This is a genomic window from Actinomadura sp. 3N508 (assembly GCF_044326375.1).
Taxonomy (GTDB): Bacteria; Actinomycetota; Actinomycetes; order Streptosporangiales; family Streptosporangiaceae; genus Spirillospora.
The window spans coordinates 171,586-400,875 of sequence record NZ_JBIRAX010000001.1 but is presented as its reverse complement, the minus strand read 5'-3'; the positions used below and the strand labels follow the sequence as shown (position 1 = coordinate 400,875).

The following is a 229,290-nucleotide window of genomic DNA, read 5'->3' as shown; positions in this document are numbered from 1 at the left end:
GGTGAAGGGCATCCGGGTCGAGCGCGGCAAGGCCGTGGTCGACCTGGCCGTGGACGACGACGTCCGCGTCCCGTCCGACTCCACCGCCTCGATCCGCTGGCGCAACGTCATGGGCCAGCGGACCGTCTACCTGGAGCCGGGCCGGGGGCGCGAGATGCTCGGCGACGGCGACCGCGTCCCGCACACCAGGTCGGTCGTGGACCTCGGCGCCATCGTCAACGACCTCGGCCCGCTGACCCGCAGCCTGGACCCGGACCAGCTCAACAAGATCCTCTTCTCGTTCTCCCAGGCGCTGGAGGGCAACGAGCAGAACGTCACGCTGCTGACCGACAACCTGGACGTGCTGCTCCAGACGTTCGCCGCCCGCCGCAAGACGATCCAGAAGATGATCGACGACTACGAGACGGTGAGCGCCGCGGTCGCCACCCGCGACAAGCAGATCGCGGCGAGCATCGACAACCTGGAGTCGCTCACCAAGGTCTTCGCGAACAACCGCCGGCTGCTGGAGAACGCGGTCGTCGAGGTCTCCGGCGTCACCACCAGCCTCAACCAGGTGCTCGGCGGCAACGACGCGCAGCTCGGCCGCATCATCGACAACCTCGGCAGGTTCAGCGAGACGTTCCGGCTGAACGTCGCCCAGCTGGAGAAGATGGTGCAGCAGCTTCCGCTGACGCTGCGGCAGCTGTTCGCGTCCGCCAACGGCGGCCACTACCTGCGGACGAACGCGCTCTGCATCAACATCATGCAGGGCCCCTGCCCGTTCCCGATGCAGCTGCCGAGAGCGCCCGGCACCGACCAGCCGTCCGCGGCCGATCTCGCCAAGCTGCGGAAGATGCTGCTGGCGGGGGGTGGCCGCTGATGGCGCTGAAGTCGCTGCGGGACGTCGACCACAAGATCGTCGCGATCGTCACCCTGTCCGCGCTTGCCGCCGGATGCGTGTTCGCGTTCGCCATCGGCCAGCTCCACCTGCTCGACCGCGGCTACACGATGAGCGGCGAGTTCAGCGACGCCGCCGGGCTCAAGAAGGGGCAGGACGTCCGGGTCGCGGGCGTGAAGTCGGGCCGGATCACCTCCGTCGAGCCGGACTTCGAGCACGGCAAGATCATCGTCACCTGGCATGTCGACGCCGGGATCGACCTCGGCCCGAAGACCCGCGCCGAGATCCAGACGACGACGCTGCTCGGCGGCCGGTACCTGCGGCTGTCCGGCCCGGTGGCCACGCCGTACATGGCGGACGTGCCCGAGTCGCGGCGCCGGATCCCGCTGTCGCGCACGAGCGTCCCGTTCACCGTCCCGGACGCGCTGGAGGGCGCGCAGAACATCGTCGGCCGGCTCGACCAGAAGAGCATCGACCGGCTGCTCACCCAGGTGAACAAGATCGAGTCGCCGGGCGCGGCGAAGCTGAACCGCGTCCTGGTCAACATCCAGGACATGTCCCGGATGCTCAACGACTCCTATCCGGAGATCCAGAAGCTGATCGAGAACAGCAAGACGATCACCGGCACGCTGGCCGGCAAGGACGAGCAGCTCCGCGAGATCATCAACGCCAGCCAGGTCCTGCTGCGGACGCTCGTCAACCGGCGCAACGAGCTGGCCGCGACGATCGGCCAGGGCAACCGCACCGTCCAGACGCTCTCGAACGTGATCTCCAGGAACCAGAAGGAGCTCAACACGCTCCTGGACAACCTGCATCTCCTGACCACGAGGCTCGCCCCCAACATGGACGCGCTGAACACGAACTTCTCGCTGCTCGGGCCGACGTTCAACCAGCTCGCCATCCTCAAGGGCAACGGCCCGTGGGTGGAGGGCGTCCTCACCGGCCTCGGCCCGCTGCAGCCGCCCGGCCCGATCTCCAGCCGCCGCTCGCAGGGAGGCAACTGATGAGCTGGGGCAAAGGCATCGCGATCGCGGCGGGCCTGGCGATGACCGCGTCGCTCGGCGGCTGCTCGATCACCCCGTCCGGCGGCGGTGAGCGGACGATGGTCGTCTACGTCCCGAAGGCCCGCTCCTTCTACAAGGAGTCAAAGGTCAAGGTGATGGGCGCGGACGTCGGCCTCGTCGAGAAGGTGGAGAACCAGGGCGACAAGGTCAAGGTGACGTTCCATCTGCGCGACGACGTCCCGCTGCCGAAGGGCGTGCAGGCGTCGATCGTCCCGCTGAACCTGATCGGCGAGCGCAACCTCGTCCTGCATCCGGCGTGGAAGCCGGGGCAGCCGAAGGAGACCTCCAACGTCATCCCCATCGAGCGCACCCACGTGCCCGTCGAGGTGGACGACGCGCTCAGCTCGTTCACCAACCTCGCGAACGCGCTCGACCCGACGAAGATGCAGAGCGCGCTCGGCAACGCCGCCGACACCGTGAACGGCAACGGCAAGGAGTTCAACGCCACCCTGGAGCAGAGCGCCCGCCTGGTCGAGAACGTCGCCGGGCAGGACAAGGAGCTCATCGAGGTCGCGCGGAACCTCAGCCGCCTCGCCGGGGTGGTGCGCGGCCGCGAGCAGGTCCTCGGCGCCGTGATCCGGGACTTCGGCGAGGCCAGCCGGGTGCTCGCCGCCGAACGCGGGGAGCTCCAGCAGCTGATCGGCGGCGTCCTGGAGCTGGCGGACAACGGCGACAAGCTGATCCAGAAGTACAAGGGCCGCCTGCCCTACGACCTGGCCGTCCTCACCCGGGCCGCGCTCACCCTCAAGGGCAACGCGAAGGAGCTGGCGCAGCTGATCCACGCGCTGCCCGGCATCAACGAGCTGCTCCTCAACGGCTACAACCCGAAGAACAAGTCGCTGCAGATCCGCTTCGCCACCGACGCGTTCCTGCGGACCTGGCTGAAGGGCCTGCTGAACGACGACGACGTCGGCTGCCCGCTGCCCGCCCCGAACTCCAACTGTCCCTGGCAGAACGGAGGCAACTGAAATGGGGAGGAAGGTTCTCGTTCTGGTGGCCGTCCTGGCCATGGCCGTCTCCGGCTGCTCGTACACGACGGCGGGCGCGCCGAAGGGCGGGCTGACGCTGACGGCCACGTTCGACGACGTCCAGCAGCTCGTCGCCGGGCACAGCGTGAAGATGTCCGACATCACGATCGGCAGCGTCACCAAGATCCGGCTCGCCGGTTACCGGGCGAAGGTGACGATGTCCATCGAGGACGACATCAAGATCCCGAAGGGCACCCGGGCCGAGATCAGGGTGACCTCGCTGCTCGGCGAGAACTATGTGGACCTGCGGATGCCGCCCGGCGCGAGCATGGGCCGCGGCCCGTTCCTCGCCTCCGGCGACACGATCGAGCGGACCAGCGTCCAGCCGGCGTTCGAGCAGGTCGTCGGGCAGGCGGGCCCGCTGATCCAGGCGCTCGCCGGCGACGACGTCGCGACGGTCGTCAACGCCGGGGCCACCGCGCTGGACGGCAACGGCGAGAAGCTCAACATGACCATCGCGCAGGCGAGCGGTCTCGTGAAGATGTTCGCCGACCAGCGGCAGGAGCTGGGCGAGTCGGTCGACCGGTTCGCGAGGCTCGGCCATTCGCTCGCCAAGGGCGACGACGCGCTGAACGAGATGCCCGGCCAGCTCGAACGCACCACCCGGATGCTGAACGACGACAAGGAGAAGATCCTCAAGACCGTCGAGAAGCTCACCCGGATGGCCCGCGAGCTGAACAGCAAGGTCCTGGAGGGCCGCATCCTCCGGTTCCGGAAACTGCTGGCGGACCTCGACCCCGTCCTGCAGCAGCTCGGGTCCAACCGCAAGCGGCTGACGGCGCTGGTGGACGGCCTGGTCTCCTTCTCCCGCAAGATCCCGCTGGCCAGCTATGACGGCCAGCTGCTGCTGTATCCGATCGTCCGCATCGTCTGGCCGGACGGGACGCCGATCTTCCCCGGCCTGAGCGAGAAGCCCAAGAACAAGAAGCAGCAGGGGAACGGCCAGAACCCCGCCTCACCCCCGGTGCTTCCGGACGGCCTCGAAGGCGCCCTCCCCGACCTCGACGCCCTCCTGGGAGGACGCGGATGACCAGGCGGCTGACGATCAACCTGGCGGTCTTCGCCGCGCTCGCCGTGGTGATGGCCGTCTGGGCGTTCAACAACGTCATCCGGTTCGACTTCATCGACCGGCCCTACCGCCTCACGGCGGAGTTCGAGTCCTCGCCCGGCCTGCACCCGAACTTCGAGGTCGACTATCTCGGCCTGCGGATCGGCAAGATCGACTCGGTGAAGCTGGAGAAGGACAAGGTCGTCGTGCGGATGGACATCGAGCGCGGCGTCGAGATCCCGCAGGGCGTCACCGCCGCCGCGGCCCGCAAGTCCGCGGTCGGCGAGCCGGTGGTCGAGCTGACTCCCGGCCCCGGCAAGGCGGGCGCCCCGCCGATGAAGCCCGGCAGCGTCATCCCGGTGTCGCAGACGAAGGTCCCGCCCAAGTACGGCGACCTGTTCGGCGCGGTCATCGACACGCTCAAGGCGATCAACCCCGACGACGCCAAGGTCCTCACGCACGAGCTGGCCGAGGGCTGGGCCGGGCGCGAGGACTCCCTCCGCCAGATCATCAACGGCGGCGACGACCTGACACAGACGTTCGCGCAGAACACCGAGCTGCTCGACGGGCTCACCAGGGACCTCGGGCGCATCACCAAGGTGCTGAACGAGAACCGCGGGTCGCTCGGCAGCGGGATCGACGACCTGGCCGCGCTCACCGCCGCGCTCAGCCAGGTCCGCGGCAAGATCGCCGAGCTGCGCGACCGCGGGCCGGGCCTGCTCGACACGGTCAACGACCTGCTGGACCAGACCGGCCCCGACTTCGGCTGCGCGGTCGACGCGCTCGGCACCATGGGCCTCTCGACCCACAACCCCGGCTACCTGACCGACCTGCGCAAGACGCTCCAGTACGCGCCCGCGCTGAAGGTCGTCCTGGACAACGTGATCGGGATCGACCAGGGCGAGCCCGTCCTGAACGTCGTCTTCCAGATCACGCTGAAGTCGCCCGCCGCGCTGGAGTACAGGTACCCGGCGCCGCAGCCCGCGGTGAACAGGGTGCCGACCTGCCCCGGCGGCCGGACCCCGGCCGCGACGCCGCAGAAGACCTACAGGGCGAAGAACCCGGGCGACACGATCCCCACGCACGATCCCGCGCTGAACCAGGAGAACGTGCAGGCCAAGAAGGCCGCGAACGCCAGTGAAGACTCTTCCGGCGGCCCGCCGGCGTGGCTAGTGTACGTCCCCCCGGTCATCGCGCTGCTGGTGCTGATCAGGGTCATGATGGGCTCGGTGCCCGTGGTGTCCCGCCTGACCCGACTGCGTCGGGGCAAGGACTGACCCCAATTCCCGAGGAGTGCCCGAAGTGACAGCCAAGACCACCAGGGACGAGACCGGCGCGGTCGCGGACGAGGCGGACGCGGCGCCGGAGGAGACCGACGCGTCCGAGGAGACCACGGTGCTCGATGAGGCTGTGGCGTCCGAGGAGACCGAGGTCGTGGCGAGGCCGGCGCGCCCCGCCGCCAGGCGCAAGCGCCGGGTCCGGGTCATCGAGGTCATCGACGACGAGGACCTGGACGAGGTCCTGGAGGCCCTGGACGCCGAGGACGAGGAGCCCGAGGAGGAGCCCGCCTCCCGCCCCGTGAAGACCGCCAAGCCGGCCGCCAAGCCCGCGGCCAGGCCCGCCGTCAAGCGCGTCCCCAAGCCCCGCCCGTCCCGCGAGGAGGAGCCGAAGGAGCGGGAACCGGCAGCCGCTCGGCCGACGCTCTTCGGGCTCGGCATGGTGCAGGCCGTCGTGGTGGTCGTCCTGGTCGCGCTGCTGGCCAGCCTGGCGATCTGGCAGTGGCGGAGCGCGAGCTCCCTCTCGGCCAAGGAGGACGACCGCGCGGCCGTGAGCAAGGTCGCCAGGGCCTACGGCAACGCGGCGTTCAGCTACACCGCGCAGAACTACCAGACGCAGGCGGAGAAGGCCCAGAAGATGATGGCCGGCGACCTCCTCGACGAGTTCAAGAAGAACACGCTCCCTTCGCTGGCCGACGCGTTCAAGGCCGACTCGCAGGTGGTGGTGTCGTCCACGACCGATCAGGTCTACGTGGGCAGCGTCAACGGCAGGTTCGCCACGGCGGTGGTCATGGTGGACATCTCGCTCAAGACCAAGGACGGGCAGGCCAAGCAGCCCGCGTCGCTGCTGCGGCTGTCCCTCAGCAAGGTCGGTGGCGAGTGGAAGGTGACCCAGCAGTACGCGTCGGGCGTCAACGAGCAGAACAAGAACCAGCAGCAGGGGCAGCTTCCGGGCGTCCCCGGCAGCGGTGGCGCGCCGACCGCGCCGGCGTCGCCGAAGGCGGGCAAGAGCGGCACGCCGAATAATTAGTGATCGGCCGGGCGCCCCGCGTGGAAGCCGCGCGGGGCGCCGTGCGTTGTGCCGATGGACGGGGTCGCTGGACGAAGGCGGGGCATCATGTCGACCGTGACGGAAACGGAGCCGGGCGAACACGGAACGGACCGGGTCGTGCCGGACGAGCTCGTCCACGAGTTCGGTGCGCTTCTCAGCGCCGCGTCGGTGCTGGAGCGGATCGCGGGCCGGGAGCTGGAGCGCCGCTGCGGCATCCGGCACGCGGTGTTCGAGGTCCTGCTGAAGCTGTCCGGCGCCGCCGGGGCGGGCCCGCACACGATGGGCAATCTGGCCGGCGAGCTGATCCTGACCAGCGGCGGCATGACCCGGATCATCGACCGGATGGTGGAGGCCGGCCTCGTCCGCCGTGAGCCGGCGCCGGGGGACCGCCGCCGCCAGCTGGTCGAGCTGACCGACGCCGGGCGCGCGAAGCTGGACGAGGCCCTGCGCGTCCACGCCGAGACGCTCCGGGAACACTTCGCCGGCCCGCTGACCGACGACCAGCGCCACGTCCTGGTGGACGCACTGAGAACCCTCCGCACCACGGCCCGCAAGGAACTGGGCGCCCTCCACTGAATCATGACCGCCGCCCGTCGCAGAGACGCAGATCTCGTGGGGGAGGGTTGTTCAGCACGCCCTCATGATGGTTAGGTATGCCTAACTTAGGCAAGCCTAACCTGGCGGGTGGAGGAGGCGTGGTGCGGCGAGCGGAGACCACGAAGACGGTGGACGGCCCTACTGCGGCGGAGCGGGCGCGGACCCTCGCCTACGGCATCGCGGACGGTGTCCTCGTCGCGCCCGGCGTCCCGTACGCGCCCGTTCCGGCGCACGCGACCGACCGGGACGGCAGGCCGCTGCTGCTCGTCCGGTCCGAGTCGCCGATCGTCTCCGGGCTCCGGAACCGGGCATCGGACGCGGGCACCGGCATGCCCGCCACGCTGCGGATCTCCGATGTCGCGCCGGTCGCGCTGGCGGACCGCGTCCGCGGCCGGGCCTGGCTGCACGGCCGCCTCGGCGAGATCCCGGACGGCGAGCTGCGCGCCGCCGCGCTGCGCCTCGCGCACGCCCACCCGCGTCCCGAACTGCTCGACCTCGGCACGGACCAGGGCGACGGCGGCCCCCGGGAATGGACGATCCTCGCGCTGGAGATCTCCCAGGTCGAGATCGAGGACGCGTGGGGCAGCGCCGCCCTCGACCCCGAGGAGTACGCCGCGGGCGCGCCGGACCCGTTCGTCGCCGTGGAGTCGGGCATCCTCACCCATCTGGACTCCTGCCACCGCGCCGAGCTGGTCGGGCTGCTGCCGGAGTTCGTGCCACCGGGGCCGGTCCGCCCGCTTGGACTCGACCGGTACGGCATGTGGCTGCGCCGCACCGCACCGCCACCGGAGGCGCACGCCCCGTTCGATCTGCGGCTCGCGTTCGCCGAGCCCGTCAGTGATCTCCACGGCCTGCGCTGCGTGTACCGGCGCCTGTTCGCCCGGGCGACCCCGTAGTCACCCCTTATATACGTAGAAACCCTTAACCGGACGAAAGTCGTAAATTGCCGGTGATCTCACGGATGGCGGCGGGGGTGCCTTCCGGGCGATGCTCGGTACACCGGCCGAGGGGACGCCCAGCGTCACCCGACCGGGACGACCCCGATCACCGGCTCGCCCTCGCGGGGTGGGTGAGCCGGTGACGGGGACCGTACCGGGCAGCGGGGCGCCAGGCGCGCCCCCCGGCCGGGCCGGTGGTCCGGCGCCGCGCTCGGGGGACGTGGTCCGGGCCACTGGTCGGAACCCGGCACAGGGTCGCGCAAAGCACAGCCTCGCCCAAAACTGGGCCACTGCCTGGAATTGGCCGTTTCCGCCGGGCGGGCTCCCGCGCAGGCTGGAGTCATGACCGGACACCATCCGCAGACCCGCGCCGTCCACCCGCACGTGACCGTTCCGGCGGGGAGCCGCCCGCTTTCCGTGCCGCTCTACCAGGGCCACCTGTTCTCCTTCGACGCCGCGGACGACCTCGCCGGCGCCTTCGCCGGCCCGGACGAGGCCTTCTTCTACGCCCGCATGGCCAACCCGACCGTCCGCTCCCTCGAACAGGCCGTCACCGAGCTGGAGGGCGGGGCCGGGGCGCTCGCCACCGCGTCCGGCATGGGCGCGGTCAGCACCGTGCTGCTGAGCCTGCTCCGCGGCGGCGACCACGTCATCGCGCAGACCACCCTCTACGGCGGCACGTTCGCGATGTTCCAGGACCTCGCCGAACGGTGGGGGATCGAGATCACCTACGTGTCCGGCAACGACCCGGCGGAGGTGCGGGACGCGCTCCGCCCCGCCACCCGCCTCCTCTACCTGGAGACGATCGCGAACCCCAACACCCACGTGACGGACCTGCCCGCGTTCACCGCCGCCGTCCAGGGCACGGGCGTGCTGACCGTCGTCGACAACACCTTCGCCCCGGTCCTGTGCAGGCCCCTCGACCACGGCGCCGACATCGTCATCCACTCCACGACGAAGTACCTGAGCGGGCACGGCGACGTCATCGGCGGCATCGCCGTCTTCGCCGACCCGGACGTGCACCACCGCGTCTGGCGGTACTCCACCGAGCTGGGCGCCGTCGCCGACCCGTTCAGCGCGTGGCTGACCGTCCGCGGCCTCGCCACGATGCCGCTGCGGGTGGCGCGGCAGAGCGCGTCCGCGCTGGACATCGCCCGCCGCCTCGCCGCGCACCCGGCCGTGACCCGCGTCCACTACCCGGGGCTGCCGGACCATCCGCAGCACGAGCTGGCGCGGCGGCTGCTGCCGGACGGGAGCGGCGGCGTCCTCGCGTTCGACCCGGCCGGGGGACGGGACGCGGGCCGCGTGTTCTCCGAGGCCGTCCGGCTGATCTCGCTCGGCCCGTCGCTCGGCAACGTCGCCTCGCTCGTGATGCACCCGGCGAGCACCTCGCACCGGCAGATGGACGCCGCGACCCTCGCCGCCGCCGGTATCGGCGAGGCGACGGTGCGGCTGTCCATCGGCCTGGAGCATCCCGACGACCTGTGGTCCGACATCGACCAGGCTCTGGCCAAGGCGACCTAGGCGCGGCCGGACTACAGGTAGAACCCGGTCGCCGCGGACGGGGCGTCCGGGTTCTCCGGGCGCTTCTCGCCCTTGCGGAGCGCGGCCAGCTCGGCGAGCGTCGCGCCGTCGGCACCGATCTCGGCGGCCGGCGCGTCCACGCCGTCCAGCCAGGACACGGCCTCCGACCGGCTGAGCGGCCCCACCTCGATCTGCGCGAGGCAGCGCCCGGGACGGACGACCGCCGGATGCAGCATCGCGAGGTCCTCGTTGGTGGTGATGGCGACCAGCACGTCCCGGCCCTGCCCGAGCATCCCGTCGGTGAGGTTCAGCAGCCGCGACAGGCCCTGGCCCGTCGACTGCTTCGCCTCGCCGCGGATCAGCTCGTCGCAGTCCTCCAGGATGAGCAGCCGCCAGCGGCCCTCGTCGGTGCTCTCGTCGTCGTCGCCGACCGCGACCTCCAGGAGGTAGCTGGGCGTGCCGAACAGCGCCTCCGGGTCGAGGACGCAGTCGGACTGGCACCAGCCGTCCCAGGCGCGGGCGAGCGCGCGGAGCGCCGTGGTCTTGCCGGTGCCGGGCGGGCCGTGCAGGAGCAGCAGCCGTCCGGACACCTCGTCGCGGCCGAGGCGCATGACCTCGTCGAGGGCCGCGGCGACCGGCGCGGTGTAGTTGCCCCGGATGTCCTCCCACGCGTCGGCGGTGATCGCGCGCTCGCTGCGGGCGGGGCCGTGCGTGCCCATGTGCCAGAAGCCCATCTGGACGCTGGACTCGTCGACCTCCGGCGGCTCGGTCGCGTCCTTCACCGACGCTTCGAGGACGGTCTCCGCCAGCTCCTCCGACACGGCGGACACGGCGACGTAGGCCATGCCGTTCGTCCACCGGTTGGCGAGCAGCGTCCAGCCGTCGCCCTCGGCCAGCACCGCCTGCTTCTGCTTCTCGTGCGCCACCCGCACCAGGCGGGCGTCGTCGGGGCGCAGCGGCGCGTCCGGGCGGACGTGTTCCAGCCGCGTCGACCGGGACCAGGGCTGCTCGCCGGACGCGAACGGGCGCAGCGACAGGACGTCCATCACGTCGGCGGGCGAGTTCCGGTCGCTGAGGTTGAAGACCACGGGCAGCGTCGAGTCGGACCCGGGGTCGATGACGTTCTCCCCCGACTCGACGAGATGGAGGATCTCCTGTGGCGTGGTCATGCCAAAAATGATCAGGCCACGGGACCGGCCGCGTCCACCGAATTAGCGGTGGTCAGGAGCCGCCGTCACCCTCGGCGGCCTCCTTGCGGGCCTCGGCCTCCTCCAGGTCGAGCTTCTCGGCCTCCTCCGGAGTCGGGGCCGTGCCGCCGAGGTAGGCGGGCTGCCACCACGTCTCGTCCGCCTTCGGGACGTCGGGGTACTCGCGCTGCGCCTTCTCCAGCAGCTCCGACATCCGGGCGTGCAGATCCCGGGTGAACTGGTCGTAGTCGTCGCCGCGCTTCGGGTACAGGGGCTCGCCGACGAGGATCGTCACCGGCACGCCGCGCTGCAGCAGCCGGCGCTTGCGGCCCTTCGTCCACAGCCGCTGCGGCCCCCAGATCGCGACCGGGATCAGCGGCACCTTCCCGGCGACCGCCATCCGCACCGCGCCGTTCTTGATGTCCTTCACCGTGAACGAGCGGCTGATCGTCGCCTCCGCGAACACCCCGACGATCTCGCCGCTCTTCAGCGCCTTCAGCGACGCCGCGTAGGAGGAGGCGCCCGCGTCCCGGTCGACGGGGATGTGCTTCATCCCGCGCATCAGCGGCCCGCCGATCCGGTTGTCGAAGATCTCCTTCTTCGCCATGAACCGCACCAGCCGCTTCGCCGGGTGCGCGGTGAGCCCGGCGAAGATGAAGTCCAGATAGCTGATGTGGTTGCTGACGAGCACCGCGCCGCCGGTGCTCGGGATGTGGTCGGTCCCCTCCAGACGGATCTTGATGTTGAGGGCCTTGAACACGAGCCGAGCAGTCAAGATCACCGGCGGATACACGATTTCGGGCATGGGAGCACGGTACTTGAGGGCGTCATGATCAGCGAGTGCGGGCGGGGATCGCGATGGCTCCCACAACCGACCGGAACTCTGAGAAGGTGGGGGTTGTGACGTGAGCCGCCGAAGCCCGAAGATCCCTTTGAGGGTGTGAAAGGGGATGAGCAAAGATGGAACCGTTGGACGCGGCGGCGGACGTGCATGCGCTCATCCGCGATGTGCTCCCCGCCCTGGCGCCCAGCGCCTGGTTCGACTCCGGCACCTCCGAGGTGGTGCTGCCCGTCGGCCGGTCGGAGGCACGCGCCTCCAGTTGGACGGTCCTGGAGCGCTGCGCCCGGGAACCGCGCTCGGCATGGCCGAAGGTGGTGGACGAGTGGGTCCGCGAGGTCGGCGACCGCGCGTTCCTCGCCGTCGGCGAGATGGAGCTGTTCGGCGACGTCCGGGAGCTGCTCCGGCTGCGCATCGTGCCGAAACTCGCACCCCGCGACCGGGAGGGCCTCGTCGTCGTCCCCGCCGGTGACCACTTCGACGCGATGGTGATGATCGAGCACCCCCGCTACGGCGGCCCGCTCACCAAGGCCCGCGCCGGGCTGCTCGGGCTCCACAAGCTCGGCTACGTGATGACGAACACCCATGACCGCGAGCTGGCGGACGTCGCCGTCCGCGACCAGCCGCTGCTGCCGGGCCGCAACGTCCGCGTGGTCACCAAGCCGGGCAGCCGCTACGTGTCGGCGCTGCTCAGCGAGGTCGACCAGTTCCTCCCGTGGCCGAACGAGCACGGCGCCCTGGTCGGCGTCCCCTGCCACAGCACGCTGCTGCTGTACCCGATAACGTCGGCGGCCGTCCGCGATGTGCTCCCCGTCTTCTCGGACGTCGTCCGCGAGATGCACGCCGACGCCGACGACCCCTGCGCCCCCGGCGTCTACTGGAGCCACGGCGAACGCCGCCTGACCCCCCTCCCCGCCGACCCCGACGCGTCCCCGGAGTTCGCCACCCTCCTCCACCGCCTCCCCGAAGAGGTCTAGAAGGGCTCACGCTGAGGCCGGAGGGCTAGGGGAGCTTCCAATCCACCGGCTGGGCGCCCTGCTGTTCCAGGAGCTGGTTGGCGCGGCTGAAGGGGCGGGAGCCGAAGAAGCCGCTGTCGGCGGAGTACGGGCTCGGGTGCGGCGACTCGATGCAGGGGACACCGCCGAGCAGCGGCTTGAGGTTGCGGGCGTCGCGGCCCCACAGGATGGCGACGAGCGGGCGGCCGCGGGCCGCGAGGGCGCGGATGGCCTGCTCGGTGACCTCTTCCCAGCCCTTGCCGCGGTGCGAGCCCGGCTTGCCGGGCATGACCGTCAGCGACCTGTTGAGCAGGCAGATGCCCTGCTCCGTCCACGCGGTGAGGTCGCCGCTGGACGGTTCGGGGTGCCCCAGGTCGTCGCAGTACTCGCGGAAGATGTTGATCAGGCTGGCGGGCAGCGGGCGGACCTCCGGCGCGACCGAGAAGCTGAGCCCGACCGGGTGCCCGGGGGTCGGGTAGGGGTCCTGGCCCATGATCAGGACGCGGACGTCGTCGAACGGTTGCGTGAAGGCGCGCAGGATGTGGTTTCCGGCGGGGAGGTAGCGGCGCCCGGCGGCGACCTCGGCGCGCAGCCAGTCGCCGGCGGCGGCGATCGTGCCCGCCACGGGCTCCAGGGCGGTCGCCCAACCGGCTTCGACGATCTCCGTGAGTGGTCGTGCCGTCATGGGGCACAACCCTAATGCGATGATCATGCGGCCGCCCCGCGAATGCCCGCTCGGGTGCCCATGTGAACTGCGCGAAACGTCCTGTTAAGTCCGGGTTACTTCCTGCCGGAACGCGTTGACCTGCGCTCTTCGGCGGCATCTCCTAGAGGACGAACAGGCGCATATCGAGGGGACGGACGAGAGAGCATGAGCCAGCTGACCACCGTGGACGCCGCCTTCCTGAACGCGGAGACCGGCACCACCCAGGCCCACATCGCCGGGCTGGGCATCGTCGACGCCACCGCGTGCCCCGGCGGACGGCTCACCGTGCCGGCCGTCGCCGAACTCGTCCGCGACCGGGCGCATCTCGCGGCCCGGCCGCTGCGGCAGCGGCTCGTCCAGGTGCCGTTCGGCCTCGACCACCCCTACTGGGAGGACGACCCGGACTTCGACCCCGTCCGGCACATCTTCGAGATCGGCCTCCCGGCGCCCGGCACCGACCGGCAGCTAGCCGACGTCGTCGCGATGCTGCACGAGCAGCCGCTGGATCGTTCCCGCCCGCTCTGGGAGATGTTCCTGATCCAGGGCCTCGCGGGCGGCCTGACCGCCGTCTACGTGAAGGTGCACCACGCCGCCGTCGACGGCGTGCTCGCCGCCGAGACGCTCGCCGCGCTGCTGGACCTGTCGCCCGAGCCGCGCGAGCTGCCCGCCGACGAGTCCGAACCGGCCCGCGCGCCCGGCACCGCCGAGATGGTCGGCGCCGGGCTGCTGCGGACCGCGCTGCATCCCGTCCGGACGGCCGTGTCCGTCGCCCGCACCGCCCCGTACCTGGACGAGATCCCCGGGGTCGCGGCGATCCCGGGCGTCGGGCGGATGTCGTCGTTCGTGCAGGGCGCGCTGCGCCGCCCGGAGGTGCCGCGGGGCCCGCGGATGAGCGCCCCGCCGACCCCGTTCAACCAGCCGATCGGCCGCCGCCGCGCCGTGGCCTGCGGCGAGCTCCCACTGGACGCGATCAAGGAGATCGGGCGGGGCCTGGGCGGCAGCGTCAACGACGTGGTCATGGCGCTGTGCGCGACCGCGCTGCGGCAGTGGCTCGACAAGCGCGGCGACCTGCCGGACCGCCCGCTCGTCGCCGCCGTCCCGGTGTCCCTGCGGCGCGGCGCCGCCGCCCGCACCAAGGCCGGGAACCAGATCTCGATGATGGCGACGCCGCTCGCGACCGACATCCCGGACCCGGCCGAGCGGTACCTCACCGTCCGGCGCGCGATGGACACGGCCAAGCGGCGGTTCACCGGTTCGTCCGGCAGCTGGGTGCAGGAGCTCAGCGGCCTGGTCCCCGCGCCCATCGCGGGCGCCGCCACCCGCCTGGCCCTCCAGGCCGCGCCGACGATGTCGCTGCGCCCCATCAACCTGATCATCTCGAACGTGCCGGGCCCGCAGTTCCCGCTGTACCTGTGCGGCGCGCGGGTGCTGGCCTACTACCCGATCTCCGTGATCACGGACGTGACCGGCGGCCTCAACATCACCGTCTTCTCCTACGACGGCAAGGTGAACGTCGGCATCGTCGCCTGCCGCACGCTCGTCCCGGACCCCTCCGAGATCGTCGACCACCTGGTGGACGCCCTGGACGAGCTGAGGGACCTCAGCCGGGAGTGATCCCGAGCGCGTCCCGGTGCCGCCACGCGAGCCGCAGCACCGCGGCCCCGGCCGGTTGCATCGGCTGCGGGACGGTCCCGTCGAACGGCGCCATCGAGACCGCGCCTTCGTCGTTGACGGCGACCAGCCCGCCGAAGAGGTCGGTGAACGCCGCGTCGTCGATGACGACCACCGTGAGCAGATCGAGCGCGAACGTGAGCGGATCTACGCCGAGGCCAAGGAAATGGGCCCGAATCCGCCCTTCTTCACGCGCGGACGTCAGCGCCCGATGGAAGGGCCATTCGCTCTGGACGAAGCCCTCCCCATATTCCTCGTCCATTCCGAGCAGTTCTTCCGCGTATTCACGGACCATGCACGCCCACAGATCCGGCGGCTCGTCGTCCAGCGGCTGGAAGACCCCGACCGGCATCACCTGGTGGAGCCCGCCCGCGTGCGCGACCTTCGCCGGGTCTCGCCAATGCAGGACGTACGAGCCGGACGCGGTGACGGTGGCCGTCGTGATCGCGTGAAGCGCCGTCCGCCGCTCCAGATCGCACGGATCGCCGACGCGGGCGCGCAGTGGCAGTCCGTCAACCCCGGCCGCCAACTCATGGGCGACGGCTTCGCCCACGTTCACGCCATCGAAATACCGTGCCGGGCCGAGCCGGAGCACAGGCGGCTGCGCGTCGAGTAGCCGATAGGCGGGCCGATCCTCGAAGATCTTCGGCGGCGCGAGGGCGGCCATCGCCTCGGCATACGTGCGGTAACCCTCCGGGAGTCCATCGGAGGGATCGGCGACGACCGGCGGGACACCGCACGCGTCCCACTCCAGCCGGACGTCCTCCAGCGGTATCGGGGCGTCCGGGATCCATCCCTCGCGGCACAGCAACGACGTCCCCGCGACGCGCGGAACGTCCGGATACAGCGCACCGGCCACCTCGCCGAGCGGCCCGCGCGAGGCGTTGAGCCTGGCCCGCTCCGCACGCCACCGCCGCTCACCAGGTCCCATACGGCAACACTAGAGGGCCCCGGGTTTGACAAAGCGCTTTGCCGAACCTGCAATTGACGCATGGAGACGACCGAGGACGTCCTCGCGGGTGTCGGGCCAAGGCTGCGGCGGTTGCGGCAGGACCGCAACGTCACGCTGACCGCGCTCGCCGAGCTCACCGGCATCTCGGTGAGCACGCTGTCGCGGCTGGAGTCCGGCAAGCGGCGGCCGAGCCTGGAGCTGCTGCTCCCGCTCGCGCAGGCCCACGGCGTCCCGCTGGACGAGCTGGTCGGCGCCCCGGACATCGGCGACCCGCGGATCAGGCCGCGCCCGCAGCGCATGGGGGACATGACCGTGCTGCCCCTGACCCGGCGTCCCGGCGGCGTCCAGGCGTTCAAGATGATCGTCCCGGAGCGCCGCTCGACGCCCGACCCGCAGACGCACGAGGGCTACGACTGGCTGTACGTCCTGAACGGGCGGCTCCGCCTCCTCCTCGGCGACCGGGAGCTGATCCTGGAGCCGGGCGAGGCCGCCGAGTTCGACACCCGGCTGCCGCACTGGTTCGCCGGCCACGGCGGGCCGGTCGAGGTGCTCAGCCTGTTCGGCCCCCAGGGCGAGCGCATGCACCTCCGCGCCCGGCCCAAGAAGTCCTAACGCAGCTCCAGGGTGCAGCACTTGGGCCCGCCGCCCGCTTTCCGCAGCTCAGACAGATCCACCGGAACGGGTGCATATCCGTGCCCCCGCAGTGTCTCGATCAGCTCGACGGCCTCGGCGTTGATGACGACATTGCGCCCGTCGCACACGGCATTGAGGCCGAGCACCGCCGCGTCCCGCTCGCCCGCCAGGATCGCGTCCGGGAAGAGCCTCTCCAGTACCGCGCGGCTGCCGGGCGAAAAGGCCCCAGGGAAGTAGGCGACGTTCCCCCCACCGAGCGGGAACAGCGCCGTGTCCAGGTGGTAGAAGCGCGGGTCGACGAGCCGGAGCGTCACCACGGGCCGTCCGAGGAATTCCTGCGCCTCCTGATGTGCGGCGATCTCCGTCCGGAACCCGGTGCCCGCCAGGATCACGTGATCGAGCGTGAGGAAGTCGCCCTCGCCCTCATTGGTGTGCTCCGCGTCCAGCACTTCCGAGTACCCGTTCTTACGCAGCCACCCGGAATACGCAGGCCCCTCGGCGTGCCGTTCCGGATGCGTGAAGCGCGCGCCATAGACGCGTCCGCCGACGACGAGCGCACCGTTCGCCGCGAACACCATGTCCGGCAGCCCCTCGATCGGCTCGATGAGGCTCACCTCGTGCCCGAGCGCGAGATAGGCGTCCCGCAGCGCCTCCCACTGCGCCACCGCTTTCCCGGCGTCGGCGCCCGCCGCCGGGTCCATCCACGGATTGATCGCATAGGTGACGGCGAAGTGCTCGGGACGGCACATCAGATACCGCCGCCGCCGCGCCGTCCGCTCAGCACCGACACCGGGCGCCGTCGCCGGCAGAACGCTCATGCACATCTCCAGGGGGACGAGGTTCGACGATCGAAAGCCTAGAAACCAACCGCCCGCGAACCAATGCGCCAACCTTGCTCCCACCTGGCGTTTCGTTGCGTCTTCGACCCGCTTCCGACCTATTCGTTGCGCGCACTCCTGGACAGGACGCGCCTGAGCAGCGGCACCTCGACGAACGGCACCCGCACCTCCAAGACCTGCGTCCACCACACGGTCTTGCCGCCGCCCGGCCCGGGGTGCCAGCCCCAGCGGTCCGCGCAGCTCGCGACCACGGCCATGCCCCGGTGCCCCTCGTCGGTGTCGAGCGCCGCCACGAGCTGCGGGCAGCCCGGCTCGGGGTCGGTCACGTCCACCCGGAGCCGCCCCTCCGTCACGCAGACCCGGACCCAGACCACGCCCGCCCGAAGCTCGGCCCGCACGTGCCGGATGGCGTTCGTGACGACCTCCGACGTCAGCAACACCGCGACGTCGATGTCCCCCTCCGTGACACCCCACGCCGTCAGCGTCTGCCGCACGGCCCTCCGAGCGGCACCCGCCGACTGCTCCTCCAACCGCCATTCGAACGTCCGCGCTCCCCGGGTCGCGCGAGTGATGCCGCCCAGCCGCGTGAGGGTGCCCATACGGTCCTCCATGATTTCGACCTCTTGTCTTCTCGGTCGCGGACGCGAGTTCCGCTTTAACTCAGTGAAACCGTGCGGACACGGACCGAAAAGGCGACAATGAAGTGCTGGCCCCCCACGTCCCCGCTTCCCCCGATCGAAGGGCGCCGATCCAAATGTCTGATCAGCCACGCCCCCAGTGGGCCGAACGCATCGAGGCCGAACGCCTGGCTCGCGGCTGGGGCCCGTTCAAAGCGGCTCGCCGTCTCTATGCCGCAGTTGGCATAGACGATCCCGATATGAGCCAGGTGAAGAACCTCTCACGCCAGCTCAAGCGCCACGAGAATGGCGAGGTGTTCCCCGCCGAGTGGGGCTCCGCCTACGCCACCGCGTTCGAAATGGAGGAGAAGGACCTCTTTGGGGAGGAATCGTCCGAACACCGGGCGGGTACCGTAGAGCCGAGCCCTATTCCCGACGATGGGGACGACGACGTGAAACGCCGCGCCGCACTGCAACTGCTCACGGCCCTCGGCGCCGGGGCGGCGATCCCCCCGGGAGTCCTGGAAGAGGTTCTCGCTGGCGTCGACCGCGCCACCGGCCAGAAGGTCGACGTGGACGAGTGGGAGCAAACCGTCCACGAGTACGGCCAGCAGATCGTGGTCCGGCCGACCGGAGCGCTGGTCGGGGACCTGACGGCCGACATCATCGCTGTGGGCGCGCTGCTTGATCAGCCGCGGGCCCCGCTTGAACAGGCACGATTGCTGCGAGTCAGTGCCGGGCTCTCCGGTCTGCTGGCGATCGAGTTCGGCGACGCGGGCAAAGAGCGCCCGGCCCGGATCACCTGGGGCACCGCGCGCCGCGCCGCCGACGCATCGGGTGACCGTGACCTACGCGTGTGGACACGAGGCCGGGCAGCACAGGACGCATTCTGGGCCGGACGGCCTCCAGAAGTCGTGGCCGCTCTGACCGACGAGGCCATCGCCATAGCCAACGGTGCACCGTCCGCTGGCTTGGCCAGGGCACACGCGGCGCGTGCCTACATGGCGGCAGATCAAGGAGACGGCGCCAAGGCCCTCGCCTCCGTGAGGGAGATAAAGGAAATGTTCGGGCGACTGCCGCTCCCCGCCGGATCGCAGACAGTCCTGGCATTTCGTGAGAGCCAGATGCGCTGGGCGGAGTCTTATGTACTGACCCGAACCGGGGATTCCCATGCGGCCGACGTGCTTGACCAAGCCATCGCTCTCTACCCGCCCAGTTCAGTTGTGCCGATCAAGAACCTGTCACTGATACAGGCCGAAGCTTTGGTGCGCGGCCGTCAGATCGACGCGGGACTGGAACAGGCGGTAGCAACCCTCCAAGAACGGCCTGGCTACATGGCCGTTGGCACTGGGCCCCTGGCGAGGAATGTGTTGAATGCACTCCCCGAACAGGCGCGGGCGTTGCCAGCGGCGCGGGAACTGTGCGCGCTGGCGTTCGCCTCCTGACCGAGAATGGCCGTATTGACGACGCACGAGGCAGCTCTTCTGCCTCGTGCGTCTCACATCCCCTTTTTGGGACCGGGCTGCTAGACGCGAACGACGAGCCGCCGCCAGGGCCTCGCTGTGCTTGGTCAGGAACTCGGAGCCTGAGCTGCGGGCAGCGTGAACGACAGGCCGGTGGCGGTGACGTGGTGAATCCGCTGGTGACGGCCATCGATGCTCATGCGGAAGGAACCGGGGCCGGGCCGGTCGGCTTGATCCCACAGGTCGAAGGTGTCCTCGACGGCGTCCCATAGCCGCAGCGGCCCGGCCTGCCGGACGTGCCAATCTCCTCCATTGGACGCGAGGACGGCGAGGGAGCCCGTGGTGACATCGATGAGGCATGTGGTGTCGCCGGACGTCACGAGTTGCGCATTTGGAACGGCGAGCTGGGCGAGGAACCGTCCGAAGAAGCCTTCCTCCGTGGCCGCCTCAAGGCGCTCCGGCCCATGCCGGACGGCACGCGCGTCCGCATTAGAAGCGAGAGAAGCCCAATGCGTCGGGTTGCCGGGCTCCGGCCTTTCCTGGACGCGGGCGCTCATGAACGAGATCGTGCCGGGCAGCAGCGGCCCCTCGGCCGTGCCGTCGTCCCGGACGGTCAGCAGCACGCGCGCATACCCGTACAGCCACCCGGACAAGGTGGTGAGAATCTTCCCGCCCGGTCGCGTCTGGGTGACCCATGCGTCTGGGACGGTGCGCACCGAGCATGCCGCGACGATCCGGTCGTACGGGGCGCACGGCCAGTACCCGTAAAGCCCATCGGCCACGGCGAGGTCGGGGACATAGCCGCACGCATAGAGAGCCTCGGCGGCCTGGCTGAGACGGTGGCCGTCAACCTCCACGGACGTGACGTTCCCGCTGCCGCCGAGCCTCTCGCAAGCGAGGGCCGTCGAGTACCCGGTACCGGTCCCGATCTCCAGGACGTCATGGCCGTCCTCAAGTTCGGCGTCCACCCACATCCGCACGACCAGCGAAGGCAGGGTCGAGGACGAGGTAGGAGCGCCGCCGACTCGTGGAACCGGACGATCCCAGTCAGGCTCATCGCCATCGAACTGCGTGATCAACGTGGTGTCAGAGTTGATGGCCTTCGCCCAGCGTTCCCGGTCGGTGGCCTCGGTCACCGGTTCCCAGACGATCAACCCGTCCTCGGACCGCTTCCCGGAGTCGGCGTAGAAGCCCGGAACGAACCGCCGCCGGGGCACGGCCTCCACCGCGCGCCGCCACACCGGGTCGTCCACCACGATCGTCATAACGTCATCCTGCCTGCAAGAGTGCGGCGAAGGCGTCCGCAATGGCCTCGGACTCCGGCAAGAAGCCCCACTGCCCGTTCGGATTGCATTCGATGAAGGTCAGTCGCTCGGTGACACGGTCGACGGCGAAGTCGAAGCATCCGAAGGCCAAGTCGAACCGGTCGAGGTAGGCGACGAGGCGCGTGGCGAAGTGCTCGGACAGGTCGATCGAGGTGTACTTCAACTGGTCCCAGTCGCCAGAGCGCCAGTCCAGGAGTGGGGTGGGCGCCTCGATGCGTGAGGCGAACGCCTTGCGGCCGACCATGGTGATCCGCACGTCGGCGGTCTTCTCGACCTCCGCCTGGAACAGATGCGCGGTGATCGACAGCGTCTCGTCAAGGTCGGCGGCGTTGACGCGCTGCGTCCAGATCACTCCCGTCGCACCGTCCAAGGGCGGCACGCCCCGGAACGACTTGTAGATGACGCCGCCATGCTCGTCGGCGAACCGGCGAGCAGCCGCCGCATCGTTCGTGATCAGGGTCGCCGGAACGGTGAAGCCGAGTTCGGCGGCGGCCCGGAGCTGGGACGGCTTGTACTCGGCCCGTGCGTTCGCCGCAGGCGCGTTCACATGGAGCACGGGCAGATCGTTGAGCAGGCCCGTCAGCCCGTGCCGGGCTTCGGCGGACGCGAAGTCGCGTGTGCGGCGCTCCAGGTGGTCGAACCGCCATGGTCCCGGTCGCCGGTGGTACACGGAACGCACGCGTCCCAGGTCGAGGTCACGGGTCCGGGTGCGCGACCGGCCGCACCACGTGCGCACACCGTCCCCGATGCTGGCCGCGAAGGTGAGCCCGTCCCCGATGTCGGCTGGATCGAGGCGCACCACCGGAACACCGCGCCGGTTCAGCTCCGTGATGACCAGGTCCGCCGTCACATCTTCGAGGCTGGTGACGACCAGCACCGGTTCGTCCGCCATCCGGTTCAGTCGGATTCGTAGTCGGTGGTGGAGTCGTCGACGGTCTGGACCTGGGGCCTGCTCCCGTCCCCGCCGCCGGACTTGCTGGCCGTGCTGGTCTGCCGGTTCGTCCCGTGCTTGCCCATCTCGATCAGCCGACCCTGCGGGTCCAGGTAGCGGCCGGTCTGCGTGGCCGCGTCCAGCGTCACCTGGTCGTAGAGGGGCGGAGTCTCGGGCAGGCGCGCGGACATCCGCGTCCACCCCCACGGGATCGAGTCCTGAGCGTTGTCGTTCACTGGCGCTCCCTGGTGCCGGCGAGTTCCTGTTACTCAGTGAAGCTGAGCGCGCACGCGCCTGGGAGGGGACAGCGGGGACATGGAGCGGACGGGCCTAGGCGAGGAGGGTCGTTAGTTGGAGGCGTAGGGCTAGGCGGGTTTGGGGGGACGTCAGGTCGAGAGGGGTTACCTCGGTCATTCGTTTTAGGCGGTGGCGCAGGGTGTTGGGGTGGACGTCTAGGGCGTGTGCCGTTCCCTTTGTGTCGCCGTAGTGGTCTAGCCAGGCGGCGAGGGTTGGCAGGAAAGCCGTTCCGTGGGTCTCGTCGTGGGACTGGAGGGCGGGGAGCGGGCCGCCTAGGAGGGTGGTCCCGGTTGCCTTTCGGGCTCGTTCGACCACCACCGCGTCCCAGGTGTCGTCCAGGAGGTGGAGGCCGGGGGAGAGGTGGCCGGACGATACGAGGGCGGCCAGCTCGGCGGCCTCGGCGCGGGAGCGGGGGAGGTCGGCGGGGGTGCGCGCCAGGCCGCCCGCGGTGGCGTACAGGGCCGGGTCGTGGGTGCGGACGCGGGTCAGGACGTCGTCCAGCCACGGCAGCGTCCCGGCGTCGCGGGTGGGGGCGGCCGGAGCGGAGAGGACGGCGTACAGGGTGTCGTCCAGGTCGGTCAGGAGGGGGCGGTGCCAGCCGAACCGGTGGGTGATCGCCTCCCACAGGTCGAGGCGGCGGCGCAGGTCGCCGGTCTCGCCGCCCAGGGCCACGACGCGCCATGGTGGGCGTGACGGGATGGGCGTCGTGCCGTCGCGTAGGGCGGTGCGGAGTTGGTCTGCCGAGGCGCGGCGGGCCACGCCGGTTTCGGCGCGGAGGCGTAGGAGGTGCAGGGCGACGACGGACGCCAGGTCGGTCAGGCGTTCTACGCGGTCTGGAGGGATCGGAGTCTTGGCCACGACCCAGATCGAGCCCAGCCATTCGCCTCCCGCGCGGACCGGGATGACCAGGCGGGGCAGCATTCCATCTGGTCCGGCGGGGACTAGGACGGGGTTGCTTGAGCGGGCCAGCTTGCGGAACACGCCGCAGGCGCGGAGGTGCGCGATGACCTGCGGTGGGACGCGGCGGCCCACGATCGTGGATACGCGGGCCGGGTCGGTGCTGTCCTGGAGGCCCGAATAGGCGAGGACGCGGGAGCGCGCGTCCTCCAGCGTGACGGGCGCATCCGCGATCTCGGCGGCGGCATCGGCCAGGGCGAACAGGTCGTCGCCGGACTCGCCCGGCGGGGCGTGGGCGTGGTCGATGGCGGCGCGGACCAGCCAGATCACGTGCGTCCAGGACGTCTCCGGCTGGAGCTCGATGAGCGCCGGGCCCAGCCGCCCCGCGGCGGCGACGATCTCGGGTGCCAGCGGCGCTTTCAGGACGACCCCGGACGCGTCCGCGGCGTCGGCTCGTTCGAGGAGTGCGATGGCGTCGGGGGCGGCGGTCGTCCCGGCGCCCAGGACGATCTCGCCCGGCCGTCCGGCCGCCTCGTCGGGGACGGCCAGGACCACGTCGTGCACCTGTGCGTCGCGCCCTGCCGTGACCAGCCGGAACAGGCCGGGGCCCAGGGAGTCGACGAAGTCCGTCACCGTGATCATTGTGCGTTTCACACTATGCGATCGGTTCGCGTTGGCCGAAAGGGACGGAGGCGCCGGGGCCGGGCGGGTCCACCATCGAAGTGGCATCGTTGGAAGGGGAGGGGTGGTCATGGCTACCAGCGCCGGTCCGCGCCGTGTCGCCGTCGTCGGCGCGGGCATGGTCGGGCTGTCGACGGCTTGGTTCCTGCAGGAGCGAGGCGCCGACGTCACCGTGTTCGACCGGAAGGACGTGGCGTCCGGAGCGTCCTGGGGGAACGCGGGATGGCTGACCCCCGGCCTCGCGACCCCGCTGCCGGAGCCCGCCGTCCTGTCCTATGGGGTGCGGGCGGTGCTCAGCCCCTCTTCGCCTGTGTACGTGCCGCCGACCGCCAGCCTGCGGCTGCTCCGGTTCCTCACCGGGTTTGCGCGGAACAGCACGATGGCCCGGTGGCGGCGTTCCATGGAGTCGCTGGTGCCGATCAACGGGCGGGCGCTGCCGAGCTTCGACGCGCTCGTCGAGGGCGGCGTCAAGGCCGCGACCAACGAGGCCGGATCCTTCCTCGCCGCCTACCGGACGGCCGAAGAGCGCCGCTTCCTGCTGGAGGAGGTCGAGCACATCCGCGCCGCCGGGCAGGACCTGGAGTTCGAGGTCCTCGGCGGGGACGAGGCGCGGCGGCTGGAACCCGCGCTGTCCGACGAGATCGGCGCCGCGATCCTGCTGCACGGGCAGCGCTTCATCAATCCCGGACGGTTCGTGCACGCGCTCGCCGACTCCGTCATCCATCGGGGCGGCAAGATCCAGACGGGTGCCGCCGTCACCGACATCCGGGATGAGGCGGGCGGTGTTGTGGTGCACACCGTCGGGAGCGGGCCCGAGGTCTTCGACACGGTCGTGATCGCCAGCGGTGTGTGGCTCGGCGGGCTCGCCCGCAGGTTCGGCGTTCGCGCGCTCGTGCAGGCCGGGCGCGGCTACAGCTTCAGCGTGCCGATGGACCGCGTCCCCGACGGCCCGCTCTACTTCCCCGCCCAGAAGGTCGCGTGCACGCCGCTCGGCGACCGGCTCCGCGTCGCCGGGATGATGGAGTTCCGCGACCCCGAGGCGCCGCTCGACCAGCGCCGGATCAGGGCGATCGTCGAGGCCGCCCGGCCGCTGCTGCGCGGCGCCGACCTCGACGCCCGGCAGGACGAGTGGGTCGGGTCGCGCCCGTGCACCCGGGACGGCCTGCCGCTGATCGGCGCCACCCGGTCCCCGAACGTCTATGTCGGGGGCGGGCACGGGATGTGGGGCATCACGCTCGGGCCCGCCACCGGAAGCCTTCTCGCGGAGGAGATCACGACCGGGCGCCGTCCGGCGGAACTCGCTCCGTTCAACCCGCTTCGCTGACCGCGTACCCCCATGACCTGGGGGTTCTGGGCGGTTATGGCTGATTCGTCCGGACGGGGGCGTCGGCGCGCTACGGTCCTCTGGTGATCGCGTAGACCCCTCTGTGCGGGAGGACGTCATGACCAGCGAGGTGCGGACCGTGGTGGTTCCGCTGACCCGGGCGCAGAAAGTCCTGGCCGGGGTCGGCGGGCTGTTCTTCGCCGGGCTCGCCGGCCTGGGCGGGTACGGGTCGTTCGCCTCGGTTCAGGACGTGGCCGAGCCGTGGTTCGGGGACCAGGCGTGGATCGTCCCCGCCGGGGTCGACCTCGGCATCCTCGCGCTGGTGTCGGTGGCGCTGCTGCTGGAGTGGCTTGCCATGCCGATGCCCGCGCTGCGCTGGATGGCGATGGCGTTCACCGGCGCGACAGTCTGGCTGAACGTGTCGGCGGCGCACGGCGACGCCACCGGCATGGTGATGCACGCCTCGATGCCGGTGCTGTTCGTGACGTTCATCGAGGCCGTCCGGCACGCGATCCGGCGCCGCGCCGGGATCGCCGCCGGGACCGTCCGCGAGGGCATCCCGGTCACGCGGTGGCTGCTGGCGCCGTTCTCCACGTTCCGGCTGTGGCGCCGCATGGTGCTGTGGCAGATCACGTCCTACCCGCAGGCGCTGGTGGCCGAGCAGCGCCGCCGCCACGCCCTGGCCCTGCTGGACGCCCACTACGGCCGCAAATGGAAGTCCAGGGCCCCCGCCGACATCACCTGGATGCTGCGCGACGGCGTCATGCTCGACCAGGCCCTCGACCGCGTCACCGAACTCACGACGCCCCCGCCGCCCGAGCCGCCCCCGGAGCCGGCGCCGCCTCCCAAGAAGGCGGCCCCGCGCAAGCCGCCCGCGCGGCGGCAGGTCCCGCGGCAGCGGGTTCCGCGCAGCGTCGCGACCGACAACGAGGCCCGCGCGCTCGCCATCATCGACGCCGAGCCCGACATCACCGGCGCCGAGCTTGGGCGGCGGCTGGACATCAGCGCGCGTCAGGGGCAGCGGCTGCTGAGCCGGCTGGCCCGTCCGGCGCCGTCCTCGTCCACCCCGGCGCCCTGACGGTCACGTTTTCCTCCTCTGCTTCGTCAATGCGGAGACGGAAGGAGAGGGACATGGCCACCAAGCACGATATGACCCTGATGTACGCGATGCACAACGCGTTCAGGCGGGAGCTGGAGCATCTGGCGAAGCTCGCCACCCGGGAGGACGACGACCCGCGCCGCCTCCTGGCGTACGCCCCCGGCTGGGAGCTGTTCAAGAAGGCGCTGCACGCCCACCACAGCGCCGAGGACGAGGCGCTGTGGCCCGTGATGCGCGAGGCGGTGGCCGGACGCTCGGACGATCTCGCCCTCCTCGACGCGATGGAGGCCGAGCACGCCCGCATCGACCCGGTGATCGAGGCGATCGACGGGGGGTCGGAGCCGCTCGCCGACCTGGTCGAGATCCTGGTCTCCGGTCTCACCGGCCACCTGCGGCACGAGGAGGACGAGGCGCTGCCCCTGATGGACGAGGCGGTGACCCCCGAGCAGCTCAAGGCGTTCGGGCAGGCCCACGCCGCCGGGATCGGGCCCGACGCGCCGCGCATCCTGCCGTGGCTGGTGGACGGCGCCGACGAGAGGACCGTCGCGTTGACGCTCGCTCCGCTGCCGGAGCCCGCCCGCGCCGCGTTCGAGAACGAGTGGCGGCCCGCCTACCTCGCCCTCAACCGGTGGAACACGCCGTGAGCATGATCCGCTGACGGCGCGGTGCGGCGCGGGGGCCGGGGTGCCGGTGCCGGGACGGCGGTCGCCGGCCCGGCGCCCCGCCGGCGCCGCGACCGCCGCCCCGGCGGGCGGTCAGAGGTTGATCATGTGGCCCGCGAGGCCGTGCACGGCCTCCTTCATCGCCTCGCCCAGCGACGGGTGCGCGTGCACGTTCCGGGAGACCTCGTGGACGGTCAGGTCCCACTGCTGCGCCAGCGTCAGCTCCGGCAGCAGCTCGGTGACCTCCGGGCCGATCATGTGCGCGCCGAGGATCTCGCCGTACTTGGCGTCGCTGATCACCTTGACGAACCCGTCGCCCTCGCCGAGGCCGAGCGCCTTGCCGTTCGCGCTGAACGGGAACTTCGCGGTCTTGACGTCGAAGCCCCGCTCCTTCGCCTGCGCCTCCGTCCAGCCGAACGAGGCGACCTGCGGCTGGCAGTACGTCGCGCGGGGGATCATCACGTAGTCGAGCTCCATCGTCTCGGCGTCCGCGATGGTCTCGGCGGCGACGATGCCCATCGCCTCCGCCGCGTGCGCGAGCATCAGCTTGGCGGTCACGTCGCCGATGGCGTAGATGTGCGGGACGGACGTGCGGCAGCGGCCGTCCACGTCGATCGCGCCCCGCTCGGTCAGCGCGACGCCGGTCTTCTCCAGCCCGTAGCCCTCCACGTTCGGCTGGAACCCGATCGCCTGCAGCACCTTGTCGGCCTCCAGGACCTGCTGCGCGCCGTCCTTGCCGGTGACCGTGACCTTCACCTTGTCGCCGGAGTCGTCGATGGCGTCCACGCGGGTGGAGGTCAGCACGTCCACGCCGAGCTTGCGGTACCGCTTCGCCAGCTCCTTGGACACGTCGGCGTCCTCGTTCGGGACCATCCGGTCGAGGAACTCGACGATCGTCACCTTCACGCCGTAGTTGTGCAGCACGTACGCGAACTCGACGCCGATCGCGCCCGCGCCCGCGATGACGATGCTCTCCGGCAGGTCCGCGCTGAGGATCTGCTCCTCGTAGGTGACCACGCGCTCGGACAGCGACGTCCCCGGCAGCAGCTTCGTGTGCGCCCCGGCCGCGATGATGCAGCTGCCGAACGTCACCGTCTCGGTCGAGCCGTCGGCCCTGGCGACCTGCAGCGTGTTCGGGTCGGTGAACGTCCCGCGCCCGTCATAGGAGGTGATCTTGTTCTTCTTCATCAGGAACTGGACGCCCTTGACGAGCTTGTCCGACACCTGCCGGCTGCGCTGGAACGCGACGCCGTAGTCGAAGGAGACCCGTCCCTCGACGTTGATCCCGAAGGTCTTCTGCTCCTGGGTGAAGATGTGCGCCAGCTCGGCGTTGCGCAGCAGCGCCTTCGAGGGGATGCAGCCGACGTTGAGACAGACGCCGCCCCAGTACTTCTCCTCGATGATCGCCGTCTTCAGCCCGAGCTGCGCCGACCGGATCGCGGCGACATATCCACCCGGGCCCGCGCCCAGGACCACGACGTCAAAGTGTTCGCTCATATCCATGGACGATATTCGCCGCGGGACGGTGCTCGCATCCCGGCCCGGCGTGACCCCGGTCGCGTACCCCCCGGCCGCGACACGCGGACCGCGACGCGCCGGTCGGGACACGCCGGACCTGGGACATCGGGGGTGCGCGGCGGCGGTCGCCGGGCACCGGCCGCCGGAGCGGACGGCACGTCCTGTTAGTGTTTCGATCGGCCCCCCGCCGTCCGTGAACCGCGGGAGGCGAGGCGGCGCCCGAGCGGCGCGAGCCCACAGACACCGTCCCGGCCGGCGAGCCCGGCGGTGACCCGCCAAGCAGCCCGTGCCGAGAACGAGGACCGTCTTTCGGGCGGCGCATGGAACATCACGCCGGAGGCGTGCATGGAACACAGCGCCGCGGCCCGGTCGTTGTCCCCGTTTCCGGCCGAGTGGAGGAGAAGACGAGTGCGAATCCCCAAGCGCGTCAACACCGTCCTCGACTGGATCGAGGAGCACTATCTCGCGCTTGGGGTGGTCGTCGCGCTGATCGCGGTCGCGCTGGTGGCGACGCTCGCGCCGCCGTCCGCCGGGCTCCCGGTCGCCGCGTTCATCCTGGGCCTCGCGAGCGGGGGCTTCCTCGTGCACGTCCGGGCCAGCCGCCGCGTCGCCCGCGTCCGCATGGACGTCGACAACCTGCTGCGCGAGAACGGCGCGTTGCGGCACCGCAACACCGTCCTCGCCAGCGGCGTGATCACCCGGGAGGCGCAGGAGACGCAGGCGCTGATGTCCATTCCCGAGGACGACCTGGCGCTGACCGACGACGAGGTCCACGATCCCGACGCCACGCACGCCATCGCCACCCTCGACGAACTCCTGGAGGACGACGCGGACCAGGCCCCGGATCCGCAGACCACCGACGAGCTCCCCAAGGCCGAGGAAGAGGAGGCCGAAGCCGAGCGGGCCGAGGAGGCCAGGGTGGACGATCCCCAGCGCACCACCGTCCTCCCCACGATCCCGGACGATCTCGCCGACCGGACGGACGCGCCGCGCAGGTCGTCGCGCAAATCCCGGAGGGCATGAACCTCGGTCACCCTGGGTCATCGGGGAGTCGCGCACGGCGTTAGCTTTGCGGATCTTGGGGCAGATCAAGGCCCGTGGAACCGCCGAAGAACGCAGGCCCCGGCAGCGAACCGGAACGCGGAGGCCCCGGTGCTGCAGACCAGTCAAAGGGTGCCGTAGACCTGTCCAAGAACGAGGCCGATCCCAGCGCCGTCCACAAGGCCGTCGTCGCCTCCGCGATCGGGAACTGCGTCGAGTGGTTCGACTTCGGGGTGTTCAGCGCCGGGGTGATGACGGCGATCATCGGCACGGTGTTCTTCCCGGAGGGCGCGTCGGGGAGCGCGTCGCTGCGCTCGTTCGCGCTGATCGCGGCGGCGTTCCTGGCCCGCCCCTTCGGGGGGATGTTCTTCGGCCCGATGGGCGACAAGCTCGGCCGCAAGCGGGTGCTCGCCACCACGATCCTGCTGATGTCGGGCTCCACGTTCATGATCGGGATCCTGCCCGGCTACGACACGATCGGGATCGCCGCGCCGCTGCTGCTGCTCCTCGTCCGGCTGGTCCAGGGGTTCTCGACGGGCGGCGAGTACGGCGGCGCCGCGACGATGATCGCCGAGTACGCGCCGACCCGCCGCCGCGGGTTCTTCGGCAGCTTCCTGGAGCTGGGCACCCTCACCGGCTACATCCTCGGCGCGGGCTTCGTCCTGCTGATGGACCTGGCGCTCACGACGGAGGCCATGCACAGCTGGGGCTGGCGCATCCCGTTCCTGCTGTCGCTGCCGCTCGGCCTCGTCGGCCTCTACGTCCGGACGCGCATCGAGGACACCCCGACGTTCCAGCGCATGGAGGAGGCGGGCAAGAAGGCGCAGTCGCCGCTGAAGGAGACGCTGGAGCACTACTGGCGCGTCATCCTGATGCTGATCGGGATCGTGTTCCTGCTGAACGTCGCCGACTACACGCTGCTGACGTTCATGCCGTCCTACCTCGTCGACTTCCTGGAGATGAACGAGACCACGGCACAGTTGATCACCATCGGGGTGGAGGCGGTGATGATCACGGTGATCGTGCCGCTGGGGGCGCTGTCGGACCGGATCGGCCGCAAGCCGCTGCTGATGACGGCGGCGATCGGCTACGTCCTGCTGTCGTGGCCCGCGTTCGCGCTCATGCAGACCGACAACGCGTTCGGCGTCGCGTTCGGGTACGCGATCGTCGGGGGGCTGCTGGTACTGATCCTGGCGGTGATCGCGGCGACGTTCCCGGCGATGTTCCCGACCAAGGTGCGGTACGGGGCGTTCGCGATCGGCTACAACATCTCGACGTCCATCTTCGGCGGGACGGCCGCCGTCCTCGTCGGGTCGCTGATCGACGTGACGGGCTCCAACTACATCCCGGCCTACTACCTGATGATCGCCGGGCTGGTCGCGCTCATCCCGATCATGAAGATCCGGGAGACGGCCGGGGTGCCGATCGAGGAGGCCGGAGCGGAGCCGGCCCCGGTGCCCGCAGGTTCCGGGGCCGGGTCCCGCTCCTAGTCCGCGGGGCCGTTGTCGCGGGCGAAGTGACGGCGGGCCCAGCCCGCCAATGAAGCCGCGACGACCAGTGCGGCGCCGGTCTCGATCGCGAGTGCCGTCCAAACCATGGTCATTGGGAGCCTCCCCTCCGGATTCGCCGGGCCCTTGCCTGACCAGGCCCGATGCTCAGTAGTCCCAACACCAGGATGAGGTCGATTTTTCCTGACCCGTCCCGCATCGACGGGTGATTCGGCTCACCCGCCCGCGACCCTCAATCGCCGACGTCCAGGTGCTTTTCGAGGGCGTCCAGGCGGGCGGTCCATGCGCGCCGGTACGGGGTCAGCCAGGCGTCCACCTCGGCGAGCGGTTCCAGGCGCACCTCGTACACGCGGCGCTGCGCGTCCTGCCGGGCGCGGACGAGCCCGGCGTCGCGCAGGACCCGCAGATGCTTGGACGTCCCCGGCTGCGTGAGCCCGAGCCGCTCGACGAGCTCGCCGACCGGCCGGGGCCGCTCCAGCAGCAGGTCGAGGATGCGGCGGCGGGTCGGCTCGGCGAGCACGGCGAACGCGGACGAGGCGGGCGACATGCACCCCAGAATAACCGCTCGCTCATATGAATTACTCGGCATATTCGGTGGTGATCGACGTGCTATCGCGGGCGGGTGCGACTTGTGTGGCGGCGCGGCAAAGGAGAGGTGCGGCCACTGGCTCATTGCGATCACTTGATTACCGTCTGTAGCGTCACGGTTGGCCGAACCCGGCCGCAACTTGGCAGACCGGCGACGAATCGGTGGTGTGGACGTGACCGAACAGCAGGAACAGCAGCAGCAAGAACAGCAGCAGTTGAGCCTCGGTACCGCGGCGGCACGGAACCTGGCGACCACGACCAAGTCCGTCCCCCAGATGCAGGGCATCACCTCGCGGTGGCTGCTCAAGCTGCTGCCCTGGGTCCAGGCGGCCGGCGGCACGTACCGGGTCAACCGGCGGCTCACCTACACGCTCGGCGACGGGCGGGTCACGTTCGTGACCACCGGCGCCGACATCCGCGTCATCCCGCGCGAGCTCGGCGAGCTGGCGCCGCTGCGCGGCTTCGACGACGACCTCACCCTCGACGCCATCGCGGGCCGCTTCACCCAGCAGGAGTACGAGCCAGGCGACGTCATCGTCGAGCGGGGCCGTCCGGTCGACCGCGTCATCCTCATCGCGCACGGCAAGCTCCAGCAGATCGGCGCCGGCCAGTTCGACGCCGACGCCGTCCACGGGACGCTCGCCAACGGCGACTTCTTCGGCGAGCAGGCCCTCGTCGGGACGGCCGAGGGCGAAGACCCCGCCGTGTGGGAGTACACGGTCAAGGCCGTGACGGCCTGCACGATCCTCAGCATGAGCGAGTCCGACTTCCAGGAGACGCTCGGGCAGTCCTCGTCCCTGCAGACGCACCTGGAGGAGTACCGGGTCAGCCCGAGCCGCCCCGCCAACGACCACGGCGAGGCCGCGATCGACCTCGCGTCCGGGCACGCGGGCGAGCCGTCGCTGCCCGGCACGTTCGTCGACTACGAGGGCTCGCCGCGCGAGTACGAGCTGAGCGTCGCGCAGACCGTCCTGCGCGTGCACACCCGCGTCGCCGACCTCTACAACGAGCCGATGGACCAGGTCGAGCAGCAGCTCCGGCTGACCGTCGAGGCGCTCCGCGAGCGCCAGGAGAACGAGCTCGTCAACAACCGCGAGTTCGGGCTCCTGCACAACACCGACCTGTCGCAGCGCATCCACACCCGCACCGGCCCGCCCACCCCCGACGACATGGACGACCTCCTCACCCTCGTCTGGAAGGAACCCGCGTTCTTCCTCGCCCACCCGAAGTCGATCGCCGCGTTCGGCCGCGAGTGCAGCGCCCGCGGCGTCTACCCCGACAGCGTCGACGTCGGCGGCAACAAGGTGCCCGCGTGGCGCGGCGTGCCGATCTTCCCCTGTAACAAGATCCCCATCAGCCGGACGCGGACCAGCTCGATCCTGCTGATGCGCACCGGCGAGGAGCGGCAGGGCGTCATCGGCCTGCACCAGACCGGCCTGCCCGACGAGTACCAGCCGGGCCTGTCCGTCCGGTACATGGGCATCGACGAGAAGGCGCTCCTGTCCTACCTGGTCAGCGCCTACTACTCGGCCGCCGTCCTGGTGCCCGACGCGCTCGGCATGCTGGAGTCCGTCGAGATCGCCCACGGCGGTGCCGCGTCGTGACCGAGACGCCCCCCGCGACGACAGGACCCGCGACGGAGGCGGCCGCCGGCGAGCGGCAACTGGCCCTCAGCACGAGGGCCGCACGCAATCTGGCGACGACCACCAAGTCCGTCCCGCAGATGCAGGGCATCACCCCGCGGTGGCTGCTGCGGCAGCTGCCGTGGGTGCGGGCGGACGCCGGCACCTACCGGGTGAACCGGCGGCTCACCTACCAGCTCGGCGACGGGCTGGTCACGTTCGTCAACGACGGCGCCGCGATCAGGGTGATCCCGCCGGAGCTTACGGAGCTGCCCCCGCTGCGCGGCTTCACCGACACCGCGCTGCTGGACGGGCTCGCCGGGCGGTTCGTCCAGCACGAGTACGCGCCCGGCGAGACGATCGCGGAGGCGGGCCGTCCCGCCGACACGGTCCATCTCATCGCGCACGGCAAGGTCCAGGTGACCGCGCCGGGAGAGTACGACGCCGAGACGCGGGTCGACATCCTCGACGGCGGCCGGTTCTTCGGCGACCGCGCCCTCCTCGGCGCGGGCGACGGGCCGGACGGCGCGGCCGCCGAGACCTGGCCGCACACCTACCGCGCGCTCACACCCGTGATCCTGCTGTCGCTGTCCCCGGAGACGATCGCGGAGCTGACCGAGCGGTTCGACTCGCTGCGCGCCCATCTGGAGGAGTTCCGGAGCGCGCCCGTCCCGCCGCAGACCAGGCACGGCGAGGCGGCGATCGACCTGGCGTCCGGGCACGACGGCGAGCCTTCGCTGCCCAGCACGTTCGTCGACTACGAGGCCTCGCCGCGCGAGTACGAGATGAGCGTCACGCAGACGCTGCTGCGCGTCCACACCCGCGTCGCCGACATCTACAACGGCCCCATGGACCAGGTCGAACAGCAGCTCAGGCTCACCATCGAGGAGGTCAGGGAACGGCAGGAGCACGAGCTGATCAACAACCGCGACTTCGGGTTGCTGCACAACGCCGACCTGCGGCACCGCATCCAGACCCACGGCGGGCCGCCGACGCCCGCCGACATGGACGAGCTGCTCGCCCGGCGCCGCAAGACGCGCTTCTTCCTCGCCCATCCGAAGACGATCGCCGCGTTCGGCCGCGAATGCACCCGCGTCGGCATCTATCCGGCGAGCGTCGTGGTGGACGGGTACCGCGCGCACGCCTGGCGCGGCGTGCCGATCTTCCCCTGCGACAAGATCCCGATCAGCCGGGCCGGGACGAGTTCGGTGCTCGCGCTGCGCACCGGCGAGGACGACCAGGGCGTCATCGGGCTGCAGCGCACCGGGATACCGAACGAGGTCCGTCCCGGGCTGTCGGTCCGGTTCACCGGGATCGACGACAGGGCGATCATGTCGTACCTGGTCAGCGCCTACTACTCGGCGGCCGTGCTGGTCCCCGACGCGCTGGGCGTGCTGGAGAACGTGGAGATCGCCCGCTAACGCATCGCCGTACCGCCACACCCCGCCATCAAGGCCAGGACGAGAGGGGACGATGACATGCCCGTCTGGGGAGACGACCCGGCGGTCCTCCGCTGCGACCACCGTCCACCGGTGGACGATCCCGAGGCGGGCGGCCCGAGCATGGGCGACCCCACGACAGGCGACCGAGGGCCGGGCGGTGACTCCGTGGAGGAGGGGGGCACCGCCCGGCCGGTGGCGGAGATCCTGGCCTGGAGCCGCCGGCTCCTCGACCCCGCCCTGCGGGAGGCGGTCCAGACCCTGCCGGAGGCGATGCACGGCCTCGCCGCCTACCACTTCGGCTGGCGGGACGACCGGGGGCACCGGCTCGACGCCGCCGCGGGCGCGTCCGGCAAGGCGATCCGTCCCGCGCTGGTGCTGCTGACGGCGCGGGCGGTCGGCGGGACGGCCGCCGCCGCGGTGCCCGCCGCCGTCGCCGTCGAGCTGGCGCACAACTTCTCGCTCCTGCACGACGACGTGATGGACGGCGACCTCACCCGCAGGCACCGCCCGACCGCCTGGAGCGTCTTCGGCACCGGCCCCGCCGTCCTGGCCGGGGACGCCCTGCTCGCCGCCGCGTTCGAGGCCCTGGCGAACGTGGCCGACCCGGCGATCGTCCCGCGCTCCGTCCGGACGCTCGGCCGGGCCGTCATCGAGCTGGTCGAGGGCCAGAGCGCCGACCTCGCGTTCGAGGAGCGCGGCGACGTCACGCTCGACGAATGCGTCGCGATGGCGAACCGCAAGACCGCCGCGCTGCTCGGCGCCTCGTGCGCGCTCGGCTCCGACCACGGCGGCGGCACTCCCGCGCAGACCGCCCGCCTCCGCGCCTTCGGCGAACGGCTCGGCCTGGCCTTCCAGCTGGCCGACGACCTGCTCGGCATCTGGGGCGACCCGGCCGTCACCGGAAAGCCCGTCCACTCCGACCTCCGCACCCGCAAGAAGTCGCTGCCGGTCGTGGCCGCGCTCACCTCCGCCACCCCCGCCGCCCACGAGCTGGCCGCGCTCTACCTGCGCGACGAGCCCCTCACCGGCGACGACGCGTCCCAGGCCGCCGCGCTCATCGACGCGGCGGGCGGCCGTGCCTGGACCCTCGCCCGCGCCGACGCCGTCCTCGCCGCCGCGCTCCGCGAACTGGACGCCGCCACCCCCGACCCGATCGCCGCCACCGAACTCCGCACCCTCGCTGGCCTCATCGCACACCGCGATCGATAAGGCACGCCCTACACTGCTTGGCGTGCCGCCCCTAGAACCCGACGATCCACGACAACTCGGCGCCTACCGGCTCACCGCCCGGCTCGGGCAGGGCGGACAGGGCGTCGTCTATCTCGGCCACGCCGGGGACGGCACCAAGGTCGCGGTGAAGGTGTTCCACGCGCAGCTCACCGCCGACTTCGGCACCCTCGACACGTTCGCCCGCGAGATGGACGCGGCCAAGCAGGTCGCGCGGTTCTGCACCGCGCAGGTCCTCGACTCCGGCACGTTCGGCGACCGCCGCTACATCGTCACCGAGTACGTCGACGGGCCGCCGCTCAGCCGCGTCGTCGCCGAGCAGGGCCCGCGCTCCGGCGCCGCCCTCGACCGGCTCGCGGTCGCGACCGCCACCGCCCTCGTCGCGCTGCACGACGCGGGCATCGTGCACCGCGACCTCAACCCGCACAACGTGCTGATCGGCGCGGACGGCCCGCGCGTCATCGACTTCGGCATCTCCCGCGCGCTGTCGGGCGCGCAGACGATGGTCAGCCGCGCGATCGGGACGCCCGCCTACATGGCGCCCGAGCAGCTCCAGCCCGGCGAGCTCGGCCCCGGCGTGGACGTGTTCGCGTGGGCGTCGACGATGGCGTTCGCGGCGACCGGACGCCCGCCGTTCGGCAACGAGTCCATCCCGATCGTCTTCAACCGGATCGCGCACGGCGAACCGAACCTCGACGGCATCGAGGAACCCCTCCGCGGCCTGCTCGCCGAATGCTTCGCGAAGGACCCGGCACACCGGCCGCCCGCACAGGACATCCTCGACCGCCTCGTCCGCCGGACGGGCCGCGCCCAGCCCGTTTCGCCCGCCCCGCCCGCCGTCCCGCCGATCATCCCGGCCCTGCCCGCGGACGCCCTGCCACCCGAACCGCAGGCGGCCGACGCCGTCACCTCACCGCACGGCCCAGCCCCGCAGCCCCCGCCCGCTCCGCATAACCCGGTCGGCCCGCCGCCGGGGACGGGCGGCACGCTGCCGGGGCCGGGGCCGGGGCCGGGCGCCCCGCGCGGCAGCCGCCGAACGGCCGTCATCGCCGGTGCGGGTGGCGCGGTCGCGGCGGCCGTCGCGCTCGTGTTCGCGGCGGTCTGGTTCGCGGGCGGCGATTCCCCGCGCGACGGCGTCGGCGCGGGGCAGGAGGGGCCGACCGGGCCGTCCGCCCCCGCGAGCCAGGCGCGTCGCCAAGGCAGCGTCCCCGCGACGACCAGCCCGAAGGTGTCGAACTCCGCCACGGCGAAACCATCGGCCACGCCGTCGTCGAAGCCGCGCCCGCCGTCGTCGCCGTCGGCCCCACCGGAGCTCGTCCGGGTGGAGCTGGGGCCGGGGCACTTCAGCGAGTACTGCGTGAAGCTCGGCTGGGAGTGGGTCGAGTACCGGACGACGCCCAGCCCCGGCGCGTACTGCGTCCTGCGCAAGGGCGGCACGATGAAGCTGTCGCCCGCCCAGCTCGACGGCGGATGCCGGTGGCGATTCGGCGACTCCCGCGCCCGCCACTACTTCAAGGGCCGGGCGAACTACTGCTACGCGATGAAGCCCGCTTCCTGATCGATCACACGTTCGAGTAGAGTCCCGTGTCGTGCAGGCGAAACATGCGGGCGTCCGCGATCATGTGCCGTTCCTCTGCCCGGCGGGCCACCGGCTCGAACCGGGACGGGTCATCGTCGGCTGGTCGCCGTGCATCTGCCCGCCGTGCGACGAGCGGGGCCGCGGGCTCCGCGGCCATCGCACGTACCTGTGCCTCGACTGCAAGGACGAGCACGTCACCACCAAGTGCTACCTGCCGCACCACGTCCCCGCCGAGAACGCCACCTACCGCTGGCCCTGAGCCCTGAGCCCTGAGCCATGAGCGGGGCGTCAGGCGGCGCGTTCCTGGGCGACCTGGGTGCGGACGGCCGGGGCGATCTCCTCCGCGAAGCGCTTGATCTGGGTCTCCTGGTCGCCCTCCGCCCAGAGGATGAAGGTGTCCATTCCAGAGCCCACGGCGAGGTCGGTGAGCTCGTCGATCCACTGGGACGCGGGGCCGCGCAGAAAGCCCTCGGACGCGCCGCCGGTGATCGTCCCGGTGATGTTGTAGAGCCTGCGGACGTCGGCCGGGTCGCGTCCGGCGGACGTGGCCGCCTCGTCGATCCGCGCGTGCATCTCCGGCAGCCGCTCCGGGGTGGCCCAGGGCGAGGACGGGAGCCAGCCGTCGGCGGCGCGGCCCGTCAGCGCCAGGCCCCGCGGGCCGCCGACCCCGAGCCACAACTGCATCCGGTGCGCCGGCACGGGCCCCGCCTTGGCGCCCTTCAGGCGGTAGTGCTCGCCGTCGAAGCGCAGGTTGCGCTCGCCGCTCCAGACCTTGCGGATGACCGTGACGGCCTCTTCCAGCGCGTCGGCGGCCTCCCGGGGAGTGCGGCGGGGGCCGCCGAACGCCTCGATCGCGTCCCAGAAGCCGCCCGCGCCGAGGCCCAGTTCGGCGCGGCCGCCGCTGAGCACGTCCAGGCTCGCGGCGGCCTTGGCCAGCACCGCGGGCGGGCGCAGCGGCAGGTTCGCCACGTCCGGGAAGACGCGGACGCGTTCGGTGCCGGCGGCGATCGTGCTGAGGAGCGTCCACGTGTCGACGTACCGGCGCTGGTAGGGGTGGTCCTGCACGCCGATCAGGTCGAGCCCCGCGCGGTCGGCGGCGCGCGCCGTGGCCAGGAGCGGGTCGTCGGCGTTCGGGACGAGGAAGTAGCCGAATTCCAGTGGCCTGCCGTAGTCGCTCATGTCGCCGAGAACTCCGGGCCATGTGGCCTTGTTCCCAAGACGTGCCCGCCCCAGGCCCGTCAGCCCTTGATCTGGGTCCAGGCCTCGATCCAGCGGGAGTAGTCGACGCAGGCGTCGCCGCGGTCGTCGCCGCAGTTCTTGGTCGGGGTCCGCCAGAAGGCGAGGCGGTTGTAGAAGTTCTGGTCGCCTACGCGGAACGTCGAGCAGAAGCCCTTCGCCGTGAACCGGCACGCCTTCGGGTTTGCGGGGGCCTCGCCGAACCACTGCGCCACCTGGGCCTGCACCTTCGGGGCCGTGATCCAGTTCATCCACTTGTACATGCAGGTCGGATGCTGGGCCTTCGCGGAGATCATCCAGGTGTCGGACCAGCCGGTCGCGCCCTCGACCGGGATCGTCGTCGCGACCGGCGTCTTCTTCGCCAGCGCCAGGTTCGCGGTGACCTGCCAGCCGATGCCCGCGTAGTTGTAGCCGCTGGTGAAGGAATGCAGCTCGTCCAGGTAGGACACGAAGTACTGGTTGACGTTCGGCCGCTGCCGCTTGAGCAGCTCGATCGCGGCGTCGAACTGCTTCTCGTCCAGCGCGTAGACGTCGGTGATCTTCAGGTCGGGGCGGTGGGCCTTGAGGTAGAGCGCGGCGTCGGCGATGTAGATGGGGGAGTCGTAGGCGACGACGTGGCCCGCGGCAGGGGAGTCCTCTTCCCAGATGACGCTCCAGGACGTCGGACGCTGCTGGAACTTGTCCGTCCGGTACATCAGGACGTTCGCGCCGTACCCGTGCGGGACCCCGTACATCTGGCCCTTGACGGAGTTGTACGGCTGGTTCTTCAGGTATGGGGCGATGTCGGCGTAGTTGCCGATCAGTCCGGTGTTCACGGGCGCGACCAGCCCGGCGTGGACGAGCCGCAGGCTCGCGTCGCCGGACGCCGACACCCCGTCGTACCGCCCGGTCTCCATCAGCGCGACCATCGCGTCCGACGTGTCGGCCACCTTCGCGGTGACCTTGCAGCCGGTCGCCTTCGTGAACGGGGTGACCCAGTCGACCTTCTTGTCGTTGGAGCCGTTCTCCGCGTAGCCCGTCCAGACGACCAGGTCGAGCCGGCCTTCCGGGGTGCCGAGCTGCTGCGTCATCGGGATGTCGGGCGGCGCGGCGGAGTCGCCGGAGCCGCCGCCGCACGCCCCGGCGAGCGCCAGGACCCCGGACAGGACGAGGGCGGTCGCGGCGAGCCGGGGTTTCGTCGCGGACGGGGTACGGGCCATCACGCTGGGGAATCTTAGGGGGATATCGGCCTGTTGGTGTGTACAAAACGTGATGATCTGGAAACTGTCGACACACGGCGCCGCGCGGTTCTAGGCTCTGCTTCGTCCCGCGCCCGCTCTCCGTCGCCCCGCGCATGCCGTCCGTCACCGCCCTCCGCCCGAGTGAAGGTTCAGCCGAAGTGTCGAAACGAGGCCGCCCCGCGGACCCAGCCGCGGGCCGCCGGCGCACCCTCAAGGCCGCGCGGTTCCGCTCCATCCGGTTCAAGGTCGTCCTCATGGTGACGGTGTCGGTGGTCTCGCTCGGCGGGCTGTGGGCGTTCGCGGCGAGCATCGCGCTCGGCCAGGGCTTCAACCTCCGGCACGTCGAGACCGTCCAGGACCACTACGGCTACCCGTCCGGCGCGCTCGGCGGCGCGCTGCAGGCCGAGCGGCGGCTGTCGATGGTGTTCCTCGGCAGCCGGGCGGGCGCCGACCGGGCGGCGATGGAGTCGGGCCGGCTGGTCACCGACCGGCAGGCCGGGCTGTTCCGCCGCCTCGCGGCCGACGCCGACGCCCGCGCCGCCGCGTCCGCCGGCACCCGCCGCCTCGCCGATACGATCCTCCGCGAGCTGGACGGCCTGGACACCCGCCGCCGCGCCATCGACACCGGCAAGACCGACCGGACGCGCGCCTTCGCCGGCTACACCACCCTGCTCGGCGACGTAGGCGCGCTCCAGGGCTCGCTCGCCACCCTCGACGACTCCGAGCTCGCCAGGGACGCCCGCAACGAGGCGGCGCTGGCCCGCGCCCGCGAGGTCCTCGCGCAGGAGGACGCGCTCCTCGCCGGGGTGCTCGCCGCCGGGCGGATCACGCCCGCCGAGCACGCCCAGTTCATCAAGCTCGTCGGGACGCAGCGCGCCCTCTACGGGTTCGCCGCGGCCGAGCTCCGGCCCGCCGACCAGGCGTACTACAAGCGCGTCGTGTCGATGCCCGAGTACGGGCGGCTCCGCACGCTGGAGGACCGGTTCGTCACCTCCCCCCGGCTCATCCGCGCCGCGGGCGGCACCGGCGTGCTGTGGAAGACCACCGCCGACTCGAACCTGACCCGGCTGCGCGGCCTCGAGCTGGCCGTGTCGGCGGGCGCGGAGAAGCGCGCCGAGCCGATCTCCGGCGCCATCGTCACCCGCGTCGTCATCGCGGGCGCGCTGGGGCTCGTCGCCGTCGCGGCATCGCTCGTCCTCGCGGTGTGGGTCGCCCGGTCCATCGTCCGCGAGCTGGCGGGGCTGCGCCGTGCGGCGCTCGACCTGGCCGACGTCCGGCTGCCCGGCGTGATCCGGCGGCTGCGCCGCGGCGACGAGGTCGACGTCGCCGCCGAGGCGCCGCCGCTCGGGTTCGGCACCCGTGAGATCGACCAGGTCGGCGAGGCGTTCAACGCGGCCAGGCGGACCGCGATCCAGAGCGCCGTCGAGGAGGCCACGCTCCGCCGCAACGTCAGCGACGTGTTCGTCAACCTCGCCCGCCGCAGCCAGACGCTGCTGCACCGCCAGCTCAAGCTGCTGGACGCGATGGAGCGCCGCATCGAGACCCCCGACGACCTGGAGGACCTGTTCCGCCTCGACCATCTCGCCACCCGCATGCGCCGGCACGCCGAGGGCCTGATCATCCTGTCCGGGCAGGCGCCGGGCCGCGGCTGGCGCAGCCCCGTCGCGATCGTGGACGTCGCCCGCGCCGCCGCCTCCGAGGTCGAGGACTACACCCGGGTCAACGTCGCGCCGATGACCCGGGCCGCGCTCGTCGGCCAGGCCGTCGCCGACGTCACGCACCTGCTCGCCGAGCTGATCGAGAACGCCACCGTGTTCTCGCCGCCGCACACGACCGTCCAGGTGCAGGGGCAGCCCGTCGCGCACGGCTTCACGATCGAGGTCGAGGACCGCGGGCTCAGCATGGACGCGGCCGGCCTCGCCGCCGCCAACGAGCGGCTCGCGAACGCCGCCGAGTTCGACCTGTCCGACAGCGCGCAGCTCGGCCTGTTCGTCGTCGGGCGGCTCGCGCGGCGGCACCGCATCAGGGTCACGCTGCGGACGTCCCCGTACGGGGGGATGACCGCGATCGTGCTGCTGCCCGAGCACCTCGTCGTGCGGGACACCGGCGACACCGGCGCCGAACCCGCCGCGCCCGCGCTGACCACCGGACGCGAGGACGACGCGCTCGCCTCCGCCGGGTCCGTGCTGCAACTCCCGCCGGGACGGCACTCGGCGACGCCGGGCGAAGCCGACCCGCTCGGCGCGGCCGCCACCGCTTCGGCTTCCGATTCTGAGGCCCTGACCGGCCCCCTGCCGGTGTTCGAGGCGCCGATGCAGGGACCGGCCCCTGCGCGGCGGACGTCGCCGATGCCGTCGGCCTGGGGCGAACCGCCGTCCACCGCGGCAGAGCCCGAGCCTGGGCCGTCCGTGTCGTCCGGGTCGTCCGTGTCGTCCGGGCGGGAGCGGAAGCCGGGCATTCCGCGGTCGCCGCGCGAGGTCCGGCGCCGTCCCGCCGGGGGAGGCGGCGCCGACCGGCCGGCGCTGCCGAAACGCGTCCGGCAGGAGAACATGGCCGCCCAGCTGCGCGAGGCGCCCCTCGCCGCACCCGTCCCCCTCTCGGCGCCCGTGCCGGAAACCGAGGCCGATCCGGGTTCCGCCGAGGAACCACGCCCCCGCCGGACGCCCGAGGAGCTGCGGTCGATGATGTCGTCCATCCAGCAGGGCACCCGGCGCGGCCGCGCCGAGATCCTGGACAACGAGGACACGTGACGGGCCATGACCGGTCGTGGCGCCGAATGGCTGGATGAGGAGGCCGGGCCCGTCGTCCGGTCCTATGCCCTGACGCGCGGCCGGGCCAGGCCCGCGACCGGCGAGCCCTTCGACATGATCACGATCATCTCGACGGCGGCGCGGCCTCGGTCCGGCTCGCCCGGGATCGGGCCCGAGCATCTCGACATCCTGGAGATGTGCCTGGTGCCGCAGCCGGTCGCCGAGATCGCCGCCCGGATGGGGCTGCCCCTCGTCGTGGTGCGCGTCCTGCTCGGCGACCTGCTGCACCACCGGCTCATCACGACCACCCGCCCGCCACCGGAGAGCGCGCTCTCCAAGGAACGCCTGCTGAAGGAGGTGCTCGATGGCCTCCAAGCGCTCTGACGGCGCGGAACCGGCTCGATCGGCTCCGGTCGCGGTGAAGATCCTGGTCGCCGGGGGATTCGGGGTCGGCAAGACGACGCTGGTCGGCGCCGTCAGCGAGATCCGCCCGCTGCAGACCGAGGAGCTGCTCACCGACCGGGGCCTCGGCGTCGACGACACGGGCGGCGTCGAGCGGAAGACGACGACCACGGTCGCGATGGACTTCGGCCGCATCACGATCCGGGCCGGGCTCGTCCTGTATCTGTTCGGCACGCCCGGCCAGGACCGCTTCTGGTTCATGTGGGACGAGCTGTCCTACGGCGCGCTCGGCGCCGTCGTCCTCGCCGACACGCGCCGCCTCACCGACAGCTTCCCGGCCGTCGACTACTTCGAGAACCGCGGCCTGCCGTTCGTCGTCGGCGTGAACTGCTTCGAGGACGGCTACGACTACACCACCGAGGAGATCCGGGAGGCGCTCGACCTCGGCGAGGAGGCGCCGGTCGTGCTGTGCGACGCGCGCGACCGCGCGGACGGGAAAGAGGTCCTGACCACGCTGATGAAGCACATCCTGGCGGTCCACCGGGCGCGCCGCCGGTCGTCCGCGCCCGCCCTGTAGCGGGCCCCTGTAGCGGCCCGCCGGTACGCTGCCGGGACATGCACCGGACACGCGCGCGGCTCGCGGACGGCCGCGAGATCGTCTACTACGACGCGGCCCCGGGCCGGGTGCCCGCCGCCGATCCGCGCGACCTCCCGCCGGTCGAGCCGGTGTGCGAGGTCCGCCGCGACCCGCTGACCGGCGAGCACGTCACGATCACCGCGCACCGCAACGCCCGGACGTTCCTGCCGCCCGCCGACCAGTGCCCGCTGTGCCCTGGCGGGGCCGCCTCCGAGGTTCCCGACCCGTCCTATGAGGTCGTGGTGTTCGAGAACCGGTTCCCGTCCTTCGACGTCCGGACGCCGCCGCTGTCACCCGCCGTGCCTTCGCTCGACGGAGTGGAGCGGTTCCGGGGCGCGGGGCGCTGCGAGGTCGTGTGCTTCACCGATGAGCACGCCACGTCGATGGCGTGTCTGCCGGTGTCCCGCGTCCGGACGGTCATCGACGCCTGGGCCGACCGCACCGCCGAGCTTTCCGCGATCCCGTCCGTCGAGCAGGTCTTCGTCTTCGAGAACCGCGGCGTCGAGATCGGCGTGACCCTGCACCACCCGCACGGGCAGATCTACGCCTACCCGTTCGTCACGCCCCGCACCGGACGGATGCTCGCGCGGGCCGCCGCCCGTCCCGGCCTGTTCGGCGAGGTGCTGGAGGCCGAACGCGCAGGGTCCCGCGTCGTCCTGTCCGGCGAGCACTGGACGGCGTACGTTCCCGCCGCCGCCCGATGGCCCGTCGAGGTGCATGTGATGCCGCACCGGCACGTCCCCGACCTGGCCGCGCTGAACTCCGCCGAACGCGACGAGCTGGCCGTCCTGTACCGCGACCTTCTCCGCCGCTGCGACGGCCTCTACGACACGCGGCTCCCGTACGTCGCCGGCTGGCACCAGGCGCCCACCGGCGAGGGACGCGACCTCGTCCGCCTGCACTTGGAGCTGTTCTCCGTCCGCCGCGCCCCCGGAAAGATCAAGTATCTGGCCGGTTCGGAGTCGGGCATGGCCGCCTGGATCAACGACGTCGTCCCCGAGGAGGCGGCCGTCCGGCTCCGCGCCGTCACTGGCGGCTGAGCGTGCGGGTGATCCCGGCGGCGATCGTCGTCGCGAGCACCCAGCCGGTGATGATCAGCGCGTAGCCGAGCCACTGGTACCCGCCGCTCGCCTTGAACGCCTTCTCCTGCCCGAAGTCGATGATCGGCAGCATCAGGTCGAGCGTGTAGAACAGCGCGTTGAACGGCGGATGCTCCCCGGCCTTCAGCGGCTCCGGCGGATGCGCGCCGAACACGGTGGTGCCGGCCGCCAGCAGTCCCGCCAGCCACCCCGCAGCCCAGAGCGGCCGGAACCCGTACCCGACCGTCACGTCCTGCAGCAGCCCCCACATCCGCGCCCACCAGGGACGCGTCCGCCGGTGCCTGCGCTGCTTGGCGAGCTGGACGTTCCGCGCCGCGCGATCGTCCCCGGCCTGCCGGAACGCGGCGGCGAGCTGCTCGTAGGCGTGCGGGACATAGCCCTCCGCGTCCCGCTCCAGCAGCGCGATCCGCACGCGCGCCGGAAGGCGGGGAGTGAGCGCGCCGTAGGTCAGCCCGTCGAGCCAGACCGTCCCGCCGAGCGCGTCCGGCGGGACGTGCAGCAGGCCGAACCGCCCGCGGAGCAGGTTGGCCTCGCCGTCGACCCGGCCCTCGCGGAGCCACACCTCCCCGATCTCGGCGCTGGTGGCGCGCAGCGACGACAGCCGCGCCTCCGTCAGCACGAGCAGCCCGGGGATCGTCGCGCCGCGCACGTTGACCTCCCCCTCGAACCGGGCCCGGGTGGCGATCACGTCCGACCCGACGGTGAGGTTCGCGGCGTCCAGCGCGAGCCCGCCCGCACAGCTCAGGACGGCGCCCTCCAGGTTCACCAGCCCCGACACCGACGCCCCGGTGAACCTGGCCCCGCCCTGGACGTGCAGCCCGGTGGCCCGCACGTCGTCCTCGATGACGGTGTGGCCGAGGCGCAGGACCTGGTCCGCCGCCCCGCCGGTCCCGAGCCGCGCCCCCTCCAGATACAGGGAACTCGACAGCCGCGCGCCGCCGAGGTGCACGCGCCCCGGGATGCGGCAGCCGGCGATGCTCAGGACCCCGTCCACCCGCACGGTCGCCGCGTCCAGGCCCGGCAGGTACGACTCACTCAGGGTCACCTGCCGTAACCGCGCGCTGTACAGCATCGGCGTCTCCTCGAAGTGGCACGCCTTCAGCCGGATCGGATGCTCCACCGTCGCGTAGTGCAGGTTCAGCTTCCCCGTGATCCGGGCGCCCACCACCCGCACCGCCGCGACGTCGCCCTCCACCGGCGGTCTCAGCAGCAGCTTGCGCAGCACCTCGGCCCGCACCGTGCGCGAGCGGCCCCACGCGGCGCCGTTCTCCGGGTCGTCGTCCGTGCCGTCCCGGAGGTCGACGGACGCTCCGGTGGGGAACGCCCGCCAGACGCGCCGCTCGACGGGCGTGAGATCAACCGGTTCCACGACGCACGAACCTAGTCCAACCCGGACGAATCCAGCTGTGCCCATCGGATAGGTACGCTTTTCGCCACTTCGTGGAACGATCTGAGCGCGGTGCCCTACCCTCCCTCGCATGCCGGAAAGCGTGCAGGCTGCCCCGCTGGCCGACGGGTCGTTCGACGGCGTCGCCGCCACCGCGGAGGGGCACCCGCTGGTGTTCACGTCCCGGACGGCCTACGGCGCGAACACCGGCCAGGCATGGGACCTGGCGACGGGCGCGATGCTCGGCCCGCCGATCCCCGACTTCCCCGCGGGCCGCGCCGAATGGACGTTCGGCCTCCCCACCGGATCACCGACCGTGGCCTGGACGCACCGCGACCGCGTGCACGTCCAGGACGTCCGCACGGGCCGCGAACTCGCCCTGGACGGCCAGCCCGACCTGCTCGCCCTCGCCGTCCACGGCGGGCGCGGCGCCGTCGTCGCGATCTTCGGCCCGGCGAACGACGCCGAGGTCGTCGTCTGGGACGCCGTGACCGGCGACCGGCTGGCCGAGTTCGCCCTCTGGCTCGGCCACGGCACGGCCATCGACCGCACGGCCCTGCACGCGACCCCGGTGTCGGGCCCGCTCATCGCCCTGACCGGCGGCGCGGACGCCGTCGTCCTGGACGTCGAGCGCGGCGAGGAGGTCACGGCCCGCACGGCGCACGGCTTGATCCTGGTCCGGCCGGTGGAGAACGCCCTGCACGTCCGCGGCCTGGACGGCGACCGGCTGACCGTCCTCACGGCCCCCGCCCCATGCGACCGGGTGACGACGCTCTCGGGCGCCACCGACGACCTGCTGGTCGCCGCGGGCCTGGAGGGAGACCCGTGCACGATCCTGGCCTGGGACGCGGTGCCGTCCGAGAGCGAGATGCCCCTCGGCCCGTCCCACTGCGTGAAGGTCCCCGCCCCGGTCAACGACCTCGCCCTCGCCCCCGACGGCACACTCCTGACCGCCACCGACGAGGGCCTCTACGCCACCCGCCTGCGCGGGTAGATCGCCCTGGCCCGCGCACTGCCAGGGGGTGTGACGGAATTCGCGTTGGGGAGTGGCCTTCGCGCGTACCGTGAGGAGCGTCGCACGGCGCGATGAGGAGGGCGGCGATGACGGCGCAGGGGCCCGGGGCCGGACGGGGGTATGTGACCCTGCAGGACGTGGCGCGCGAGGCCGGTGTCTCGCTCGCCACCGCGTCCCGCGTCCTCAACGGGACCTCGCAGGTCCGCGCCGACTTACGGGCGCGCGTGCTCGCCGCCGCCGCCGACCTCAGCTACACGCCCAACGCGCACGCTCAGGCGCTCGCGAGCTCGTCCAGCAAGTCCGTCGGGGTGGTCTGCCACGACGTCAGCGACCCGTACTTCGCCGCCATCGCCCACGGCGTGATGCGCACCGCCGCCGAGCACGGCATGCTCGTGATGCTCGCCAGCACCTTCCACGACCCGGTCCGCGAGGTCGAGTACGTCGCGATGCTGCGCGCGCAGCGGGCCCGCGCGATCCTGCTCATCGGATCCGGCTTCGAGGACCGGGAATGGGAACGCTCGATGGCCGCCGAACTGGACCCGTACCAGCGGACGGGCGGCCGGGTCGCCGTCCTCAGCCGGCACCGCGGCCTCCGGGCCGACGCCGTCCTGCCGCAGAACCGGGAGGGCGCCGCCGCGCTCGCCCGCGCCCTGCTCGACCTCGGCCACCGCCGCTTCGGCGTGCTGACCGGCCCGCGCGCGCTCACCACCGTCACCGACCGGCTGGGCGGCTTCACCGGCGCGCTCGCCGACGCGGGCGCCCGCGTCCCGGCCGGGCACATCGTCGAGGCGGGCTTCACCCGCGCCGGCGGCTACACCGCCGCGGCCGAGCTGCTCCGCAGCGCGGACCGTCCGACCTGCGTGTTCGCCGTCAGCGACCTGATGGCGATCGGTGCGCTCGCCGCGTTCCGCGACCATGGCGTGTCCGTGCCCGGCGACATCTCGCTCGCCGGGTTCGACGACATCCCGATCGCCGGCGACCTGACGCCCGCCCTCACCACCGTCGCGCTCCCGATGGACGCGATGGGCGAACGGGTCATGGGGCTGGCGCTGCGCGAGCCCGCGTCCCGCCGCAACCGTGTCGAGCGCGTGTCGGGCGAGGTCGTCCTGCGCGCCAGCACCGCCCCGCTCGCCTAGAAGCAGAGAACCCGCCCGGAGACTCCGGACGGGTTCTTGATCTATCGGCCGGGGGCCGTTCAACGCGTGGCGTCCTCTTTCGCCTCGGCCTCCGCGGGACGCTCGCTCTCCGCGTCCTCCGGCAGCTCGGGCCACTCGTCGACCTTCGTGCGACGAGGGTTCGCCAAGGGATTGCTCATCGTTGCCGCTGTCCTCCTGTTCGGGCCGAATCAAAGGGAAATGTTCCCGACGACCGGCCCGGTTCCGCAAAATGGTCTAGACCGCGGGCTCACCCGTCCCGCGGCACGTCTCTCAACACCGCCGCCCGATCGTCCATTCCCGCTCGAAAACCGGCTCGCCGCGCGTGGCCGTTCCTGGCACCCTCTCCTCATGGACGTCGCCGAACTGATCCGCCTCCAGAACCGGGGCACGCGCCTGAAGTTCCTGTTCTTCTGGGGGCACCGGACCCCCGGTCCCGGATACCTCAGCCAGTGGTGGCCGTCGCCGTTCACCGTGGACGGCACCCGCTATGCCACCGCCGAGCACTACATGATGGCGGAAAAGGCCCGGCTTTTCGGGGACGAGGAATCGGCGGACGCCATCGTCGCCGCGTCCCATCCCCGCCGCGCGAAAGATCTCGGCCGCCGCGTCCGCGACTTCGACGAGCGAACCTGGCGGGACAACCGCGTCGCCATTGTCACCAAAGGCAATGAGGCCAAGTTCGCCCAGAACAAGGAACTCCTCGACTATCTCCTCGGCACCCGCGACCGCATTCTCGTGGAAGCCAGCCCCTTGGACCGCGTCTGGGGCATAGGCATGGCCGCCGACGATCCGAACGCCGAAAACCCCTCAGCCTGGAAAGGAGAGAACCTCCTGGGCTTCGCTCTGATGACCGCCCGCGATTCACTGGCCCGCTGAAATGGCGAGGCCTCTGGTGGACGCTCCCGCAGTCCACCAGAGACCCCACGACCACAGGGTGGTGCGCTACCAGGTGCCCCACCAGCTCTGGTAGACGGTGGCGTTGCAGGGGTAGGTGCGCATGCCGTAGCTGCTCTGGTCCAGGCACCTCAGGGTCGCCTGGTTCTTGATCTGGGTGGTCCCGTCGCGCCAGCGGTGCAGCCACCAGCTCTGGTACGTCATCTTGTTGCAGGGGAATGCCCGCAGGCCGTAGGCGTTGCTGTCGTCCAGGCACATGTTGCTGGCGATGTGCCTCAGCTCATACGTGCCGTCCTGCCAGCGGTGAACGTTCCACCGAATGTCGGCGTTGATGTCGCAGTAGACGTTCAGCCCGATGCGTCCCTCGCCGCCTAGGCAGATGTTGGAATTCTGCCGCTGCCACTTCGTCACCGTGTCGGCATGCGCCGCGGGCGCCGCGACGCTCATCGCCGTCGCCGCCGTGACCACCGCCAGGCCCAGGCCCGCGGCGCGCCGGCGGACGCTCCGCCGGGCACCGTCCCCGCGACCGCCTCTGATGGTCCTCATTCGTCTCCTCGTGATCATCGGGCGGCATTTCTCCCTGCCGGTAACGGGCCGCCCGCAACCAGGACACCGGCCGCCCGAAAGAATCACACATCGCGCCGAGAGTCTGGTATGGGTAGTACTGCGTATTGACGACCGCAAGATCGGGGGAGTGTTGTCGTCCGTCGAACGCATGCTGGATCTGGCCGTGGCCGTTCTGCATGAGCGCGATCCCAATGAGTTGTGGCCACTGATCACGATCGAGTTGCTTCGCGGCTGCGAGGCCGACGTGCTCATCCACAAGACCGAGGCGTGGTCCGAGGACGCGGGCGCCGTGCCCACCTTCACCCGCGAGGGCACACCGGCCACCCGCCTGGACGAGCCGTCCCAGCGGATCCTCCGCCGGGGTTACCCGTTCATCGGCCACCCGCCCGCCACGGACCGGACGCCGGTGTCCGCCTTCCGGCTCGCCGGCGAACGCGGCTGGCGGGGCAGCGCGACCGCCCATGTGGCCCGCGGCGTCCTCGGCGCCGACCACGTCCTCGGCCTTCCGCTCCCGAGCCCCGCCGCCCCGATCATGGGTTGGCTGATCTACCGTTCCGGAGCCGACTTCACCGACGACCACCTGGCCTACGCCCGCCGCGTCCAGCCCCTGCTGTCCGGGATCCGGCAGCAGGCCGAGCTTCTCGCCCGCTGGCAGACCGCCACCGGCACGACCGGCCCGTGCCCCGTGGGCCTGACCCCGCGCGAGACCACCGTGCTGCTCCTGCTCGCCGAAGCGCTGACGGCGGACGCCATCGCCCGGCGGCTGGGCATCTCCACTCGCACCGTCCACAAGCACACGGAGAACCTCTACCGAAAGCTCGGCACCCGCGACCGCCTCTCCACCGTCCTCCAAGCCCAGCGCCACGGCCTCCTCCCCCGCGCCAACTAGGGGAGGAGGCCGGGGCCCGCTTCCTCGCGTTTCAGGATCGTGGTGCTCCGGGACTGGGGACCGGCCCCGGAGTGCCCGGGGCAGGGGTGCCGGACGCCCGGCCCGGGGCTGGGGCGGGGCCGACGAACAGCAGGACCTGGTCCTTCGCCCACGGGGTGGGCGTCATGGACGTACCAGGTCGGCGGTACCTGGTCGGGACGCAGGTCCTTGCTCTCGTTCCCGTCCATGGCGCGGTACTCCGGAACGGTGACGTTCCGCTTCTTCAGGGCACAGCGACAGCCTGATCCGGTGGCCTATCCGCCGGCCAGGCGCTCGGCTTCGCCGGGTCGTCCTGGGTGACCGGTGCGGCCGCCCTCTTCGTTCAACGGCGACGGGCGTGACGGCGCATGCCGTCCACCTTCTGGCGGAAGACCTCCGGCGTGACGATCGGGGTGCCTCGCCACGGCGACATGGAGATCAGGTCGGTGCCGTTACTCACGACGAGCAGCGCCCCCACCTCGGTCGCAAGGTCGAGGATCAAGTTGTCCTCGTGGTCGGGGCAGTCGTGCACCGTGCGCGGCGGATCTATCACTTCGCCCTCGCTGTGCTCGGCGACGGCGACGAGTGCCGTCAGGTACGCCTCGGCCTTCGCATCCTCCCACTTGAACAGTTCCACGAGGATCCGTTCGATGTTCCGCAGGATGTGCGGGGACAGCCACAGCGAGAACTCCGCCGCGTCGTTCGCGACTCCCAGGCAGTCGGCTGAGGCGTTCCCCGACGTCGGCGGCGGCGACGGCCATGACCGGAACGGGCTGTTCCCGGTCGCCGCGGCCGTGACGAGCACGTTGATGTCGAAGACCACAGGTGCCGGCACGGTCAGGCGCTGCTCTCGCCCTTGAGGAACTCCCGGATGCGGTCGGGGACGTCGGCGGGTTCGATACCGAGTTCCGCGGTGCGCTGCTGCCCGTAGGACTGAAGGTCGCGCAACTGCTCCGCCAGCATGATCGACTTCATGACGCGGTAGGTGGCGCGCAGATACGCCGACCGGTTCCCGTCACCGAAATAGTCGACGAGCTCATCGAGAACCGGGCGATCTTCGGCGTGGACGGAGAACCCCAGGGTGTGCGCCTGAGGCTTGCCGGGACGACGCGCTGCCCTGCCCTTGGATCTTTTGGTGTCAGCAGCCATACCGGTAAGTGTAATTCACTGCTGCGAAAGTGCGAGATCTTGCATACAGCCTGTTGTGGGGGTGGGACGGCAGAGTGCGGTGGCGGCGATGCCGCTCGGCCAACGCGCGCGGACGTAGCATGGGCGGGGGTTGTGGGCTGGGTTCGGAGGGTGTGCATGCGGCGGCGGCAGGGTCCCGTCTTTCCCGGGTACCTGATGATTCTGCTGGTGGCGTTGCTGGGGCTGGCGTTGCAGGTGTCGCCACAAACCACGCATGTAGTGCAGAAGTGGGCGCTTCCGGTCATCGTGCTGTGCATGCTGCTGATCCCGCTCGTCCTGGCGTGGGAGAAGGGCCAGGAGCGGCGGAATCTCGCGCGGCCGGTGTGGAAGGGCGACCGGTCGCCTTACCCCGGGCTGGACGCGTTCACCGAGGACGACGACGCCGTCTTCTTCGGGCGGGACGCCGAGATCCAGGAGCTGGTGGAGCGGCTGCGGGGCGAGCGGCGGGCGATCGCGGTCACCGGTCCGTCCGGGGTGGGGAAGTCGTCGCTGCTGCACGCCGGGGTCCTGCCGAGGGTGGCGCAGTTGCGGCGATGGATCATCGTGCCGTCGACGACGCCGGAGGACGACCCGTTCCGGTCGCTGTCCTACTGCCTCGCCGACGCCCTGAACACGGATGCCGCGGACATCGCGGCGAGCCTGCGGGCGGACGGCCGGGACGCGCTCGGCCGGAGCCTCGACGCGCTGCGGAAGGGCCGGCGGAACCGGGCGGTGCTGATCGTCGTCGACCAGGCCGAGGAACTGCTCACGCTGAGCGGCGACGATGATCGTGACGCGTTCCTGGGCATGCTCAAGGACGCCTTGGACGGCGACCCGAAGCTGTGGGTCGTGTTCGTGTTCCGGGCGGAGTTCCTCACGGCCTTTCTGAGCGGCGAGCACGCCGACCTGTTCCGGCACCCGTTCACGGTCACGGCGCTCGACCGCGCTGCGCTGCGGACGGTGATCCGCGAACCGGCGGAGCGGGTCGGGATCACGTTCGAGCCGCCGGAGCTGGTCGCGCAGATGGCCGACGACACCGGCGACGGGACGGCCCTGCCGCTGCTCGCCTACCTGCTGCACGAGCTCTACCTGCACGCCGGCCGCAACAGCACCATCACCCTGGAGGACTACCGCAGGACCGGCGGCGTCGACGGCGCCCTGACCCGGCGCGCGGACCGGCTCATGGCGGAGCTCGAGGCGCTGGACCCCGCGCCGCCCGTCCTGCCGACGCTGCTGAAGTTCGTCAAGTTCACCGAAGGGCGGCCGACACGGCGGCGGGTGCCGGGCGGCGAGCTGGACGGGCCGGGACGCCTGGTCGTGGACGCGTTCGTCCGCGAGCGGCTGTGCACCAGCGGCCGCGACGGCGACGACGCGGTGTTCGAGGTGTCGCACGAGGCGCTGTTCTCCGCGTGGGCGCCGCTGCGGCAGACGATCGCGCTGCACGCCGAGACGCTGCGCCGCATCGCCGACCTGGAGCACTGGGCCGCGGAATGGGACCGCTACGGCCGCCAGGAGGCCTACCTGCTGCGCGGTGACCGGCTCGCCGGGGCCCGCAAATGGATCGATGAGGCGGACGGCCTCGCGGCGATCGAACCGCTCGCCGTCGAGTTCGTCGAGATCTCGCACCGGTCGGACGGCGTCGCGATGCAGCGGCTCGCCGACTCGATCGCCCGGCAGGCGCTGACCGCCTTCCAGACCGACCCGGAGCACAGCCTCCTGCTCGCCCTTGCCGCGCACGAGGAGTGCGCCCCGACCCCGCTGGCGCGGCGCGCGCTGTCGGCGGGCTTCGCGGTGTCGCGGGCGCGCGGCGTGCTGCGCGGCCACGAGGACCGGATCTGGTCGGTGGCCTGGTCGCCCGGCGGCGAGCTGGTGGCGACGGCGTCGTCGGACCGGACGCTGCGCGTCTGGGACGCCGGGTCCGGCGCCGAGGTTGCGGTGCTGCGCGGGCACGAGGGCCCGGTCATGGCGGTCGCGTGGTCGCCGGACGGGCGGTGGCTCGCGTCCGCGTCCGACGACGGCACCACACGGGTGTGGGACGCCGCCGCGTACACCCGCATCGCCGTCCTGCGCGGCCACCGCGACAGGGTGTGGGGCGTCACCTGGTCGCCCGACGGGACGCGGCTCGCCTCCGCGTCCCGCGACGGCGACGTCAAGATCTGGAACCCGGCGGACGGGACGGAGACCGCCACGCTCGGCGGCCATGACGGCTGGGTCCGGGACGTGGCCTGGTCACCGGACGGGGCCAGGCTCGCGAGCGCGTCCGACGACCGCACGGTCAGGATCTGGGACGCGACGTCCGGGCGGCTGGCCGTCGTCCTGGAAGGGCACGAGAACTCCGTCCGGAGCGTCGCCTGGTCGCCCGACGGCATGCGGCTCGCGAGCTGCTCCTATGACCGGACGGCCCGGGTGTGGGAGGTCGAGTCCGGGACGTCCGGGCCGGTGCTGACCGGGCACGGCGACCTGGTGTGGAGCCTTGCCTGGTCGCCGGACGGCGCGCGGCTGGCCACCGCGTCCCACGACCGGACGATCCGGCTCTGGTCGGCCGCGGAGGGCACCGAGCTCGCGGTGTTCCGCGGGCACGGTGAGGCGCTGCGGGCGGTGGCGTGGTCGCCGGACGGCGCCCGGCTCGCCAGCGGTTCCAACGACCGGACCGTCCGGTTCTGGGACGCCGAGCGCGCCGCGGAGATCGCGGTGCTGCGCGGGCACGAGCGGGCGGTGGCGGCGGTCGCCTGGTCGGCGGCGGGCGTGCTCGCCTCGGCCTCCTACGACCGCACGGCGCGGATCTGGGCCGACGACGGTCCCCGCGTCCTGCGCGGGCACACCGACGAGGTGTGGGCCGTGGCCTGGGCGCCGGACGGGGCCCGGGTCGCGACCGCGTCCCGCGACCGGACGGTGCGGATCTGGACGGCGGACGGCGCCGAGGAGGCCGTCCTCGGCGAGCACGGCGACTGGGTCCGGGCGGTGGCGTGGTCACCCGGCGGCGAGCGGCTCGCGTCGGCGTCCGACGACCGGACGGTCCTGGTGCGGCGGCTCGGGGACGGCGGCGAGCCGCTCGTGCTGCGCGGCCACGACGACACGGTGCGCGCCGTCTCCTGGGCGCCGGACGGCGAGCGGCTCGCGACCGCGTCCCAGGACGGCACGGTCCGGGTCTGGGAGTCGCGGACGGGCCTGCAGGTCAGGGTGCTGAACGGGCCGCAGAGCGCCGTCCGGACGATGGCGTGGTCGCCGGACGGCACGCACATCGCCGCCCTGTCGCAGGACTCCGAGACGGTGGTCTTGGACGCCGTCGAGGGAACGGAGGTGGCCGTGCTGACCGGGCATGACGACTGGGTGTGGGCGGTGGCGTGGTCGCCGGACGGCCGGACGCTGGCGACCGCGTCCAGGGACCGGACCGTCCGGCTGTGGGAGCCGCTGACCGGGCGGGAGCTGTGCGTCGCGGCCGTGCACGACGATGAGGTGTGGGGCGTGGCCTGGTCGCCGGACGGGACGCGGATCGCCACGGGATCCGGCGACCGCACCGTGCGGATCTGGGAGGTCGTCACCGACGGCGAGGCGCTCGTCGCGCGGGCCCGGACCCGGGTGTTCCGGGGGCTCACGCAGGACGAGCGCCACACCTTGATGATCCCCGCCCCCCGGACCGCGCCGGAGCCGGAGGGCGAGCGTTCACCCGCCTGAGCGGGTCAACGGCCTGAGCGGGTCAACCGCCTGAGCGGGCGTGCAGGCGGAAGGCCGACGTGCCGAGGCCCGCGGGTTCGGGGACGCCGGGCGGGGCCGGGCGCTCGTCGTAGCGGTCGGTCTCGCGGTGCCATTTGAGGATCCCGGCCATCCAGTCGCGGAGTTCGTCGAGGTAGGCGCCGAGGGCGGTGCGGGCCGTCTCGTCCAGGTCCATTTCGTCGGCCAGGGCCGGGAGCTCGTGCTCGGCGAGGTATTCGAACTGGCGGCGGCGGGACGTGATGAGGTCGTTCACGATGGGCAGCGCCTCGTCGCGGCCGCAGCCGAAGAAGTTCTGCACGGCGAGGATGCCGTTGTTGAGCTCGCCCTCGTACTCGATCTCCTTCTGGTAGGAGAAGCAGTCGTTCATGAGGCAGGCGACGTCCATCACGGAGGCGTCGATCTCGCGGAGGGTGCGGGTCTTGAAGACATCGGCGGGGATCTCGTGGGCGTGCTCGATCCGGGCGAGGGCCATCGTCATTTCGGAGCCGAAGGTGTGGCGGCGCATCTCCAGGTAGTCGACCGGGTCGGGGATGCGCGACTGGAGGTGGTTGTTCAGTTCCCAGAGCCAGCTCTCGACCATGTGCTCGACGGTGGCGCGGAATTCGCGGCGTCCGGCCTCGTTCATGGGGGTGGCGGTGCGCCGCCAGAGGTCGCCGAGGGCGGCCTCGAAAGGGTTCTCCGGGGTGGGCGTGGGGCCGCAGTCGAGCGGCATGAACGCGGGGACGCGGGCGTTGAAGTGCTTCGCACCGGCCATGTCGCGGTCGCGGTTGAAGATGGCGGGGAAGTAGTCGTCGCCGTAGGTTCCGCAGGCCAGCCACTGGGTCGCGAGGTCGAGGGCCTCCGGGCTCGCGTCGGGGTCGAGGGACGCGGAGCAGATCTCCAGCGCCATTCCGGTGAGCAGTTCCTCGTTCCAGACCGGTTCGGGATGGCGCGGCTGCGGGTCGAACATGCCCATGTCGCGGCACCAGGCGATGGTGTTGGCTCCGGCGCTCGCGCGGTGCGGGTTGACGCGCGCCGGATAGGGGATGTCGAACTCCGGCAGCGGCGTCGGCCCCACCTTCTGGTAGGGGACGTGCGGAAGGCTGATCCGGGCCGACCGGAGCAGCGCGGGAATGCGGGCCGCGGACATGCCCAGCGACTTCTTGTTCATGTAGCGGCCGGAGCGCGTGTGCCATTCGTGGCAGCCGGACTGCCAGTCCTGGAGCGCCTTCACATACATCGACACGTTCGCCCGCTCGACGGGGTCGAGGGCGTAGTCCTCGAAGAGCTGCGGCAGTTCGGTGAGGGTGGTGTTCTCGAACTGGCGGAGCCGCGACGTCAGCAGATCGTTGACGGTGTCGGCGGCGGCCTGCGGGGCGACGTCCAGGAACCGTTCCATCACGAGAACCGAATTGTTGATCTCGCCTTCGGACTCGGTCTCGCGCTGGTAGGAGAAGATGTCGTTGCGCAGATGGACGGCGTCCGAGAACGTGTCCTTGAGGACGCGCAGCGGCCGCGTCCGCACCACCCGCCAGGGCACCTCGACGCCCGCCGCGTGCTCCGCCAGATCGGCCGACCACGGCGCGCCGCCGACCTTGCGGCGCATCTCGATGTACTCGACCGGGTTCGGGACGCGCCCGGTGCTGATGTTGGACAGCTCCCACAGCGATTCGCGGAGCAGGTTCAGGGTGCTCTCGGAGAAGCGGCGGCGCCACGCGTGCGACTTCGACGGGACGGTCCGCGCCCACAGGTCGGCGAGCCCCCGCTCGACGGCGTTCGTCGGCTCCGGCGGGTCGAGCGACATGAACAGCGGGAGCCGGTCGAGGTAGGACTTCGCGCCCGGCTGGTCCTGCGTCTTTTTGAAGACCTCCAGGAAATGGTCGTCGAAGTAGAAGACCCAGACGTACCAGTCGGTGATGAGGTCGAGCTCTGGGGCGTCGCAGTCGGGATGGGTGTAGGCGCACAGCAGCGGGTAGTCGGCGGATTCGAGCTTGGCCTCGTCCCAGACGTCGGGGGTGCCGGGGTCGCGGTTGTCGTCCAGCATCCGCATCTCGCGCGCCCAGGCCATCGTGTGCGCCCGCGCGCCCTCCAGGTGCGGGTTGAGCCGGGCCGGGTACGGGACGTAGAAGTCGGGCAGCTCGAACGGTTGCATCGACCGGCCTCTCTCTCGCGGGGTCCGGGACAGGTCCAGAACGGTCCGCTCGGCAACTTACAGCACCCGCAAAGTTACCGACGGTGACATATTGCTCTCCCGATTCTTAGGCACGCTCACGGGTAAGGCGAGGTCATGACGGAGTCGTATGAGCCCGCGGAGGTCGAGGACGACGACTCGCTGGCGCAGAACCTCCTGCTCGCCCGGCGGGTGGCCGACGCCGCGCAAGAGGAGATGCTGGACAAGGCGAGGCGGCGCGTTCCGGCGCTGCGGCTCGGTGCCGTCGCCGGGGTCTTCGGAGTGCTCGCGACCGCCGCCGTCCACCGGATGAACGTGCGGTTGCTGGAGCGGAAGCTGCCGCCCGAGCTGGCGGCGTTCGTCGCGGCGGCCGTGTACGGGAGCGGGGCGGGTGCGGCGGCGATGGTCGCGTCCCGCAGGTGGCGGGGGCTGCCGCCGCCGCTGCCGACCGAGACGGCCCGCCGGCTCGCGGAGATCCTCACCGACTCCGGCGGCTCCGCGGCGCCCGATCGGCCGGCGTGATCGACAACCCATGACGGACGACGGCGGACGAGGCGGTCTGCGTGTCGATGACCTTGCCGACGTGCGGGCCACGCGGCCCGGGGCGATCGCCGAGGCCGCGGCGGAACGGCGACGCCGGGAGGGGCCGCCCGGTGCGGCCGGGCGCCGGTTGATGATCATCGCGGCGGACCATCCGGCGCGCGGCGCGCTCGGTGTCGGCGGCGACCTGACCGCGACGGCCGATCGCTGCGAGTTCCTCGACCGGCTCCGCACGGCGCTTGACCGGCCCGGCGTGGACGGCGTCATCGGCACCCCCGACATCCTCGAAGACCTTCTCCTGCTCGGCGCCCTGGACGGGCGGCTCGCGATCGGGTCGATGAACCGGGGCGGCCTCGCCGGGACGGCGTTCGAGATCGACGACCGGTTCACCGCCTACGACGCCGCCGCGATCGCCGCGTCCCGGCTGGACGGCGGCCGGCTCCTGTTCCGCGTCGACGACTCCGACCCGGCGACCGCCCGGACGCTGGAGGCCTGCGCGGCGGCGGTGTCGGCGCTCGCGCGGCGGCGGCTGCCGGCGCTGGTGGAGCCGCTCGTCGCGCATCGCGTCGACGGGCGCGTCCGGAACCTGGTGACGCCGGAGGCGATGATCCGGGCGGTGTCGGTCGCGGCGGGGCTCGGCGTCACGTCGGCGTACACGTGGCTGAAGGTGCCGGTCGTGCCGGAGCTGGCGCGGGTGCTGGCGGCGACGACGCTGCCCACGCTGGTGTCGGTCGGCGACGACGGCGGCGACCCCCATGAGGCGCTGGACGGCTGGCGTCGCGCGCTGCGGATCCCGGGCGTCCGGGGCCTCGTCGCCGGACGCGCCCTCCTGTACCCGCCGGACGGCGACGTCGAGGCCGCCGTGGACGCCGCCGCGGCACTCTTGTGAACAGGCGTCGATCGAGGGTAGGGCCGGAATCATGGACAGCGAATCCACCCCGGTGCACGCCGACGTCACCCTCGTCGTGAACGGGCGGGAACACCGGCTCAGAGTCGACACCCGCGCGTCCCTCCTGGACGTGCTGCGCGAAGACCTCGGGCTGACCGGCTCGAAGAAGGGCTGCGACCACGGGCAGTGCGGTGCGTGCACGGTCCTCATCGGCGGACGCCGCGCGAACGGGTGCCTCGCGCTGGCCGTCGCCCATGACGGAGAGGAAATCGTCACGGTCGAAGGGCTCGCGCAGGACGGGCGGCTCAGCACCCTCCAGGAGGCGTTCATCGAACAGGACGCGTTCCAGTGCGGGTACTGCACGCCCGGTCAGCTCTGCTCTGGGACCGGGATGCTGGACGAGGCCGGGCAAGGCTGGCCCAGCGCGGTGACCGGCGACCTTGGGGCCGACCCCGTCCTGGACGACGACGAGATACGCGAACGCATGAGCGGCAACCTGTGCCGGTGCGGCGCCTACGTCGGCATCGTCGCGGCGCTGAGGGAAGCGGCACGCCGCGAGAAGACGGCGAGCAAGGAGGCGGCCGAGGCATGAGGCCCTTCACCTACGAGCGCGCCACCAGCGCCGAGGACGCCCTGACGCGGCACAACGGCCACGACAACGGCCACGGCAACGGCCGCACCGGCGGCCACGATGGCGAGACCTACTACCTCGGCGGCGGGACCAACCTCGTCGACCTGATGCGGCTCGGCGTCGAGACCCCCGCCCGGCTCGTGGACGTCGCGCACATCCCCTACGACCAGATCCAGCTGACCCCGGGCGGCGCGCTCCTCATCGGCGCGGCCATGACCAACAGTGCCCTCGCCGCAGACCGGACGGTGCGCGAAGGGCATCCCATGCTTGCGCAGGCCGTCCTGGTAGGGGCGTCCGGGCAGATTCGCAACAAGGCGACCGTCGGCGGCAACCTCCTGCAACGCACGCGCTGCTCCTACTTCCAGGACACCGCCAAGCCGTGCAACAAGCGCAACCCCGGCAGCGGATGCCCGGCACGGGAAGGGGAGCATCACAACCTGGCGATCCTGGGGCATTCGGAGGCGTGCGTGGCGACGCATCCGTCCGACATGGCGGTGGCGCTGTCGGCGCTGGACGCGTCGGTGCACGTCCTAGGGCGCGGCGGGCCGCGAACCATCCCGATGGACGAGTTCCACCGGCTCCCCGACAACGAACCGGAGCGCGACACCGTCCTGGAGCCGGGCGACCTCGTCACGACGGTCGAGGTTCCTCCGCTCGGCATGCCGTCCCGCTACCGCAAGGTCAGGGAGCGGGCGTCGTTCGCGTTCGCGCTGGTGTCGATAGCGGCGGCGCTGGACGTGGACCCGGACGAGGGCGTGGTGCGGGACGTCCGGGTGGCGCTGGGCGGCGTCGCGCACAAGCCGTGGCGGGCCTGGTTCGGCGAGGAGGCGCTGCGCGGGAGGCCCGCGACGCGCGAGTCGTTCCTGCGCGCCGCCGAGGCCGAGCTGGACGCCGCCGAGCCGCTGCGCGACAACGCCTACAAGGTGCCGCTCGCGCGCAACCTGATCGTCCGGACGCTGACCGAGCTGGCCGAAGCGGCCGGGGTGACCGAAGCGGGGGAGGGGACGGCGTCATGACCGAACGGCTGGAGAGCCGCGAGAAGGTCACGGGAGAGGCGCGTTACGCGTTCGAGTACCCCGTCGAGAACGTCGCGTACGCGGCGGCCGTCCAGGCGAGCGTAGGACGCGGTGAGATCGTCGCCGTCGACACCGACGCGGCGCTGGCGCTGCCCGGCGTGCTCGCCGTCCTGTCATGCGAGAACGCGCCGAAGCTCGGCGACCCGGCGGACGGCGAGCTGGCGGTGTTCCAGTCCCGGACGGTCTCCTACCGGGGCCAGTTCGTCGCGGCCGTGGTCGGCGAGACGCTCGAAACCGCGCGGGAGGCGGCCCGTCTCGTCCGGGTCGAGTACGCGCCGGAGACCCCGGACGTGCGGCTGCGCACCGACCACCCCGGCCTCTACCGGCCGGACCAGGTGAACCCGGTCTTCCCTGCCGACACCGAGCAGGGTGAGCCAGAGGACGTGTTCAACAATTCAGCAGTTCGCGTGGACGTCACCTACACGACGCCCGCCGAGCACAACAATCCGATGGAGCCGCACGCCACCATCGCCCGCTGGGACGAGCACGGGCACCTCATGCTCTACGACTCGACGCAGGGCGCATCGAACGTCAAGAGCATGCTGGCCCAGACGTTCGGCCTTGACCCGTCCCATGTGCGGGTCGTGGCCCCGCACGTCGGCGGTGGGTTCGGTTCCAAGGGGATCCCCAAGGCGAACGTCGTCCTGGCCGCGATGGCCGCAGGCGCCGTGCGGCGTCCGGTCAAGTTCGCCGTCCCGCGCCAGCAGATGTACGCGACGACCGGCTACCGGACGCCGACGATCCAGCGGCTCCGCGTCGGCGCGGACAACGACGGGCGCCTGAACGCGATCCTTCACGACGTGGTGGAGCAGACGTCCACCGTCAAGGAGTTCGCCGAGCAGACCGCCACCCCGACCCGCATGCTGTATCAGGCGCCCCACCGGCGGACGACGCACCGTCTGGTCGCCCTGGACGTCCCCACACCGTCCTGGATGCGCGCCCCGGGCGAGACGCCCGGCATGTACGCGCTCGAATCCGTCATGGACGAGCTCGCCGTCGCCGCCGGCATCGACCCCATAGAGCTGCGCATCCGCAACGACACCGACCGTGAGCCGGAGAGCGGCCTGCCCTTCAGCTCGCGCAACCTCGTCGCATGCTTGCAGGAGGGTGCCGCCCGCTTCGGCTGGGCCGGACGCGACCCCGCGACCGGTGTCCGCTGGGAGGGCCGCAAGCTCATCGGCATGGGCGTCGCCGCGTCCACCTATCCCGCCTACATGAGCCCCAACCGCGCGAGCGCCCGCGCCGAGCCGGACGGGACGTTCACCGTCCGCATCGCCGCCGCCGACATCGGCACCGGCGCCCGCACCGCCCTCGCGCTGATCGCCGCCGAGACCCTGAAGGCGAACCTCGGCGACGTGACGGTCGAGCTGGGCGACAGCGCGTTCCCCAAGGCGTCGGTCGCCGGCGGCTCCTCCGGGACGGCCGGATGGGGGACGGCCGTCGTCCGCGCCTGCGAGGCCCTGCGCGGCAAGCTGAACGGCGAGGTCCCGCCCGAGGGCCTGGAGGCGGAGGCCGACACGACCGCAGAGGTGAAGGCGCGCGAGAAGTACGCCCGGCACGCGTTCGGCGCGCAGTTCGCGGAGGTGGAGGTGGACGCCGACACGGGTGAGGTCCGCGTCCGCCGGATGCTCGGCGTCTTCGCAGCCGGGCGGATCATCAACCCGACCACCGCCCGCTCCCAGTTCATCGGCGGCATGACGATGGGCATCGGCATGGCGCTGATGGAGGAGAGCGTCATGGACGAGGAGTTCGGCGACTACCTCAACCGGGACCTCGCGCAGTACCACGTCCCGGCCTGCGCCGACGTCCGCGACATCGAGGCGACGTGGATCGAGGAGTCCGACCCGCACCTGAACCCGATGGGCTCCAAGGGCATCGGCGAGATCGGCATCGTCGGGGCGGCGGCGGCCGTCGGCAACGCCGTCCACCACGCGACCGGCATCCGCGTCCGCCACCTGCCCATCACCCCGGCCAAGCTCCTCCCTGATCTCTGACCTGGGCGCTCTCCGAGCCGCCGGGCATGACTGTTGAAAAGTTCACTATCAGGAGTGATGCGCGCACGGATCGTGGGTATCGATGACCTTGCTCGGGGGCGCTCCCAACCCGCGAGGTGATCGCCGTGTACCAGCAGGTCCTCGATCCCGTCGCCGACTCGCTCGGCTGGAGCTCGCTCGTCGCCGCGCTGCCGCTGGCGGTGCTGTTCGTCCTGCTCGGGGGCGTCCGGATGCGGGCCTGGCTGGCCTCCCTGATCGCGCTGGCCGTCTCCCTGGCCGTCGCGATCTGGGCCTACGGGATGCCCGCCGGGCAGGCGCTCCTCGCCGGGACGGAAGGCGCCGCGTTCGGCTTCTTCCCCATCCTGTGGATCGTCATCAACGCCCTGTGGGTCTACAACATCACCGTCACCACCGGCCACTTCGACGTGCTGCGCCGCACGTTCGCGCAGGTCAGCGACGACCAGCGGCTGCAGGCCGTGCTGATCGCGTTCTCGTTCGGCGCGCTGCTGGAGGCGCTCGCCGGGTTCGGGACGCCGGTCGCGGTCACCTCCGTCATGCTGATCGCGCTCGGCTTCCCGCCGCTGAAGGCCGCCGTCCTCGCGCTCACCGCCAACACCGCGCCGGTCGCGTTCGGCGCGATGGCGACGCCGATCCTCACGCTCGGCAAGGTCACCGGCGAGTCCAGCGACACGCTCGGCGCCATGGTCGGGCGGCAGACCCCGATCCTCGCGGTGTTCGTCCCGCTCGTCCTCGTCGCCATCGTGGACGGGCGGCGCGGCTTCCGCGAGACCTGGCCGGTCGCGCTGCTGTGCGGCGCGTCGTTCGGGGCCGCGCAGTACGCGACCGCGAACTTCGTCTCGGTGCCGCTCGCGGACGTCGTCGCGTCGCTGGTGTCGGCGGCGGCGGTCGTCCTCGCCGTCCGGCTGCGCCCGGCCGCGCCCGCGGTGCCCGCCCCGGTCGCGGGCGGCGCCGCCGACGAGCCCACCCCCGAGTTCGCCGCCCGCGTCGAGGGTGATCGGCGGGTCGCCCCGGTCCAGGACTCGCGTGCCGAGATCGTCCGCGCCTACGCCCCGTACGCGATCATCATCGCGGTCTTCGTCGTCTGCCAGTTCGGCCCGGTCAAGGACGCCCTCGACAGGACCACGGCGACGTTCTCCTGGCCCGGCCTTGACCTCACCGACCCGGCCGGCGAGCCGCTGGCGCTGCCCACGTTCACCCTCAACTCCCTGACCACGCCGGGGACGCAGATGCTGGCCGCCGGGCTGCTCACCATGGCCGCCCTCCGCGTCGGCCTCGGCCGGGCCGCGGGCGCGTACCGGACGACCCTCGTCCAGCTCCGGTGGGCGATCATCACGGTGATGGCGGTGCTCGGGCTGGCGTTCGTGATGAACGCGTCCGGCCAGACGGTCACCCTCGGCACCTGGATGGCCGGGGCGGGCGGCGCGTTCGCGCTGCTGTCGCCGATCCTCGGCTGGCTCGGTACCGCCGTCACCGGCTCGGACACCTCGTCGAACTCGCTGTTCGGCGCGCTTCAGGTCACCGCGGCCGGGAAGGCCGACCTGTCGCCGGTGCTGATGGCGGCGACGAACAGCTCCGGCGGCGTCCTCGGCAAGATGGTGTCGCCGCAGAACCTCGCCATCGCGGCGGCGGCCGTCGGGCTGGACGGGCGCGAGGGCGACATCTTCCGCCGCGTCGTCCTGTGGAGCCTGCTGTTCCTCGCTGGAATGTGCCTTCTGTCCGGGCTGCAATCGACCGGCGTCCTCGGCTGGATGGTGCCGTGACGGGCGTTCCGCGGCGGAACGCGGCGGAACGCGGCGCGTCCGGCAAAGGAAATCGCGCCCGATCATTGTTTTCCCGCCCGGTTGGGGTCAGAAGCCGCCGACAGATGAGAGCCTGGGATATACGGGACCGCGACGGCGGCGGCACCCCCGGTCCGAGGCGAGGAGCGGATGACGGTCTGGCGGATCACCGACGGTGAGGACGGCGTCGAGTCGGGCGAGCGGGCATCGCCCGCCACCGGCTCCGGGCCCGGCTCCGGCGACGGATCCGGCGGCGACATCGTCGAGCTCGACACGGCGTTGCTGCACATCAGCGCCTCGCCGGTCGCGGCGCGGCTCGTGATGAGCGGCGAGATCGACGTGTCGAACGCCGGGGAGGTGACCCGCGCGCTCGACGCCGCGGGCGGCCGCGTGCCCGGCTGCGACGTCCACGTCGACCTGACGGAGGTCGACTTCGTCGACGTCGCGGGGCTCCGCGCCTTCAACCTCGCCGCCCTCGACCTCCAGGAGGACGGGCGGATGCTCGTCCTGCACGCGGTCTCGCCGCACATCGACAAGCTGTTCGCGACGATCGGGTGGAGCTCGACCCCCGGCCTGCAGATCCACTGCGGCCCCCGCGCCTGACCCCCGTGCCGCCGCGCCCGCCGCGCCCGCCGCGCCCGTCGCGCCCGTCGCGCCCGTCGCGCCCGTCCCGCCGGTCCTCGCGTCGTTAAGCAATGCGCCACCTCCGGCTCCCCGCGCGGCAAACATCACCGGCCCTGCCCGAGATGTCATTGATTATCTGTTCTGGGGCAGTTTGACACTCAAAAGTGTGGTTAGGGGGTTTTTGGTAGCTCTCCTAATTCAGAGGGGGATCTCATGGCAAGGCGTAGACATCGTGCGGAAGAAGAGCGTGCGGAAGCGCCTATGGCCAGCGAGCGCACCGAAGCGGCGGCGCCGGCCCATGGCGCCGCGGCGGCGGCCCCGGGCAGGGGCGCCGACATGCCCGGCGAGCACGCGCTCTGGGAGGAGCGGACCCGCATTTCCCTCCAGCCCATCGCGGCACCGTCCATCCTCGGGCTGTTCGGGTTCGCGGGCGCGACCGCGATGGTCGGGGCCTGGCAGGCCGGCTGGTACGGCGACGCCGGGACGCCGCTGGTCCTGTGGCCGTTCGTGCTGACGTTCGGCGGCCTCGCCCAGCTGCTGGCGGGCATGTGGGCCTACCGGGCGCGCGACGGCCTCGCCACCGCGGTGCACGGCATGTGGGGCGCGTTCTGGCTCGCGTTCGGCCTGCTGTTCATGCTGGTCGGCATGGGCGCGTACCCGGTGGAGCAGGCTCCGGTCCTCGGCGGCCTCAGCGAGGGCTTCGCGTTCTGGTTCATCATGCTGGCGGTGATCACCGGCCTGTGCGCGATCGCCGCGCTGGGGGCGAACCTCGCCATGGCGCTGATGCTGGCGGTCCTCGCCGCGGGCGCGGGCTTCACCGCGGCCGGCTTCTGGGCCCCGTCCAACTGGTCGCTGGACGTCGGCGGCTGGCTGTTCGTCGCGTCCGCGGTCCTCGCCCTGTACGCGGCGGCCGCGATGATGTTCGAGAACACCTTCGGCCGGACGATCCTGCCCACCTTCAAGACGCGCACCAAGAGCAAGGCGCCCGCGCGCCGCGGGGCCCGGCCGATGGAGTACCGGCACGGCGAGCCTGGAGTGAAGATCGGCCAGTGAGCCCGGTCGATCATCCGGCCGGGCACCGGCCGATCTGGTGATCTCCGGCGTTTCGCCTTGACATTCCCGTTGCCCTATCCTGTGCCGATCCAGCACGACCCGGCTCGGAGGGGAGCGGGAATGTCATCGGCCGTCCGGCGGACGTGGCGGCGCCTCGTCCAGACGTACCACCTGCTGTGCGCGCGGGACGACGCCGCCGCGCACGGCTACAGCGTGCCCAGCGGCGTGTGGGCCTGCGTGCGCTGCCACCAGCCCCACCTCGAACTCGCGGCCCTCCACCAGCACCTCCGCACCGAACACCCCTGACGCGCACCGGCGCGTCCCGGTGTGTTCCGGTGTGTTCCGGACCACTGACGCGTTCCAGCGCGCAAGGACGCGTCGTAGGCTCGGGAGCCGATGGAGGGCTGACATGGACGAGCCGATGCGCACCAACACCGCCGCCTACGAACAGACCGTCCGGTCGACGCTCGCGCTCGCCGCGACGCTGGGCGACGCCGACTGGCACCTGCCGACCGAATGCCCCGGCTGGACGGTCAAGGACCAGTTCGCCCACATCGTCGGCGTCGAGCTCTCGCTGCTGGGCGAGCCGGAGCCCGACGTCGAAGTCCCCGAGTTCGATCATGTCCGCAACGACTTCGGCCGGTGGCTGGAGGCCGCGATCCACGTGCGCCGCCCGGTGCCCGGCCCCGTCGTCGCCGCGGAGCTCGCGGACGCGCTGGAGCGCCGCCTCGCCCAGCTCCCCGGCCTCGACCCCGACCGCATCGTCATGTGCCCGGACGGGCGCGAAGGCCCCTACAGCCGCCTCGTGAAGTTCCGCGCCCTGGACTGCTGGACGCACGAGCAGGACATCCGCCGCGCCGTCGGCCGTCCCGGCAACCTCGACGCCCCGGCCGCGCACTCCTTCTGGGAGCTGATGAGCGCCGCCCTGCGCCGCATCGTCGCCCGCCCGGGGAAGGCGGAGCCGGGCCAGTCCGTCGCGTTCACGATCTCCGGCCCGCCCGACTTCCGCGCGGCCGTCCAGGTGGACGGCGACCGCCGCGGCCAGTGGGCCGAACCGGACGAGCCGACCACCGAGCTCTCCATGGACCTGGAGAGCTACGTCCGCCTCACCGCCGGACGCTGCACCGCCGACACCGTCAAGGTCCGGATCGACGGGGACGCGGAGCTGGCCGGCCGGGTCCTCGCGAACATGGCCATCACGCCCTAGCTCTCGGCCGGCGGCGGACGGTGCCGCACGGCCCCCGGGAAATGGGCGGCCAGCAGGCCGGGGGACTCGTCGCGGCCGTCCAGGACGCGGCTCGTCCGGTCCGTGACGCGCCAGCCGGACGGGGTGCGCCGCAGCCGCCACCGGTTCGCGGTGGCGCGGCGCAGCACGAACCCGTCCGCCCGGTTGACGATCATGAGCGTGTAGCCGATCGCCGTCGCCTCGTCGCCGGACGCGGAGACGGTGACGTGCGGCGGCCCGGCGACATGCGCGCAGCCGCCGCCGATCCAGCCCTGGTGCCCGGCCGACCGGACCATCGCGTCGATCTCGTCCCGTCCGGTCATCAGGATCTCGTCGACGTCGTAGACGCCGTCCTCGTCCCAGAGGGCGGCGACGTCACCGGCGCAGCCGCTGTCGACCAGCGGCCCGTACGACAGGATCAGCCGGGTGATCTCGCGCTCGTCCTCCAGCAGCCGAAGCCGCTCCTCCAGAGCGGCGAGCCGGCCTTCGAGGTCGGTCACCGCTCCTCCTCGAAGGTCAGCCCGTACGGCCCGGCGAGTTCGCGCAGCGCGGCGAGCTGCTCGCGGTAGTGCGCGGGCGACGAGGACGCGAGCCGGACGCCCGCGATCGTCGCCCCCGCCTCGCGCAGCCGCGACAGCGCGGTACCCGCGGCGTCCGGCTCGCCGCCCGGGTCCAACGGGCGCGGCGGCCCGAGCACCACGTCGAACCCGGCCGGAAGATCGCAGGACGCGAGCATCTCGGCGAGCGTCCCGAGCGGCAGGCCGAACGGGGCCCAGCCGTCGGCGGTCAGCGCGCGGCGCAGCGACCGTCCCGTCCGGCCGCCGATCCACAGCGGGACCCGCTCCTGGACGGCATGCGGCTCCACCACCAGCCCGGAGAAGTCGTAGTGGGTGCCGTGGTATTCGGGCATCCGCCGCGACAGGGCCGCGCGGAGCGCCGCGAGGGCGTCGTCGGCCCGCTCGCCGCGGCCCGCGAACGGGGCGCCGAGCAGGTCGAACTCCTCCTCCAGGCTGCCGACGCCGAGGCCGAGCGTGAGCCGCCCGCCGCTGACCCGGTCGAGCGTCCCGTACCGCTTGGCGATGGCGAGCGGATGGTGGTATCCGAGCACCAGGACGTGGGTGGCGAGCCGGATGCGGGACGTCCGGGCGGCGAGGTGGCCGAACGTCGCGAGCGGGTCCCAGTACACGCCGCCGCGCCGCTCGGCGGCCCCGGCGGGGACGGCGACGTGCTCGCTGCAGGTGAGGTGGTGGTAGCCGAGCCGGTCGGCGGTCTCGGCGATCCGGCCGATGTCCTCGATGCCCGCGTCCCGCTCCCACGCGGCGGGACCGGGCGGCGGCTGCGCCACCACCGGCGTGACGATGCCGACGCGCATCGTTGCTCCCCTCGTCGTAGAAAAACGTTCTATCACGCGGTTTCGAACACACCAGGCGCCGGGTGAGGCCCCGCAGCCCCTGCTGAGCACGTGTTACCGGCCCTCTTCCCAGAAGACCAAGCGGTTGCTAGATTCCAGATAACAAGAATTCATTTCAGTCACGCTCCGGGAGGTGCGATGACCGAGGTCATGACGGCGCGGGATCCGGCGGCTCCGGTGCGGCGGGAGTCGCCGCCGTCCATGATCGAGCGGATGACGCTGATCCTGGACGCCTTCAGCGGCCCCTCCGCCCGGCTGACCCTGGAGGACGTCGCGCGCCGCACCGGGCTGCCGCGCTCCACCGCGCACCGGATCCTGGACCAGCTCGTCCGGCAGCGCTGGCTCGCGCACCACGCGTTCGGCTACGGCCTCGGGAACCGCGCGCTCGGCCTCGGCGGGCGGGACGGCGGCCACGGCAAGGTCCGCGAGGCGGCGGCGCCGCTGCTACACGAGCTGCAGGTCACCACCGGGCTCGTCGCGCATCTCGCCGTCCTGGACGGCGCCGAGATCTACTACCTGGACAAGCTCGGCGGGCGGCTCGCCACGTCCGTGCCGTCCCGGGTCGGCGGGCGCGCCCCCGCGCACTGCACCGCGCTCGGCAAGGCGATGCTGGCGTGGCTGGAGCCTGAGCAGGTGGACGCGCTGCTCGGGCCCGAGATCACCCGGTTCACCGCCCGGACCATCGGCGAGCTCGGCACCCTCCACCAGGAGCTGCACCGGGTCCGGCAGCGCCGCGGGCTGGCGTTCGAGCGCGGCGAGTCCTATCCGGGCATCGCGTGCGTCGCGGCCGCGATCCGCGGCGCCGAGGGGCCCGTCGCCGGGATCTCCCTGGTCGGCGACATCCGCGCGCCGCTGGAGAACGTCGCGCCGCTGGTCGTCACCGCGGCCCGCGAGGCGTCGCAGATCCTGTTCCCCGGCTCGGGCGGGACGTCAGCGACCCGCGGCCGGCGCCGCGGCTCGGCGGCTCCGGCGACCTGGTCGCCGGAGACGATGAACCGGCTCCTCGCCGTGGACGGGCGCGGCGACTGGATGTGAGGCGCCGGTCCGGCGGAGTCAGCCCCAGCCCCACCGGTCGCCGATGCCCCACGGGTCGGGCGCGATGGGCGCGTCGGGCTCGTTGATGCCGAACCTGCTGCGGAAGAACACCATCGGACGCCGCCAGGCGCCGTCCCGGACGTCGTGCCGCTCGATGCCGAGCACCCGCCCGACCACGATCTCGTGGTCGCCGGCCTGGTGCACGTCGTGGACGGCGGCGTGCACGCCGAGCAGGACGTCCGGCAGCCGGGGCGTGCCCCATGGCGACACGTCCCAGTCCAGGTCCTCGAATTTCGTGCCCCGGCGCGACCCGAACCGCTCGCACAACTCGCGCTGCTCCTCGGCCAGCACGTTCACGCAGAACCGTCCGGCCGCCCTGATCCGCGGCCACGAACGGCCGCGGCGGTCCGCGCAGAACAGGATCAGCGGCGGTTCCAGCGACACCGACGCGAACGACTGGCACGCGAAGCCGACGGGCTCGCCGCCGTCGAGGGCGGTGACCACGGTGACGCCGGTGGCGAACTCCGCCATGGCCGTCCGGAACTCCGCCGGGTCCACGGCGGGCGTGGCCCCTACCGCGGCTCCGGGTCCGGTTCCGGCGTCTTCGGTGAGCGCTGGCTCGGCTGGCATCTGGTCACCTCGGGGGCTCATAGCGGTTTCCTCTTCATTTCTAACAAGTGATGCTCGATCGGCATTCGTTCAGGGTCGCCCTGAGATCCCGATCAGTGGAAGCGGGCGCGGCGCGGCGCCCTCGCGGGCGGGGCACGTCCCGCTGATCGGGATCGGCGGGACGGCTCGCCCGCCGGGCCGATTACGTTCCGGGCAAGCCACCCTCGGAGGACTGAGAGATCATGCCCACGGAGTTGACCTACGAGTCGACACTGCGCGAGCTCGCCACCGATCAGGGCGTCCTGCGCTACCACGAGGCCGGCGAGGGCCCGCCGCTGCTGATGCTGCACGGCTCGGGACCGGGCGTCACCGGGTGGCGGAACTTCCGCGGCAACCTCGCCCGGTTCGCCGAGCACTTCCGGTGCCTGGTCCTGGAGTTCCCCGGCTTCGGCGTCAGCGACCCGACCGGCGAGCACCCGATGATGGCCGCCGGGGGCGCCGCCGTCCGGTTCCTGGACGGCCTGAACCTCGCCCAGGTCGACGTGATCGGCAACTCGATGGGCGGGATCGTCAGCACGCAGGTCGCGCTCGCGCACCCCGACCGGGTACGGCGCCTCGTCACGATCGGCGGCATCGGCCGGAACGTCTTCAGCCCCGGCCCCGGCGAGGGCATCAGGCTGCTGATGGAGTTCACCGACGACCCGACCCGCGAGCGGCTGATCCGGTGGCTGCACTCGATGGTGTACGACCCGTGCCTCGTCACCGAGGAGATGATCGAGGAGCGGTGGCGGCAGGCCACCGACCCCGGCACGCTCGCCAGCGCCCGCCGCATGTACGGGTCGAAGGCGATGGCGGCGCGCGCGAAGGCGATGGCGAGCTCGGACGAGCCGCCCTACTGGGCGATGCTCCACAAGCTCAAGGCCAAGACGCTGATCACCTGGGGCCGCGACGACCGCGTCAGCCCCGTCGACATGGCCCTCATCCCCATGCGGACGATCCCCGACGTCCAGGTCACCGTCTTCCCGAACTGCGGACACTGGGTGATGATCGAGCAGAAGTCCGCCTGGGAGAGCGCCGTGCTGGCGTTCTTGACCATGAAGGACGACTGATCAATGTCGACCTGGGATCACGAGTACGACCTGGTCGTCGTCGGCAGCGGGGGCGGCGGGATGACGGCCGCGCTCACCGCCCACGACGCGGGGATGAGCGTGCTGGTCGTCGAGAAGGGCTCGAAGTTCGGCGGGTCGACCGGCATCTCCGGCGGCGGGATCTGGATCCCGAACAACCCGGTGCTGAAGGCGCGCGGCCACGACGACAGCCGCGAGTCGATCCGCCGCTACCTGGACCTCCTCACCCGGGGCCGCGTCCCGGCCGCCCGCCTCGACGCGTTCGTCGACAACGGCCCGGCGGCGATGGAGCTGATCTGCAGAAGCAGGTGGATGCGGTTCTTCTGGACGAAGGGCTACGCCGACTACCACCCGGAGCTGGAGGGCGGCCGTCCGCTGGGCCGGTCCATCGAGGCCGAGCCGTTCGACACCCGCAAGCTCGGCGCGGACGAGAAGCACCAGCGGCCGAACAGCATGAAGGGCCCGCTCGGCCTCTGGATCACCAGCAAGGACTACCACGACCTCGCGATGGCGAAGCGCACGTGGGCGGGACGGCGGGCGTCGCTGGTCGCGGCGTGGCGCGTGTCGTCCAACGTGATCCGCCGCCGCCACATGGCGACCGGCGGCCGGGCGCTCGTCGCCCGGATGCGGATGGCCCTCAAGGACGCCGGCATCCCGCTCTGGCTGAAGACCGCCATGACCGAACTCGTCACCGACGAGGAGGGCCGCGTCACCGGGATCGTCGCCGCCGGACGGGACGGCACGACCATGCGCATCCGGGCCCGTAAAGGCGTCCTCCTCGCGACGGGCGGCTTCGACCACAACCAGGAAATGCGCGACGCGTACCTCCCCAAGGGCGGCCAGGAGGACTTCGCGATGGGCGCCCGCGAGAACACCGGCGACGGGATCTGCGCGGGCGAGAGCCTCGGCGCCGCGCTGGACCTGATGGACGACGCCTGGTGGATGCCCGCCGTCCGGCACCCGGCCGGGGCGACGATCCCGCTGGTGTCCGAGCGCGCCATCCCCCGGCAGGTCATCGTGTCGCGGGACGGCACGCGCTTCACCAACGAGGCGGCCCCGTACGTCAACTTCGTCCACGACCAGCTCGCGGGCGGTCACGTCCCGGCCTGGTTCGTGATGGACGCCAAGGCCCGCGCCCGCTACCCGTTCGCGCAGATCCTGCCCGGCGCCCCGATCCCGAAGGCGTTCTACGACGCGGGCATCGCGGTCAGGGCGGACTCGCTCGCCGAGCTGGCGGGGAAGATCGGCGTCCCGGCGGCGGCGCTGATCGAGACCGTCCGGACCTTCAACGGGTACGCCCGCGACGGCAAGGACCCCGACTTCGGCCGCGGCGACTCCGCCTACGACCGCTACTACGGCGACCCGAACCTGAAGAACCCGAACCTGGACGTCCTCGACACGGCGCCGTACTACGCGTTCCGGCTGGAGGTCGGCGACCTCGGCACCAAGGGCGGCCTCGTGTCGGACGAGCACGCCCGCGTCCTGCGCGAGGACGGCACGGTCATCGAGGGCCTGTACGTGACGGGCAACTCGTCGGCGTCGGTGATGGGCAACGAGTACGCGGGACCGGGGGCGACGATCGGCCCCTCCATCGTGTTCGGCTACATCGCGGCCCGCCACGCCGCCGCGGCGCCCGCGGTGGAGCCGCGATGACGGGACTGAAGGCGCGGGTGGTCGACGTCGTCCACGAGACGGCGGACGCGCACTCGCTCGTCCTCGAACCCGCCGAGGGCGACCGGGACCGGTTCTCCTACCGTCCCGGGCAGTTCCTCACCGTCCGGGTCCCGGCCGAGGACGGCTGGGCGGCGCGCTGCTACTCGCTGTGCAGCTCGCCGCTCACCGACGACCGGCTGAAGGTGACGGTGAAGCGGGTGGACGGCGGTCTCGGGTCCAACTGGATCTGCGACAACGTCACGGCGGGCGACGTGCTGGAGGTGCTGCGCCCGGCCGGCACCTTCACGCCCTCCTCCCTGGACGACGACCTCCTCCTCGTCGCGGGCGGCAGCGGCATCACCCCGATCATGTCGATCCTGAAGTCGTGCCTCGCCGGCGGGACGGGCAAGATCGCCCTCCTCTACGCCAACCGGAGCGAACGATCCGTCATCTTCGCCGACGAGCTGAGGGCCCTCACGGAGGAGCACCCGGACCGGCTGACGGTCGTCCACCTCCTGGAGTCGGTGCAGGGCCTCCCGACGCCCGCCGTCATCCGATCTCTGGTCGGCCCGTACACGGGACGGCAGGCGTTCATCTGCGGCCCCGAGATCTTCATGGACCTGGTCACCGGCACGTTCACCGGCCTGGGCATGCGCGTGCACGTCGAGCGCTTCTTCTCCCTGGAGAACGACCCGTTCGAGGAACCCGAGGCCCCCGGCGAGCCCGCGCCCGGCACGGAGACCGGCGAGATCGAGGTCGAGATGGACGGCGAGACGCGGACGGTGCCCTGGCCGAGGTCCGAACGGCTCCTCGACGCCCTGCTGCGCGCCGGGGTGGACGCCCCGTTCTCCTGCCGGGAGGGGAACTGCTCGGCCTGCGCCTGCGTGGCGCTGGAGGGCGAGGTCACCCTGGACGCCAACGCGGTCCTCGACGAGCAGGACCTCGCCGACGGCCTCATCCTCGCCTGCCAGGCGCGGCCGGTCACCGACCGGCTGAAGATCACCTACGACGGCTGAACATGGACGGGAGACAGGCGATGGCGAACCGCGTGCTCGACGCGATCATGGAACGGGCGGAGCAGATCCGCGAGCTCGGCCCCGTCAACGAGGCCCTCGGCAGGCTGGCCGACAAGGCCGCGCGGGCGCTCCGCGAGACCGGCGTGATCCGGATGCTGCAGCCGGCGGCGCACGGCGGCCTGGAGGCGCACCCGCGCGAGTTCGCCGAGACCGTGATGGGCATCTCCGCGCTCGACGGCTCCACCGGCTGGGTAGCGGGCATCGTCGGCGTCCACCCGTGGGAGATGGCCTACGCCGACCCGAAGGTCCGCGACGAGATCTGGGCCGGCGACCCGGACGTCTGGATCGCCTCCCCCTACGCCCCGATGGGCATTGCCCGCCCGGTGGACGGCGGCTACGTGTTCAACGGCCGCTGGCAGTTCTCCTCCGGCACCGACCACTGCGACTGGATCTTCCTCGGCGGGATGCTCGGCGACGCGGACGGCAAGATGGCGCAGCCGCCCCGCTCCCTCCACCTGATCCTGCCGCGCTCCGACTACGAGATCGTCGAGGACTCGTGGGACGTCGCCGGTCTGAAAGGCACCGGCAGCAAGGACATCATCGTCAGGGACGCCTTCGTCCCCGCCTACCGGACGCTCGAGTACACCAAGGTCGTGGACGGCTCCGCGGCCCGCGACGCGGGGCTGACGAACCCGTCCTACCTGATGCCGTTCTCGTGCGTGTTCCCGCTCGGGATCACCTCCGCCGTCATCGGCATCGCGGAGGGCGCGCTGCACCATCACCTCGCCTACCAGCGGGGCCGCGTCCAGATCACCGGCACGAAGATCAAGGACGACCCGTACGTGCTGTACGCGATCAGCGAGGCCGCCGAAGAGATCAAGGCGTCCCGGACCGCGCTGCTCGACAACTGCTCGCGCGTCCACGACCAGGTCGCCGCGGGCCACGAGCCGACGTTCGCCGAGCGCGCCGCGGGCCGCCGCACGCAGGTCCGCGCGGCGTGGCGGGCGGTGCAGGCGATGAACGAGATCGTCGTCCGGTCGGGCGGGAACGCGATGCGCAGCGACAACCCGATCCAGCGGTTCTGGCGGGACGCGCACGTCGGCCTCGCCCACGCGATCCACGTGCCCGGCGCCGTCTACCACGTGTCCGCCCTCACCGACCTGGACATCGAGCCGCCCCAGGGCCCCATGCGCTCGATGATCTGACCCGACCGACGCAGAAGGGAGCGAGAGAGCATGACGCAGATCCGAGGGCTGGGATACCTGAAGGTCCAGACCCGCCACATCGAGCGCTGGCGCGAGTTCGCCCTCGACGGGCTCGGCTTCGCCGAGGGAAGCGGCCCCGACCCGGACGGCCTCTACCTGCGCATGGACGAGCGCCGCGCCCGCCTCGCCGTGCTGCCGGGCGAGAGCGACAAGGTCCTGGCCGTGGGCTGGGAGGTCCGCGACCAGTACGCGCTGGCCGCCGTCCGGGAGGCCGTCGAGAAGGCCGGGACGGCGGTGACCGCGCTGACCCCGAAGGAGGCCGCGGAACGCGACGCCGAAGAGGTCATCGCGTTCACCGACCCCGGCGGCACCCCCGTCGAAGTGTTCTTCGGACCCGTCCTCGACCACAGCCCCCTCCGCACCGGCTTCGCGCAGAAGTTCGTCACCGGCGCCATGGGAATGGGCCACGTCGTGCTGCCCACCCCGAACTTCGCCGAGACCGTGACGTTCTACAACGAGGTGCTCGGGTTCCTGCCGCGCGGCGCGATGAAGGTCGGCGGCGGCCACGTCCGGATCCGGTTCATGGGCGTCAACCAGCGGCACCACAGCATCGCGATCTGCCCCGCCCCGCACGACGGCGACCCGGGGCTCGTCCACCTGATGGTGGAGGTCGACACGCTGGACGCGGTCGGCATCGCGCTCGACGCCGTCACCGCGAGAGGCTTCTCGATCTCCTCGACGCTGGGCCGCCACACCAACGACAAGATGGTCTCGTTCTACGTCCGGGCGCCGGGCGGCTGGGACATCGAGTACGGCTGCGAGGGCACGCTCGTGGACGAGACGTACTACACCGCCGAAGAGATCACCAAGGACAGCTACTGGGGCCACGACTGGTCGGGCTCGGAACCGCTGGCCGCGTTCGTCCCGCAGGGGAAGTGAAGGCGTGACCTCTTCGGTCGAGCCGTTCGCGGCCCGCGACATCGGCGCCTTCGACCACGAATGCGACGTGCTCGTCGTCGGTTTCGGATGCGCGGGCGCCGCCGCGGCGTTCGAGGCGGCGCGGGCGGGCGCGGACGTCATCGTCCTGGAGCGGGCGAGCGGCGCGGGCGGCACGTCGGCGCAGTCGGGCGGCGAGCTGTACCTGGGCGGCGGCACCGAGATCCAGAAGGCGTGCGGCTTCGACGACGACCCCGGCGCCATGTACGCCTACCTGGAGGCGGCGCTCGGCCCGAACGCCGACACCGCCAAGCTCCGCCTGTACTGCGACGAGAGCGTCGAGCACTTCGAGTGGTTCCGGGCGCGCGGCGTGCCGTTCAACCCGACCTTCTACGACGCGCCGACGTGGATGCCGATGTCCGAGGACGGGCTGATGTGGCTGGGGGAGAACTCCTGGCCGTACAACACGATCGCCAGGCCGGTCCCGCGCGGGCACCGCCCGGCGGCGGCCGGGTTCGGCGGCGGCGTCCTCATGGCGAAACTGTCGGCCGCCGCGACCGGGGCGGGCGCCGCCGCCCACACCGACACGCTCGCGACGAACCTCGTCCTGGCCGACGACGGACGCGTCACCGGCGCCGTCGCCCGCAGGTACGGCACCACGGTCACCTACCGGGCCCGCGCGGCCGTGATCCTCACGACCGGCGGGTTCGCCGACAACGACGCGATGCTCGCCGACCACGCGCCGCTGCTGCTCGGGCACGGCAAGGTCAGCGACGGCCTCGACGACGGCTCCGGCATCCGGATGGCCACCGCGATCGGCGCCGCGACCCGCCGCATGGCGGTGGTGGAGATCGCGCTCACCGCCCTGCCCGCGATGGTGTGCCGCGGCATGCTCGTGGACGGTCTCGGCCGCCGATTCCTCAACGAGGACGTGTACCCGGGCCACTGGAGCGTCCACGCCGTGAAGCACCAGCCGGGCCCCTACTGGACGATCATCGACGAGGAGGGTTTCGAGGACGTCCCCGAGCCGGACCGCTGGGGCATCCGCCCCAAATACGTAACCGAGACCCTCGCCGAACTGGAGGAGTCGTTGGGCATGCCCGCCGGCTCCCTGGAAACGACGGTCGAGACCTACAACCGGCACGCCGCCGCCGGCGAGGACCCGTACTTCCACAAAGACCCGAAATGGCTGCGCCCCCTGAAATCGCCGTTCGCCGCCATCGATCCGCGCGCCGGCTTCTTCGGCACCGGCTCGGGCGGCTCGGGTGGCGGCGGGACGGGCTCCGCGACGGGCGCGGCCGGGTTCACGCTCGGCGGCCTGCACACCACCGTGGACGGCGAGGTCCTGAACAACTCGGACGTCCCGGTGCCCGGCCTGTACGCGGCGGGTCGCGCCGCGTCCGGCATGCACGGCGAGGGCTACGTCAGCGGCACGTCCCTGGGCGACGGCACGTTCTTCGGCCGCCGCGCAGGCCGTGCCGCAGGACGCGCCGCCGCCCGCTGAAGGGGGCCGCCCGGCCTCGCCACCATCGCCGGCCTCCGCACCGGGTGACGCCCCCGGCCTGGCCGGACGTGGCCATCCTCACACCCCTGCCTCCAGCCTGCGGCGCCGCGCCGATACGTCCAACTCGTGGGCATTCGCCCCGAGTTGGCCGTTGCGCGGCATTTAAGATTTCAAGATCGGGAGGTTGCATGGGTGAGGAGTTGCGCGTCAGTGACGCCGATCTGCGTAAGGCCGCCGACCGGCTCGGCCGCGCCATCGACCAGATGGACGGCGACCTGGCGGCGTTCAAGGGGGAGCTCGCCGGCTATGGCCAGCCCTGGGGCGGCGACGACATCGGGATGCTGATCGGGGCCCTCTACCAGGGCGCCTACGACCTGGCGATGGACTGCTACGACAGCAACCTCGACGAGCTGGACTCCTTCGCCGAAGATCTAGAGGAGATGGCCGACAACTACAAGTCGGCCGAAGACCTCTCCGAGATCGAGGTCAACCGGGTCAGGGAGATCCTCGGCTGATGGGCCTCCAGCTCCCGGGAGAACTGATCTCCCTGCTCGGCATGCTCGGCTACACCTGGCCGGAGGCCGACGAGACCAAGCTGTTCGAGATGGGCCAGCGCTGGGTGGCCTTCGGCGGGACGCTGTCCTCCCGGGTCGGCGAGTCCGGCGGCGCCGCCCAGGCGGTGCACGCCGCCGGCATGGGCCAGGGCTTCGAGGCGTTCCAGCGCGCCTGGAGCGATCCGGAGGCCCCCGACTCGCTGCTGCGCGAGGCCGTCACCGGGACCACCGTCGTCGGGATCGGGCTGATCGTGGCCGGCGTGATCGTGCTGGCGCTGAAGATCAGCGTCATCGTCCAGCTGGTGATCCTCGCCATCCAGATCGCGCAGGCGATCGCGACCGCGGCGGTCACCTTCGGTGCCTCGCTGCTGGAGATCCCGATCTTCAAGATGATCACAGGCATGATCATCGACCAGCTCATCGGCATGGCGATCGACCAGATCATGGGCGCATAGGGCGGGGCATGGGACGGGGAAAACGAGGCCGGGCACGGCAGAACCGGAACCGCGGCCGCGGCGTCGCCAAGGGCCTCTACAAGAAGATGGGCCTCCAGGACCTGATGAAGCCCGCGCCGGGCCGCCGCCGCGCCCCGGGCACCGGGCCGACTCCGCGCACCGGAAGGCCGAACAACCGCAAGTTCGACGACCTGGTCAACCGCGCCCGCAACCTGAAGTCCGGCGTCGGCAAGAGGAAGAACGTCGCCACCTCCGACTACGACGTGCGGGTGCCGGGACGGGGCAGGCAGCGCGGGCAGATCGACACCGTCAGCGGCCGGGGCAACCAGACCGACAGGGGCTTCACCGACACCGACCGCTCCGGGAACGACCGGCTGCCGAACTACCGGACCGACAACCACGACCGGACGTTCGACTCGGAGAAGAAGATCTACGAGGACTTCTCCCGGAAATTCCCCGACACGCGGACGAGCGGCCGCATCACCATCTACTCCGAACGCCATCCCTGTGAAGGATGCTCGATGTCCACTCAGGATTTCCTGCGGCGCTATCCCAATATGCAGGTGGACATCGTCTACACCTATAAGGACGTGGACGGCGGTGCGCCGACGATCGGGACGCAGAACAAATTCCCCGGTGACTTCGTCAACGACCGCATCACCACGCACCACTACACCCGGGGAGCGAGGTAGTCTGCGGGGGCATGGGCCGCAAACGTGAGCGGAAACCGGCGCCGTCCGCCCTCGATCCGGCGCGCTTCACCATGGTGGAGTACCGCGAGCATGTGCTGGCGCGGCGGCAGGTGCACCCGGGAGAGCTGGCCGGATGTTCCCCCGGCGAGATCGACAACCTGATGTACGTCCAGCGGGTCAGCCGGATACCGCGGCTGTACAGGGACTTCCTCGGAACCATCGGGAAGAACCCCCGCCCGCTCATGCCGACCGTCGATTGGGCCTACCCGGATCTGCTGCAGAGCAAGGCGGAAGTGGTCGGCGACCTCCGCGCCGACGGAACCGACACCGCCTTTCTCGATGACGCCCTCGTGATCGGCCTCGGCTCCGGATACTTCATCTTCTACATTCCGGACGTCAGCACCGCGCCGGACGATCCACCGGTTTGGACCGCGACCGACGGAAGTGACCGCAGGCAGCTGCACGGCACTTTTCGCGAATTTCTGCTTTCCATTGTCGACAGCGATGGACGGGTGGTGGAGATCAGATGAGTCAGGGTGGGTTCTCGGTCGCGGAGTTCCGGGACCGGCTGGTGGCACAGGGCCTGGCGGCCGCGGACGACTTCCTCGGCTGCTCGGACGAGGAGATCGCGGCCGTCGTCCGGGCGCAGCGCGTCATCGGGCTGCCCGCGCTGTACCGGGACTTCCTCGCCGTGATGGGGAAGCGGCCCTACCCGCTGATGCAGGGCACCGACTGGGCCTACCGGGATCTGCTGGAGCTGCGCCAGGACGCGGCGGACCTGCTCGACGAGAACGGCCTCGACCAGGCCATGCTCGACGACGCCCTGGTCATCGCGATGCACCAGGGGTACGTCCTGTACTACATCCCGCACGCCTCGACCGCCCCGCCCGACCCGCCTGTGTGGACCTACGTCGAGGGGGAGGAGCCGTCGCAGTCGTTCGCGACGTTCCGCGAGTTCCTCGTCTCGCTGGAGGAGATGCGGCGCCGCGAGGTCGCGACCTGGCGTGACCTGGAGGCGTCGGGCCGGTTCAGCATGACCCGGATCGAGGACGACGGCTGACGATGGAGGCCAATGTCGTCACCGCCGACCTGAAGGCCGGCGGTGTACGGGACTCGTTCGACCTCGTCGCCGGTGAGGCGGAGCGTCCGGCCGCCGCCCGGTTCACCGTGCCCGGGCGGGACGCGGACCATGCCGAATACCTCGTCCTCGAAGCGGCGGCCGGGCGGATCGCCAACCGCAGGGCCAAGGGCAGGCTGCGCATCTACAGCGAGCACTACCCGTGCGCGTCCTGCCGCGCCGCGATGCAGCAGTTCCTGCGGGCCTACCCGCGCATGAGCATCGAGCTGGGCTACAGCCTCGGGGCCCCCGAGGAGTTCGCGCCCGACCCGGTGAACCCGAGAATCGAGCTGACCTTCGTAGAGGCGTGACCGGCCGCGCCGGGCGGCGCTCCAGGCCCGGTCACGCGGACGGCGGTGTGCCGCCGCCGCGGGCGCCGATCTGCTTCATCAGGTCGTCCAGGCTCTGCGTGAACGCGGCCATCTGCCGCAGGCCCTGGTCCTGCGCGTCCCGCAGCCGCCCGGCGAGCACCTCCGGGTCGATCGCGGTGTCGGCCGTCCGCGACTTGGCGCGCAGCTCGCGCAGCGCGTCGTTGACGGCGGTCCTGATCTCCTCCGCCAGCTCCTCGGACGGCATCCGCATGGCCCGCGGGTCCAGCTCCACCGAGGTCAGCTCCCCGCCCGCCCCGGCGACGACCCGGACCTTGCCGTCGGCGGCGGTGCCCTGCCCCTCCACCTCCTCGGTGCCCGGCGGCCGCGCCCCGCCGCCGTGAACCTGATCGAGGAGGCTTCTCGTCTCGCTCAGCATCCGCTCGAACTCATTGATGTCGGTCATACCACCAGTCCTCGGACATCCGCTGATCATCAGTTTAGGGCGCCCAGGACTTCGCGCGGCGGAACTCCGCGGCGATCACGCGGCTATCAGAGGACGGTCAGGCGATGGTCAGCACGACCTTGCCGCGCCCGTGCCCGGTCGCGACCTCGCGGTGCGCGTCCGCCGCCCGCTCCAGCGGGAACACGCCGCGCACATGGATCTTCAACCGTCCCTCCTCGTAGTGGCGTGCCGCCTCGGCGAGCCGGGACGCCGACCGCTTGTGGGGCGTGAGCCGGACGCCGAGCTCCGCCGCCCGCTCGTGCTCGACCAGCGTGATGATGCGGTCCCTGTCCTTGACGAGTGCGAGCGAGACGGCCAGCGCGTCACCACCGGCCCCGTCGAGCACGGCGTCGACCCCGTCCGGTGCGGCGGCCCTGACCCGCTCCTCCAGCCCGTCTCCGTAGGCGACCGGAATCGCGCCGATCGACCGCAGATACTCGTGGTTGCCCTCGCTCGCCGTGCCGATCACGGTGGCCCCCGCGATGCGGCCGAGCTGGACGGCGACCGTCCCGACCCCGCCCGCCGCCGCGTGCACGAGCAGCGTGTCGCCCGGCCCGACCGCCAGCTCCTCGAGCGCGATGTGCGGCGTCATCACCGCCGCCGGAAAGCCGCCCGCCACGTCCCACGGCATGCTCGCGGGCTTGGCCGCCAGCACCTCCGCCGGGACGACGACGTACTCGGCATAAGCGTCAAGGCGGCAATACCCGACCACCTCATCGCCGGGCCTGACCCCTGTGACGGCGTCGCCGACCTGGACGACGACCCCCGCGAACTCGTTGCCCGGCACGCGCGGAAAGCCCTCCGGCATCCAGGGCGGCGACCACCCCTCCCGGACGGCCAGGTCGAACGGCTGCACCCCGGCCGCCCGCACCCGGACCCGCACCTGTCCCGGCCCGACGTCCGGCACGGGCACGTCCAGGATCGTCAGTACCTCCGGCCCGCCCGGCTCGGTGAACCCCGCGACCCTCATGATCGTCCTCCCTCATCGCCCAACGATCGATCGGGACGGACGCTATGACCTCAACCAAACTTGAGGTCAACCGGGCTTGAGGTCAACCGGGCTAGAGGCCAACCGGCCGCGATGTCAGGAGGGCTTCGGAAGCATGCGCCGCATCACCTCGTGCGCCCCGGCGACGAGCCGGTCGCGCGGGAAGCCGTTGCGCTCGCGCGCCGTCTCGTAGTTGCCGCCCGCGATCCAGACCGGGCCGTCCGCGAGGTGCTCCAGGCCCTCGCGGGCGACGTCGTCTGGCTCGGCGATGGCGAGGCCCGGGATGTCCATGTTGAGGCCGGCGCGCTCCATCGCGGGCGTGCGCGTCACGCCGAGGACGAGTTCCAGCACGTCCACGCCGTGCTCGCGCAGCTCCAGCCACAGCCCCTCGGCGAAGATCCGCCCGAACGCCTTCACCGCGGAGTAGACGCTGATCTGCGCCTGCCCCATGTACCCGGCCAGCGAACCGACCAGCAGGATCCCGCCGCGCCCGCGCGCCTTCATCAGCCCGCCGAAATGATGCGTCAGGGCGAGCTGCGCGGTGATGTTGAGATCGATGACACCCTGGAACCGGTCGAGGTCGCCGGTGACGAACTCGTGGCCGTAGCTGTTGGCGCCCGCGTTGAAGACGAGCAGCCCGACGTCCAGGTCGTCGGTGACCTCCCGGATCGGCGTCAGCGGGTCGGGCGCGACCAGATCGAGCTCGATCGTCCGGACCTCCACGCCCTTCGCCCGGACGGCCGCCGCCGTCTCCGCCAGCGGTCCCGGCTTCCGCGCGATCAGCACCAGGTTCAGCCCCGCGGCGGCGAGCCGGTGCGCGAACGCCGCGCCGACGCCCTCCGAGCCGCCCGCGATGACGGCCCACGGGCCGTAGCGGCCGATCATCCGGCCACCGTGATGGCGCCGTTCAGCGCCGCCTCCTGGATCGCCGACCGCAGCGCCGGGCAGGTGCCGAACGGGTCGTCCGACAGGCCCGTGCACGAGGCCCGCGCGCCCGCGTTCCACTGGATGCTCGTCTGCTCCCAGCTCGCCTTGCGCACCAGCACCTCCGCCGCGCAGCGCCGGCACCGGACGGGCAGCAGCGGCCCGTCCAGCAGCCGCTCGTCCTGCCGGCCGCCCCGCCGCTCGTCCTGCCGTGCCGTCACGCCGAGGCCCCTTCGGCCTCGCGCCGCGCGAGGTTCTCCTCGACCTCCCGCTGCCACGACTCGACGGGACGGGTCGTGTCGATCTCGAACTCGAACCGGTCCGTCATCTCGGGCCTGATGTCGGCGACGTCCACGTAGAACTGCTCGTACCAGCGGCGGAGCTGGTAGACGGGGCCGTCCTCCTCGCACAGCAGCGGGTTGTCGATGCGGGTCTTGTTCCGCCAGATCTCGATGTCCTGCTCGAACCCGGCCAGGATGAACGTCGACAGCTTCGCCGCGGTCGCCTCCGCCGCCTCCGGCGGGAGCTTGTCGCCGTGCTGGACGATGATCCCCGAATGCAGCGAGAACGAGTTCTCGTCGATCGGGTAATGGGAGTTGATCAGCACGGACCGCAGATCGAAGCCCTCGTAGTGGTACGTCAGCTCGTCGATCATGAACGAGGGTCCGTAGTAGGACGCGACGGAACTGTTCCCCAGCATCTGCGGCCCCTGGCCGCCGCCCGCCGGCCGCGCGTCCGGACGGCTCTTCCCCTTCATGATCTGCGTCGCGACATGCCCCTCGAAGATGTTCTTGAAGTACGTCGGGAACGAATTGTGAATGTAGAAGAAATGGGCCATGTCGACGACGTTGTCGATGACCTCGCGGCAGTTGGTGTGGACGACCGTCTCCGTCCAGCGCCAGCCGGTCCAGTCGTCGCGGCTCGCGCCCTCGATGACGGGGATCGTCACGTCCTCCGGCGGCCTGCTCCCCTCCGGGTCGTTCCACACGAACAGCAGCCCGTCCTGGACCATCGTGGGCCACGCCGCCGTCCGCGCCCGCAGCGGCACGCGCCGCGCGTACGGGATCTTCTTGCACCGGCCGTCGCCGCCCCACCGCCAGTCGTGGAACGGGCAGGCGATCTCGTTCCCCTTGACCGTCCCCTGCGACAGGTCGCCGCCCATGTGCCGGCAGTAACCGTCAAGTACGTTGGTCTCGCCGTCCTCTCCGGTGAAGACGACGAGTTTCTGGCCGAAGGCGTTGACCGTGTGGGGTTTGCCGTCCCGGAACGTCTCGGCGAGCCCCAAGCAATGCCATCCCCGGGCGTAGCGGGAGGAGATGGCCTCCGCCTCGATGGCGCGGACGGTGTCCGGCTGGGCTGCGGTCACGTGGATCATCCCTTCAGAAAAGAATGGGGTGATTGAACGGTGGGGTTATCGAACGGTAGGTCGCGGGGCGCCGCCCGGGTCCGGCGAGTCCCGCTGGCCGGGACGTTCGAGGCCGGGGCGACACCCTGACATGGTGTCCTTCAAAGGCCGTGGAGAGAAAGACGGGAGCAGGGATGAGCAGCGAGGTCTTGGAGGCCGTGCGGGGGCTCCTGCCAGGGATCGCCGAGCGGGCCCGGTCGGTGGACGAGAGGGGGCGCATCCCCGCCGAGACCGTCCGCGACCTGACCGCCGCCGGCGTGTTCCGGATGCTCCAGCCCACCCGCTACGGCGGCGCCGAGGACGATCCCGTCGCCTTCTACGAGGTCATCCGCGCGATCTCCGCCGCCTGCGGCTCCACCGGCTGGGTCGCCGCGATCCTCGGCGTCCACTCCTGGCACCTGGGCCTGTTCGCGGACGAAGCGCAGCAGGAAGTCTGGGCTTCCGGCCCGGACACGCTCATCGCCTCGTCCTACGCCCCGATCGGGCGCCTCACCCCCGTCGACGGCGGATTCGAGGTGACGGGCCGCTGGTCGTTCTCGTCCGGCTGCGAGTTCGCCGACTGGGCCCTCCTCGGCGCCCTCGTCGTCGGTGCCGAAGGCCGTCCCGTCGACTTCATGACCGTGCTGGTCCCGCGGACGGACTACGAGATCCGCGAGGTCTGGGACTCGATGGGCCTGCGCGGCACCGCCAGCGACGACATCGTCGTCGAGCGGGCGTTCGTGCCGTCCCACCGCGCCATGCGCAACTTCGAGCAGGCGCAGCTGCGCAACCCCGGCCGCAAGGTCAACACCGGCCCCCTGTACCGGATGCCGTTCGGCACCGTCTTCACCAGCACGGTCGCCGCCAGCGTGATCGGCATGGCCGCGGGCTGCCACGACCACTACGTCGCGAGGATGCAGGACAGGATCCGGCTGAGCCTCGGCGGCGGCCGCTTCGTCGAGGACGAGTTCGCCCAGGTGGCGGTGGCCCGCGCCGCGTCCGAGATAGACGCCGCCATTCTCCAGACCGACCGGAACGTCCGCGAGATCCACGAGTACGCGGCCCGCGGCGAGAAGATCCCGATGGAACTGCGCCTGCGCGCCCGCCGCGACCAGGTCCGCGGCACCGAACGCGCCATCCAGGCGATCGACATCCTGTTCAAGACGGCCGGCGGCAACTCCCTGCACCGCGGCAACGTCATCGAGCGCGCCTGGCGCGACGCCCACGCCGGCAGCGTCCACGTCGCCAACGACGTCGAGCACGCCCTCTCCATGTACGGCCGCGGCGTCTTCGGCCTCAAGGTGGAGGACAACCTCGTCTGACCGGGGACACGATCAGCCCAGCCGCCGAATTCGCCCCGATCTGGCGGCGCGGGACGGCCGGTCTCACTGACCGGTATCGACGGTCGCCGGGGCCGCCGGGGCCCCGGATATTGTTCCTTGTCAGCACCGGAATGCACCGTGGGGGAGGACCGTGGCGAGGATCGCGTCGGCGAGGCTGTCCGCCGAGCCGAGCTCACCCGAGCAGCACGACCGCCGGCGGCGCATCCTCCGCGCGGCGGCGCGCATCGGGGCGGAGAAATCGCTCGAACGCGTCCAGATGCACGAGGTGGCGAAGGAGGCCGGGGTCGCGATCGGGACCCTGTACCGGTACTTCCCGTCGAAGGTCCACCTGTTCACGGCGGTCATGGCGGCGCAGGTCGACCGGCTCCGCGAGCAGGTCCACCCGCCCGCCCCCGGCACCAGCCCCGAGGACGCCGTCGCCGACCTGCTGGTGCAGGCCAGCCGCTACCTGATGGCGCAGCCGGTGCTGTCGACGTCGATGCTGCACGCGTCCAACACCGCGCATGTCGCGACGGTCGCCGACACCGTCCACATCGACAACACCTTCCGCGAGATCCTGCTGCGCACCGTCGGCATCGAAGACCCGACCGTGCACGACGTGACGCTCGTCCGGCTGCTGATGCAGTGCTGGTACGGGGTGCTGCAGTCGAGCCTGAACGGCCGCGCGTCCATGGCCGACATCGAGAGCGACATCCGCCTGGCCTGCAAGCTCATCCTCGCGCCCCGCTCCAACGCCCCGCAGCGACGCACCTGAGAGGCGGGACGATGGCCCGCACCGTCGCCGTGATCGGCTCCGCGTCCGGCATAGGCGCCTCGCTGGCCGAACTCCTCCGGGATCAAGGCGACAGGGTCATCGGCGTCGACCTGAAGGACGCCGAGGTGTGCGCCGACCTGGGCGTCCCGGAGGGCCGCGCGCAAGCGGTAACGAAGGTCCTCGACCTGTCCGCCGGGACGCTGGACGCCGTGGTGGCCTGCGCGGGCGTCTCAGCCTTCACCGACCTGACCGTCAAGGTCAACTTCTTCGGCGCGACCGCCCTCCTGGACGGCCTCCGCCCCGCCCTGTCCCGCGCCGAACGCCCGCGCGCCGCCGCCGTCGGCTCGATCTCCGGGACGCATCCGGTGGACGACACCGTCGTCCGCGCCTGCCTGGACGGCGACGAACCCACCGCCCTCGAAGCAGCCGCCCGCGCCGTAGAGGAAGGCGCAGGCCACACGCTGTACCCGTCCTCCAAGTCGGCGCTCGCCCAATGGCTGCGCCGCTCGTGCGTCACCCCTGGCTGGGCGGGCGCGGGCATCCCGCTGAACGCGATCGCGCCGGGCGTCGTCCGGACACCGATGACCGCGCCGCTGTTCGAGGACGACCGCATGCTCCAGGCGATGAACGACGCCGTCCCGATGCCGCTGAACGGCTACGCCGATGCCGCCGTGATCGCCGAGGCCCTCCGCTGGCTGATCTCCCCGGCGAACTCCCACATGACGGGCCAGATCATCTACGTCGACGGCGGCGCCGAACCGACCCTCCGAGGCCCGGAAACCTTCTGACCCGGAGCAGCCGCCGTCGCCGCGGGCGTCATGAACCTGCTGGTCGCCGGCGCCCGCGAGTTCGACTACGGCGGCATCAGCGGCATCAGCGGACGTCGGCGGCACCATGAAGATCTACCCGCACGCCGCCAAGGCCGAGGTCATGCCAGGCGCGCGCCGTCCCCGCGGGTGGGCGGGGGCGGTGGCCCATCGGGCCGGTCACCGCGAAGTGGATCACGGCCTCGGGCCGGGGCTCACGTTCGGGCGGTGCCCGTCTCGTCCAGCGCGGCGACGCTGTAGGCGGCGTACGTCCGGTGCGGGTCGCGCCCATCGAAATAGGGCGTGACCCGCTCGCCGAGTTCCGCCACCGAGAAGACGCCGTCCGCCGCGGTGAACCTATGCTCCACGGTCGGCGCGGCCATGAGCGCGACCATGTCGCCGTAGACGACGAACACCTGCCCGCTGATCTTCTCGGACGCGGGCGAGGCCAGATAGCTCACGAACGTCCCGACCCGCTCCGGTGCCATCACGTCCAGCCCGCCGGGCGAGGTGCCCTCGCCGAACGTCGCCTCGGTCATCGCGGTCCGGGCGCGCGGGCAGATCGCGTTGGCGCGGACCCCGTACCGGGCCAGCCCCGCGGCCGCCGACAGCGTCAGCGCCACGATCCCCGCCTTCGCCGCCGCGTAGTTCGGCTGCCCCGCCGGACCGAACAGGAACGCCTCCGAGGCCGTGTTGATCAGCCGTCCGTACACCGGCCCCCCGGCCGCCTTGCTCGCACCGCGCCAGTACACCGCCGCGGCCCGCGACACGGCCGCATGCCCCTTCAGATGGACGCGGACGACGTCGTCCCAGTCGGACTCCGACAGGTTGAACAGCATCTTGTCGCGGAGCACGCCCGCGTTGTTGACGACAACGTCCAACGACCCGAACGTGTCGACGGCGGCCGACACCAGCGCGTCGCCCATCGACCAGTCACCGACGTCCCCGACCACCGCGAGCGCGTGTCCGCCCGCCTTCGTGATCTCCGCGACGACGTCGTCAGCGCCGGGCCCCATATCGTTGACCACTACATTCGCCCCGCTCGCGGCCAGCGCGAGCGACTCGGCCCGCCCCAGCCCGGCACCCGCGCCGGTAACGACGGCGGTGCGCCCCGCCAGGGACAGATCAGCGTCCATAGAAGCCTCCGCGGTTCGTGCCAGCCCGCCGGAGACTAGTACGCGTTCTAGTTAGCCAGGCGTCCCATCCCGCTGAGCGGGCGCTCCTAGGTAGACTCGATCTACGTAGATGCGATCTACATAGTTCGGAGCAAGCATGTTCATCGGCAGGAAGACCGAGCTGGCGCTCCTCGCCAAGCGCCTCGAGCGGGTCGCCACCACGGGCACGGGGACGGCCGTCGCCCTACGCGGACGCCGCCAGGTCGGCAAGTCGCGGCTGGTCCAAGAGTTCTGCGACCGATCGGCCGTGCCCTACGTCTTCTCCACGGCCACCAAGGGCGCCTCACCCATCGAGGCCGTGTCCACGTTCCTGCGCGACCTCAAGGAATCGACGCTGCCGGACGACGCCGAACTCGTCCCGCACCTAGACAACGGCAGCTGGCCCGACGCGTTCCGCATTCTCGCCTCGACGCTCCCCAGCAGGCCGTCAATCGTCGTCATGGACGAAATGCCATGGCTGGCCGAGCAGGACCCCCTTTTCGACGGCACCCTGCAAACCGGATGGGACCGGCTCCTCGCCTCCAAACCCGTCCTGCTCCTGCTCCTCGGCAGCGACGTCCACATGATGGAGCGGCTCACCGCCTACGACCGCCCGTTCTACGGACGCGCCGACAACCTGATACTCGGCCCGCTCAACCCGGCCGACACAGGAGAAGCCCTAGGACTCGACGCGCCGGACGCCATCGACGCCCACCTTGTGTCCGGCGGCCTACCCGGCATCATCCGCACTTGGCCGCACGGAACGCCCGCCCTGGAATTCATGGAATCCGAGTGCGCCGACCCGGCCGCCGCGCTGTTCAACGTCCCGGAGGCATCCCTCCTCGCCGAGTTCCCCAACCCCGACATCTCGCGCCGCGTCCTGGAGGCCATAGGCGCCGGAGACCGAACCCACGCCAACATCGCCGCAACCGCCGGAAACCGGGACGGAGCCCTCCCCTCCGGAACCCTGTCGCCGCTCCTACGCCGCCTAACCACGGAGAAGGACGTCCTAGCCGTAGAGGAACCCCTCTCCACAAAACCGGGAAAGCCCGCCCTCTACCGAATATCCGACAGCAATCTGCGCCTCTACCTGAAAGCCCTCCGCGCCGCGCACGAGCAAGCACGCCGAGGCCGTCCCGAAGCGGGCTTCCGCATCATCCAGCGCCGCTGGCCCTCCTGGCGCGGCCGTGCCGTAGAACCCCTCATCCGCCAAGCTCTAGAGCTGTCAGAACTGCCCTGGCCCGACGTCGAGACGGTCGGCGGCTGGTGGAACCGCCAGTTCAACCCGGAAGTAGACCTAGTAGGCGCCGACCGGGCCCCCATCGCGAACCGCATCTACTTCGCCGGTTCGATCAAATGGCACAACACCCCGTTCGACGCCCACGACCTAGCCGACCTCCGCCGCTCCGCAACCCAAATCCCCGGCCTGGATCCCGCGACGACCGGACTGGCAGTCGTCTCCCTCTCCGGAATCGAAACCCCCGACCCGCCAGACCTGGCCTGGACACCCCACGACGTCATCGCCGCCTGGCGCCCCTGACCGCCACACAGCCGAACAAACAGTGCTTCAACAGCAGATCACCAGAGAAGAAAGTACCCCGCCAGACCGCCACCTACGTCCAGACCCTTTTCCCGCACGGCTCAGTCTTGACCACGCTGCACTTGTGGCGCGCATGAAGCGGGATGAGCTTCCTCGCTGACACTCCAAGCGTCTTCGAGCCCCGGGTTGCGATCGGACTTCTCTATGTGCGCTAGCCACCACGCGTGGCTCCGGCTAGGCTTCCCGAAATGGAATTACAGCGTCCCCTTGTTCGCGATGCTTTCCCCGACCTCATCGCTGAGCTGATCACTCTCTTGGAGAATGAGGGCGAAGGTGAGCTGGCTCGCCGCGTGAGGGACGTGCGTCTGGTCGCGATGTGCGATTGCGGCGATGACTACTGTCAAAGCGTCTACACTGCGGTCCATCCAAAGGGACAGCCGTATGGTGAGGGCTATCGGTGCGTTGAGCTCCTGCCCTTGAAAGGCATGCTGAATCTTGACGTCCTAGAGGACCGGATCATGTACATCGAGGTGCTGTTTCGCGAGCCGATGCACAATCAGCTGGGCCCGCAGTCCTGAAGTTCCCCGGAGCGGCCTCGCCGATCGCGCCACTCGAACTCTGCGGCGGACGAGCTTTCCGCGACCCCAGAGCCTTTCGAACCCTGGTGGGGCGCCGTAGGAGGGTTTTCGGCGCCGACCCCAACTTGGGGCCTCGATCGTTAGCTCAGCCGGCCAGCGGACGGACCCTTGGGCATCGATGAGTTTTCGCGCCGGGGATGGTCTCTCCTGTGAGTGATCACGATGAGGGAGGCCGTCCAGGTGCGAAAGATCGTGTTCCACATGCAGACCACCGTGAACAACCGCATCGCCAACGCCGAAGGGGCGTTCTGGGAGCCGTTCCCGTGGGGAGAGGAGGAGACGGCCTATATCGCCGAGCAGTTCTCCCGGGCGGACACCTGGGCGATGGGCAGGGCGACTTACGAGGCAATCGTGCCCTGGTGGGACAAGGTCGCACGCGGGGAGACTCCCGATGACGCACATGCCGTCACTGCTGCGGACCGCAGGTTCGCCAGGGTGCAACGGAACATGACCAAGGTCGTCTTCTCCACGACCCTGACGCCCGCTACCGACCGTCAGGTCGTCGGAGGTGATCTGGTCGACGAGCTCACCGCGTTGAAGCGGCGGGACGGCAAGGACATCCTGCTGTCGTGCGGCCCCAAGACCCTCGCGCCGATCGCCTCTGCGCCCGGGGTGATCGATGAGTACCTGCTCGCCGTGAGTCCTGCCGTCCTCAGCGCCGGACCTCAGGTATTCGAGGGGCTCACGGTCGATCTCGGCCTTGAACTGACCGATGCCAAGGTGTTCAACGGCGGTGCGATTGTTTCGCGATATCGCGTCATTCACCACTAGAGCACGCGACTGCTCAACGCGTTCATCCGGTTGTGGAGCGCGCCGCCGCCGACGGTGCAGAGCTGGTGCTTCTGCGCCCGCGTGTCCGGAACATAGTTCGGTCGGGGACGTGGCGGAGAATACCGGCTAGCGGCGGAATACTTGACAGAGGGTCCGTGTCGCTTATCGCGAATTGGTGAGAGTGTGTCTCAGAGGCTGCGGGGCTGTGCGGGGACAGAGCACCGTGAGTCTGGGGAGCTCCGGAATGCTCTGCCGCTCGTGCCGGGGTGGATCGGCACGAGCGGCGGGGCGCGTTACGCGACGGCGGTTCCCTCGAGTTCGACCAGTAGGTCGGGGATCGCCAAGCGGGTCACGCCGAGCATCGTGGTGGTCGGTGCCACCCCTGCGGCGCCTAGTCGCGACGCCAGGGCGCCGTAGTGCTGGAACAGCAGGTCCACGTCGGTGGTGTAGACGTTCAGCCGGACGAGGTTCGCCAGCGACATGCCTGCCTCGCCGAGCACGGCCTCCAGGTTGTCGACGCTCAGCGCCAGCTGTGCCGCCATGTCACCGGCGTGCTGGGGCTTGCCGTCGCCGCTCATCGCGGTCTGCCCGGCGCAGTACAGGGTCCGGGTCTGCCCGGAGACGATCTCGCCCTGGTTGTAGCCCAACTCCGCCGACCACTCCCACGGGTTGACCGCCGTTCGCTCCAAAGTCACATCAATTCCCATTCGTTGACGTCCTGCCTGGTGGAAGCAGCCTCCCAACGAATCACGACAACCTCTGTCATGTATTCGATTAGAGTTTGCGCATGCGCGCCGACCGGTTGGTCTCGCTGGTCCTGCTGCTGCGGCAGCGCGGCCGGCTGTCCGCCGCCACGCTGGCCCGCGAGCTGGAGGTGTCCACCCGGACCGTGCTTCGCGACATCGAGGCGCTGTCCGGGGCCGGTGTCCCGGTCTATGCCGAACGTGGCCGGCACGGCGGGTTCGCGTTGTTGCCCGGCTTCCAGACGGAGCTCACCGGACTGAACCACGACGAGGCGCTCGCCCTGCTGGTCGCCGGATCACGGCGCGGCGCGCAGGTGTTCGGCCTCGGCTCGGCGCTCGCTTCGGCCATGCTCAAGGTGGTGGACGCGCTGCCCGAGGGCTACCGGGACACGGCGGCCGGTGCGGCGCAGCGGCTGCTCATCGATCCCGAGACCGACCTCCTCTCGCGCCGCGTGGTCGCCGACGAGGTGTCCGACGCGGTCGTGGCCGAGATCCGGCGTGCGGTGTTCGCCGGGCACAAACTGCGCATCCGCTACGCGGCCGTCGGCCAGAGCCCGACGTGGCGCACGGTGGACCCGATCGGCCTGGTCACCGTCCGCGACCAGGGCTACTTGCTGGCCACGAGGTCCGGCGCGGACCGCACCTACCGGCTGTCCCGGATGCTGGACGCGGAAGAGCTCGACGAGCCGGCGCAGCGTCCCGACCGGGTCGATCTGGACCGGGCCTGGCAGGAACGCAGCACGCGGTTCCGGGCCGGTGGCGACCAGGTCGCCGTCCAGGTACGGGTGAACCCGCCGCGGCGGGAGGACCTGGTGGGCACCGCGCTGGCCGTCCTGGCCGAGGAAACAGGCGCGGACGGCTGGCTGCGGTTGGAGGTGACCTTCCAGGATTCACGCCATGCGGAATGGGCGCTGTGGCAGCTCGGCACGAATGCCGAAGCCCTGGCCCCGCAATGGCTGCGCACCTCCCTGCGCGACCGCGCCACCGCGATCGCCACCCATTACGAAGACGAACCTTGAGGCCGAGCCGGGATGGCTGGCGCGAACCGGCCGGGGCGGGCAGGTGCAGGTGGACGTGCCGTATGGCGCATGGCGAGCAGCTCTCGTATGGGGAGCCCGTTGGCTTGAAAACGCCAGGTCGTCGTCTCAGTAGGCTGGCTGTATGGCGGTGATCGAAGAGGTTCCCCGGTCCGATGGCGCCGGTGCCGAGCGGCAGTGGCGTGAGGCCCGGATCAATGAGTTGCTCACGGAGCATGAGCGCACCGGAGCGCCATTGTTCGTCGCCGGGACGGTGGAGCGGCCGGCTCGAATGGCCGGGCCTCTCGCATCGGCGAGCTGACGGCGCGTCCGGTCGCGGGCGGGTTGACCTTGACCCTGAGGGCAACGTTTAGCGTCCCGCTCATGGAAGCCACGAGCACACTCCGCGGCCGCGTCGTACTGATCACCGGTGGCGGGACGGGTATCGGCCGCTCGACGGCCCGGCAGTTCGCCGCGGCCGGTGCCGACGTCCTCGCCGTCGGGCGGACGGTTGAGCGCCTGGAGGAGACCGCGGACGGACACCCGCGCATCAGGACGTTCGCCGCCGACCTCACATCCCCGGACGCCCCCGACGCCATCGTCACCGCCGCGCTCGACATGTTCGGCCGCGTCGACGTCCTGGTCAACAATGCCGCGATCATTCGTCCGGCGTTGCTGGCGGCGATCGACCGGAAGTCCGCCGACGAGCAGCTGGCCACCAATCTGGTCGGTCCTATTTTCCTGACCCAGCGGATTCTGCCGCACTTGAAGGAGGGTGGCGCGATCGTCAATGTCACGTCCAACCCGCCCTATATCGGCTGGCCGAACAACTCCATTTACGGGGCCACGAAGGTGGCGCTCGATTTCCTCACCCACACCTGGGCCGTCGAATTGGCGCCGCAGGGCATACGCGTGGTGTCCGTCGCCCCGGGCGTGACCGAGACACCCGTGCTGGCGCATGCGGGCATGAGCGAGGAACAGATCGAGGTTCTGGCCGCGGAGCTCCGCGAGCGCGTGCCGCTGAAGCGGATCGCGCGGCCGGAGGAGATCGCCTGGTGGATCGTGAACGTGGCCCGTCCGGAGGCCGGATATCTCACGGGTAGCGTCGTCCGTGTCGACGGAGGCCTCGCCGCAGGCGGCTGAGAGGCAGGTTCGAGGGATGCTGATCGGAGAGCTGGCGGGCAGGGCGGGCACCACCATCAAGGCCGTCCGGTACTACGAGCGGCGCGGACTGCTCCATCCACGGCGGGCGGCCAACGGCTACCGGCACTATGACGAGTCCGCGGTCGGACGCGTCGGGAACATCAGGCTGCTGCTGTCGCTCGGCCTTACGACGGATGACGTCCGGGCCTTCCTGCCCTGCCTCGACCTGGACATCGCCGGCGCCGTCCTATGCCCGGCCAGCGCCGATGTCATCAACCGGCGGCTCTCCGAGGTGGAGGAGAAGATCGCCGACCTGGACGGCGTCCGGCAACGGCTCCTCGAGGCGCTGGCGGACGCGCATGCGAACACAGCGCCACACACGTGACTTTCCGGGACTATAGGTGAATGTCGCCCGTCGAGGTGTCCGAGCGCGAAGCCGAGGTGCTGGACGCGGTCGGACGGCACCTGACCAACACGCAGATCGCGAGCCGCCTGCACATCTCGGTGCGGACGGTCGAGAGCCACGTGTCGTCCCTCCTGCGGAAGTACGGGGTGACCAACCGGCGTGAGCTGGCGATCCTCGCGTCCGAGCAGCAGCAGCGGGGCGAGCACGGCGAACCCGGCGAGGGCGCCGCGACGGTGGCCGGGCTGCCCGCAGCGCGCACCTCGTTCATCGGGCGGGGCGACGAGCTGGCGGAGATCGCGGCGGCGGCCGGTCGATCCCGGCTGGTGACGCTGCTCGGGCCGGGCGGGGTCGGCAAGTCGCGGCTGGTCGCGGTGGCGGCGGCCGCGTCCCGGCAGGGCGGCGTGTTCGTCGACCTGGTGCCCGTGCGGGACGGGTTCGTCGAGCATGCCGTGGCGGCCGCGCTCGGCGTCACCGAGCGGCCGCAGACCGAGCTGCACACGGTGATCATCGAACGGTTGGGGCGGAGCCGGACGCTCGTCGTCCTCGACAACTGCGAGCACCTGCTCGACGCGGTCGCCGGGTTCGCCGACCGGATCCTGGCCGCCTGCCCCGGCACCCGGATCCTCGCCACCAGCCGGGAGCGGCTCGGCGTGCCGGGGGAGCGGATCGTCCGGGTGGGGCCGCTGCCGCTGTCCTCGCACGCCGAGGCGCTCTTCACCGATCGTGCCCTGGCCGCCGACCCCGGCTTCGCGGCGGAGCCCGGCGCGGTGGCGGAGATCTGCGCCCGGCTGGACGGCATGCCGCTGGCGATCGAGCTGGCCGCGGCCCGCAGCGCGGCACTGGGCGCGTCCGGCGTGCTGGCCGCGCTGGACGACCGGCTGCGTCTCCTCGCGGGCGGCCGGGGCGCGGACGAGCGGCATCGTTCGCTCCGTGCCGTCCTGTCCTGGAGCCACGACCTGCTGGACGAGGAGGAGCGCGGGCTGTTCCGGCGGCTGGCGGTGTTCGCGGGCGGCTTCGACCTGGACGCCGTCCTCGCCGTGACCCGGGGGACGGTTGCGGGCGCCACGGCGGTGCGCGCGACGGGCTCGGCAGCGGGCGCGGCTGGTGTTACGGACGCGGCGGCGGGTGTGGTGGTCGATGTGCTGGGGCGGCTTGTCGACAAGAGCCTGGTCGTCAAGGCGGGGGCGGGGCGTTGGCGGCTGCTGGAGACCGTTCGGGCGTTTGCCGGAGAGCAGCTTGCGCTCGGCGGTGAGGAAGCGGCCGTGCGGGATCTTCATCTGGCGTGGGCCGCCAAGGTCGCCGCTGATCTGGTCGCCAGGGGCGGGGAGGGGCGGGAGTTCGACGTCGTCGCGGACGATCTGCGTGCGGCGCTGGCCGCGGCCCCCGCCGAGGCCGGGGACGTGGCGCATGGCCTGGCCAGGTCCCTGGGGCGACTGGCCTACGCCCGCCGGTTCGCGCGCGAGGCGTACGGGCATTTCCTGGAGGCTTCCGAGCGGGCGGGGTCGCCGGGGGAGGCGTCCAAGGACATCAAGAGCGCGGCCGACTGCACGCACGTCCTCCCGACGGGCGGACACCGGCATTTCGAGCTGCTGTGCTCGGCGGCCGAGCAGGCACGGGACGCGGCCGACGGCGACGCGGAGGCCGTCCTTCTGGCGACGGCGGTCGTCACGACGGCGCGCAATCCGGGATGGGGGCTGATCCCGCACGAGGAACTGCGGCGGCTGCTGGAGCGCGCGGCGGACGCCGGTGATCCCGGCGACCCGGTCGTCGCGGCGTGGCTCGCCGCAGCCCGCGCCTGGACGGCGTCGGCCGAACCGTACAGCACCGATCCCGACCGGGCGGAGGAGGCCGTGGCGGCGGCGCGCGCGGCCGGTGATCCGGTGCTGCTCAGCGCCGGTCTCGACGCGACGGTCGCCGCCGCGCTGCACGAGGGCCGGCTGCGGGACGCGCACCGGATCGCCATGTCCCGGCTGGACCTGCTGGACGTCCTGCCCCGCGACGACCCGGCCAGCGCGGTCGAGATCGTCGACATCGTGCACGTGGCGGTGAACTGCGCGACCGCGGCGGGGGACCTGCCCGCGGCGCTCGCCGTCGCGCGCCGGGCGCTGGCGGACGACCTGCTCGAAGATCAGTATCACCTGTCGTCCAACATCATCATCCTGCCGCTGGCGCTGAGCGGCGAGTTCGGCGAGGCGCTGCGGTACGCCGATGAGGCGTGGGACAGCTGGGTGCGGACCGGGCGGCTGGAGAGCGGGTTCATGCTGCCGGTCGCGGTCGGTCCAGCGCTCGTGCACGGCCTGCGCGGTGATCGCGGACGGTACGTGGAGTGGCGGTCCCGCACGTCCGGCGCGCCGACCGGGCAGGTGTTCGACCTTCCGACGCTGGTCGGGTTCGCCGACGCGCTGGTCGCCGTCCACACCGGGCGGTTCGACTCCGCGGCGGACCTGGTCGCCGGGCTCTTCTCGGACGCGACGCTCCCGATGTACGCCGGGTTCTCCCATGCTGCCGGTGCCGAACTCGCCGTCGTGGCGGGCCTGCCGGACGCTGCCGCGCGGGTCGACGCCGCCGAAGCCGCAGCCGCCGAGAACGCGTGGGGCGCGGCCTGCCTGGCCCGTGCGAGGGGACGCCTGCACGACGATCCCGGCGAGCTGGCCGCCTCCGTCGAGAGCTGGGAACGCATCGGCGCCCGGTTCGAGCGGGCGTCCACGCTCCTGCTCCTTCCCGACCGGGCGGAAGAAGGGCGCGCCGAGCTGGCAACGCTGACGGGAAAGGAATGCGAATAGCGCACCTTTCGGCAAAGGTGCGCTATTCGCGGAGAGCTGGGCGTCAGGCGGAGAAGAACTCGCCTACCGCCGTCCCGATGGACGCGGGGTCGACCTGGCCGTGGGCCTGTCCTTCGAGCCATTCCAGCCGGGCGTCCGGCATCTGGCCGGTCACGGCCTGCGCGGCGTCCCGCATCCGGTCGGAGCTGGCCGAACCCGCCAGCACCAGCGCCGGGACGCGGACGGTCGACAAGCGATCCGGGAGGGGCCCGCTACCCACGACCGCCGCCTCGTAGGCGAGGGTGTGCGCGACGCCTTCGAGGTGTGCCCAGAACGGCTGGGCCTTCATGCCCTCCACCGCCTCCGGCGGCATCTCGGCGCCCTTGGTGAGGAACAACTCGATCGCGTCCCCGCGCCGCCCCTGCTCGGCGAGCGCGCTCAGCTCGTCGGCGGACGGCAGCGTCTGGCCCGGCGCGGTCACGTACGGGGGCTCGAACACGGCGAGCTTCGTGATGGGCGCGCCCGCGGCCGCCGCCTCCAGCGCCAGCGCGCCGCCGGACGACCCGCCGAACACCATCGCCGTCCCGCCGGCCGCCTCGATCAGCGCGGTCAGGTCCTCGATCTCCCGCCGGACGGCGTACGGCGCGGTGTCGCCGCTGTCGCCGCGCCCCCGCCGGTCGTAGTTGTAGACGGTGTACTTCGAGGCCAGCGCCGCCGCGATACCGGTCATGATCGGGTCGTTGCGGCTGGAGAACGCGCCCTGGACGAGGACGACCGCGGGGCCCGCGCCGGCGCGGTCGTAGGCGATGGGCGTGCCGTCCGCCGACTTCGCCGTGCGGTGCCGGGGGCGGTAGGTGAGCAGCACGATCCCGTCGTCGCCGACCGGCCTGGCGTCCACCAGCCGCAGCGACTCCTCCTCGGCGCCGGCGGCGAACAGCCGCTGCCCGCCGCCGAGGACGATCGGGTACACCATCAGCCGGTACTCGTCCACCAGGCCCCGCGCGGCCAGCGCCTGGACGAGCCGGGCGCTCCCGTTGACCAGGATGTCCCCGCCCGGTTGCCGCTTCAGCTCCGCGACGTCGTCCAGCGTGATGACGGTCGTGTTGTCCCATCCGGGCTTCTCCAGCGTGCTGGACACGACGTACTTGGGCATCCCGTTCATCGTGTCGGCGAACTCGCCGGTCTGCTGCGGCCAGGCCTGCGCGAAGCCGTCGTAGGTCGTCCGTCCCAGGAGCAGGGCGCCCGCGTCGCGGATCTCGCCGGCCTTGATGGCGTCGCCCTCGTCGCCGCGCGCGAACCGGAAGGCCCAGCCCAGCTCCCCCGGCTTCTCGATGACGCCGTCGAGGGTGATGAACTCGGAGACGATGATCTTCCTCATGGTCGTTCCCTTTCCAGATGATCTATTAGTTGCCGAGGTCAGGCCGTGCGGGCCTGGTCAGCGTGGGCGGGCGTCCGCTTGCGGGCGCCCGTGCCGGCGAGGAGGGGCAGCAGCATCAGGGCGGCCGTCAGCCCGAAGGCCGCCGGGTAACCGGTGTGGACGGCGGCGAGCCCGAATCCGGCGGCGCCGAGGCCGATGCCGAGGTCGTAGGCGATGTTCCACAGGGCGCTGACCGTCCCGTACGAGGACGGCGGGACGCGGTCGAGCATCACGGCCATGCTGGCGTTGCCGGTGAGCCCGAACCCGATCCCGAACAGCACCATCCCGGCGAGCACCGCGACCGGGCTGGACACCAGCACCAGCGTCGCGATGCCGCTCGCCGAGATCAGCAGCCCGGGGACGAGCTGCCGCGACGCTCCGTACCGGTCGCCGATGCGTCCGGCCCACCAGCGGGTGCACGTCGCCGCGAGGTTGTGCGCCAGCAGCGCCCAGGCGGAGACCGCGCCGCCCGCCAGCGGCAGGAACGTGGCGGTGATGCCCGTGGCCACGGTCGTGGCGGCGAAGAACAGCGACGGGACGAGCAGTTCACGCCTCCGGGCGGCGGCGGCGAGGCCGAGCGGCTCCTCCTTCTCCGGGCGCCGTCCCGGCAGGTCCTTCACCGCCGCGAGCCCGGCCAGCGCGGACACCCCGGCCAGCACGAACACCGCCCCGTAGCCGACCAGGTCGCCCAGCCACAGGCCCGCCGGAAGAGCCAGCATGGCCGGGACACCGCAGGCGATCCCGTACACGCCCAGCCCCTCACCGCGCCGCTCCGCCGGGACGATCGAGGCCACCAGCGCCCCGCCCAGCACCACCGCCACCGCGAACCCGGCGCCCCGCACCAGGCAGGCCGTCAGGATCACGGCCATGCTCGCGGAGGCCGCGAGCACGAGGGCCAGTGCCAGGGCCAGCGCCGGAATCCCCAGGAGCGCGAGCCCGGTGCCGAACACCTTCCGGTATCCGAACCGGGCGACCAGGCGCGGGACCGCCAGCTCGGTGGCGACGGTCGCGAGCATCATCACGCCCGTGGTCAGCCCGGCGCCCACCCCGCCGGCGCCGGTCGCGTCCGCGTACCGGGGCAGCGCGGAGAACAGCAGGTAGAAGCTGGTGGACGAGCCCACCCCGGCGACGAGCACCAGCGCGAACGCCCGGCTCATCAACCGCGGCCGCGGCCGTCGCGCCGCGCCTTCCGTCGTGGTGGTGGTCATCGGGGTCCTCCTCAGCAGGTGTCCAACTGCTGAGAAGCGTCGCGTCCAGGACCACTGACCCACATCCGTGCCCACCACGGATCCACCACCGAGAGGTGCTAGGCGGCCGGGCGATCCTGCCCGTAGACGTGGACTCGCTGCCCCCGGTACTCGGTGTCGCGAAGGTGGCGGTGGCCGATGCGCTCGGCCACGGCGATGGAACGGTCGTTGCCCGGCAGGATCAGCGAGATGACCTGCTCGGCCGCCAGCTCGGTGAAGCAGTACGCGAGGGCCGCGCGCCCGGCCTCGGACGCGTAGCCCTTCCCCCAATGGCGGCGGGACAGGCACCAGCCGACGCCCAGGCCGGGGAAGCCGTGCGGCCGCCACGGTCCGGCGCGTCCGGCGAAGCTTCCCGTCGCCTTCTCGACCACCGCCCAGTGCGAGTAGCCGCGGATCTCCCGGTGGCCGATGAACGTGGCGAGGCTGCGCCAGGCGTCGGCCCGGCCGGTGCCCACGCTCTCCGCGAGCCCCGTGGCCACCTCCGGGTCGGCCAGCATCGCCGCGTAGTCGTCGAAGTCGTCGCCCGTCAGCGGCCGCAGGACCAGCCGCTCCGTCTCCAGCACCGTCATGATCACAGTGTGCCGTCCCCGGCGGGAGGGACCCGTATTTCCATCAGCCGAGGGACGACGCCGCGCGATGATCTCCGTAGCGTCCTGGGGCATGAGAGCGAACCGCATCCCCAATGGCACCGGAAAGGGCACGGCCGCGCTCGTGCTCGCGCTCGCCGCGATGGGCGCCGTCAGCGCGTGCGGCGGCGGCGCGGGGACCGCTGGCATCGGCCTGCGAGGAGCAGAACAGGGTGCGCGGGAGCGCACCGACCCGTCCATCCAGCGCTTTCTGGAGGGAACGCTGCCCGAGGGCCCGGGCGGCACGGTCGTCGCGGCCCGCGACGGAAAGCTCGTGCACTGCGCCGGTTTCGGCTTCGCCGACCGGGAGCGGAGGATTCCGGCGCGCTGCGACACCGCCTACGACGTCATGTCCATCACCAAGCAGTTCACCGCCGCCGCCGTCATGAAGCTCGAAATGGCGGGCAGGCTGCGGGTGACCGACCGCATCGGCGAATTCCTCGGTCCGGTCCCCGCGGACAAGCGCCAGATCACGCTTCACCATCTGCTGACGCACACCGCGGGCCTGGACGACGAAGACGTCGGCGGTGACGACTACGATCCGGTCTCGCGCGATGGAATGCTCAGCGCCGCGCTGAAATCGAAGCTCCAGTCCGCCCCGGGCGCCGAGTTCCACTATTCCAACGTGGGGTACAGCGTCCTGGCGGCGATCGTTGAGAAGGTCTCGGGCGTCGGCTACGAACGCTTTCTCGCCGAGCACCTGTTCGCACCGTCGGGAATGACGCGGACCGGGTACGTCCTGCCCCGATGGGAACGTGACCAGGTCGCGGTGGAGTACGACGAGACCGGCACGTCGCAGGGGCGGCCCTACGAGCACCCATGGGCCGCCGACGGGCCCCACTGGTACCTGCGCGGCAACGGCGGCCTGCTCTCCACGCCGCGCGACATGTTCCGCTGGCATCGCGCGCTGGAAGGCGACCGGGTCCTTTCCGTGCGCGCCAAACGCGCGATGTTCAAACCGCACGTCCTCGTCGGGGAGCGGGACGGCGACAGGTTCTACTACGGGTACGGCTGGGGCGTCGTCCGCACCGGGGACGGCCGGCGCGCAGTCGAACACGATGGCGGCAACGACTGGTCGTTCGGAGAATTCGCCCGCTTCCCCGACCACCGCACGATGGTGTTCTGGATCACCAACCACGCCTACCGCGAGGGGAAATGGAACCTTCAGGAGCAGAACAGGGAACTGACCCTCGGAATCGAGAAACGCGCCCGCGACTGACCGGCGCCGGATGCCGCCCGTCACCTCGGGGTAGGGCCGCGGCGACATGGCATCCGGCAGGCCGGGGAGGCGGGGGAGCGGGACGCGAGCGGATGCGTCGCGTCACGCGGCTCCGCGTGAGGACTGAAATCGGGTCGAGGACGGCGGGAGATGCGTTTTAGAGTGCCCGTGTGAGGGATCTCGCGGTTGATGCGGCGGTGTCGGGCGGTAACGGACGCTACACCGCCGAGCTGGTGCCCGACTGGTCGGCGTGGGGTCCGGTCGGCGGTTACGTGGCCGCCATTCTCGCGCGGGCGGCGCTGGCGCACGGAACGCTTCCACGGGTGGCGTCGCTGTCGTGCCATTTCCTGTCGGTCGGACGGTTCGCGCCCGTCGACGTGGAAGTGACGACTCTGCGCCAGTCGAAACGGGCCGAATCGGTGCGGTGCGCCATGCGCCAGGACGGGACGGCAGTCGCGGACGGCCTGATCTGGCTCGCCGCCGACCACCTGGACGGACTGCGCCACGACGTCGCGACGATGCCGGACGTACCCGACCCGCACGAACTCCGCTCGTTCGCCGAACTGGACCCCGACCCGGACCCTCCCCCTCCGCCGATGTGGAACAGCATCGAATGCAGACCCCTTGTGTGGCATGAGGATCTGGAAAACCGTCCGGACTCGGACCCGTATTACGGAGCGTGGTACCGGTTCCCCGGGCACACCACCGATGACATGGCGCGCCAGCTCGTCATCCTGGACACGATCGCCTGGGCCGCGGTCTGGAGCACGCACCCGCCGAGCAGCGGATTCATCGCCCCGAACCTCGACCTGAACGTGCAGTTCCACCGTCCTGCGGTGGAGTCGGAATGGCTGTTCGGGGAGGGCACCGCGGACGTGGCGGAGAACGGCCTCATCGGCTTCCGCAATCGGATCTGGTCGGCCGACCGGAAACTGCTCGCCTCGGCGTCCGGCCAGCTGATCTGCCGCCCGGTCCGCGCCTGACCCGGCGGCTCGCGGCCCAGGCGATCCGCGCGCGGCTCAGGCGGTCTCCGCGCGGAGCATCCGCAGGAACGCCTTGATCCCGGCGATGACCTCCTGGTTGTCGGTGAGCCGCGCCACGGTCTCCTCGAACTGGCGGCCCATCGCGTCCAGCCGCCGGTCCAGTTCACCGGCACGCCGCGACGCGATGCCGGACAGGTCCGCGAGGCTCCGCTCCGCCGCGAGGTCCGCCGAATGGAGCTGCTCGGTCGTGGCCCGCAGATTCTCCGCCTGAACCTCCAGGAATTTGACCCGTTCCTTGAGTTCGAGGACGTCCTCACGCGGGAAACGCACTTCCTTCAGCATCGTGTTGAGCCGCCTGCGCAGATGCGCGAACCACGCCCCGGCAGGCCGGAACGATGTGCTGACCAGGTAGAAAGCGGCGAAGTAGTATCCGACCTCGGCGCCGGAGAAATAGGTGACGGCGGCGACGAGCGCGGCGGAGAGCACGTGCGCCCCGACCGCCGCCGCCCTCATCCGCGCCGCGATCCGGCCGGCCTCGCCGTCGGCGCCCTTGGGAACGTCCAATCCCCGATCCCGGCTGACGCGGATCTCCTCAAGAAGGGCGAGCGCTTGGAAATACACGTTCCACGGGACGGTGAGCAGCAGGACGAGCCACGCCAGGCACAGCGCGCCCGCCCCCACCGAAAGTGCCACCGGCAGCGAGATGTCCTTGACGAAGAGCAGGACGACCGCCGATACGACGGCGACCAGAATGGCGAGCGACAGCAGCTTCTTGGACACGTCCAGGCTCCCGAAATGGCGAACATCGCGCACTGAGGACCACTATGGTCGCCCCGGTCAGCGCCGCACGGCATCCGCGCATCTACTCAATTTCCAGGTGAGTAGGGCGTCCGCTCAGGGAAGGCTGGATTCGACCTGCGCGCGCAGCACTTTCCCCGTCGCGTTCCGGGGGAGCGGTTCGGCCCGGACATGCCAGCGGGACGGCACTTTGAAGTACGCGAGCCGCTCACGCACGAATTCCGCCAGCTCGTCCGGCGCCGGCTCGGTGCCCGCGACCACGACGACCGCCGCGACCTCCTGCCCGAGGTCAGGATGCGCGACACCGACGACGACGCACTCCCGCACCCCCGGATGCTCCGCCAGGACGTTCTCGATCTCGGCCGGGTAGACGTTCTCGCCGCCGCGGATGATCAGGTCGGAGCGCCGGGTGGTGAGCCGGAGCCGCCCCTGCTCGTCGAGGATCCCGATGTCGCCGGTGCGCAGCCAGCGATCTTCATCGAAGGCCCGCGCGGTGGCGTCCGGATCGCGCCAGTATCCGACCATGTTGTAGGCGCTGCGCGTGCAGACCTCGCCCTCGACGCCCGCCGGCACCGGCCCGCCGTCCGGGCCGCGGATCTCCAGCTGGACGCCGGGGGTCGGGCGGCCCAGCGTCCCGGGCGACTCGGCGAGGTCGGCGGGCGTCGCGACGGTGACGCCGGTGCACGACTCGGTGAGGCCGTAGCTGTCGACCAGCGCGTTCTTCGCCGGCGGGAACACCGCGCGCAGCCGCTCCTTGAACGCGGGCGAGGACGGCGCCGTGGCCAGGGAGAACGCCGTCAGGGACGAGACGTCGTACCGGGAAAGGTCGCCGTGCTCCACGATCCGGTGCGCCATCGTCGGGACGGCGCCCCAGTTCGTCACCCGCTCCTTCTCGATCAGCCCGAGGACCGCGTCCACGTCGAAGCCGCCCTCGTGCATGATCACGGCGCTGCCGGTGGCGAGCCGCGGCACGGCCAGGTTGTGCAGGCACGCGATGTGGAACAGCGGCAGCGCCAGCAGGTAGCGGCGGGCCGCCGGGTCGGCCGGATCGCCGAACGCCCGCGCCAGCGCGTCGTTGAACCGGTGGTACTCGATCACCGAGGTCAGGTTCCGGTGCGAGTGGACGGCCCCCTTCGGCCGCCCGGACGTGCCGCTCGTGTAGAGGATGACCGCCGGATCGTCCTCGGCGGCGTCCGGGACGTCCAGTGCCGCGTCCGGATACCGGGAGATCAGCGACGCCACGTCCGCCTCGACGGTCAGCACGTTCCCGGGCGTCCGCGCCGCGCGCTTCCCGTCCGCGATGACCAGCTTCGGCTCGGTGTGGCCGACGGCGTACTCCACCTCCCGCGGCGCCCACCAGGCGTTGTAACCGACCGCGACACCGCCCGCCGCGATCGTCGCCCAGAACGAGACGATCCACTCGGGGCTGTTGGCCGCGTTGATCGCGATACGGTCGCCGGGCCGGACGCCCAGGTCGTCCCGCAGCGCCTTCGCCATCGACGCGACCGCCGCCGCATGCTCGGCGAACGTCAGCCGCCGCGACGAGGTGACGATGTAGTCGCGGTCGCCGTAGGAGGACGAGCGGGCCAGCACCTCGCCGAGACTCCGGGCCCGGTTCGCGAAGACCGGCATCCGCGCGCCGAGCACGTCCTCTTCCCGCAGCTCGAACTCGCCGCCGGGCCCGGTCAGCATCCGGACGATCTCCATCGGACTGGACACCCGCGACCTCCTCGTGCGCACCGAACGGCCCATTCTCCGTCTCCGATCGCAGGCGTCACCGTCCCGTACCACTCACCGGGACGTGCGCGAAGGACCCCATCGGGACATTCACGTCGCCCGACCCCAGCGTTCGCTGTCACCGGATATCCCTTTGATCAATAAACGGGTTCCTCGCGTGAGTTGTCTTCCGCCCCCCGCGAATGGAAACCGCTGTTGCATTGGTGCAACGGTCAAATAATCTGGTTTCGTGGCAGCCATGGTCCCGGCATTCGATGACTCCGACACCGACGTCGCCGCCGTCCGGCCGGGGCCGCGGTGATGGCCGACCTCTCGCTGGTCATCACCCTGGTCAGCACGGCGGCGGGCGTCGTCGCCGCGACGGCGGGCGTCGTCGGCAGCGTCCACGCGGTCCGGCAGTTCCGGCTGTCGCGCGCCACGACACCGCCCGCACCCCCCAGCCCTCCGCCGACTTCCCCCGCGCCCCCCACCGGAGCACCGCCCGCCGTTCCCGCCGTTCCCGCCGGGGGGCGGCCCGGCGATGAGCGGGACGTGTTCGTCGCCTACTCGCGCGACGACGAGACGTGGGCCAGGGGCCTCGCCGTCCGGCTGGAGGCGGCCGGGTTCACGGTCTGGCTCGACGCCTGGGACGTCGGCGCGGGCGACGTCTTCGTCGAGCGGGTCGAGGCGGGGATCCGCGGGGCGCGGAACGCGCTCATGATCGTCGGAGCGCGCACCCCGGACGAGCCCGTGACACGGCAGGAGTACGCCGCGCTGATGACCCGGTCGATCGAGCGTGGCGTGCGGTTCATCCCCGTCGTCCATGGCGCCGGTGAGCTTCCGGTGTTCCTCGCGGGGCGCCGGTGCGTCGACTTCCGCGATCCGGCCCCGTTCGAGGAGAGGTTCGACGTGCTGGTCCGGGCCCTGCGCGGTCAGCGGCCCGCCCGCGTGTGAGGTCGCGAGCGCGGCGACCGCCCGGTCAGGCGCCCTTCTCCGTACCGGCGCCGTCGCCCCCCTCGTGTGGGCCTGGTGGCTCGTCCCACAGGTCAGGGTCGCCTTCGGACGCCGCCACCTGCGGAACGGGCGGCGCCTCGGCGACCGTCTTCGGGGGCTTCTCGGCGACGCGGAGCTGTTCCAGCAGGTTGCGGACCAGGTTCATCGGCATGGACTCCAGGTAGCCCGACAGGTCGCCGCCGATGTAGTTCGGCACGGGCAGCTTGGACATGTCCTGGATCATCCGCGAGAGCCGCACGTGGTCGGCCCCGAGCAGCTCCGCCTCCGCCTCGATCTGCAGGATGAGGCGCTTCTTCTCGGTCGCCATCCGCGTGAGCTCGATAGCCTGCTCGGCGTCGGCGTGCTTCATCTGCCTGGCGAGGAGGTCGCCCCGGGTGTCCTCGCTGAAGATCCGCTGCCGCTCGTCGTAGTACACCTGGTCCAGCGACCTGACCCGTTCGATGTTGGTGCGCACCGCTTCCACGCCCCACGCCTTGAGCGCGTTGCGCACCTGCGCGCTGAGGTTCGTGCGGATGTCGAGGATGCCCGACAGGAACTCCTTCACCGTCGAGTCGGCCGTGATCTCCACGAAATAGTTCTCCACGGTGGCGCCGAGGACCCGTTCCACGAACCGCTGGACGGGCTGCGGGTCGTGGGTGAGCGCGCCGCCGGCCAGCCGCCCCGCGTCCGGGGAGCTGCCGAACTCGCTGACCAGCCGCGGCGCCGCGGCGGACGGAATACGCAGGGACTGGGAGACCTCGACCCGCAGCCGGATGCCCTGGCTCGTCTCCAGATCCAGCTCGTGCAGCCGGGCGTCGTAGTTGCCCTGCTTGGCGGAGTCCTTCTTGTTCCACTCCATGTTCAGCAGGAACGTCGGCACCAGCAGCACCTGGACGAACCATGGGTTGAGCGCGTACTCCGAGCCCTCCTTGAGCGTCTCCTGCTGGACGCCGCGGCGCCCGCCGCGATCGATGAACTCCCAGGCCAGCCGGAAGTTGCGATGCCCGTCGACGCGCTGGCCGACCTTCTCGCTCTCGTCGGGGTCGCCCCCGTCGCGGGTGATCACGACCCCGGTGTGCCCCACCGGGATGGACGTCAGGACGAGCTGCTCGGCGACCAGCCCCTCCCGGCGCGCGCCGAGGTTCTCGGTGGTCAGCACCTCGAATATCTCCGGGTTGATGTCGTAGAAGGTGCCGCCCGCGAGCACCGCGAGCTGCCGTCCCTGCTCACCACCGTCCAGCAGGAACTTCGCGCCGTTCTGGAAGTCCTCGCAGGGGACGTGCCGGGCGAACGGCTGACCGGCCTCGCGGACCTTTCCGGCCTTCGCCTTCACCAGCCCGACCGTCCCGTCGGGCACGTACGTGCGCGGCACGGTCCGCACCGAGAACAGCGCGGTGTTGATGGCGTAGGAGGAGCCGCCCGGCAGCGTGACCGCCTGCGGCCCCTCCTCACCGCCGCCCAGCAGGAACTTCGCCCCGTTCTGGAAGTGGTCGCAGTCCTCCGCGGGCGGCAGCGCCACGGGCCGATCGCGCGGACGCTTCCTGCCCTCCAGCGCGACGACGAGGCCGATCATCCCCTCCGGGACCTGGATCCGCGGGACGACCTCGACGGTGTAGAGCCAGGGCATCAGCCATTTCGGCCGCTGCGCGGGGAGGGTGGTCGCCAGCACGCCCCGCGCGGTGTCCGGCACCACGTTCCGGTAGGTCGGGTCCGGGTGCGGGCGGCCCCACACGCGCCGGACGATGCCGACGTGGTCGACGGGCACGACACGGCGGCCCAGCCAGCAGACGTAGCCGGTCCCCGCCGCTCCGGCCACCAGCACGAACAGGAACAGGAAGGTGGTCACGGTCACGGTCGGACTCCGCACTCTCGTAGCCGGGTGTGGACGGTCAGCACGGTCTGGGTCCAGTCGTCGTACCAGTCCATGCGCTGTTCGCCGCGCGGGTTGCGCAGCGTGGGGAAGAAGCCGGGCCGGCCGCGGGCGCGGGCGGCGAACTCGCGGTAGGCGGGCACGGCCTCGTCGGCGGAGACGCGCCAGCCGAGCTCGGTCGACAGGGCGAGGAAGCCGGCGTGCCCCCTGCCATCGACGGGTGCGATGTCCGCCTGGGCGCGGAACCCCATGCGGCCGTCGGTGGCGGCGGCCCACAGCTCGTCCACCCCGGCCAGCAGGTCGCAGGACAGCCGGGCGGCGTCGCGCCGCCCCAGCACGCCGGATTCGAGCCGGTTCGCGGCCTCCAGCAGCAGCGTCGTCGTGAGCAGGTCGGCGTGTTCGAACTCGCGCTCGGCCAGGGCGGCGCGCAGCCGCTTCAGCGCGAACGGCGCCGGGATGCGGCCAGGCCGGCCCGCAGACGGCCGGAACGCCGACGCAGACGCAGCGGACGGTTGCGGCGCGGACGGCAGCTCCGCCTCCGGCAGGGGACGCCCGCTCAGCGACGCCTCATGGAGCGCCACGAGATGCGCGAGGGGCCCGTCGCCGAGCGGCTCGCCCGCGCACCACAGGTCGGCCAGCAGGTAGTGCCTCCGCCCGGCGACGAGCACGGGGAAGAGCGGCCGCTCGTGCCACTGGGCTTCGAGGATCATGCGGGTGACGTCCTCGGAGTCCTGCGCGGCCGGGGACATCACCACCGCGACCACCGTCGCGTGGCGGAGCTGCTGCCGGGTCGTCCAGACGAGGCGGTCCCCGGGGCGCAGGCTCCGGACCGACCAGACCGGCAGGCCCGCCTCGTGGACGCGCTCCACCAGGCTCCGGCCGTATTCGGCGTCGGCGGGGGCGTAGCACACGACGACGGAACGCCGCTCGGGTTCGCGCAGGGGCCGGGGAGGTTCGCGGAGCACGTCCTTCTCTGGCAGCCCGGCGGCCGTGGCGCCGCCGCGGAGGGTGTCCGCCACCCCGGCCACCAGGTGATCGAACTTCTCGCCGCCGGGCTCGGCGTCGGCGAAATCCACCCAGGCCCAGTCCCGGGCGAAGGGCGCTATCGGCGCGCCGCCGAACGTCACCGGGATGAACGGCAACCCCTTTTCCGCGCAGGAGCGCAGGAGCGCGTCGTACTCGGTGAGCGCCCAGCGGTCGCCCGCGAGCCCGGGGCCGAACACGGCGATTCCCGCGGTGGTGTCACGGAGCGCCTGTTCCAGCGAGTGGACGACGCTGTCCCCGGGGAGGACGAGCTCGTCGAAGAACGCGTCGACCCCGTACCTGTGAAGCTGCCGCCACAGTTTCCGGACCCATTCGGCGTCCGCCCTTCCGTACGCGAGGTAGAGCTCGACCAATAGAGGCCCCCCGTTCACGTCCGCCAATTGACGTCGCCACCAGAGTAAGCGGGCCCTTCCCATAGAGGGGCTTGATCGCGTTTGTTTGCCTTATCCGGTCAGCACGAAACCGACCAGGCCTGGACCGTTTCCTGCATATGTTCTGGCCGAATCGTGTTCCGTGACGCGGATGGTGAAGCTGAGGCCGGGGAAATGGGAGTAAATGTCCGGTCTCGGGAAATGGGCCCGGGCGGTCACAGCCGAGGCGGCTAGGACCGCCGCGATTCCGTGACCTGGTCGGCCGAGGGCCGGGTGACCGTCCGGCCCGGTGCCGCCGACGGCGGGTCGTCACCGTCCGACGTCAGCGCCGTCACCGCCGCGACCAGGACGAGGACCACGACGATGGCGATGGCGATGGCGCAGCCCGCCCGGACGGCGACCGGCACGTCCTGTCGCACCGGAGGCACCGGCGGAGGCTTCGGGATTGGACGGACGAACGCCGCCGCCCACGCCGCCAGCGCCCCGCGCCCGCGCGTCTCCCAGTCCGGGCCGTAGGCGGCAGCGGCCAGCGCGGCGACCCGCGCCGGTGTCAGGTCGCGCGGCGGCTCCTTCGCCAGGGCCCCGGCGAGCAGCGGGCGCACCGGGGCGGGGACGTCGTCCAGCGGCGGCGGAGCCGTCGTGTGCGCCGCCATCAGGCTGAACGGAGCCGCGCGCGGGAACGGAGGCCGGCCGGTGAGGCACTCGAACAGGACGCAACCGAGGGCGTAGCGGTCGGTGTCCGCCGAGACCGGCGCGTGGCCCCATGACTCGGGTGCCCGCCGCAGCAGGTCGGGTTCCTCGACGGCCCCGAGGGCCAGCCCCGCGAGCAGCACGCGGCCGTCCCCGGTGACGAGGATCCGGCGCGGCGTCACCGCGTTGTTCCGGACGCCGGCGGCATGCGCGTCGGCCAGCCCCGCCGCCGCGTCCATGGCCACGACCAGGGACGCCTCGGCGCCGAGCGGCCCACCGCGATCGAGCAGCCGCCCGAGGCCGACGCCCGGCACCGCGTCATACACGAGCGCCCCGCCCGCCCCGAGACCCACATACATCCCGGGCCTGCGCAGCCGGGGATCCGCCACGAAGCGCCGGAACGGGAGCGTTCTCCAGTGAGGAACGTCCACGAGCCGAGCCAGGTCAGCGCTGAACGCCGCATACCGCAGGCGATCGGTCAGCGCACGCATCGGCACATACCGCAGGACGACGCGCTCGCGGGTCTCCTCGTCCTCGGCAAGGACGACCGCCTCACCGAACCGCGCCAACTCCCCGTACCCCGGCGCAATGAAAGGCCCCACGAACCGACGCCCCATCGGCGACCTCCTCGTCGGGCCAAGTCTTCCGTGCCCGCAGGACCCGCGCACACCACTGTCCGCTTCGGGACGGCTACGGCAGGGCGCCGATCGACCTGCGGCGACGGCCCGGACGCCGGTCTGTCTTACGTCTCGAAGTAATCCTCCGGTGCGACGCCTGGCATCAAAGCAACCGACTTCTCGTACTCCTCGGCGACCACGTCCCGATAGCGGAGCATTAACGAGTCGCTCTCGCCGGGACCGGCCAGCCAGTGATCGCCGTGATCTCTCCAATACGCACGGGCCGCCTGGCCACGCATAAGCGAAGCGAGTCCGGGCCGCACGGACATCTCTGAAAGACCTCGCGTCACGAAGACCATGTAGTAGTACTTCAACACAGCGTTCACGTAGAACTCGCGACGGAATTCGTCACGCGTATAGGTGTGCTGACCATGAGGTGGCTCGCCTGCGGTGAGCAGCGTGTCATCGCCCAGGGCGGCCTTGATTATTTCGAGCTGCATTGAGAAGGCATGCTGCTCGCGCGAGGCTCGCGAATCCCGAGTCTGCAGGTAGATCGAATAGGCCACCGCAGCGAGCGCCACGGAAGAGGTCGTCGTGGCCACCAAACTGTACGCCTGGCTGACATCGCTGAGCTTCGCCCAGTCGCCGCCCAGCCCTGAAAGTGCTGACAGCACAATCGGCGGCAGCACGATCGCGCCAATGATCAGGGTGACGGCCCCGCATATGAATAAGCCCCGCGTCCATCTGGCCACTGCAGTCTCCGAACCACTCGGCGTCCGACTCCCCGCTCTTAGAGTCGCGTCCTTGCCCACCGGTTCCTGCCATGTAGCCCGGCGGACCGGTCAGCCCGACGTCCTGCCGAAGCTCCCGAGCCGCCTAGCGCCGGACTCGGTGCGCCCGCCGCCGGCTAGTCGGCTGTGAGGCTGCCCGGGTGCTCCCCTCGGTACGGTATCCAGCGGTATCCAGGCTGAAATGGGACGTAATCGTCGCCGAGGCCCAACTCGCTGTGGAGTCTCTCGCAGAGCACGAGCCCCGAAAGGCTGCCATCGGCGAGCTCCCCCATCCACTCACTTTTGAGTTCAACGGGGTCCAGCAGCGGTTCTGGATCCCAGCCGACCTTGGCGGTGAGATATCCGTCGAACGTCGCAAGCAGCTCGTACAGCTGATGCCCCAGCTCAGTGAACTCGGCGGCGGTGAGCTGGAATCTGGGCAGGCTGCCGTCCAGAGCGACGCCCCAGCCAACGGCCACCGGCAGGACGGAGAGCTCGACGTAGGAGCCTGCAGTTGTCAGCAAGGGTCGATGGAGAGGGATGCGATGGGCCCCCGCGTGAAGGTTTTCTAGCTTGGAGGCGGTAAGGAATGCAGCCCGTGCCGCCGTGGCGTTGTCACCGAAGTTCACCACGAGTTCGAAGCAGATCGCCACGGCTTACCTCCGATTCCGCTGTCAAACGCCGTCATTCAGCCTGCGGCTGCCGCCCTTCGATAACGCGGCTCTCGCCGCGCGAGACCCCCGTGCGGGCCGCTTCCTCAATGGCATGCCGCCCGCTGCCGACGACGGCCAGGAACACGATCATCCACCAATGAGCCATCCGGGCGCGCGTGTCCGAGGGGAGGGTGCTCGCGACGCGGGCGGAGCGGGTGATCGCGTGTGATGGGGCGCGGTTCCAGTGGGGTGGGGAGCGCGGCATGTGCTCGGCGAGGTCGGGCGCGAGGACGCCGCGGCGGAGCGGATCGTCCTGGTGCTGCGCCAGTTGGGGCGGTGGTCGTGATGGAGTGCGGTCCCGCGAACGTCCTGGACGAGCGGTTCCTCGCGGTGTGCACGGCCCCGGCGCAGGTTCGGACGCTGGTGGAGTTGCGCCTCCGCCGTCCGGCGCACGCTCGATCAGGAGATCCGGGTCAGGCTCACGCACGAGGTGCGCGGGGTGCTGTCCGAGGTGTGGGACGCGTCAGACCTCATGCCGGTGCGCAAGTGGGATGAGCAGGGACTCGGTGGCAGGGGGTGGGGCTGAGTGTCGGGGGTCGTCGCTCCCAGTCAGCGGGATGTTCGGTGTTCGCGGGCGTGCCGCTGATTAACGTCGGGGTTCGGACGGAGGAGCTGGATGGAGGAGCCGATACCCGACGTGCTGGCCCCTGCGAAGCTGGGGCCCGTCACGCTGCGGAACCGTGTTGTGAAGGCGGCGACGTATGAAGGGCTCAGCAAGAGGAGTCTCGTCACTGACGAGCTGATCTCATTTCATGTGCGGCATGCGGCTGGTGGTGTGGGGATGACCACCGTCGCGTATTGCGCGGTCGCGCCGGATGGGCGTACCGATCGCAAGCAGGTTCTTTGGACGGACGAGGCCCTGCCTGGGCTGCGGAAACTGACTGAGGCCGTGCACGGGGAGGGCGCGGCCGTTGCTGCGCAGATCGGGCATGCGGGGCCTGTTACGAATCCTAAGGGGAATGGGCTGCCTGCTATTGCGCCCAGCCGGCGTTTTCATCCGATGGGTGTGGGGTTCACAAAGGCGGCTACGCATGCTGATCTGGAGCGGGTCGTCCAAGGGCATGCGCATGCGGGGCGGATGGCTATTGAGGCCGGGTTTGATGCGGTTGAGATCCATCTCGGGCATAACTACCTGGCCAGTTCGTTTCTCAGCCCGAAGATCAACCGTCGGAAGGACGAGTACGGCGGGTCGCTGGCGAACCGGGCCCGGCTGTCGCGGGATATCGCTCGGGCCGTGCGGGATGCGGTCGGGGACCGCATTGCGATCACTGCCAAGCTCAACATGGACGACGGTGTTCCCGGCGGGTTCTGGCTGGACGAGGCCATCCAGGTAGCGCAGTGGCTGGAGGCGGACGGGTCGCTCGACGCCCTCGAACTCACGGCCGGCAGTTCGCTCCTCAACCCGATGTACCTGTTCAAGGGCGACGCGCCGATCCGGGAATTCGCCGCCGTCATGCCGCAGCCGCTGAGGCTCGGCGTGAAGCTGGTCGGCCGCCGGTTCCTGCGCGAGTACCCGTACGAGGACCTCTACCTGCTGAAAGACGCCCGGCAGATCCGCGCGGCGGTGCAGATGCCGCTGATCCTGCTCGGGGGCGTCACGGACAAGGCGGGCATGGACACCGCCATGGCGGAGGGCTTCCAGTTCGTCGCGATGGCGCGGGCGCTGCTCCGCGAACCCGACCTGATCAACCGCATCAAGGACGAGCCGGACACGAAGTCGCTGTGCATCCACTGCAACAAGTGCATGACGGCGATCTATGGCGGGACGCGCTGCGTGCTCGTCCAGCCCATGTGAGCCCCGGGAGGCGCGACAAGTGCGAGACGAGACGATCGCCGGGATGCTGCTGGCCAGGCTGGGGGACGACCGGGCCGGCCTGCGCAGCCGCGAGCGGACCTGGACGTGGGACGAGGTCGTCAGGGCGAGCGCCGCCCGCGCCTCGCTCGCGCGTGAGCTTCGCCAGGACGGACCGTTCCATATCGGTGTGCTGCTGGAAAACGTCCCCGAGTACGTGCTGTGGCTCGGCGCGGCGGCGCTGAGCGGGGCGACGATCGTCGGGATCAACTCCACGCGGACCGGCTCCTATTTGGAGGAGGAGGTCCGGCACACCGACCTCCAGCTCGTCGTCACGGATCGGGAGGGGCTGCGGCTGCTCGGCGGGCTCGATATCGGGGTTCCGCGTGAGCGGTTTCTGGTCATTGATGAGGACGACTATGCGGCGGTCGTTCAGGCGCACGCCTCCGAGCCTCAGGTCGACGCGTCTGTTACGCCTCAGACGCAGATGTTGTTGCTGTTCACGTCCGGGACGACTGGCGCGTCTAAGGCTGCGCGGTGTTCGCAGGGGCGGCTTGCCGAGCTGGGGCGCAACAACAGCGCCAAATACGACATCACGCGGGACGACATCAGCTACTGCTCGATGCCCCTCTTTCATGGCAATGCGTTGATGGCGTTGTGGGCTCCTTCGCTGGCTGTGGGCGCGACCGTTGTTCTGGGGCGGAAGTTCTCCGCGTCTGGGTTCCTGCCGGACGTGCGCTTCTACGGTGCGACGTTCTTCACCTACGTCGGCAAGGCCATCGGGTATGTCCTGGCTACGTCGGAACGGCCGGACGACAAGGACAACACCCTCACGCACGGATTCGGCACGGAGGCGTCCCCCGAGGACAAGCGCGAATTCCTGCGCCGCTTTGGCGCGACGCTGATGGAGGGCTACGGGTCCAGCGAGAGCGCAGGGATGATCAAGCGGGTACCGGGTACTCCGGCGACCGCGTTCGGGAAGCCCGCGCGGGACGGCGTCCGGATCGTCAATCCGGAGACGCGCGAGATGTGCGCCCCGGCCATTCTGGACGAGCACGGCCGCGTCACCAACGCCGAGGCCGCGATCGGCGAGATCGTCGACGTGGACGGCGCCGAAAGGTTCGAGGGCTACTACAAGAACCCCGAGGCCGACGCCGAACGCGTCCGGCACGGCTGGTACTGGACGGGCGACCTCGGCTACGTCGACGGCGACGGGTTCCTGTACTTCGGCGGACGGTCCGGCGACTGGATCCGCGTCGACTCCGAGAACATCTCCGCGCTGCTTACCCAGAACGTCGTCCGGCGGCATCCGAAGATCGTGGACGCGGTCGCTTTCGGCGTCCCCGACCCGCGGTCCGGGGATCAGGTGATGGCCGCCATCGAGATCCCCGACGGCGTCGAATTCGAGGATCTCGGCTTTCCCGCGTTTCTCGCCGTCCAGGACGATCTCGGCACCAAGGGCGCGCCGCGGTTCGTGCGGGTCTCACATGCGCTGCCGACGACCGGGTCCGGGAAACTCAGGAAGAAGGAAATGCAGCTCGAAGGCTGGCGCACCGCCGACCCCGTCTACCGGTGGGCCGGGCGCGGCGCCCCCGAATACGCCCTGATGACCGAGGCCGACAAGGCGGCGCTCCGCGACGAGTTCGCCGCAGCCGGACGGCAGCGTTTCCTTCCGTGAGGGGTTCTGATGGATCTGCGTGAGTCCGCGGCGCACAGCACGCTGCGCGCGGAATTGAGGGCGTACTTTGCGGATCTCCTGCCCCCGGACGTGCGGCGCCGGGCCGGTGAGCAGGGCGTCGGCGGGGAGCGGTTCCGCGAGATCGTCAAGATGCTCGGCAACGACGGCTGGCTCGGCTACGGCTGGCCCGAGGAATTCGGCGGGCAGGGCAAGTCGATCGCCGAGCAGTTCGTGTTCTTCGATGAAGTGCAGCGGGCCGGGCTGCCGTTCCCGTTCGTCACGGTCAACACGGTCGGGCCGACGCTGATGCGGTACGGGTCGGAGGAGCAAAAGCGCGCCTACCTTCCCGGCATCCTTTCCGGCGACATCGTTTTCGCCATCGGATACACCGAACCCGACGCCGGAACCGACCTCGCGTCGCTGCGCACGAAGGCCGTCCTTGACGGTGACCAGTTCGTGGTGGACGGCGGCAAGGTCTTCACCAGCGGCGCCAACACCGCCGACCACATCTGGCTCGCCGCCCGCACGAACCCGGACGCGCCGAAGCACAAGGGCATCTCCATCCTGATCGTCCCGACCGACGCCGACGGGTTCTCCTGGAGCCCGATCCAGACCGTCGGCGGGATGATCGTCACGGCGACCTACTACAACGGCGTCCGGGTGCCCGCGTCGTCGGTGGTCGGGGACGTCGACGGCGGCTGGACGCTCATCACCACCCAGCTCAACCACGAACGGATCGGTCTCGCCGCGCTCGGCGGGCGGATGATCCGCCTGTGGGAGAACGTCCGCGACTGGGCCCGCGACAACGGCGCCATCGACCTGCCGTGGGTCCGCGCCGACCTCGCCCGCACGTACGCACGGCTGGAGGCGATGCGGCTGATGAACTGGAAGATGACCATGGCCGTGGAGGCGGGAACGCTGACCGGCGCGCAGGCCGGAGCCGCCAAGGCGTACGGGACCGAGACGCACATTGAAGTCCAGCGCACCCTCACCGGAATCCTCGGCGCCGCCGGACGGATCCGTCCCGAATCGCCGGGGGCCGTGCTCTACGGGCAGATCGAGCAGCTCTCCCGGCAGGGCATCGTGAACACCTTCGGCGGCGGCGTCAACGAGGTGCTCCGCGACATGGTCGCCGTCCAGGGCCTCGGACTCCCCAGGTCGAGGCGCTCATGACCGGCTACGAAACCCGGCTGCGAGCCTGGGCGGGACGCGAGCTGGTCGCCCGCCGCCGGGGCCAGGACCCGGTGAACGTCCCCATGATCCGCCACTGGGTCGAGGCCATGGGGGACGACAATCCCGTCTACCTGGACGACGACGCCGCACGCGCCACCGGACGCGACGGCATCGTGGCGCCCGCGTCGATGATGCAGGCGTGGACGATGCGCGGCTACGCGGCGTCCGTGCGTCCGGCAGCCGGGCCCTCCGCCGCAGATGAGTTGGACGCGCTGCTCGCCGAGGGCGGTTATACGTCCGTCGTCGCCACCGATTCGGAGTTCGAGTTCCACCGCGAGCTGACGCCCGGCGACCACGTCAGCGTCGAGGAGACCGTCGAGTCGATCTCGCCGGAGAAGAAGACGGCCCTGGGCACGGGACGCTTCATCAGCACCATCAAGACGTACCGGGACGCGGCAGGGAACGTCGTCGCCACCCAGCGCTGGCGAATCCTTCGTTTTCGCCCGGCCGAGAAACCGAAGCCGGAGCCGGAGCCGGAGCCGCAGGCGTTGCGCCCACGCCCTGCGATCAACCCGGACAACGCGTTCTGGTTCGAGGCCGCCCGCGAGCACCGCCTCGTCATCCAGCGCTGCGCCGAATGCAAATCGCTGCGGCACCCGCCCGGCCCGGCCTGCCCGCAATGCGGTTCGTTCGACTGGGGCACCGTCGAGTCGACGGGCAACGGCCACGTCTACACCTATGTCGTCAACCATCACCCGCGCCATCCGGCCTTCGACCATCCCCTGATCGTCGCCGTGATCGAGCTGGCCGAGGGGACGCGCCTCATTGCCAACATGGCGGGCGTCGCCCCGGACGATGTCGAGATAGGCATGCCGGTCGTCCTCGACTGGATCGACCCGGACCCCGACCTGTCCCTGCCGGTGTTCCGCCCGGCCGACGCTAAGCAGGAGCGCTGATGGACTTCGTCCTTGGCGAAGAGCTGGAGGCCGTCCAGGAGCTGGCCCGGCAGATCTTCACCGGCCACGCCACACCGGAGCGGATCAAGGCGGCAGAGCAATCCGAGACCGGCCTCCTTGACGCACCGCTCTGGGCGGCCCTCGCGGACGCGGGCCTGCTCGGCATCGCGCTGCCCGAGGACGCGGGCGGCGCGGGCCTGGGCGTCGCCGGGCTCGCGGTGCTGCTGGAGGAGCAGGGCCGCGTGGTCGCGCCCGCGCCGATCTGGCCGGCGGTCGTCGCCGCGCTCACCATCGCCGAACACGGCTCGCCCCAGCAGCAGCGAGAAATCCTGCCCGCCCTGGTGGACGGAACCGGACGGCTGACCATCGCGCTTGAGGAGTTCGCCCCGGCCGACCCCGCCGTCCCCGGCTGCACGGCCGTCCGCGACGGAGACGGCTGGCTTCTGACCGGTGCCAAGGCGGCCGTCCCCACCCCATTCGGCGCGAGCCACATCCTGGTCGCGGCCGGTTCGGCTGACGGTGGTCCCGGGCTCTACCTGCTCGACGCCTCCACGCCCGGTGTCTCCTGGGAACGTACCCGGACTACCACCTGCGACAGCGCCGGGCAACTCATCCTGGACGCGGCGCCCGCACAGCCCCTCGGCGACGGTGCCCTCGCCACCGCGCTGCGCCTCGCACGCGTCGCGCTCGCCGCCGTCCAGGTCGGTGTGGCGGAGGGCGCGCTCCGCCTCGCCGCCGGCTACCTGGCCGGACGCGAGCAGTTCGGCCGCCCGCTCGCCACCTTCCAGGCGGTGCAGCACCAGCTCGCCGACTGCTACATCGAGATCGACGCGCTCCGCGTCTGCCTCTGGCACGCCGTCTCCCTGATCGCCGCCGGGGAGGACGCCGAGCCGGCCGTGCTCGTCGCCAAATGGTGGTCGGACGAGGGCGGGCTGAACGTCGTCCACCGCGTCCAGCACCTGCACGGCGGCATCGGCGTGGACGTCGACTACCCGGTGCACCGCCATTTCCTGTGGGGCAAGCAGATCTCCGGCACGCTCGGCGGCGCGTCGCAGGACCTCGAACTGCTGGGGGCCGCACTGTGAACCGCAACCGCGACCGCGTGTTCGAGGACGTCGCGGTGGGGGAGGAGCTGCCCGCGCTGAGCATCCCGCTGACCCGGACGATGATCGTCGCGACCGCGCTGGCGAGCCGCGACTACCAGGACGTCCACCATGATCCGTCGCTCGCGGCCGAGCGCGGCTCCAAGGACGTCTTCATGAACATCCTGACGACGAACGGCCTGGTCGACCGGTACGTCACCGGCTGGGCCGGGCCCGCCGCCGTCGTGACGGCCATCAGGATCCGGCTCGGCGCGCCCAACTACCCCGGCGACACCATGGTCCTGACCGGCACCGTCGCCGCCAAGCACCCCCAAGACCGCCGCGTCGAGATCGCGGTGCGCGGCGTCAACGCCATCGGGTCGCACGTGACCGGCACCGTCGTCGTCCGGCTGAAGGGGAGTGGGGCATGAGCGTGCTGCCGGGGGCCGCCGCGATCGCCGGGATCGGCGCGACCGAGTTCTCCAAGGAGTCCGGACGCAGCGAGCTGCGGCTCGCCTGCGAGGCCGTGCTCGCCGCCGTCACCGACGCCGGGCTCGAACCGTCCGACGTGGACGGCATGGTGACGTTCACCGCCGACACCAGCTCCGAGATCCACCTCGCCCGCAATCTCGGGATCGGCGAGCTGACGTTCTTCTCCCGTGTCGGGTACGGCGGGGGCGCCGCGTGCGGCACGGTCCAGCAGGCCGCGATGGCGGTCGCGACCGGTGTCGCCGACGTCGTCGTCTGCTACCGCGCGTTCAACGAGCGCTCCGGCGTCCGCTACGGCCTCGGGCAGGCCGACCGGCCCATGGACGTCAGCGCCGACCGCGCCGCCTATTCGTGGATGACGCCGTTCGGGCTCGCGACGCCCGCGCAGTGGGTCGCGATGTTCGCTCGCCGCTACATGTACGAGTACGGCGCGACCAGCGCGGACTTCGGCCGGATCGCCGTCGTCGACCGCATGCACGCCGCGCGGAACCCGGCCGCCTGGTTCTACGGCCGCCCGATCACCCTCGACGACCATCAGGCGTCCCGCTGGATCGCCGAGCCGCTCCGGCTGCTCGACTGCTGCCAGGAGAGCGACGGCGGCCAGGCACTCGTCGTCGTGTCCGCCGAACGGGCCCGCGACCTGCCGCACCGGCCCGCGCTGATCTGGGGCGCGGCGCAGGGGTCCGGCAACGACCAGCACATGATGACCAGCTACTACCGCTCCGAGATCACCGGCATCCCGGAGATGGGCCTGGTCGGACGGCAGCTCTACGCGCAGTCGCGCCTCACCCCGGCCGACGTGCAGGCCGCGATCCTCTACGACCATTTCACGCCGCTCGTGCTGCCGCAGCTCGAAGAGCTGGGCTTCTGCGCCAGGGGCGAGGCCAAGGACTTCGTCGCCGACGGCAACCTCGAACTGGACGGACGGCTCCCCTTCAACACGCACGGCGGGCAGCTCGGCGAGGCGTACATCCACGGCATGAACGGGATCGCGGAGGCCGTCCGGCTGCTCCGGGGCAGCTCGGTGAACCAGCCGGGCGACGTGCACAACGTCCTCGTCACCGCGGGGACGGGCGTCCCGACCAGCGGCCTGGTCCTCGGAGCCGGCATCTGAACGGACGCCACGACCGGACCGCTGCCGCCCCGAATCGTTCCGTACAGGGCTCGTTAGCAAGGGTTTCATCGGCCCGTCGCGCCCGCGTACCGGCGCCTGCCGACGGCATCGTCGCAGGTCATGCCGTGTGCGGCCGGGGCGCCTACGGCACCATCCGCCCAACCGCGCCGACGCCTTGGGCAAAGCGTGACATTTAAGGCACTTACCGTGAAATGCCACGGTCGCTGTGCCGCCGTTCCGGCCCCCGCAGGAGCCTCCGGCCCTGGCCGGACACGGCTGCAGGAGGGCGACCCCCATGCGACGACCGTCCCTGTTCCTGCTGCTGCCCGCCATGCTCGGCGCGGCGCTGATCGGCGTCCTCGGGACGCCGGCGTCCGCGACACCGCCGAACATCCCGTCCGCGACCACGGCCGCGTCCCGGCTGGCCGAGCTCACCGTCGCCGCCGAGTCCCACCACAGCACCTACGACCGCGACCTGTTCCCGCACTGGATCACCATCTCCGGCGCGTGCAACACTCGCGAGACCGTCCTGAAGCGGGACGGCGCCGACGTCGTCACCGACTCCGCCTGCTACCCGTCGTCGGGCTCCTGGTACTCGCCCTACGACGGCGCCACCTGGACGCTCGCCTCCGACCTGGACGTCGACCACATGGTGCCGCTCGCCGAGGCGTGGGCCTCGGGCGCCTGGGCCTGGACGACGTCGCGCCGCCAGACCTACGCCAACGACCTCGGCGGCCCGGAGCTGTGGGCCGTCACCGACAACGTCAACCAGTCCAAGGGCGACCAGGACCCGGCCCAGTGGCAGCCGCCGCGCGCCGCCTTCCGCTGCACCTACGCCCGCGCCTGGATCCAGGTGAAGTGGTACTACGACCTCACCGTCGACAGCGCCGAGAAGGGCGCCCTGAACTCGATGCTCGGCACCTGCTGAACAAAGCTCGGCGCCTGCTGGACGAATCTCTGGCCCGCCGCCCCGCCGCCCCGCCGCCCGGTCGCCGGAGCGCGGGTGGCGGGCCAGGCAGGCCAGGGCAGGTCAGGCGCCGAAGTCGGCTCTGTGGTCGGCGGCCCATTGCGCGTAGGTGCGCGCGGGGTGTCCGGTGAGCCGCTGGACGGTGTCGTTGACCGGCGCGGGCTTCCCGACCGCCGCCGCCATCAGCCCGAACAGCGCGGCCAGGAACTCGGCGTCCATGAACTGGCTCATCTGCTCCAGCACCGGCTCGGGCGCGAGGTCCTCGACGGCCAGCGGGCGGCCCAGGGCCTCGCCCAGGATGCGCACCTGCTCGGCCTGGGTCAGCGACTCGGCGCCGGTCAGGTCGTACACCCGGCCCGCGTGCCCGTCGCCGCCATCACCGTCGCCGCCGCCCGTCAGGACCGCGGCGGCAGCCTCGGCGACGTCGCGCTCGTGGACGGCGCTGAACGCGGCCTCCGTGTACGGCGCGCGGATCACGTCGCCGCCCTGGAGCTGCATCGCGAACGTCAGCGAGTTGATCGCCGGGAAGAGCAGCCGCAGGAACGTCCACTCGAAACCGGCCTCCTCGATGGCCCGCTCGACGTCCCGGTGGTACCGGGCGATCACGTCGGGCTGCCGCTCGGCTCCCGCGACGACGGCCCCCGACGAGAGGAACACGACCCGCCGCACCCCGGCCCGCCGCATGGCCGTCAGCAGGTGCCCGGCGTCCATCCCGTACTGGAGCACGAGGAACGCGGCCTCGACCCCGTCCACCACGGCGGGCAGGGTCTCGGGCTTCGTCAGGTCTCCCTGGACCACCTCGACGCCCTCGGGCAGGCCGGCGCGCTCGGGCGCCCGGGTCAGCGCCCGCACCGGCGCACCCGACCTGACCAGCTCTTCCACCGTCTGGCGTCCGAAGTGCGCGGTGGCTCCGACAACGAGATACATGGTTCCCCCTCCGTTGAGCGATGCCTCCAGTTTAGCAGAACGGAATGCTCTATTCCACTTTCGCCGTGGTGCTGGGGTGCGGGGCGGGGGCGCTCAGGCGGTTGCTGAAGCGGGCGAGCATGGTGGTCTGGGACGTCTCCGGGAAGCGGCGGCCGATCATGGGCGGGATGCGCCAGTTGGCGGGGTTGCGCTTGGCCATCCGGGAGACCCTGGAGATCTGGGGGTAGCGGGTCCGCTCGTAGGTGCGCAGCCGCGTCGCGACGTCTTCGCCTTCCTTCGCCAGCTCGCGGCCTAGGACCCAGACGTCCTCAAGGGTCTGGTTGGCGCCCTGGCCGAGGGTGGGCGGCATGGTGTGGGCGGCGTCGCCGACCAGGGTGACGCGGCCCTCTCCCCACACGCGGCGGACCCGGTTCCAGTGGTGGCCGAAGAACTCGAGGTCGTCGTCGGTGGCGGCGGCGAGGACCTCGGGCACGGGGGACGCCCAGTGGCCGAACCGGTTCCTCAGCTCGGCGAGCGGGGAGGCGGGGCGCGGGTCGGCGGGGGACCAGCGCACGTCGAACCACCACTGGAGGCGGCCGTCCCCGGCGGGCATCAGCCCGCACGCGCCCTCCCGGCCGGTGATCATGTAGTGCCGGTGGGTGCCGGTGATCTCGATGTCGATCGGGCTGAGGCCCTGCCAGGTACCGAACGTCGCCGGCTGGACGGCGCCGTCGCCCCACAGGTGCCGCCGGACCACCGAGTGGTGGCCGTCTGCTCCGATCAGCAGGTCTCCGGTGGCGGACGACCCGTCGTCGAAGGTAGCGGTGACGCGGTCGCCGTCCTGGGAGATCCGCTCGCAGGTCATGCCGTAGGTGACGAGGTCGCCGGGCAGGCCGTCGGCGAGACGTTCCTGGACGTCGCGGCGGGCGATGGCCTTGGTCTCGAAGCCGAAGCGGGCGTTGGTGTGGGCGATGTCCTGGGTGGTGCGCAGGCGGCCGGTCGAGGTCAGGGCGTCGATCCTGTCGATGCGGTTGCCGGCGCCGTCCAGGCCGATGCCGAGGTCGTGCAGGACGGCGGTGCCGTTGCTCCACATCAGGATCGCCTTGCCGCCCGTCCGGGGGGCGGGCGCCTGCTCATAGACCCGGACCTGGTGACCGGCGGCCAGCAGCCCGCGTGCGACGGCCAGGCCCCCGATGCCAGCGCCGATGACGAGAATCTCCATGTCTCCTCCGGAATGAAGTATCTTCGATACGAAGATACATCGGGGCGGAGTATCCTGCGACGGTGGGTCGGCACGAGCGGGTAAGCGGTGGTCAGCAGGTGAGTGACGGGCGGCGGACGGTCGACGTCCAGCAGGGCGAGGACGTGTTCCGCGAGTTCGTGATCGCGGTGCTGCTGCACAACGAGGCGGTCGCCGACCGGCTCGGGCTGCAGCCGATCGACGTCGCCGCGGCGATCCTGCTGGAGATGCGCGGGCCGCTGGCGGTGGGCGCGATCTCCGCGGAGCTCGGGCTGCCCTCCGCCTCCACGACCCGGCTCGTCGACCGGCTGGAGAAGGCGGGCTACGTGCGGCGGGTGCGCGGCGCCCAGGACCGGCGGACGGTCACCGTCGAGCCGGTCGCGGGCGCCATGGCCGGCTACGAGGCCGCGTGCGAGCCGTCCCGGCGGCATCTGGACGAGGTCGGCGCCCACTACACGCCCGAGCAGGCGCCCCTGCTGCTCGACATGCTCGTCCGCATCGCCGGGGCCTACCGGACGTCCGCCAGGGAACTGCGCCGCGGCCCGGACGCCTGAGCCCGCCGTCCTCCCGCGCGTAACCGTCCTCCCGCGGGTACCGGTGAGCGGGATCCTTCTCGCCCGATCGGGACGGGCGCGCCCATGATGAAGGGTCATGGACGAGCTGACGATCCCCGGGGTGCTGGCGCGGGCTGCCGAGGAGTTTCCGGAGGCGGAGGCCGTCGTGGACGGCGACGTCCGGGTCACCTACGCGGAGCTGCGGGAACGCGCCCGGCAGGCGGCGGGCGCGTTCGTGGGCGCCGGTATCGAGCCCGGTGATCGCATCTCGATCTGGGCGCCGAACGGGCTGGCCTGGATCGTCACCGTGCTCGGCGCGATGGGCGCGGGCGCGACGCTCGTCCCGCTGAACACGCGCTTCAAGGGGGACGAGGCGCGGTGGCCGCTCGCCAAGGCAGAGGTGAAACTCCTCTTCGTGGAGGACGGGTTTCTCGGCATCGACTATCCCGGAACGCTCGGCCTGGACGAGTCGGGAGTCGCGCCTGGGCTTCCGGCGCTGGAGGCCGTTGTCACGTTCAACGGGGCGGCTCGGCCGGGCGTCATGTCGTGGGACGAGTTCGCCGGCAAGGCCGTCTCCCCGGCGGAGGCCGATGCGCGGGCGGCGGCCGTCCGGGCGTCCGGCATCGCCGATGTTCTCTTCACGTCCGGGACGACCGGGAAGCCCAAGGGCGTCATGTGCACGCACGAGCAGAACGTCCGCACCTACCAGGCGTGGACGGGACGGACAGGGGTCCGGGCCGGTGACCGGTACCTGATCGTCAACCCGATGTTCCATTCGTTCGGGTACAAGGCGGGCGTGCTCGCCTGCCTGCTGAAGGGCGCCACGATGGTGCTCCAGCGGACGTTCGACGTCCCGGAGACGCTGCGGCTGATCGAGCAGGAGAGGATCACCGTCCTGCCGGGGCCGCCGACGATCTACACCTCGCTGCTCGACGCCCCCGGCCGCGACGAGCACGACCTCTCCTCGCTGCGGCTGGCCGTGACGGGTGCGGCGGACGTGCCCGTGGCGCTGGTGCGGCGCATCCGCGCGGAGCTGTTCCCGCAGGTCGTGACCGCGTACGGGCTGACGGAGTCGTCCGGCACGGTGTCGGCGTGCTCGGTGGACGACGACGCCGAGACCATCGCCACCACCTGCGGCAGGCCCATCGCCGACGTCGAGGTCGCCATCGTCGACGGGAAGGGCGAGCCGGTTCCGGCGGGGACGGACGGCGAGGTGCTCGTCCGCGGCTACAACGTGATGAAGGGCTACCTGGGCGACCCGGACGCGACGGCGGCGACGATCCGCGCCGGCGGCTGGCTCGACACCGGCGACCGCGGGCGGCTGGACGAGCGCGGCAACCTCACCATCACCGGGCGGACGAAGGAGATGTTCGTCGTCGGCGGCTTCAACGTCTACCCGGCCGAGGTCGAGGACGTGCTCGCCCGCCATGACGCCGTCGCCGAATCGGGTGTCGCCGGCGTCCCCGACGCGCGCCTGGGGGAGGTGGGGCGCGCCTACGTCCGGCTCCGGCCCGGGCGCGCCGCCACGGCGGACGAGCTGATCGGGCACTGCCGGGAGCGGCTCGCGAACTTCAAGGTCCCGAGGGAGGTCGTCTTCGTGGACGACCTCCCGAAGACCGCCTCCGGCAAGATCCGCCGCGTCGAGCTCAAAGAGCAGCCCTCACTAGAGAGCAGCCCTCACTAGAGAGCAGCCCTCACTAGAGAGCAGCCCTGACTAAAGAGCAGCGATGACGCGTGCCCTGTGCTCGGGGACCGTGCCCCACGCCGAGTACAGGGTGCGCGCCTTGCGGATCCAGAGGGACGGGTCGTACTCGTCGGTGTAGCCGATCGCGCCGTGCACCTGGAGCGCGGTCTTGGCCGTCGCGTAGGACGCCTCGGACGCGGCGACCTTGGCGGCGGACACGTCCCGCGCGAAGTCCGGCGTCCCGTGCGACAGCGCCGCCCCGTAGACGAGCGGGCGCGCGAATTCGAGCTCCACCAGCGCGGTCGCCAGATGGTGCTTGACCGCCTGGTACTCGCCGATCGGGCGGCCGAACTGCCGGCGCGTCTTGGCGTAGGCGACCGACACGTCCAGCAGCGCCCGGCCCAGCCCGATCTGCTGCGCCGCGCACAGCAGCGCGCCGAGATCAGTGAAACCGGGGGAGCCGGCGGACGGGACGCGGAACAGGCGGCGCGCCGGGTCGAGTGACGTGACGGGCTCTCCGGGCTCGCAATCCGCGCCGTCCACGGTGAGGACCAGGTCGGCGGCGTCGGCGTCCAGCGCGTGCGGGACGGCCAGCGACACGATCGCCTCGCCTTCCGCGATCCGCGGCAGCCACGGCGACCCGTCCAGGAGGTCCGCGGCGGCGAGGGTCTCCACGTACGGGCCGGGGGCGGCGGCGCGGCCGAGTTCCTCGGCGGCCACGCACAGCTCGACCGGCAGCGGCCCGGCGCCGCCGGAGTCCTCCGGGACGGCGACCGCGAACACTCCGGCCTCGGCGACCGCCGACCACAGTGCCCGGCCGGGGCCCGTGTCCCCGGCCGCCCAGGCGCGGATCGTCTTCGGGGTCTCCGCTTCGGCGAGGAGGTCGCGCAGCGTGTCGCCGAACATGCGTTGCTCGGCGGAGAGGACGAACTTCACCGGGACCCCCTCGGCAGGCCGAGCAGCCGCTCGGCGATCACGTTGCGCTGGATCTCGTTGGTGCCCGCGTAGATCGGCCCGGCGAGCGCGAAGACGTAGTTCTCCAGCCACTCCGACTCCAGCTCGCCGTCCGGGCCGAGCAGGTCGAGGGCGGTCTCGTGCAGCGCGACGTCCAGCTCCGACCAGAAGACCTTGTTCAGGCTCGACTCGGAGCCGATGTCCTCGCTGCGCGAGATCGTCTCGAAGCCCTTGAGCCGGTAGGCCCGGGACCTGATCCAGGCGTCGGCGACCCGGTCCCGCAGCGCCGTGTCGGCCGGGTCCGCGTGCTCCTTCCACAGCTGGACGAGGCGTTCGGCCGCCGCCATGAAACGTCCGGGGCTGCGGAGGGTGAGGCCGCGCTCGTTCCCGGCGGTCGCCATCGCGACGCGCCAGCCGTCTCCCGGCGTGCCGATGACGTCCTCGTCCGGGACGAACACCCCGTCGAGGAACAGCTCGGCGAACGCGGGCTTGCCGTCGAGGCGCCCGATCGGGCGGACCGTCACGCCGTCCGCGTCCAGCGGGAACATCAGGTACGAGAGGCCGTGATGGCGCACCGCATTGGAGCGGAAAAGGCCGAAGCCACGGTCGGCGAACGCGGCCCGCGAGCTCCACGTCTTCTGCCCGTCGAGGAGCCAGCCGCCGTCCGTGCGGGTGGCGGTCGCGCGGAGTGCGGCGAGGTCGCTGCCCGCGCCCGGCTCCGACCAGGCCTGCGCCCAGATCACCTCGCCCGCGGCCATCGGCGGCAGGACGCGGGCGAGCTGCTCCGGTGTGCCGTGCTTGAGCAGCGTCGGGGCGAGGAGGTTGATGCCGTTCTGGCTGACGCGTCCCGGCGCGGCCGCCGCGTAGTACTCCTCCTCGAAGATCAGCCATTGCAGGACGGACGCGCCGCGCCCGCCGTACTCCTCCGGCCACGACACGACGCCGAGCCGGGCCCGGCCGAGCACCCGCTCCCAGTCCCGGTGCGCCGCGAAGCCGTCCGCGGTCTCCAGCGACGGCAGCGGCTCGGCCGGGACGTGCTCGCGCAGCCACGCCCGGACCTCGGCGCGGAACGCCTCGTCCGCCGCCCGGAACTCAAGATCCATGTGCCGCCGCCTCCCGCGCACCAAGCTTTCTAACAATTGTTTGGTAGATGGTAGACGCCCGCCCCGTGCCGCCGCGAGCCGCCCTCCCAGCGGGCGGGACCGGGCCGGACGGTGGGAGGGCGGGGCCGTCCGGCGGTGGGGTGGTACCGCTCGGCGAGTGGGCGGCACCGCTCATCGCGGGCGGCGCGAATTCGGCTGTTACGCCGGCTTATGGCCGACTTATCGTCCAGCCGCTGGGGGGACGGGACGGCCGGCGCCTGAATACCGCCTGCCGGGAGCCCGTCGAACTGTAGCCGACGGTAAAGGACGCCGAGCATGAAAATGCCGAGAATGGGGACCGGAAAAACGGCCTCTGGCACGAGGAGACCCGGCGGGAGAACGCCGGGTATGAAAATCAGCAAATGGATCGTCCCGGCCATCGGCGCGGCGGCCGTCGCGTTCGCTCCCGTGCTCCCCGCGGCGCAGGCGGCCGGCGCCGCGAACAACGGCTCCGCGAAAGCACTGGTATGTGCGGCCGGCACGACCGTCCAGACGGACAAGGGCCCGGTGTGCGGCGCGATAGCCGACGGTGTCAAGACGTGGCTCGGCGTTCCTTACGCGGCCCCGCCGCTGGGGAACCTGCGGTGGGCGCCGCCGCAGCCGGCCGCGGCGTGGACGAACACCCTTGAGGCTAACAACGCGGGCCCGACCTGCCCGCAGCCGCCGGGTCTCGGGCAGGGCTCGACGAACGAGGACTGCCTCCGGCTGAACGTCACCGCCCCCGAGCGGAGCGACGGCAAGCCGCTGCCGGTGATGGTGGAGTTCCACGGCGGCGGGTTCCGGTTCGGCGCGCCGTCCGACGGCAAGCACCTGGTGAAGAACGGCGGCGTGCTGCACGTCGGCGTCCGGTACCGGCTCAACATCTTCGGGTTCATGTCGGACAAGGCGTTCGGCGAGACCTCCGGCAACTACGCGTTCCGCGACCAGCAGGCCTCGCTGCGCTGGGTGCAGGCCAACATCGCGAAGTTCGGCGGCGACCCGGACAACGTGACCATCTACGGCGCGTCCGCGGGCGGGTCGAGCGTGTGCGCCAACAGCGTCTCGCCGACCGCGAAGGGGCTGTTCCACAAGGGCATCCCGCAGAGCGGCGAGTACAACTCGCGGCGCGGCAACGACGTCCAGTGGCAGCCGCAGGACTGCGCGGCCGACCTGCCGACCCGGGCGGAGGCACAGCAGGCCGCCGACCGCTTCGCGGCGGCCGTGGGCTGCGGGAACGCGGCCGACAGGGCCGCGTGCCTGCGCGCCGTGCCCGTCCAGCGGCTCCTTGACCAGACCGGCCGGGGCGTCGGCGCGGACGTCGGGACGCAGGGCCCGGTCGTGGACGGCGAGGTGCTGCCCATGTCGCCCGCTCAGGCGTTCGCCGAAGGGAAGGTCAACGACGTCACGCTGATGCACGGCGTCGACCGTGACGAGACGCAGCTCCCGTCCGCGAACACGCCCGCCGAGTACCAGGCGAACATCCGCCAGCAGTACGGCGACGCCGCCGACGAGGTCATGAAGCTGTACCCGCTGGCGCGGTTCCCGGACCCCTCGCCGTTCATCGCCTACCGGACGATCGTGGCCGACTCCAACTCCGTGTGCCCCGCGCTCATCAACGACCAGCGGATGGCCAAGCACATGAAGGTGTTCGCGTACCAGACCGACAACGCCGACGCCCCGCCGATGTTCTTCCTGGACCAGACGAAACCGAACGGCTCGTACCACATCAGCGAGAGCATCTTCCTCAGCCCGTTCGGCAACCCCACGCTGACGCCCAACCAGGTGTCCTTCGGCAAGCAGCTCACCGCCCAGTGGACGGGATTCGCCCGCACCGGGAACCCGACCGTGGACGGCACCCCGCTGTGGACGCCGTTCACCGAGTCCGACCAGGGTGTCATGTCGCTGGTGCCCGCCGGCGACAGCGAGATGACCAGGGAGATCGGAAGGCAGCATCACTGCGACTTCTGGAAGAAGTACATGCCGTTCGGTAAGTAATCGGATATCGGTAATCGGCTGACGGTATACTTCATCGACCAGGCGGATTGACGTGGAATGCCGCAGATTGTGCGCTACGTGCCAGATTTCGCAGCGGACTCTTGAACGCCTCCGGCCGCGCGGATTCCATGAGCGCATGCGAGCCACAGCGGTTCATTCTCGTCCGGTCCCATTCCAGGGCCGAACACCCCCGCCAAGTCTGATCGCGGCTCAGAGTCGAACCCAGTCTCAGAGTCGTACCGCGTCTCAAGAACTGGAACAGCCGCAGAAGCGTACGCGACAGCAGCCGCAGAGCCGTGCACAGCAGGGACGAACGCCGTCCCGCCCGACCGAGGATGAAGAACGCCTGGTGGTCGTGGTCGTCGTCAAGGACGCCGGCGCCGACGAGCTCATCCCGGTCGGGCTGGGACGCGCGGTCCATTTCGTCCGGCGGTCGGAGGTCCGGTACGCCGAGGCCCACGGCGACTACGCGCGCCTCTACACCGATGGCGGCAGCCATCTCGTCCGGGTCTCCCTGTCCGCCTTGGAGGAGGCGTGGCGGGACGCCGGATTCGTCCGCATCCACCGGTCACACCTGGTCTCGCTCGCGCACATCGACGAGATGGTCGTCGAGTCGGGACGGTGCACGCTCCGGGTCGGCGGCACGCCGCTGACCGTCAGCCGGCGCAACACGGGCGCGCTGCGCGACCGGCTGCTCAGAGGGGCCCTGCCCGGCCCCGCCCGGCGCTCCCAAGGCTCCCGCGGCGCCCAGAACTCCCGGGGCGCGCAAGGCTCCCGCGGTGGCCGCGGCACGCGCGGCGCCCGGAACCCCCGCGGCTCCCGGAACTCCCGGAGTTCCTGAGAGCCCTCCCCGCCAAAGCTCCCAATTTCCGAAGGGAAAAACCGAAGATGCGTCGCATAAGACGGGCGGCCGCACTGGCCGTCGCCGCCGGCCTGCTCGTGAGCGGGGCCGTCGCCTCCGGACCCGCCGCCGCGTCCGGGCAGCAGGCCCGGCCGAAGGCCCCCGCCTCGGACTGGCCGACCTGGACCAAGGACCTCCTCGGCAGCCGGCACGCCGGGGCGGAGACCGACATCACGCCGGAGAACGTCGGCGGGCTGAAGCTCAAGTGGGCGTTCGGGTACCCGCGCCAGGCGGGCGGCCCGCGCAGCCAGCCCGCCGTCATCGGCGACACGATCTACTTCGGCGGCCCGGACGGGATCTACCGCGCCGCCGACGCGAAGACCGGCGCGCTCAAGTGGCAGTTCAACCTGTCCACGGTCGGCACCGGCATGGCGCAGGTGCGCGACGGCGCGTCCGTCGCCGAGGGCAAGGTGTTCTTCGGCGACACCCGCGGCTACCTGTACGCCCTCGACCAGGCCACCGGGAAGCTCGCCTGGGCCGAGCGGATCGACGACTTCCCCGGCGCCACCCTGACCAGCTCGCCGATCGTCTTCGAGGGCCGCGTCTACGTCGGCACGTCGAGCGGCGAGAACCTCAACGGCAAGAACTACCCCTGCTGCCGGTTCCGGGGCCACGTCGACGCCCGCGACATCAAGACCGGCAAGCTCGACTGGCGCTTCTACACCGTCCCCGAGCCGAAGCAGGACGGCACCTGGCCGAACGGCCAGCCGCGCTACGGCCCGTCCGGCGCGGGCGTGTGGAGCTCGCCCACCATCGACCCGACGACCAAGACGCTCTACGTGGGCACCGGGCAGAACTACAGCGGCAGCGGCGGGCACTTCGACTCCGTCCTCGCGCTGAACACCGAGACGGGCGAGCCGCGCTGGACGCGCAAGATGACCGACGTCGACACCTGGCGCCGCGAATGCAACAGCCCGACGCCCGAGGACCAGCAGTACTGCCCCAACCTGAAGGACGGCACCGCGCTCGACTTCGACCTCGGCGCCACCGCGAACATCTTCACCGCGAACGGGCGGCGGCTCGTCGGCATCGGCCAGAAGGTCGGCGTCTACCACGTGCTGGACGCCGCCACCGGCGAGATCGTCTGGCAGCGCCAGCTGTCCGAGCCCATGCCGGGCGGCGGGCTCAGCGGCATCCAGTGGGGGTCGAGCTATGACGGCGAGCGCCTCTACGTCGCCACCTACATGGCGAACCCGGGCACGCTGTACGCGATCAACCCCGCCGACGGGCACATCATCTGGAAGACGCCGAACCCGTCCGACGGCTGCACGACCGGCGGCGCGGCGCAGTACCCGAACGTGTGCCGGCTCGGTCACCCGCCCGCGGTGACCACCTCGCCGGGGCTCGTCTGGGAGGGCAGCATGGACGGCAAGCTCCGCGCCTACTCGGCCGAGGACGGCAAGGTGCTGTGGAGCTTCGACACCATCGCCGACTTCCCGACCGTCAACGGCGGCACCGGCCGCGGCGGAGCGGTCGCGGCGGGAGGCGGCGCCGTCGTCGCCAACGGGATGGTCTACGTCGGGACCGGCGACATGTTCACCAACTACCCGAACGACAAGGGCCACGTGATGCTGGCCTTCGGCCGGTAACCACGCCGGCCGGCAGCTTCGGCCGCTTGCCTCGGGCGGCCGATCACGCGGGCGGGGACGACGCCCCTCGACGCCGTCCCCGCCCGCGCTCACTCAGTTCCGCGGGCCGGTCAGAAAGACGCCGATGCCGTTGGCGACGGCGCGCTCCCGGCCCTCCGACGGCTCGTTGCGCACGACCGCCTTCCCGCCGCTGCGCGTGACGAACGTGGACGAGCCGCCGCCGTCCAGGTTGACGGCGTCGTCCACGCCCGCCCCGTCCAGGAGCGAGGCGAGTTCGGCGACGGTCAGCCCGGCGCTGCGTGCCGACCGGCCGTCCGCGACGACGAGATACACGCGGCGGCCGTCGCGGCTCACGCCCGCCGCCGTGCGCGGGGCCGGGCCCTTGGGGTCGAGTCCTTTCAGCGGCTCGCCGTCCCGCAGGATGGGAAAGCCGCCGATGGCGAAACGGAACCTGCGGGGGCCCGTGAAGCGGTAGCCGATGCGCACCCGGTCGCCGACCCGCAGCCCGCGCAGCGCGGCCGCGCCGTCCTCCCGCCCGACGAGAACCGTCGTGCCCTGCGGGATGTCGCCCGCGCCGACCTCGTCCGCGACCTTCGTGACCACGCCCCGCCGGACGGTCACCTCGGCGGTCTTCGCGCTGCAGGGATCATTCCGCGCGGTGTCCGTCCCGCACACCGCGCGCCGCCGCGACACGCCGCCCCACGCGTCGGTGAACGCGCCCGCGCTCCCGACCGGCAGCGCGTACTGGTTGAGGCCGCGCAACGGGATCCGCGCCTTGCCCGCGCGGATGGTGCCGGTCAGGTGCAGGCGCCCGAGGTGCCCGCGCCGGTCGGTGCCGACGCCGATGACGTCCTCGGCCGACGTTCCCGGCGGCAGCGCCGGGCCGAACCGCTGCCCGTCCGGCACCGCGCCCTTCAGCGGGGCGCCGCCGTCCACCTCGGGGCCCGACGACGAACCGGTCGCCGCCACGCCCGGACGCGTCTCGCTGATGTTGAAGAAGTCGCCGTTGATCCCGGCCAGGGCGCGCTGCGCGTCCGCCATCGCCGAGACCGTCCGCCGCGCCGCGACGTCCGGCGGATGCAGCAGCCCCATCCGGACGCCGGGGGAGCGCAGATCCACGTCCAGCAGGTCGCCGCGCACCGGGCCGCCGACGCCGGTCGTCTCGAACGTCTTGAACACCACGCCGGGCGCGAGCCGGGTCACCGACGTGAACCGCGGCTTCCCGACGGTGCCGGACGACGGCCACAGGGCCGCCCGCGCGTCCGGCCGCTCACCCGACCCGGCACCGTCCACCTCCGGCGGCCCCGGCACCCCCGCTTGCACCGGGGCGGCCCCGACCCCGCCCACCAGCCCGGCGGTGACCAGCACGATCGTGAGTTTCCATGGCATCGGCTACGCCCCTCTCGGCGGAGAACAAGCTTGCTGATGATTACGCAGCCGCGGCGAAGAACCGGCGAGCCGAGCGCCAACAATCTCCGAAGATCACATGATCCGGGAGCGTGGATCTCCCCGTTTCCTGGACAACCCGGCACCGGGGATGGCATGAAGTAGGGCCATCTGGGCGGGGAGCGGAAGGGAAGCGCATGCACGAGGTCGTCTTCGCCGTGCTGGGGCCCGTGGAGGCGAGCGTCGGCGGCCGTGTCGTGGCGCTCGGCGGCGGGCGGCAGCGGGCGCTGCTCGTCCGGCTGCTGCTCGGCGCCGACCGGGTGGTGCCGGTCGACCGGCTGGTGGACGAGCTGTGGGGCGACCTCCCGCCCGCGTCGGCCCGCACCCAGGTGCACACGCTGGTACACCGGGTGCGCCGCGCGCTCGGCGAGGCGGGCGCGCTGATCGAGACGCGTCCGCCCGGGTACGTGCTGCGCCTCGGCCCGGCCCGCCTGGACCTGGCCGTTTTCACCGAACTGGTCGAGAACGCCCGGCGGGACGCCGCCGCGGGACGCGCGGAGCGGGCGGCGGGAACGTTCCGCGAGGCGCTCGCGCTGTGGCGGGGCCATCCGCTGGACGGGATCGACGCGGCGTTCGCCACCCGCGAGGCGGCGCGGCTGGAGGAGACGCATCTCGCGGTCCTGGAGGAATGCCTCGGCCTCGAACTCGCGCTCGGACGGCACGCCGCGGTCGTGGCGGAGCTGTCCGCGCTGGTCGCCGAGCATCCGCTGCGCGAGGAGCTGCGCGCCCGGCTGATGCTCGCCCTCTACCGGTGCGGGCGGCGGTCGGAGGCGCTGGAGGCGTACCGGGAGGGGCGGGCGCTGCTGGTCGAGGAGACGGGGCTGGAGCCCACGGCCGGGCTGCGCGCGCTCCACGAGGCCATCCTCCAGGGCGACGCCGCGCTGCGGCATCCGACGCCGGACCCGGCACCGTCGCGGCCCGGCGCCATAGAACTCGGGCCCGGTGCCGCAGCGTACGAGACCGGACCCGTTCCCGGCCCGCGACCCTCGCCCGCGCGGGTGCCGGGCGCGGGCGGCGTGGGCGGCGTGGGCATGCGGAGCCTCCGGGCTCGCGGGGCGATCCTCGTGCTGGCGCTCGCGATGCTGCCCGGCCTCGGCGGCGGCTCGGTGGGAGCGGACCCGTCCGGATCCCGCTCGTCGGCCGCGGGCGGAGGCACGCCGCTCGGGCAGGGACGGCAGCGGATCGGCGGGCCGGCCTGGGTGAGCTTCCCGCCCGCCGGCGTCCCGGCGGCGTTCTTCGGGACGACGGTCGGCAGCGGCAGCGGCGCCATGCCCGGGTTCCGGGTGGGCGCCGTCCGCTTCTGGGACAGCGGGACGCGCTGGTCCAACCTCCAGCCGCGGCGGGACGCGTTCGACTGGTCGGCGCTCGACCGGATGGTGGCCGGTGCGCGCCGGGCCGGGCTGCCGATGGCCTACACGATGGGGATGACCCCGGCGTGGGCGGCGCCCGGCGGCCCGCGGAGCGCGTACTCCGACGGTTCGAGGACGGCCCCGCCCGACGACCTGGCCGACTGGGACGCCTACGTCCGCGCCGTCGTCACCCGCTACCGCGGGCGGATCGAGGCGTACGAACTCTGGGACTACCCCAACACCCCGTACCACTACACCGGAGACGTGGCGACGCTCGTCGAGCTGACCCGCCGCGCGGCCGCGATCATCCGGGCGGTGGACCCGCGGGCCACGGTCGTCTGCCCGTCGTTCGGGGAGATGTGGAAGCCGGAGGGGCACCGGTATCTCATCCGCTTCGGCGAGCTGGGCGGCTTCCGGCCCTGCGACGCGATCGCCGTCAAGCTGCACCCCCGGCGCGGGGACGGGCGGCCCGAGGAGATGACCGAGCAGGCCGTGCTCATCTACAACGCGCTCCATCAGGTCGGCGTGCACCTGCCGATGTGGGCCACCGGCCCCGCCCACGACATCCCGACCGTCACGCCCCTCGGCGAGGACGACGCCAACAACTACGCGGTGCGCCACTACCTCGCCGGGCTGTACGCCCGCTACAACCGTATGTACTTCTACAGCTGGGGGCCGTCGAACCTGCCGCTCGTCCTGCAAGCGGAGGGCGGCCCGCCCACTCGCGCCGCGCTGTTCGTCCAGCGGCTCCAGCAGTGGCTGGCCGGCGCCCGGATCCGGTCCTGCGGGAAGGGCCCCGCGGTCGGGCTCCCCGCCGGCGCCTGGCAGTGCCGGTTCCTGCTCGCGGGGTCGGCGGAGGCCGCGGTGCGGTGGATGGCGGACGGCACGGCGCGGATGAGGGCCGAGCCGGACGCCCGCCGGGTGGACCACCTCGACGGCCGGACGGTCCCCGTCCGCGGCGGGCGGGAGCTGCGGATCACCGAGACTCCCGTGCTGATCCGATTCGGCCGGTCCTGACTCGCTGACCAGGGATGACAGGCGCCTGATAGCGGCTGGAAAGCGGCGGCGCGCTATCCATGCGGGGCACACTGCACAGCGCGTCGGAGGTCTGGATTCATGAATTGGCGGGGGGCGGGGGCCGGTCTCGGCGTCCTCGTGTTGGTGCTCACCGGGTGCGGGCCGGAGGAGGAGTCGCCGGAGGAGAGGGCGGCGGGCTCGCTGGAGAAGGCGCTCACCACCCTGGGCGGCGAGCCGCACCGGGCGGACGTCGAGGTCGACGTCTACGCCATCAACGGGGCGATACCGGGGTTCAAGCTGACGGCGCGGATGCGCGGGACGCACCGCTCGATGCCGGGGAACCCGGCCTCCGATCTCGACCTGTCCTCGGTCGCGACGGAGCTGGAGCTGCGGCCGGGCCCGACCCGGAACGACTCCGGGGCCGTCCGCGTGATCACGATCGGGGACCGCACCTATGTGCGCAACACGCTCCAGTCCGGGCGGTGGCGGACGCTGCCGGCCGGGCCCCGGCTCACCGGGAAGGACGGCTACGACCCGGCGAGCACCGCGAACATGGTCGACACCACCGTGATCACGGAGATGTACCGGGGTCAGGCCGGGACGCCGCGGCCGTCCCCCGCGACGGAGGCCGGCGAGGAGATGAGCGTCTTCTCCCTCTCCTGCACGGTGGCGCAGTGCCTGGACGATTCGCCCGAGGCGCGGAAGGCGGCGCTCAGCGTTTATCCGGGCGACGCGATCTTCAATGCGAAGCTCTGGGTGGACGGCCGGGACCGTCCGCGGCGGCTGACGATGACGAGCGAGTTCTTCGTCAACGCCGGCATGCGGAGCATGGACGTGAAGTTCAAGGCGACGCTCACGCTGCACGATCTCGGCAGGCCGCAGAGCATCACGGCACCGTCCGGTTGACGTGGCCGGGCGCGCGAAAGCCGGTGCCGTGGGCGGGGGCGGGGGCGGCGAGCGTGGCGGGAAGGTGGATGTGGGGCGCGGCGGGTGCGGGGGCGCGGCGGGCGCGGTGCGACCGGCGCACGGGTGCGCCGGCCGCGTGGTCAGGAGTCGGCGGCGCCGGTGAGGCCGTAGCGTTCTTCGTCGCAGGGGCGGGGGGCTTCGGGGCCGTCGCGGCCGAGGCGCAGCATCCGGCACACGCGGACGGTGCGGAACTCGCGGCCGCGCGCCAGGATGCGGTGCCCGGGGGCCGCCCTGATCTCTTCGGCGAGGGCCGTCCATTCGGCGAGCTCTTCGGGGGTGGCCGGGTCGTGCTGGAACTCGCGGAGCCTCGGGAGCAGGTCGGTGAAGTGCCGGGCGAGCCGGTGGTGGGCCTCGCCGGGGTCCTCCCCGCCGGTGATCGGCGACCAGCAGCCGCCGTCGACCTCCACCACGACGAAGGTCGGCGGGAGCAGCACGACGCCGGGATGGGACTGGATCGCGTGCCGGGCCTCGGCGCGGACGACGTCCGGGACGGAGCCCGCGGCCGGCATGTGGCCGACGAGGTTCAGCCGCAGCTGCGCCTCCCACTGCCCGCACGGCGCGGCCGGGTCGAGCGGGTGGCCGCGCAGGAGCCCGTCGCCGGACAGGTCGGCGTCGGTGGAGCGGGGCGGCTCCATCACGCCGTCGCCGATCAGGACGAACTTCTCGACGCGGATGATCCGGTAGCGGCGGTCGCCGATCTCCCATTCGTCCTTCGCGAGCTGCTCGCCCTCCTCCGGGTCGAGGCGGTCGGCCGCGGCGAGCATGGCGCGGGCGGTGGCGGGGTCGGGTTCGTTCGGCGCGTCCGTCCGGAGATCGATCGCGAGGTTGTAGCGTGCGGAGGACGGGTCGTCACAGCCGAGGGCCGCGATCCGCCACTCCTTTCCTTTTTGCACCGCATGCCCGAAATCCGGGGAGCCGCCGGGCAGAAGTTTGGGGTATTCGAGAATTCGCTCGCCGAGTTCCCTGTCGCGCACCGCCGCGACGGGGTCGAGCTGGGCGACCACATTGATGTAGTCGTACCCGTGCATCAACGGGAAGGTCATGCCCGCATCCTGGCCGGACGGTACGGGCTCCCGCATGATTTCGGCCACATTCGCAAGCCCGTATTGCCCCGCATTAATCGGAAATGGGAAAAACGACTTTTCGTACCCGGGACGTCGATGGGAAGGGCGGGTCTTTCCGGGTCAGCCGTCGAGGGTGAGGACGACCTTCACGTCGTCCGGCTGCGGGGTGAAGGCGTCCTCGAAGCGCTCCAGCGGGACGCGGCGCGAGATCAGCCGGCCGAGCCAGCCGAGGTCGGCGGCGGCGAGGGCGCGCGCGGCGGCGGCGTAGTGGCCGAGGTTCGCGTTGACCGACCCGATGATCGCGTCGTTCTCCAGCACGATGTCGCGGTTGAGCGCGCCCGCGTCCACCTCCACGTGGCGGCCCGCCGACGAGACGCCGGTCAGGCACACGATGCCGTAGGCGGCGTTGTTCGCCATCGCGCCGAAGACGAGCTGCGACACGCCCGTCGCCTCGATCACGATGTCGGGCTTCGTGCCCGCGACCGCCTCTTCCAGGCCCTGGTGGTGGTAGGTGGCGCCGAGATCGGCGACGAGTTGTGGCTTGGGCCCGTCGGCGACCCGGTCGAGGACGTGCACGTCCAGGCCGCGCTGCACGCCGAGCAGCGCGGCGAGCAGTCCGATCGGCCCGGCACCCGTCACCAGCGCCTTGCGCGGCTCGAACCAGGCCCGCGCGCCGACCTTCTCGATCTGGTCCCACGCCTTGGCGACGATCGTGGTCGGCTCCATCAGGACGCCCACTTCCGCCAGGCGCGGGTCGAGCGTGACGGCGTAGCCGGTTTCGACTGTCCAGGATTGGCTCGCGAAACCGTCGATCTCCTTGATTCCGCGCTCGGTGTAGCGGCCGTTTCGGCACATGTCGAACTCGCCGTACGCGCAGGCCCCGCACGGTTCGGGGTCCGGGCGCCGCACGACGCCGACGACGAGGTCGCCGGGCGCGAAGCCGCTGCCGGACGGGGCGTCCCGCACCCGCCCCAGCGACTCGTGCCCGATGACGAGGCGGTCGCGGCCCGGCGGTGCCCAGCCGTACTCGCCGGCGGCGATCTCCCGGTCGGTGCCGCACACCCCGGCGGCGATACCGTCCACGAGCAGGTCGTTCTCGCCGGGCTCCGGGTCCGGGACGTCGGTGACGGCGAGCGAGCCGGGCTTCTCCGGCAGGACGGTCAAGGCGCGCATGACACCGGCGTATCCCGTGACGCCGGTTCCATGCCCCGCCCAGTCCATGTTCCGGTCAACTCATCGCCACTCGCGCCCGCCGTGGCATGGGCGGCATAAAACCATTCGCCATCGGGCGGGGCACCGCTTAGCATTTCTCTTACCGATGCGGGGTGGTGCAACGGGAGCATGCAGGTCTCATAAGCCTGGTGATGCGGGTTCGAATCCCGCCCCCGCCACTGAATACCGAACGTGATCACCAACGGCCGTTCCGTGGAAGTTGGCACGAACTTCATGTCCTTCTTGGCACGGAGTGCCCTAGAGGCCCGTTCCGGCGCGGCATACCATCGGGATGAAGGGACATGGAAAGCGCTTTCAGTAGTAGCGAAGCGCTTCCCCGGTCCCCACCGAGAGGAAGGAGCGAGCATGGCCGTCCACAGCTCTGACGCGGACCGGACCGACGAACGCGCGGACCGATGGGTCACGCCCGACTACCACATCGTGGAGACCTCCCTGGAGGTCACGGCCTACTTCACAGCCGAGGGCTGACCCGTCCGCGATGCGGCTGCTGATACTCGGCACCGCGGCGGGTGGCGGCGTGCCCCAATGGAACTGTGCCTGCGCCGGGTGCGCCGCTGCCCGTACCGAGCCCTCCCTCCGGAGGCGACATGCCTCCATCGCCGTCGAGGCGGGGGAGGGCCGGTGGTATGTGGTCAACGCGACGCCCGACATCGGAGAACAGATCGAGGCGTGCGCCGCCCTGCATCCCGGGCCCGCCCGCCGCGCCACGCCCGTCGCCGGGGTGATCCTCACTGACGCCGAGCTCGACCACACGCTCGGCATCCCGCGCATGCGCGAGGCGTCCACGCTGCGGATCGTGTCCACCGGCGCGGTGCGCGCGGCGCTGTCCGGCGGCCTCCGCCTGGACCGCGTGCTCGCCCCCTACGCCGGCATCACGTGGAGTCTTCTTCCGGAGAAGGGGCTGGAGGAACTCGACGGCGGCCCCCTGGAGGTCCAGGGAATCCGCGTGTCGGGGAAACGGCCCCGCTACGCCCGTGAGCTGGACGAGCCCGCGGGCGACGCCTGGGTGGTGGCGCTGCGCGTCCGGGACCGGCGCGACGGCAAGACCGTCGTGTACGCCCCCGCGCTCGCCGACTGGCCCGACGCCCTCGACCACGCCCTCCAGGACGCCGACTGCGTCTTCGTCGACGGCACGTTCTGGGACGATGGGGAACCGGTCCGCTCCGGGTTCACGGCGAAGACGTCCACCCAGATGGGCCACCTGCCGATCACGGGCCCGAACGGCACCGCCGAGCGGCTCGCCGCGCTGCCCGCCGAGCGGCGCTTCTACACCCATCTGAACAACACGAACCGGCTCGTCCACGCGGACGACCCGGGACACCGGCGGCTGGCCGAAGCGGGGCTGGAGGTCGCCCGAGAGGGAGCGCTGATCGAACTGTGACGACCGTTGGCACGGCGGCGACGAACGGGCGCATGGCGACGGAGGCCGAGCTCGAAGCACGGCTCCGGGCGCTGGGCGAGGAGCGCTACCACCACCGCCACCCCTTCAACCTGCGGATGCACGACGGCGCCCTCACCCGCGACGAGCTGCGCCGCTGGGTCCTCAACCGGTTCCACTACCAGCGCCACATCCCGGTGAAGGACGCGCTGATCCTGGCCAAGCTCGGCACCCGGGAGCTGCGGCGGTCCTGGATCCGCCGCGTCCACGACCACGACGGCTCCCCGGACGGCGACGGGACCGACGGCGGCATCGAGCGGTGGCTGCGCCTCGGCGAGGCGGTCGGCCTGGACCGGGAGGTGCTGCTGTCCGGCGAGGGCGTGCTGCCCGGCGTCCGGCTGGCCGTGGACGGCTACGTCAACTTCTGCCGGAACGCCTCCACGCTGGAGGCGGTCGCGTCGTCGCTGACCGAGCTGTTCGCGCCCGACCTGATGGCGACGCGGATCGCGGCCTGGGAACGCCACTACCCGTGGGTGGAGCGCGAAGGGCTGCGCTACTTCCAGGTGCGCGTCGGCCAGGGCCGCCGCGATTCGCAGGAGGCGCTGCGGCTCGTCCACGCGTGGGCGCGGACGCCCGCCGACCAGGAGCGGGCGCTGGCCGCGTTCGCGTTCAAGTGCGATCTGCTCTGGGCGCTGCTGGACGCGGTCGAGCACGCGCCGAAGGAGGGCCCCGATGGCGGCTGACGGGCCGTGGCGCCCCGCCCTGGACAGGTCGATCGTGCTGCGGCACGACCGCGTCCGCGACGCCGACCTGCTGCTCATGCCCGAGCACGCGGTGCGGCTCAGCGGCACCGGCGGCCGGATCCTGCGGCTCTGCGACGGCAGCCGCACCGTCGACGACATCGTCGCCGAGCTGGGCGAGTCCTTCCCGGACGCGCCGCTCGCCGTCGAGGTGCCCGCGTTCCTGGAACGCGTCCGCGCGGAGGGCTGGCTGCGATGACCGCGCCGGCCGCCGTCCCCGCCCCTGCCGTTCCCGCGCCGTGGGCGCTGCTCGCGGAGGTCACGCACGCGTGCCCGCTGCACTGCCCGTACTGCTCGAACCCGCTGGAGCTCGTCCGCAAGAGCGCCGAGCTGAGCACCGCCGACTGGGCGCGGGTGTTCGGTGAGGCCGCCGATCTCGGCGTCGTCCAGGCGCACGTGTCCGGTGGTGAGCCGCTGCTGAGGCCCGACCTCGCGGAGATCGTGGCGGCGGCGCAGCGCGCCGGGGTCTACACCCAGCTCGTCACGAGCGGCGTCGGGCTCACGGCCGAACGGCTCGCCGAGCTGCTGGACGCCGGGCTCAACAGCGTCCAGCTCTCCCTCCAGGACGCGCGGCGCCCCGGCTCCGACCTCATCGCGGGACGCGTCTCCTACACCGACAAGGAACGCGCCGCCGGGGTGATCCGGGCCGCGGGCGTGCCGTTCGGGCTGAACGTCGTCCTGCACCGCCGCAACCTCGACAACCTCCAGGAGATCATCGAGGTCGGCGCCCGCTGGGGGGCCGACCGGATCGAGCTCGCCAACACCCAGTTCTACGGCTGGGCGCTGCACAACCGCGCCGCGCTGCTCCCCGCCCGCGGCCAGCTCGACCGCGCGAAGGCCACCGTCGCGGCGTGGCGCGAGACGCACGGGAAGGGCGAGGGGCCCGAGCTCGTGTGGGTCATGCCGGACTACTACGAGGGCGTCCCGAAGCCGTGCATGGGCGGGTGGGGCGCGCGGTCGATCACGGTCGGCCCTGACGGCACCGCGCTGCCGTGCCCGGCCGCGTACGCGATCCCGGACCTCGCGCCGCCGAACGTCAGGGAGAAGCCGCTCGCCTGGATCTGGGCCGAGTCGCCCGCGTTCAACGCCTACCGCGGGACGGACTGGATGGCCGGGCCGTGCCGCGAATGCCCGCGCCGCGAGATCGACTTCGGCGGCTGCCGCTGCCAGGCGCACGCGCTCACCGGCGACGCCGCCCGCACCGACCCGGCCTGCTCGCTCTCCCCGGACCACCACCTCGTCCGCGACGCAGTGGAGGACGGCGCAGTGGAGGACGGCACAGCCGGCACCGACGCCTTCGTCTACCGCAAGCCGAAGGTTCCCGGGTCCGTCTGATCCCGGGACCTCAGCAGGGCTGGCGCCAGGCGTCGAGGTCGAGGCGCTTGCGCATGGACGCGAAACCGAGCGCGCGTGTCTCGCGGCAGAAGCGCGCCGCGGGCACGTGGTACTCCACGTGCAGCACGGCCTTGCCCGCGCGGACGAACGGCAGCAGCCGGTGGCACTCGCCGAACTCCGCGCACTGCTCGTTGATCGCGAAGTCGAACGTCTTGACCAGCGCCGGGATCTGCGCGAGGTCGTTCTTCAGCGCGACCGACATGCCGCGCTCGTGCGCGAGCCGCGCGATCAGCCGGTTGTAGCGGAGCTGGTGGGCGGCGGTCAGCGGGAACCCGGTGTCGGAGGCGTAGCCGTCCAGGAGGTCGGGCTCGACGGCGTCGAACCCCTTGGCGCGGCACATGTCGAACCGCCGCGCCATGATCGGTTCGAGGACGTCGGTCCGGCGGATGTCGAGCCAGCGCTCGTCCGGCCACCCGTTCCCCTTGCCGAGGACGGCGGGCGGGAACGCGCCGTGGTCGGGACGGTACCGCTCGGCGGCGCCGACGTTGATGTAGCAGATGACCCGGCCGCCCCGCCGGTGCAGTTCCCGGACGACGTCCGCGCCGTTGCCGAACCCGTCGATGTCGTGGACGGGCGCGTCCACCCCGAGGTTCACCGGCACGGTGAGCTGCCACTGCCAGCGCGTGCCCGGCGCCGGGGCCCAGAGCTTGGCGCGGCGCCGCTCGGGAGCCGGCTCCTCCGGCGGAGCGGCTCTCCCCGCCGGGGCGGATCGGCCCGGCGGGGGAGGCCCGGTCGGCGTGGCGGCGGCGTCCGGCGGGGCGGGCTCGTCCGGTGCCAGCGTGGAGAACAGCACCGCCCCGAGGGCGGCGGCGGACGCCAGGACCGCGGTGGCGCCGACCGCCCACCCCGGGATTCGCATCGCACCGGACCGCACCGCGTCACCGGTTCGCGTAGACGAGCGACAGCTCGCGGGAGAAATATCCCGGCAGCCCGATCCACGGGTTCGCGCCCGCCCGGTCCGTCACGTAGACGACGCCCGCGTTGCGCCGCCCGGCCCGCGCCAGCGCCCGCGCGAGGACGGCCTGCGGCGCCGCGTAGACGAGATGGCAGAACCGCTCGGCGGGCATCCGCGTCGCCCACGTGGGCACCCGGACGTGCTGGTACGCCGACCACGGCCCCTCGAACGTGACGAGCACGTCGGCGAGGTCGGCGTAGGCGGAGTCGGGATAGGCGCCGTGGTTGAGCACGACGTGCTTCACGCCGCGTCCGCGCACGCCCGTGACGATGCGGCGGTACCGCAGCACGTGCCCGGGGACGGCGGACACCTGGTCGAGGAACACCCTGCGGATGCCGTACCACTTCCAGTACCGCGTCACCTCGTCCTCCACCGCCTGGACCGGGCGGGCGCCGTAGGCGGTGTCGACGTACCCGGCGAGCGGCACGCCGACCTCGGCCATGCGGTGCGCGGTCGCGGCGAACGCGCGGTCCCGGACCGTGCCCGCGCCGCTGTCGACGTTGAGCACGACGTTGCCGATCCGGGGGTCGGCGAGCGTCGCCCAGTCCACCGCGCCGGGAGGGAAGTAGGCGGGGACGGCCACCGCCCCGACCCGTCCCGACAACTCGCCGGTCGTTTTCAGCATGGCGTGCCCCCAAATCGGTTCATCTGTGCGAGGTCACGCGGGCCAGGACACGGCCCGCGTAGGTGGTGAGAAAGACGAGGAGCGCACCGGACACCAGCAGCTGGACCGTGCTCGGCGTGACGTGCGGGAGGGTCAGCGCGGCGGCGACCTCGGCGGCCAGCGCGAGGGTGTACACCGGCAGGACGACCCCGACGCGCCCGCACGCCTGAAGCACCAGCGAGAGGAAGAACGCGCAGCCCAGCGCGAGGAAGCCGCCGAGCGTCCTGGCGGTCATGGCCGTGGTGGGGAGCCGGGCGAGCGGCGCGGCGACGGCGATGAGCACGACGGCCGACGCCGCGTACCGGGCGAGCGCGACGGCCAGCGCGGCGCGGGCCGACCGCGCGAACCCCGCCATCCCGGTGTGCGTGACCAGCAGCTCGTGGACGCGCCGCCGGTAGGCGTACAGGATCCATTCCGCGATGCCCATCGACAGCGAGAGCGACAGCACCGCCACCGTCGTGGTGCCCGGCGGCACCGGCCGCCCGACCAGCGCGCACAGCAGCGTGAACGTCAGCAGCCCGCCGGTCAGCAGCCCGAACAGCGCGAACGGCAGCGCCGCCGCGACGTCGCGGCGGGTCACCACCGGGCCCGACATCGCCGGGCCGCCCTGCACGCCCCCGCGGCGGCGCCAGAGGCGGCCCGCCTCGGACGTGCAAGCGATCGCCAGCGCGATCGTCGCCGCGAGGGACACGGCCCAGGCGATCCATACCGTGCCGGGCACGGCGCCGGACGCAGCCGCCGTGCCCGGCACCGCCTCGATGCCCGGCATCGTCTCCAGGCCCACCGACTCCGCCGTGCCCGGGACCACCTCGGTCGTCCCGTCGAGCCGCCCGGTCGGCAGCGTCCAGCCGTTGCCGGCGAGGTAGATCATCACGGCGCCCACGCCCGGGAGCATGGCGAGGAACAGCCGGATCTCGGCGCCGTTGACCTGCGCCACGGTGGCCGCGAGCAGGTACCCGCACAGCCCGGCCGACAGCGCGATCGCCCGGCCGCCCGCCCCGGCCGCCACCCCGGCCGCCACCGTCGCCGGCACCACGATCAGCAGCCCGGCGGCCAGCCCGTAGCGGAGCACCCGGGACGCGGCCGTCCTGTTCCCGAACCCCAGCCAGACGTATCCGAGGTAGGCCGTGCCCTGGCTCATCATCCAGGAGAGCAGGAGCGAGAACACGAGGAGCACGTTGTCGGCCCTGCCGTGCAGCATCGGGGTGCCCACGATGTAGCACAGGCCGGGCATGCCGAACAGGACGCCGCGCAGCAGATGCCGCCAGGGGACCGCCTGCCACGGGGCGACGGTCGCGCCGGGCGGGCGCGGGCGGCGCGGCGTCCGGGCGTAGAGGTCCTCGGCGAGCGCGAACACATCCGGGTGGCCGTATTTCTGGGCCGCCTCGTCGTTGATGCCCTCGGCCTCCAGCCCGGCCGTGACCTCCAGCGGGTCGACGGCGCTCGCGCACAGATCCGCCATGCGCTCGCGCAGCGCCTCGATGTCCCCCGCCGTGGACGCCTCCGGCGTGGAGCCGTCCGCCGGGGCGTCGGGCACGGCGTCCGGTGTGGTGATCGTCGGCGGGGTCCCGGGTTCGGCCGCCGGTACCGGGCCCGTCGCCTGGGCGGGTTCGGGGAGGGCCTCGGGGGCGGTGCCGGGCATCGTGCTCTGCGTGGACGCGGTCATGCGAGCCTCGCCTCGGCCGCCGGCCGCCGCTGCGCGCCCGGCGTGGTCAGGTCGGAGTAGATGCCGCGGAAGGTGTCCACCGCGCGGTCCACGGTGAACAGCTCCAGCGCCCGGTCCCGGGCGGCGTGCCCGAGCCGCCGCCGCGACACCTCGTCGCCGAGCAGCCGCAGGCAGGCGTCCGCCATCTCGCGCGGCGACCGCGGCGGGACGACGAGCCCGGTGTCGGCGACCGCCTCCCGCACTCCGCCGACATCGGTCGCGACGGTCACCCGGCCGCAGGTCATCGCCTCGATCAGCGTGTAGGGGAAGCCCTCGGAGATGCTGGACAGCGCGACCACGGTCCCGGCCGCGTACGCGTCGTGGACGTCGTCGATCCGCCCCTCGAAGGTGGTCTGCCCCGCGACGCCGAGGTCTTCGGCGAGGGCCTCGCAGCGGGCGTGGTAGCGCTCGCAGCCGGTCGGGGTGCCGCCGAACAGCCGCAGCCGCGCGTCCGGCACCTCCTCCTTGACCAGCGCGAACGCCCGGATGAGCGTCTCCAGGTCCTTGATCGGGTCGACGCGTCCGGCCCAGCTGATCGTGGGGGCGGCGGGCTCGGCGCCGGCGGCGGGGAAGCGCGCCGGGTCGACGCCGTTGTAGACGGTCTCCATGGAGCCGGCGTCGGCGCCGCACCGCGCCTCCCACCGCTGGTTGTAGAGGTTGCACGGCGTCAGCAGGTCGGCGGTGCGGTAGCCGACGCAGCACAGCAGGCGGATGAAGCCGAGCAGCACCGCCTTGACCGGCCACGCGTACGGGGTCTGGCGCATGCCGATGTACCGTTCGCGCAGGTAGATGCCGTGCTCGGTGAGGCAGAGCGGGGTCCCGTAGGTCCATTTCGCGGCCAGCCCCGGCAGGATGGGGATGCCGTTGGACACCGCGTGGGTGAGGTCGGCGCGCGGCGGCGGGCCCTGCAGCGGGCGCAGCAGGTGCTCCAGCAGGTCGATGGCGGTGAGGGCGTCGTGGACGGTGGGCCGCATCCCGATCTCGTCGAACTCGGCCGCGCGGGCGTTCCAGGCGTCCATCAGCCAGCGCACGGGAGCCTCGGTGCGCAGCGCCGCGCTCAGGTCGGCGGTCTGCCCGTACTCGAAGAGGCCGCGCAGGATGCGGTAGAAGACCTCAGCCTCCTGTCCGTACCGGGGGGTGTGGGGGGTCGTCCCCCCACCGGAGACAGGCACGTGCCGGGAGGACGTTCCCTGGCCGGAGATCGAGTCGGTCGGGGTGAGGATCGCGTGCAGGAAGCCGCGGCACAGCCGCTCGAACCGGCGCGCGTCGCTGCGCGACACCTGCCGGCCGCCGGGCGAGGCGTGCCGGCCGCGCCGCGACGAGGGCAACCGGACGGGCGAGGGGGGCAGCCATCCGCGCGCCGCGCGCCGCGCGTCCGGCGACGCGTGCCGCCCGCGTGCGGAGGGCCGCCCATTGGGCGGCCCCCACATCGGAATGGGCTCGGAGCTCACGTGCTCGGGAAGGTCCCAGACCACGGGTTCGGTGCCCGTGGTCGTGAGCGCCCTGACCTGGAAAGAATGTTCCGGCATACCCCGCACGAGCTGGTCGCACCATACGCTCACGCCGCCGTAGCTGTGCGGATATGTCCCTTCCGTCACCAGGGTGATGTCCAAAGTCAGGCTCCGGGCAGGGTGAGCGTGACGTCCCCGGCCCGGTACGCGGACCGTTCACCGGCGTAGGACTGCCCGAACGCCGCGCCGTTCGCGACGTCCAGCGTCCCCTCGGGCGCGGTCACCGGCACCTCGAGACCGGCCGGTGGGCGCACGGTGACCGTCCCGTCCTGGACGTAGGCCGTGACCTTGCTCTTGTCCGCGGCGCGCCACGCGTCCTGCCTGCGCAGCTCGTCGCCCAGCGCCGACATCGGGGCGTTGATGAGCGGGGTGTTGGCGGCGAAGGCGGACCAGTACTGGGCGAGGACGCGTTCGAGCACCGGGTAGAGGATCCGCTCCTCGGCCTGGTTCGACTGGTGCGCGTAGTGCGGCCGGGGGTCGTTGGCCAGGACGTGCGTCAACGCGATCCGCGTCTCGACCGGCACGATGTACGACTCGTATCCGGTGTCCGGGTCGAGCGGCTCGATGCACGACGAGTCGTCCTCGCAGATCCCGCTGCCGCCGTCCGAGCGCCGCGTGTGGATCCAGTTGTACTGGTCGACCTCTTCGGCCGCGGTCCCGACGTTGTAGTAGATGTTCAGCGGGTGGCGCGGCACCGTCCGGACCGAGCCGATCACGCGCTGGTCCCGCTCGCGGGAGGCGTCGCTGGCCGTCCATTTCACGCCGTTCTTCGCGAGCGCCGTGGCGAGGAACGGGTTGTCGTCGGGCTGCTGCGGCGTGACCCGCAGGCCCGAGTGCTCGCCGGTGACGAGCTCGCTCCCGTCGACCTTGATGCCCCGGCTGGTCGCCCACTGGACGTTCCTCGACACCTCCCGGTCGATCGTGGCCTCGCTGACGTAGGTGATCTCGCCCGCCTGGTTCCGCGTGCACTGCCACGGGTCGGTGCGCCAGTTCTGCACGCAGCCGAGGAACGGGTGCGAGTAGGTGTGGTTCAGCCAGCGGAACTTGTCCTTGACGGCGACGAACGCGACGGTGAGCGGGTCGACGCCGTTCTTCAGGGCCGCCTCGTCGCTGCCGCCGCCGTTGTAGGCCATGTCGATCGTGAACCCGTTCTTCGCCTGCCACTGCGTGGCGTAGGACACGTCCTCGGGCGCCATCCGGATGTCCTTGGTCTCGACCTCGTCGTCGCAGTCCTCGGTGGGCGTGCAGTTGTACTCGGTGCTCCAGCGCGCGTCCGCCATGAAGACGTCGTCGGAGTGGACGGCGAAGTAGTTGCGGTCGTGGCCGAGATGGACACCCTTGGTCAGCCAGTTGACCAGGCCGCGGCCGAGCGTCTGGAAGTGCCACTGCTCGCGTTCGGAGGTGAAGTTCAGCACCAGCTCGCTGCGGCCGTCGTGGGTGTAGACGCCGGCGATGGTGCCGGTCGTGCCCTTGACGGTGGCGGTGGCGAGGGTCGTGAACGACTTCCCGGCGCCGGGGTCGTCCGGCAGCGGGGTCGCGACGAAGCCGTCGGTCACGGTCCCGCCGCGCTCGGCGTCGTCGAACCGGACCGGCCCGCCGAGATAGCGGAAGGCGTCCGCCCGCGCGGACTCGGTGAGCTGCGCGGTCACGCCGTCCATGGGGCCGGAGTAGGCGGGCGCGTTCATCCCGACGGCGGCGGACGGGCGGACGTGCGCGTCGAGCTGGCGGATCCCGAACCGCTTCTCGTAGGCGGCGAGCGCGGCCATCTCCGCGTCGTCCCCGAACGGCGAGGCGTTCGGCAGCACGACACCCTGGAACTTCGCGCGCGGGGCCCCGTCGACCGTGTCGGACAGGAACGTCTCGTCGATCACGGGGCGGCCCGAGTCGCGCAGGTCGACGGTCGTGTACGGCACGCCCTCGGCCTTCAGCTGCTGCGCGACCGCCGACACCGAGGCGGAGCCGTTCGTGACGACGAGGACCTGAAGATCGATGCGGGGACCCGCGGCCGACGCGGCCGGTGGCGGGCCGATGATCAGGACGGCCGCCGCCAGCATCCCGAAAAGGACGCTGCGAGCGGGACGGCGAACGACTTTCACCAAGCCTCCCCGAGGCACATGGACGACGGCGACTGAAATTCAACAGCCGTTCACAACCACGCCAGAAATGGAATTAATGGGCATTGGAACGCGGCCCAACTGATCATGCGGTAACGGACTGTGCAAGTAAAGACCACCCAGGGGCCCATCTTGGCGTGGGCCCGGTCCTAGGACTCCCCGGTTGGCGGCGGGCCGATATTCACGGCCCGCGGCCGGGTTAGGTCAGGTGAGATCTGTTCCGTCGGGCACCGAATTCAATTCGAGCCAGCGCGCGACGGCGTGTTCCCGGCCGTCCGCGCCCAGCCGTTTGTAGATCTGGTGCGCGTGGTTCTTCACGGTCTTCTCGGTGATGACCAGCCGCCGCGCGATCTCCCGGTTGGTGAGCCCGGCGGCGATCAGCTCCAGGATCTCCGCCTCCCGCGCGGTGAGCCCCGGATCCGGCCGCGGCGCGCCGCCCTCGTGCACCCACCGGACGAGCGCGGTCACCACGGGCCGGGACAGCCACGACTCGCCCCTACCGGCCGCGACCAGCACGTCTGCGAGCACGCGGGGCTCGAAATGGCCGTACACGAGGCACCCGTGGGCGCCCGCCGCGACCGCCTGGACGAGCATCAGCGGCTCCTGCTCGGCCGTCACCGCGACCACCCGCACTCCCGACCGGGCCAGCCGGGCGATGCCGTCCGGGGGCGGTGGGGAGGCGTCCAGGAGCACCACATCGGGCCGGTGCGCGCGGACGCCGGCCACCGATCGCTCGACCGGCCCGCCGCCCACGACGTCCACGCCGGGAGCCGCGCCGAGCAGCGCGCGAAACCCGATCCGCGACACGGGATTGTCGCTGACGATGACCACCCTGACCGCCTTCGATTCAGAATCGAGCGCGGTGCCTGAGGTCATTGAAAAATCACTCTTCATGTCGTCGGCTCGCAAAACCGATGCCGCTGCCGACTCAGCGGACATGTGACGGGCGACGTCTCCGATGCAAGCCGGCCCCAGATCATGCTTCAAGAATAAAGGACGGTCCCGTCCGGGCAGGCCGGTGGCGGCGGCCGGCTGTTATCCGGCCATTGCGAAATCCTTTCGGCCCGGGCGTCCCGGGACCGGTGTCCGGAGCCGCTTATTCAGGCCGTCCAGGGGCAGGTCCCGGCATGGCGAGCGCGTCGACCACCGCCTGCGCACGTCCGTGCACGGCCTGCGCGCGGAGGCGCCCCGCCGGAGGCCGGCCGCCGGGGCGGCACCGAGGGGGCGGCGACGGGACGAGGCCCGGCGAGCAAGGAGAGGGTGGGCGAGGGAGCGGTGAGGGGTCGTGCAGGGGGTGGGTAGGGATCGGGTAGGGGAGGATTAGGGAGAGGGCAGGGCCGGACGAGGCGGCGGCGGCTCATCAGCCCGCCGGGTGCCGTCGCCACGACCGGCGACCCTTACCCGAATCAATTTCACCTTTTCTGGCGCCCGTCTCGCTCATCGAGAGAATCGACTGATCATCTTGGCGGATTTGCGCGTCCCGGATCACCGGTCTCCCCGGCGCGAAACCGGACGATGCCCGCCATGACGCGCTCGACGGTGAAGTTCTGTGCCCCCGGTCGGATTTGAACCGACACTTCTACTCTTTTAAGGAGTATGCCTCTGCCGTTGGGCTACGGAGGCGGAGCGCCTGTCCCTGGTCTCCCGTGACCCTGGCGGGAGGGGACGCGCGGCCCGAAGCCTTGCGGTCACCGCGTCCCGGGCGCCGCGCGGGTCCGGCCGTGGCGCATGCGGATCCGGCCGCCGTGCAAGCGGATCCGGCCGTCGCGTTCGCGGAACGCGGTCGCCCGCGGCGCCGGCGCACGGCGTTCTTCGGCCGGATCCGGCCGCCCGCCGCCCGTATCCGGCCCCCTCCCGGTCACGCCCCCGACACGTTCCACGTGGTGTCCCGCCATACCGAAGTCCCCGTCATTACGTTTTGTGTTCGCAATGTGACTAATGCTGGTCCTGGCTGATCATCCGCAAGACCCAGGTTGCCCTGCATCGCGCATGCGTGCCGTATATTTTCCGTATATAGGGCCGATGTCTCCTCGACGGTGGGACCGGAGCCTGATGAGCGGTACGGGGTGATCGCTCCTGACAGGACCGGTTAGGGGATCAGATGGAATTCCGCATCCTTGGACCGCTCGAAATCGCCGCGAACGGCCGTCCGGTGAGCGCGGGCGGCCCGCAGCAGCAGGCGGTGCTCGCGGCGCTGCTGCTCGCCTCGAACCAGGTCGTCGCGATCGACCGGCTGGTGGACGCCGTCTGGTGGACCTCGCCCCCCTCCGCTAGGGCGAACGTCCGGGGATACATCGCCGCGCTGCGCCGGATGCTGCGCTCGGCGGGAGAGCCCCCGGACCGCCTCGTCACCCGCTCGCCCGGCTACCTGCTCCGCGTCGAGCCCGGCGAGCTGGACCTGTGCCGGTTCGGGGAGGCGTTCGCCCGGGGAGAGACCGCGCTGTTCGGCGGGCGTCCTGAGCAGGCCGCGCAGGACTTCGCCGAGGCGCTGCGGCACTGCCGGGGACGCCCGCTCGAAGGGATGACGCTGGGCGCCCCGCTGCAGGCCGACGTGGAGCGGCTGGAAGAGCGCGAGCTCCTCCTCATGGAGCAGTACACCGACGCGTGCCTGATGCTCGGCCGCTCGGACGCGCTCGTCCCCGACCTGCGGCGGCTCGTGGCGCGCCACCCGCTCCGGGAGCGGCTGTGGGAGCGGCTGATGCTCGTCCTGTACCGGATGGGCAGGTCCGCGGACGCGCTCGACGCGTACGCGCAGGTCCGCCGCCACCTCGCCGACGATCTGGGCATCGACCCCGGGCCGCGGCTGAAGCTGCTGGAACGGCGGATCCTCAGCGGCGACCCGGCGCTGGACACCGCACCGCCGGGCGCCGTGGGCGACGGCGAGGAGTCCGGCCCCGCGCCCCTGCGGCCCGCGGCCGTGGCACCGGGGACGGCGCCCGGCAAGGCGGGCACGCTGCGCCAGTTCCCCATGGACATCGTCGAGTTCACCGGCCGGGAGGCGGAGCTGCGCGCGCTGAACCGGCTCGCCGACGGCGCCGGCGGCAACGGCGACACCGCACTGACGGTGATCGCGATCGAGGGCATGGCCGGGGTCGGCAAGACCCGCCTCGCCGTCCGCGCCGCGCACCAGATCGGCTCCCGCGGCCGGTTCGGCGCGGTGCAGCTGTGGGCCGACCTCCGCGCCATGGACCCCGAGGCCCCCGCCGCCGACCCGGCGGAGGTGCTGGAGACCTTCCTGCGGCAGCTCGGCGTGCCCGCCGCGTGGATCCCGCCCGACCTGGAGTCGAGGGCCGCGCTGTACCGGGACCGGCTGCACGGCCGCCGCGCGCTGGTGATCCTCGACGACGCGACCGACGAGGCCCAGGTGGAGCCGCTGCTCCCGGGCGACCCGACCGGCCTGGTGCTGATCAACAGCCGGCGCAGCCTGGCCGGGCTGGACGGCGTGCACCGGCTCCGGCTGACCGGCTTCGCGCCGCCGGAGTCCCGCGACCTGCTGGGCCGGATCGCGGGCCGGGGCCGGGTGGCGGCCGACCGCGCCGCCGCCGCGCGGATCGCCGAGCGGTGCGGGCAGCTCCCGATGGCCGTCACGATGGCGGCGCGCCGGTTGCAGACCCGTCCCGCCTGGTCGCTGGCCGAGTTCGCCGCGCGGCTGGAGGACGAGGAACGGCTGCCGGACGAGCTGGAGTTCCGCAACCGCTCCATCAGCGCGTCCTTCGACCCGTCCTACCGGGCGCTGACCCGTGACCAGCGGCGCATGTTCCGGCTGCTCGGGCTGCATCCCGGCGCGGACTTCACCGCGGCCTCCGCCGCCGCGCTGGCCGACCTGCCCTGCGCGCGGGCGGAGTCGCTGCTCGAAGCCCTCCTGGACGAGAACCTCCTCCAGCAGGCGGCGCCGGGCCGCTACCGGATGCACCCGCTGCTGCGCGCCCACGCGCGGCGGAAGGCGCACGAGCACGAGGAGGAGGTCGAGCACGGGGGAGAGGGCGAGCAGGGGGCAGAGGATGAGCGCGTGGCGGCGCCCGGACGGGTCCTCGCCTGGTACCTCCGCGCCGCCCATGCCGCCGACCTGGTGCTGAACACGCACGACCGGCGCGTCCCGATGGAGATTCCCGGCGGCGGCGCCGGGCTCGTGCCCTCCTTCGGCACGCGCGCGGAGGCACTCGCCTGGCTGGACGCCGAGTCGGAGAACTTCCTCGCCGTGATCAAGGCGGCGGTGGAGCACGGGAGCCACGCGGTCGCGTGGCGGCTCCCGGCCGTCCTGCTGACGTTCTTCCGCCTCGGCCGGAGCCGGGGCGACTGGATCATGGCGTACGAGATCGGGCTCGGCGCGGCGCGCAGGCTCGACGACTGGCACGGGGTCGCGCTCATGCTCAACGGCCTCGGCATGGCCTGCAACGACGCGGACCGTTTCGGCGAGGCCATCGTCCACCACCGTGAGGCCCTGGCCGTGCAGCGCCGGCTCGGCGATCTCGTCGGCCAGGCCTGGAGCCTGAACCGGCTCGCCGTCGCCTACCTCGGCGCGCGGCGGCCGTCGCGCGCCGTCGGATGCTTCGAGGAGTCGGTGCGGATCTTCCGGCGCGTCGCCGGCTTGCGCGACGGCACCGCCGCCGCGACGCCCGTGCTCGGGACCGGTGACGCCGACGGCGGCCATATCCGCATGCGCGAGGCCGTCACATGGCCGAGCGCCGTCATGATCCCGGCGGCCGTCCGCACGGGATCGGGCGGCGCTTGAACGCCCGGTCCGGAACGCCGGTCATCGCGGCCCGTAATCCGCGCGCCGGCCATTCCGAAGGAATGGACAAATCGCCGGTCAGTGGCCGCGCGAAACGGAGTTCTCGCGGGAAAAGGGAAACGCGCCCGGCCGGACGGCGGTCAGTCGTCGATCCAGCCGTGCTTGTGCGCGATCTCCACGATGCTCCCGCGGATCTTGACGATCTGACCGCCGGTGAGATCGGGCGCCTCGGCGAGCAGCACGTCCACGATCTCCCGGCTGAGCTCCTTGCGCGACAGGACGTCGCAGAGCATGTCGTCGGCCGGAACACCGCCCGGAGCGCGGTCGGCCGTGGCCGCCGAGCCGTTGGACGGCGAGCCCACCGCGCGCACCGCGAACGCCTTGAGGCCGCGCTCGCCCTCGGTCACCTCGAACTCGACCGCCGTGCCGGGCGAGAACGCCGCCTTGTCGTCGAGAAGCTCGTTCGCGTGGACGAACACGTCCTCGCCGCCGCCGTCCGGAACAATGAATCCGTAACCGCGGACTTCGTCGAACCTGAGAATCCTGCCTGAACGCACCGCAAGCCCTCCACACGCCAACAAACAAGCCATACGCTGTTTCAACGATTTGCAGCGGTCAGGATAGCACACCAATTAGCGCCGGAATCGCTAATGCGATAGGCGAATGACGGCAAAGTCGGGGTTTCGGATCCGGGTGTGCCGCGGGCGCACCCGGATGACGGCGGGGACGCGCGGTGCGCGCGAGAGTATGCCGGGCCACGGCGTCCGGACTATGCAGCGCGTGCCAGAAAGGTTCGCGTCCGTGACCGGAGGGTTGACGGAAGGCCGCGCAGGGTTCACCTTACTGAAAGGAAAGTTTCCTTTTGAGCCGGCCGTCCTCCAGCCCCCACCCACCACCATTCAACGGACGAGCTCCGCTCGACGGAGCGCGCCGGCTCGCCTCCGCCTCCAGGTACGCCGCGTACGCCGTACCTCCCGCCAAGGAGAAGCAGGATGCCAAGGAAGACCAGCATCGCCGTGGCCGCGGCCGTGACCGTCGGGCTGCCGCTGACGCTCACCGTCCCGGCCTGGTCGCACGGGTACTCGACCTCCCCGCCGAGCCGCAGCTACCTGTGCGGACAGGGCAAGGTCCAGAACTGCGGCCAGGTCCAGTGGGACCCGGACGGCGTCGAAGGCCCGAAGGGGTTCCCCGCCCGCGGACCGGCCGACGGCAAGATCTGCGCCGCCGCCGACGGGCGCTGGTCGCCGCTCGACGACCAGCGCGGCGGCACCGGCTGGCCCTCGACCAAGGTGACGGCCGGCCAGAACCTCAGTATCTCCTGGCGCTTCACCGCCCCGCACTCCACCACGTCCTTCCGCTACTTCCTCACCAAGGACGGCTGGGACATCACCAAGCCCCTCACCCGCGACACCCTCGACCTCGCGCCGTTCATCACCGCGAACCTGGGCGGGCGGCAGCCGGCCAACCCGACGGTTCACAGCGGAACGCTCCCGCAGCGGCAGGGCAAGCACATCCTGCTCGCCGTCTGGGACATCGCCGACACCGGCAACGCCTTCTATCAGTGCATCGACGTCGACTTCGGCTGACGTCCCGGCCCGCCGCACGCCAGGTGACAAGGCGCGCGGGCTAGCTGGATTCGCGCCGGTCCACCGTCCGAGCGGGGCTTCGCGAGGGCTCCGGAGGTGGGCCGGCGCCGCCATGTCCCGAGGTCCGCGGGGCTGTCCGCCCCCGGCGCCGGCCCGGCGACACCGCTCCCGCGTCTACCGGCTTGTCCGGGAACGGGTGACAACGGGGCTGATAGGCTGCGACGCTTTGCTCATGCCCCGGACGCCCCCTGCAGGGTGGCCCGGGGCGTCTACAGGCCGAGCGCCTCGCGGCGCGGCGAAGGGGACTTCAAGGAGGCGACGGCTGTGACCGTCTCGATGGTGAAGGGCCAGCGCATCTCGCTGGAGAAGCCCGGCGGCTCGCTGAACATGGTCCGGATGGGGCTGGGCTGGGACGCGGTGAAGAAGAAGGGGTTCTTCGGCTCGCGGGAGCGGGACATCGACCTCGACGCGTCCTGCGTGCTCTTCGCCGACGGCGCGCTCGCGGACGTCGTCTACTTCGGCAAGCTGACCAGCGACGACGGGTCCGTCCGGCACACCGGCGACAACCTGACCGGGGCGGGCGACGGCGACGACGAGTCCGTCATCGTCGATCTGAACCGGCTGCCGGTGCACGTCACCTCGCTGGTGTTCACGGTCAGCTCGTTCAACGGGCAGACCTTCAACGAGGTCGACAACGCGTTCTGCCGGCTCGTCAACGAGATGGACGGCGGCGAGATGGCCCGCTACACGCTGACCGGCGGCGGCGCGCACACGGCGATGGTGATGTCCCGGATCTACCGGCACGGCGACGGCTGGAAGATGAACGCGATCGGCGAGCCGTGCCACGGCCGCACGTTCGAGGACATGCTGCCGGTGATCGCCAATCACGCCTGACGACCGCCCGATGACCGACCTCTCCCGCGGCGCCAACGCGCCGCTGCCCGCCCGGCGGGTGACCGCCTCGGTGTCCTGCGCCGTCCCGGTGGACGTCAGCGCCCTGCTCGTCGGCCCGGACCTGCGCGTGCGCAAAGACTCCGACCTGGTGTTCTTCAATGCCCCCGAGGCGCCCGGCGTGCGGTGGGCGGACGGCGGCGGGCGGCAGCGCCTCGACCTCGACCTCGACGCCGTCCCGGCCGACGCCCATGCGGTCCTGATCGCGGTCAGCGTGTCCGGGACGTCGTCGTTCGGCGCGATGCCGCCGCCGCAGGTGCGGCTCACCGGCGCCGACGGCGCCACGCTGGCCGTGTTCGCCGTCGACGGGCTGGGCCCGGAGAAGGCGATCATCGGGCTGGAGGTCTACCGGCGCGACCACCGGTGGAAGGTCCGCGCCGTCGGGCAGGGCTACGCCGGCGGGCTGGCCGAACTCGTCGAGGCGCACGGCGTCGAAGTCGACGACCCGGGCGACCCGGGCGACCCGGCCGAACCGGCCGACGCGACCGGCGCCGCCGGCACGGGCGCGCCGGAGCCCGCCATGGCCTCCGCGCCGGCCGGCCCGGCCGTCGGCGCGCCGCCGCCACCGCAGCCACCGCCCCCGCGGCAGGAGATGCCGCAGCCTGCGCAGGCGGCGTCGGCGGCTCCGCCGGGGAACGAGGTCGGGTATCTCGAACGGTGCTGGCTGGTCTGGGAGGACGCCAGCCGCTCGCTCGCCTCGTTCCGCGCGTCCACCGAGCACGCGCTGAACCTCCGCAACGAGGAGATCGCCGGACGGGCGCCGCGCGGCCGCTTCGACCAGCTCATGGCGGCGGCCGACCAGCGGCTGCGCGCCGACGCGGGCCAGCTCCGCGACGAGCTCGCCCGGGTGGAGCCGCAGGTCACCGCCGAGGTCGCGCCGTTCGACGCGCCGTCCTGGCTGACCTGGCAGCCGCGCGAAGACCTTGCCGAGGGGATGCTGCTGGGCCGGCTGTCCACCGCCGAGCTGCCCGACCTGCGGGTGCCGCTGGTCCTGCGGCTGCCGTGGCGGCGCGGCGTGTGGCTCTCGCAGGGCACGATGCCCGGCGACTCGGCCGCCTACGCCTGGTCGCTGGTGACCCGGTTCCTGGCCGCCGTCCCGCCCGGTCTCGTCGGCCTCGAGGTGATCGACGCGGCGGGCCTGTCGGGCGCGGGCTGGCTGCACGGGTTCGACCCGACGGTCAGCGCCCGGCTGCTCGGCGGCGGCGTGGCGACCGGCCCCGCGGCGGCCGAGCGGCTCCGCCGCCTCCTCGATCTGGTGGACCTGCGGCGGGTCGGCGGCGGGCAGGACGGCGAGCTGCCGTCCGGGCTCGCGGAGGGCCCGCCGGTGCGGCTCGCGGTGATCCTCGACGCCGGTGCCGCGCTCGACGGCGAGGACGCACACCACCTGCTGCGCCTGGTCGAGGACGGGCCCCTCGTGGGCGTCCCGGTGCTGATGGTGGAGACCGACACCCCGGCGGCCGAGACCGTCCGCGCGATCCGGGTCCGGCAGTCGTGCAACAACCTGCCGTCGAGCGAGGGCACGATCGCCGACTCGTGGGTCGGCACGGACTGGACGCTCATCCCCGACGTGCTTCCCGACGCGGGCGACGGTTCACGCGCCCCCGCGCTGTTCGCGCACGTGCTCGGCGTCCACGCCCGCGCCCTCGCGTCCTCCGACTAGAAACGTCGTCCGGCTGGAAAGCGGTCGCCGGACGCTCCCGCGCGAGGCGCGAGCGTCCGGCGATACGCGGGCCGGGCGGATCAGCTCGTGAACGGGGCGAGCTTGATCCAGAAGTTGCAGTTGTGCGGTCCCGAGATCTCGCGGGTCATGCGGCTGGTCCCGGCGGGCAGCAGCGACATCTGGGCCTCCTTCTCCGCGGTGAACCTCGTCCAGCGCGGGGTGCCGGTCCCGTTCGGGTCACCGTTGCGGGCGAAGTTCGTCCACTGGGAGGTGAGCTGGTTCTGCAGGGCCTGCTGGTTGGGGTCCAGCGGCGGCTGGTTCGGGAACGTCCCGTGGAACAGGTAGCCGAACTCGCCGACATGGAACGCCCCCGCCGGCCTCGTCAGGTCGACGAAGGGCAGCGGCGGCGGGTTGGTGTCGTCGAACCGGTAGGCGTACACCGGGATGTGCTTCGCCATCCGCCGGTCGTTCAGCAGCGCCGGGCAGACCGACGTCGAGTCGGCGAGGACGGTCCGCGCCGCGATGAACGCCGACGGCTCCGGGTACTGCGACAGCGGGTAGCGCTTCAGCACCTTCGGCGCGTACTCCCCGTACTGGCTCTCGACCTGCGCCACGTACGCCGAGGGCGTCTCGGCGGGACGGATCTGCGACTCGTCCCGCGCCACCCCGTGGATCACCGGGACCTTGGCGAACTGCCCGGTCGCGAACGCCTGCCCCGGTGACATGGTCAGGGTCTTGCCGTCCACGATCGGCGCGAGCGTGCCGCTGTCCGGGCCGAGCCCGGTGCCGGCCTGGTCGAGCAGGGTCTGTACCGGGACCTGGCGGAGGCAGGCGGCGACGTCCGCGGCGCTTCCGCAGCCGACGGCGGCGGCGAAGCGGGCCCCGGCCGCCTGCGCCTGGGCCTGCGTCGGCAGCCTGGTCGCGCAGTCCTGGGGCTGCCAGGTGGCGGTGACGCCGCGCAGCGAGTTGTACTCGCCGCTCTCGATGATGCCCTTATGGAACAGCCCGGCACCGGTCGGCGACGCCATGTTCGCGCAGACACTCGACCCTCCGGCGGACGGGCCGAAAATGGTGACGTTGCCCGGGTCGCCGCCGAACTTCGAGATGTTCCGCTTGACCCAGCCGAGTGCGGCCTGCTGATCTTCGATCCCGTAGTTCCCGGCGTTCGAGCCCAAGGCCTGGTGGGACAGGAAACCGATGATGCCGAGCCGGTACCGCACCTCGACCTGGACGACCTTGCCCGCCTTCGCCAGCCGGGTCCCGTTGGACGGGGTCCCGAGCCGGAACCCGCCGCCGTGGAGCTGCACCATCACGGGCAGCGGGCCGCTCCCGGCGTCCTCCGGCACGCGCACGTCCAGCTTCAGGCAGTTCTCGTCGGTCGAGCCGGGCCGGAAGTCGCCCGGCTGCGGGCACATGCTGCCCGGCTCGGTCGCCTGCACCGGCGCCGTCCAGCCGGGATGCTGCGCCGGCGGCTCCCAGCGCAGCGGGCCGACGGGCGGCGCGGCGTAGGGGACGCCGAGCCAATTCTTGATCCCGTCGCCGTCGAGTCCGCAGACGGGTCCGCGGTCGGTCTGCACGAGGGTGCCGTCCGAGCACGGCGGCGGCGCGGCGGCCGGGGCGGCCGTCGCCGTGTTCGCCGCCGTCAGTCCGGCTCCGGCGATGATGAGCGACGCCGTCACCTTCAGCGCCGTCTTTAGGGCTGTGCTGGGTCTCATTGGGGGTCCTCCGGTCGAGACCGTGGGAAACCTGGCTGCCCTGAATCATTGCACCGTCGTTCGATACGAAGTTGTATCTGACTTGACCCTGTCGCGTATCGGTCCTTTCCCGTCAGGATTCGGTCCGGTTGCGCGCGGGGGCACGCGGTGTAAGGCTCATAAGAATGTCCTCGGCGGCCCACAGGACGAACCGCTCGATCGGCGTGACCGTATGCCCCGCCACCAGGTCGAATTGGAAACGCTTCAGCAGAATGGCCAGCACGAGTTCCGCCTCGGCCATGGCGAGCGCGGCCCCCTCGCAGCTGCGCGGGCCGAGCCCGAACGGGATATAGGCCAGTTTCGGACGCCCGGCCGACGCCTCCGGAGTGAACCGGTCAGGATCGAACACTTCGGGCTCGGGCCAGTAGTCGGGGTTCATGTGCACGGCCCAGAACGGGTAGAAGATCGTCGTGCCGGCGGGGACGGCGTGGCCGCCGAGCACGAGGTCTTCGGTGGTCTCGCGCGCGCCGTACGGGCCCGGCGGGTACAGCCGCATCGCCTCCTTCAGCACGCGCTCCAGGTAGTCGAGGTCCTTGAGGTCGCCGTAGCCGGGCGCGGCGCGGTCGCCGAGTACCTGCTCCAGTTCGGCGGCGGCGCGCTCGGCGGCGGCCGGGTGCCGGGCGAGCAGGTACAGCGTCCAGGAGATGGCGACGCCGGTGGTGTGGTGGGCGGCGAGCATGGTCATCAGGACGGAGTCGCGGATCCGGGCCGGTGATTCGCCCGCCTCGACCAGCGCCGCGATCATGTCGCTGCGCTCGGCTTTCGCGGTGGTCTGGTGCGCGGCGAGGACGCGGTCGACGGTGGCGCGCAGGTAGGCGAGGGCCTCGTCGGCGCGGGCACGGCGCTCGTCCGCGTCGCCCGGCATGTCCGCGTGGTAGAGCCGGGCCAGATATTCGGTGAGGACGTCCTCGAACGCGGACACGACCCGTCCGGCGGACCCGTCCGAGTCCAGGCCGCTGCCGAGTGCGTACTCGCAGATCATGCGCAGCGACAGCTCGCTCAGATCCTTCTGGAGCGCGACGGCGCCGCCGGAGGCGGCGCCGTCGCGGGCGGCGCGTGCGGCCCAGCGGTCGGCCAGCTCCGACGCCAGCGCGGCGAACCGGGCGAAGTGCGCCTCGTGCGAGGGACGTCCGGCCAGCACCGACAGCATCACCCGGCGCCACGGCCCGTGCTCGGCGGCCGGCATCGTCTGCAGGTTCCCGGACTCCTGGAGCGGCGCCAGGAACTCGAACAGCTTCTCCGGCCGCTTGTCGATCGTCTCGGTGACCTCCAGCAGCACCGGGTCGGCGATCGACACCGCCAGGTCGGCGCCGGGCAGCGGGAACCGGACGACCGGCCCGTACTCGGCGTGCAGCTTCAGCTGGTAAGTGTGCAGCCCGCCCGCCGCCACGATCGCGCCGGCGCCGTCGTCCCCGGCCGGTGGTCCCGGAATCTGTGGATTCGCCATGCCTCCATCATGAAGCCGGATCGTCCGGCGGTCAGGAGGCGAGTCGGCGGGCGCCGTCGCGGGCGCGGTCGGCGGGGATCGCGAAGCCGATGCCGATCGAGCCGCCGCCGTCCCGCATCAGCGTGGCGATCGCCGTGTTCACGCCGACGACCTCGCCGCGCAGGTTGACCAGCGGCCCGCCGGAGTTGCCGGGGTTGATGGACGCGTCGGTCTGCAGCGCGGTCCCGGCGCGGCCCTCGCCGAAGCGCACCCTGCGGTTCAGCGCGCTGACGATGCCGCTGGTGACCGTCCCCTGGAGGCCGAGCGGCGAGCCGAGCGCGAGGACCTGGTCGCCGACCCGGACGTCCGCGAACCGGCCGAACGCCAGCGGCGCCGGGCTGGCGCCGGCGGGGATCGCCAGCACGGCCAGGTCGAGGGCGCGGTCGGCGCCCGCCATCCGCGCCGGGACGCGGCGCCGGTCGGCCAGCACGACGGTGACCGTGCCGCCGTCGTCGACGACGTGCGCGTTGGTCAGCACGTGCCCCTGCCGGTCGATCACGAACCCGGACCCGGTGCCGCGGGCGCCGCCCGCCCGCACCTCGACCGACACCACGCTCGCCTGCACCCGCGACGCCACCTCGCTGAGGTCCCCGGCCCCGCCGCTGACCGGCCCGGCACTGGCCTCCGGTTGGGCCGCCGCCGGAAGCCCGGCGGTCACCCGTCCCGCGACGGCCCCGGCCAGGCCACCGGCCAGCAGCGCGGCGAGCACGGCCACGACGACCGCCCGCCCCGAGCCCCTGCCCCTGCGGTCGCGGCGCGGCTCGCCGTAGTCCTCGTAACGCTCGTAGCCGGGCATGGTCCACGGGACGGTCGGAGGCGGCGGTGGAGGACTCCTGAACGGACCGTCCTCCAGCCCCCACCCGCCGCCATTCAACGGACGAGCTCCGCTCGATGGATCGTCCTGCGGCCACGTACGAGGAGGTGGGGGTGAGTACAGCGGGTGATCCGCGTGCCGTGGATGACTCATGGGGCTCCTCACGCTCGGTCTCACCCGGAAGTACTCCGTCCCCAGTGCGTTTCGTTCAGGCGAGCGTGAGACCGAGCGTGAGGAGCGGCTCAGGCGGAGTGGACGACGCGTCCGCCCGCGAGGGTGAGGGTGGGAGTGATCTGCTGCAACGCGTCGTCGTCAGCGGTGAGGACGTCCCCGTCCAGGACGACGAGGTCCGCGAGGCTGCCCGGGGTGATCGTGCCCTTCCGGTCCTCGGCGTTCTCGATGTAGGCGGGGGCGGTCGTCCACAGCCGGATCGCCTGCTCGCGGGTGAGGCGCAGGTCGGGCGGCACGTCCGAGTACGGGCCGGGGGCCGCGCCCGCGAACGTGGCGATGCCGCGCCGCCAGTCCGGATAGGTGACCGGCGCGTCGGAGCTGTCGGCGACGTGCACCCCGGCGGCGAGCAGCGCACCGGCCGGGAACGCCCGCGACCACCTCTCCTCGCCGATGGCGCGCGTCATGGACGCGCCGCTGTGCGACTTCATCAGCGAGCTGGTGATCACGCTGATGTCGTGCTCCGCGAGGCGGGCGTAGGTGTCCTCGGACAGGAGCGTGCCGTGCAGGAGCGCGTGCCGGGCGCGCGGCCACGGGTCGGCCTTGAGCGCGCGGATGATCCCGTCGGCGGCGGCGTCCGCGGCCCGGTCGCCGGTGACGTGCACCTGCACTTGGAGGCGGCTGCGGTGCGCCAGCTCGATCATGCGGAGCAGTTCCGCGTAGCGGGCCTCGTCGTCGTCGCCGGGGGTGATGAGGTGGCCGTGGTCGCCGGACGGGTACGGGTCGTGCAGCCAGGCGGTGCACTGCGTGGGGACGCCGTCGGCGAACAGCTTGCAGCCGCCGATCCGGAGCCAGTCGTCGCCGAGCCCGGTGGACAGGCCCGCGTAGCCGAGCGCGGTCTCCAGCCGGTCGGACGAGCTCGCGGGCGACGGCCAGTCCCAGTGCATCAGCGTGTTCACCCGGACCGTCATGCGGCCGTCCCTGCGCAGGGTGGTGTAGTCGCGCAGCAGCTCGGGCCAGACGATCGGGTCGGTGACGCTGGTGATGCCGAGCGCGTTGAGCTTCCGCATCGCGGTCTCGATCGCGTCCAGCCGCTCCTTCTCGGAGTGGTCCGGGACGTGCTTGTCGATCAGCCCCTTGGCGCCTTCGAGCAGCAGGCCGGTCGGCTCGCCGTCCGGGCCGCGGACGATCTGCCCGCCGGCCGGGTCCGGGGTGTCGCGGGTGATGCCGACGATCGTGAGCGCGGCGGTGTTGACGAGCACCGAGTGGCGGGACGCGTGGTGCAGCACGGTCGGCCGGTCCCCGGTGACCTGGTCGATGAGGGAGCGGTGCGGGCCGGGGACGGCGGCGTCGAACTCGGGGATGTTCGCCTCGCGCCAGCCCTCGCCGATCAGCCACCGGCTGCCACCGGGCCCGGGCGGGCCGCCGGCGAGCGCGTCGTTCAGTGCGCCGAGCGAGTCGATGCCGTTGAGGTCGACGGAGAACGGCGGCCCGGACAGGCCGAACAGCGCGAGGTGGAGGTGCGCGTCGTTGATCCCGGGCAGCACCGTCTGCCCGGCGAGGTCGATGGTCTCGGTGGACGGTCCCGCCAGCGCCCGGACCTGGTCGTCGTCGCCGACCGCCGTGATCCGGTCGCCGGTCACCGCGACGGCGGACGCGACCGTGAACCCGGCGTCGACGGTGAGGACCTTGCCGCCGAGCAGCACCTTGTCCGCGTGTCCTGTCATCTCACCAGCCCGTTTCGAGAATGTCGTCAAGTGTGTCGGTGAACTCGTCGGCGTCCGCCCGGGTGAACGTCAGCGGCGGCTTGAGCTTGAGGATGTTCCAGGCCGGGCCCGTCGGATACACCAGGACGCCTTCGTCCTTGAGCCGCTCGCAGATGATCAGCGTCTCGTCCGAGGCGGGCTCCTTCGTCGCGCGGTCGAGGACGAACTCGACGCCGCTGTAGAAGCCCTGGCCGCGGACGTCCCCGATGAGGGGGTGCCGGTCGGCGAGCCCGGCCAAGCGGTCGCGCAGATACTGGCCGACGACCAGCGCGTTGTGCTGCAGGCCCTCGTCGGCGACGACGTTCAGCAGCTCCAGGCCGACCGCGCAGGCGACGGGGTTGCCGCCGTAGGTGGAGAAGAACCGGCCGGTCGGGTCGAACGCGCGGGAGATCTCTCGGGTGGTGACCATGGCGGCCATCGGGAAGCCGTTGCCCATGGCCTTGCCCATCGTCACGAAGTCGGGGACGACGTCCGGGCCCTGCGTCTGGAACCCCCAGAACGCCTCGCCGAGCCGCCCGAACCCGACCTGCACCTCGTCGGCGATCGTCAGCACGCCGCGCTCGCGCGCCGCGGCGAAGATCGGCGCGAGGTAGCCGGGCGGCAGCACCACCTGGCCGCCGCCCGCGAGCAGCGCCTCGAACAGGTAGGCGGCGGGGGCGCGGCCCTCGGCGGCGAGCCGGTCGAACTCGTCGATCACGTGCCGGGCGTACTTGGCCCCGGCGTCCGGGTCGTCGTAGCCGTAGGCGCCGCGGTACCGGTCGGGGTTCGGGGTCGGGTGCGTGGTGTCCGGCTTGCCGTAGTGCTTGTAGCGGGACGGGCTCACGTCGGACACGACCGAGGTGTAGCCGTGGTAGGCGTCGTCGATGATCACGACGTCGTCCCGCTTCGTCAGGTAGCGGGACATGCGCAGCGCCAGGTCGTTCGCCTCGCTGCCGGAGTTGACGAAGTAGACGACGTCGAGCCCGTCCGGGAGCGTCGCGGTGAGCCGCTCGGCGTACTCGGTGAGCGTGTCGTACACGAACCGGGTGTTGGTGTTGAGGCGGCCGAGCTGGCGCGCGGCCGTCGCCACGAGGCGCGGATGGCCGTGGCCGACGAGGGTCACGTTGTTGAGGGCGTCCAGGTAGGAGCGGCCCTCCTCGTCGTAGAACCGGCAGTCGCGGGCCCTGGCCATGCTGATCGGACGCTTGAAGTACATCGGGTGGCTGTCCGGCAGGTGCGCGCGGCGGCCCGCCAGCGCCTTGCCGATCCCGGACGTCCACGGGGTGATCGCGTTCTGGCCGCCGAGCAGCGGGGTCGGGTCGGGGAAGAGGCCCTGCCACATCGCCGACTCCGAGTGGGGGACGGCGGCGGGCACGCCCGTCCATCCGCCGAGCGGCGCGACGGCCACCTGCACGCGGACGTGCGGCGGCAGCGCCGTGCCACCCGGCGCGATCTCCCCGATCCGCTCTCCGGCCGAGACTTCCCGGCCGGCGGGCGGCGGGTCGGTCAGGCCCGTGTAGAGCGTCCTGAATCGGACGCCGTCGGCGGGCTCGTGAAGGACGACGAGGCCAAGGTCCGATGCCTCGACCCGGCCAGGCAGGGGCGCGCGGACGGGGGTCCCCGCCCCCGCGAACAGGTCGATTCCGAGGTGGACGTTGGCGGGCTCGTCCGGCCCGGTGCTGCGGCGGCGGCGCGGTGCCAGGAAGCGGGGCTCGCCGTACCGTCCCACCGGCACGCCCGGACGCTGCCGCAGGATCTCCGTGCCGGCGGCGGTACGCAGCGCGTCGTGGTCGCGCGGATCGGCGTCGTCGTAGATCGCGGACGACGCGCTGAGGTCGATCGCGACGAGCGAGCCGTCCACCGGGGACACGGCGGACGCCGCGCCTTCCGTTCTCAGCCAGGCCGTGACCGCGGGCCCGGCGGGGTGCGCGGGCAGCCCGCAGGCGTGCCGGACGGTGGCGCGTCCCACCTCCGCCGGGATGCCCGCCAGCGTGCGCACCAGGTCCGCCGCCGCGGCCGACCGGTGCCGCGGGTCGCCGTGCCGCCGCTCCGCGTCGAGCCGGGCCGCGGTGACCGCGACCGTCGCGGACCGCACCGCGACCAGCGGGAACAGCAGGTCCAGCTCCGCCTCGGTGAGCGGGCGGGCCGCGTGGTAGGCGGCGGCCAGCGTCGCCAGGACGTGGAGCGGGCTCGCGGCGCCGCGCAGCACGCTGGACGCCAGCACGGCCAGGTCGGCGATCCGGGCGGTCGGCAGCGCGTCACCGAAGTCGATCACGCCGGAGACGCGGCGCCGTCCGCCGTCCCGCCGGACCAGGATGTTGAACGCGTTGAGATCGTGATGGACGACCGCCACCGGCAGCTCGGGGAACCGCTCGTCCAGCGACGGCACGTACCGGTCGCGGACGGCGACGGCGGCGGCTCGCAGCTCCGCGTCGCCGACATGCTCGATCGACGCCGCCAGCACCGCACGTGCGTGCGGGAACTCCCAGTAGTGCGGCGGCGGGGGATCGGGATGGGCGAACTCCGCCGTGGCCGCGGTCAGCCGTCCGGCCACCGCGCCGACGTCCGCCAGCAGCTCGGGCGACCGGCGTCCCACCTCGGCCAGCGGCGTGCCCGGAACCCAGGTGAGCAACCGGACCGGCAGCTCGTCCCCGGCGTCGGACACGGGCGCGACCGTCCGGGGGACGACCACGCCCAAGTCCCGCTCTGCCAGATGCGCGAGCAGTGCGGTCTGGAACTCGATCGTCTGCCGGTCGGCGGGGTCGCTGACCTTGAGGACGTACTCGGCGCCGCCCGCGTCCACCACGTGCGTGTTCTGGTCCGTCTCCCCGGCGAGGCGGCGCAGGGACGCGGCGTCCACGCCGTAGCGGTCGCGAAGGATCTCCCGTAGCCGGTCGTCGGCGAGCTCCGGGACGCCCGCGGTGATCCGCTCGAAACGGTGATCGGGGACTGCGTTGGGCAAACCGGCTCCTAGCGGTCGATGGGTCAGGCGCGGGCGGTGGCGCCCAGGGGCGGCGCGGCGGCGGGCTCGGACGGCGGCGGCTCGTCGGCGGGGTCGGCCACGATCGACTGGTGCTCGGGGTCCCAGCTCACCGTGACCTCCTCGCCGGGCACCGCCGGCAGCGACCGGCCCGCGACGCGCATGGCCGAGCCGGTCGTGCCGTCCGCGAACCGCAGCCCCACCTGGTGGTGGTTGCCGACGTAGACGATCTCGGTGACGGTGGCGCGCACCCGGTTGTGCCCGTCCGGCACGGCGGCCGCGTCGGTGTGCAGGTCGAGCCGCTCCGGACGGACGACGGTGACCCCGTCGTCGCCGCGGAAACACGTCGACTCGCCCAGGAACTGCGCCACGAACAGCGTCTCCGGCCGCTCGTACAGCTCGGACGGCGTGCCGACCTGCTCGACCCGGCCCTCGTTGAACACCGCGATCCGGTCGGAGAGGGTGAGCGCCTCATGCTGGTCGTGGGTGACGAAGATGAACGTCATGCCCAGTTCCCGGTGCATCCTGGCGATCTCGCGCTGCAGCTCGTCGCGGAGCTTGCGGTCCAGGGCGCCGAGCGGCTCGTCCATCAGCAGGGCGCGCGGGTGGTACACGACGGCGCGGGCGAGCGCGACGCGCTGCTGCTGCCCGCCCGACAGCTGGCTCGGCAGCCGGTCCGCGTACTCCTCCAGGTGCACGAGCTTCAGCGCCTCGCCGACCTTCGCGGCGATCTGCGCCTTGGTCATCTTCCGCTGCTGGAGCGGGAACGCGATGTTCTTCTTGACGGTCATGTGCGGGAACAGCGCGTACTGCTGGAACACCACGCCGAGGTCCCGCTTGTGCGGCTTCTGCCGCGACACGTCCCGGCCGTCGATCTCGATCGTCCCGGCGGACACCGACACGAACCCGGCGAGCATCGACAGCATCGTCGTCTTGCCCGACCCCGACGGGCCCAGCAGGGTGATGAACTCGCCGTCCGCGATGTCGAGCGAGACGTTGTCCACGGCCGCCCGGGACGTGCCCGAGTAGACCTTCGAGACGCCCGCGATCCGGATCCCGGGGCTGCTGCTGTTGCTGTCGGAATGGCTCATGATGTGCTCCGCTTGCGGCGAACGAACTGCGGCATCAGCAGGACGACGCTGGTCGCCACCACCATCAGGCTGGACGCCGCGGCGATGGTGGGGTCGATCTCCAGCGTGATCGAGTTGTACATCTGGACGGGCAGCGTCTGGATGTCGGGCGTCTGCAGGAACAGCGCGATGACGACCTCGTCCAGCGACATGACGAACGCGAACACGAACCCCGACAGCACGCCCGGCGCGACGAGCGGGACGGTGATCCGGAAGAACGTCTTCCAGGGGGTGGCGCCGAGCGTCGCGGCGGCGGTGTCGAGCGTCCGGTCGTAGCCGGCGAGGCTGGTCGACATGACCGTCACCACGAACGGCAGCGCCATCACGGTGTGCGCGACGACGTACCCGAGGGCGGTGCCGTTGAGCTGCCACTTCAGGAACACGCCGTAGATCGCGACGGCGACCACGATGCTCGGCACGATCAGCGGCGCCAGCATCAGCGAGCGGATCGCGCCGCGCCCCCGGAAGCGCGTCCGGTTCAGCCCGAAGGCCACCGCGACGCCCAGGACGGTCGCCGTCACCGCCACGAGCAGCCCGATCTGCACGGACGTCAGCAGCGAGCGCATCCACCGCTCGGAGGTGAAGAACGACTCGTACCAGCGCAGCGACCAGCCCTCCGGCGGGAACTGGAACGTCGTCCCCGAGGAGAAGCTCATCGGGATGACGACGGCGGTCGGCGCGATCAGCAGCAGCCCGATCAGCCCGACGACGATCTTCAGGCCCCAGCCGAGACCGCCGTCCCGCCCGGCCCGCACGCCGCTCTTCGAAAGGGTCTGCTCACTCATTGGTCACCGCCTTCTCGGTCGTCGACGAGAGGTTGGCGAACCTCGACACCACGAACAGCGCCAGCAGCGTGATCGCCAGCAGCACCGAGCCGAGCGCGCCCGCGCCGCCGAAGTCGAGCAGGTCGGTCACCCGCGTCGCGATCAGCTGCGGGACGAGCGACTGCTGCGGCGAGCCCAGCAGCGCCGGGGTCACGTAGAACCCGAGCGTCAGGATGAACACCAGCGTGAACCCCGACAGCACGGCGGGCAGCGACAGCGGCAGGTACACCCGGGCGAACGCCCGCCAGCGCGGCGCGCCGAGGCTGGTCGCCGCGTCCAGCAGCCGCTTGTCGATGCCCTCCATCCCGCTGTAGAGCGGCAGCACCGCGAACGGCAGCATGACCTGCACCATCGCGACCGCCACCCCGGCGACCGAGCCGAGCAGGACGACGCCGTCGATGCCGATCGCGGAGAACGCGTCGTCGATGAGGCCGCCGCGCTGCTCCAGCATGTACCAGGCGAAGTTGCGGGCCATCATCGACGTCCAGAACGGCAGCAGGACCACCACCGTCATCAGGTTCCGGGTGCGCGGCCTGACCCTCGTCATCGCGTACGCGTACGGGTAGGCGATGACGAGCGTGCAGACGCCGACGATCAGCGCGGTGACGAGCGTCCGGGTCAGCACGGTGACGGAGACGCCGTCGTCCAGCAGCTTGGTGTAGTTGCCCAGCCCGGCGGACGGGTCGGTGAAGCTGCGCCAGATGATGTTGCCGAGCGGGTAGCAGAAGAACACCAGCAGCAGCGCGGTGGCGGGCAGGATGAACCAGCCCGCCATCCGCCGCCGGGGCCGCCCGGCGAGGCCGGCCGCGGGGGCGGCCGGCGACGCCGGGGTGGTGGTCGGGGCGCTCATCGGCTGATCACCCGGAGAGCCAGGCCGTGTAGCGCTCGGTGACCCGGTCGAAGTTCTGGCCCCACCAGACGGAGTCGGACCGCACGATGCTGTCCTTGCGCTCCGGCGCGTACGCGTTGAGCTGCTGCTGGTACTGGTCGAACTTCGGCTGGATGGTGTCCTTGATCGGCAGCACCGACGCCAGCTCCGCCATCTTCGCCGACTGCTGGTCCCCGGACGCCGACGCGATGAACTTCATCGCGTTCGCCTTGTTCTTCGAGCCCTTGGGGATCACCAGGTCGTCCCAGTTCACGATCGTCTTGTCCCAGACGGGCTTGAACGGGGCGCCTGCCTTGAGCGCCTGGTAGGCGCGGGCGTTGAGCATCAGGCCCATGTCGATCTGCTTGTCGACCATCATCTGCTGCATCTGCCCGTAGGTCTTGGCGAACGTGGTGACCTTCTTGATCTGGTCGAGCTTCTTGAAGGCCCGGTCCAGGTCCAGCGGGTAGAGCTTGTCCTGCGGGACGCCGTCGCCCAGCAGCGCGGCCTCCAGCAGGCCGACCGAGATCTCCGGCGGGACGACCCGCTTGCCGGGGTACTTCTTCACGTCGAAGAAGTCGGCGATGGTGGTCGGCGGGTTCGAGCCGAACTTCTCCGTGCTGTACATGAAGATCGTGCTGTAGAAGAACGCGGGCACGCCGCAGTCGTTGACCGTCCCCGGCGGGAACTTGGTCTTGTCGATGATCGAGAAGTCGAGCTTCTCCAGGTACTTGCCGCAGTACTGCGCGGTCGCGGCGGCGCTGGTGTCGACGACGTCCCAGGTCACCTTCTTGGCCTCGACCATCGTCTTCATCTTCGCCTCGTCGACCGGGCCGTCGTTGCGGAACTTCACCCCGGTCTCGGCGGTGAAGGGCTTCTGCCACGCCTCCGCCTGGTAGTCCTGGAACGGCGCGCCCGTGGAGACGAACGTCAGCGAGTTGCCGTCGTCGTCGCCGGCATTGCCGATGCTGCAGGCCGCGCCCGCCAGGGTCACGGCGAGGGCGGCGGCCGCGAATCTCGCCGTTCTGCCCGTCTTGTTGATGTTGAGCCGCACGATTTCCTCCGCAGGTCGTGTACGGGCCTCGCGTGTCCTGCCCCGTCAGGCCGCCGCGACGTGCTTGGTCAGGACACGGGCGAGCGTGTCCAGCTGTGTTTCGTCGATCACCAGGGGCGGTGAGAGGACGATGGTGTCGCCGGACGCCCGGACGATCACGCCGTCGGCGCGTGCGCCCGCCTGGACTCCGGCCGCGTCGGCCGATGGGTCCAGCTGGACGCCGAGCATCATTCCGACGCCGCGCACTTCCAGGACGTGGTCCAGCCGTTCCAGCGGCTTCAGCGCGTCGAGCAGCCTCTGGCCGAGCGTTTCGGCACGTTCCAGAAGCCCCTCGCGCTCCAGGATCCCGATGTTCGCGAGGGCCACCGCGGCGCCGACCGGGTGGCCGTTGTAGGTGAACCCGTGCAGGAACGAGGCGCCGTCGGCCAGGTCCAGCACGCGCTCGCCCGCGAGGACCGCGCCCATGGGGATATACCCGCTGGACAGGCCCTTAGCAGTGACGATGATGTCCGGTTCGACGCCGTAGCGCTCGCAGCCGAACCAGTGGCCGATCCGGCCGAACGCGGTGACGACCTCGTCCAGGATCAGCAGGATGTCGTGGCGGCGCAGCACCTCCTGCACCCGCGGCCAGTAGCCGGGCGGGGGCGGCACCATGCCGCCGACGCCGAGCACCGGCTCCCCGACGAACGCGGCGATCCGGTCCGGGCCGATCCGCTCGATCCGCTCCTCCAGCTCGGCGATCAGCGCGTCGGTGACGTCGGCGCCGCGCAGGGCGTGCGGCTTGGCGAGGAACTCGATCCCCGGCATCAGCGGGCCGTAGCCCGCGCGCAGCCGGTCGATGCCGGTCGCGGCGAGCGAGCCGCCGCCCATCCCGTGGTAACCGCCGGTGCGCGCGAGGATCACGAAGCGCTCGGGCCGTCCGGCATGGTGGTGGGCGAGCCGCGCCAGCTTGATCGCGGTCTCGTTGCCCTCCGACCCGCCGTTGGTGAAGAAGACCCGGCGCATGGCCGGCGGCGCCAGCTCCAGCAGGCGTTCGGCCAGCCGGATGGACGGCTCGTTGGAGTAGTCCCCGAAGGACGAGTAGAACTCCAGCTTCGCCATCTGCTCGGCGGCGGCCTGCGCCAGCTCGGCGCGGCCGTGGCCGACCGGGCACTGCCACAGGCCGCAGGTGCCGTCGATGTAGGGGTTGCCGTGGACGTCCCAGACCACGGCGCCCTCACCGCGGTCGAGGATCAGCGGCTCGGCCGGTGCCCCGATGACGCTGTGCGGGTGGATGATCGCCCGCGTGTCCAGCTCCGCGAGCTCCCGCCCGCTGGGCCGCGTCGTGGTGGCCTGCTTTTCGATCGCCTGCTGTTCGGTCGCCATTGGTGTGTCGCCTCAGAGTTTGATCGCCACGGACTTGGACTCCAGGTAGGCATCGATGCCCTCGCTGCCGCCCTCGCGTTCCAGGCCGCTGTTCTTCATCCCGCCGAACGGCAGCTCGGGCCGGACGGGGAACGCCTCGTTCACCGCCACCACGCCGAAGTCCAGCCGGTCGACGGCCCGCCACACCCGGGCCAGCCCGTCCCCGAAGACGTAGGCGGCGAGCCCGTAGTCGGTGGTGTTGGCCCGCCGGATCGCCTCGTCGTCATCGTCGAAGGCGTAGACGGGCAGGACGGGGCCGAACGTCTCCTCCGTGCTGATCAGCATGGTGTCGTCCGCGCCGGTCAGGACGGTCGGCTCGTAGAAGGCGCCGGTGAGCGCGGGGTCGTCCGGTACCCAGCGGCGCCCGCCCGCCCGCACCTCGGCGCCGCGCTTGACCGCGTCGACGACATGCCGCTCGACCTTGTCGAGCCCGGCGAAGTCGATGAGCGGCCCGGTGGTGGTGCCTTCGGCGGAGCCGTGCCCGAGCCGCAGCGCCGCGACCTTCTCCAGGAGCAGGGTGAGGAACTCGTCGTGCACCGACCGGTGCACGAACAGCCGGTTGATCGCGATGCAGCTCTGCCCGGCGTTGGCGAACTTGGCCGCCGCGGCCGCTGCGGCGGCGGCGGGGAGGTCGGCGTCGTCGAACACGATGGCGGGGGAGTGGCCGCCCATTTCCAGGGAGGTGCGCCGCAGGTGGTCGCGGGTGGACGCGAGCAGGCTCAGTCCCACTTCGGTGGAGCCGGTGAAGCTGACCTTGCGCAGCCGCCGGTCGGCGAGCAGCGCGCCCACCACCTCCGCCGGACGGGACGTGGTCAGCGACTGGAGCACCCCGCCGGGCAGCGCCCCGGCCTCGGCGATCAGCCGGACCAGTTCGGTGCCGACCAGCGGCGTCTGCTCCGCGGGCTTGACGATCACGGGGCAGCCGGCGGCGAGCGCGAGCCCGACCTTGCGGACCAGCATGCTCGCGGGGAAGTTCCACGGCGTGATCGCCAGCGCCGGGCCGACCGGGGACCGCAGCACCATCCCGGGGCCGCCGGCGGCGTCCGGCGCGACCCGGCCGTTGGTGCGGCGCGCCTCCTCGGCGGCCCATTCGAGCATCCGGGCCGAGCCCATGATCTCGCCCCGGGCCTCCCCGAGGGGCTTGCCGTTCTCGCTGGTCATCAGGGCCGCGAGCGCGTCGGCGCCGGCGCGGATGCGGTTCGCTCCGGCGCGCAGCGCGGCCGAGCGCTCCTCGGCGGTCGTCCGCCGCCACGGCTCGGCGGCGGCGTCGGCGGCGGCGAGCGCGGCGAGCGCCTCCTGCGGCCCGGCGTCGGCGACCTTGGCGATGACTTTGAGCGTCGCGGGGTCCGTCACGTCGAAGGTCGCGGCTCCCGATTGCCACCCGCCGTCGATGAGCAGTGTGGCTGACGGGTCTGCGGACATGTTGCGGACCTCCCTGTGGCTTCTGTTACGCCGACCGTAATCGATTTCGCGCCAGTCTCTCCCTGGGTGTTGTGTTTGTCAACACCTGCCCAAGCGGAACCTGCCCGGTGCCGCGCGGTCTTACAGTGGGGGGCATGAACGCCCTACCGTCCCGCTCAGCGGACCCCGCCGCCGAGGACACCGAGCTCATCCCCATAAGGGAGTTGCTGTCGTACCGGCTGCACCGGGTCGCGAACGCGCTTTCCCGCAGCGCCGCGCTCCGCTACCGGCGGGAATTCGGCGTCAGCCTCCAGGAGTGGCGGACCATCGCGCTGCTCGGGGCGGACGAGCCGCTCACCGTCAACCGGCTGGCCCGGCTGGCCGGCCTGGACAAGGCCCAGATGAGCCGCGTCGCGACCAAGCTCGCGGCGGCCGGGCTGGTCGAACGGGAGCCGGGTCCCGGCCGCACGACCCAGCTCACCCTGACCCGCAGCGGGCAGTCCCTCTACCGGGGCCTCATCTCCGCCGCCAACGAGCGCAACAACGCCTTCCTCGTCTGCCTGACCCCTCTTGAGCAGGAAGTTCTCGACTCCGCCCTGCGCAAGCTCGCTACGCTGGCCAAGGCTCTGGAGCGCTCGGAGCGCTGATCCGGCCCCGCCGCGGAGGTCCACCGCCGGGGACGGGTGTTGATGTTGTCAACAGTAGGTTATATTCCTGCTGTGACGACCTGTTCGCCCTGACGACATCGACGCTCCCCTAGGAGGCGGACGCGCATGGCCGACCGCGCCACGATCTGCGAGTGCTTCGCCCGCGACGGGCTCCAGCACGAGTCTTCGCACGTCCCGACGGAGGTGAAGCTCGACCTGATCGGCTCCTTCGCCGACGCGGGCTTCACGCGGATCGAAGCGACCAGCTACAGCCACCCAGAGCGCGTTCCGGCCTTCCGCGACGCGAGCGAGGTGCTCGCGGGACTGCCCCGTCCCGCCGGTGTGGCCTACAAGGCGACCTGTCCGAATCCCCGTGCCGTGGAACGCGCCATCGCCGATCTGGACGCCGGGCACGGCGCCACCGAGCTCAGCCTGCTCGTGTCGGCCACCGAGTCGCACACGGAACGCAACATGCGCACCACCCGGGAACGGCAGTGGGCGCGGGTGACCGAAATGGTGCGGCTCGCCGCCGGGCGGTTCCGGCTCGTCGGCGTGATCTCCGTGGCGTTCGGCTGCCCCTTCGAGGGCGCCGTCGACCCCGGCGTGGTCGCCGCCGACGCGGCCCGGTTCGCCGACCTCGGCGTCGACATGATCACGCTCGGCGACACCACCGGCATGGCGACCCCGACCGCCGTCAGGAACATGTTCCGCCGGATCCCGTCGGGCGGGTCCGCGCCGCCGGTCGTCGCCCATTTCCACAACACGCGCGGTAGCGGGCTCGCGAACTGCGTCGCCGCGCTGGAGGCCGGCTGCCGCGACTTCGACAGCTCGCTCGGCGGCGTAGGCGGGCATCCCGCGCAGATCGAGTACGGCGGCGGCATGACCGGCAACGTCAGCACCGAGGACCTGGTGAACCTGCTGGAGTCCGAGGGCGTCGCCACCGGGCTCGACCTCGGCAAGGTCATGGCGGCGTCGGAGCGGTGCGAGCGGGCGCTCGGACGCCCGCTGCACAGCATGGTGGCCAGGGCCGGATGGGGCCTGGTCGGCGGAGAGGTGGCACAGAGTGGCTGAGTCCGAGGTGCTGATCGTCGAGGACCACGGCGCGGTCCGGGTGCTGCGGCTGAACCGTCCGGCCAAGCTCAACGCGCTGGACACCGCGCTCACCCGGGCCCTGTACGACGCGCTGCGCGCCGCCGACGCGGACGACGCCGTCCGGGCCGTCGTCCTCACGGGTGCGGGACGGGGCTTCTGCTCCGGCGCCGACCTGTCGGAGTTCGCCGGCCTGACGCCCGCCGACCAGCACGCCGTCATCCGCCGCGCCGAGCTGACGACCCGCGCGCAGATGATGCTCCAGCAGCTCACCAAGCCGATCGTCTCGGTGGTGCGGGGCCCGGCCATGGGCGGCGGGGCCGGGCTCGCGATCGGCTGCGACATGATGGTCGCGGCGACCGACGTGAAGTTCGGCTATCCGGAGGTGCGGCACTCGATCGTCCCGGCGATCGTGATGACCGGCCTGCAGCGCAACCTCGGCCGCAAGCTCGCCTTCGAGCTGATCAGCACCGGACGCGTCCTCGACGCCGCCGAACTCGGCGCCCTCGGCCTCGCCAACCGGGTCGTCGATCCCGCGGACGCCGAGAAGGCCGGCCTGGAGATCGCGTCCGGCTGGGCGGAGGTGAACCCGCTCGCGATGGCCGCCGCCAAGGACCTGTTCTACCGCGTCGCCGACCTGCCGTTCGCGGAGGCCATGCGGACCGGCGGCGACGTCAACACGATCATGCGGGGGTTCCGGGAGGCGGGCTCATGAGGCCCCTGGAGGGCGTCACCGTCGTCGACTTCAGCCGCGTGCTCGCCGGGCCGCTGGCCACCCAGGTCCTCGCCGACCTCGGCGCCGAGGTGATCAAGATCGAGCGGCCGGGCGGCGGCGACGAGTCCCGCAGCTTCGAGCCGCGGCTGCCTGGCGGCGAGAGCGCCTACTTCTTCGCCTTCAACCGGGGCAAGCGGTCGGTCACGCTCGACCTGCGGGCCCCGCGCGGGCAGGAGATCGCCCGCGACCTCGCCGCCCGCGCCGACGTGCTGGTGGAGAACTTCATGCCCGGCACCATGGACAAGCACGGCCTCGGCTACGACACGCTCGCCGCGCTCAACCCCGGCCTGGTCTACATCTCCAGCACCGGCTTCGGGCAGTCCGGCCCCTACGCGGACCGGAAGGGCTACGACACCGTCTTCCAGGCGCTGTCCGGGATCATGTCGCTGACCGGCCACCCGGACACGCCGCCCGCCAAGGTCGGCATCCCCGTCTCCGACGTGACGTCCGGGCTGTGGATCGTGATCTCCGCGCTGACCGGGCTCATGGAGCGGCGCGCCAGCGGGCGGGGCGGGCACGTCGACCTGGCGATGATGGACGTCCAGGCGAGCCTGCTGGCCCTCGCCGCCGCCCGGATCTTCGCCCTCGACGAAGACCCTGGACGCACCGGAACCGCGCATCTGGGGCGCGTCCCGTCGGAGGCGTTCCAGTGCGCGGACGGCGGCTGGCTGCACATCAGCGGCAGCGACCAGCACTGGGCCCCGCTGTGCGGGGTGCTCGGCCTGCACGAGCTGGCCGCCGACCCCGACCTCGCGGCCAACGAGGGACGGCTCGCGCAGCGCGAGCGGGTGAAGGCCGCGCTCGCCGCCGCCGTCGGCCGCCGGACCCGGGACGAGCTCGCGGACGCGCTGCGTGCCGTCGACGTCCCGGCGGGCGAGGTGAAGTCCGCGCGCGAGGCGCTCACCGACCCGCACCTCGCCGCCCGGCGCATGATCGGCCACTTCGACCACCCCACCGAGGGCAGGTTCCCCGCCCTGCGGACCCCGCTGCGCCTGGACGAGACCGAATACCCCGAGCCGGGCGTCCCGCCGCTGCTCGGAGCCGACACCGACGCCGTGCTGACCGGGCTGCTCGGCCTGGACGAGGCCGAGCTGGCCCGGCTACGCGAAGAAGGGACCATCTAGCGGTGAGCGACGAAGACCCGGTACTGGTGCACGAGGCCGACGACGGTGTCGCGCACGTCGTGCTCAACAGGCCGGACGCGCGCAACGCGCTGAACCTCCCCATGTGCCACGGGCTGAGCGAGGCGTTCGCGCGCCTGGACGCCGACGACGGCGTCGGGGCCGTCCTGCTGCGGGCGGACGGGCCCGCGTTCTGCGCCGGGGCCGACCTCAAGGAGCGCGAGGGCCGCGACGAGGCCTGGGTCCGGCGCCGCCGCCTCGCCTCGTTCGCCGCCTACGAGGCCATCGAGCGGTGCTCGAAGCCGGTGGTCGCGCTGGTGCACGGCGCGGTCGTCGGCTCGGGCGGCGAGATCGCCATGTCGTGCGACTTCGTCGTCGCCGCCGACGACACGACCTTCCGGTTCCCCGAGCCGCACTGGGGCACGGTCGGCGCCACGCAGCGGCTGCAGCGCGTCATCGGCAAGCGCCGCGCGAAGGAACTGCTGTTCACGGCCCGGACGATGCCGGTCGACGAGGCCGCCGCCGTGGGCCTGGTCGCGCGGACGGTGCCCGCCGCCGAGCTGCTGGCGGTCGGCGAGCAGATCGCCGCGACGATCGCGAGCGCGCCCCGGCTGGCGATGTCGCTGACCAAGCAGGCGATCGACCTCGGCTCGGAGACCGACCTGCCCAAGGGCATCCGGATCGAGATGGCGGCGATCGAGCGCTGCCTCGCGGACGGCGGCTGGCGCGGCGGCGTCGAGGACTTCGCCACCACCATGCGCGAGAGCCGGAGCCGCGCGGCGGCGCAGGAGGGGAGCTGACCGATGGAGCCGAGGCATGGCGCGCCGGACGGGGTGTGCCCGCTGACCGTCCACGAGGCGCTGCGCCGGGCCGCGACCATCGCGCCGGACGTCGAGGCGGTCGTCGCCTCGCACGGCCGCATCACCTACGGCGCGCTGGACGCGGAGGTCGCCGCCGTCCGTGCCGCGCTGTCGGCGGCGGGCGTCCGGCGCGGCGACCATGTGGCCGTCTGCCTGGGCAATAGCCCGGAATGGGTCGTGCTGTTCCTCGCGATCGGGTCGCTGGGGGCGGTGACCGTCCCGATCAACACCCGGTGGCGCCCGCCGGAGATCGCGTACGCGCTGCGGCAGTCGCGGTCCTCGCTGCTGTTCGTCGCCGACCGGTTCCTGAACATCGACTTCGTCGCCATGCTGCGCGAGATCTGCCCCGCCGTGGACGCCGGGCTGCCGGGCACCGACCTTCCCGACCTGCGGTCCGTGGTGGTCCTCGGCTCGGACGTCCCCGCCGCCGCCCGATCCTGGGAGGACTTCAGGGCGGGCGCCGCCGGCGGCCCGGTCGAGCCGTGCGGGACGCCCGATGACGTGCTGCTGATCCAGTACACGTCCGGGACGACGTCCCACCCGAAGGGCGTGCTGCTGACCCAGCTCAACATGTGCGGCGACGCGTTCTTCTCCGGTGAGCGGCTTGGGCTGCGCGCCGGAGACCGGTTCCACAGCGCACGCCCGTTCTTCCACGCCGCGGGCAGCACCCTGACCGTGCTGGCCTGCGTCCAGCACGCCGCCACGGTCGTGACCATGGACCGGTTCGAGGCCGGGGAGGCGCTGCGGCTGATCGAGGAGGAGCGCTGCACGCACTTCTCCGGCAACGACACCATCGCGCTGATGCTCCTGAACCACCCGGACCGTGCCAAGCGGCGGCTCGCCCTCCGGGGCGCGTGGGCGGCGGCGTCGCCCGCCGTCGTCCGGCGGATCATCGACGAGCTCGGCGCGGCCGAGTGCGTCGTCGGCTACGGGCTGTCGGAGGCGTCGCCGAACGTGGCGCAGTCGGCCTGGTGGGAGCCCGAGGACGTCCGCGCGAGCGGCCGGATGCTGCCCGAACCCGGCGTCGAGGTCCGCATCCACGACCCCGAGACCGGGCGCGACCTCCCGGCCGGGGACGTCGGTGAGATCTTCGTCCGGGGCTGGAACGTGATGCGCGGCTACTACGCCATGCCCGCCGAGACCGCGGAGGCGCTGTCCCCGGACGGCTGGCTGCGCACCGGCGACCTCGGCAGGCTCGGGGCCGACGGCCGTCTCGAGTTCGTCGGGCGGGCCAAGGAGCTGATCCGCGTCGGCGGCGAGAACGTCGCGCCCACCGAGGTGGAGGACGTCCTGCACGGCCATCCCAAGATCAAGCAGGCGGCGGTCGTCGGCGTCCCGGACGAGCGCCTGATCGAGGTGCCGTTCGCGTTCGTCGTCCTCGCGGCGGGCTGCACGGCCGAGCCGGCGGAGATCATCGCCTGGGCGCGCGAGCGCCTCGCCCGCTTCAAGGTGCCGCACCACGTCCGGGTGGTCGCGGGCTTCGAGGAGTTCGGCATGACGGCCAGCTCGAAAGTGCAGAAACGGCATCTCGCCGAACACGCCCGGCGCCTGCTCGACGGGGGGAGGGTCCGATGACCGGAGCGGAGCGAGGATCATCGGCCCGACCACCCGGGGGTCTGGGGGTCGCCCCCCGGAAGGGCAGGGTCCGATGACCGGAGCGGAGCGAGGATCCTCGGCCCGACCACCCGGGGGTCTGGGCGTCGCCCCCCAGAAGGGCAGGACCCGATGACCGAGGGCGCGCGGATCGAGACGGCGGTCACCCGGCTGCTGGGCTGCGACCTGCCGATCGTCCAGGCGGGCATGTCGTGGGCGTCGTCGGGCTCGGCGCTGCCGCTCGCGGTGTCGAACGCCGGCGGCCTGGGCGTGATCGGCGCCGGGCCGATGCGGCTACCCGACCTGGATCGTGCCATTCGCGAGGTCGCCGCCGGCACCGACCGCCCCTACGCGGTGAACCTGCCCCTGTACCGCAAGGGCGCGGAGGAGGTCATGGACCTGATCGCGGCCAGGCGCGTCCCGATCGTGATCGCGTCCCAGGGCGGCCCGCAACGCTACCTGCGGCGCTTCCAGGACCTCGGGACGATCTGCCTGCACGTCGTGTCCACCGAGGAGCACGCGGCCAAGGCGGTGGACGCGGGCGTCGACGGCCTCGTCGTCGTCGGCGCCGAGGCCGGGGGCCATCCGCCGCCCGGGCTCGTGTCCACGCTGGTCACGGTCAGGGCGGTGGCGCGGCGGTTCCGCGCGACGCCGATCATCGCGTCGGGCGGGTTCGCCGACGGGGCCGGGCTCGCGGCGGCGCTGTCGCTCGGCGCGGGCGCGGCGCAGTTCGGCACGAGGTTCCTCGCCAGCGCCGAATCGAACGTCCACCCCGCCTACAAGGAGGCCGTCCTCGCCGCCGGGACGGGCGACACCCGCACCGTGGGCCGCGGCCTCGGCGTGATCCGCGTCCTCGCCAATGACTTCGCCGACCGCATGGCGGAGCTGGAGAACGCCGGCACCGACCTGGAACTGCGCCGGGCCGAGTTCACCGCCTCCAGCCTGAAGGACGCGGCGGTCGGCGGCGACGTCGCGGGCGGCAAGGTCGAGCTGGGCCAGTCCGCCGGCCTGGTCGACGCGATCCTCCCGGCCGCGCGGATCGTCGCGCTGCTCGTCGAGGAGTACGCCGCCGCGCTCGGCCGCCTGCCGGAGGTGCGCCCGGCCCGCGACCGCCCCGACCATCCCGCGACGACCCCGCTTCCCGCCTGGTAACCCCACCTGCCCCCTAACCCGCTCAGCTCCCACCCAAGAACTCGGGGAAAGTCAGCCGACATCAAGATCTGGGAGGTCTTGGATGACGACCAACGACGACAGAGCCGAACGGGTAGCGTCCGTTCCGAGAATCGGGCGCAGAGGACTGCTGGGAGGTGCCACAGTGCTGGCCGCCGGCGGCGCGGTGTTCGGCGGCGGCGGCACGGCCGCCGCCGCGGGCGGAGCGAAGCAGCCACCACTCAAGATCATTCCCATTCCCGAGCAGGTCCCGGCCCGGGAGGGGTACGCCCCGGTGCCGGGCGGACGCCTCTGGTACTGGGACACCGGAGGCCGCGGCACCCCGATCGTGTTCATGCACCCGGGGAGCGGCAGCGGCGAGATCTGGCCCTACCAGCAGCCCTACTTCGCCAAGGCCGGGTACCGCGTCATCGGCTTCTCGATGCGCGGCAAGTACAAGTCGAGCGCGCCGGACCCGGACAACCCCGGAACCGGTGCGGACGACCTGCACACGCTTCTCCAGTTCCTCGGCATCGACCGGTTCCACCTCGTCGGCGTGGCCTACGGCGGCGGAGTGGCGCTCGACTTCGCGCTGACCCATGAGGAGCGGCTCCTCAGCTTCTCGATCAGCGGCAGCCTGACCAGCGTGACCAACCCGGACTACGTCGCCATGCTGCGGCGGCTCCGGCCCACGGGCTTCGGCGACATGCCGGCGTCCTTCATCGAGCTGGGGCCGTCCTACCGGGCGCTCAACCCGGAGGGGATGCACGCCTGGGAGGAGATCCACGACCGGGCCTCGCACAGCGACGTCGGGCAGCCGTACGCCACGAGCCCCACCTGGGCCGACGTCGAACGGCTGCGGGTACCGACCCTGCTGCTGTGGGGCGACGGCGACCTCTACAGCCCGCCGTCCGTGCAGCGGGTCATGGCGAGCCATTTCCGCAACGTGGAGACGGTCGTCGCCGACGAGTGCGGGCACGCCCCGCACTGGGAACGTCCCGACATCTACAACCCCGTCCTGCGCGGATTCCTGCGCAGGCATTCACGCTGACAACGCGCTAGTGCCGGGGAGCCCGATCGCGCCGCGGGCTCCCCGGCCCCGCTGTGTCAGTGCAGCTGCGGCATGACCTCGGCGGCGAGCCGCTCCATCTGCTCGGCGTCGTCGAAGAGCGGGGTGAAAAGGATCAGCTCCGCGCCCGCGTCGATCACCTCGCGCACTCCCCGGACGCATTCGGCGGCGCTGCCGAAGACGGCGACGGAGAGCAGGTCGTCCCGCCCGTAGAAGCGTTGCAGGGTGGCGGACGCCCTGGTGCGGGCGCGGTCGGCGTCGTCGTCCACCCCGATGTAGACGCGCTTGGCGATCTGGAAGCTCGCGGGGTCGCGCCCCTGCTCCGCGAGCGCCTCCCGCACGACGTCCATCTGGTCGGCGAACTGCGCGGCCGTCGCGGACCCGGCGCCGAAGAAGCCGTCGCCATGCCGGACGGCGCGCCGCAGCGCGTTCGGATGCCGGGCGCCGAACCACAACGGGGGATGGGGCTTCTGGAACGGCTTGGGCTCCATGGCGGCGCCGTCGAGCTGCCAGAAGCGCCCGTCGAAGGTGATGCGCGGGCGCGTCCAGCACGCCTTCATCAGCTCCACCCCCTCGGTGAACCGCGCGACGCGGCTGCCGGGATCGACGCCGAACGCCGCGAGCGCGGGGCCGGCGTTGCCGACCCCGACGCCGACGTCCACGCGGCCCCGGCTGAGCTGGTCGAGCGTGCTCAGGCTCTTGGCCAGGTGGGCGGGGCTGTGCAGGGTGCTCACGAACACCGCGCAGCCGAGCCGGATCCGCTCGGTGCACGCGGCGGCGTAGACCATCGTTTCGAGCGGGCTCGACCGGGACGCCGTCCCGAGGACCTGCTCCTGCGTCCAGGCGCCGTCGAACCCGAGCTCCTCGGCCCGCCGCACGAAGGCGCGGAACGCGGCCGGGTCGAACCCGCCGTCGGGAAGGTCCTGCGGAATGGAGATCGCGAAGCGCATCTCTCCCACTCTAACGATCATTCAGGCCCGCGACCAGGGGCGATGGCCGCTTCGGGCGCCGGCGAAAAGGCCGGCACCCGAAGCGGGATCGGTGGTCAGCGGTTGTAGGGGGTGAGCCGGTCCCAGAAGTCGCAGTGGTGCTGGCGTCCGATCTCGCGGGTCAGCTCACTGTCGCCCGCCGGGGCGAGGGACATCACGTCCGGGGCGCGGCTGGTGAAGCGCGGCCACAGGGGCGCGCCCTTCACGGTCGGGTTTCCGGTGTGGGCGAAGCCCGTCCACTGCGCGGTGATCTGCGCGCCGAACGCCTTCTGGTTGGGGGACAGGGTCGCGCCCGGACGGGGCGACAGGAACTGGTTCAGCAGGACGTGGAACGCGCCGTTCGGCTTGGTCTGGTCGAGGAAGCTCGCGGGCGGGGCGTCGGAGTTGTCGGACTGGTAGGCGAACACGGTCAGGTGGCGCGACATCCGCCGGTGGTTGAGCAGGGACGGGCAGACCGAGTTGGAGTCGGCGACGATCGTCCGGTAGGCGATGAACGCGGACGGGTCGGGGAAGCGGTCCAGCGGGTATCGGGCGAACACCTGGGGGGCGTAGCGGCCGTACTGCTCGCGCACCATCCGCCGGTAGTCGGCGGGCGTGTCGGCGGAGGCGAGCTGGGTCTCGTCGCGGTCCACGCCGTGGATGAGCGTGACGTCGTTGACGCGTCCGGTCGCGAACGCCTGCCCCATCGACATGGTGAGGGTCTTGCCGTCGACGATCGGCCCGATCGTCCCCTGGTCGGGGCCCATCCCGTTGCCGGACTTGTCGAGCAGCGTCTGCACCGGCACCCGGCGCAGGCAGGCGGCGGTGTCGGCGGCGTCGCCGCAGCCGACGGCCGCCGCGAAACGGTCACCGGTCCGGTGCGCCTGCTCCGCGGTGGGCAGTACGGACTTGCAGTCCTGCGGCTGCCAGGAAGTGTTGGTGGTGCCGAGCAGTGAGTTGTATTCACCGCTCTGCGAGATCCCCTTGTGGAACAGCCCCTTCGCGGTGGGGGAAACGGTGTTGGCGCAAACACTCGATCCGCCGGCGGACGCCCCGTAAATGGTCACATTGCCCGGGTCGCCGCCGAATTTCGTGATGTTCCGCTGCACCCAGCGCAGCGCCGCCTGCTGGTCCTGGAACGCGTAGTTGCCCGAGTTGCGGCCCAGGTCCCGGTGCGCCATGAATCCGAAGATGCCGAGCCGGTAATGCACCTCCACCGAGATGACGTTCCCGGACCGGACGAGGTGGCTCCCGTCGGCGGGCGTCCCGAACCTGAAGCCGCCGCCGTGGATCTGGACCATGACCGGCAGCCGCTTGGCACCGGCGTTCTCCGGCGCCCGGACGTTCAGGTTCAGGCAGTCCTCGTTGGTCGACCCGGCGCCGAGACCGTCCGCCTGCGGGCAGTTGGTGCCGCGTTCGGTGGCCGGGAACGTCGAGGTCCAGGCGGGTGCGGGCTGGGGCGGCGCCCAGCGGAGGCCGTCGACCGGAGGGGCGGCGTACCGGATCCCGAGCCAGGACGCGACGCCGTTGGAGACCGTCCCGCACACGGGTCCCTTGTCGGTCTGGACGGTGGTGCCCGGCGCGCATTCGGCCGCTTCGGCATGGGTCGTGGATTGCGGTGAGGTGCGGGCCTCGGACGCGGGGGCGGTGAACATCATCGCCGCGGCGACGGCCGCGGCGATGGCGGGCCATCGGAGTTTCTTCGGCTCCATGCCGACCTTCTCTCTCGCGCGGGGGAATGGACGGCGCCGCCGACGGAATGGACGGCGCCGTGATCGCGGGAAGTCGGCCACGCCACCGAAAACGGCAATGCGCCCGGACGCTCTCTGTCCGGACGGGTGGCGTGACGAGCGGGGAACGGATCTGTTTCTCGGGGGCCGGCGGCGGCAGCAGCGCCTTTACTTCTGCCGGGGGTGCGTGCGCACGATGATCACGGATTGATCGAAGATTAAGTTGGCGTTCTGGAGCCGGATAGAGTCCGGTGCCGCCGCGGTCGGTCAATGGGCACGTGGGAGCGCCGACCGGCGCGGGCCGGTCGGTGAGCGGTCGGATCCCTGCGACGGACGGTCGTTCGGCCCCGAATTTTCTCTCCCGTCACACGCTCAACCGACAGATCGGAACAATCCCGGCAAATCCCACGGTTCATCGCGCGTTCCCGACCGCTCGCCGCAGCCGCCCCCGATGCTCGACGCGCCCGCCCGGTTGTTCGCCGCAGCCGTCCCCCGGCCCTCCTGACCAGGTCACCTGATCATGTGATGCTCCGCCCGACGGCGTCGAAGATCGGCCGAAGGGATGCGGGATGAGATCAAGACGGCGTACCACCAGAACAGCCGGAGGGGTCAGACCGGCCGGAGCGGGCCGGGTCCGGAGGCTGTCGCTCGGGGCGGCGGTCGTGGTGCTGGCCGGTGCGGCGGCGGCCCCCGGGGCCAGCGCCGCCGGCGGCGCGGGAGCGGCGGCGGGCGAGAAGTGCGAGTTCACCGTCCAGCGGGACGTCCCCACCACCATGCGGGACGGCACCGTCCTGCGCTCCAACGTGTTCACCCCGAAGGGGAAGGAGAACTTCCCGGTCATCCTGATACGGCTGCCCTACAACAAGGATCGCGCGGAGAACATCTTCTACGCCGACCCCGACTTCTACGCGGCCGCGTGCTACATGGTCGTCTCGCAGGACGTCCGCGGGCAGTACAAGTCGGACGGCACGTTCTACCCCTACCGCGACGAGGCCACCGACGGCTACGACACCATCGAGTGGGCGGCGCGGCTGCCGCACTCTAACGGCAAGGTCGGCATGTACGGGTTCTCCTATCCGGGGCTGACGCAGTGGCTCCCGGCGACCCTCCGCCCGCCGCACCTGGTCACCATCGTCCCGGCGTTCACCTCGGCCGACGCCTACGACGGGTGGACGTACGAGGGCGGCGCGATGTACCAGTCGTTCACCCAGGACTGGCCGCTGTTCTCCCTGGCCAACAGTGCCGTCGACCGCCTCCCGGACGGTCCGAGGCTGAGCGCGGAGATGAGCCAGGCGTCCCGCGACCTGTTCCGGAAGTGGTACTGGTCGCTGCCGCTGAAGAAGTGGCCGCCGCTGTATCCCGAGGACGAGCGCGTCGCCCCGTACTACTACGACTGGGTCAAGCACCCCAGCAACGACGCGTACTGGAAGCGCTGGAGCATCCGCGACCGGCACTCGCAGGTCACCGTCCCGTCGCTCAACTACGGGGGCTGGTACGACATCTTCGCCGACGGGACGGTCGAGAACTTCGCCGGGATGCGCGCCAAGGGCGGATCCCGGACCGCCCGGGAGGGCGCGAAGCTGCTGATGGGCCCGTGGACGCACGGCAGCTCCGGCCGCCGGACGGGCGCGCTCGACTTCGGCCCGGAGGCCGTCGTCTCGATCGAGGAGGTCCAGCTCCGCTGGTTCGACCACTGGCTCAAGGGCGAGCGCAACGGCGTGGACAGGGACCCCGCCGTGAAGATCTTCGTGATGGGCGCGAACAAGTGGCGGACGGCGGACGCCTGGCCGATCCCCGGCACCGACTACACCACGTACTACCTGCACAGCAACGGCGACGCGAACACGCTGACCGGCGGCGGCACGCTCACCACCGCCCGCCCCGCTAAGGAGGCGGCCGACCGCTACCGCTACGACCCGGAGAACCCGGTGCCGAGCTTCGGCGGCCGGTTCCAGAGCTCCGTGCCCGGCGGGCCCCAGGACCAGCGGGTCATCGAGCAGCGGCGCGACGTCCTCGTCTACAGCACCCCGCCGCTTCAGAAGGACACCGAGGTCACCGGCCCGATCTCGGTGACGCTGTACGCCTCGTCGTCGGCGCGCGACACCGACTGGACGGCGAAGCTCACCGACGTCCACCCGGACGGCAGCTCGATGATCGTCCGGAACGGGATCCAGCGGGCCCGGTACCGGGTGTCCCTGGAGCGCCCGTCGCTGATCCGTCCCGGGAAGGTCTACAAGTACACGATCAAGCTGTGGCCGACCAGCAACCTGTTCAAGGCGGGCCACCGCATCCGGCTGGAGGTCTCCAGCAGCAACTTCCCGATGTTCGACCGCAACCCGAACACCGGCCGCACGTTCGGCACCGACACCAGGACGAAGGTCGCCGACCAGACCATCTACCACGACGCCGAGCACCCGTCCTCGATCACCCTCCCGATCATGCCGAGCCCGGTCGGCTGACCGTCCGGCACAAGATTCACGTTAGAACTATTCCTGTAGACAGTACTTAGGGTCCGAACGACCGGCCCGTCCCGCGCGCCCCCGCTCGCGCCGATCCGCACCGCCGGGGGCGCGCGGGACGTTCGTGCACGCACCTCCCGATGCCCACGACACCACTCGACGTCCCGTAACACGACGTCATCAAGCCGCAGCAGCCCGCACTCCGTGACCCGCTCCAGGCTCGCGGTGCCGAATCCTCGCCGCGGCGGGGTTTCTCGCCCTCGGATCGGGAAGACTCGGATCACATCATTGACGGATGCTTCCGAAAGAAATACTTTCTTCAGAAAGTAAGCAAATGGGCAGCCGGGAGGCCCGTCATGGTGACCTATCAATACCGCTGCGCGCGCTGCGGTCCCTTCGACGTCGCGCTGCCGATGGGCGGGGCACGCCCCGAGCAGCGCTGCGACCACTGCGACGGCACCGCCCGCCGCGTGTTCACGGCCCCGTCGCTCACCCGTCCCGGCGCCTCGCTCACGCGGGCGCTGGACGCCCAGGAGGCCAGCCGGTACGAGCCGCAGGTGGTGAAGGCGGCGCCTCCGGCCGAGCGCCGTCCCGCCCCGCCGTCCGATCCGCGCCACGCGCTGCTACCGCGGCCCTAAGGGGGATCTCATGGCAAGCGTGGGCCTGCTCTACGTCGGCGCGGTGCTCTTCGTCAACGCGGTGATGCTGCTCGGACGCGTCGACCCGAAGGCCGCGGGCGTGCTGAACCTGTTCGTGGGCGCGATGCAGGTCGTGTTCCCGACGATCCTGCTGATCCAGGCGGGTACCGACACCGCGGCGATCAGCTTCGCGGCCGGCATCTACCTGTTCGGCTTCACCTACCTCTACGTCGGCATCGGCAACCTCGCCGGCATCGACTCCACCGGCGTCGGCTGGTTCTCGCTGTTCGTGTCCGTCTCGGCGATCGTCTTCGCGGCGGTGAACTTCTTCGACGTCAAGGACTACCCGTTCGGGGTCATCTGGCTCTCGTGGTCCTTCCTGTGGTTCCTGTTCTTCCTCCTCCTCGGGCTCAAGCGGGCGGAGCTGAACGACTACACCGCATGGGTGACCCTCGCCAACGCGCTGGGGACGACGACGCTCCCCGCGTTCCTGCTGCTGACCGACAACTACTCCAGCGCGGGCAAGTACGCCGTGATCTGGGCGGTCTGCACCGTCGTCATCGTCGTCGGCCTGTGGCCGCTGACCCGGCGCGGAAGCACGGGCACGGGCGGAACCGCGCCCGCCGGGCCCGCCGAACGGGCCACCGGAACCTGACCGCCGACCGCACTTCAACAAGTTCAAGGCACCAAAACTGGGAGGGCACTCATGCCAGAAGTCGTGTTCAGCGTCGACCAGGCCCGGTCGATGCGCGACCAGAACGTTCCCGGCCACAACCGGTGGCACCCGGACATTCCCGCGGCGGCGACCGTCCGTCCGGGCGCCGAGTTCCGGGTGGAATGCCGGGAGTGGACGGACGGCCAGATCGGCAACAACGACTCCGCGAACGACGTCCGCGACGTCGACCTGCAGCCTTGCCACATGCTGAGCGGGCCCATCGCCGTCGAGGGCGCCGAGCCGGGTGACCTGCTCGTGGTCGACATTCTCGACCTCGGTCCCGTCCCGCAGGAGACCGGGCCGAAGCCCGGGCAGGGCTGGGGCTACACGGGGATCTTCGCCAAGCAGAACGGCGGCGGCTTCCTGACCGACTACTACCCGGACGCCTACAAGGCGATCTGGGACTTCCACGGCCAGCAGGCCACCTCGCGGCACATTCCCGGGGTCAGGTTCACCGGCATCACGCACCCCGGGCTGTTCGGCACGGCGCCGTCCGCCGAGCTGCTGGCCAAGTGGAACGCCCGCGAGCAGGCGCTCATCGACACCGACCCGAACCGCGTGCCGCCGCTCGCGCTGCCGCCCCTCGTGCCCGGGACACTCGCGGGCCCGCTCACCGGCGACGCGCTGGCCAGGGTCGCCGCCGAGGGCGCCCGGACCGTCCCGCCGCGCGAGAACGGCGGCAACCACGACATCAAGAACTTCACCCGCGGCGCCCGCGTGTTCTACCCGGTGCACGTGGCGGGCGGCATGCTGTCCGGCGGCGACCTGCACTTCAGCCAGGGCGACGGGGAGATCACCTTCTGCGGCGCCATCGAGATGGGCGGCTACATCGACTTCCACGTCGACCTCATCAAGGGCGGCATGGAGAAGTACGGCGTGACCACCAACCCGATCTTCATGCCCGGCAACGTGGAGCCGCGCTACTCCGAGTTCGTGTCGTTCATCGGCATCTCCGTCGACCACGACACCAACACCAACTACTACAACGACGCGACCATCGCGTACCGGAACGCGTGCCTGAACGCGATCGAGTACCTCAAGACGTTCGGCTACAGCGGCGAGCAGGCCTACCTCCTGCTCGGCGCCGCACCGATCGAGGGACGCGTCAGCGGCGTGGTCGACATCCCGAACGCCTGCTGCTCGCTCTACCTGCCGACCGAGATCTTCGACTTCGACATCCGCCCGACGGCCGACGGCCCGCGCCGCGCCGACCGCGGCCAGTGCGCCGTCTCGTCCTGACCCCGGAACCGCAGCGCGGCCCGCGCCGGCCGCCGCTGCCCTGACCGCCCGTGGCGGCCCGGCCACACTCGCCCCGCAGGCGACCGGGCCGCCACGGCGCGTTGCCACGGCGCCATGGTCCGCCGCCGCTGGACGAGCGCCGCGAGCGAAGGCAGGATCGGCCCATGCCGCCGATGCCGTCCATGCCGGACGAGCCAGACCTGCAGACCGACCGTCCGCATTCAGCCCGCGTCTACAACTACATCGTCGGCGGCACGGTGAACTACGCCGCCGACCGCGAAACGGCCGCGAAAGCGCTGGAGGGCTGGCCGGGGCTGCGCACCTCGATGCTCGCCAACCGCGCCTGCATGCAGCGGATGGGCCGCCACTTCGCCGGGCTGGGCATGCGCCAGTTCCTCGACGTCGGCGCGGGCATCCCGGCCTCGCCGAACCTGCATGAGGTCGTCCAGGAGACGGCGCCCGACGCGCGCGTCCTCTACGTGGACAACGACCCGATCGTCCTCGCCCACGCGCGTGCCCTGCTGACGAGCACCCCCGAGGGCCGCACCGCCTACGTCCAGGCCGACATGCGCACCCCGGACGCACTCTTCGCCGACCCCGTCCTCCACGAGACCCTCGACCTCACCCGCCCGGTCACCCTCACCGTGATCGCGATGCTCCAGTTCGTGGAGGACGCCCAGACCCTGGTGGACGCCCTCGTCGCGCCGCTCGCCCCCGGCAGCCACATCGCGCTCACCGTCCCCACCGCCGACCTGGCCCCCGAGTCCCGGGACCTAGCCCGCGAGTACACGCGCAGCGGCATCCCCATGTACCTCCGCGACCGCGCCGAGGTCGAACGCCTCCTCACCGGCCTGGACCTCCTCGCCCCCGGCGTCGTCCCGATGCCCCGCTGGCACCCCGCCCCCGGCGACGCCCCCCTCCCGAACACCGCCACCAACATGTACGCCGCCGCAGCCCGCAAGCCCTAGCCACCCGCGGCGGCGCGCACGGGCGCAACGTGAATGTGACCGGGTGGGGCGAGTCGAGCACCCGGTTGCGGGAAGCGTGCAGATGCCGGCGACGGCCTGATACGGCAACCGACAGAGGGGCGGGGACGATGCTCGACGGACGGCGGCTCACCCAGTACGCGCACGGCGGCGGCTGCGCCTGCAAGATCCCGCCGGGCGAACTGGAAGAGGTGGTGGCCGGCCTCGGCGCCCCCGGCTCCGCCGACCTGATCGTCGGACTGGACTCCGGTGACGACGCGGCCGTGGTCCGGATCTCGGGCGACACGGCGGTGGTGGCGACGGCGGACTTCTTCACCCCCGTCGTCGACGACCCGTACGACTGGGGCCGGATCGCCGCGGCCAACGCACTGTCGGACGTGTACGCGATGGGCGGCCGCCCGCTGGTGGCGGTGAACCTGCTGGCCTGGCCGCGCGAGGTCCTGCCGTTCGAGCTGGCCCGGGAGGTGCTGCGCGGCGGACGGGACGTCGCCGTCCTCGCCGAGTGCCACATCGGCGGCGGCCACAGCGTGGACGACCCCGAACCCAAGTACGGCATGGCCGTGACGGGCATCGCCGAGACCGCCCGCCTGCTGCGCAACGACCGTGGCCGCCCGGGCCTGCCGCTCTCGCTGACCAAGCCGCTAGGGCTGGGCGTCCTGAACAACCGCCACAAGGCGACCGGCGAGGTGTTCGAGCAGGCGATCGCCGTCATGACAGAACTCAACAAGGACGCCGCCGACGCCGCGCTGAAGGCCGGCGCGACCTGCGCGACCGACGTCACGGGCTTCGGCCTGCTGGGCCACCTGCACAAACTGGCCCGCGCCTCAGGTGTCTCCGCGGTGATCGACGCCGGGGCGGTGCCCTACGTCGACGGCGCGCGGGAGGCGGTCCGCGACGGCTACGTCAGCGGCGGTACCCGCCGCAACCTCGACTGGATCGCACCGCACACCGACTTCGGCTCCGCCGGCGAGGACACCCGCCTGCTGCTCGCCGACGCGCAGACGTCCGGCGGCCTGCTGGTCGCGGGCGAGGTGCCGGGCGCACCGATCGTGGGGGAGCTGATCCCGGCCGGAGACCACAGCCTCGTCATCCGCTGAGGACCGGGGTAGGACGGGAACATGCACGTGATCGCCACCGCCGGGCACGTCGACCATGGCAAGTCCACGCTGGTCAGCGCGCTCACCGGAATGGAGCCCGACCGCCTGGCCGAGGAACGCCGCCGCCGGCTGACCATCGACCTGGGGTTCGCCTGGACGGACCTGCCGGGCGCGGGCGAGGTCGCGTTCGTGGACGTCCCTGGACACGAGCGGTTCGTCGCCAACATGCTCGCCGGGGTGGGCCCGGTGCCCGCCGTCCTGTTCGTCGTCGCCGCCGACGAGGGCTGGATGCCGCAAAGCGCCGAACACCTGGAAGCCCTGGACGCACTAGGCGTATCTCACGGCGTCCTGGTGGTCACCCGCTCCGACCTGGCCGACCCGGCACCGGCGATCGAGGAAGCGCGAGCATGGATGTCCGAGAGCACCCTCCGCGACATCCCCGCAGTCGCCGTAAGCGCGGTCACCGGTGAGGGCCTGGACGACGTCCGCAAGGCCATCACCGCCCTGGTCACGGCCCTACCGGCACCCGACACCACCGCCCCCATCCGCCTGTGGGCCGACAGATCATTCACCATCCACGGCGCGGGCACCGTCATCACCGCCACGCTGGGCGCGGGCACGATCAGGGTCGGCGACGAACTCCTCAACACCGAAGGAAGAGCCGTCCGAGTACGCGGCATAGAGGCCCTGGGCAACCCGCACGACCAAGTGGCCGCCACCGCCCGGGTCGCGCTCAACCTGCGAGGCGTTGACCGCTCCGAAGTCCCGCGCGGGCTGCCCCTGCTCACCCCCGCCGCCTGGCGAATGGCGGGCTCGGCCGACGTGCAGCTGCGCCCGACGTCCTCGGCCCCACTCCCCGAACGGCTGATCATGCACATCGGCACCGCCGCCGTCCCGTGCCGGTTGCGCCCGCTCGGATCCGAGCACGCCCGGCTGCGCTTCGATCGCCCGCTGCCGCTGCGCTACGGCGACCGCGCCGTCCTCCGCGACCCCGGACGCCGCCGGATCGCCGCCGGACTGATCGTCCTGGACGTCGACCCACCCCCGCTGACCAGGCGCGGCGCAGCCAGGTCCCGGGCCGCCGAGCTGTCGGGAATGCGCACGGCGGACGACGTGGCGTCCGCCCACCTCCGCCGGGGCCTCCGCCGCACCGCAGACCTGGCCGCGATGGGCCTCCCGACACAAGGCGCCCCTCGCCACGCCGACTGGTGGACGACCGACGAACGCTGGGCCGAGTACGCGGCAGAGCTGGCCAAAGCCGAACGCCACCATCGAAACAGCCACCCCCTGGAGCCCGGCATGCCAGTGGCCGCCGCCGCCCGCCGCCTGGGCATCGACCCGGCCCTGATCCCCGAACTCGCCAAGGCCGCCGCCCTCACCTGCGAATCAGGACTGCTCACCCCACCAGACCTCGCCCCAGGGCTTCCCGCGGCGCTCGAAAAGGCCGTCCAGCAGCTGGAACGCGACCTGGCCGCCAACCCTTTCGGTGCCCCGAACGCCGACCGCCTGACCGAGCTGGGCCTGGGCAACACCGAGCTGGCCGCCGCCGAACGCGTAGGCCGCCTGCTGCGCATCGCGCCCGGCATCGTCCTGCTTCCGGACGCCGACCGCCGCGCCCTAACCGTCCTGACCGAGCTGCCTCAGCCGTTCACCTTGAGCGACGCTCGCCAGGCCATGGGCACCACCCGCCGCGTGGCCGTCCCGCTCCTGGAACTCCTGGCCGCCCGAGGCATGACCCGCCGCACCGAAGACGGCGAACACGAAACCCTCACCCCACCCGACTGATCGGCTCACTCTTCCCCGGCAACTCGACGCGGGTATCGGCGTACGAGACATAAAAGCCCCTCACGGCGGCCATCTCACCCTCACCTCGCAGGCGTGGGCAATCTTCATCGCCCACGTGCAATCTGGACGCTACGACTAATAGCCGACAGCGGTGGGGAGGTGGCCGAGCTATGGACATTCGTGACATGGCTCCTGTCGCATGGCGCATGAGCAGCCATAGCGGGGCGGACGGCAACTGTGTCGAGGTCGCCGATCTGGACGTGAGCGTCGGCGTGCGGGACAGCAAGGCGCCGCACGGAGGCCACCTCACTCTCGCCCCGCGGGAGTGGGCCACCTTCATCTCCCAAGCACGGGCCGGACGCTACGACTCGTAGCCGGGGCCCGCGGTCCTGCTGCGGCCCGTCGATGGTCAGCCGCGCGGCCACTTATGATTGCGCGATGTCGCTCGCGGTGCGCTGGACTCGGCTGTTGATGGTGCTCTCGGCGGTCGGCCTCGCGGGCGCGGCCTATGCGGCCCGCGCCGCGATGGACGGGCCCATCGACCAGTACTCGGGCGCCGCCTTCTCCGCGGCCATCGTCTACACGATAGTGATCTTCATAAGGCCGCCGATCTCGCCACTACCGGCGGGCGGCGCCGCGGTCGCGTACTGCTGGTTCATCGAGTTCGCGCAGCTCACCCCCATACCCGGGGCACTTTCTCAGCGCAACTGGCTCGCGCGCCAGCTGCTAGGCGCGCAGTTCGACCTCGTCGACGTCGCCTGGTACCCCATCGGCGTCATCCCTCTGGTCGCCGTGCATTGGATTCTCCGGGCCCGCACACGCTCCCAGACAGACCCCGCCCCCGCCCTCACATGATGACTGTGGAATTGCCCTGCCCGGCAGGCATTCCCAGGGCGGTTGCCGGTGAATCGCCGTCAGCCGAGGGCTACGGCGTTCAGGTACCAGCTTGTGTGGGGGAGCCATTGCTCGCCCCAGCGCCAGTCGTCGTCCTTTCCGGTTTTGGCGAAGCCGTGGTCCCAGAGAATGCCGCTGCCGTCGTCGTTCTTGCCGGTGATGCCGTTGACGATGCCGCCGGGCGTCTGCAGGAACTGCCAGGACCCCAGCCACAGGTACTCCGGGTTGTTGCGTCCGGAGCCGTCGAGCATGCAGACGTCGTAGGGGTTTGCGCCGAGGATCCAGTTGAGCTGGTCCGCTGCGTACGCGCGCAGCCTTGTTGCGAACGCCCGGTCTTCGGGGAACTGGCGTGCGGTCAGGCGCGCCGCAGTGGCCAGGGAGGCTATACGCGCGTTCTCGCCTTGCCACCATTGGTCCCTGGAGCGCGGCGTCACGTTGTGGGGGAAGAAGAACTGGGCGGCGCGGTTGCCGTCCTTGTCCTGGACGAGCTGCCGCGCGTAGCCGAACGGGTTGCGCACGGATGAGGTGACCGACAGCTCCCACTGCATTGAGCGGCGTACGGCGTCTAGTGCCTGGTCGGCGGTGCGGCCTTCGGCGATGCCCGCGTAGGTGAGCAGTGCGACGACGGGGAGGCCGGCGTCGGACGGGTGGAAGTACGGGCGGTCCTTGTCGTCCGCTCTCCAGTAGTCGTTGTGGCCGTTCCAGGAGACCAGGCGGGAAGACAGATTTGCTGCGCGTTTGTCGGCGCTTGCCTTGTAGGTCGTGTCTTTGGTGGCGCGGTACAGTTCGACCGCGGCTAGTAGGGCGTTGTAATCGTCCTGGATGTTTTCCTTTCCGTCGTTGGTCAGGCGGACGTTGTTGACTTCGAGGTAGGCGAAGGCCTGCTTGGCGGCTGACAGGTATTCGGCGTTGTCGTAGTCGCCGGAGACTTCGTGGGTGCTTGCGATGGCCAGGGCGGCTATCGCTACTCCGCCGCCCTCGCGGTAGTTCACCTGGGCGGTGCTGAGGGTTCGTTTGACCGGGTCTTTCGGCGGACCTGGCTGGTTGACCGTGCTGTAGAAAGACTGGCCGGGGACGTGGACGCGGCGGAGGTAGTCCGCGCCGTAGAGGCCCTCGTCCTGGAGCCAGGTGCGCAATTGGGTGAAGTTCTCGTCTTTTCGGGCGGTTAGCTCCCGGTGGGAGACCAGGAGCGACCAGGCGGTGAGGGGGAGCTGGAGAGTGTTGAAATAGGAGAGTGCGGACAGCTGGGTGAAATGCTTGCCGAAATCGCCGGACGCGTCGTACCAGCCGCCGTGCGCGTCGTAGGTCTTTCCGGTGTCGCCCAGTGGTAGGCGGCGGTCGAATTTGTCGTACTGGCCGGAGCATCGCCAGCCCTTGAAATGGCGGACGACGTGCGCGAGCGTGTACCGCTCCAGCACCGTGGCCTCGATCTTGAACTGTGCCGACCGGGCCGAGCCGATGGTGAGGTGGTAGTCGCCGGGACGGTTCACGCGGGAGAAGTCGGCGGTCCAGTAGGTGCGGTCGTCCCAGTCCTCGACGGCGCCGGCATTGTCGAGCAGGCCGGTGTGGACGGTCTGGCCGGTGGCGGCGTCGATGAGCTGGAACGCCTCCGGGGCCTGCGCCGAGGTGACCACCGCGCGCTTCGGCCCGGCGGGGTCGAACCCCACGTTGTTGAGGAGGATCCGCGTCGTCGCGTCGCTTCGGCCCGGCGGCGCCGCGGCCCTGGCCTCCGCCCGCGGCGCCAGGACGGAGGAGGCCGTGAGCCCGGCTCCGGCCGTGGCCGCGCCGATCAGGAAGCGCCGGCGATCGTGTCCTGCGGTCATGCTCGCACCACCTTGGGTCGCTGTCGCCCCCGATGCCTTCACCCGTCCGCCCGCTGGTTCGCCGACGGCATCTCGAACCCTCAGTGATCTTGCGGGCATGGTCAAGAGAAGTGCGGGACGGGGTCGGGCGGCGGTCAGCGGGGCCCGGTGGGCGGTGGACGGCGTCCGGTGGGCGGTGTCAGGAGGTCTCGAAGATGTCCAGGGGCAGGAACGCCGAGACCAGGACGCTCGGTGGGTTCACCAGCTGGCTGATCCTGAGGTCCACGGCGACGCTGCAGATGGCGTACGCCTGCTGCCGGGTCCAGCCGCGTTCGCCGAGGTGGTCGATCATGTTGAGCAGGGCGTTGCGCGTGGCGAGCCTCAGGTCCTCCGACACCACCGTGCCGCCGTCCCGGCTGACCGGCATGCCCGTCGTGGCGTAGAACGGGCGCGGCGCCGCGTGCTCCGGGGCCGTCCGGGAGAACCTCGGGGACGTGATGCCCTTCTCGCGCGCCGCGCCCTTGTCGACGGTGAACCGCACCCGCAGCGTCGCCCTCATCTCGATGGCCGTCCCGCACACCTCGCCGTCGCCCTGCGCGAAATGCGCGTCGCCCGCGCTGAACAGGGCACCGGGGGCGTCGACCGGGAGGAACAGGCTGGTCCCGGCGGTGAGCTGCTTGATGTCGATGTTGCCGCCCTGCTCCCTCGGCGGGATGGTCCGCAGGCCCGTGGCGGCGATCTCCGGGTCGGACGGCACCGCGCCCCCGGCAGACGGCGGGATGACCACGCCGCCGCCGTCCAGCGCCGCCTGCTCCCGCGCGGTGATCCGGCGCAGCGCGCCCGGCCCCGGCGCGAGGCCGATCGTGCCCATGAACGGCGCGCCGGGGACGCGGACGCCGGGCAGGTCCTCCGAGGTCGCCCAGCCGTCCGCGATCGCCCAGCGCACCAGGTACGGCTCGGGGAACTCCTCGCTCAGGAAACCGAGCCCCGGCGCCTGCGCGGTGAACCCGAACGTGTCCGGTGCCACGTCGAGGATCTCCACCTCCAGCAGGTCGCCGGGCTCGGCTCCCTCCACGAACACGGGGCCGGTCAGCGGGTGGACCACGCTCAGGTCGGCGGCGGCCACGTCCTTTGCCGTGCTGGACGGGCTGAACTGCCCGTCGAACGCGTCCCGCGTTCCCATGACGACCTCGTCGCCGGGGGCGCAGCGCGCCACCGGCGGGATGCCGGGATGCCAGCGGTTGTGGCCCGTGCCGGGGTCCTCCCGCAGCGGCCTGGCGGGGTCGATCCGAATTTCATGGACGGCCATCCCGCCACTCTCCTCACACCGGCACAACGATGATCGGAGGTTTCCGCCCGCCGCCCGAGGCTGTCAACCCACCCCTTTCGGCAGGTGGAACTGCCCGGCGGGATTTCCGGCCCACCGCGCGTCCGGGGGCACCTTCTCGCCTTTCATGAGGAAGGAGTCGGCGTCGAGGACGGAGTCTTCGCCCATCGTCACGCCGTAGTGGACGAACGACTCGACGCCCAGGGTCGAGCCGGCACCGATCCGGGTGCGGCCGGATTTGAAGACGCCCTCCTCCAGGGAATGGCACTGGATCACGCTTCCGGCGTTGAGCGTGCACTCGTCCCCGATGGTGACGAGGGTCTTCTCCGGGATGGCGCAGCCGTCGTCGAAGACCCGCCGGCCCATGCGCACGCCCAGCAGCCGCCAGACCACGTTCTTGAACGGGGTGCCGTTGAACGCGGCCCGCCCGCCCATCTTCCAGAGGCGCTCATGCCACCAGAAGTACGGGTCGTAGATCGAGCACAGCCGCGGTTCGAGAGAGCGGAAGCGCAGCACGGCCCGTTCGACCAGCACGCCGAAGCCGACCGTGAACAGGAGCGTGGTCAGGACGGCGACGACGATCCCGACCGGCGCGTTGCCGCGGAGCTGGTCCTCGGCGGCGAGCCACAGCACGGTCACCCCGAAGGCCCGGAGCCATCCCACGAAGAGGTAAAGCGCCATGGTCCTGATGTTGTAGCGGTTCTTGGCCGACAGGCGGCGGCGGAACTCCTCGCCCTTCTCCAGTTCGGCGAACGCGTGGTCGCGTTCCACCGAGCGGGGGATCTCGAAGCACGGCGAGCCCAGCAGGCCGGTGTTCTCCCGGACCGGGCCGTCGACGGGCACCGCCACCTTCGTCCCCAGGAGGACGTTGTCCCCGACCGCCGCCCCGGCCGGGAACACGATGTTGTTGCCGAGGAAATTGCGGGCCCCGATCCTCACCTCGGACGCCCTGAACGACGTGCTGGAGAAGTCGGCGTTCGTGACCCACAAGGCGTCCGAGATCATGGTGCCGCTGCCGACGGTGGTCAGGTAGGGGGAGTGGTGCTGCAATTCCGTGCCGAAATTGCTGCCCGTCTGCACGATCGGCCGCGAGAAACGGTATCCGAGCGCGCGCAGGTACCCGACGATGTAGGAGCTGTCGCCGAAGAGGCTGGTGAACAAGGGCACGTTGGTCAGGCGCTTGGTGGTCATGAGCGCCCAGTAGTGGCGTCCGTAGAGGCGGTAGACCTTGCCGGGCCGGACGAGGAGCCCGAGCAGGCGCGGGACGGTGAGCACGAACGCCAGCGCCCCGACCAGGCCGCCGAAGAACAGCAGGCCCGAGATCAGCGCGGCGTCCAGGTAGAGCGACGGGCGGCCGAGCCCCTGCGACTCCGTGCGCATGATCTCCGCCAGCATCGGGAACTCGGTGAGCAGGCCGACCACGACGGCGAATCCCAGCGGCATCGCGACCGCGAGCAGCGTGAACAGCTGGAGGGTGCCGTACCAGAACCGCCTCGCGGTGCCGCACCTCATCGGCGGGATCGGCAGGTAGCCGGTGCCGGTCGGGCGGGCCGGGCAGCCGTGCCAGCGTTCGCCCGCGGGCACGCTCTGCCCGCTGTGCAGGGACGAGGCGTGCCCGAGCTGCGTGTCGTCGCCCATGGCGGTGTCGAGGTCGAGGACCGTGCTCTCGCCGACGAACACGCGGTCCCCGAGCGTGATCGGGCCCGTCCGGATCACCCCGGCGTCGGCCCGGTAGCCCGACATCGCGCAGCGCTCCCGGATGATCGTCCCGGCGCCGACGGTGAGCAGGTCGGTGCACACGACCGTCCTGGAGAAGATCACCGCGCCGCGGCCGATCCTGGCCCCCAGCAGCCTGAGGTAGATGTTGTAGACCGGTGATCCCGCGAGCAGCGACATCGGGCTCGACCGGATGAGCGTCCGGACCGTCCAGAAGCGGACGTAGCCGAGGCTCCAGACACGGATCCGCCGCGGTTTCCAGCGGCCGATGAGCGCCCATTTCGCCAGGACGGGCAGCGCGCACATGAACGCGAACAGCGCGCCTCCGGCCGCCGCGCTCCGCATGTACAGGTCGGCGAGTCCGGTGGCGTCGGACGTCCAGTCATAGCCGGCGGACGCGACCACGGCGCCGCCGTAGATCGTCGCGACGAAGAGGAGGAATTGCAGGGCGCCGCAGACCACGTACTCGCGGACGCGTTTCCGCACCGCCGGGCGGGTGTCCGCCGGACGCCCCTCCGGGGCGGACTCCGGTGGCGGCGCGATCGCGGGCGCCCGCTCGGACAGCACCGCGGCCAGGCCCTTGACCTGCGGGTTCTGGTAGACGTCCAGCATCGACACCGGCAGGTCCGTCCGCTCCCGGACCGCGGTGCAGAACCGCGCCATCAGCAGCGAGTCGGCGCCCAGATCGTCGAAGAAGTGGCTGTCGGTCGACACCTGCTCCAGCCGCAGCAGGCCGGCCAGCGCATCGGTGAGTTCCTTCTCGGTCGCGGTCGTCGGGGCGAGGTGGCCGCTGGACGCGGCCTGCCCGCGCGGCGACGTCGGCGGGGGCAGCCGGCCACGGTCGGCCTTGTCGCTCGGCAGCATCGGGATGGCCTCGAGCTCCTCGAAGTACGCCGGGACCATGTAGCCCGGCAGGTGCTCCCGGGCCTGCGCGCGGAGCCGGTCACGGTCGAGCGGTGAGTCGCGGGTCCGCCGCGTGACGTAGGCGACCAGCTCGGTCACGCCCGGCTCGGGCTCGTGCGTGCCGACCACCACCTGCGCGACCCCGGGCACCTGCGACAGCACCGACTCGATCTCCGTCAGCTCGATGCGGTACCCCTTGATCTTGACCTGGGTGTCGATGCGGCCCTGGTACTCGATCTCGCCGTCGCCGTTGATCCGGCCGAGGTCGCCGGTGCGGTAGATCCGGCCGGACGGGTTGTGCTCGATGCCGATGAAGTCGCGGACGAACCGGCTCGCGGTGAGGTCGTCGCGGTTCACATAGCCGCGGGCCAGCCCGATGCCCGCGATGCCGATCTCGCCCGGCTCGCCCGGCGGCAGCGCCCGGTCCTCGTCCGGGTCCAGGATGACGACGGAGTAGGTGGGCAGCGGGATTCCGATCGTCACCGCCCGGCGCGGGTCCAGCGGCGTCCACGTCGCGGTGACGGTCGCCTCGGTCGGGCCGTACACGTTGAGGAACCGGCGGCCGGGGCGGTGCCAGCGGGCGACGAGGTCCTGCGGGCACGCCTCGCCCGACACCAGCAGGAAGCGCAGGTCCGGGAGGTCCTCGCCCAGGGTCGCCAGGAGCGTCGGGACGCAGCACAGCGCGGTGATGCGCCGTGTCCGGATGAACTCCAGCAGGTCGTCGCCGACCAGCACCGACCCGCTCGGCTTCGGGACGAGGGTCGCGCCCGACATCAGCGGCACCCAGATCTCCTCGACGGAGAAGTCGAACGCGATCGTCATGCCCTGGTACATGCGGTCCGCCTGGCCGATCCCGTACACCTCGACGGCGACGCGGACGAAGTTGCAGATCGCGGCGTGCTCGACCGCCACGCCCTTGGGGCGTCCCGTCGAGCCGGAGGTGTAGACGATGTAGCACAGGTCGTCGTCCGGGACGCCCTTCTCGGCGCCGGTGAGGCGGTGGCAGGGGAGCGTTCCGATCTGTGCCGCGGCCTCGTCGACGCACAGCACCGTCACGCCCGCCGAGCCCGCCGAGCCCGCTTCGCGCGCCGAGCCCGCCGGACTCGCGGCGTCCGGTCCCTCTGCCGCGCTCGCCTGGTGCAGGTGGCCGCGCAGGTGCGACAGGGACAGGACGGTCCGCACGCCCGCGTCCGCCACGATGTAGGCCAGCCGCTCCGCCGGATAGCCGGCGTCGAGCGGCACGAACACCGCGTTGATCTTGAGGACGGCGAGCGTCGCGGCGTAGGAGTGCACGGCGTCGTCGAACAGCAGCCCGATCCGGTCGCCGGGGCGGGCCCCCTCCGCCAGCAGGTGGCGGGCGAGGCGGTTGGCGCGCTCGTCCAGCTCGTCGAAGGTCAGGACGAGATCGCCCGCGTCGACGGCCGGATGCGCGTCGCGGCCCTCGGCCCGGAAGCGGTCGCAGCGGTCCTCGAACAGGTGCTCAAGGCGTTCGCCGGGGCGCCAGCGAATCTTGTTCGGATGTCCGGCGGCGACCAGAACGTGCTCGGGAGTGACGTGCCGGGCCGTCTCTCCCGGAACGGTGAGCGTCCGATCGCCGGTTTCTGTCGTCATTATTCGCTCCCCCCAGGCGGACTGAAATTCCGCCAATCACCCGCGCGGCCGAGTCAGGGCTCGCAAGATGAGATGTCAGGACCGAAAGATGATCCAACCGAACCAATGAGTAGCAATAGCCCCTGACCAGAGGCGGCCATGGAACGGTCCGGCACGAATTTCCCTTGACACTGCAATGACGCCTGTTTAATCGTTTCATTAACTAAAATGTCATGGGCGATGTCGCTGTATCGCCTGGGGGGCGGCCACGGGGATCGGGCTACGAAGATCCCCTGCCGGGGCTATAGATCATGAAGTTCCGGCGGTGCTTTGAAACGTTCCATTTCAGCCGCCTTCATTCACATTCAAGGAGCGGGCGGGCGCCTTTCTATTAGATGTAGTGACCAGCTGACTCCACTTCTCCGGCCGGTGACCACGGAAAACGCGGCCGGAATCGCGAGGCTGCCCGAAGTTCGTCACACATTGCTCTTTACGGCGCCAATCCCCGTGCATATCGTTCAGCGTCATCCTCCCCTCTGGTGCGCAACGCGCCGGAGCACACCCGCAGGAGGCAACAGGGCTTCAAGGTCCACCAGCGTTCCACCAGCAGTTCGACCAAGTGCCAGCACAGCTCCCGAGCCGACGAGGGTGGCGCCGCCACCCGGCTCCATGCCTGCTCGCCGGACAGTCCCCCCCGCTACAGCTCCCCGGAACACAGATCCGATTGGTCAGGTAGACCCCCATGATGAAACGCAAGCGCGTCCTCGGCTCGGCCGCGATCGGCGCCGGCCTCCTCGCGGCCCTGCTGGGCCTCCCGAACGGCGCCGTCGCGCAGTCCACCGCGCCCCCCGCCGCCGTCTCCGTCCTGTCGCCGGACATCCCGGCGGCCAACTCGATGGCGCACGCCCAGCAGTTCCAGACCATCGCCACCGCCAACGGCGGCAACCGCGCGCACGGCCGTCCCGGCTACCGCGCCTCCCTCGACTACGTGAAGTCGAAGCTGGACGCGGCCGGATTCCAGACCTCGGTGCAGTCCTTCTCCTACCAGGGCGCCACCGGCTACAACCTGATCGCCGACTGGCCGCAGGGCGACGCCAACCAGGTCGTGTTCCTCGGCGCGCACCTGGACGGCGTGCCCGCCGGCCCCGGCGTCAACGACAACGGCTCCGGCTCCAGCGCCGTCCTGGAGACCGCGCTCGCCGTCGCCCGCGCCAACGCCAAGCCCACCAAGCGGCTCCGGTTCGGCTGGTGGGGCGCCGAGGAGCTCGGCCTGATCGGCTCGAAGTACTACGTCCAGAACCTGCCCGCCGCCGAGCGGTCGAAGATCAACGCCTACCTCAACTTCGACATGGTCGGCGCGAAGAACACCACGACCTGGGGCGTCTACACCGACTCCTCGACCCTCAGCGCGGTCTTCACCGAGTACTTCCGCAGCAAGGGCCTCCCCACCCGGGGGTTCAACATCGGCGCACGCTCCGACCACGCCTCGTTCAAGAGCGCCGGCATCCAGGTCAGCGGCATCGCCAGCGGCGACGACCCCTGCTACCACGCGCGCTGCGACGACATCAACAACATCTCGTCGCCGGTGATGGGCCACGCCACCAACGCCGCCGCCTACGCGGCGTGGAAGCTCGCGGGCATCCCCGAGGGCGCCGCTCTCCCCAGCGCGGCCTACCGGCCGGCGGGTTGAGGAGAGGCGTCCGATGAGAACCCGTAACCTCAAGGCGGCCCTCGTGGCGGTCTGCCTGGGCGCGGCGGCGCTGACCGTCGTCGGGACCACCGCGTCCGCGGCGCCCACGACGGCCGCCGCCCCCGCCGAAACGGCGAAGCGCTACCTCGTCACCGGCCCGGCGTCGTCCGCGCAGCGGACGCAGGTCGCCCGCACCGGCGCCGCTATCGACCTGGTGCGCCCGGACGACTCGCTGGAGATCAGCGCGATCCCGGCCGAGGTCCGCGCCATCAAGCGGCTCGGCTTCAAGGTCAGCCCGATGGGCGCCTTCCCCCGGCACGCCGCGTCCGCGCAGTCGTACCACACCCACGCGGAGACGATGGCCGAGCTCGACCAGGTCGTCGCCAACTACCCGCAGATCGCGAAGAAGTTCACCATCGGCAAGTCCTACGAGGGCCGCGACATCGTCGGCGTCAAGATCAGCGACAACGTCGCGCAGGACGAGGACGAGCCCGAGGTCTTCTACCAGGCCAACATCCACGCCCGCGAGCGCCTCACCAACGAGCAGGCGCTCTACTTCATCGGGATCCTCACCAAGGAGTACAACTCCACGGCGCGGATCACGAAGGTGGTCAACGAGCGGGAGTTCTGGATCATCCCGATCCTCAACCCCGACGGGCAGATCTACGACATGACCAGCGACACCCAGCCGGGCCGGATGTGGCGCAAGAACCGGCAGGGCGTCGACCTCAACCGCAACTACGACTACAAGTGGGGATGCTGCGGCGGCTCGTCCGGCACCCCGTCCAGCGAGACGTACCGCGGCCCCTCGCCGGCGTCGGCGCCCGAGGTCCGGAACGTCCAGAACTTCGTCAAGAGCCGGATCGTCGGCGGCAAGCAGCAGATCAAGATGTTCCTCGACATCCACTCGGTGGCGAACCTGGTGCTGTGGCCGTTCGGCTACACCACCGCGAACACCGTCCCCGGCGCGATGTCGGCCGACGAGGAGGCCGCGCACCGCACCATCGGCGTCGAGACCGCCCGGTTCAACCGGTATACACCGGAACAGTCGAGCGACCTCTACATCACCGACGGCAGCTCGGACGACTGGCTGTGGGGAGACCAGCGCATCTTCTCCTACACCTTCGAGCTCGGCGGCGGCAGCTTCTACCCGGCGCCCTCGCAGATCGAGTCGCTCACCCAGATCAACCGCGACCCGCTGCTGATCCTGGCCGAGTACGCGGACTGCCCGTACCGCGCGATCAACAAGCAGACCCAGTACTGCTCCCCGGCCTGACCACCGCCGGTAGCAGCTGAACGAGCTCACCCGGGTTTGTCGGACGCCATCCACGAAACCCGGGTGAGCTTGCTTGTCCGTCTCTGAGATGCCCCGGTCCCGGTCCCAGCGGTTGGGGCGGGACGGTCAGGAGGGGCGGGCGGGGGCGGCGATGATGACGGAGACGTCCAGGCGGAGGGTCTTCTCGCCGACGGCCTGGAAACCGGCTTCGGCGAGGAGGCGGCGGTAGTGGCCGCGGGTGCGTTCGCGGCCGCCGACATTGTTCACCAGCATGTTGAGGTCCCACAGGGTGGAGACCGAGGAGTCCCCCGGATCGTCGGGGAGGAGACGTTCGATGATCAGCAGCGTGCAGCCGGCGGTGGCGGCCTCGCGGACGGCGCGCAGGATCGACACGCAGGTCTGATCGTCCCAGTCGTGCAGGACGCGGGCGACGATGTACACGTCGGCGCCGGCGGGCACGTCGCGGCCGTTGGTGAAAGAGCCGGGATGGAGCGTGCAGCGATTCAGGTGGCCGCGGGCTTCGAGGTTGTCCCGGGCGGTTTCGATGACCTCCGGGCGGTCCAGGAGCGCGCCCTTCAGGTTCGGGTAGGCGTCGCACAGGTGCGCGAGGAGCTCGCCGTTCCCGCCGCCGATGTCGGCGACGGTGCGGGCGCCGGAGAGGTCGACGGCGGCGGCGACGTCCGGGAAGAAGGCCCCCTCGGCCATCGCGCGGGCGAACAGGCGCCTTTCCTGCGGGTGGTCGTCGAAGTAGTCGAACGGCCTTTGCCCGAACACGGTCTCGAAGGGCTGCGCGCCGTCCTTGATGGCGCCCGCCAGCTCACCGAAGGTCCGGTAGAACAGGCCGCCGTAGAGCTGGGCGATATGGCGCATGGAGCCCGGGGCGGTGGAGGTGAGCCGCCGGCCGAGGCCGGTGAGCGCGAACGCGTCCCCGGTGGAGGTGAGCGCGCCGATCCAGGGGTGGCAGAGGGCGCGCAGCAGGCGGTTCAGCCGGTCGGCGTCGATGCCGGTGCGGGCGGCCAGTTCCTTGCAGGTGAGCGGGTGCTCGGCGAGCTGGTCGGGGATGTCGAGTTCGACCATGACGCGGATCGCCTGGACGCCCCAGGCGCCGGTCAGCCGGCGCAGCAGCCGCCGATCGTCGCCGGTTTCGGCTTCGGCTTCGAATTCGGGGGTGGGCTCGGGTCCGGGGGCGGGCTGGTTCAGGTGCCGTAGCAGCGCCTCGGTGTGCCGTCCCGGGGCGATGACCTCTAATCGGCGAGGCCGGCCCATCGGGGTGAAACCGTCGGCGCGGAAACGCAGCACGGTGACGCCGTCCTCGCCCTGGGCCGGGTTGTATCCGCCTCCGTCGGGATGCGGTCCGCCCGGACGGGAGAGGGCGCGGCGCAGTTCCTCCAGGCGGGCGGGGTCGGTGAGCCGCACTTCGACGCCGCGGGTGGAATGGCCCGGTAATTGGCCGTGGATGACTTTTACGGCCGGGAGCCCGGCCTGGTCGACCGTGCAGTTCGCGGCGACGGCCTCGACCATCTCCGCGGGAGCGTCCGGCGGCAGGACTTCGGATATGGCCTCGGCGTCGCTCCGGGTGATCAGGTAATCGTGGCCGCGCCGGATTCGCCGCCTGTCGTCTTCCATGCGCTGCTCCCCATTCAGTGATCGTGCATGTGCGAGACAGGTGCAGGATCGCACGGGAGACAAGAGAGAGGGGACGGACCCCCACCGGTCCGTCCCCTCTTCGTTTTGCGATTTACCGGCCGGACAGGCCGCCCAGGATCGGGTCGGTGACACCGCCGATGATGTCGCCGATGGGGTCGAGCGGCCCGCCGGGACGCTCACCGTCGTCCGGGTCCTCCGTCGGCGGCGGGTCCTCCGGCGACGGGGACGGGCTGCCCGACGGGGGCGGGCTGCTGGGCGGCGGCGTGGTCGGAACCCGGTTCTCCGGCGGAGTCGACGGGCCCGGCGTCCGGTCGCCGCCCGGCTCCGCGGGCTTCTCCGCCGAGGGGGAGCGCTTCTCGGTCTTCGGCGGCGCCGGAGCGGGGGCGGCGTTGCGCTGCCCGCTGCCCGGCGGCTTCGGCGTGCCCGGCGTGGCCGGCTCCTCGGTGGCGCCGCCGCTCGGCGTGGTGCCACCCGGGCTGGTGTTGGTGTCGGGCGGCGGCCCGAAGGCGTTCACCGTGCCGTCGTCGGTGGACGGCCACGTCATCAGCAGCCCGACCGCGATCGAGGCGGCCACCCCGGCGAGGCCGCCGACGCCCTTGAGGGCCGCTCCGCGGCGGCGCGGGCGCTCCCGCACCGGGTCGGCGAAGAACGGGGCGTCGGCGAGGGGGTCGGATCCGGCGAAGGGGCCGGGCTCGGCGAAGGGGTCCGTGCCGGGGCGGGGCGGGGCGCCGGCGACGAACTCGTCGCCCATGGCGGGTCCGGAGCCGGAGCCGATCACCACGAGGGGGCGGGTCGGGTCCGGGGGCACCGCGGGCGGGACGGGCACCGAGGGCGTGTGGCCGAGGTCCTCCCGGACCGGGGCCGTGTAGACGAGCTCGTTGAACTCGCCGTCGTCCTCGTCCTCGCCGAGCACCTGGGCGCGCAGGTGGGGCGGCGCGAAGGCGGGGGCGCGGCGGGCCAGCAGGTTCGGGAGCCGGCCCTTCTCGAACGCCTCGATGACGTCCATGTGGTCGGCGGGCTCGGCGGTGCGGCGCATGAGGGCGTCCAGGACGACGCGCTCCAGCGCGGTGCGCGCCTCGTGCAGCCGCTCGCGCACGGCGTCCGCCGAGATGCGCAGGACGCCCGCGATGTCGCGGATCGCGAGCCACTCGCCCGCGGACAGCAGCAGCGCCTCGCGGTTGTCGGCGGGCAGGTTGCGCGCCGCGGACAGCAGCGGGTCGGTCTCGGCGCCGGCGAAGACAGGCCGGCTGTGGCTGCTGAACGCGCCCCGGTCGGCGCAGACCCTGCGGGCGAGATGGTGCAGCCACAGCACCGTCTCGCCCGGGGGTGGCGGTTGAGCCACCGCTTCGTTGAGCGTGTCCTTCAGTGCCTCGGACGCGCCCTGGTCGCCGGTCAGGGACCAGCAGTGCGCGTACAGGCGGTGTGCGTGGGCGTCATAGAGGTTTTCCAGGTCCCCGCGCATGTGAGCCTCCTCGTGAGGTGGCCGTGGGAGCAGCCGTCGGAGAGCGGGCAAGGAGACGGGCCATCCGGGGGCACGCCTGGGCACGGGACTCTAGTGCATATGTGTGGCGGATGAGAAGGGAATGCCACCTAATATGCTGGATTCAACCCTGGGTGAGGCAATGATTCTGATCTGTTATGATCAGCGATATTGGAACGATATATAGCTATATGTCGGGTTCTTTGCAGGTCATCGGCGTGCGCGCGCCTCGATCGCCTCGATGATCCGCGGGCGCAGTTCGGCCGCGCGGATGACGGCGTCGACCGAGCCGACCTCGACCGCGCGCCGGATGTCGTGGACGCGGTCGAACTCCGCCGCCACCTCGCCGACCTTCTCCGCGCGGACCGCGGCGCGCAGCTCCTCCAGCTCCGCGATCAGCGCGGCGCGCTCCGGGCCCGGCGCGGCGGCCACCCGGGCCTCCAGGTCCCGGACGCGCGGGTCCGCCGCCGTGCGGGCGTTGACGTCGCCCGCGAACACCACGGCGGCGGCGGGCGCCCCGCCGAGCACCGAGGCGAACGAGCCCTCCAGCGCCAGCACCGTCATCTCCGGGTTCAGCGCCTTGGAGAACACCACGAACGCGCCGCCGTGGTACCGCGAGATCACGCAGAACACGATCGGGCCGCGGAAGTTCACGATCGCGCGGCCGATCTCGGCGCCGTACTCCAGCTGGAGCTTGCGCATCGACTCCGGTGAGCCGTCGAAGCCCGACAGGTTCGCCAGCACCACCAGCGGCCGGTTGCCGCTGGCCGCGTTGATCGCCCGCGCCGCCTTCTTGGACGACTGCGGGAACAGCGTCCCGGCCGTGTAGGCGTCCGGGCCGTCGGTGGGCGGGAAGCCGCGCCGCGGCACCGAGCGCGACTCGATGCCGAGCAGGCACACCGGCATGCCGCCGAGATGGACGTCCTGCACCACCGCCGTGTCGGCGTCGGCCATGCCCGCCCAGCGCTCCAGCACCGGGTGGTCCTGGTCGGAGAGCGCGCGCATGACCGTCCGGATGTCGAACGGCTTCTTGCGGTCCGGGTTGGCCTCGGCGGAGAAGATCTCGCCGACCGTGGTGAAGTCGCTGCCCTCCACGGCGTGCGGGAAGTCGGACACGTCGCGGTCGACGGGGTCGGACGTAGTGGCGCGGCGCGGCCCGTCCTCGCCGGGCGCGACGTAGGTGTGGTCGTAGTGCGCCATCAGGACGTCGCGCGCGGCGGCCAGGTTCGGCGCCCAGTACTGCGCCTGCCCGTTCGGGCCCATGACGCGGTCGTAGCCGCCGATGCCGAAGTTGTCCTCGGCCGACACGCCGCCGGAGAAGTCGAGGGCCTGCTTGCCGGTGAGCACCATCGCCGAGTCGGGCGTCATCACCAGCACGCCCTTGGTGTGCATCAGCATCGTCGCCTCGGCGTTCCAGTACGGCTGCGCGCCGACGTTGATGCCGGTGACCACGACGTTGATCTCGCCGCCGTCCTGGGTGAACTCCACGATCCGCTTGAGCGCCGCGGCGACCCAGTCCATGTTCTCGGTGCCGGACTCCATGGAGATCCGGGCGCCGGACGACAGCGTGTACCACTCCAGCGGCACCCGCATCCGCTCGGCCAGGTCCAGCGCGGCGATCACGCGGCGGCACTCCGGCTCCGACAGCGCGCCGAGCGACTTGGTCGGGTCGCCGAGCAGCACGACCCGGGTGACGCCCTCCCGGTGCCGCGGGGTCGGGGTGGTGACGACACCGGCGACGATCGCGGCGGTGTTGCGCCCCTTGGGACGATCGACGGGCACGAGCGCGTGGTCGTCGTCCAGGTCATGCTCGGTGAAGTCGCCGAGCAGGCCGGTCAGCTCGTACGGGTACACGGTGTTGCGGCTGCTGGCGCGGAGCACCTTCTGCCGGTAGCCGTCGACGGGCTCGACCGGGTCGTCGGACGGCTCGGCCACGGTCAGCTCGGTGCCGCCGGTGGCGTCGAACGCGACCCGCACGGCGACCTTGTGCAGCTCGCCGGTCCGCCGGTCCCGCCGCCGCGCGATGATCTCGATCTCCTCAAGCCCGGCGCCCGCCGTCATCGGCAGCAGCCGCTCGATCACCGTCTCCAGCTCGGCGCGGGTGATGTCGCTCGGCGGCCAGACGTAGATCACGATCCGGTTGGTGCTGAGCCGCTTCTTCGACGGCCACCGCGACCGCGCGTTGCGGATCGAGTCGAGGCAGGACGCGATCGTGTACTCGGCGGTCGGCAGGGTGAGCAGCCGGCCCTCGTGGTCGCGGAGCCCGGCCAGATCGCGGACCTGCGCGAACGCGACGAGGCGCTCGTCGGACGGGTTCTCCCGCGCCGTGCACCGGAACAGGTAGACCTCCTCGTCCGAGGACGGCAGCCGGGTGAGGTCGAACTTGCGCAGCCGCTCCATCCGCATCCGCTGCGCGATGTACGGGTGCAGGCCGCGGATCAGCCGCTCCTCCACCATCGCCCCGGCCCCCTCGGACGCCGGGCGGAACGTGAAGTGGTGGTGCATCACCGCGCCGCCGCTCCCGGCGACCGTGGCGGTGAGCCTGCGGACCTGCCGCGGCAGCGGGTGCGCGTTGATGACCGCCTGCAGCTCCGCCGCCATCGCGTCGAAGTCCTCCGGCTGGCGCTCCCAGGAGAGGTAGATGTCGCTGTCGAGCGCCTGCTCGCCGCCCGCCAGCTCCGCGAGGCCGCGCAGCGCGTCGCCCAGCGACTCGAAGCTCACCGCCGAGGAGACGACGGACGAGTCCGCGCGCTCCGCGATCACGAACGAGCAGCCCGCGACCTCGGCCGTGCGGACGCGGGTGAGCGGCTTGTTGCCGTAGTAGCGGCGGGTCAGCACCTCCAGCATGACCGCGTTGTCCCGCTCCGGGCGGTCCTGGCGGACGAGGCGGCGGCCGAGCAGCCGCACCAGCGGCTCGGTGCTGCGCACCATCTCGGCGATGCGGTCGGCGCGGTCCGGCGAGCCGGGGTCGGCGTCCAGGTGGCGCAGGTGCCTGCGGACGTCGGCGTACACGCGGGCGCGGTTGCGGCGCAGCAGCGGCTGCGCGAACCACGCGAACACCACGCCGTAGGCCAGGTCGGCGACGACGGGGAAGCGCACCTGCGTCGCGGCGACCAGCCGCTCCAGCGCGAGCCCGGCGGGCTCGCGGAGCGCCTGCTCCGGCGGCGGCTCCGCCAGCCAGGTCCGCAGCAGCGTCGCGATCATCGTGGCGTCGGCGGACGCGCGCTGCTGCGCGAGGAACACGCGGAACACGGCCGCTTCGAGCTCGGGCGAGCGCTCCAGGTCGGTGACGCCGTAGTGGCCGAGCGCCTTGGCGAGCCTGGTCTGGAAACCGTCCGGCAGCCCGGCCCGGTCGACGTCGAGGCTCTGCAGGTAGGTGTGGAAGTACTCGCGGGCGCTGTGGACGTGGCTGCCCTCGCCCGTCCCGTCGCCCGGGGCGTCACCGGCCGGGCGGTTGCGGCTCAGCTCGGCGAGGTCGGTGAACACCTCGACGAGCCCGAGCTCGTCCGCCAGGGGGCGGTGGCCCGCCGCCGCGGCCGTCCGGCGGGCGTCGAGGTAGTCGTCCAGGACCCGGCGCTCGTCGTGCGGGTCGACGTCGAAGCCCAGCAGCAGGCTGCGCAGATCCTCCTGGCAGCGGGCGGCGCGCTCCCGCGCGGACGGCGTCCCGGGCGCGGTGGCGAGGTCGAGGTCGGCCGGCGCGGACGTCTCCGCGAGCGCCCCCGCCTCGGCGTCGTCGGCGAGCGGCTCCAGCCGCAGCAGCGGCGCGCCCGTCTCCACCTGGCTGCCCACGGACACGACGCATTCCTTCAGCCGCGCCTTGAACGGCGCGCGCAGCACCGTCTCCATCTTCATGCTCTCCAGCACCAGGACCGGCGCGCCCGCCTCGACCTCGGCGCCGACCAGTGCCGGGGTCGCGACGACCAGCGCGGGCGCGGGGGAGCGGATGACGCCGCCCTCGTCCCGGCTGACCCGGTGCGTGACGCCGTCCACCTCGATCAGGTGGACCGGCCCGTGCGTGCCGGTGACCAGCCGGTACCGGACGCCGTCCACGACGATCTGCCCGGTGTGCCGGTCGAAGCGGTCGAGTTCCACGACGGCGGTGCGCGCCTCCTCGCCCGCCTCGATGCCGACGCGGAACCGGTGCGCGCCGACGCGGGCGACGCGCAGGCGGTAGACGACGCCGCGGAGCTTGAGGTCGAGCGGCCGGCCGCTGTCGTGCCGGACCTGCGGCCGCCCGCCGGACGCCGTCGACAGCAGCCGCTGCCGCTCGGCGCGCTCCTCCTCCTCGTAGCTCTCGATGGCGGCGGCGACCAGCGCGACGCCGGAGTGCCGGTGCGCGGCGAGGTCGCCCTCGGCGCGGACGCGGTCGATCCAGCCGGTGTCGGCGGTCCCGGAGATCACCTCGGGACGGTCGAGCAGGTCGAGCACGAAGCTCTTGTTCGTCGCGCCGCCCTCGATGATCACCGTGGTCTGCGCCATGGCGCGGCGGAGCCGGCCGAGCGCCTGGTCCCGGTCCCGGCCATAGGCGATGATCTTCGCGATCATCGAGTCGAAGTCGGCGGGGATGGTGTCGCCCGCGCGGACGCCGGTGTCCACCCGGACGCCGGGCCCGGCGGGCAGGTCGAGCCGCGCGATGCGGCCGGGGGAGGGCGCGAAGTCGCGGTCGGGGTCCTCGGCGTTCAGCCGGGCCTCGATGGCGTGCCCGCGCTCGACCGGCGGGGCGCCTTCGAGCCGCCCGCCGGACGCCACCCACAGCTGCGCCCTGACCAGGTCGAACCCGGTGGTGGCCTCGGTGATCGGGTGCTCGACCTGGAGGCGGGTGTTCACTTCGAGGAACGCGAACAGCCGGTCGCCGGGGTGGTAGAGGAACTCGACCGTCGCGGCGCCGCGGTAGCCGACCGCGACGGCCAGCCGCTCGGCGGACGCCTTCAGCTCGGCGGCCTGCTCGGCCGACAGCACCGGCGAGGCCGACTCCTCGATGACCTTCTGGTTGCGGCGCTGCACCGAGCAGTCGCGGACGCCGAGCGCCCACGCGGTGCCCTGGCCGTCCGCGATCACCTGGACCTCGACGTGCCGGGCGCCGGTGACCAGGCGCTCCAGGAACACGACGCCGCTGCCGAAGGCCCGCGCGGCCTCCTGGCTGGTGCGCTCGTAGGCGTCGGCCAGCTCGTCCGCGCTCGTGATCACGCGGATGCCGCGCCCGCCGCCGCCCGCGGTCGCCTTGAGCATCAGCGGGTAGCCGATCTTGGACGCCGCGGCCAGGGCGTCGTCGAGCGTCTCGACGGCGCCGCGGCTCCACGGCGCGACCGGCACCCCGACCTCCTCGGCGAGCAGCTTCGCGCCGATCTTGTCGCCGAGCTTGCGCATCGCCTCGGCGCTCGGCCCGACGAAGGTGACGCCGATCCGGTCGCACAGCTCCGCGAACGCGGGGTCTTCCGCGACGAAGCCCCAGCCGACCCACGCGGCGTCGGCGCCCGACTCGACCAGCGCGCGCTCCAGCACCTCAAGATCGAGGTAGGGGCGGGCCGACGCGGGCCCGAGCTCGTAGGCCAGGTCCGCCTCGCGGACGAACGTGGCCGTGCGGTCGACGTCGGTGTGCAGGGCGACCGTCTCGATCCGCGTCCCGCTCTCCGCGGCGATGTCCCGCACGGCATGGATGAGGCGCATGGCGGCCTCACCACGGTTGACGATGGCGACACGACTGAACACCGGACCGAGCCCTCCTGTAGACCACGATGTCGGCGTCCGCGACATGGCGAACTCCCGACCCTGCTTACCCTTCCGCCTCGACCCCACGCGCCGCCATGTCGGAGACGTCGCATGCTGAGCGGCTCGAGTTGTGGGAATCGTGCAAAGCGTCTCTGGGAGAGCTAAAGGCTCACTCGGGCGATGCTAGGAATCCCGCCAGGTGGTGCAGGAGCCGGTCCACGTCCTCGGCGTTGTTGTACGGGGCCAGTCCCACGCGCAGGCCGCCGTCGTCTCCCAGCCCCAGTCTGCGGGACGCCTCCAGCGCGTAGAAGGACCCGGACGGCGCGTCGACGCCCCGCTCCGCGAGGTAGCGGTAGGCGTCGACCGTGCTGCGCCCGTCGATGGTCAGCAGGAGGGTCGGGGTGCGCTCGGCCGCCCGCGAATGGACGGTGATCTGGCCGAACGCCGCCAGCCCCTCCTCTATCCGGAGCCGGAGCGCGTCCTCGTGCCGTTCGAGCGCGGCGGACGAGGCGGCCAGCCGTTCGCGGCGCGTGCCGCCGCCGTCCGGGGCCAGGGCGGCGAGGAAGTCGACCGCCGCGCGGGCCCCGGCGAGGAATTCGTAGGGGAGCGTGCCGAACTCGAACCGTTCGGGGACGGCGTTCGTCGAGGGCAGCAGCTTGTCCGGCCGCAGGGTCTCCAGCAGGTCGGGACGGCTCGCCAGGACGCCCATGTGCGGGCCGAGGAATTTGTACGGGGAGCAGGTGAAGAAGTCGGCCCCGAGCCGTTCGACGTCGACGTGGGCGTGGGCGGTGTAGTGCACGCCGTCCACGTAGAGGAGCGCTCCCGCGTCGTGCACCGCCCGCGAGATCTCCGGGATCGCCGGGCGGGTGCCGATCAGGTTGGACGCGGCGGTGACCGCCACCAGGCGCGTCCGCTCGGACAGCACGCTCCGGACGGCGTCCACTTCCAGCTCGCCGGTCTCGGGGTCGAAGTCGGCCCACCGCACGACCGCCCCGGCGTTCTCGGCGGCCTGGATCCACGGGCGGACGTTGGAGTCGTGGTCCAGGCGCGTGACGACGACCTCGTCGCCCGGGGCCCACGCCTTGGCGAGGGTGCGGGAGAAGTCGTAGGTCAGCTGGGTGGCGCTGCGCCCGAACACGATCCCGGACGGCTCCGCGCCGAGGAGGTCGGCCAGCGCCCGCCGGGCGTCCGCGACGATCGTCTCGGCGTTGCGCTCCCCGGCGGTGCCGTGCCCCCGGTTCGACAGCGGGCGGGACAGCGCGTCGGCGATGGCGTCGATGACGGGCAGCGGCGTCTGGGTACCGCCGGGCCCGTCGAAATGGGCGGATCCAGCCTTCAGCGCGGGGAACTGCGCCCGGACGGCGCCGACGTCATAGGCCGATTCGTTCGTCAACGCGGGACTCCTTCGGGTGTGCCGGGATGTGCCGGGGTGTGTCGGTGGGGGTCAGTAAGGTCGGGGGCATGTCGCGGCGCCGTTTTGAGCACGCTATGCACCGTATGCGGGCAGGTGAACCGCAGGTACGGGAGGACGCGTTCGACTTCCTGCGCGAGCACGCCGACGCCTACGTCGACGACCTGATCGCGGAGTTCGCCGCCGAGCGCGACGACCACGACCTGCGCTGCCGGCTGCTGGAACTCATCGCCGAGGCCCGCTCCGCCACGGCGCTCGGGGTGTTCCGCGAGCAGCTGGAGGGCACCGACGAGCCGCTCCGGTTCTGGGCCGTCCGCGGTCTGGAGATGCTCGACAGCCGCGCCGCCGAGCAGGTGCTCGACGCGGCCCGCGAGGGCGGCTGGATCTCCTGAAAGGAAGCCGACCGGAGCGCTGGGGAAATGGCTCAGATCCGTTTTACCCGCCATTGACCTTCGGGTTACGGGTGCGCCCGGACATCGTTATCCGAAAGTGTCAGCTGCCGCCTTCCGCGAATTAACCGCGATTTCTAATGCCGGGTCGGGGGAGGTTCCGCTCCGACCGGGAAAGGCTTGCCGGATCCGGCCACGCCATTCAGTGAAACGGGCTTTCAAGAGCGCTCTTCGGTTCGGCTAGAAAGGGGCTCCTGCGTGGGCGGTCGCGGTGCTGATCAGGGCGGTCCCGGCCGGGTGCTGTGGAAGACACGCCGCCGCCTCGACGATTCAACCTCGAACATCGAGCGCGAATTGACGCGGGCGCGGACGCTGGTTCACCCTTTCCCCGTGGAGCCGTGCCATGATTCGCATTTTCATCGCCGAGAGTGTCGGTCTCTTCCGCGGCGGACTCACCGCCCTCCTCGACGGGGTACCGGGCCTGAAGGTCGTCGGCACCGTCGATTCCGGTCAGCAGGTGGTGCGCGTCTGCCGCGAATGCACCCCGGACGTCGCGTTGATCGACATAGATCTGCCCGGCCTGGACGGGTTCACCGTGACCCGGACCATGCACGATGAGCTGGACGGGTGCGTCGCCCCCGTGCTGATGGTCAACCGGCACCGGCCGGGCGACGTGCGGCGGGCGGTCGAGGCGCGGGCGGCCGGGCTGGTGCTCAAGGACACCACCCTGGACGACCTCGTCCGGACGATCCAGCGGGTGGCAGGCGGGGAACGGGTCGTCGACCCCGACCTGGTCTTCACCGAGCTGTCCACCGGCCGCAGCCCGCTGACCGAGCGCGAGCTCGAAGTGCTCGATCTAGCCTCCCGCGGAGCCACCGCGGCGCAGATAGCCGCCGCCCTCATGCTGGAGATCGGCACCGTCCGCAACCACCTGTCCCGCATCAACCGCAAGGTCGGGGCGAGCAACCGCGTGCAGGCCATCCGGATCGCCCAGGAAGAAGGGTGGCTCTGAGCCCGCCGCTGCGTCCGGCTCCGAGCCCGCCGCCGCGTCCGGCTCCGGGCCCGCCGTCCAGTGCCCGAGCAGGTCGCGGTAGAGCGGGGAGCGGGCCAATAGTTCTTCGTGCTCGCCCAGGTCGGCGGACGACCCGTCCAGCACCAGGATCCGGCGGGCGCGCAGCGCGGAGCTCATCCGGTGCGCGATCACGATGAGCGTGCCGCCGGGCCGCCGGGCGAACGCCTCCTCCGCCGCGTCCTCGGCGGCCGGGTCCAGATGGCAGCCCGCCTCGTCGAGGACGATCAGCGGCGCGGGCGCCAGGTAGGCCCGGCCGAGCGCGATCAGCTGCCGCTCCCCGGCCGACAGCGCGGCCGGGTCGAGCCGGGCGGCGAGGCCGCCCGCCCGGTGGGTCAGCCCCTCCAGCCCGACCGCGATGACGGCCCGCGCGATCGCGGCGGGCGTGGCGCCGGGCGCGAGGTAGGTCAGGTTGTCGCGCAGGGTGCCGTCGAAGACGTACGCCTCCTGCGGGATGAGGACCCGGGCCCGCGGATCGCCCGCCGGGCGCCCGTCCACCAGGATCCGCCCGGTGCGGGGTCGCAGGAGCCCGGCGATGAGCGCGGCGAGGGTCGACTTCCCGATCCCGCTGGGGCCGACGACCGCCAGATGCTCCCCGGGCGGGACGGTCAGGTCCAGGTCCCGGATGACGGGTTCGGAGGCGGGGCCGTAGGCGAACGTTACCGCCCGCAGCTCCACCGCGGGCCGCAGCACGGAATCGCCCGGCGCGGCGTCTGCCGTCCACTCGGTGTCACCGTCGGGTTCGCGCTGCGGTGCGCTCGTCTCCAGGATGCGGCCCAGCGTGACGGCCAGCCGCAGGCCGCTGCCGCCCATGCCGCGCACCATGCTCTCCAGCGCGGGGTGCAGCCCGTGCAGGACGTAGGTCAGCGCGCCGATCAGCGTCCCCGCCGTGGCGCCCCGGTTCACCAGCCACGGCGCGGCGGCGAGGATCAGCAGCGCCGGGCCCCAGCCGCCGATCGCGAGGGCCAGCGCCCGGACCGCCGCCATCCGCGCGACGGCCCGTCCCGCCGCTGCCTGCGCGTCCACCTCCGTGCCCAGGTCGGCGCGCATGCCGTCCTCGCCGCCGCAGGCCACCACGTCGCGGAGCCCCTCGGTGAGGGCCGTGGCCCGCTCGGCGATCCGCTCCTCGCCGACGATCAGCTCCCGCTGCCGGACGGCCGCCGCGCCGAACACCGCGCCGAACAGCCCGAGCCCCAGCGCCAGCGGCGGGACGACCAGCAGCACGACCTCGGGCATCAGCGTCAGCATCCCGGCCAGCGCCCCCGCCGTCGCGAACAGGAACCCGCGCAGCACGATGAGGATCCCGCCGAAGGTGTCGCGGACGATCTCCACCTGGTGGGTGAGCCGCGCGACCGCGCCCGCGTCGGCCCCGCCGCCGGCCGACCGCCGCAGCCCGGCGGCCGCCACCGCCCGCACCAGCTCGTCGCGGAACGGCTCGACGAGCTGCGCGAGCGGCCGGTAGAGCCGCTGCGCCCCGGCGGCTCCGGCCACGGCGGCGCCCGCCAGCGCGGCGAGCCAGCAGGCGGCGTCCACCGGGCGGCCGGTGCGGAAGGCGTCCACCGCACGCGCGACGGCCTGCCCGAACACGATCGTCGGCACCGCCTCGGCCAGCGACCAGAACGCCAGCCGCGCCGTAGGGCGGGGCCGCGCCCGCATCGACGCGACGAGCAACCGCAGCAGTAGCCGCACGGTCCCCCGCCGGGAGGTCACGGCGTCCTTCACGCGTCGTTCACCCCGAACACGGCCCGGTAGGCGGGGTCTCCCCACAGGACGCGGTGCGGGCCCTGCGCGCGGACGCGTCCGCCGTCGAGCCAGATCACCTGGTCGGCGCGGGCCGCCGTGCCGGCGCGGTGGGCGATGATCAGGCGGGTCCGGTCGCTGAGCGGGCCGAGCAGCGCCTCGGTGATGCGCAGCTCCGTCGCGGTGTCCAGGCTGGACGTGGCGTCGTCGAGGATCAGCAGCCGTCCGGCGTGCGCGAACGCCCTGGCCAGCCCGATCCGCTGCCGCTCCCCGCCCGACATCGGGACGTCCGCGAGCGGTGTGCCGTATTCGCGCGGGAGGCGGCGGATGAAGCCGTCCGCGCAAGCGGCCTTGGCGGCGGCCCGCAGCCTCGGCTCCGGCGGACGGTCGGACCCGAACGCGATGGCGTCCAGGACCGTGCCGCCGAACAGGAACGGGCGGTCGAAGGCGTATCCGACCGCCCGCCGCAGGGCCTTCCGGCTGAGCCGGGGGAGCGGGACGCCGTCCAGCCGCACCTCACCCCGGTCCGGGTCGGTGAGCCGTCCGGCGAGCGCGGCCAGCAGCGACTTGCCGGTGCCCGAGCGGCCGACCACCGCGACCGCCAGGCCCGCCGGGATCACGAGGTCGAGATCGTGCAGGACGCCGCCCTTCCCGACCCCGCGGAACTCCAGCAGCCCGCCGCCGCCCGGAGGCGGCTCGGCCGTCCCGTGCGCGGGGGCGGGCGCGGCGAGGATCTCGGCGGCCCGGCGCGTCCCGGCGCGGGCCCGGCCCAGCCGGACGAGGTTCGCCAGCACCGGCCCGAACCCGGCGGCGAGCCCCGTGTACTGGACGGCCGCGACCAGCTCCCCGGGACTGATCCGTCCCGCCATCAGCTCCGCGCCCGCCACGCCCACCACCGCCACCTGGAGCAGGAGCAGGGTGAGCAGCCCGCGCGCCGCGATCCGGCCCTGCGCGTCCCACGTCTCGTGTCCTTCGGCCCGCAGGTCCGGCAGCGGCGCGAGGACGCGGGCCAGCTCCCGGTCGGCGGTCTTCGCCGCCGCGATCGTCCGGGCGCCGCCGAGCGTCTCCGCGAGCCGCGCGGCGATCGTCCCCTGCAAGGCGAGGTAGCGGTGCACCGTCCGGGTGATGTCGCGGACGAACACCCGCAGCAGCAGCCCGACCAGCGGCAGCGCGACCGCGATCGTCAGCGCGATCCGCCAGTCGAGCACGACGAGCACGACCAGCGCGCCGACCGGCGGCACCGCCGAGACGACCGCCTGCGTCGCCGCGACCGGCGCCACCCCCGCCTCCGCCGCGCCCGTCACCACGCGGCTGGTCACGTCCCCCGGCCGGATCCGCAGCGCCGGACCGGCGGCCAGCACCCGCGCCACGAGCAGGTGCCGCAGCCAGGCGGTCGCGCGGGCCTGGCCGCAGCCGGTCGCCAGCTCGCTGAGCACCTCCGCCGCGGCGGACGCGACGATCAGCGCCCCGCACAAAACGATCGCGGTGGACGGGCTGGACGCCGGGCCGGTACCGAGCGCGGCGTCGACCGCCCCGGCCATCGCGAGAGGCAGAAACGTGGCGGCGACGGCGTCGGTCAGTGCCGCGGCGGCGAGCAGCCCGTTCCACCAGCCGCCGGTCCGGGCGGTGCGCAGCAGCAGCCGGTCCGCTCCAGATGCCATGACCACTCCAAATGCCAGACCACTCCAACCGGGCCGGGGACGGCCCCGAGAACAGGGCGGCCATGGCCCGGGGACCCGGGCCATGGCCGCCGTCGAGCGCTGAGCGTCAGCTGTCGCAGATCGTGACACTGGCCCGGCTACCGCAGTGCACGGAGAGGCTGCTGCGGCCAGGGTGATCGCTGTTCTCGACCGTCATTCCCTGAAGGTCCATGAGCGCCATGTTCATTCACCTCCTTTCGGGCAGGGTTGTCGGAGGAGCCACCGCGGACGGCGCCGCGGACGGCTCCATGGCGGCTCCGGTCGGCCGGGGCGACGCGGGACGGTGAAGGAAGGGAAGCCCCACCGGCCGGTCGTGCAGGGCCGAGCCGACCGCGAGCAGCACTCCCGCCGTGCCGGTCCCCAGGTCCATGGAGAGCCGGTACAGGTGGTCGCCGGGCGTCGCGAGCCCGCCGCCGTAGGGGAGTGCGTGCCAGGCCAGGTCGCTGATGTGCCGCGCGACCCACGGTTCCGCCCGGTCGTGCCGGGCGAGGTACAGGATCATTCCGGCGCGGCCGGCGAACAGGCCGGCCTGCGCGTAGTAATGGGACATCGCCGCCAGGCGGATCCCGTCCCGCGCCGCGGCGAACTCCTCGTCCGGCCGGTGCGCGAGGTACTCGTCCACGGCGAGGCCGATGCCGACGCTGCCGTGATCGATGTAGGGCAGGACGCGGTGGCCGTCCTTGACCTGCAGGCCGTCCGCGTCCTCGACGCAGCCCGCGAGGTCGCGGCGCAGCGCCTCGGCGGCGCGGTCGAGCAGGGACGGCTCGCCCGTCCGCTCGTAGAGCCGGACGAACATCAGCGCCGCGCCCGACGCGCCGTGCAGCAGGCCCGGCCGCGGCGGCGGCGACTGGCCCGGACGGTCCGCGACGATCTCCGCCGCCTTCCACGCCGCCGCGCGCAGCTCGTTCTCGCCGGTGAAGTCCGCGAGATGGTGCAGCACCAGCGCGTATCCGGGCAGCCCGCCGTAGAGGTCGTTGCCGAGCTTCTCCCAGCTCTCGCCCAGGCAGATCTCCGCCACGTCCAGCGCGGACCGGACGTGCCCGAACCCGGCCAGCACGTACGCCGCGCCCTGGAGGCCGTCGTAGAGCCCGAGCCCCGTTCCGCGCGGCGGATCGCAGGCATGCCGGGCGAGCCAGTTCTCGTACTCGGGCCAGCGGCCGAGCCCGGCCGCGTCGAGCGCGTAGAGGACTCCGGCGGCGCCGTGCGCGAGGCCGAGCGTCGACCCGAAGAACTGCTCCACGTCGCCGGGGAACAGCCGGTCGTCGCGCTCCGGGGTGGCGGCGGCCAGCACCGCCCGGCTGAGTTCTCCCCGGATCCGGATCCAGCCCGGCCGGTCCGGGGAGAACTCGGGGGCCGCCTGCGCGGGCGGCTCCGACCCGGGCCCCCGCGCAGGCGACGCCGTGGTCGTCGATGTCGCCGTCGCCGTCCGGGCGCCGCGGGTGATCTCCTCGACGGCCTCGTCCAGGAAGGCCGGGGCGACCGGGAACCACTCCTTGATCACCTCGGCGAGCTGCCGGGCCTTGCCGCGGTGCAGCACGAACAGCGTGGTCATCGGGAGGAACAGGGCCAGGCGCAGGCAGGCCATGCTGTAGACGTCGACCTGCGTGCCGCGCCGGTCCGGCGGCGCCAGGAACGCCGGGCTGGCGAGGGTCTGCCGCCCGTTCTCCCCGGCGGGCGCGGCCGTCTCGAAGTCGATCAGCGCGACGGAGTCGTCCGGGCGGACCATCACGTTGAACATGTGCAGGTCGTTGAAGACCACGTCGCGGCGGTGCATCTCCCCGACGACGCGCTCGACGCCCGCGTGCACTTTCAGCGCCCATTCGGTGTACTCCACGATGTCGTCGTGCGACGGGTCGGGCTCCAGCAGCGGATGCCGCTCGGCGAAGAAGGTGTTGAGCGCCCGGCCCTCGATGAACTCCTGGACGAGGAAGTGGTGCTCGCCGAGCGTGAAGTAGCCGCGCAGCGCCGGGACGCCCTCGACGCCCGCCAGCTTCGCCAGCACGTCCCGCTCGCGCCGCAGCCGGGTGACCGCGTCGGCGTCGTCCGCGGCCAGCCCCGCGTATGGCCGCGCCTCCTTCAGCACGACCTTCGCGCCGGTCCGCGTGTCGACCGCCTCGTACACCCCGCCGCCGTTGGAGAAGTGCAGCGCCTTCTCGATGCGGTACGGGAGATCGTGGGTCGTCGTCGCGGTCCGGGCGGCCACGTGCGGTTCCAGGCAGTCCGGGACGCTCACCCAGTCGGGCACCGTGAAGACGGGCCCGCGGCGGTCGGGCACCAGCTCGCCGTCGCCGTTCTCCATCGCCGCGACGAGCTCGCCGCGCTCGTCGAGACATCGGCGCTCCGCGAACCCGCCATAGCGCACGTGCAGCGGCCCGTCCCCGATGCGCAGATCGCTGAGAATGTAGGGCCCCGGCAGCCCGGAAAGGAGCGGGCCGAGGTCGGCGAGAATGCGTTCCAGCTGATCCTCGTCCGCCGGGTAAATGGTGACGAGCTTTCCGCTCGAACCGCGCGGCGCGTATTTCGCGTTGCGCATCCGCAGCGTTCCCGGGCCGCGCAGGTGCTTGAACTGGATACCGCGCGGGACGCAGTATTCCCAGGTGTGGCGGAGCACCTCGTCCGCGCTCTCCGCACACCCCGTCACGTGCACCTTCCAGCCCTGCGGCGGGGTCCGGTCGGCCGGCGGGACGTAGACCGTCCACTCGTCGCCCGGCGCCAGTTCCCAGCCCTCGGGAAGGGGACGGTGGCTGATGCCGTAATCGGTGTCACGGGTGACCGGAGGGGCGTCATAGAAATACCGGTCGGTGAGGCAGTAAAGCTCGTACTGCTTCCGCATGACCCGACTTCCTTTCGTTCGCTCGAAAGAGAAGATTTCAGGTAAATGGGTGGCGGTACAAGTAATGGAAGTCACCGATATGCCGTTAAAACATGTCCGGCGGCCCGTGAATGAAGATCCGTGAAAGGTGCACGCCACGGCGGGAAAACCGGGTGCGCGTGCCCGGACCGGTGGGATACAACGCCGGGGTGGAAGAGCAGCGGCTGCCCGGTGGCAGGCACGTGGGCGGGGTCCGCATCGGCGACACCGTCCACCGGCGGGCTAATCCGTGGACGTCCACCGTGCACGCGGTGCTCCGCCACCTGGAGGCCGCCGGGTTCGAGGGCGCGCCCGGGTGCTGGGTTTCGACGAGCAGGGACGCGAGGTCCTGACGTTCCTGCACGGCGACACCATCGGCGAACGCCACCCCTGGCCCGCGTGGCCGCACTCCGATGAGGCGCTCCGCCAGGTCGCCGCGTGGATGCGGCGGCTCCACGACGTCACGGCGACGTTCGTCCCGCCGGACGGCGCGACCTGGCTCGCCGGCGCCGTCATCGGACGGGCCCGCCGCCAGGCCGCCATCATCCGCCAGATCGCGCAAGGCGGCCAGGCGTCACTGCTGCCCTTCGCGGCGGACCTGGAGCAGGCCGCCACCGAGGTGGAGGCCCTTCCGCCCTCGTTCTGGCGCGCGTGATCCCGCCCGGCGCGCGTGACGCCGTCGTCAGGCGGGCGGCTCGGGGGTGAGCTTCTCGCGAGCGAACCGCTCGACCAGCACGGGCACGAAGTCCCGGACGGGACGGTCGTCGAAGCGGCGGTACACGGCGTCGATGACCTGGCTCACCTGCTTGGCCTGGTGACCCTCGCCGAGCCTGCGCAGGAGGCGGTCGGTCACCTCGCGCATGACGTGCTCCTCGCGCTCCACGGGGTTCCCGGACGGCGTCATCGGCAGCCCGCCGCGACCGGGCGGCGGCTGGGGCATGAACCGCTCCGCCAGATGGGAGTAGCCCAGCGGGCACGGTCCCAGCCGTGGCTGCACGGTGTCGAGGGTCGCCAGATTGGCCTTGATGGCGATGCTGACCAGGGAGACCAGCAGCGCGACGTCATCGTCGCCGCCGAGCCAGACGCCCACCCAGCCGCTGCCGGGACGGATGTGCACCGAGGCGCACTCCCGGAGCTGTTTGTGCATGCGCCGGACATATGGCCAGGTCAGATACAGCTCGGCCTGGTCCCGTCCATGCAGATGAAGGATTTGATCGCCGCCGCACGCGAATGCGCGGCCGAAGCCGCAGCCGGCGCGGCACAATCTCAGCGCCGGCCAGTCGTTCAGCTGCTCTACCACGCTCTCGGCCAGACTGGTCCCCAGACCCTCGGTCCCGCCCATGGCCATAGCATCCAGCCCAGGCGGCGTGATTTGTACCCACCGGGCCTGAATCGTTATCAGAAAAATCGCCCGGCGGCCCTGCCTGCGCCGGTTTCGCGTTCGATGATCACGCGACCGCGCCGATCCGGGAATGGTGATCAAGACACTTTTTCCGCCGGACCCCGTCCATCTTCGCCGCAACCGCTGGTGAAACGTGAGGATGACGCGAAACATTACGACGATCGCGACCGGTGAGAGGCGAGGGACACCCCCCCGCGCACCGCACCGGCCGCGATCGTCGAATATCAGTTCCTTTCGTCCGTTTCGCCGGAACGGCCCGGCTTCGACGGGCCCTGGTAAATGGAGTTGACGACGATCGGCCAGGTCTGCCGCGGCCAGCTCCGGAAGGTGATCTCGCTGCCCGCGACCGTCGCGTGGCCCTTGCCGACCTCGAACGTCGCGACGTTGGCCAGGCCGTTCAGCGTCTCGGTCCCGGCCGCGTACCCGCTGGCCAGCAGGTCACCGTCGCCCGGGTACTTCGACGCCACCCGGCCGTCGCCGGTGAGCCTGTACGCCGCGTCCCGGTTGAACCAGACCGCGCCGGACTGCGGCATCCCCCAGGCCGCCGGGACCTCGGGGTCGTACGTCGCGCGCAGCAGCGCGCCCGGCGCGTTGAGCTTGGCCGGGTCGGTCGGGGCCGCGTTCTCGATCGGCAGGTCGAGGAGCGTCCGCGCGGTCTCCGACGCGCTGCCGATCGCGACGAGGTTGCCGCCGCCGGAGACGTAGTCGGCCAGCTGCTTCCAGCCCTCCTCGCCGACGCCGCGCGCCCACCCGAACTCGGGCGGGTTCTTGGCCGGGTCGAGGCCGTCGACGATGGTCCGCCTGGAGACCCCGTCGGCGAGCACGATCGTGTCGTACTTCGCGGCCAGGTCGCCGTAGTCGTCGGCGGAGACGACCTTGTAGTCGATGCCGTAGGTGTCGAGCATCCAGGTCATCCAGCCGCCCGGCATGTTGTTCGCGCCGCGGATCAGCCCGACCTTGGTGCCGGGCTTGAGCGTGAAGCCGTCCACCTTGGGCAGCTCGTCCGACCCGTATACCTGGAGGCCGGTGTCCGCGGACACGCCCTGCAGCGCCTGCCGCGCCGCCGCCGTCGGCGGGACGACGACCGTGCCCGGCGCGAACGTCCGCCCGGCGGCCTCGAACTCCTTCGCCGAGCGGAACGTCGGCACCGCCGCCTTCTGCAGCCGGGCCAGCACGTGCGCGACGCCGTACGACTCCGGCGGCACCAGGTAGGCGCCGCGCGGCGACGACGGCATCCGCACCGGCTGGGGCCGCACCCGGTGGACGCGCTGCAGCGACGCGGTGAACGCCGACTCGACCGGGTCGACGTCCACGCCGAGCAGCAGCCCGAGATTGTCGGTGGTCTCGCTGTACGGCATGATCAGCGGGCAGCTGCCGCACTTGCGCGCCGCCTGCTCCGGATACTTGTCGATCTTGAGCAGCTGGTCGACCCAGCGGCCGAGCGGCTGCCGGGTGCGGAGCACGTACGAGCCCGCGGCGTACGTCTTGCCGCCCGCCGTGAACGGCGCCTTCGCCTGCTCGATCTCCACCCGCCCGAACTCGAAGATCCGCATCATCTCCAGCACCGCGAACGGGTCGCGCTGCCCGGCCGGGATGACGTACGCCTCGGGCGTGCCCGGCTCGACGTCCGGCAGCGCCATCCCGTTCCGCGTCGTCTGGTACAGGTTGTTGAACAGCCACGACTCGGGGTTCTTCGCGACGTTCTCGATCCCCGCGTAGGCGGCGGTCTTCGCGTACGCGACGATCTGCTCCAGCGTCCAGGTGTTCTTGTCGTAGGGCTGGAGCATCCGCATCGTGCGGTTCTGCGAGCCGAGCGGCTTGCCGTCCGCCGAGGTGTAGGGGTAGGCGAGGTCCCGGGCGCTGGCGATCTCCGTCAGGAACAGCGACGTGCCGAGGAACGTCGAGAAGCCCATGACGTCGGCGTTCCAGAAGATGCCGTACGCGTCGTCGCTGCCGACGCCCTTCTTGCCCTCGGCGGTCAGCGCCCGCGCGGCCTCCTGGCCCTGCAGGGTCGCCGACTGGAGCGTGATCGGGTCGATCCCGCTGCCGAGCGGCTCGTCGTAGGGCGGCGTCCACAGCCGCGGCCCGGTCGTCCCGGCCTGGTGCATGTAGTGCCCGACGACCGGGCGGTACGTCTGCTCCAGCCGTACCCGCGTGCGGATCTCCCGCTGCGTGAACATGAACCAGTCGCGGTTGTCGTCGTGCCCGACGTACTTGTGGTACAGGTCCGGGTAGACGCGGTTGTAGTCGGTTCCGGCGGTCTTGTTGAAGTGGTCGACGACGAGGTGCTGGCCGTCGGGGTTCCCGGACGGGATCACCATCAGCACCGCGTCGTCGAGCACCGTGTCGGTGTAGTCGGAGTCCTCGGTGGCGAACCGGTGCACGATGTCCACCAGCGCCTGCGTGTTGCCGACCTCGGTGGAGTGCAGGGTGCCCTCAAGGAGGTACACCGGCTTGCTCCGCTCGGACAGCCGCCGGGCCTCCTGCTCGGAGATCCCGCGCTCCGCGAGCCGCTGGTTGTCCCGGACGATCTGGCCGAGGTTCCGCAGGTTCCGCGGCGAGCTGACGAACAGGACCGGATAGTCGTTGCCCATCGTCGTCTTGTCCGCGACCTGGTAGGTCACCCGGTCGGACCGGTCGGCGACGAGCCGGAAGTACTGCTTGATCTTGTCGAACCCCGCGAGTCGGCCGGTCGTGCCCATGGCGAACCCGAAGTAGCTCTGGGGCGCTGGAATGTTCTTGGCTTGCGCAGTGCGGCTCACCGAGGAGCCCACGCCGAACGCGTCCGCGTGCAGAGGCACGCCGACGAGCATGACGAGGGCCACCAGGGCGGCCGCCGCGCGGGACGTTACCCGCGACAGCATCCGGTCTCCTGATGAACGTGGGGGAGGGGACACTGATCGATCAGTTGTGACCAGCGTGAATCGGCTTCGACGATCAGTCAATGTCTTGATCGTCTCGTACTCCACCCGTTACGACCGGACAAACCGGTACGTTTCCGCCGTGACACCACCCCCGAACCCTGACGCCGCGCCGGAGTCCGATCATGGAGGTGACACGGAACTGCTGCACCGGCTCGTCCCGCAGAGCTCCGAGCTCGAACCGGCTGGATAGCCTCACATGGCGGCAATCCCGTCCATACGCCGTCCCGTGTCGGTACGGTTGGCCCGGTTCGTAGTCGTTCGATCTCGAATCGTGGCCGGACGGCCGCGGCGGGAGGGCTCCCATGCTGACGTTTCAGGTGATCAAGGTGCCGGTCGACGACGCGCGCACGGCGCTGGCCACCGCCGCGGAGCCGTTCGACGACGACCTCGCGCCACGGGCCTTCGCGGCCGCGAAAGGCGATGTCCGCCACGAGGCGAACTCGATGTGGCTGGGCTCGAAGAAGTCGCTGCGGCGGATCGGGCTGAAGCGCGGCGGCGAGGTGTTCGCCGACGAGCTGGCGGTGGCCTTACAGGGACGTGACGTCTCCACCGGCGGGCAGGTTCTCTCCCCAGATGAGAAAGGCCTCGTCACCAGTCTCGATCTGCGGTTCTCGGCGCCGAACTCGGTGTCGTGGGTGTGGTGCCAGGCGGACGCGGAACTCCAGGTTCAGCTTGAGCGTGCGATGCTGACCGCCGCGAACGGGATGCTCGCGTACATGACGTCGGCCATAGGACTGACGAACGGTCGC

197 protein-coding genes, 2 tRNA genes and 1 pseudogene (2 of these 200 cut by a window edge) are annotated in these 229,290 nt (G+C 71.7%); 120 read left to right on the top strand and 80 right to left on the bottom strand.

Translation table 11 applies throughout. The annotated features are described in order from the left end of the window. The 9 genes from ACH34S_RS01740 to ACH34S_RS01700 all read left to right on the top strand — a co-directional run. Positions 1–859: the 3' portion of an MCE family protein gene (locus ACH34S_RS01740; RefSeq protein WP_395950561.1), read on the top strand. Its footprint begins 224 nt before the window's first position; 859 of the gene's 1,083 nt are visible here — the last part of the coding sequence; its start codon lies beyond the left edge, outside the window; the stop codon is at positions 857–859. After that, positions 859–1,881, top strand: coding sequence for an MCE family protein (locus ACH34S_RS01735; RefSeq protein ID WP_395950560.1), 1,023 nt, complete (start codon positions 859–861; stop codon positions 1,879–1,881). The genes ACH34S_RS01740 and ACH34S_RS01735 overlap by 1 nt, the downstream gene beginning before the upstream one ends. Beyond that, on the top strand, positions 1,881–2,909 hold the full coding sequence (locus ACH34S_RS01730; RefSeq protein WP_395950559.1) for an MCE family protein: 1,029 nt from the start codon (positions 1,881–1,883) through the stop codon (positions 2,907–2,909). The genes ACH34S_RS01735 and ACH34S_RS01730 overlap by 1 nt, the downstream gene beginning before the upstream one ends. A gap of 1 nt (position 2,910) precedes the next feature. Continuing rightward, positions 2,911–3,999 carry an MCE family protein gene (locus tag ACH34S_RS01725; protein WP_395950558.1) on the top strand — a complete coding sequence of 363 codons (1,089 nt, stop codon included), beginning with the start codon at positions 2,911–2,913 and terminating at the stop codon, positions 3,997–3,999. After that, the gene (locus tag ACH34S_RS01720; RefSeq protein WP_395950557.1) at positions 3,996–5,294 is read left to right on the top strand and encodes an MCE family protein; all 1,299 of its coding nucleotides are present in this window, start codon (positions 3,996–3,998) and stop codon (positions 5,292–5,294) included. Before ACH34S_RS01725 ends, ACH34S_RS01720 begins: the two co-directional genes overlap by 4 nt. A gap of 25 nt (positions 5,295–5,319) precedes the next feature. Then, positions 5,320–6,324 (top strand): hypothetical protein, encoded by a 1,005-nt coding sequence (locus ACH34S_RS01715; RefSeq protein WP_395950556.1) that lies wholly within the window; start codon positions 5,320–5,322, stop codon positions 6,322–6,324. A gap of 96 nt (positions 6,325–6,420) precedes the next feature. After that, positions 6,421–6,921, top strand: coding sequence for a MarR family winged helix-turn-helix transcriptional regulator (locus ACH34S_RS01710; RefSeq protein WP_395950555.1), 501 nt, complete (start codon positions 6,421–6,423; stop codon positions 6,919–6,921). A 122-nt stretch (positions 6,922–7,043) separates the two neighbouring features. Then, positions 7,044–7,838, top strand: a complete 795-nt coding sequence (locus tag ACH34S_RS01705; protein WP_395950554.1) for a DUF2470 domain-containing protein — start codon at positions 7,044–7,046, stop codon at positions 7,836–7,838. A gap of 384 nt (positions 7,839–8,222) precedes the next feature. After that, positions 8,223–9,404 carry a trans-sulfuration enzyme family protein gene (locus tag ACH34S_RS01700; protein ID WP_395950553.1) on the top strand — a complete coding sequence of 394 codons (1,182 nt, stop codon included), beginning with the start codon at positions 8,223–8,225 and terminating at the stop codon, positions 9,402–9,404. Between the two features lie 11 nt (positions 9,405–9,415). On the opposite strand, the gene ACH34S_RS01695 is transcribed toward ACH34S_RS01700, so the two are convergent. Together ACH34S_RS01695 and ACH34S_RS01690 are read right to left on the bottom strand one after the other, a co-directional pair. Then, on the bottom strand, positions 9,416–10,573 hold the full coding sequence (locus ACH34S_RS01695; RefSeq protein WP_395950552.1) for a DUF5925 domain-containing protein: 1,158 nt from the start codon (positions 10,571–10,573) through the stop codon (positions 9,416–9,418). Between the two features lie 52 nt (positions 10,574–10,625). Next, a complete protein-coding gene (locus ACH34S_RS01690; protein ID WP_395950551.1) occupies positions 10,626–11,396 on the bottom strand; it encodes a lysophospholipid acyltransferase family protein in 771 nt (256 codons plus the stop codon). A 155-nt stretch (positions 11,397–11,551) separates the two neighbouring features. Here ACH34S_RS01690 and ACH34S_RS01685 point away from each other — a divergent pair, with 155 nt between their 5' ends. Continuing rightward, complete coding sequence (locus ACH34S_RS01685; RefSeq protein WP_395950550.1) at positions 11,552–12,406, top strand: hypothetical protein; 855 nt, start codon at positions 11,552–11,554, stop codon at positions 12,404–12,406. 25 nt (positions 12,407–12,431) lie between these two features. Here ACH34S_RS01685 and ACH34S_RS01680 read toward each other — a convergent pair whose 3' ends face one another. Continuing rightward, positions 12,432–13,109: a uracil-DNA glycosylase gene (locus ACH34S_RS01680; RefSeq protein ID WP_395950549.1), complete on the bottom strand. Its 678-nt coding sequence runs from the start codon at positions 13,107–13,109 to the stop codon at positions 12,432–12,434. Positions 13,110–13,295: 186 nt separating this feature from the next. Between ACH34S_RS01680 and ACH34S_RS01675 the strand changes: the two genes are divergently transcribed. After that, positions 13,296–14,744, top strand: coding sequence for a wax ester/triacylglycerol synthase family O-acyltransferase (locus ACH34S_RS01675; RefSeq protein WP_395950548.1), 1,449 nt, complete (start codon positions 13,296–13,298; stop codon positions 14,742–14,744). On the opposite strand, the gene ACH34S_RS01670 is transcribed toward ACH34S_RS01675, so the two are convergent. Beyond that, positions 14,731–15,732 (bottom strand): hypothetical protein, encoded by a 1,002-nt coding sequence (locus tag ACH34S_RS01670; RefSeq protein ID WP_395950547.1) that lies wholly within the window; start codon positions 15,730–15,732, stop codon positions 14,731–14,733. The genes ACH34S_RS01675 and ACH34S_RS01670 overlap by 14 nt on opposite strands. 60 nt (positions 15,733–15,792) lie before the next feature. Between ACH34S_RS01670 and ACH34S_RS01665 the strand changes: the two genes are divergently transcribed. Continuing rightward, a complete protein-coding gene (locus tag ACH34S_RS01665) occupies positions 15,793–16,365 on the top strand; it encodes a helix-turn-helix domain-containing protein (protein WP_395950546.1) in 573 nt (190 codons plus the stop codon). Here ACH34S_RS01665 and ddaH read toward each other — a convergent pair. Together ddaH and ACH34S_RS01655 are read right to left on the bottom strand one after the other, a co-directional pair. After that, a complete protein-coding gene (ddaH, locus tag ACH34S_RS01660; RefSeq protein ID WP_395950545.1) occupies positions 16,362–17,204 on the bottom strand; it encodes a dimethylargininase in 843 nt (280 codons plus the stop codon). The two genes, ACH34S_RS01665 and ddaH, sit on opposite strands and share 4 nt — an antisense overlap. A gap of 119 nt (positions 17,205–17,323) precedes the next feature. Continuing rightward, positions 17,324–17,836 carry an ATP-binding protein gene (locus ACH34S_RS01655; RefSeq protein WP_395950544.1) on the bottom strand — a complete coding sequence of 171 codons (513 nt, stop codon included), beginning with the start codon at positions 17,834–17,836 and terminating at the stop codon, positions 17,324–17,326. Positions 17,837–18,102: 266 nt separating this feature from the next. Between ACH34S_RS01655 and ACH34S_RS01650 the strand changes: the two genes are divergently transcribed. Next, positions 18,103–19,287, top strand: a complete 1,185-nt coding sequence (locus tag ACH34S_RS01650) for an XRE family transcriptional regulator (RefSeq protein ID WP_395950543.1) — start codon at positions 18,103–18,105, stop codon at positions 19,285–19,287. Between the two features lie 125 nt (positions 19,288–19,412). On the opposite strand, the gene tgmC is transcribed toward ACH34S_RS01650, so the two are convergent. The 4 genes from tgmC to ACH34S_RS01630 form a co-directional block, all read right to left on the bottom strand. After that, complete coding sequence (gene tgmC, locus ACH34S_RS01645) at positions 19,413–20,570, bottom strand: ATP-grasp peptide maturase system methyltransferase (RefSeq protein ID WP_395950542.1); 1,158 nt, start codon at positions 20,568–20,570, stop codon at positions 19,413–19,415. Between the two features lie 4 nt (positions 20,571–20,574). After that, the gene (gene tgmB, locus ACH34S_RS01640; protein WP_395950541.1) at positions 20,575–21,522 is read right to left on the bottom strand and encodes an ATP-grasp ribosomal peptide maturase; all 948 of its coding nucleotides are present in this window, start codon (positions 21,520–21,522) and stop codon (positions 20,575–20,577) included. 5 nt (positions 21,523–21,527) lie between these two features. Then, positions 21,528–21,797: a putative ATP-grasp-modified RiPP gene (locus ACH34S_RS01635; RefSeq protein ID WP_395950540.1), complete on the bottom strand. Its 270-nt coding sequence runs from the start codon at positions 21,795–21,797 to the stop codon at positions 21,528–21,530. Between the two features lie 94 nt (positions 21,798–21,891). Beyond that, the gene (locus ACH34S_RS01630) at positions 21,892–23,388 is read right to left on the bottom strand and encodes a PucR family transcriptional regulator (RefSeq protein WP_395950539.1); all 1,497 of its coding nucleotides are present in this window, start codon (positions 23,386–23,388) and stop codon (positions 21,892–21,894) included. 118 nt (positions 23,389–23,506) lie between these two features. Between ACH34S_RS01630 and ACH34S_RS01625 the strand changes: the two genes are divergently transcribed. The 3 genes from ACH34S_RS01625 to ACH34S_RS01615 all read left to right on the top strand — a co-directional run bounded on the left by ACH34S_RS01625 (position 23,507) and on the right by ACH34S_RS01615 (position 26,503). Further along, positions 23,507–24,760 (top strand): NAD(P)/FAD-dependent oxidoreductase, encoded by a 1,254-nt coding sequence (locus tag ACH34S_RS01625; protein WP_395950538.1) that lies wholly within the window; start codon positions 23,507–23,509, stop codon positions 24,758–24,760. A gap of 118 nt (positions 24,761–24,878) precedes the next feature. Then, positions 24,879–25,838, top strand: coding sequence for a DUF2637 domain-containing protein (locus ACH34S_RS01620; RefSeq protein WP_395950537.1), 960 nt, complete (start codon positions 24,879–24,881; stop codon positions 25,836–25,838). Positions 25,839–25,891: 53 nt separating this feature from the next. After that, the gene (locus ACH34S_RS01615; protein WP_395950536.1) at positions 25,892–26,503 is read left to right on the top strand and encodes a hemerythrin domain-containing protein; all 612 of its coding nucleotides are present in this window, start codon (positions 25,892–25,894) and stop codon (positions 26,501–26,503) included. A 111-nt stretch (positions 26,504–26,614) separates the two neighbouring features. On the opposite strand, the gene lpdA is transcribed toward ACH34S_RS01615, so the two are convergent. Further along, complete coding sequence (lpdA, locus tag ACH34S_RS01610; protein WP_395950535.1) at positions 26,615–28,018, bottom strand: dihydrolipoyl dehydrogenase; 1,404 nt, start codon at positions 28,016–28,018, stop codon at positions 26,615–26,617. 429 nt (positions 28,019–28,447) lie between these two features. Here lpdA and ACH34S_RS01605 point away from each other — a divergent pair, with 429 nt between their 5' ends. Beyond that, positions 28,448–29,062, top strand: coding sequence for a hypothetical protein (locus tag ACH34S_RS01605; RefSeq protein ID WP_395950534.1), 615 nt, complete (start codon positions 28,448–28,450; stop codon positions 29,060–29,062). A gap of 74 nt (positions 29,063–29,136) precedes the next feature. After that, the gene (locus ACH34S_RS01600; RefSeq protein ID WP_395950533.1) at positions 29,137–30,570 is read left to right on the top strand and encodes an MFS transporter; all 1,434 of its coding nucleotides are present in this window, start codon (positions 29,137–29,139) and stop codon (positions 30,568–30,570) included. 250 nt (positions 30,571–30,820) lie between these two features. Here ACH34S_RS01600 and ACH34S_RS01595 read toward each other — a convergent pair whose 3' ends face one another. Then, positions 30,821–31,135: an ArsR/SmtB family transcription factor gene (locus tag ACH34S_RS01595; RefSeq protein WP_395950532.1), complete on the bottom strand. Its 315-nt coding sequence runs from the start codon at positions 31,133–31,135 to the stop codon at positions 30,821–30,823. A 214-nt stretch (positions 31,136–31,349) separates the two neighbouring features. Between ACH34S_RS01595 and ACH34S_RS01590 the strand changes: the two genes are divergently transcribed. From ACH34S_RS01590 to ACH34S_RS01570, 5 genes are all read left to right on the top strand, one after another. After that, complete coding sequence (locus ACH34S_RS01590; RefSeq protein ID WP_395950531.1) at positions 31,350–32,780, top strand: family 2B encapsulin nanocompartment shell protein; 1,431 nt, start codon at positions 31,350–31,352, stop codon at positions 32,778–32,780. Continuing rightward, positions 32,777–34,219, top strand: coding sequence for a family 2B encapsulin nanocompartment shell protein (locus ACH34S_RS01585; protein WP_395950530.1), 1,443 nt, complete (start codon positions 32,777–32,779; stop codon positions 34,217–34,219). Before ACH34S_RS01590 ends, ACH34S_RS01585 begins: the two co-directional genes overlap by 4 nt. 141 nt (positions 34,220–34,360) lie before the next feature. Next, positions 34,361–35,449: a family 2 encapsulin nanocompartment cargo protein polyprenyl transferase gene (locus ACH34S_RS01580; RefSeq protein WP_395951415.1), complete on the top strand. Its 1,089-nt coding sequence runs from the start codon at positions 34,361–34,363 to the stop codon at positions 35,447–35,449. 22 nt (positions 35,450–35,471) lie between these two features. Further along, positions 35,472–37,025 (top strand): serine/threonine-protein kinase, encoded by a 1,554-nt coding sequence (locus tag ACH34S_RS01575; RefSeq protein WP_395950529.1) that lies wholly within the window; start codon positions 35,472–35,474, stop codon positions 37,023–37,025. A 31-nt stretch (positions 37,026–37,056) separates the two neighbouring features. Then, positions 37,057–37,305 (top strand): hypothetical protein, encoded by a 249-nt coding sequence (locus ACH34S_RS01570; RefSeq protein ID WP_395950528.1) that lies wholly within the window; start codon positions 37,057–37,059, stop codon positions 37,303–37,305. A gap of 29 nt (positions 37,306–37,334) precedes the next feature. Here ACH34S_RS01570 and ACH34S_RS01565 read toward each other — a convergent pair whose 3' ends face one another. Together ACH34S_RS01565 and ACH34S_RS01560 are read right to left on the bottom strand one after the other, a co-directional pair. Beyond that, positions 37,335–38,225, bottom strand: coding sequence for an LLM class flavin-dependent oxidoreductase (locus tag ACH34S_RS01565; protein ID WP_395950527.1), 891 nt, complete (start codon positions 38,223–38,225; stop codon positions 37,335–37,337). Between the two features lie 59 nt (positions 38,226–38,284). After that, a complete protein-coding gene (locus tag ACH34S_RS01560) occupies positions 38,285–39,481 on the bottom strand; it encodes an ABC transporter substrate-binding protein (RefSeq protein WP_395951414.1) in 1,197 nt (398 codons plus the stop codon). Between the two features lie 179 nt (positions 39,482–39,660). On the opposite strand from ACH34S_RS01560, the gene ACH34S_RS01555 reads away from it, so the two are divergent. Genes ACH34S_RS01555 through galT form a run of 4 tightly spaced genes read left to right on the top strand, consistent with a single transcriptional unit; the run spans position 39,661 to position 44,331 of the window. Beyond that, entirely contained in the window at positions 39,661–42,252 is a 2,592-nt protein-coding gene (locus ACH34S_RS01555) for a nitrate- and nitrite sensing domain-containing protein (protein ID WP_395950526.1), read from the top strand. A 6-nt stretch (positions 42,253–42,258) separates the two neighbouring features. Further along, positions 42,259–42,636: a DUF742 domain-containing protein gene (locus tag ACH34S_RS01550; RefSeq protein WP_395950525.1), complete on the top strand. Its 378-nt coding sequence runs from the start codon at positions 42,259–42,261 to the stop codon at positions 42,634–42,636. After that, positions 42,617–43,231: a GTP-binding protein gene (locus ACH34S_RS01545; protein WP_395950524.1), complete on the top strand. Its 615-nt coding sequence runs from the start codon at positions 42,617–42,619 to the stop codon at positions 43,229–43,231. Before ACH34S_RS01550 ends, ACH34S_RS01545 begins: the two co-directional genes overlap by 20 nt. 38 nt (positions 43,232–43,269) lie before the next feature. Next, positions 43,270–44,331 carry a galactose-1-phosphate uridylyltransferase gene (galT, locus tag ACH34S_RS01540; RefSeq protein WP_395950523.1) on the top strand — a complete coding sequence of 354 codons (1,062 nt, stop codon included), beginning with the start codon at positions 43,270–43,272 and terminating at the stop codon, positions 44,329–44,331. Here galT and ACH34S_RS01535 read toward each other — a convergent pair. Continuing rightward, entirely contained in the window at positions 44,318–45,760 is a 1,443-nt protein-coding gene (locus tag ACH34S_RS01535) for a hypothetical protein (RefSeq protein WP_395950522.1), read from the bottom strand. The two genes, galT and ACH34S_RS01535, sit on opposite strands and share 14 nt — an antisense overlap. A gap of 109 nt (positions 45,761–45,869) precedes the next feature. Between ACH34S_RS01535 and ACH34S_RS01530 the strand changes: the two genes are divergently transcribed. The 3 genes from ACH34S_RS01530 to ACH34S_RS01520 all read left to right on the top strand — a co-directional run bounded on the left by ACH34S_RS01530 (position 45,870) and on the right by ACH34S_RS01520 (position 48,826). Further along, a complete protein-coding gene (locus tag ACH34S_RS01530; RefSeq protein WP_395950521.1) occupies positions 45,870–46,772 on the top strand; it encodes a hypothetical protein in 903 nt (300 codons plus the stop codon). Between the two features lie 107 nt (positions 46,773–46,879). After that, positions 46,880–47,929, top strand: coding sequence for a LacI family DNA-binding transcriptional regulator (locus tag ACH34S_RS01525; RefSeq protein WP_395950520.1), 1,050 nt, complete (start codon positions 46,880–46,882; stop codon positions 47,927–47,929). 219 nt (positions 47,930–48,148) lie between these two features. Beyond that, positions 48,149–48,826, top strand: coding sequence for an NADAR family protein (locus ACH34S_RS01520; protein ID WP_395950519.1), 678 nt, complete (start codon positions 48,149–48,151; stop codon positions 48,824–48,826). A 66-nt stretch (positions 48,827–48,892) separates the two neighbouring features. Here the strand turns inward: ACH34S_RS01520 and ACH34S_RS01515 are convergent, their stop codons facing one another. After that, complete coding sequence (locus ACH34S_RS01515) at positions 48,893–49,390, bottom strand: RICIN domain-containing protein (protein ID WP_395950518.1); 498 nt, start codon at positions 49,388–49,390, stop codon at positions 48,893–48,895. A 148-nt stretch (positions 49,391–49,538) separates the two neighbouring features. Between ACH34S_RS01515 and ACH34S_RS01510 the strand changes: the two genes are divergently transcribed. Beyond that, a complete protein-coding gene (locus tag ACH34S_RS01510) occupies positions 49,539–50,300 on the top strand; it encodes a response regulator transcription factor (RefSeq protein WP_395950517.1) in 762 nt (253 codons plus the stop codon). A gap of 361 nt (positions 50,301–50,661) precedes the next feature. Here ACH34S_RS01510 and ACH34S_RS01505 read toward each other — a convergent pair whose 3' ends face one another. Further along, complete coding sequence (locus tag ACH34S_RS01505) at positions 50,662–51,153, bottom strand: putative toxin-antitoxin system toxin component, PIN family (protein WP_395950516.1); 492 nt, start codon at positions 51,151–51,153, stop codon at positions 50,662–50,664. Between the two features lie 2 nt (positions 51,154–51,155). Further along, the gene (locus ACH34S_RS01500; RefSeq protein WP_395950515.1) at positions 51,156–51,467 is read right to left on the bottom strand and encodes a hypothetical protein; all 312 of its coding nucleotides are present in this window, start codon (positions 51,465–51,467) and stop codon (positions 51,156–51,158) included. A 156-nt stretch (positions 51,468–51,623) separates the two neighbouring features. Between ACH34S_RS01500 and ACH34S_RS01495 the strand changes: the two genes are divergently transcribed. Continuing rightward, the gene (locus ACH34S_RS01495) at positions 51,624–55,160 is read left to right on the top strand and encodes an AAA family ATPase (protein WP_395950514.1); all 3,537 of its coding nucleotides are present in this window, start codon (positions 51,624–51,626) and stop codon (positions 55,158–55,160) included. A 22-nt stretch (positions 55,161–55,182) separates the two neighbouring features. On the opposite strand, the gene ACH34S_RS01490 is transcribed toward ACH34S_RS01495, so the two are convergent. Beyond that, entirely contained in the window at positions 55,183–57,330 is a 2,148-nt protein-coding gene (locus ACH34S_RS01490) for a germacradienol/geosmin synthase (protein ID WP_395950513.1), read from the bottom strand. Between the two features lie 135 nt (positions 57,331–57,465). Between ACH34S_RS01490 and ACH34S_RS01485 the strand changes: the two genes are divergently transcribed. From ACH34S_RS01485 to ACH34S_RS01440, 10 genes are all read left to right on the top strand, one after another. Further along, the gene (locus ACH34S_RS01485; RefSeq protein WP_395950512.1) at positions 57,466–57,870 is read left to right on the top strand and encodes a phage holin family protein; all 405 of its coding nucleotides are present in this window, start codon (positions 57,466–57,468) and stop codon (positions 57,868–57,870) included. 61 nt (positions 57,871–57,931) lie between these two features. Continuing rightward, complete coding sequence (locus ACH34S_RS01480; protein WP_395950511.1) at positions 57,932–58,777, top strand: deoxyribose-phosphate aldolase; 846 nt, start codon at positions 57,932–57,934, stop codon at positions 58,775–58,777. 31 nt (positions 58,778–58,808) lie between these two features. Further along, positions 58,809–59,369 carry a 2Fe-2S iron-sulfur cluster-binding protein gene (locus tag ACH34S_RS01475; protein ID WP_395950510.1) on the top strand — a complete coding sequence of 187 codons (561 nt, stop codon included), beginning with the start codon at positions 58,809–58,811 and terminating at the stop codon, positions 59,367–59,369. Further along, entirely contained in the window at positions 59,366–60,424 is a 1,059-nt protein-coding gene (locus ACH34S_RS01470; protein WP_395950509.1) for an FAD binding domain-containing protein, read from the top strand. The genes ACH34S_RS01475 and ACH34S_RS01470 overlap by 4 nt, the downstream gene beginning before the upstream one ends. Further along, entirely contained in the window at positions 60,421–62,478 is a 2,058-nt protein-coding gene (locus ACH34S_RS01465; protein WP_395950508.1) for a xanthine dehydrogenase family protein molybdopterin-binding subunit, read from the top strand. The genes ACH34S_RS01470 and ACH34S_RS01465 overlap by 4 nt, the downstream gene beginning before the upstream one ends. A 125-nt stretch (positions 62,479–62,603) precedes the next feature. Beyond that, complete coding sequence (locus ACH34S_RS01460; RefSeq protein ID WP_395950507.1) at positions 62,604–64,259, top strand: L-lactate permease; 1,656 nt, start codon at positions 62,604–62,606, stop codon at positions 64,257–64,259. 168 nt (positions 64,260–64,427) lie between these two features. Further along, entirely contained in the window at positions 64,428–64,880 is a 453-nt protein-coding gene (locus ACH34S_RS01455) for an STAS domain-containing protein (RefSeq protein ID WP_395950506.1), read from the top strand. A gap of 282 nt (positions 64,881–65,162) precedes the next feature. After that, the gene (locus ACH34S_RS01450) at positions 65,163–65,954 is read left to right on the top strand and encodes an acetate uptake transporter family protein (protein ID WP_395950505.1); all 792 of its coding nucleotides are present in this window, start codon (positions 65,163–65,165) and stop codon (positions 65,952–65,954) included. Positions 65,955–66,074: 120 nt separating this feature from the next. After that, positions 66,075–66,260 (top strand): hypothetical protein, encoded by a 186-nt coding sequence (locus tag ACH34S_RS01445; protein WP_395950504.1) that lies wholly within the window; start codon positions 66,075–66,077, stop codon positions 66,258–66,260. A 103-nt stretch (positions 66,261–66,363) separates the two neighbouring features. Continuing rightward, positions 66,364–67,161, top strand: a complete 798-nt coding sequence (locus tag ACH34S_RS01440; RefSeq protein WP_395950503.1) for a maleylpyruvate isomerase family mycothiol-dependent enzyme — start codon at positions 66,364–66,366, stop codon at positions 67,159–67,161. On the opposite strand, the gene ACH34S_RS01435 is transcribed toward ACH34S_RS01440, so the two are convergent. Together ACH34S_RS01435 and ACH34S_RS01430 are read right to left on the bottom strand one after the other, a co-directional pair. Further along, positions 67,158–67,679 (bottom strand): nuclear transport factor 2 family protein, encoded by a 522-nt coding sequence (locus ACH34S_RS01435; RefSeq protein ID WP_395950502.1) that lies wholly within the window; start codon positions 67,677–67,679, stop codon positions 67,158–67,160. The two genes, ACH34S_RS01440 and ACH34S_RS01435, sit on opposite strands and share 4 nt — an antisense overlap. Next, positions 67,676–68,551: a TIGR03619 family F420-dependent LLM class oxidoreductase gene (locus ACH34S_RS01430; RefSeq protein ID WP_395950501.1), complete on the bottom strand. Its 876-nt coding sequence runs from the start codon at positions 68,549–68,551 to the stop codon at positions 67,676–67,678. The genes ACH34S_RS01435 and ACH34S_RS01430 overlap by 4 nt, the downstream gene beginning before the upstream one ends. Before the next feature lie 177 nt (positions 68,552–68,728). Between ACH34S_RS01430 and ACH34S_RS01425 the strand changes: the two genes are divergently transcribed. After that, the gene (locus tag ACH34S_RS01425; RefSeq protein ID WP_395950500.1) at positions 68,729–69,625 is read left to right on the top strand and encodes an IclR family transcriptional regulator; all 897 of its coding nucleotides are present in this window, start codon (positions 68,729–68,731) and stop codon (positions 69,623–69,625) included. Between the two features lie 18 nt (positions 69,626–69,643). On the opposite strand, the gene ACH34S_RS01420 is transcribed toward ACH34S_RS01425, so the two are convergent. Next, positions 69,644–70,255, bottom strand: coding sequence for a flavin reductase family protein (locus tag ACH34S_RS01420; protein WP_395950499.1), 612 nt, complete (start codon positions 70,253–70,255; stop codon positions 69,644–69,646). A 221-nt stretch (positions 70,256–70,476) separates the two neighbouring features. On the opposite strand from ACH34S_RS01420, the gene ACH34S_RS01415 reads away from it, so the two are divergent. The 12 genes from ACH34S_RS01415 to ACH34S_RS01360 all read left to right on the top strand — a co-directional run bounded on the left by ACH34S_RS01415 (position 70,477) and on the right by ACH34S_RS01360 (position 80,804). Beyond that, complete coding sequence (locus ACH34S_RS01415; protein ID WP_395950498.1) at positions 70,477–71,343, top strand: alpha/beta fold hydrolase; 867 nt, start codon at positions 70,477–70,479, stop codon at positions 71,341–71,343. Positions 71,344–71,346: 3 nt separating this feature from the next. Then, on the top strand, positions 71,347–73,014 hold the full coding sequence (locus tag ACH34S_RS01410) for an FAD-binding protein (protein WP_395950497.1): 1,668 nt from the start codon (positions 71,347–71,349) through the stop codon (positions 73,012–73,014). Next, entirely contained in the window at positions 73,011–74,030 is a 1,020-nt protein-coding gene (locus tag ACH34S_RS01405) for a 2Fe-2S iron-sulfur cluster-binding protein (protein ID WP_395950496.1), read from the top strand. Before ACH34S_RS01410 ends, ACH34S_RS01405 begins: the two co-directional genes overlap by 4 nt. A 2-nt stretch (positions 74,031–74,032) precedes the next feature. After that, positions 74,033–75,235 carry an acyl-CoA dehydrogenase family protein gene (locus ACH34S_RS01400; protein ID WP_395950495.1) on the top strand — a complete coding sequence of 401 codons (1,203 nt, stop codon included), beginning with the start codon at positions 74,033–74,035 and terminating at the stop codon, positions 75,233–75,235. A gap of 30 nt (positions 75,236–75,265) precedes the next feature. Continuing rightward, positions 75,266–76,174, top strand: coding sequence for a VOC family protein (locus ACH34S_RS01395; protein ID WP_395950494.1), 909 nt, complete (start codon positions 75,266–75,268; stop codon positions 76,172–76,174). Between the two features lie 4 nt (positions 76,175–76,178). Next, positions 76,179–77,675 carry an FAD-dependent oxidoreductase gene (locus tag ACH34S_RS01390; protein WP_395950493.1) on the top strand — a complete coding sequence of 499 codons (1,497 nt, stop codon included), beginning with the start codon at positions 76,179–76,181 and terminating at the stop codon, positions 77,673–77,675. A 188-nt stretch (positions 77,676–77,863) separates the two neighbouring features. Beyond that, positions 77,864–78,190: a hypothetical protein gene (locus ACH34S_RS01385; RefSeq protein WP_395950492.1), complete on the top strand. Its 327-nt coding sequence runs from the start codon at positions 77,864–77,866 to the stop codon at positions 78,188–78,190. Continuing rightward, the gene (locus tag ACH34S_RS01380) at positions 78,190–78,684 is read left to right on the top strand and encodes a hypothetical protein (RefSeq protein WP_395950491.1); all 495 of its coding nucleotides are present in this window, start codon (positions 78,190–78,192) and stop codon (positions 78,682–78,684) included. Before ACH34S_RS01385 ends, ACH34S_RS01380 begins: the two co-directional genes overlap by 1 nt. An 8-nt stretch (positions 78,685–78,692) precedes the next feature. Then, entirely contained in the window at positions 78,693–79,376 is a 684-nt protein-coding gene (locus ACH34S_RS01375; protein ID WP_395950490.1) for a deaminase domain-containing protein, read from the top strand. A gap of 11 nt (positions 79,377–79,387) precedes the next feature. Then, positions 79,388–79,906, top strand: coding sequence for a hypothetical protein (locus ACH34S_RS01370; protein WP_395950489.1), 519 nt, complete (start codon positions 79,388–79,390; stop codon positions 79,904–79,906). Then, positions 79,903–80,436 carry an SMI1/KNR4 family protein gene (locus ACH34S_RS01365; protein WP_395950488.1) on the top strand — a complete coding sequence of 178 codons (534 nt, stop codon included), beginning with the start codon at positions 79,903–79,905 and terminating at the stop codon, positions 80,434–80,436. The genes ACH34S_RS01370 and ACH34S_RS01365 overlap by 4 nt, the downstream gene beginning before the upstream one ends. Before the next feature lie 2 nt (positions 80,437–80,438). Beyond that, entirely contained in the window at positions 80,439–80,804 is a 366-nt protein-coding gene (locus ACH34S_RS01360) for a deaminase domain-containing protein (protein ID WP_395950487.1), read from the top strand. Between the two features lie 31 nt (positions 80,805–80,835). Here the strand turns inward: ACH34S_RS01360 and ACH34S_RS01355 are convergent, their stop codons facing one another. The 5 genes from ACH34S_RS01355 to ACH34S_RS01335 all read right to left on the bottom strand — a co-directional run bounded on the left by ACH34S_RS01355 (position 80,836) and on the right by ACH34S_RS01335 (position 84,593). Then, positions 80,836–81,267, bottom strand: a complete 432-nt coding sequence (locus ACH34S_RS01355) for a YbaB/EbfC family nucleoid-associated protein (protein WP_395950486.1) — start codon at positions 81,265–81,267, stop codon at positions 80,836–80,838. Between the two features lie 97 nt (positions 81,268–81,364). Then, on the bottom strand, positions 81,365–82,276 hold the full coding sequence (locus tag ACH34S_RS01350; RefSeq protein WP_395950485.1) for an NADP-dependent oxidoreductase: 912 nt from the start codon (positions 82,274–82,276) through the stop codon (positions 81,365–81,367). Positions 82,277–82,390: 114 nt separating this feature from the next. Then, entirely contained in the window at positions 82,391–83,179 is a 789-nt protein-coding gene (locus ACH34S_RS01345; protein ID WP_395950484.1) for an SDR family NAD(P)-dependent oxidoreductase, read from the bottom strand. After that, complete coding sequence (locus tag ACH34S_RS01340; protein WP_395950483.1) at positions 83,176–83,439, bottom strand: ferredoxin; 264 nt, start codon at positions 83,437–83,439, stop codon at positions 83,176–83,178. The genes ACH34S_RS01345 and ACH34S_RS01340 overlap by 4 nt, the downstream gene beginning before the upstream one ends. Further along, entirely contained in the window at positions 83,436–84,593 is a 1,158-nt protein-coding gene (locus ACH34S_RS01335; RefSeq protein ID WP_395950482.1) for a Rieske 2Fe-2S domain-containing protein, read from the bottom strand. Before ACH34S_RS01335 ends, ACH34S_RS01340 begins: the two co-directional genes overlap by 4 nt. Before the next feature lie 164 nt (positions 84,594–84,757). Between ACH34S_RS01335 and hsaA the strand changes: the two genes are divergently transcribed. From hsaA to ACH34S_RS01320, 3 genes are all read left to right on the top strand, one after another. Beyond that, positions 84,758–85,924, top strand: coding sequence for a 3-hydroxy-9,10-secoandrosta-1,3,5(10)-triene-9,17-dione monooxygenase oxygenase subunit (gene hsaA / locus ACH34S_RS01330; RefSeq protein WP_395950481.1), 1,167 nt, complete (start codon positions 84,758–84,760; stop codon positions 85,922–85,924). A gap of 151 nt (positions 85,925–86,075) precedes the next feature. After that, positions 86,076–86,699: a TetR family transcriptional regulator gene (locus tag ACH34S_RS01325; RefSeq protein ID WP_395950480.1), complete on the top strand. Its 624-nt coding sequence runs from the start codon at positions 86,076–86,078 to the stop codon at positions 86,697–86,699. Between the two features lie 11 nt (positions 86,700–86,710). Then, the gene (locus tag ACH34S_RS01320) at positions 86,711–87,487 is read left to right on the top strand and encodes an SDR family oxidoreductase (protein WP_395950479.1); all 777 of its coding nucleotides are present in this window, start codon (positions 86,711–86,713) and stop codon (positions 87,485–87,487) included. Positions 87,488–87,720: 233 nt separating this feature from the next. Here the strand turns inward: ACH34S_RS01320 and ACH34S_RS01315 are convergent, their stop codons facing one another. Then, entirely contained in the window at positions 87,721–88,641 is a 921-nt protein-coding gene (locus tag ACH34S_RS01315) for a 3-oxoacyl-ACP reductase (RefSeq protein ID WP_395950478.1), read from the bottom strand. A 136-nt stretch (positions 88,642–88,777) separates the two neighbouring features. Here ACH34S_RS01315 and ACH34S_RS01310 point away from each other — a divergent pair, with 136 nt between their 5' ends. The 3 genes from ACH34S_RS01310 to ACH34S_RS01300 all read left to right on the top strand — a co-directional run bounded on the left by ACH34S_RS01310 (position 88,778) and on the right by ACH34S_RS01300 (position 91,608). Then, positions 88,778–90,199, top strand: coding sequence for an ATP-binding protein (locus ACH34S_RS01310; protein ID WP_395950477.1), 1,422 nt, complete (start codon positions 88,778–88,780; stop codon positions 90,197–90,199). Between the two features lie 248 nt (positions 90,200–90,447). Continuing rightward, positions 90,448–90,777 (top strand): hypothetical protein, encoded by a 330-nt coding sequence (locus ACH34S_RS01305; RefSeq protein ID WP_395950476.1) that lies wholly within the window; start codon positions 90,448–90,450, stop codon positions 90,775–90,777. Between the two features lie 240 nt (positions 90,778–91,017). Then, the gene (locus tag ACH34S_RS01300; protein WP_395950475.1) at positions 91,018–91,608 is read left to right on the top strand and encodes a dihydrofolate reductase family protein; all 591 of its coding nucleotides are present in this window, start codon (positions 91,018–91,020) and stop codon (positions 91,606–91,608) included. A gap of 293 nt (positions 91,609–91,901) precedes the next feature. On the opposite strand, the gene ACH34S_RS01295 is transcribed toward ACH34S_RS01300, so the two are convergent. Next, positions 91,902–92,297, bottom strand: coding sequence for a RidA family protein (locus ACH34S_RS01295; protein ID WP_395951413.1), 396 nt, complete (start codon positions 92,295–92,297; stop codon positions 91,902–91,904). Between the two features lie 98 nt (positions 92,298–92,395). Between ACH34S_RS01295 and ACH34S_RS01290 the strand changes: the two genes are divergently transcribed. The 5 genes from ACH34S_RS01290 to ACH34S_RS01270 all read left to right on the top strand — a co-directional run bounded on the left by ACH34S_RS01290 (position 92,396) and on the right by ACH34S_RS01270 (position 97,699). After that, positions 92,396–93,370, top strand: a complete 975-nt coding sequence (locus tag ACH34S_RS01290) for a helix-turn-helix transcriptional regulator (protein WP_395950474.1) — start codon at positions 92,396–92,398, stop codon at positions 93,368–93,370. A gap of 142 nt (positions 93,371–93,512) precedes the next feature. Next, a complete protein-coding gene (locus tag ACH34S_RS01285; RefSeq protein WP_395950473.1) occupies positions 93,513–93,689 on the top strand; it encodes a hypothetical protein in 177 nt (58 codons plus the stop codon). Between the two features lie 62 nt (positions 93,690–93,751). After that, positions 93,752–94,510: an SDR family NAD(P)-dependent oxidoreductase gene (locus ACH34S_RS01280; RefSeq protein ID WP_395950472.1), complete on the top strand. Its 759-nt coding sequence runs from the start codon at positions 93,752–93,754 to the stop codon at positions 94,508–94,510. A gap of 16 nt (positions 94,511–94,526) precedes the next feature. After that, complete coding sequence (locus ACH34S_RS01275; protein ID WP_395950471.1) at positions 94,527–94,895, top strand: MerR family transcriptional regulator; 369 nt, start codon at positions 94,527–94,529, stop codon at positions 94,893–94,895. Positions 94,896–94,915: 20 nt separating this feature from the next. After that, the gene (locus ACH34S_RS01270) at positions 94,916–97,699 is read left to right on the top strand and encodes a LuxR C-terminal-related transcriptional regulator (RefSeq protein ID WP_395950470.1); all 2,784 of its coding nucleotides are present in this window, start codon (positions 94,916–94,918) and stop codon (positions 97,697–97,699) included. 43 nt (positions 97,700–97,742) lie between these two features. Here the strand turns inward: ACH34S_RS01270 and ACH34S_RS01265 are convergent, their stop codons facing one another. From ACH34S_RS01265 to ACH34S_RS01255, 3 genes are all read right to left on the bottom strand, one after another. After that, the gene (locus tag ACH34S_RS01265; RefSeq protein WP_395950469.1) at positions 97,743–99,056 is read right to left on the bottom strand and encodes an alpha/beta fold hydrolase; all 1,314 of its coding nucleotides are present in this window, start codon (positions 99,054–99,056) and stop codon (positions 97,743–97,745) included. 38 nt (positions 99,057–99,094) lie between these two features. Then, on the bottom strand, positions 99,095–100,303 hold the full coding sequence (locus tag ACH34S_RS01260; protein ID WP_395950468.1) for an MFS transporter: 1,209 nt from the start codon (positions 100,301–100,303) through the stop codon (positions 99,095–99,097). 98 nt (positions 100,304–100,401) lie between these two features. Continuing rightward, positions 100,402–100,911, bottom strand: a complete 510-nt coding sequence (locus ACH34S_RS01255) for a GNAT family N-acetyltransferase (RefSeq protein WP_395950467.1) — start codon at positions 100,909–100,911, stop codon at positions 100,402–100,404. A gap of 91 nt (positions 100,912–101,002) precedes the next feature. Here ACH34S_RS01255 and ACH34S_RS01250 point away from each other — a divergent pair, with 91 nt between their 5' ends. Continuing rightward, positions 101,003–102,187 (top strand): serine hydrolase domain-containing protein, encoded by a 1,185-nt coding sequence (locus ACH34S_RS01250; protein ID WP_395950466.1) that lies wholly within the window; start codon positions 101,003–101,005, stop codon positions 102,185–102,187. 170 nt (positions 102,188–102,357) lie between these two features. Continuing rightward, complete coding sequence (locus ACH34S_RS01245) at positions 102,358–103,170, top strand: thioesterase family protein (RefSeq protein ID WP_395950465.1); 813 nt, start codon at positions 102,358–102,360, stop codon at positions 103,168–103,170. Positions 103,171–103,206: 36 nt separating this feature from the next. Here the strand turns inward: ACH34S_RS01245 and ACH34S_RS01240 are convergent, their stop codons facing one another. Together ACH34S_RS01240 and ACH34S_RS01235 are read right to left on the bottom strand one after the other, a co-directional pair. Next, the gene (locus tag ACH34S_RS01240) at positions 103,207–103,983 is read right to left on the bottom strand and encodes a hypothetical protein (RefSeq protein WP_395950464.1); all 777 of its coding nucleotides are present in this window, start codon (positions 103,981–103,983) and stop codon (positions 103,207–103,209) included. 81 nt (positions 103,984–104,064) lie between these two features. Continuing rightward, positions 104,065–105,687: a class I adenylate-forming enzyme family protein gene (locus tag ACH34S_RS01235; RefSeq protein WP_395950463.1), complete on the bottom strand. Its 1,623-nt coding sequence runs from the start codon at positions 105,685–105,687 to the stop codon at positions 104,065–104,067. Positions 105,688–106,005: 318 nt separating this feature from the next. Here ACH34S_RS01235 and ACH34S_RS01230 point away from each other — a divergent pair, with 318 nt between their 5' ends. Next, positions 106,006–106,638 carry a toll/interleukin-1 receptor domain-containing protein gene (locus tag ACH34S_RS01230; protein ID WP_395950462.1) on the top strand — a complete coding sequence of 211 codons (633 nt, stop codon included), beginning with the start codon at positions 106,006–106,008 and terminating at the stop codon, positions 106,636–106,638. Between the two features lie 25 nt (positions 106,639–106,663). On the opposite strand, the gene ACH34S_RS01225 is transcribed toward ACH34S_RS01230, so the two are convergent. The 5 genes from ACH34S_RS01225 to ACH34S_RS01205 all read right to left on the bottom strand — a co-directional run bounded on the left by ACH34S_RS01225 (position 106,664) and on the right by ACH34S_RS01205 (position 112,692). Next, complete coding sequence (locus ACH34S_RS01225; protein ID WP_395950461.1) at positions 106,664–108,529, bottom strand: SPFH domain-containing protein; 1,866 nt, start codon at positions 108,527–108,529, stop codon at positions 106,664–106,666. Continuing rightward, on the bottom strand, positions 108,526–109,962 hold the full coding sequence (locus tag ACH34S_RS01220) for a toll/interleukin-1 receptor domain-containing protein (protein WP_395950460.1): 1,437 nt from the start codon (positions 109,960–109,962) through the stop codon (positions 108,526–108,528). Before ACH34S_RS01220 ends, ACH34S_RS01225 begins: the two co-directional genes overlap by 4 nt. Before the next feature lie 230 nt (positions 109,963–110,192). Continuing rightward, positions 110,193–111,269 (bottom strand): hypothetical protein, encoded by a 1,077-nt coding sequence (locus ACH34S_RS01215; RefSeq protein WP_395950459.1) that lies wholly within the window; start codon positions 111,267–111,269, stop codon positions 110,193–110,195. Between the two features lie 125 nt (positions 111,270–111,394). Beyond that, on the bottom strand, positions 111,395–112,021 hold the full coding sequence (locus tag ACH34S_RS01210; protein WP_395950458.1) for a DUF6082 family protein: 627 nt from the start codon (positions 112,019–112,021) through the stop codon (positions 111,395–111,397). Between the two features lie 155 nt (positions 112,022–112,176). Continuing rightward, the gene (locus ACH34S_RS01205) at positions 112,177–112,692 is read right to left on the bottom strand and encodes a hypothetical protein (RefSeq protein ID WP_395950457.1); all 516 of its coding nucleotides are present in this window, start codon (positions 112,690–112,692) and stop codon (positions 112,177–112,179) included. A gap of 676 nt (positions 112,693–113,368) precedes the next feature. Here ACH34S_RS01205 and ACH34S_RS01200 point away from each other — a divergent pair. The 8 genes from ACH34S_RS01200 to ACH34S_RS01165 all read left to right on the top strand — a co-directional run bounded on the left by ACH34S_RS01200 (position 113,369) and on the right by ACH34S_RS01165 (position 121,964). After that, positions 113,369–114,547, top strand: coding sequence for an NADH:flavin oxidoreductase (locus ACH34S_RS01200; RefSeq protein ID WP_395950456.1), 1,179 nt, complete (start codon positions 113,369–113,371; stop codon positions 114,545–114,547). Between the two features lie 19 nt (positions 114,548–114,566). Then, positions 114,567–116,222 (top strand): AMP-binding protein, encoded by a 1,656-nt coding sequence (locus tag ACH34S_RS01195; RefSeq protein ID WP_395950455.1) that lies wholly within the window; start codon positions 114,567–114,569, stop codon positions 116,220–116,222. Between the two features lie 9 nt (positions 116,223–116,231). Further along, a complete protein-coding gene (locus ACH34S_RS01190; protein ID WP_395950454.1) occupies positions 116,232–117,395 on the top strand; it encodes an acyl-CoA dehydrogenase family protein in 1,164 nt (387 codons plus the stop codon). After that, positions 117,392–118,351 carry a bifunctional MaoC family dehydratase N-terminal/OB-fold nucleic acid binding domain-containing protein gene (locus ACH34S_RS01185; RefSeq protein ID WP_395950453.1) on the top strand — a complete coding sequence of 320 codons (960 nt, stop codon included), beginning with the start codon at positions 117,392–117,394 and terminating at the stop codon, positions 118,349–118,351. Before ACH34S_RS01190 ends, ACH34S_RS01185 begins: the two co-directional genes overlap by 4 nt. Continuing rightward, positions 118,351–119,436 (top strand): acyl-CoA dehydrogenase family protein, encoded by a 1,086-nt coding sequence (locus ACH34S_RS01180; RefSeq protein WP_395950452.1) that lies wholly within the window; start codon positions 118,351–118,353, stop codon positions 119,434–119,436. The genes ACH34S_RS01185 and ACH34S_RS01180 overlap by 1 nt, the downstream gene beginning before the upstream one ends. Further along, a complete protein-coding gene (locus tag ACH34S_RS01175) occupies positions 119,433–119,864 on the top strand; it encodes a MaoC family dehydratase (protein WP_395950451.1) in 432 nt (143 codons plus the stop codon). Before ACH34S_RS01180 ends, ACH34S_RS01175 begins: the two co-directional genes overlap by 4 nt. Continuing rightward, positions 119,861–121,036, top strand: coding sequence for a lipid-transfer protein (locus ACH34S_RS01170; protein WP_395950450.1), 1,176 nt, complete (start codon positions 119,861–119,863; stop codon positions 121,034–121,036). Before ACH34S_RS01175 ends, ACH34S_RS01170 begins: the two co-directional genes overlap by 4 nt. Before the next feature lie 295 nt (positions 121,037–121,331). After that, a complete protein-coding gene (locus ACH34S_RS01165) occupies positions 121,332–121,964 on the top strand; it encodes an HNH endonuclease family protein (RefSeq protein ID WP_395950449.1) in 633 nt (210 codons plus the stop codon). Between the two features lie 102 nt (positions 121,965–122,066). Here the strand turns inward: ACH34S_RS01165 and ACH34S_RS01160 are convergent, their stop codons facing one another. Both ACH34S_RS01160 and ACH34S_RS01155 read right to left on the bottom strand, forming a co-directional pair. Beyond that, positions 122,067–122,930 (bottom strand): NAD(P)H-binding protein, encoded by an 864-nt coding sequence (locus ACH34S_RS01160; RefSeq protein WP_395950448.1) that lies wholly within the window; start codon positions 122,928–122,930, stop codon positions 122,067–122,069. A 49-nt stretch (positions 122,931–122,979) separates the two neighbouring features. Beyond that, positions 122,980–124,131 carry an FAD-dependent oxidoreductase gene (locus tag ACH34S_RS01155; protein ID WP_395950447.1) on the bottom strand — a complete coding sequence of 384 codons (1,152 nt, stop codon included), beginning with the start codon at positions 124,129–124,131 and terminating at the stop codon, positions 122,980–122,982. Positions 124,132–124,229: 98 nt separating this feature from the next. On the opposite strand from ACH34S_RS01155, the gene ACH34S_RS01150 reads away from it, so the two are divergent. Both ACH34S_RS01150 and ACH34S_RS01145 read left to right on the top strand, forming a co-directional pair. Continuing rightward, positions 124,230–124,703, top strand: coding sequence for a MarR family winged helix-turn-helix transcriptional regulator (locus ACH34S_RS01150; RefSeq protein WP_395950446.1), 474 nt, complete (start codon positions 124,230–124,232; stop codon positions 124,701–124,703). Positions 124,704–124,800: 97 nt separating this feature from the next. Beyond that, positions 124,801–126,387, top strand: coding sequence for a FadD3 family acyl-CoA ligase (locus ACH34S_RS01145; protein ID WP_395950445.1), 1,587 nt, complete (start codon positions 124,801–124,803; stop codon positions 126,385–126,387). A 30-nt stretch (positions 126,388–126,417) separates the two neighbouring features. On the opposite strand, the gene ACH34S_RS01140 is transcribed toward ACH34S_RS01145, so the two are convergent. Beyond that, a complete protein-coding gene (locus ACH34S_RS01140; RefSeq protein ID WP_395950444.1) occupies positions 126,418–127,323 on the bottom strand; it encodes an acyl-CoA dehydrogenase family protein in 906 nt (301 codons plus the stop codon). Further along, entirely contained in the window at positions 127,320–128,444 is a 1,125-nt protein-coding gene (locus ACH34S_RS01135) for an acyl-CoA dehydrogenase family protein (protein WP_395950443.1), read from the bottom strand. Before ACH34S_RS01135 ends, ACH34S_RS01140 begins: the two co-directional genes overlap by 4 nt. A 387-nt stretch (positions 128,445–128,831) precedes the next feature. On the opposite strand from ACH34S_RS01135, the gene ACH34S_RS01130 reads away from it, so the two are divergent. The 3 genes from ACH34S_RS01130 to ACH34S_RS01120 all read left to right on the top strand — a co-directional run bounded on the left by ACH34S_RS01130 (position 128,832) and on the right by ACH34S_RS01120 (position 132,947). Then, a complete protein-coding gene (locus ACH34S_RS01130) occupies positions 128,832–130,457 on the top strand; it encodes a carboxylesterase/lipase family protein (protein ID WP_395950442.1) in 1,626 nt (541 codons plus the stop codon). Positions 130,458–130,806: 349 nt separating this feature from the next. Next, on the top strand, positions 130,807–131,298 hold the full coding sequence (locus tag ACH34S_RS01125; RefSeq protein WP_395950441.1) for a LytR/AlgR family response regulator transcription factor: 492 nt from the start codon (positions 130,807–130,809) through the stop codon (positions 131,296–131,298). Positions 131,299–131,345: 47 nt separating this feature from the next. Then, entirely contained in the window at positions 131,346–132,947 is a 1,602-nt protein-coding gene (locus ACH34S_RS01120) for a PQQ-binding-like beta-propeller repeat protein (protein ID WP_395950440.1), read from the top strand. 93 nt (positions 132,948–133,040) lie between these two features. Here ACH34S_RS01120 and ACH34S_RS01115 read toward each other — a convergent pair whose 3' ends face one another. Next, positions 133,041–134,336 (bottom strand): phosphodiester glycosidase family protein, encoded by a 1,296-nt coding sequence (locus ACH34S_RS01115; RefSeq protein ID WP_395950439.1) that lies wholly within the window; start codon positions 134,334–134,336, stop codon positions 133,041–133,043. A gap of 194 nt (positions 134,337–134,530) precedes the next feature. On the opposite strand from ACH34S_RS01115, the gene ACH34S_RS01110 reads away from it, so the two are divergent. Together ACH34S_RS01110 and ACH34S_RS01105 are read left to right on the top strand one after the other, a co-directional pair. Continuing rightward, the gene (locus ACH34S_RS01110; protein ID WP_395950438.1) at positions 134,531–136,759 is read left to right on the top strand and encodes a BTAD domain-containing putative transcriptional regulator; all 2,229 of its coding nucleotides are present in this window, start codon (positions 134,531–134,533) and stop codon (positions 136,757–136,759) included. A gap of 99 nt (positions 136,760–136,858) precedes the next feature. Further along, entirely contained in the window at positions 136,859–137,665 is an 807-nt protein-coding gene (locus ACH34S_RS01105) for a hypothetical protein (protein WP_395950437.1), read from the top strand. Between the two features lie 140 nt (positions 137,666–137,805). On the opposite strand, the gene ACH34S_RS01100 is transcribed toward ACH34S_RS01105, so the two are convergent. Together ACH34S_RS01100 and ACH34S_RS01095 are read right to left on the bottom strand one after the other, a co-directional pair. Then, positions 137,806–138,768: a DUF5954 family protein gene (locus ACH34S_RS01100; protein WP_395950436.1), complete on the bottom strand. Its 963-nt coding sequence runs from the start codon at positions 138,766–138,768 to the stop codon at positions 137,806–137,808. A gap of 141 nt (positions 138,769–138,909) precedes the next feature. Beyond that, on the bottom strand, positions 138,910–139,962 hold the full coding sequence (locus tag ACH34S_RS01095; RefSeq protein ID WP_395950435.1) for a glucose 1-dehydrogenase: 1,053 nt from the start codon (positions 139,960–139,962) through the stop codon (positions 138,910–138,912). 146 nt (positions 139,963–140,108) lie between these two features. Between ACH34S_RS01095 and ACH34S_RS01090 the strand changes: the two genes are divergently transcribed. The 6 genes from ACH34S_RS01090 to pqqE all read left to right on the top strand — a co-directional run bounded on the left by ACH34S_RS01090 (position 140,109) and on the right by pqqE (position 143,535). Then, positions 140,109–140,180, top strand: a tRNA-Met gene (locus ACH34S_RS01090). 187 nt (positions 140,181–140,367) lie between these two features. Next, positions 140,368–140,490, top strand: coding sequence for a pyrroloquinoline quinone precursor peptide PqqA (pqqA, locus tag ACH34S_RS01085; protein WP_165964558.1), 123 nt, complete (start codon positions 140,368–140,370; stop codon positions 140,488–140,490). A gap of 10 nt (positions 140,491–140,500) precedes the next feature. Continuing rightward, the gene (gene pqqB / locus ACH34S_RS01080) at positions 140,501–141,403 is read left to right on the top strand and encodes a pyrroloquinoline quinone biosynthesis protein PqqB (RefSeq protein WP_395950434.1); all 903 of its coding nucleotides are present in this window, start codon (positions 140,501–140,503) and stop codon (positions 141,401–141,403) included. Next, positions 141,400–142,143, top strand: coding sequence for a pyrroloquinoline-quinone synthase PqqC (gene pqqC / locus ACH34S_RS01075; RefSeq protein ID WP_395950433.1), 744 nt, complete (start codon positions 141,400–141,402; stop codon positions 142,141–142,143). Before pqqB ends, pqqC begins: the two co-directional genes overlap by 4 nt. Further along, a complete protein-coding gene (gene pqqD / locus ACH34S_RS01070; RefSeq protein WP_395950432.1) occupies positions 142,133–142,399 on the top strand; it encodes a pyrroloquinoline quinone biosynthesis peptide chaperone PqqD in 267 nt (88 codons plus the stop codon). The genes pqqC and pqqD overlap by 11 nt, the downstream gene beginning before the upstream one ends. After that, complete coding sequence (pqqE, locus tag ACH34S_RS01065; RefSeq protein WP_395950431.1) at positions 142,396–143,535, top strand: pyrroloquinoline quinone biosynthesis protein PqqE; 1,140 nt, start codon at positions 142,396–142,398, stop codon at positions 143,533–143,535. Before pqqD ends, pqqE begins: the two co-directional genes overlap by 4 nt. Positions 143,536–143,545: 10 nt before the next feature. Here pqqE and ACH34S_RS01060 read toward each other — a convergent pair whose 3' ends face one another. The 7 genes from ACH34S_RS01060 to ACH34S_RS01030 form a co-directional block, all read right to left on the bottom strand. Then, entirely contained in the window at positions 143,546–144,454 is a 909-nt protein-coding gene (locus tag ACH34S_RS01060) for an endo alpha-1,4 polygalactosaminidase (protein WP_395950430.1), read from the bottom strand. 19 nt (positions 144,455–144,473) lie between these two features. After that, entirely contained in the window at positions 144,474–145,175 is a 702-nt protein-coding gene (locus ACH34S_RS01055; protein ID WP_395950429.1) for a spherulation-specific family 4 protein, read from the bottom strand. A 19-nt stretch (positions 145,176–145,194) separates the two neighbouring features. Further along, entirely contained in the window at positions 145,195–146,880 is a 1,686-nt protein-coding gene (locus ACH34S_RS01050) for a hypothetical protein (RefSeq protein ID WP_395950428.1), read from the bottom strand. Then, positions 146,877–148,517, bottom strand: a complete 1,641-nt coding sequence (gene pelF, locus ACH34S_RS01045) for a GT4 family glycosyltransferase PelF (RefSeq protein WP_395950427.1) — start codon at positions 148,515–148,517, stop codon at positions 146,877–146,879. The genes ACH34S_RS01050 and pelF overlap by 4 nt, the downstream gene beginning before the upstream one ends. 17 nt (positions 148,518–148,534) lie before the next feature. Then, a complete protein-coding gene (locus tag ACH34S_RS01040) occupies positions 148,535–150,526 on the bottom strand; it encodes a hypothetical protein (protein ID WP_395950426.1) in 1,992 nt (663 codons plus the stop codon). Positions 150,527–150,748: 222 nt separating this feature from the next. Continuing rightward, entirely contained in the window at positions 150,749–151,375 is a 627-nt protein-coding gene (locus ACH34S_RS01035; protein ID WP_395950425.1) for a LuxR C-terminal-related transcriptional regulator, read from the bottom strand. Positions 151,376–152,094: 719 nt separating this feature from the next. Further along, a tRNA-Leu gene (locus ACH34S_RS01030) sits at positions 152,095–152,167 on the bottom strand. A 478-nt stretch (positions 152,168–152,645) separates the two neighbouring features. On the opposite strand from ACH34S_RS01030, the gene ACH34S_RS01025 reads away from it, so the two are divergent. Beyond that, positions 152,646–155,276, top strand: coding sequence for a BTAD domain-containing putative transcriptional regulator (locus ACH34S_RS01025; RefSeq protein WP_395950424.1), 2,631 nt, complete (start codon positions 152,646–152,648; stop codon positions 155,274–155,276). Positions 155,277–155,416: 140 nt separating this feature from the next. Here ACH34S_RS01025 and ACH34S_RS01020 read toward each other — a convergent pair whose 3' ends face one another. Then, complete coding sequence (locus tag ACH34S_RS01020) at positions 155,417–155,833, bottom strand: cold-shock protein (protein ID WP_395950423.1); 417 nt, start codon at positions 155,831–155,833, stop codon at positions 155,417–155,419. Between the two features lie 435 nt (positions 155,834–156,268). Between ACH34S_RS01020 and ACH34S_RS01015 the strand changes: the two genes are divergently transcribed. The 3 genes from ACH34S_RS01015 (at position 156,269) to ACH34S_RS01005 (ending at position 159,473) form a co-directional block, all read left to right on the top strand. Beyond that, positions 156,269–156,862, top strand: coding sequence for a lytic polysaccharide monooxygenase (locus ACH34S_RS01015; protein WP_395950422.1), 594 nt, complete (start codon positions 156,269–156,271; stop codon positions 156,860–156,862). A 324-nt stretch (positions 156,863–157,186) separates the two neighbouring features. Further along, positions 157,187–157,756: a TerD family protein gene (locus ACH34S_RS01010; protein WP_395950421.1), complete on the top strand. Its 570-nt coding sequence runs from the start codon at positions 157,187–157,189 to the stop codon at positions 157,754–157,756. Between the two features lie 10 nt (positions 157,757–157,766). After that, entirely contained in the window at positions 157,767–159,473 is a 1,707-nt protein-coding gene (locus ACH34S_RS01005; RefSeq protein ID WP_395950420.1) for a TerD family protein, read from the top strand. An 80-nt stretch (positions 159,474–159,553) separates the two neighbouring features. On the opposite strand, the gene ACH34S_RS01000 is transcribed toward ACH34S_RS01005, so the two are convergent. From ACH34S_RS01000 to ACH34S_RS00950, 11 genes are all read right to left on the bottom strand, one after another. After that, a complete protein-coding gene (locus ACH34S_RS01000) occupies positions 159,554–161,188 on the bottom strand; it encodes a carboxylesterase/lipase family protein (RefSeq protein WP_395950419.1) in 1,635 nt (544 codons plus the stop codon). Positions 161,189–161,300: 112 nt separating this feature from the next. Continuing rightward, a complete protein-coding gene (locus ACH34S_RS00995; protein ID WP_395950418.1) occupies positions 161,301–162,674 on the bottom strand; it encodes a cytochrome P450 in 1,374 nt (457 codons plus the stop codon). A 31-nt stretch (positions 162,675–162,705) separates the two neighbouring features. Next, on the bottom strand, positions 162,706–163,509 hold the full coding sequence (locus ACH34S_RS00990) for a S1C family serine protease (RefSeq protein ID WP_395950417.1): 804 nt from the start codon (positions 163,507–163,509) through the stop codon (positions 162,706–162,708). 260 nt (positions 163,510–163,769) lie between these two features. Continuing rightward, entirely contained in the window at positions 163,770–165,422 is a 1,653-nt protein-coding gene (locus ACH34S_RS00985) for an amidohydrolase (protein ID WP_395950416.1), read from the bottom strand. Position 165,423: 1 nt separating this feature from the next. After that, positions 165,424–168,402: an aminotransferase class III-fold pyridoxal phosphate-dependent enzyme gene (locus ACH34S_RS00980; protein WP_395950415.1), complete on the bottom strand. Its 2,979-nt coding sequence runs from the start codon at positions 168,400–168,402 to the stop codon at positions 165,424–165,426. 23 nt (positions 168,403–168,425) lie between these two features. Then, on the bottom strand, positions 168,426–169,511 hold the full coding sequence (locus ACH34S_RS00975) for an ABC transporter ATP-binding protein (protein WP_395950414.1): 1,086 nt from the start codon (positions 169,509–169,511) through the stop codon (positions 168,426–168,428). Beyond that, positions 169,508–170,335 carry an ABC transporter permease gene (locus ACH34S_RS00970; protein WP_395950413.1) on the bottom strand — a complete coding sequence of 276 codons (828 nt, stop codon included), beginning with the start codon at positions 170,333–170,335 and terminating at the stop codon, positions 169,508–169,510. Before ACH34S_RS00970 ends, ACH34S_RS00975 begins: the two co-directional genes overlap by 4 nt. Then, the gene (locus ACH34S_RS00965; protein WP_395950412.1) at positions 170,328–171,224 is read right to left on the bottom strand and encodes an ABC transporter permease; all 897 of its coding nucleotides are present in this window, start codon (positions 171,222–171,224) and stop codon (positions 170,328–170,330) included. Before ACH34S_RS00965 ends, ACH34S_RS00970 begins: the two co-directional genes overlap by 8 nt. 7 nt (positions 171,225–171,231) lie before the next feature. Next, on the bottom strand, positions 171,232–172,296 hold the full coding sequence (locus ACH34S_RS00960) for an ABC transporter substrate-binding protein (RefSeq protein ID WP_395950411.1): 1,065 nt from the start codon (positions 172,294–172,296) through the stop codon (positions 171,232–171,234). A 45-nt stretch (positions 172,297–172,341) separates the two neighbouring features. Continuing rightward, complete coding sequence (locus ACH34S_RS00955; protein ID WP_395950410.1) at positions 172,342–173,661, bottom strand: aspartate aminotransferase family protein; 1,320 nt, start codon at positions 173,659–173,661, stop codon at positions 172,342–172,344. Positions 173,662–173,673: 12 nt separating this feature from the next. Next, the gene (locus ACH34S_RS00950; RefSeq protein ID WP_395950409.1) at positions 173,674–175,122 is read right to left on the bottom strand and encodes an NAD-dependent succinate-semialdehyde dehydrogenase; all 1,449 of its coding nucleotides are present in this window, start codon (positions 175,120–175,122) and stop codon (positions 173,674–173,676) included. Between the two features lie 134 nt (positions 175,123–175,256). Here ACH34S_RS00950 and ACH34S_RS00945 point away from each other — a divergent pair, with 134 nt between their 5' ends. The 8 genes from ACH34S_RS00945 (at position 175,257) to ACH34S_RS00910 (ending at position 183,386) form a co-directional block, all read left to right on the top strand. Continuing rightward, complete coding sequence (locus tag ACH34S_RS00945; RefSeq protein ID WP_132171485.1) at positions 175,257–175,748, top strand: MarR family winged helix-turn-helix transcriptional regulator; 492 nt, start codon at positions 175,257–175,259, stop codon at positions 175,746–175,748. A 126-nt stretch (positions 175,749–175,874) separates the two neighbouring features. Continuing rightward, a complete protein-coding gene (locus ACH34S_RS00940) occupies positions 175,875–176,819 on the top strand; it encodes a hydroxymethylglutaryl-CoA lyase (RefSeq protein WP_395950408.1) in 945 nt (314 codons plus the stop codon). Beyond that, positions 176,812–177,552, top strand: coding sequence for an enoyl-CoA hydratase/isomerase family protein (locus tag ACH34S_RS00935; RefSeq protein ID WP_395950407.1), 741 nt, complete (start codon positions 176,812–176,814; stop codon positions 177,550–177,552). The genes ACH34S_RS00940 and ACH34S_RS00935 overlap by 8 nt, the downstream gene beginning before the upstream one ends. Continuing rightward, positions 177,549–178,736, top strand: coding sequence for a CaiB/BaiF CoA transferase family protein (locus ACH34S_RS00930; RefSeq protein WP_395950406.1), 1,188 nt, complete (start codon positions 177,549–177,551; stop codon positions 178,734–178,736). Before ACH34S_RS00935 ends, ACH34S_RS00930 begins: the two co-directional genes overlap by 4 nt. A gap of 2 nt (positions 178,737–178,738) precedes the next feature. Then, positions 178,739–179,533 (top strand): enoyl-CoA hydratase/isomerase family protein, encoded by a 795-nt coding sequence (locus tag ACH34S_RS00925; RefSeq protein WP_395950405.1) that lies wholly within the window; start codon positions 178,739–178,741, stop codon positions 179,531–179,533. Positions 179,534–179,536: 3 nt separating this feature from the next. Then, complete coding sequence (locus ACH34S_RS00920; RefSeq protein ID WP_395950404.1) at positions 179,537–181,168, top strand: AMP-binding protein; 1,632 nt, start codon at positions 179,537–179,539, stop codon at positions 181,166–181,168. Positions 181,169–181,318: 150 nt separating this feature from the next. Next, positions 181,319–182,338 (top strand): NAD(P)H-dependent flavin oxidoreductase, encoded by a 1,020-nt coding sequence (locus ACH34S_RS00915; RefSeq protein WP_395950403.1) that lies wholly within the window; start codon positions 181,319–181,321, stop codon positions 182,336–182,338. Positions 182,339–182,501: 163 nt separating this feature from the next. Then, entirely contained in the window at positions 182,502–183,386 is an 885-nt protein-coding gene (locus tag ACH34S_RS00910; protein ID WP_395950402.1) for an alpha/beta fold hydrolase, read from the top strand. A gap of 56 nt (positions 183,387–183,442) precedes the next feature. Here the strand turns inward: ACH34S_RS00910 and ACH34S_RS00905 are convergent, their stop codons facing one another. After that, a complete protein-coding gene (locus tag ACH34S_RS00905; protein WP_395950401.1) occupies positions 183,443–184,354 on the bottom strand; it encodes an LLM class flavin-dependent oxidoreductase in 912 nt (303 codons plus the stop codon). A 95-nt stretch (positions 184,355–184,449) separates the two neighbouring features. Next, positions 184,450–186,084: a carboxylesterase/lipase family protein gene (locus ACH34S_RS00900; RefSeq protein ID WP_395950400.1), complete on the bottom strand. Its 1,635-nt coding sequence runs from the start codon at positions 186,082–186,084 to the stop codon at positions 184,450–184,452. 587 nt (positions 186,085–186,671) lie between these two features. On the opposite strand from ACH34S_RS00900, the gene ACH34S_RS00895 reads away from it, so the two are divergent. From ACH34S_RS00895 to ACH34S_RS00850, 10 genes are all read left to right on the top strand, one after another. After that, positions 186,672–188,561 carry a CocE/NonD family hydrolase gene (locus ACH34S_RS00895; protein WP_395950399.1) on the top strand — a complete coding sequence of 630 codons (1,890 nt, stop codon included), beginning with the start codon at positions 186,672–186,674 and terminating at the stop codon, positions 188,559–188,561. A 356-nt stretch (positions 188,562–188,917) separates the two neighbouring features. Next, entirely contained in the window at positions 188,918–189,199 is a 282-nt protein-coding gene (locus tag ACH34S_RS00890; RefSeq protein ID WP_395950398.1) for a zinc ribbon domain-containing protein, read from the top strand. Positions 189,200–189,209: 10 nt separating this feature from the next. After that, the gene (locus tag ACH34S_RS00885) at positions 189,210–189,854 is read left to right on the top strand and encodes an AmiS/UreI family transporter (protein WP_395950397.1); all 645 of its coding nucleotides are present in this window, start codon (positions 189,210–189,212) and stop codon (positions 189,852–189,854) included. Positions 189,855–189,905: 51 nt separating this feature from the next. Beyond that, positions 189,906–191,153, top strand: a complete 1,248-nt coding sequence (gene fmdA, locus ACH34S_RS00880) for a formamidase (protein WP_395950396.1) — start codon at positions 189,906–189,908, stop codon at positions 191,151–191,153. 164 nt (positions 191,154–191,317) lie between these two features. Continuing rightward, on the top strand, positions 191,318–192,121 hold the full coding sequence (locus ACH34S_RS00875; RefSeq protein ID WP_395950395.1) for an SAM-dependent methyltransferase: 804 nt from the start codon (positions 191,318–191,320) through the stop codon (positions 192,119–192,121). Between the two features lie 128 nt (positions 192,122–192,249). Then, on the top strand, positions 192,250–193,236 hold the full coding sequence (selD, locus tag ACH34S_RS00870) for a selenide, water dikinase SelD (protein WP_395950394.1): 987 nt from the start codon (positions 192,250–192,252) through the stop codon (positions 193,234–193,236). A 21-nt stretch (positions 193,237–193,257) separates the two neighbouring features. Beyond that, complete coding sequence (gene selB / locus ACH34S_RS00865; RefSeq protein ID WP_395950393.1) at positions 193,258–195,021, top strand: selenocysteine-specific translation elongation factor; 1,764 nt, start codon at positions 193,258–193,260, stop codon at positions 195,019–195,021. Between the two features lie 34 nt (positions 195,022–195,055). Next, positions 195,056–195,160 (top strand): DUF397 domain-containing protein, encoded by a 105-nt coding sequence (locus tag ACH34S_RS00860; RefSeq protein ID WP_395951412.1) that lies wholly within the window; start codon positions 195,056–195,058, stop codon positions 195,158–195,160. Positions 195,161–195,206: 46 nt separating this feature from the next. After that, on the top strand, positions 195,207–195,395 hold the full coding sequence (locus ACH34S_RS00855) for a DUF397 domain-containing protein (protein WP_395950392.1): 189 nt from the start codon (positions 195,207–195,209) through the stop codon (positions 195,393–195,395). Between the two features lie 64 nt (positions 195,396–195,459). Next, complete coding sequence (locus ACH34S_RS00850) at positions 195,460–195,876, top strand: DUF2809 domain-containing protein (RefSeq protein ID WP_395950391.1); 417 nt, start codon at positions 195,460–195,462, stop codon at positions 195,874–195,876. A gap of 59 nt (positions 195,877–195,935) precedes the next feature. Here ACH34S_RS00850 and ACH34S_RS00845 read toward each other — a convergent pair whose 3' ends face one another. From ACH34S_RS00845 to ACH34S_RS00835, 3 genes are all read right to left on the bottom strand, one after another. Next, entirely contained in the window at positions 195,936–197,738 is a 1,803-nt protein-coding gene (locus ACH34S_RS00845; protein WP_395950390.1) for a glycoside hydrolase family 9 protein, read from the bottom strand. Positions 197,739–197,916: 178 nt separating this feature from the next. Continuing rightward, positions 197,917–199,026, bottom strand: a complete 1,110-nt coding sequence (locus ACH34S_RS00840; RefSeq protein WP_395950389.1) for an acetamidase/formamidase family protein — start codon at positions 199,024–199,026, stop codon at positions 197,917–197,919. A 63-nt stretch (positions 199,027–199,089) separates the two neighbouring features. After that, positions 199,090–203,274, bottom strand: coding sequence for a Pls/PosA family non-ribosomal peptide synthetase (locus ACH34S_RS00835; RefSeq protein ID WP_395950388.1), 4,185 nt, complete (start codon positions 203,272–203,274; stop codon positions 199,090–199,092). Between the two features lie 721 nt (positions 203,275–203,995). Between ACH34S_RS00835 and ACH34S_RS00830 the strand changes: the two genes are divergently transcribed. Together ACH34S_RS00830 and ACH34S_RS00825 are read left to right on the top strand one after the other, a co-directional pair. Next, entirely contained in the window at positions 203,996–204,943 is a 948-nt protein-coding gene (locus tag ACH34S_RS00830; RefSeq protein WP_395950387.1) for a M28 family peptidase, read from the top strand. A gap of 13 nt (positions 204,944–204,956) precedes the next feature. Further along, entirely contained in the window at positions 204,957–206,219 is a 1,263-nt protein-coding gene (locus ACH34S_RS00825) for a M14 family metallopeptidase (protein ID WP_395950386.1), read from the top strand. 126 nt (positions 206,220–206,345) lie between these two features. On the opposite strand, the gene ACH34S_RS00820 is transcribed toward ACH34S_RS00825, so the two are convergent. From ACH34S_RS00820 to ACH34S_RS00805, 4 genes are all read right to left on the bottom strand, one after another. Continuing rightward, a complete protein-coding gene (locus ACH34S_RS00820) occupies positions 206,346–207,845 on the bottom strand; it encodes a methyltransferase (RefSeq protein WP_395950385.1) in 1,500 nt (499 codons plus the stop codon). A gap of 112 nt (positions 207,846–207,957) precedes the next feature. Then, entirely contained in the window at positions 207,958–209,328 is a 1,371-nt protein-coding gene (locus ACH34S_RS00815) for a sigma factor-like helix-turn-helix DNA-binding protein (RefSeq protein WP_395950384.1), read from the bottom strand. A gap of 228 nt (positions 209,329–209,556) precedes the next feature. Next, positions 209,557–215,055: a carboxyl transferase domain-containing protein gene (locus ACH34S_RS00810; protein WP_395950383.1), complete on the bottom strand. Its 5,499-nt coding sequence runs from the start codon at positions 215,053–215,055 to the stop codon at positions 209,557–209,559. A gap of 169 nt (positions 215,056–215,224) precedes the next feature. Beyond that, a complete protein-coding gene (locus ACH34S_RS00805; RefSeq protein ID WP_395950382.1) occupies positions 215,225–216,448 on the bottom strand; it encodes a cysteine desulfurase-like protein in 1,224 nt (407 codons plus the stop codon). A gap of 104 nt (positions 216,449–216,552) precedes the next feature. Between ACH34S_RS00805 and ACH34S_RS00800 the strand changes: the two genes are divergently transcribed. After that, complete coding sequence (locus tag ACH34S_RS00800; RefSeq protein ID WP_395950381.1) at positions 216,553–216,858, top strand: hypothetical protein; 306 nt, start codon at positions 216,553–216,555, stop codon at positions 216,856–216,858. 400 nt (positions 216,859–217,258) lie between these two features. Continuing rightward, positions 217,259–217,786, top strand: a pseudogene (locus tag ACH34S_RS00795) (response regulator); the annotation flags it as partial. Here ACH34S_RS00795 and ACH34S_RS00790 read toward each other — a convergent pair. The 4 genes from ACH34S_RS00790 to lanKC form a co-directional block, all read right to left on the bottom strand. Then, positions 217,712–219,646, bottom strand: coding sequence for an ATP-binding cassette domain-containing protein (locus ACH34S_RS00790; protein WP_395950380.1), 1,935 nt, complete (start codon positions 219,644–219,646; stop codon positions 217,712–217,714). The pseudogene ACH34S_RS00795 and the gene ACH34S_RS00790 sit on opposite strands and share 75 nt — an antisense overlap. Next, complete coding sequence (locus ACH34S_RS00785; protein ID WP_395950379.1) at positions 219,643–221,325, bottom strand: ABC transporter ATP-binding protein; 1,683 nt, start codon at positions 221,323–221,325, stop codon at positions 219,643–219,645. Before ACH34S_RS00785 ends, ACH34S_RS00790 begins: the two co-directional genes overlap by 4 nt. Positions 221,326–221,431: 106 nt before the next feature. Beyond that, positions 221,432–221,536, bottom strand: coding sequence for a SapB/AmfS family lanthipeptide (locus tag ACH34S_RS00780; protein WP_395951411.1), 105 nt, complete (start codon positions 221,534–221,536; stop codon positions 221,432–221,434). A gap of 15 nt (positions 221,537–221,551) precedes the next feature. Continuing rightward, the gene (gene lanKC / locus ACH34S_RS00775; protein ID WP_395950378.1) at positions 221,552–224,197 is read right to left on the bottom strand and encodes a class III lanthionine synthetase LanKC; all 2,646 of its coding nucleotides are present in this window, start codon (positions 224,195–224,197) and stop codon (positions 221,552–221,554) included. A 152-nt stretch (positions 224,198–224,349) separates the two neighbouring features. On the opposite strand from lanKC, the gene ACH34S_RS00770 reads away from it, so the two are divergent. Continuing rightward, positions 224,350–224,568: a hypothetical protein gene (locus ACH34S_RS00770; RefSeq protein WP_395950377.1), complete on the top strand. Its 219-nt coding sequence runs from the start codon at positions 224,350–224,352 to the stop codon at positions 224,566–224,568. Further along, positions 224,532–224,870, top strand: coding sequence for a hypothetical protein (locus ACH34S_RS00765; RefSeq protein WP_395950376.1), 339 nt, complete (start codon positions 224,532–224,534; stop codon positions 224,868–224,870). The genes ACH34S_RS00770 and ACH34S_RS00765 overlap by 37 nt, the downstream gene beginning before the upstream one ends. Positions 224,871–224,897: 27 nt before the next feature. On the opposite strand, the gene ACH34S_RS00760 is transcribed toward ACH34S_RS00765, so the two are convergent. After that, complete coding sequence (locus tag ACH34S_RS00760) at positions 224,898–225,515, bottom strand: three-helix bundle dimerization domain-containing protein (protein WP_395951410.1); 618 nt, start codon at positions 225,513–225,515, stop codon at positions 224,898–224,900. On the opposite strand from ACH34S_RS00760, the gene ACH34S_RS00755 reads away from it, so the two are divergent. Continuing rightward, the gene (locus ACH34S_RS00755; RefSeq protein WP_395951461.1) at positions 225,411–225,791 is read left to right on the top strand and encodes a hypothetical protein; all 381 of its coding nucleotides are present in this window, start codon (positions 225,411–225,413) and stop codon (positions 225,789–225,791) included. The genes ACH34S_RS00760 and ACH34S_RS00755 overlap by 105 nt on opposite strands. Before the next feature lie 50 nt (positions 225,792–225,841). On the opposite strand, the gene ACH34S_RS00750 is transcribed toward ACH34S_RS00755, so the two are convergent. After that, a complete protein-coding gene (locus ACH34S_RS00750) occupies positions 225,842–228,481 on the bottom strand; it encodes a M14 family zinc carboxypeptidase (RefSeq protein ID WP_395950375.1) in 2,640 nt (879 codons plus the stop codon). A gap of 362 nt (positions 228,482–228,843) precedes the next feature. Here ACH34S_RS00750 and ACH34S_RS00745 point away from each other — a divergent pair, with 362 nt between their 5' ends. Next, positions 228,844–229,290: the 5' portion of a relaxase domain-containing protein gene (locus ACH34S_RS00745; protein WP_395950374.1), read on the top strand. Its footprint extends 381 nt past the window's final position; the window shows 447 of its 828 coding nt (coding positions 1–447); it begins with the start codon at positions 228,844–228,846; its stop codon lies off the right edge, out of view.

What these genes read in the sequence shown, in the direction of transcription:
- ACH34S_RS01735 (WP_395950560.1), top strand. Translation starts at nt 859, where the DNA reads ATGGCGCTGAAGTCGCTGCGGGACGTCGACCACAAGATCGTCGCGATC.
- ACH34S_RS01730 (WP_395950559.1), top strand. Translation starts at nt 1,881, where the DNA reads ATGAGCTGGGGCAAAGGCATCGCGATCGCGGCGGGCCTGGCGATGACC.
- ACH34S_RS01725 (WP_395950558.1), top strand. Translation starts at nt 2,911, where the DNA reads ATGGGGAGGAAGGTTCTCGTTCTGGTGGCCGTCCTGGCCATGGCCGTC.
- ACH34S_RS01720 (WP_395950557.1), top strand. Translation starts at nt 3,996, where the DNA reads ATGACCAGGCGGCTGACGATCAACCTGGCGGTCTTCGCCGCGCTCGCC.
- ACH34S_RS01700 (WP_395950553.1), top strand. Translation starts at nt 8,223, where the DNA reads ATGACCGGACACCATCCGCAGACCCGCGCCGTCCACCCGCACGTGACC.
- ACH34S_RS01695 (WP_395950552.1), bottom strand. Translation starts at nt 10,573, where the DNA reads ATGACCACGCCACAGGAGATCCTCCATCTCGTCGAGTCGGGGGAGAAC.
- ACH34S_RS01690 (WP_395950551.1), bottom strand. Translation starts at nt 11,396, where the DNA reads ATGCCCGAAATCGTGTATCCGCCGGTGATCTTGACTGCTCGGCTCGTG.
- ACH34S_RS01685 (WP_395950550.1), top strand. Translation starts at nt 11,552, where the DNA reads ATGGAACCGTTGGACGCGGCGGCGGACGTGCATGCGCTCATCCGCGAT.
- ACH34S_RS01680 (WP_395950549.1), bottom strand. Translation starts at nt 13,109, where the DNA reads ATGACGGCACGACCACTCACGGAGATCGTCGAAGCCGGTTGGGCGACC.
- ACH34S_RS01675 (WP_395950548.1), top strand. Translation starts at nt 13,296, where the DNA reads ATGAGCCAGCTGACCACCGTGGACGCCGCCTTCCTGAACGCGGAGACC.
- ACH34S_RS01670 (WP_395950547.1), bottom strand. Translation starts at nt 15,732, where the DNA reads ATGGGACCTGGTGAGCGGCGGTGGCGTGCGGAGCGGGCCAGGCTCAAC.
- ACH34S_RS01665 (WP_395950546.1), top strand. Translation starts at nt 15,793, where the DNA reads ATGGAGACGACCGAGGACGTCCTCGCGGGTGTCGGGCCAAGGCTGCGG.
- ddaH (WP_395950545.1), bottom strand. Translation starts at nt 17,204, where the DNA reads ATGAGCGTTCTGCCGGCGACGGCGCCCGGTGTCGGTGCTGAGCGGACG.
- ACH34S_RS01655 (WP_395950544.1), bottom strand. Translation starts at nt 17,836, where the DNA reads ATGGAGGACCGTATGGGCACCCTCACGCGGCTGGGCGGCATCACTCGC.
- ACH34S_RS01650 (WP_395950543.1), top strand. Translation starts at nt 18,103, where the DNA reads ATGAGCCAGGTGAAGAACCTCTCACGCCAGCTCAAGCGCCACGAGAAT.
- tgmC (WP_395950542.1), bottom strand. Translation starts at nt 20,570, where the DNA reads ATGACGATCGTGGTGGACGACCCGGTGTGGCGGCGCGCGGTGGAGGCC.
- tgmB (WP_395950541.1), bottom strand. Translation starts at nt 21,522, where the DNA reads ATGGCGGACGAACCGGTGCTGGTCGTCACCAGCCTCGAAGATGTGACG.
- ACH34S_RS01625 (WP_395950538.1), top strand. Translation starts at nt 23,507, where the DNA reads ATGGCTACCAGCGCCGGTCCGCGCCGTGTCGCCGTCGTCGGCGCGGGC.
- ACH34S_RS01620 (WP_395950537.1), top strand. Translation starts at nt 24,879, where the DNA reads ATGACCAGCGAGGTGCGGACCGTGGTGGTTCCGCTGACCCGGGCGCAG.
- ACH34S_RS01615 (WP_395950536.1), top strand. Translation starts at nt 25,892, where the DNA reads ATGGCCACCAAGCACGATATGACCCTGATGTACGCGATGCACAACGCG.
- lpdA (WP_395950535.1), bottom strand. Translation starts at nt 28,018, where the DNA reads ATGAGCGAACACTTTGACGTCGTGGTCCTGGGCGCGGGCCCGGGTGGA.
- ACH34S_RS01595 (WP_395950532.1), bottom strand. Translation starts at nt 31,135, where the DNA reads ATGTCGCCCGCCTCGTCCGCGTTCGCCGTGCTCGCCGAGCCGACCCGC.
- ACH34S_RS01580 (WP_395951415.1), top strand. Translation starts at nt 34,361, where the DNA reads ATGGGCGACCCCACGACAGGCGACCGAGGGCCGGGCGGTGACTCCGTG.
- ACH34S_RS01565 (WP_395950527.1), bottom strand. Translation starts at nt 38,225, where the DNA reads ATGAGCGACTACGGCAGGCCACTGGAATTCGGCTACTTCCTCGTCCCG.
- ACH34S_RS01560 (WP_395951414.1), bottom strand. Translation starts at nt 39,481, where the DNA reads ATGGCCCGTACCCCGTCCGCGACGAAACCCCGGCTCGCCGCGACCGCC.
- ACH34S_RS01550 (WP_395950525.1), top strand. Translation starts at nt 42,259, where the DNA reads ATGACCGGTCGTGGCGCCGAATGGCTGGATGAGGAGGCCGGGCCCGTC.
- ACH34S_RS01545 (WP_395950524.1), top strand. Translation starts at nt 42,617, where the DNA reads ATGGCCTCCAAGCGCTCTGACGGCGCGGAACCGGCTCGATCGGCTCCG.
- galT (WP_395950523.1), top strand. Translation starts at nt 43,270, where the DNA reads ATGCACCGGACACGCGCGCGGCTCGCGGACGGCCGCGAGATCGTCTAC.
- ACH34S_RS01530 (WP_395950521.1), top strand. Translation starts at nt 45,870, where the DNA reads ATGCCGGAAAGCGTGCAGGCTGCCCCGCTGGCCGACGGGTCGTTCGAC.
- ACH34S_RS01525 (WP_395950520.1), top strand. Translation starts at nt 46,880, where the DNA reads ATGACGGCGCAGGGGCCCGGGGCCGGACGGGGGTATGTGACCCTGCAG.
- ACH34S_RS01520 (WP_395950519.1), top strand. Translation starts at nt 48,149, where the DNA reads ATGTTCCCGACGACCGGCCCGGTTCCGCAAAATGGTCTAGACCGCGGG.
- ACH34S_RS01515 (WP_395950518.1), bottom strand. Translation starts at nt 49,390, where the DNA reads ATGAGGACCATCAGAGGCGGTCGCGGGGACGGTGCCCGGCGGAGCGTC.
- ACH34S_RS01500 (WP_395950515.1), bottom strand. Translation starts at nt 51,467, where the DNA reads ATGGCTGCTGACACCAAAAGATCCAAGGGCAGGGCAGCGCGTCGTCCC.
- ACH34S_RS01495 (WP_395950514.1), top strand. Translation starts at nt 51,624, where the DNA reads ATGCGGCGGCGGCAGGGTCCCGTCTTTCCCGGGTACCTGATGATTCTG.
- ACH34S_RS01490 (WP_395950513.1), bottom strand. Translation starts at nt 57,330, where the DNA reads ATGCAACCGTTCGAGCTGCCCGACTTCTACGTCCCGTACCCGGCCCGG.
- ACH34S_RS01485 (WP_395950512.1), top strand. Translation starts at nt 57,466, where the DNA reads ATGACGGAGTCGTATGAGCCCGCGGAGGTCGAGGACGACGACTCGCTG.
- ACH34S_RS01475 (WP_395950510.1), top strand. Translation starts at nt 58,809, where the DNA reads ATGGACAGCGAATCCACCCCGGTGCACGCCGACGTCACCCTCGTCGTG.
- ACH34S_RS01470 (WP_395950509.1), top strand. Translation starts at nt 59,366, where the DNA reads ATGAGGCCCTTCACCTACGAGCGCGCCACCAGCGCCGAGGACGCCCTG.
- ACH34S_RS01465 (WP_395950508.1), top strand. Translation starts at nt 60,421, where the DNA reads ATGACCGAACGGCTGGAGAGCCGCGAGAAGGTCACGGGAGAGGCGCGT.
- ACH34S_RS01455 (WP_395950506.1), top strand. Translation starts at nt 64,428, where the DNA reads ATGACGGTCTGGCGGATCACCGACGGTGAGGACGGCGTCGAGTCGGGC.
- ACH34S_RS01450 (WP_395950505.1), top strand. Translation starts at nt 65,163, where the DNA reads ATGGCCAGCGAGCGCACCGAAGCGGCGGCGCCGGCCCATGGCGCCGCG.
- ACH34S_RS01445 (WP_395950504.1), top strand. Translation starts at nt 66,075, where the DNA reads ATGTCATCGGCCGTCCGGCGGACGTGGCGGCGCCTCGTCCAGACGTAC.
- ACH34S_RS01440 (WP_395950503.1), top strand. Translation starts at nt 66,364, where the DNA reads ATGGACGAGCCGATGCGCACCAACACCGCCGCCTACGAACAGACCGTC.
- ACH34S_RS01430 (WP_395950501.1), bottom strand. Translation starts at nt 68,551, where the DNA reads ATGCGCGTCGGCATCGTCACGCCGGTGGTGGCGCAGCCGCCGCCCGGT.
- ACH34S_RS01425 (WP_395950500.1), top strand. Translation starts at nt 68,729, where the DNA reads ATGACCGAGGTCATGACGGCGCGGGATCCGGCGGCTCCGGTGCGGCGG.
- ACH34S_RS01420 (WP_395950499.1), bottom strand. Translation starts at nt 70,255, where the DNA reads ATGCCAGCCGAGCCAGCGCTCACCGAAGACGCCGGAACCGGACCCGGA.
- ACH34S_RS01415 (WP_395950498.1), top strand. Translation starts at nt 70,477, where the DNA reads ATGCCCACGGAGTTGACCTACGAGTCGACACTGCGCGAGCTCGCCACC.
- ACH34S_RS01410 (WP_395950497.1), top strand. Translation starts at nt 71,347, where the DNA reads ATGTCGACCTGGGATCACGAGTACGACCTGGTCGTCGTCGGCAGCGGG.
- ACH34S_RS01405 (WP_395950496.1), top strand. Translation starts at nt 73,011, where the DNA reads ATGACGGGACTGAAGGCGCGGGTGGTCGACGTCGTCCACGAGACGGCG.
- ACH34S_RS01400 (WP_395950495.1), top strand. Translation starts at nt 74,033, where the DNA reads ATGGACGGGAGACAGGCGATGGCGAACCGCGTGCTCGACGCGATCATG.
- ACH34S_RS01395 (WP_395950494.1), top strand. Translation starts at nt 75,266, where the DNA reads ATGACGCAGATCCGAGGGCTGGGATACCTGAAGGTCCAGACCCGCCAC.
- ACH34S_RS01385 (WP_395950492.1), top strand. Translation starts at nt 77,864, where the DNA reads ATGGGTGAGGAGTTGCGCGTCAGTGACGCCGATCTGCGTAAGGCCGCC.
- ACH34S_RS01380 (WP_395950491.1), top strand. Translation starts at nt 78,190, where the DNA reads ATGGGCCTCCAGCTCCCGGGAGAACTGATCTCCCTGCTCGGCATGCTC.
- ACH34S_RS01375 (WP_395950490.1), top strand. Translation starts at nt 78,693, where the DNA reads ATGGGACGGGGAAAACGAGGCCGGGCACGGCAGAACCGGAACCGCGGC.
- ACH34S_RS01370 (WP_395950489.1), top strand. Translation starts at nt 79,388, where the DNA reads ATGGGCCGCAAACGTGAGCGGAAACCGGCGCCGTCCGCCCTCGATCCG.
- ACH34S_RS01365 (WP_395950488.1), top strand. Translation starts at nt 79,903, where the DNA reads ATGAGTCAGGGTGGGTTCTCGGTCGCGGAGTTCCGGGACCGGCTGGTG.
- ACH34S_RS01360 (WP_395950487.1), top strand. Translation starts at nt 80,439, where the DNA reads ATGGAGGCCAATGTCGTCACCGCCGACCTGAAGGCCGGCGGTGTACGG.
- ACH34S_RS01355 (WP_395950486.1), bottom strand. Translation starts at nt 81,267, where the DNA reads ATGACCGACATCAATGAGTTCGAGCGGATGCTGAGCGAGACGAGAAGC.
- ACH34S_RS01350 (WP_395950485.1), bottom strand. Translation starts at nt 82,276, where the DNA reads ATGAGGGTCGCGGGGTTCACCGAGCCGGGCGGGCCGGAGGTACTGACG.
- ACH34S_RS01345 (WP_395950484.1), bottom strand. Translation starts at nt 83,179, where the DNA reads ATGATCGGCCGCTACGGCCCGTGGGCCGTCATCGCGGGCGGCTCGGAG.
- ACH34S_RS01335 (WP_395950482.1), bottom strand. Translation starts at nt 84,593, where the DNA reads ATGATCCACGTGACCGCAGCCCAGCCGGACACCGTCCGCGCCATCGAG.
- hsaA (WP_395950481.1), top strand. Translation starts at nt 84,758, where the DNA reads ATGAGCAGCGAGGTCTTGGAGGCCGTGCGGGGGCTCCTGCCAGGGATC.
- ACH34S_RS01320 (WP_395950479.1), top strand. Translation starts at nt 86,711, where the DNA reads ATGGCCCGCACCGTCGCCGTGATCGGCTCCGCGTCCGGCATAGGCGCC.
- ACH34S_RS01315 (WP_395950478.1), bottom strand. Translation starts at nt 88,641, where the DNA reads ATGGACGCTGATCTGTCCCTGGCGGGGCGCACCGCCGTCGTTACCGGC.
- ACH34S_RS01310 (WP_395950477.1), top strand. Translation starts at nt 88,778, where the DNA reads ATGTTCATCGGCAGGAAGACCGAGCTGGCGCTCCTCGCCAAGCGCCTC.
- ACH34S_RS01305 (WP_395950476.1), top strand. Translation starts at nt 90,448, where the DNA reads ATGGAATTACAGCGTCCCCTTGTTCGCGATGCTTTCCCCGACCTCATC.
- ACH34S_RS01290 (WP_395950474.1), top strand. Translation starts at nt 92,396, where the DNA reads ATGCGCGCCGACCGGTTGGTCTCGCTGGTCCTGCTGCTGCGGCAGCGC.
- ACH34S_RS01285 (WP_395950473.1), top strand. Translation starts at nt 93,513, where the DNA reads ATGGCGGTGATCGAAGAGGTTCCCCGGTCCGATGGCGCCGGTGCCGAG.
- ACH34S_RS01280 (WP_395950472.1), top strand. Translation starts at nt 93,752, where the DNA reads ATGGAAGCCACGAGCACACTCCGCGGCCGCGTCGTACTGATCACCGGT.
- ACH34S_RS01275 (WP_395950471.1), top strand. Translation starts at nt 94,527, where the DNA reads ATGCTGATCGGAGAGCTGGCGGGCAGGGCGGGCACCACCATCAAGGCC.
- ACH34S_RS01270 (WP_395950470.1), top strand. Translation starts at nt 94,916, where the DNA reads ATGTCGCCCGTCGAGGTGTCCGAGCGCGAAGCCGAGGTGCTGGACGCG.
- ACH34S_RS01265 (WP_395950469.1), bottom strand. Translation starts at nt 99,056, where the DNA reads ATGAGGAAGATCATCGTCTCCGAGTTCATCACCCTCGACGGCGTCATC.
- ACH34S_RS01260 (WP_395950468.1), bottom strand. Translation starts at nt 100,303, where the DNA reads ATGACCACCACCACGACGGAAGGCGCGGCGCGACGGCCGCGGCCGCGG.
- ACH34S_RS01255 (WP_395950467.1), bottom strand. Translation starts at nt 100,911, where the DNA reads ATGACGGTGCTGGAGACGGAGCGGCTGGTCCTGCGGCCGCTGACGGGC.
- ACH34S_RS01250 (WP_395950466.1), top strand. Translation starts at nt 101,003, where the DNA reads ATGAGAGCGAACCGCATCCCCAATGGCACCGGAAAGGGCACGGCCGCG.
- ACH34S_RS01230 (WP_395950462.1), top strand. Translation starts at nt 106,006, where the DNA reads ATGGCCGACCTCTCGCTGGTCATCACCCTGGTCAGCACGGCGGCGGGC.
- ACH34S_RS01215 (WP_395950459.1), bottom strand. Translation starts at nt 111,269, where the DNA reads ATGGGGCGTCGGTTCGTGGGGCCTTTCATTGCGCCGGGGTACGGGGAG.
- ACH34S_RS01200 (WP_395950456.1), top strand. Translation starts at nt 113,369, where the DNA reads ATGGAGGAGCCGATACCCGACGTGCTGGCCCCTGCGAAGCTGGGGCCC.
- ACH34S_RS01190 (WP_395950454.1), top strand. Translation starts at nt 116,232, where the DNA reads ATGGATCTGCGTGAGTCCGCGGCGCACAGCACGCTGCGCGCGGAATTG.
- ACH34S_RS01185 (WP_395950453.1), top strand. Translation starts at nt 117,392, where the DNA reads ATGACCGGCTACGAAACCCGGCTGCGAGCCTGGGCGGGACGCGAGCTG.
- ACH34S_RS01180 (WP_395950452.1), top strand. Translation starts at nt 118,351, where the DNA reads ATGGACTTCGTCCTTGGCGAAGAGCTGGAGGCCGTCCAGGAGCTGGCC.
- ACH34S_RS01170 (WP_395950450.1), top strand. Translation starts at nt 119,861, where the DNA reads ATGAGCGTGCTGCCGGGGGCCGCCGCGATCGCCGGGATCGGCGCGACC.
- ACH34S_RS01165 (WP_395950449.1), top strand. Translation starts at nt 121,332, where the DNA reads ATGCGACGACCGTCCCTGTTCCTGCTGCTGCCCGCCATGCTCGGCGCG.
- ACH34S_RS01160 (WP_395950448.1), bottom strand. Translation starts at nt 122,930, where the DNA reads ATGTATCTCGTTGTCGGAGCCACCGCGCACTTCGGACGCCAGACGGTG.
- ACH34S_RS01155 (WP_395950447.1), bottom strand. Translation starts at nt 124,131, where the DNA reads ATGGAGATTCTCGTCATCGGCGCTGGCATCGGGGGCCTGGCCGTCGCA.
- ACH34S_RS01145 (WP_395950445.1), top strand. Translation starts at nt 124,801, where the DNA reads ATGGACGAGCTGACGATCCCCGGGGTGCTGGCGCGGGCTGCCGAGGAG.
- ACH34S_RS01135 (WP_395950443.1), bottom strand. Translation starts at nt 128,444, where the DNA reads ATGGATCTTGAGTTCCGGGCGGCGGACGAGGCGTTCCGCGCCGAGGTC.
- ACH34S_RS01130 (WP_395950442.1), top strand. Translation starts at nt 128,832, where the DNA reads ATGAAAATCAGCAAATGGATCGTCCCGGCCATCGGCGCGGCGGCCGTC.
- ACH34S_RS01120 (WP_395950440.1), top strand. Translation starts at nt 131,346, where the DNA reads ATGCGTCGCATAAGACGGGCGGCCGCACTGGCCGTCGCCGCCGGCCTG.
- ACH34S_RS01115 (WP_395950439.1), bottom strand. Translation starts at nt 134,336, where the DNA reads ATGCCATGGAAACTCACGATCGTGCTGGTCACCGCCGGGCTGGTGGGC.
- ACH34S_RS01110 (WP_395950438.1), top strand. Translation starts at nt 134,531, where the DNA reads ATGCACGAGGTCGTCTTCGCCGTGCTGGGGCCCGTGGAGGCGAGCGTC.
- ACH34S_RS01105 (WP_395950437.1), top strand. Translation starts at nt 136,859, where the DNA reads ATGAATTGGCGGGGGGCGGGGGCCGGTCTCGGCGTCCTCGTGTTGGTG.
- ACH34S_RS01100 (WP_395950436.1), bottom strand. Translation starts at nt 138,768, where the DNA reads ATGACCTTCCCGTTGATGCACGGGTACGACTACATCAATGTGGTCGCC.
- ACH34S_RS01095 (WP_395950435.1), bottom strand. Translation starts at nt 139,962, where the DNA reads ATGCGCGCCTTGACCGTCCTGCCGGAGAAGCCCGGCTCGCTCGCCGTC.
- pqqA (WP_165964558.1), top strand. Translation starts at nt 140,368, where the DNA reads ATGGCCGTCCACAGCTCTGACGCGGACCGGACCGACGAACGCGCGGAC.
- pqqB (WP_395950434.1), top strand. Translation starts at nt 140,501, where the DNA reads ATGCGGCTGCTGATACTCGGCACCGCGGCGGGTGGCGGCGTGCCCCAA.
- pqqD (WP_395950432.1), top strand. Translation starts at nt 142,133, where the DNA reads ATGGCGGCTGACGGGCCGTGGCGCCCCGCCCTGGACAGGTCGATCGTG.
- pqqE (WP_395950431.1), top strand. Translation starts at nt 142,396, where the DNA reads ATGACCGCGCCGGCCGCCGTCCCCGCCCCTGCCGTTCCCGCGCCGTGG.
- ACH34S_RS01060 (WP_395950430.1), bottom strand. Translation starts at nt 144,454, where the DNA reads ATGCGAATCCCGGGGTGGGCGGTCGGCGCCACCGCGGTCCTGGCGTCC.
- ACH34S_RS01055 (WP_395950429.1), bottom strand. Translation starts at nt 145,175, where the DNA reads ATGCTGAAAACGACCGGCGAGTTGTCGGGACGGGTCGGGGCGGTGGCC.
- ACH34S_RS01050 (WP_395950428.1), bottom strand. Translation starts at nt 146,880, where the DNA reads ATGACCGCGTCCACGCAGAGCACGATGCCCGGCACCGCCCCCGAGGCC.
- ACH34S_RS01025 (WP_395950424.1), top strand. Translation starts at nt 152,646, where the DNA reads ATGGAATTCCGCATCCTTGGACCGCTCGAAATCGCCGCGAACGGCCGT.
- ACH34S_RS01015 (WP_395950422.1), top strand. Translation starts at nt 156,269, where the DNA reads ATGCCAAGGAAGACCAGCATCGCCGTGGCCGCGGCCGTGACCGTCGGG.
- ACH34S_RS01005 (WP_395950420.1), top strand. Translation starts at nt 157,767, where the DNA reads ATGACCGACCTCTCCCGCGGCGCCAACGCGCCGCTGCCCGCCCGGCGG.
- ACH34S_RS01000 (WP_395950419.1), bottom strand. Translation starts at nt 161,188, where the DNA reads ATGAGACCCAGCACAGCCCTAAAGACGGCGCTGAAGGTGACGGCGTCG.
- ACH34S_RS00995 (WP_395950418.1), bottom strand. Translation starts at nt 162,674, where the DNA reads ATGGCGAATCCACAGATTCCGGGACCACCGGCCGGGGACGACGGCGCC.
- ACH34S_RS00990 (WP_395950417.1), bottom strand. Translation starts at nt 163,509, where the DNA reads ATGCCCGGCTACGAGCGTTACGAGGACTACGGCGAGCCGCGCCGCGAC.
- ACH34S_RS00985 (WP_395950416.1), bottom strand. Translation starts at nt 165,422, where the DNA reads ATGACAGGACACGCGGACAAGGTGCTGCTCGGCGGCAAGGTCCTCACC.
- ACH34S_RS00975 (WP_395950414.1), bottom strand. Translation starts at nt 169,511, where the DNA reads ATGAGCCATTCCGACAGCAACAGCAGCAGCCCCGGGATCCGGATCGCG.
- ACH34S_RS00970 (WP_395950413.1), bottom strand. Translation starts at nt 170,335, where the DNA reads ATGAGTGAGCAGACCCTTTCGAAGAGCGGCGTGCGGGCCGGGCGGGAC.
- ACH34S_RS00965 (WP_395950412.1), bottom strand. Translation starts at nt 171,224, where the DNA reads ATGAGCGCCCCGACCACCACCCCGGCGTCGCCGGCCGCCCCCGCGGCC.
- ACH34S_RS00955 (WP_395950410.1), bottom strand. Translation starts at nt 173,661, where the DNA reads ATGGCGACCGAACAGCAGGCGATCGAAAAGCAGGCCACCACGACGCGG.
- ACH34S_RS00950 (WP_395950409.1), bottom strand. Translation starts at nt 175,122, where the DNA reads ATGTCCGCAGACCCGTCAGCCACACTGCTCATCGACGGCGGGTGGCAA.
- ACH34S_RS00945 (WP_132171485.1), top strand. Translation starts at nt 175,257, where the DNA reads ATGAACGCCCTACCGTCCCGCTCAGCGGACCCCGCCGCCGAGGACACC.
- ACH34S_RS00940 (WP_395950408.1), top strand. Translation starts at nt 175,875, where the DNA reads ATGGCCGACCGCGCCACGATCTGCGAGTGCTTCGCCCGCGACGGGCTC.
- ACH34S_RS00930 (WP_395950406.1), top strand. Translation starts at nt 177,549, where the DNA reads ATGAGGCCCCTGGAGGGCGTCACCGTCGTCGACTTCAGCCGCGTGCTC.
- ACH34S_RS00920 (WP_395950404.1), top strand. Translation starts at nt 179,537, where the DNA reads ATGGAGCCGAGGCATGGCGCGCCGGACGGGGTGTGCCCGCTGACCGTC.
- ACH34S_RS00915 (WP_395950403.1), top strand. Translation starts at nt 181,319, where the DNA reads ATGACCGAGGGCGCGCGGATCGAGACGGCGGTCACCCGGCTGCTGGGC.
- ACH34S_RS00905 (WP_395950401.1), bottom strand. Translation starts at nt 184,354, where the DNA reads ATGCGCTTCGCGATCTCCATTCCGCAGGACCTTCCCGACGGCGGGTTC.
- ACH34S_RS00900 (WP_395950400.1), bottom strand. Translation starts at nt 186,084, where the DNA reads ATGGAGCCGAAGAAACTCCGATGGCCCGCCATCGCCGCGGCCGTCGCC.
- ACH34S_RS00895 (WP_395950399.1), top strand. Translation starts at nt 186,672, where the DNA reads ATGAGATCAAGACGGCGTACCACCAGAACAGCCGGAGGGGTCAGACCG.
- ACH34S_RS00890 (WP_395950398.1), top strand. Translation starts at nt 188,918, where the DNA reads ATGGTGACCTATCAATACCGCTGCGCGCGCTGCGGTCCCTTCGACGTC.
- ACH34S_RS00885 (WP_395950397.1), top strand. Translation starts at nt 189,210, where the DNA reads ATGGCAAGCGTGGGCCTGCTCTACGTCGGCGCGGTGCTCTTCGTCAAC.
- fmdA (WP_395950396.1), top strand. Translation starts at nt 189,906, where the DNA reads ATGCCAGAAGTCGTGTTCAGCGTCGACCAGGCCCGGTCGATGCGCGAC.
- ACH34S_RS00875 (WP_395950395.1), top strand. Translation starts at nt 191,318, where the DNA reads ATGCCGCCGATGCCGTCCATGCCGGACGAGCCAGACCTGCAGACCGAC.
- selD (WP_395950394.1), top strand. Translation starts at nt 192,250, where the DNA reads ATGCTCGACGGACGGCGGCTCACCCAGTACGCGCACGGCGGCGGCTGC.
- selB (WP_395950393.1), top strand. Translation starts at nt 193,258, where the DNA reads ATGCACGTGATCGCCACCGCCGGGCACGTCGACCATGGCAAGTCCACG.
- ACH34S_RS00855 (WP_395950392.1), top strand. Translation starts at nt 195,207, where the DNA reads ATGGCTCCTGTCGCATGGCGCATGAGCAGCCATAGCGGGGCGGACGGC.
- ACH34S_RS00850 (WP_395950391.1), top strand. Translation starts at nt 195,460, where the DNA reads ATGTCGCTCGCGGTGCGCTGGACTCGGCTGTTGATGGTGCTCTCGGCG.
- ACH34S_RS00845 (WP_395950390.1), bottom strand. Translation starts at nt 197,738, where the DNA reads ATGACCGCAGGACACGATCGCCGGCGCTTCCTGATCGGCGCGGCCACG.
- ACH34S_RS00840 (WP_395950389.1), bottom strand. Translation starts at nt 199,026, where the DNA reads ATGGCCGTCCATGAAATTCGGATCGACCCCGCCAGGCCGCTGCGGGAG.
- ACH34S_RS00835 (WP_395950388.1), bottom strand. Translation starts at nt 203,274, where the DNA reads ATGACGACAGAAACCGGCGATCGGACGCTCACCGTTCCGGGAGAGACG.
- ACH34S_RS00830 (WP_395950387.1), top strand. Translation starts at nt 203,996, where the DNA reads ATGATGAAACGCAAGCGCGTCCTCGGCTCGGCCGCGATCGGCGCCGGC.
- ACH34S_RS00825 (WP_395950386.1), top strand. Translation starts at nt 204,957, where the DNA reads ATGAGAACCCGTAACCTCAAGGCGGCCCTCGTGGCGGTCTGCCTGGGC.
- ACH34S_RS00820 (WP_395950385.1), bottom strand. Translation starts at nt 207,845, where the DNA reads ATGGAAGACGACAGGCGGCGAATCCGGCGCGGCCACGATTACCTGATC.
- ACH34S_RS00815 (WP_395950384.1), bottom strand. Translation starts at nt 209,328, where the DNA reads ATGCGCGGGGACCTGGAAAACCTCTATGACGCCCACGCACACCGCCTG.
- ACH34S_RS00800 (WP_395950381.1), top strand. Translation starts at nt 216,553, where the DNA reads ATGCGGGCAGGTGAACCGCAGGTACGGGAGGACGCGTTCGACTTCCTG.
- ACH34S_RS00785 (WP_395950379.1), bottom strand. Translation starts at nt 221,325, where the DNA reads ATGGCATCTGGAGCGGACCGGCTGCTGCTGCGCACCGCCCGGACCGGC.
- ACH34S_RS00780 (WP_395951411.1), bottom strand. Translation starts at nt 221,536, where the DNA reads ATGGACCTTCAGGGAATGACGGTCGAGAACAGCGATCACCCTGGCCGC.
- lanKC (WP_395950378.1), bottom strand. Translation starts at nt 224,197, where the DNA reads ATGCGGAAGCAGTACGAGCTTTACTGCCTCACCGACCGGTATTTCTAT.
- ACH34S_RS00755 (WP_395951461.1), top strand. Translation starts at nt 225,411, where the DNA reads ATGCAGATGAAGGATTTGATCGCCGCCGCACGCGAATGCGCGGCCGAA.
- ACH34S_RS00750 (WP_395950375.1), bottom strand. Translation starts at nt 228,481, where the DNA reads ATGCTGTCGCGGGTAACGTCCCGCGCGGCGGCCGCCCTGGTGGCCCTC.